195 protein-coding genes and 1 pseudogene (2 of these 196 cut by a window edge) are annotated in these 230686 nt (G+C 64.2%); 93 read left to right on the forward strand and 103 right to left on the reverse strand.

Annotated elements, in window-relative coordinates:
* Positions 1-352, reverse strand: partial view of a transporter substrate-binding domain-containing protein gene (locus P3T42_RS16175; protein ID WP_429306599.1) — the 5' end (the start) only. 473 nt of this gene lie to the left of the window's left edge; 352 of the gene's 825 nt are visible here — the first part of the coding sequence; it begins with the start codon at positions 350-352; its stop codon lies beyond the left edge, outside the window.
* Between the two features lie 336 nt (positions 353-688).
* Between P3T42_RS16175 and P3T42_RS16180 the strand changes: the two genes are divergently transcribed.
* Positions 689-1672, forward strand: coding sequence for an isopenicillin N synthase family dioxygenase (locus P3T42_RS16180; RefSeq protein WP_429306600.1), 984 nt, complete (start codon positions 689-691; stop codon positions 1670-1672).
* Positions 1669-3069 (forward strand): FAD-binding oxidoreductase, encoded by a 1401-nt coding sequence (locus tag P3T42_RS16185; protein ID WP_429306601.1) that lies wholly within the window; start codon positions 1669-1671, stop codon positions 3067-3069. The genes P3T42_RS16180 and P3T42_RS16185 overlap by 4 nt, the downstream gene beginning before the upstream one ends.
* A gap of 70 nt (positions 3070-3139) precedes the next feature.
* Here P3T42_RS16185 and P3T42_RS16190 read toward each other — a convergent pair whose 3' ends face one another.
* From P3T42_RS16190 to P3T42_RS16200, 3 genes are all read right to left on the reverse strand, one after another.
* Complete coding sequence (locus P3T42_RS16190) at positions 3140-3922, reverse strand: hypothetical protein (RefSeq protein ID WP_429306602.1); 783 nt, start codon at positions 3920-3922, stop codon at positions 3140-3142.
* 167 nt (positions 3923-4089) lie between these two features.
* Complete coding sequence (locus P3T42_RS16195) at positions 4090-7500, reverse strand: GMC family oxidoreductase N-terminal domain-containing protein (RefSeq protein ID WP_429306785.1); 3411 nt, start codon at positions 7498-7500, stop codon at positions 4090-4092.
* 181 nt (positions 7501-7681) lie between these two features.
* Positions 7682-8473 carry a hypothetical protein gene (locus P3T42_RS16200; protein WP_074295774.1) on the reverse strand — a complete coding sequence of 264 codons (792 nt, stop codon included), beginning with the start codon at positions 8471-8473 and terminating at the stop codon, positions 7682-7684.
* Between P3T42_RS16200 and P3T42_RS16205 the strand changes: the two genes are divergently transcribed.
* Together P3T42_RS16205 and P3T42_RS16210 are read left to right on the forward strand one after the other, a co-directional pair.
* Positions 8472-8615, forward strand: coding sequence for a hypothetical protein (locus P3T42_RS16205; RefSeq protein WP_171991628.1), 144 nt, complete (start codon positions 8472-8474; stop codon positions 8613-8615). The two genes, P3T42_RS16200 and P3T42_RS16205, sit on opposite strands and share 2 nt — an antisense overlap.
* A gap of 55 nt (positions 8616-8670) precedes the next feature.
* Positions 8671-10455, forward strand: a complete 1785-nt coding sequence (locus P3T42_RS16210; protein WP_074295773.1) for a hybrid sensor histidine kinase/response regulator — start codon at positions 8671-8673, stop codon at positions 10453-10455.
* Between the two features lie 6 nt (positions 10456-10461).
* On the opposite strand, the gene P3T42_RS16215 is transcribed toward P3T42_RS16210, so the two are convergent.
* The 9 genes from P3T42_RS16215 to P3T42_RS16255 form a co-directional block, all read right to left on the reverse strand.
* Positions 10462-11202, reverse strand: coding sequence for a response regulator transcription factor (locus P3T42_RS16215; protein WP_074295772.1), 741 nt, complete (start codon positions 11200-11202; stop codon positions 10462-10464).
* A gap of 553 nt (positions 11203-11755) precedes the next feature.
* A complete protein-coding gene (locus P3T42_RS16220) occupies positions 11756-11932 on the reverse strand; it encodes a hypothetical protein (RefSeq protein ID WP_429306603.1) in 177 nt (58 codons plus the stop codon).
* Positions 11907-12911: a cytochrome d ubiquinol oxidase subunit II gene (cydB, locus tag P3T42_RS16225; protein ID WP_074295771.1), complete on the reverse strand. Its 1005-nt coding sequence runs from the start codon at positions 12909-12911 to the stop codon at positions 11907-11909. Before cydB ends, P3T42_RS16220 begins: the two co-directional genes overlap by 26 nt.
* 24 nt (positions 12912-12935) lie before the next feature.
* A complete protein-coding gene (locus tag P3T42_RS16230) occupies positions 12936-14354 on the reverse strand; it encodes a cytochrome ubiquinol oxidase subunit I (RefSeq protein WP_429306604.1) in 1419 nt (472 codons plus the stop codon).
* A 284-nt stretch (positions 14355-14638) separates the two neighbouring features.
* Positions 14639-14926 carry a helix-turn-helix domain-containing protein gene (locus P3T42_RS16235; RefSeq protein WP_074295769.1) on the reverse strand — a complete coding sequence of 96 codons (288 nt, stop codon included), beginning with the start codon at positions 14924-14926 and terminating at the stop codon, positions 14639-14641.
* Entirely contained in the window at positions 14913-15245 is a 333-nt protein-coding gene (locus P3T42_RS16240; protein WP_429306605.1) for a type II toxin-antitoxin system RelE/ParE family toxin, read from the reverse strand. The genes P3T42_RS16235 and P3T42_RS16240 overlap by 14 nt, the downstream gene beginning before the upstream one ends.
* Positions 15246-15837: 592 nt before the next feature.
* Positions 15838-16023 (reverse strand): 4-oxalocrotonate tautomerase, encoded by a 186-nt coding sequence (locus P3T42_RS16245; RefSeq protein ID WP_429306606.1) that lies wholly within the window; start codon positions 16021-16023, stop codon positions 15838-15840.
* Positions 16024-16098: 75 nt separating this feature from the next.
* A complete protein-coding gene (locus P3T42_RS16250) occupies positions 16099-16878 on the reverse strand; it encodes a class II aldolase/adducin family protein (RefSeq protein ID WP_429306786.1) in 780 nt (259 codons plus the stop codon).
* Positions 16879-16928: 50 nt separating this feature from the next.
* Entirely contained in the window at positions 16929-17861 is a 933-nt protein-coding gene (locus tag P3T42_RS16255; protein ID WP_429306607.1) for an urea transporter, read from the reverse strand.
* A gap of 274 nt (positions 17862-18135) precedes the next feature.
* Here P3T42_RS16255 and P3T42_RS16260 point away from each other — a divergent pair, with 274 nt between their 5' ends.
* Positions 18136-18690 (forward strand): putative glycolipid-binding domain-containing protein, encoded by a 555-nt coding sequence (locus P3T42_RS16260; protein WP_429306608.1) that lies wholly within the window; start codon positions 18136-18138, stop codon positions 18688-18690.
* Here the strand turns inward: P3T42_RS16260 and P3T42_RS16265 are convergent.
* The 9 genes from P3T42_RS16265 to P3T42_RS16305 all read right to left on the reverse strand — a co-directional run bounded on the left by P3T42_RS16265 (position 18665) and on the right by P3T42_RS16305 (position 28437).
* Positions 18665-19597 (reverse strand): alpha/beta fold hydrolase, encoded by a 933-nt coding sequence (locus P3T42_RS16265; protein ID WP_429306609.1) that lies wholly within the window; start codon positions 19595-19597, stop codon positions 18665-18667. The genes P3T42_RS16260 and P3T42_RS16265 overlap by 26 nt on opposite strands.
* Positions 19594-20472, reverse strand: a complete 879-nt coding sequence (locus P3T42_RS16270; RefSeq protein ID WP_429306610.1) for a metal-dependent hydrolase — start codon at positions 20470-20472, stop codon at positions 19594-19596. Before P3T42_RS16270 ends, P3T42_RS16265 begins: the two co-directional genes overlap by 4 nt.
* 27 nt (positions 20473-20499) lie before the next feature.
* Entirely contained in the window at positions 20500-21405 is a 906-nt protein-coding gene (locus P3T42_RS16275; RefSeq protein WP_429306611.1) for an SDR family NAD(P)-dependent oxidoreductase, read from the reverse strand.
* A 107-nt stretch (positions 21406-21512) separates the two neighbouring features.
* A complete protein-coding gene (locus P3T42_RS16280) occupies positions 21513-23099 on the reverse strand; it encodes a flavin-containing monooxygenase (RefSeq protein ID WP_429306612.1) in 1587 nt (528 codons plus the stop codon).
* Between the two features lie 182 nt (positions 23100-23281).
* On the reverse strand, positions 23282-24181 hold the full coding sequence (locus P3T42_RS16285; RefSeq protein ID WP_429306613.1) for a mechanosensitive ion channel family protein: 900 nt from the start codon (positions 24179-24181) through the stop codon (positions 23282-23284).
* A gap of 337 nt (positions 24182-24518) precedes the next feature.
* Positions 24519-25499 (reverse strand): sulfonate ABC transporter substrate-binding protein, encoded by a 981-nt coding sequence (locus P3T42_RS16290; RefSeq protein WP_143788372.1) that lies wholly within the window; start codon positions 25497-25499, stop codon positions 24519-24521.
* A 295-nt stretch (positions 25500-25794) separates the two neighbouring features.
* Complete coding sequence (locus P3T42_RS16295; RefSeq protein ID WP_429306614.1) at positions 25795-26679, reverse strand: MerR family transcriptional regulator; 885 nt, start codon at positions 26677-26679, stop codon at positions 25795-25797.
* Positions 26680-26819: 140 nt separating this feature from the next.
* Complete coding sequence (locus P3T42_RS16300; protein ID WP_074295757.1) at positions 26820-27404, reverse strand: GNAT family N-acetyltransferase; 585 nt, start codon at positions 27402-27404, stop codon at positions 26820-26822.
* Between the two features lie 178 nt (positions 27405-27582).
* Positions 27583-28437, reverse strand: a complete 855-nt coding sequence (locus P3T42_RS16305; protein ID WP_429306787.1) for a LysR family transcriptional regulator — start codon at positions 28435-28437, stop codon at positions 27583-27585.
* A gap of 129 nt (positions 28438-28566) precedes the next feature.
* Here P3T42_RS16305 and P3T42_RS16310 point away from each other — a divergent pair, with 129 nt between their 5' ends.
* Entirely contained in the window at positions 28567-29553 is a 987-nt protein-coding gene (locus P3T42_RS16310; protein WP_074295755.1) for a quinone oxidoreductase family protein, read from the forward strand.
* A gap of 52 nt (positions 29554-29605) precedes the next feature.
* Here P3T42_RS16310 and P3T42_RS16315 read toward each other — a convergent pair whose 3' ends face one another.
* The 4 genes from P3T42_RS16315 to P3T42_RS16330 all read right to left on the reverse strand — a co-directional run bounded on the left by P3T42_RS16315 (position 29606) and on the right by P3T42_RS16330 (position 33282).
* On the reverse strand, positions 29606-30190 hold the full coding sequence (locus P3T42_RS16315) for a peroxidase-related enzyme (RefSeq protein WP_074295754.1): 585 nt from the start codon (positions 30188-30190) through the stop codon (positions 29606-29608).
* A complete protein-coding gene (locus P3T42_RS16320) occupies positions 30187-30759 on the reverse strand; it encodes a CMD domain protein (protein WP_429306615.1) in 573 nt (190 codons plus the stop codon). The genes P3T42_RS16315 and P3T42_RS16320 overlap by 4 nt, the downstream gene beginning before the upstream one ends.
* A gap of 64 nt (positions 30760-30823) precedes the next feature.
* Entirely contained in the window at positions 30824-32299 is a 1476-nt protein-coding gene (locus P3T42_RS16325; RefSeq protein WP_429306616.1) for an NAD(P)-binding domain-containing protein, read from the reverse strand.
* Positions 32296-33282 carry a LysR family transcriptional regulator gene (locus P3T42_RS16330; RefSeq protein WP_074295751.1) on the reverse strand — a complete coding sequence of 329 codons (987 nt, stop codon included), beginning with the start codon at positions 33280-33282 and terminating at the stop codon, positions 32296-32298. The genes P3T42_RS16325 and P3T42_RS16330 overlap by 4 nt, the downstream gene beginning before the upstream one ends.
* Before the next feature lie 350 nt (positions 33283-33632).
* Here P3T42_RS16330 and P3T42_RS16335 point away from each other — a divergent pair, with 350 nt between their 5' ends.
* Genes P3T42_RS16335 through P3T42_RS16350 form a run of 4 tightly spaced genes read left to right on the forward strand, consistent with a single transcriptional unit; the run spans position 33633 to position 38326 of the window.
* Positions 33633-34838 (forward strand): ABC transporter substrate-binding protein, encoded by a 1206-nt coding sequence (locus P3T42_RS16335; protein ID WP_074297365.1) that lies wholly within the window; start codon positions 33633-33635, stop codon positions 34836-34838.
* A gap of 37 nt (positions 34839-34875) precedes the next feature.
* A complete protein-coding gene (locus tag P3T42_RS16340) occupies positions 34876-36699 on the forward strand; it encodes an ABC transporter permease (protein ID WP_429306617.1) in 1824 nt (607 codons plus the stop codon).
* 11 nt (positions 36700-36710) lie between these two features.
* Positions 36711-37583 carry an ABC transporter ATP-binding protein gene (locus P3T42_RS16345; RefSeq protein ID WP_429306618.1) on the forward strand — a complete coding sequence of 291 codons (873 nt, stop codon included), beginning with the start codon at positions 36711-36713 and terminating at the stop codon, positions 37581-37583.
* Complete coding sequence (locus tag P3T42_RS16350) at positions 37580-38326, forward strand: ABC transporter ATP-binding protein (RefSeq protein ID WP_429306619.1); 747 nt, start codon at positions 37580-37582, stop codon at positions 38324-38326. The genes P3T42_RS16345 and P3T42_RS16350 overlap by 4 nt, the downstream gene beginning before the upstream one ends.
* A gap of 68 nt (positions 38327-38394) precedes the next feature.
* Here the strand turns inward: P3T42_RS16350 and P3T42_RS16355 are convergent, their stop codons facing one another.
* Entirely contained in the window at positions 38395-39315 is a 921-nt protein-coding gene (locus P3T42_RS16355; RefSeq protein ID WP_429306620.1) for a DMT family transporter, read from the reverse strand.
* A gap of 111 nt (positions 39316-39426) precedes the next feature.
* Between P3T42_RS16355 and P3T42_RS16360 the strand changes: the two genes are divergently transcribed.
* Entirely contained in the window at positions 39427-40857 is a 1431-nt protein-coding gene (locus P3T42_RS16360; protein WP_429306621.1) for a PLP-dependent aminotransferase family protein, read from the forward strand.
* A 17-nt stretch (positions 40858-40874) separates the two neighbouring features.
* Here P3T42_RS16360 and P3T42_RS16365 read toward each other — a convergent pair whose 3' ends face one another.
* The 3 genes from P3T42_RS16365 to P3T42_RS16375 form a co-directional block, all read right to left on the reverse strand.
* Positions 40875-41951 carry a TAXI family TRAP transporter solute-binding subunit gene (locus tag P3T42_RS16365; RefSeq protein ID WP_074295745.1) on the reverse strand — a complete coding sequence of 359 codons (1077 nt, stop codon included), beginning with the start codon at positions 41949-41951 and terminating at the stop codon, positions 40875-40877.
* Between the two features lie 160 nt (positions 41952-42111).
* Positions 42112-43146: a zinc ribbon domain-containing protein gene (locus P3T42_RS16370; RefSeq protein WP_429306622.1), complete on the reverse strand. Its 1035-nt coding sequence runs from the start codon at positions 43144-43146 to the stop codon at positions 42112-42114.
* Positions 43147-43511: 365 nt separating this feature from the next.
* Positions 43512-45020, reverse strand: coding sequence for an MDR family MFS transporter (locus P3T42_RS16375; protein ID WP_429306623.1), 1509 nt, complete (start codon positions 45018-45020; stop codon positions 43512-43514).
* 108 nt (positions 45021-45128) lie between these two features.
* Here P3T42_RS16375 and P3T42_RS16380 point away from each other — a divergent pair, with 108 nt between their 5' ends.
* Positions 45129-45914 carry a TetR/AcrR family transcriptional regulator gene (locus P3T42_RS16380; protein WP_074295743.1) on the forward strand — a complete coding sequence of 262 codons (786 nt, stop codon included), beginning with the start codon at positions 45129-45131 and terminating at the stop codon, positions 45912-45914.
* Here P3T42_RS16380 and P3T42_RS16385 read toward each other — a convergent pair.
* The 3 genes from P3T42_RS16385 to kdgT form a co-directional block, all read right to left on the reverse strand.
* On the reverse strand, positions 45905-46948 hold the full coding sequence (locus tag P3T42_RS16385) for a phosphotransferase family protein (RefSeq protein WP_074295742.1): 1044 nt from the start codon (positions 46946-46948) through the stop codon (positions 45905-45907). The two genes, P3T42_RS16380 and P3T42_RS16385, sit on opposite strands and share 10 nt — an antisense overlap.
* 509 nt (positions 46949-47457) lie before the next feature.
* Positions 47458-48177 carry a ribonuclease activity regulator RraA gene (locus tag P3T42_RS16390; RefSeq protein WP_074295741.1) on the reverse strand — a complete coding sequence of 240 codons (720 nt, stop codon included), beginning with the start codon at positions 48175-48177 and terminating at the stop codon, positions 47458-47460.
* Positions 48178-48213: 36 nt separating this feature from the next.
* Positions 48214-49290 carry a 2-keto-3-deoxygluconate transporter gene (gene kdgT / locus P3T42_RS16395; protein WP_429306624.1) on the reverse strand — a complete coding sequence of 359 codons (1077 nt, stop codon included), beginning with the start codon at positions 49288-49290 and terminating at the stop codon, positions 48214-48216.
* A gap of 719 nt (positions 49291-50009) precedes the next feature.
* Between kdgT and P3T42_RS16400 the strand changes: the two are divergent.
* Positions 50010-50467: pseudogene (locus P3T42_RS16400) on the forward strand (response regulator).
* A 129-nt stretch (positions 50468-50596) separates the two neighbouring features.
* On the opposite strand, the gene P3T42_RS16405 reads toward P3T42_RS16400, so the two are convergent.
* The 4 genes from P3T42_RS16405 to P3T42_RS16420 all read right to left on the reverse strand — a co-directional run bounded on the left by P3T42_RS16405 (position 50597) and on the right by P3T42_RS16420 (position 54231).
* Positions 50597-51214: a Fur family transcriptional regulator gene (locus P3T42_RS16405; protein WP_429306625.1), complete on the reverse strand. Its 618-nt coding sequence runs from the start codon at positions 51212-51214 to the stop codon at positions 50597-50599.
* Positions 51215-51303: 89 nt separating this feature from the next.
* On the reverse strand, positions 51304-52905 hold the full coding sequence (locus P3T42_RS16410) for a tetratricopeptide repeat protein (protein WP_429306626.1): 1602 nt from the start codon (positions 52903-52905) through the stop codon (positions 51304-51306).
* A 26-nt stretch (positions 52906-52931) separates the two neighbouring features.
* Positions 52932-53582 carry a glutathione S-transferase family protein gene (locus tag P3T42_RS16415; protein WP_429306627.1) on the reverse strand — a complete coding sequence of 217 codons (651 nt, stop codon included), beginning with the start codon at positions 53580-53582 and terminating at the stop codon, positions 52932-52934.
* Between the two features lie 22 nt (positions 53583-53604).
* Positions 53605-54231 (reverse strand): glutathione S-transferase family protein, encoded by a 627-nt coding sequence (locus P3T42_RS16420; RefSeq protein ID WP_074295736.1) that lies wholly within the window; start codon positions 54229-54231, stop codon positions 53605-53607.
* A 163-nt stretch (positions 54232-54394) separates the two neighbouring features.
* Here P3T42_RS16420 and P3T42_RS16425 point away from each other — a divergent pair, with 163 nt between their 5' ends.
* The 3 genes from P3T42_RS16425 to P3T42_RS16435 all read left to right on the forward strand — a co-directional run bounded on the left by P3T42_RS16425 (position 54395) and on the right by P3T42_RS16435 (position 58626).
* Complete coding sequence (locus tag P3T42_RS16425; RefSeq protein ID WP_429306628.1) at positions 54395-56059, forward strand: ATP-binding domain-containing protein; 1665 nt, start codon at positions 54395-54397, stop codon at positions 56057-56059.
* 249 nt (positions 56060-56308) lie between these two features.
* Positions 56309-56827 (forward strand): molybdopterin-dependent oxidoreductase, encoded by a 519-nt coding sequence (locus P3T42_RS16430; protein ID WP_074295734.1) that lies wholly within the window; start codon positions 56309-56311, stop codon positions 56825-56827.
* Entirely contained in the window at positions 56797-58626 is a 1830-nt protein-coding gene (locus P3T42_RS16435; RefSeq protein ID WP_429306629.1) for an ATP-binding response regulator, read from the forward strand. The genes P3T42_RS16430 and P3T42_RS16435 overlap by 31 nt, the downstream gene beginning before the upstream one ends.
* Positions 58627-58654: 28 nt before the next feature.
* Here the strand turns inward: P3T42_RS16435 and P3T42_RS16440 are convergent, their stop codons facing one another.
* Positions 58655-59509 carry a helix-turn-helix domain-containing protein gene (locus P3T42_RS16440; protein ID WP_074295732.1) on the reverse strand — a complete coding sequence of 285 codons (855 nt, stop codon included), beginning with the start codon at positions 59507-59509 and terminating at the stop codon, positions 58655-58657.
* 408 nt (positions 59510-59917) lie between these two features.
* On the opposite strand from P3T42_RS16440, the gene P3T42_RS16445 reads away from it, so the two are divergent.
* Complete coding sequence (locus P3T42_RS16445) at positions 59918-60565, forward strand: C39 family peptidase (protein ID WP_429306630.1); 648 nt, start codon at positions 59918-59920, stop codon at positions 60563-60565.
* 79 nt (positions 60566-60644) lie between these two features.
* Here P3T42_RS16445 and P3T42_RS16450 read toward each other — a convergent pair whose 3' ends face one another.
* Positions 60645-60854 carry a hypothetical protein gene (locus P3T42_RS16450; protein WP_074295730.1) on the reverse strand — a complete coding sequence of 70 codons (210 nt, stop codon included), beginning with the start codon at positions 60852-60854 and terminating at the stop codon, positions 60645-60647.
* 180 nt (positions 60855-61034) lie between these two features.
* Here P3T42_RS16450 and P3T42_RS16455 point away from each other — a divergent pair, with 180 nt between their 5' ends.
* Complete coding sequence (locus P3T42_RS16455; protein WP_429306631.1) at positions 61035-61316, forward strand: hypothetical protein; 282 nt, start codon at positions 61035-61037, stop codon at positions 61314-61316.
* A 56-nt stretch (positions 61317-61372) separates the two neighbouring features.
* Here P3T42_RS16455 and P3T42_RS16460 read toward each other — a convergent pair whose 3' ends face one another.
* Positions 61373-62089: a FadR/GntR family transcriptional regulator gene (locus tag P3T42_RS16460; RefSeq protein WP_429306632.1), complete on the reverse strand. Its 717-nt coding sequence runs from the start codon at positions 62087-62089 to the stop codon at positions 61373-61375.
* 182 nt (positions 62090-62271) lie between these two features.
* Here P3T42_RS16460 and lhpH point away from each other — a divergent pair, with 182 nt between their 5' ends.
* The 3 genes from lhpH (at position 62272) to zwf (ending at position 65891) form a co-directional block, all read left to right on the forward strand.
* Positions 62272-63279 carry a trans-3-hydroxy-L-proline dehydratase gene (lhpH, locus tag P3T42_RS16465; RefSeq protein WP_429306633.1) on the forward strand — a complete coding sequence of 336 codons (1008 nt, stop codon included), beginning with the start codon at positions 62272-62274 and terminating at the stop codon, positions 63277-63279.
* Between the two features lie 30 nt (positions 63280-63309).
* Positions 63310-64257, forward strand: a complete 948-nt coding sequence (gene lhpI / locus P3T42_RS16470) for a bifunctional Delta(1)-pyrroline-2-carboxylate/Delta(1)-piperideine-2-carboxylate reductase (RefSeq protein WP_429306634.1) — start codon at positions 63310-63312, stop codon at positions 64255-64257.
* 152 nt (positions 64258-64409) lie between these two features.
* On the forward strand, positions 64410-65891 hold the full coding sequence (gene zwf, locus P3T42_RS16475; protein WP_074295725.1) for a glucose-6-phosphate dehydrogenase: 1482 nt from the start codon (positions 64410-64412) through the stop codon (positions 65889-65891).
* A gap of 29 nt (positions 65892-65920) precedes the next feature.
* Here the strand turns inward: zwf and P3T42_RS16480 are convergent, their stop codons facing one another.
* Entirely contained in the window at positions 65921-66997 is a 1077-nt protein-coding gene (locus P3T42_RS16480; RefSeq protein ID WP_429306635.1) for a response regulator, read from the reverse strand.
* The gene (locus tag P3T42_RS16485; RefSeq protein WP_429306636.1) at positions 66990-70454 is read right to left on the reverse strand and encodes a hybrid sensor histidine kinase/response regulator; all 3465 of its coding nucleotides are present in this window, start codon (positions 70452-70454) and stop codon (positions 66990-66992) included. The genes P3T42_RS16480 and P3T42_RS16485 overlap by 8 nt, the downstream gene beginning before the upstream one ends.
* Positions 70455-70777: 323 nt before the next feature.
* On the opposite strand from P3T42_RS16485, the gene urtA reads away from it, so the two are divergent.
* From urtA to P3T42_RS16520, 7 genes are all read left to right on the forward strand, one after another.
* Positions 70778-72043, forward strand: coding sequence for an urea ABC transporter substrate-binding protein (gene urtA / locus P3T42_RS16490; RefSeq protein WP_074295724.1), 1266 nt, complete (start codon positions 70778-70780; stop codon positions 72041-72043).
* A gap of 55 nt (positions 72044-72098) precedes the next feature.
* The gene (gene urtB, locus P3T42_RS16495) at positions 72099-73016 is read left to right on the forward strand and encodes an urea ABC transporter permease subunit UrtB (RefSeq protein ID WP_429306637.1); all 918 of its coding nucleotides are present in this window, start codon (positions 72099-72101) and stop codon (positions 73014-73016) included.
* 96 nt (positions 73017-73112) lie between these two features.
* On the forward strand, positions 73113-74285 hold the full coding sequence (urtC, locus tag P3T42_RS16500) for an urea ABC transporter permease subunit UrtC (RefSeq protein WP_074295722.1): 1173 nt from the start codon (positions 73113-73115) through the stop codon (positions 74283-74285).
* Positions 74282-75025 (forward strand): urea ABC transporter ATP-binding protein UrtD, encoded by a 744-nt coding sequence (urtD, locus tag P3T42_RS16505; protein ID WP_074295721.1) that lies wholly within the window; start codon positions 74282-74284, stop codon positions 75023-75025. Before urtC ends, urtD begins: the two co-directional genes overlap by 4 nt.
* A 58-nt stretch (positions 75026-75083) precedes the next feature.
* Positions 75084-75773, forward strand: a complete 690-nt coding sequence (urtE, locus tag P3T42_RS16510; RefSeq protein ID WP_074295720.1) for an urea ABC transporter ATP-binding subunit UrtE — start codon at positions 75084-75086, stop codon at positions 75771-75773.
* 36 nt (positions 75774-75809) lie between these two features.
* Positions 75810-77045, forward strand: a complete 1236-nt coding sequence (gene fmdA, locus P3T42_RS16515; protein WP_074295719.1) for a formamidase — start codon at positions 75810-75812, stop codon at positions 77043-77045.
* A 108-nt stretch (positions 77046-77153) separates the two neighbouring features.
* Entirely contained in the window at positions 77154-77483 is a 330-nt protein-coding gene (locus P3T42_RS16520) for a zinc ribbon domain-containing protein (protein ID WP_074295718.1), read from the forward strand.
* A gap of 45 nt (positions 77484-77528) precedes the next feature.
* On the opposite strand, the gene P3T42_RS16525 is transcribed toward P3T42_RS16520, so the two are convergent.
* Positions 77529-78608: a GlxA family transcriptional regulator gene (locus tag P3T42_RS16525; protein ID WP_429306638.1), complete on the reverse strand. Its 1080-nt coding sequence runs from the start codon at positions 78606-78608 to the stop codon at positions 77529-77531.
* A 384-nt stretch (positions 78609-78992) separates the two neighbouring features.
* Between P3T42_RS16525 and P3T42_RS16530 the strand changes: the two genes are divergently transcribed.
* The 7 genes from P3T42_RS16530 to P3T42_RS16560 are packed head-to-tail and all read left to right on the forward strand — an operon-like array spanning position 78993 to position 86500.
* Positions 78993-80378, forward strand: a complete 1386-nt coding sequence (locus P3T42_RS16530; RefSeq protein WP_429306639.1) for an L-serine ammonia-lyase — start codon at positions 78993-78995, stop codon at positions 80376-80378.
* A 16-nt stretch (positions 80379-80394) separates the two neighbouring features.
* A complete protein-coding gene (locus P3T42_RS16535; protein WP_074295715.1) occupies positions 80395-81639 on the forward strand; it encodes a sarcosine oxidase subunit beta family protein in 1245 nt (414 codons plus the stop codon).
* Positions 81640-81662: 23 nt separating this feature from the next.
* Entirely contained in the window at positions 81663-81983 is a 321-nt protein-coding gene (locus P3T42_RS16540) for a sarcosine oxidase subunit delta (protein ID WP_074295714.1), read from the forward strand.
* Positions 81980-84979, forward strand: a complete 3000-nt coding sequence (locus P3T42_RS16545; RefSeq protein WP_429306640.1) for a sarcosine oxidase subunit alpha family protein — start codon at positions 81980-81982, stop codon at positions 84977-84979. Before P3T42_RS16540 ends, P3T42_RS16545 begins: the two co-directional genes overlap by 4 nt.
* The gene (locus P3T42_RS16550; RefSeq protein ID WP_429306641.1) at positions 84969-85619 is read left to right on the forward strand and encodes a sarcosine oxidase subunit gamma; all 651 of its coding nucleotides are present in this window, start codon (positions 84969-84971) and stop codon (positions 85617-85619) included. Before P3T42_RS16545 ends, P3T42_RS16550 begins: the two co-directional genes overlap by 11 nt.
* The gene (locus P3T42_RS16555; protein ID WP_074295711.1) at positions 85616-86080 is read left to right on the forward strand and encodes a dihydroneopterin aldolase; all 465 of its coding nucleotides are present in this window, start codon (positions 85616-85618) and stop codon (positions 86078-86080) included. Before P3T42_RS16550 ends, P3T42_RS16555 begins: the two co-directional genes overlap by 4 nt.
* Before the next feature lie 57 nt (positions 86081-86137).
* Entirely contained in the window at positions 86138-86500 is a 363-nt protein-coding gene (locus tag P3T42_RS16560; protein ID WP_429306642.1) for a hypothetical protein, read from the forward strand.
* Here P3T42_RS16560 and icmH read toward each other — a convergent pair.
* The 3 genes from icmH to tssJ form a co-directional block, all read right to left on the reverse strand.
* Complete coding sequence (icmH, locus tag P3T42_RS16565; RefSeq protein ID WP_074295710.1) at positions 86454-87233, reverse strand: type IVB secretion system protein IcmH/DotU; 780 nt, start codon at positions 87231-87233, stop codon at positions 86454-86456. The two genes, P3T42_RS16560 and icmH, sit on opposite strands and share 47 nt — an antisense overlap.
* Positions 87230-88576 carry a type VI secretion system baseplate subunit TssK gene (gene tssK / locus P3T42_RS16570; protein WP_429306643.1) on the reverse strand — a complete coding sequence of 449 codons (1347 nt, stop codon included), beginning with the start codon at positions 88574-88576 and terminating at the stop codon, positions 87230-87232. The genes icmH and tssK overlap by 4 nt, the downstream gene beginning before the upstream one ends.
* Before the next feature lie 114 nt (positions 88577-88690).
* Complete coding sequence (tssJ, locus tag P3T42_RS16575) at positions 88691-89305, reverse strand: type VI secretion system lipoprotein TssJ (protein ID WP_074295708.1); 615 nt, start codon at positions 89303-89305, stop codon at positions 88691-88693.
* A gap of 341 nt (positions 89306-89646) precedes the next feature.
* Between tssJ and P3T42_RS16580 the strand changes: the two genes are divergently transcribed.
* The 11 genes from P3T42_RS16580 (at position 89647) to P3T42_RS16630 (ending at position 102141) form a co-directional block, all read left to right on the forward strand.
* Positions 89647-90339: a tetratricopeptide repeat protein gene (locus P3T42_RS16580; protein WP_429306644.1), complete on the forward strand. Its 693-nt coding sequence runs from the start codon at positions 89647-89649 to the stop codon at positions 90337-90339.
* 36 nt (positions 90340-90375) lie between these two features.
* The gene (tssB, locus tag P3T42_RS16585) at positions 90376-90924 is read left to right on the forward strand and encodes a type VI secretion system contractile sheath small subunit (RefSeq protein ID WP_074295706.1); all 549 of its coding nucleotides are present in this window, start codon (positions 90376-90378) and stop codon (positions 90922-90924) included.
* 14 nt (positions 90925-90938) lie between these two features.
* Entirely contained in the window at positions 90939-92429 is a 1491-nt protein-coding gene (tssC, locus tag P3T42_RS16590) for a type VI secretion system contractile sheath large subunit (protein ID WP_429306645.1), read from the forward strand.
* A gap of 72 nt (positions 92430-92501) precedes the next feature.
* Positions 92502-93041, forward strand: a complete 540-nt coding sequence (locus P3T42_RS16595; RefSeq protein WP_074295704.1) for an Hcp family type VI secretion system effector — start codon at positions 92502-92504, stop codon at positions 93039-93041.
* 70 nt (positions 93042-93111) lie between these two features.
* Positions 93112-93591 carry a type VI secretion system baseplate subunit TssE gene (tssE, locus tag P3T42_RS16600; protein ID WP_074295703.1) on the forward strand — a complete coding sequence of 160 codons (480 nt, stop codon included), beginning with the start codon at positions 93112-93114 and terminating at the stop codon, positions 93589-93591.
* Between the two features lie 65 nt (positions 93592-93656).
* Positions 93657-95495 (forward strand): type VI secretion system baseplate subunit TssF, encoded by a 1839-nt coding sequence (gene tssF, locus P3T42_RS16605; protein ID WP_074295702.1) that lies wholly within the window; start codon positions 93657-93659, stop codon positions 95493-95495.
* Entirely contained in the window at positions 95459-96544 is a 1086-nt protein-coding gene (gene tssG, locus P3T42_RS16610) for a type VI secretion system baseplate subunit TssG (RefSeq protein WP_074295701.1), read from the forward strand. Before tssF ends, tssG begins: the two co-directional genes overlap by 37 nt.
* 45 nt (positions 96545-96589) lie before the next feature.
* A complete protein-coding gene (gene tssH, locus P3T42_RS16615; RefSeq protein WP_429306646.1) occupies positions 96590-99268 on the forward strand; it encodes a type VI secretion system ATPase TssH in 2679 nt (892 codons plus the stop codon).
* Positions 99269-99343: 75 nt separating this feature from the next.
* On the forward strand, positions 99344-100453 hold the full coding sequence (gene tssA / locus P3T42_RS16620) for a type VI secretion system protein TssA (protein ID WP_429306788.1): 1110 nt from the start codon (positions 99344-99346) through the stop codon (positions 100451-100453).
* A 321-nt stretch (positions 100454-100774) separates the two neighbouring features.
* Positions 100775-101233, forward strand: coding sequence for a hypothetical protein (locus P3T42_RS16625; protein ID WP_143788302.1), 459 nt, complete (start codon positions 100775-100777; stop codon positions 101231-101233).
* Between the two features lie 152 nt (positions 101234-101385).
* Positions 101386-102141 carry a Fic family protein gene (locus P3T42_RS16630; RefSeq protein WP_074295698.1) on the forward strand — a complete coding sequence of 252 codons (756 nt, stop codon included), beginning with the start codon at positions 101386-101388 and terminating at the stop codon, positions 102139-102141.
* Between the two features lie 31 nt (positions 102142-102172).
* On the opposite strand, the gene P3T42_RS16635 is transcribed toward P3T42_RS16630, so the two are convergent.
* The 4 genes from P3T42_RS16635 to P3T42_RS16650 form a co-directional block, all read right to left on the reverse strand.
* The gene (locus P3T42_RS16635) at positions 102173-103174 is read right to left on the reverse strand and encodes an OmpA family protein (RefSeq protein ID WP_429306647.1); all 1002 of its coding nucleotides are present in this window, start codon (positions 103172-103174) and stop codon (positions 102173-102175) included.
* 4 nt (positions 103175-103178) lie between these two features.
* Complete coding sequence (tagF, locus tag P3T42_RS16640) at positions 103179-104171, reverse strand: type VI secretion system-associated protein TagF (RefSeq protein ID WP_074295697.1); 993 nt, start codon at positions 104169-104171, stop codon at positions 103179-103181.
* Positions 104168-108085 carry a type VI secretion system membrane subunit TssM gene (gene tssM, locus P3T42_RS16645; protein ID WP_429306648.1) on the reverse strand — a complete coding sequence of 1306 codons (3918 nt, stop codon included), beginning with the start codon at positions 108083-108085 and terminating at the stop codon, positions 104168-104170. Before tssM ends, tagF begins: the two co-directional genes overlap by 4 nt.
* A gap of 159 nt (positions 108086-108244) precedes the next feature.
* On the reverse strand, positions 108245-109087 hold the full coding sequence (locus tag P3T42_RS16650; protein WP_074295695.1) for a M15 family metallopeptidase: 843 nt from the start codon (positions 109085-109087) through the stop codon (positions 108245-108247).
* A gap of 125 nt (positions 109088-109212) precedes the next feature.
* Here P3T42_RS16650 and P3T42_RS16655 point away from each other — a divergent pair, with 125 nt between their 5' ends.
* Complete coding sequence (locus tag P3T42_RS16655; RefSeq protein ID WP_429306649.1) at positions 109213-110178, forward strand: hypothetical protein; 966 nt, start codon at positions 109213-109215, stop codon at positions 110176-110178.
* Positions 110179-110293: 115 nt separating this feature from the next.
* Here P3T42_RS16655 and P3T42_RS16660 read toward each other — a convergent pair whose 3' ends face one another.
* Positions 110294-111253 (reverse strand): LysR family transcriptional regulator, encoded by a 960-nt coding sequence (locus P3T42_RS16660; protein ID WP_074295693.1) that lies wholly within the window; start codon positions 111251-111253, stop codon positions 110294-110296.
* A gap of 231 nt (positions 111254-111484) precedes the next feature.
* Positions 111485-112537, reverse strand: a complete 1053-nt coding sequence (locus P3T42_RS16665) for an NAD(P)-dependent alcohol dehydrogenase (protein WP_429306650.1) — start codon at positions 112535-112537, stop codon at positions 111485-111487.
* Between the two features lie 392 nt (positions 112538-112929).
* Here P3T42_RS16665 and P3T42_RS16670 point away from each other — a divergent pair, with 392 nt between their 5' ends.
* Positions 112930-113916: an AraC family transcriptional regulator gene (locus P3T42_RS16670; protein ID WP_074295691.1), complete on the forward strand. Its 987-nt coding sequence runs from the start codon at positions 112930-112932 to the stop codon at positions 113914-113916.
* A gap of 32 nt (positions 113917-113948) precedes the next feature.
* On the opposite strand, the gene P3T42_RS16675 is transcribed toward P3T42_RS16670, so the two are convergent.
* From P3T42_RS16675 to P3T42_RS16715, 9 genes are all read right to left on the reverse strand, one after another.
* Entirely contained in the window at positions 113949-114341 is a 393-nt protein-coding gene (locus tag P3T42_RS16675) for a VOC family protein (protein WP_074295690.1), read from the reverse strand.
* A 52-nt stretch (positions 114342-114393) separates the two neighbouring features.
* Positions 114394-116055, reverse strand: coding sequence for an FGGY-family carbohydrate kinase (locus P3T42_RS16680; protein WP_429306651.1), 1662 nt, complete (start codon positions 116053-116055; stop codon positions 114394-114396).
* The gene (locus P3T42_RS16685; protein ID WP_074295688.1) at positions 116052-116780 is read right to left on the reverse strand and encodes an SDR family oxidoreductase; all 729 of its coding nucleotides are present in this window, start codon (positions 116778-116780) and stop codon (positions 116052-116054) included. Before P3T42_RS16685 ends, P3T42_RS16680 begins: the two co-directional genes overlap by 4 nt.
* A gap of 38 nt (positions 116781-116818) precedes the next feature.
* Positions 116819-118102, reverse strand: a complete 1284-nt coding sequence (locus P3T42_RS16690; RefSeq protein ID WP_083640338.1) for a sugar ABC transporter permease — start codon at positions 118100-118102, stop codon at positions 116819-116821.
* Between the two features lie 14 nt (positions 118103-118116).
* Positions 118117-118929, reverse strand: a complete 813-nt coding sequence (locus tag P3T42_RS16695; protein WP_074295687.1) for an ATP-binding cassette domain-containing protein — start codon at positions 118927-118929, stop codon at positions 118117-118119.
* Between the two features lie 68 nt (positions 118930-118997).
* Positions 118998-120056: an ABC transporter substrate-binding protein gene (locus P3T42_RS16700; RefSeq protein ID WP_074295686.1), complete on the reverse strand. Its 1059-nt coding sequence runs from the start codon at positions 120054-120056 to the stop codon at positions 118998-119000.
* Positions 120057-120150: 94 nt separating this feature from the next.
* Complete coding sequence (locus P3T42_RS16705; RefSeq protein WP_074295685.1) at positions 120151-121119, reverse strand: AraC family transcriptional regulator; 969 nt, start codon at positions 121117-121119, stop codon at positions 120151-120153.
* A gap of 288 nt (positions 121120-121407) precedes the next feature.
* The gene (locus P3T42_RS16710) at positions 121408-122127 is read right to left on the reverse strand and encodes a carbonic anhydrase (RefSeq protein WP_074295684.1); all 720 of its coding nucleotides are present in this window, start codon (positions 122125-122127) and stop codon (positions 121408-121410) included.
* 55 nt (positions 122128-122182) lie between these two features.
* Positions 122183-123676, reverse strand: coding sequence for a diguanylate cyclase domain-containing protein (locus P3T42_RS16715; protein WP_429306652.1), 1494 nt, complete (start codon positions 123674-123676; stop codon positions 122183-122185).
* Positions 123677-123845: 169 nt separating this feature from the next.
* Between P3T42_RS16715 and P3T42_RS16720 the strand changes: the two genes are divergently transcribed.
* Both P3T42_RS16720 and P3T42_RS16725 read left to right on the forward strand, forming a co-directional pair.
* On the forward strand, positions 123846-124778 hold the full coding sequence (locus P3T42_RS16720; protein ID WP_429306653.1) for a 2-hydroxyacid dehydrogenase: 933 nt from the start codon (positions 123846-123848) through the stop codon (positions 124776-124778).
* Positions 124779-125102: 324 nt separating this feature from the next.
* Positions 125103-126692 (forward strand): methyl-accepting chemotaxis protein, encoded by a 1590-nt coding sequence (locus tag P3T42_RS16725; protein ID WP_429306654.1) that lies wholly within the window; start codon positions 125103-125105, stop codon positions 126690-126692.
* 78 nt (positions 126693-126770) lie between these two features.
* Here P3T42_RS16725 and P3T42_RS16730 read toward each other — a convergent pair whose 3' ends face one another.
* From P3T42_RS16730 to betI, 7 genes are all read right to left on the reverse strand, one after another.
* Positions 126771-129563 carry an Hsp70 family protein gene (locus P3T42_RS16730; protein ID WP_429306655.1) on the reverse strand — a complete coding sequence of 931 codons (2793 nt, stop codon included), beginning with the start codon at positions 129561-129563 and terminating at the stop codon, positions 126771-126773.
* Positions 129564-129568: 5 nt separating this feature from the next.
* The gene (locus P3T42_RS16735) at positions 129569-131416 is read right to left on the reverse strand and encodes an Hsp70 family protein (protein WP_429306656.1); all 1848 of its coding nucleotides are present in this window, start codon (positions 131414-131416) and stop codon (positions 129569-129571) included.
* Positions 131413-132009, reverse strand: a complete 597-nt coding sequence (locus tag P3T42_RS16740) for a DUF2760 domain-containing protein (protein WP_429306657.1) — start codon at positions 132007-132009, stop codon at positions 131413-131415. The genes P3T42_RS16735 and P3T42_RS16740 overlap by 4 nt, the downstream gene beginning before the upstream one ends.
* Before the next feature lie 627 nt (positions 132010-132636).
* The gene (locus tag P3T42_RS16745) at positions 132637-134070 is read right to left on the reverse strand and encodes an MFS transporter (protein ID WP_429306658.1); all 1434 of its coding nucleotides are present in this window, start codon (positions 134068-134070) and stop codon (positions 132637-132639) included.
* 165 nt (positions 134071-134235) lie between these two features.
* Positions 134236-135954 carry a choline dehydrogenase gene (gene betA / locus P3T42_RS16750; RefSeq protein ID WP_429306659.1) on the reverse strand — a complete coding sequence of 573 codons (1719 nt, stop codon included), beginning with the start codon at positions 135952-135954 and terminating at the stop codon, positions 134236-134238.
* A gap of 11 nt (positions 135955-135965) precedes the next feature.
* Complete coding sequence (gene betB, locus P3T42_RS16755) at positions 135966-137435, reverse strand: betaine-aldehyde dehydrogenase (protein WP_429306660.1); 1470 nt, start codon at positions 137433-137435, stop codon at positions 135966-135968.
* Positions 137436-137500: 65 nt separating this feature from the next.
* The gene (gene betI / locus P3T42_RS16760; protein ID WP_074295675.1) at positions 137501-138088 is read right to left on the reverse strand and encodes a transcriptional regulator BetI; all 588 of its coding nucleotides are present in this window, start codon (positions 138086-138088) and stop codon (positions 137501-137503) included.
* A 254-nt stretch (positions 138089-138342) separates the two neighbouring features.
* On the opposite strand from betI, the gene fdhA reads away from it, so the two are divergent.
* Positions 138343-139542 (forward strand): formaldehyde dehydrogenase, glutathione-independent, encoded by a 1200-nt coding sequence (gene fdhA, locus P3T42_RS16765; RefSeq protein ID WP_074295674.1) that lies wholly within the window; start codon positions 138343-138345, stop codon positions 139540-139542.
* A gap of 318 nt (positions 139543-139860) precedes the next feature.
* Entirely contained in the window at positions 139861-140904 is a 1044-nt protein-coding gene (locus P3T42_RS16770) for a helix-turn-helix domain-containing protein (RefSeq protein ID WP_429306661.1), read from the forward strand.
* Between the two features lie 11 nt (positions 140905-140915).
* On the opposite strand, the gene P3T42_RS16775 is transcribed toward P3T42_RS16770, so the two are convergent.
* Both P3T42_RS16775 and P3T42_RS16780 read right to left on the reverse strand, forming a co-directional pair.
* Complete coding sequence (locus tag P3T42_RS16775; protein ID WP_429306662.1) at positions 140916-143471, reverse strand: adenosylcobalamin-dependent ribonucleoside-diphosphate reductase; 2556 nt, start codon at positions 143469-143471, stop codon at positions 140916-140918.
* 230 nt (positions 143472-143701) lie between these two features.
* Entirely contained in the window at positions 143702-144721 is a 1020-nt protein-coding gene (locus P3T42_RS16780; protein WP_074295671.1) for a GlxA family transcriptional regulator, read from the reverse strand.
* Positions 144722-145137: 416 nt separating this feature from the next.
* Between P3T42_RS16780 and P3T42_RS16785 the strand changes: the two genes are divergently transcribed.
* The 12 genes from P3T42_RS16785 (at position 145138) to P3T42_RS16840 (ending at position 159937) form a co-directional block, all read left to right on the forward strand.
* Positions 145138-146412, forward strand: coding sequence for a serine hydroxymethyltransferase (locus tag P3T42_RS16785; protein WP_074295670.1), 1275 nt, complete (start codon positions 145138-145140; stop codon positions 146410-146412).
* A gap of 69 nt (positions 146413-146481) precedes the next feature.
* Positions 146482-147453 (forward strand): dipeptidase, encoded by a 972-nt coding sequence (locus P3T42_RS16790; protein WP_074295669.1) that lies wholly within the window; start codon positions 146482-146484, stop codon positions 147451-147453.
* Positions 147454-147575: 122 nt separating this feature from the next.
* On the forward strand, positions 147576-148109 hold the full coding sequence (locus P3T42_RS16795) for a DUF5943 domain-containing protein (protein WP_429306663.1): 534 nt from the start codon (positions 147576-147578) through the stop codon (positions 148107-148109).
* A 60-nt stretch (positions 148110-148169) separates the two neighbouring features.
* Positions 148170-150233 carry an NADH:flavin oxidoreductase gene (locus tag P3T42_RS16800; protein WP_074295667.1) on the forward strand — a complete coding sequence of 688 codons (2064 nt, stop codon included), beginning with the start codon at positions 148170-148172 and terminating at the stop codon, positions 150231-150233.
* Between the two features lie 2 nt (positions 150234-150235).
* A complete protein-coding gene (locus P3T42_RS16805; protein ID WP_429306664.1) occupies positions 150236-152155 on the forward strand; it encodes a (Fe-S)-binding protein in 1920 nt (639 codons plus the stop codon).
* 4 nt (positions 152156-152159) lie between these two features.
* Positions 152160-153359, forward strand: a complete 1200-nt coding sequence (locus tag P3T42_RS16810) for an electron transfer flavoprotein subunit alpha/FixB family protein (RefSeq protein WP_429306665.1) — start codon at positions 152160-152162, stop codon at positions 153357-153359.
* Positions 153356-154135, forward strand: a complete 780-nt coding sequence (locus P3T42_RS16815; RefSeq protein ID WP_429306666.1) for an electron transfer flavoprotein subunit beta/FixA family protein — start codon at positions 153356-153358, stop codon at positions 154133-154135. Before P3T42_RS16810 ends, P3T42_RS16815 begins: the two co-directional genes overlap by 4 nt.
* Before the next feature lie 40 nt (positions 154136-154175).
* A complete protein-coding gene (locus tag P3T42_RS16820) occupies positions 154176-155417 on the forward strand; it encodes an aromatic ring-hydroxylating oxygenase subunit alpha (RefSeq protein ID WP_429306667.1) in 1242 nt (413 codons plus the stop codon).
* 44 nt (positions 155418-155461) lie between these two features.
* The gene (locus P3T42_RS16825) at positions 155462-156604 is read left to right on the forward strand and encodes an FAD-binding oxidoreductase (protein ID WP_429306668.1); all 1143 of its coding nucleotides are present in this window, start codon (positions 155462-155464) and stop codon (positions 156602-156604) included.
* 126 nt (positions 156605-156730) lie between these two features.
* Positions 156731-157606 carry a glycine betaine ABC transporter substrate-binding protein gene (locus P3T42_RS16830; RefSeq protein WP_074295661.1) on the forward strand — a complete coding sequence of 292 codons (876 nt, stop codon included), beginning with the start codon at positions 156731-156733 and terminating at the stop codon, positions 157604-157606.
* 115 nt (positions 157607-157721) lie between these two features.
* Complete coding sequence (locus P3T42_RS16835) at positions 157722-159380, forward strand: APC family permease (RefSeq protein ID WP_429306669.1); 1659 nt, start codon at positions 157722-157724, stop codon at positions 159378-159380.
* Positions 159381-159511: 131 nt separating this feature from the next.
* Complete coding sequence (locus tag P3T42_RS16840) at positions 159512-159937, forward strand: nuclear transport factor 2 family protein (protein WP_429306670.1); 426 nt, start codon at positions 159512-159514, stop codon at positions 159935-159937.
* A 691-nt stretch (positions 159938-160628) separates the two neighbouring features.
* Here P3T42_RS16840 and P3T42_RS16845 read toward each other — a convergent pair.
* Both P3T42_RS16845 and P3T42_RS16850 read right to left on the reverse strand, forming a co-directional pair.
* Entirely contained in the window at positions 160629-161507 is an 879-nt protein-coding gene (locus P3T42_RS16845; RefSeq protein ID WP_429306671.1) for a formyltetrahydrofolate deformylase, read from the reverse strand.
* Positions 161508-161692: 185 nt separating this feature from the next.
* Entirely contained in the window at positions 161693-162595 is a 903-nt protein-coding gene (locus P3T42_RS16850) for a choline sulfate utilization transcriptional regulator (RefSeq protein ID WP_074295656.1), read from the reverse strand.
* Positions 162596-162743: 148 nt separating this feature from the next.
* Here P3T42_RS16850 and betC point away from each other — a divergent pair, with 148 nt between their 5' ends.
* From betC to P3T42_RS16865, 3 genes are all read left to right on the forward strand, one after another.
* The gene (gene betC, locus P3T42_RS16855) at positions 162744-164282 is read left to right on the forward strand and encodes a choline-sulfatase (RefSeq protein WP_429306672.1); all 1539 of its coding nucleotides are present in this window, start codon (positions 162744-162746) and stop codon (positions 164280-164282) included.
* An 80-nt stretch (positions 164283-164362) separates the two neighbouring features.
* Positions 164363-165319 carry a choline ABC transporter substrate-binding protein gene (locus tag P3T42_RS16860; protein ID WP_429306673.1) on the forward strand — a complete coding sequence of 319 codons (957 nt, stop codon included), beginning with the start codon at positions 164363-164365 and terminating at the stop codon, positions 165317-165319.
* A 319-nt stretch (positions 165320-165638) separates the two neighbouring features.
* Complete coding sequence (locus P3T42_RS16865) at positions 165639-166781, forward strand: porin (RefSeq protein WP_074295653.1); 1143 nt, start codon at positions 165639-165641, stop codon at positions 166779-166781.
* Here the strand turns inward: P3T42_RS16865 and P3T42_RS16870 are convergent.
* Positions 166778-167773: a GlxA family transcriptional regulator gene (locus P3T42_RS16870; protein WP_429306674.1), complete on the reverse strand. Its 996-nt coding sequence runs from the start codon at positions 167771-167773 to the stop codon at positions 166778-166780. The two genes, P3T42_RS16865 and P3T42_RS16870, sit on opposite strands and share 4 nt — an antisense overlap.
* A 326-nt stretch (positions 167774-168099) precedes the next feature.
* On the opposite strand from P3T42_RS16870, the gene P3T42_RS16875 reads away from it, so the two are divergent.
* The 5 genes from P3T42_RS16875 (at position 168100) to P3T42_RS16895 (ending at position 172763) form a co-directional block, all read left to right on the forward strand.
* Positions 168100-169068: a choline ABC transporter substrate-binding protein gene (locus tag P3T42_RS16875; RefSeq protein ID WP_429306675.1), complete on the forward strand. Its 969-nt coding sequence runs from the start codon at positions 168100-168102 to the stop codon at positions 169066-169068.
* A 120-nt stretch (positions 169069-169188) separates the two neighbouring features.
* Positions 169189-170118 carry a 3-keto-5-aminohexanoate cleavage protein gene (locus P3T42_RS16880; RefSeq protein WP_429306676.1) on the forward strand — a complete coding sequence of 310 codons (930 nt, stop codon included), beginning with the start codon at positions 169189-169191 and terminating at the stop codon, positions 170116-170118.
* A gap of 40 nt (positions 170119-170158) precedes the next feature.
* Entirely contained in the window at positions 170159-171124 is a 966-nt protein-coding gene (locus tag P3T42_RS16885; RefSeq protein ID WP_074295649.1) for an L-carnitine dehydrogenase, read from the forward strand.
* 123 nt (positions 171125-171247) lie between these two features.
* Positions 171248-171739 (forward strand): thioesterase family protein, encoded by a 492-nt coding sequence (locus P3T42_RS16890; RefSeq protein WP_429306677.1) that lies wholly within the window; start codon positions 171248-171250, stop codon positions 171737-171739.
* Positions 171740-171779: 40 nt separating this feature from the next.
* On the forward strand, positions 171780-172763 hold the full coding sequence (locus P3T42_RS16895; RefSeq protein ID WP_429306678.1) for an alpha/beta hydrolase: 984 nt from the start codon (positions 171780-171782) through the stop codon (positions 172761-172763).
* Positions 172764-172777: 14 nt separating this feature from the next.
* Here P3T42_RS16895 and P3T42_RS16900 read toward each other — a convergent pair whose 3' ends face one another.
* Complete coding sequence (locus P3T42_RS16900) at positions 172778-173080, reverse strand: DUF3331 domain-containing protein (RefSeq protein WP_429306679.1); 303 nt, start codon at positions 173078-173080, stop codon at positions 172778-172780.
* 359 nt (positions 173081-173439) lie between these two features.
* Between P3T42_RS16900 and P3T42_RS16905 the strand changes: the two genes are divergently transcribed.
* Positions 173440-174525 (forward strand): AI-2E family transporter, encoded by a 1086-nt coding sequence (locus tag P3T42_RS16905; RefSeq protein ID WP_429306680.1) that lies wholly within the window; start codon positions 173440-173442, stop codon positions 174523-174525.
* Between the two features lie 149 nt (positions 174526-174674).
* On the opposite strand, the gene P3T42_RS16910 is transcribed toward P3T42_RS16905, so the two are convergent.
* Positions 174675-175568, reverse strand: a complete 894-nt coding sequence (locus tag P3T42_RS16910) for an alpha/beta hydrolase (RefSeq protein WP_429306681.1) — start codon at positions 175566-175568, stop codon at positions 174675-174677.
* Between the two features lie 126 nt (positions 175569-175694).
* Positions 175695-176804: an OpgC domain-containing protein gene (locus P3T42_RS16915; protein ID WP_429306682.1), complete on the reverse strand. Its 1110-nt coding sequence runs from the start codon at positions 176802-176804 to the stop codon at positions 175695-175697.
* A 358-nt stretch (positions 176805-177162) separates the two neighbouring features.
* Between P3T42_RS16915 and P3T42_RS16920 the strand changes: the two genes are divergently transcribed.
* On the forward strand, positions 177163-178317 hold the full coding sequence (locus tag P3T42_RS16920) for a porin (protein ID WP_074295643.1): 1155 nt from the start codon (positions 177163-177165) through the stop codon (positions 178315-178317).
* A 131-nt stretch (positions 178318-178448) separates the two neighbouring features.
* Here P3T42_RS16920 and P3T42_RS16925 read toward each other — a convergent pair whose 3' ends face one another.
* The 5 genes from P3T42_RS16925 to P3T42_RS16945 all read right to left on the reverse strand — a co-directional run bounded on the left by P3T42_RS16925 (position 178449) and on the right by P3T42_RS16945 (position 183128).
* Positions 178449-180254, reverse strand: a complete 1806-nt coding sequence (locus P3T42_RS16925; RefSeq protein WP_429306683.1) for a flotillin family protein — start codon at positions 180252-180254, stop codon at positions 178449-178451.
* A gap of 92 nt (positions 180255-180346) precedes the next feature.
* Complete coding sequence (locus tag P3T42_RS16930; protein ID WP_074295641.1) at positions 180347-181003, reverse strand: YqiJ family protein; 657 nt, start codon at positions 181001-181003, stop codon at positions 180347-180349.
* Between the two features lie 31 nt (positions 181004-181034).
* Complete coding sequence (locus tag P3T42_RS16935) at positions 181035-181733, reverse strand: PspA/IM30 family protein (protein ID WP_074295640.1); 699 nt, start codon at positions 181731-181733, stop codon at positions 181035-181037.
* Between the two features lie 67 nt (positions 181734-181800).
* Positions 181801-182295 (reverse strand): hypothetical protein, encoded by a 495-nt coding sequence (locus P3T42_RS16940; protein WP_074295639.1) that lies wholly within the window; start codon positions 182293-182295, stop codon positions 181801-181803.
* 248 nt (positions 182296-182543) lie between these two features.
* The gene (locus P3T42_RS16945) at positions 182544-183128 is read right to left on the reverse strand and encodes an NUDIX domain-containing protein (RefSeq protein WP_074295638.1); all 585 of its coding nucleotides are present in this window, start codon (positions 183126-183128) and stop codon (positions 182544-182546) included.
* A 149-nt stretch (positions 183129-183277) separates the two neighbouring features.
* On the opposite strand from P3T42_RS16945, the gene P3T42_RS16950 reads away from it, so the two are divergent.
* The 6 genes from P3T42_RS16950 to P3T42_RS16975 all read left to right on the forward strand — a co-directional run bounded on the left by P3T42_RS16950 (position 183278) and on the right by P3T42_RS16975 (position 191583).
* Positions 183278-184033, forward strand: a complete 756-nt coding sequence (locus tag P3T42_RS16950; protein ID WP_429306684.1) for a DeoR/GlpR family DNA-binding transcription regulator — start codon at positions 183278-183280, stop codon at positions 184031-184033.
* Between the two features lie 390 nt (positions 184034-184423).
* The gene (locus P3T42_RS16955) at positions 184424-187252 is read left to right on the forward strand and encodes a xanthine dehydrogenase family protein molybdopterin-binding subunit (RefSeq protein ID WP_429306685.1); all 2829 of its coding nucleotides are present in this window, start codon (positions 184424-184426) and stop codon (positions 187250-187252) included.
* Positions 187249-187902, forward strand: a complete 654-nt coding sequence (locus P3T42_RS16960; RefSeq protein ID WP_429306686.1) for a (2Fe-2S)-binding protein — start codon at positions 187249-187251, stop codon at positions 187900-187902. Before P3T42_RS16955 ends, P3T42_RS16960 begins: the two co-directional genes overlap by 4 nt.
* A complete protein-coding gene (locus P3T42_RS16965; protein ID WP_429306687.1) occupies positions 187899-189218 on the forward strand; it encodes a c-type cytochrome in 1320 nt (439 codons plus the stop codon). The genes P3T42_RS16960 and P3T42_RS16965 overlap by 4 nt, the downstream gene beginning before the upstream one ends.
* Before the next feature lie 47 nt (positions 189219-189265).
* The gene (locus P3T42_RS16970) at positions 189266-190168 is read left to right on the forward strand and encodes a DMT family transporter (RefSeq protein WP_429306688.1); all 903 of its coding nucleotides are present in this window, start codon (positions 189266-189268) and stop codon (positions 190166-190168) included.
* A 200-nt stretch (positions 190169-190368) separates the two neighbouring features.
* The gene (locus P3T42_RS16975; protein ID WP_429306689.1) at positions 190369-191583 is read left to right on the forward strand and encodes a hypothetical protein; all 1215 of its coding nucleotides are present in this window, start codon (positions 190369-190371) and stop codon (positions 191581-191583) included.
* A 60-nt stretch (positions 191584-191643) separates the two neighbouring features.
* On the opposite strand, the gene P3T42_RS16980 is transcribed toward P3T42_RS16975, so the two are convergent.
* Positions 191644-192474, reverse strand: coding sequence for an SDR family oxidoreductase (locus P3T42_RS16980; protein ID WP_074295631.1), 831 nt, complete (start codon positions 192472-192474; stop codon positions 191644-191646).
* 111 nt (positions 192475-192585) lie between these two features.
* Between P3T42_RS16980 and P3T42_RS16985 the strand changes: the two genes are divergently transcribed.
* A complete protein-coding gene (locus tag P3T42_RS16985) occupies positions 192586-193479 on the forward strand; it encodes a LysR family transcriptional regulator (RefSeq protein ID WP_074295630.1) in 894 nt (297 codons plus the stop codon).
* Positions 193480-193566: 87 nt separating this feature from the next.
* Here the strand turns inward: P3T42_RS16985 and P3T42_RS16990 are convergent, their stop codons facing one another.
* Positions 193567-193956: a hypothetical protein gene (locus tag P3T42_RS16990; protein WP_429306690.1), complete on the reverse strand. Its 390-nt coding sequence runs from the start codon at positions 193954-193956 to the stop codon at positions 193567-193569.
* A 785-nt stretch (positions 193957-194741) separates the two neighbouring features.
* Here P3T42_RS16990 and P3T42_RS16995 point away from each other — a divergent pair.
* Positions 194742-195806, forward strand: coding sequence for a peptidoglycan DD-metalloendopeptidase family protein (locus P3T42_RS16995; protein WP_429306691.1), 1065 nt, complete (start codon positions 194742-194744; stop codon positions 195804-195806).
* A gap of 153 nt (positions 195807-195959) precedes the next feature.
* Here P3T42_RS16995 and prpF read toward each other — a convergent pair whose 3' ends face one another.
* From prpF to prpB, 4 genes are all read right to left on the reverse strand, one after another.
* Complete coding sequence (prpF, locus tag P3T42_RS17000; RefSeq protein WP_429306692.1) at positions 195960-197150, reverse strand: 2-methylaconitate cis-trans isomerase PrpF; 1191 nt, start codon at positions 197148-197150, stop codon at positions 195960-195962.
* A 15-nt stretch (positions 197151-197165) separates the two neighbouring features.
* Positions 197166-199763: a Fe/S-dependent 2-methylisocitrate dehydratase AcnD gene (acnD, locus tag P3T42_RS17005; protein WP_429306693.1), complete on the reverse strand. Its 2598-nt coding sequence runs from the start codon at positions 199761-199763 to the stop codon at positions 197166-197168.
* A gap of 150 nt (positions 199764-199913) precedes the next feature.
* Positions 199914-201080, reverse strand: a complete 1167-nt coding sequence (prpC, locus tag P3T42_RS17010; protein WP_429306694.1) for a bifunctional 2-methylcitrate synthase/citrate synthase — start codon at positions 201078-201080, stop codon at positions 199914-199916.
* A gap of 30 nt (positions 201081-201110) precedes the next feature.
* The gene (gene prpB / locus P3T42_RS17015; protein WP_074295624.1) at positions 201111-202004 is read right to left on the reverse strand and encodes a methylisocitrate lyase; all 894 of its coding nucleotides are present in this window, start codon (positions 202002-202004) and stop codon (positions 201111-201113) included.
* Between the two features lie 206 nt (positions 202005-202210).
* On the opposite strand from prpB, the gene prpR reads away from it, so the two are divergent.
* Positions 202211-204151: a propionate catabolism operon regulatory protein PrpR gene (prpR, locus tag P3T42_RS17020; RefSeq protein ID WP_429306695.1), complete on the forward strand. Its 1941-nt coding sequence runs from the start codon at positions 202211-202213 to the stop codon at positions 204149-204151.
* Positions 204152-204180: 29 nt separating this feature from the next.
* On the opposite strand, the gene moeB is transcribed toward prpR, so the two are convergent.
* From moeB to P3T42_RS17065, 9 genes are all read right to left on the reverse strand, one after another.
* Positions 204181-205308, reverse strand: a complete 1128-nt coding sequence (moeB, locus tag P3T42_RS17025) for a molybdopterin-synthase adenylyltransferase MoeB (protein WP_429306696.1) — start codon at positions 205306-205308, stop codon at positions 204181-204183.
* Between the two features lie 22 nt (positions 205309-205330).
* Positions 205331-206557: an acyl-CoA reductase gene (locus P3T42_RS17030; RefSeq protein ID WP_429306697.1), complete on the reverse strand. Its 1227-nt coding sequence runs from the start codon at positions 206555-206557 to the stop codon at positions 205331-205333.
* The gene (locus tag P3T42_RS17035; RefSeq protein ID WP_429306698.1) at positions 206554-207975 is read right to left on the reverse strand and encodes an AMP-binding protein; all 1422 of its coding nucleotides are present in this window, start codon (positions 207973-207975) and stop codon (positions 206554-206556) included. The genes P3T42_RS17030 and P3T42_RS17035 overlap by 4 nt, the downstream gene beginning before the upstream one ends.
* A gap of 5 nt (positions 207976-207980) precedes the next feature.
* On the reverse strand, positions 207981-208748 hold the full coding sequence (gene fabI / locus P3T42_RS17040) for an enoyl-ACP reductase FabI (protein ID WP_429306699.1): 768 nt from the start codon (positions 208746-208748) through the stop codon (positions 207981-207983).
* Positions 208745-209818, reverse strand: coding sequence for an acyl-protein synthetase (locus tag P3T42_RS17045; RefSeq protein WP_429306700.1), 1074 nt, complete (start codon positions 209816-209818; stop codon positions 208745-208747). The genes fabI and P3T42_RS17045 overlap by 4 nt, the downstream gene beginning before the upstream one ends.
* A gap of 31 nt (positions 209819-209849) precedes the next feature.
* Complete coding sequence (locus P3T42_RS17050; RefSeq protein WP_074295617.1) at positions 209850-210089, reverse strand: acyl carrier protein; 240 nt, start codon at positions 210087-210089, stop codon at positions 209850-209852.
* Positions 210090-210219: 130 nt separating this feature from the next.
* A complete protein-coding gene (locus tag P3T42_RS17055; RefSeq protein WP_074295616.1) occupies positions 210220-210483 on the reverse strand; it encodes a MoaD/ThiS family protein in 264 nt (87 codons plus the stop codon).
* A gap of 25 nt (positions 210484-210508) precedes the next feature.
* Entirely contained in the window at positions 210509-213046 is a 2538-nt protein-coding gene (gene aceB / locus P3T42_RS17060) for a malate synthase A (protein WP_429306701.1), read from the reverse strand.
* 320 nt (positions 213047-213366) lie between these two features.
* Positions 213367-213765: a hypothetical protein gene (locus tag P3T42_RS17065; RefSeq protein ID WP_429306702.1), complete on the reverse strand. Its 399-nt coding sequence runs from the start codon at positions 213763-213765 to the stop codon at positions 213367-213369.
* Positions 213766-214068: 303 nt separating this feature from the next.
* Between P3T42_RS17065 and P3T42_RS17070 the strand changes: the two genes are divergently transcribed.
* The 3 genes from P3T42_RS17070 to P3T42_RS17080 are packed head-to-tail and all read left to right on the forward strand — an operon-like array spanning position 214069 to position 218105.
* Positions 214069-214524: a (2Fe-2S)-binding protein gene (locus tag P3T42_RS17070; protein ID WP_074295613.1), complete on the forward strand. Its 456-nt coding sequence runs from the start codon at positions 214069-214071 to the stop codon at positions 214522-214524.
* Between the two features lies 1 nt (position 214525).
* The gene (locus tag P3T42_RS17075) at positions 214526-216811 is read left to right on the forward strand and encodes a molybdopterin cofactor-binding domain-containing protein (RefSeq protein WP_429306703.1); all 2286 of its coding nucleotides are present in this window, start codon (positions 214526-214528) and stop codon (positions 216809-216811) included.
* A gap of 13 nt (positions 216812-216824) precedes the next feature.
* Positions 216825-218105 (forward strand): c-type cytochrome, encoded by a 1281-nt coding sequence (locus P3T42_RS17080; protein WP_074295611.1) that lies wholly within the window; start codon positions 216825-216827, stop codon positions 218103-218105.
* Positions 218106-218207: 102 nt separating this feature from the next.
* Here the strand turns inward: P3T42_RS17080 and P3T42_RS17085 are convergent, their stop codons facing one another.
* The 3 genes from P3T42_RS17085 to P3T42_RS17095 all read right to left on the reverse strand — a co-directional run bounded on the left by P3T42_RS17085 (position 218208) and on the right by P3T42_RS17095 (position 220509).
* Positions 218208-218864 carry an amino acid ABC transporter permease gene (locus tag P3T42_RS17085; protein ID WP_074295610.1) on the reverse strand — a complete coding sequence of 219 codons (657 nt, stop codon included), beginning with the start codon at positions 218862-218864 and terminating at the stop codon, positions 218208-218210.
* Between the two features lie 2 nt (positions 218865-218866).
* Positions 218867-219610, reverse strand: a complete 744-nt coding sequence (locus tag P3T42_RS17090) for an amino acid ABC transporter permease (protein WP_429306704.1) — start codon at positions 219608-219610, stop codon at positions 218867-218869.
* A gap of 62 nt (positions 219611-219672) precedes the next feature.
* A complete protein-coding gene (locus P3T42_RS17095) occupies positions 219673-220509 on the reverse strand; it encodes a transporter substrate-binding domain-containing protein (protein ID WP_074295608.1) in 837 nt (278 codons plus the stop codon).
* 390 nt (positions 220510-220899) lie between these two features.
* On the opposite strand from P3T42_RS17095, the gene P3T42_RS17100 reads away from it, so the two are divergent.
* Entirely contained in the window at positions 220900-221775 is an 876-nt protein-coding gene (locus tag P3T42_RS17100; protein ID WP_429306705.1) for a LysR substrate-binding domain-containing protein, read from the forward strand.
* Between the two features lie 30 nt (positions 221776-221805).
* Here P3T42_RS17100 and P3T42_RS17105 read toward each other — a convergent pair whose 3' ends face one another.
* Complete coding sequence (locus P3T42_RS17105) at positions 221806-222888, reverse strand: calcium:proton antiporter (RefSeq protein ID WP_074295606.1); 1083 nt, start codon at positions 222886-222888, stop codon at positions 221806-221808.
* Between the two features lie 207 nt (positions 222889-223095).
* Between P3T42_RS17105 and P3T42_RS17110 the strand changes: the two genes are divergently transcribed.
* On the forward strand, positions 223096-224250 hold the full coding sequence (locus P3T42_RS17110) for an acyl-CoA dehydrogenase family protein (RefSeq protein ID WP_074295605.1): 1155 nt from the start codon (positions 223096-223098) through the stop codon (positions 224248-224250).
* Between the two features lie 138 nt (positions 224251-224388).
* Here P3T42_RS17110 and P3T42_RS17115 read toward each other — a convergent pair whose 3' ends face one another.
* Entirely contained in the window at positions 224389-224748 is a 360-nt protein-coding gene (locus P3T42_RS17115) for a BON domain-containing protein (protein ID WP_074295604.1), read from the reverse strand.
* 339 nt (positions 224749-225087) lie between these two features.
* Between P3T42_RS17115 and P3T42_RS17120 the strand changes: the two genes are divergently transcribed.
* On the forward strand, positions 225088-225720 hold the full coding sequence (locus P3T42_RS17120; RefSeq protein WP_429306706.1) for a DNA-3-methyladenine glycosylase: 633 nt from the start codon (positions 225088-225090) through the stop codon (positions 225718-225720).
* A gap of 287 nt (positions 225721-226007) precedes the next feature.
* Positions 226008-226361, forward strand: coding sequence for a DUF4148 domain-containing protein (locus P3T42_RS17125; RefSeq protein WP_074295602.1), 354 nt, complete (start codon positions 226008-226010; stop codon positions 226359-226361).
* A gap of 173 nt (positions 226362-226534) precedes the next feature.
* On the opposite strand, the gene P3T42_RS17130 is transcribed toward P3T42_RS17125, so the two are convergent.
* Positions 226535-226975: a CBS domain-containing protein gene (locus P3T42_RS17130; protein WP_074295601.1), complete on the reverse strand. Its 441-nt coding sequence runs from the start codon at positions 226973-226975 to the stop codon at positions 226535-226537.
* Positions 226976-227285: 310 nt separating this feature from the next.
* Here P3T42_RS17130 and ribA point away from each other — a divergent pair, with 310 nt between their 5' ends.
* The 3 genes from ribA to P3T42_RS17145 all read left to right on the forward strand — a co-directional run bounded on the left by ribA (position 227286) and on the right by P3T42_RS17145 (position 229913).
* Entirely contained in the window at positions 227286-227933 is a 648-nt protein-coding gene (ribA, locus tag P3T42_RS17135; RefSeq protein WP_074297345.1) for a GTP cyclohydrolase II, read from the forward strand.
* A 359-nt stretch (positions 227934-228292) separates the two neighbouring features.
* The gene (locus P3T42_RS17140; protein ID WP_429306707.1) at positions 228293-229411 is read left to right on the forward strand and encodes a type IV toxin-antitoxin system AbiEi family antitoxin; all 1119 of its coding nucleotides are present in this window, start codon (positions 228293-228295) and stop codon (positions 229409-229411) included.
* 133 nt (positions 229412-229544) lie between these two features.
* Positions 229545-229913 carry a hypothetical protein gene (locus P3T42_RS17145; protein ID WP_083640333.1) on the forward strand — a complete coding sequence of 123 codons (369 nt, stop codon included), beginning with the start codon at positions 229545-229547 and terminating at the stop codon, positions 229911-229913.
* 216 nt (positions 229914-230129) lie between these two features.
* Here the strand turns inward: P3T42_RS17145 and P3T42_RS17150 are convergent, their stop codons facing one another.
* Positions 230130-230686: the 3' portion of an NAD(P)H-binding protein gene (locus P3T42_RS17150; protein WP_429306708.1), read on the reverse strand. The gene runs 343 nt beyond the window's last position; only the last 557 of its 900 coding nucleotides appear in the window; the start codon falls outside the window, past its right edge; it ends in the stop codon at positions 230130-230132.

The raw sequence follows: 230686 nt of genomic DNA on the forward strand, positions 1-230686 counted from the left end.
CGATCGGCAACGTGTACGCGTAGCGCTCCATGCGCGCCTTCGTCACCGTCAGCGGACCGCCGACCATGTCGAACTTGCCGGCTTCGAGACCGGGCAGCACGCTGGGCCAGGGCAGGTCGATAAAGCGGACCTTCACGCCTAGTTCCTTGCCGACCTCGGCAAACAGGTCCTTGTTGAAACCGGCTTGCTGACCGTTCTCGAGGAAGTCGAAAGGCGCGAACTGCATTTCCGTACCGACGACGAGTTCGCCCGCCGCCTTGACCTTGGCCAGTTGATCCGCGTGCGCGGCGGCACTCGCGGCGCACAACGCTAACACCATGAAACGACACTTCCAGCCTGCAAGGATGCTCATGAGAATCTCCGGTTGGCAAAGCGGTGTCGCGCCAGATGCGGTGTGGCGGCGCGCGGTATGCGGGGCAGTATATACCGCAGTTTTCGCGCGAAATAAATAATCCTGTTGTGCGCTGCGAAGAGGCACGTACGACGCTTGCAGCAAAGTGAAGACGCTGCTTGCGAAGGCGCTTTTGGCGGTATATACAACTGGGACAACGTGGGCGACGGCGTCGATTGGCAAGGGGTTCGAAGTATCGACGACGCGCTTGTTTGTCAGCTTGGTCAGCTTGATTTGTCAGCTTATTCGGCGGCTCAAAGGCCATTCAGATCCGCCTCGTCTTTCGGGAGCTTTGCGATGCCGCCTGTCACCCGCATTCCGATCATCGACCTTGCCGGCGTGCGCGCCGGCGAGCCCGGCGCCATGCAGCGTGTCGGTCGTGAAATTCACGACGCGTGCACGACGATCGGGTTTTTCTACATCGTCAATCACGGTGTGCCGCAGTCGGCCATCGATGCGGCCGAACACGCGGCGCGCACGTTCTTCGCGTTTCCGGTGGAAACCAAACGGCGTGCCGCGGTGAATCAGCGGCATCGCGGCTTCAATGCGCTCGGCGATGCGACGATGTATCAGGCCAAACGCCCGGACTACAAGGAGTTTTTTAGCATCGGGCTGGAGTTGCCGGAAGACGATCCCGATGTGCTCGCAGGCCAGGCGCTGCGCGGGCCGAACAACTGGCCTGACTTCATGCCCGAGTTGCGCCCGGCGCTCTACGGCTATTACGAAGCGGTGGCGCAGTGCGGCGCCGGCCTGTTGCGCGCGGTGGCGGTGAGCCTCGGCGTCGACGAGCAGTTTTTTGCGCCGCGCTATACCAAGCGCATGCAGCGCACGCAGATGGTGTACTACCCGCCGCAGCCGCCGCAATCGGATGCCGACCAGTTCGGCGTGGCGCCGCATACCGACTACGGTTGCATCACCTTGCTGTGGCAGGACCAGGTAGGCGGCTTGCAGGTGCGCGAGATTGCCAACAATACCTGGGTCGATGCGCCGCCCATTCCAGGCAGCTTCGTCGTCAACGTCGGCGATCTGCTCGCGCGCTGGACCAACGACCGCTTTCGCTCGACGCTGCATCGTGTGATCAACGCGTCCGGACGCGAGCGCTATTCGATCGCCACGTTTTACGATCCGACTTACGGCGCCTCGGTCGATCCGCGCGAGCTCGGCACCAGCGAAGCCGACCTCAAATATCAACCGGTCGCGGCAGGCGACTATATTCTCGGGCGCATCAACGACTCGATGGGTTATCGAAAGAAGCAGGCCGCACAGGGGACGACAGCATGACGAATGAGGACAGCGCCGCGCTTTCCACCACGCTCGCCTCGCTGCGCGAGGCGTTGGGGGATGACGCGGTACGCGTCGGCGCGCAGATCGGCGAACGCTCGATGACCGACTGGACGCGTCACGAGCCGACGCGTGCTGCGGCGTTGCTGTTGCCGCGTACGACAGAACAGGTGGCGCAGGCGCTGGCGATTTGCCACGCGGCGCATCAAACGGTAGTGCCGCAGGGCGGCATGACGGGCCTCGCCGGCGGTGCGATTCCGCGCGCCGTGGATATCGCGTTGTCGCTCGAGCGGCTCGCGGGCATCGAAGAAATCGATCCAGCTTCGGCAACCATGACCGTGCGGGCGGGCACCACCCTGCAGGCGGCGCAGGAGGCGGCAACGCAAGCGGGTTTCGAACTTGCGCTCGACCTCGGCGCGCGCGGGTCGTGCCAGATTGGCGGCAATCTCGCCACCAATGCGGGCGGCAATCGTGTGATCCAGTCCGGCACCGCACGCGATCAGGTGCTCGGGCTGGAAGTGGTGCTGGCGAGCGGCGCAGTCCTGAGTTCGCTCGGCAAGATGGTGAAGAACAATACCGGCTATGACCTGAAGCACTGGTTCATCGGATCGGAGGGCACGCTCGGCGTGATTACCCGCGCGGTATTGCGCCTGCATCCGCGGCGCGCGGCGCGGCATACGGTGCTGGTCGCGCTGGATGATTACGATGCGGCGGTGAGGTTGCTGCGGCGCTTGTCGACGCGGTTTGGCAACGACATCGGTGCGTTCGAAATCATGTGGCCGGACTTCTACGATTTCGGCGTTGCCTTGACCGGTATGCGCTCGCCGTTTGGCGAAGCGCATCCGCTGTATGCGCTGATTGAACATGCGAGCTTCGATGCGGCCGATGATGGCGAGCGCTTTGCCGCGGCGCTGAATGAGGCACTGGACGCGCACGCCATTCGCGATGCCGTGATTGCGCAATCGATGGCCGATGCGCGCGCCTTATGGGCAGTGCGGGAATGCACGGCGGAGTTTCCGGTGAAGATGGATCCGATCAACTTCGACGTCAGTCTGCCGATCGGCGAGATCGGTGTTTTTGTCGATCGCTGCCGTGCGGCGCTGGATCGTCAGTGGCCGGGAAATCGGTCGTACTTCTTCGGGCACATTGGCGACTCTAACTTGCATCTCACCGTGGATGGGCATTCGGTGCCCGGGGTTGCGCATCATGCGGTGTATGCGTTTGTTTATGACATGCTTGGGCCGTTGCATGGGTCGGTGTCGGCGGAGCATGGGATCGGCTCGCTGAAGCGCGAGTTCTTGCCGGTCTCGCGCTCGCGTGAGGAACTGGCCGCGATGGCGGCGATCAAGCAGGCGCTGGATCCGCGTGGGATTTTGAATCCGGGGAAAGTGTTATGAGGGCGACTGGGCCAAACGGGGCGCCCAGCGTCCGCAGCGCGGGCGGAACGCTGTCCCGCCCGACAGCGTCTCAATACGCGGCATGCTCCAGCAACTCATTCGCATAGCGCCGATAAAGCCACGACAGCGCCGAGGCCGCGAGTACGATAAACCCGGTATTGACGAACGCCAGTCCGATCGCAAACACGGTGGACGCGCCCTGCAAACTGGTCAGCAGCATCCTCGGGCCGAGTACCTCGAGCAGGATGATCCAGACGATCAGCAGCGGCAAATACGAAACGAATACGACGCCGAAGATGCTCCAGAAATGCCCCCGGCTGTCCTTCCACGCCGCGCGCAGCGTCAGCGCGCCACCGAGCGAGACGGCGGGATAGAGCAGACTGAGGCGGACCATCGCGAACATGTACGCCAGCATGACGACGGCGCCGACCAGCACGATACCGCCCGAACGTATTTCGCGTACCAGCAGGACCAGCGCGATGGAGAGCACGACGATACCCAGCGTCAGACCCACCGAGATCAACGCAAAGCGCCCAAGGGGTTTGCCGCCCAATGGCAGCAGAGGCTGGGTGCCTTCGCCGAGCAGCACGAAACGGTGGACCTTGATGGTCAGGCAGCAGTAGATGACGAGTTGCAGGATCGAGAAAGCCATGCTGCCGAGTGCATGACTGGCTCTTGCCGCGGCGTCGAGTTCGGCGCCGCCGGACGGAACGTACTGAAAGGAACCGGAAAGCAGCGTTAGACAGGCAATCACGGCAAACACCCCGAGGAACCATCCCGGCATCTGAACGATGGCTTGCCACGTGCTGATCCAGCTATTCCTGACGCAGGTACCGAAGGTCAATTGTTCCATTGGGTGATTGGCGTGGCTTTATTGGTGTATTGGATTGATGCGGGTTAGATACATCCGCACTCGCGCGCCCCGGTGCGCCGAATGGTTCGGATCATAAAACAATTTGCCCGCGCGGTCTGCAATCCCTCCGCCTCATCCACGAACGACTCAACCTGACGGCACACGCCTCAATGCGCATCCAGATATCGCACGATCAGCGGAAAAACATCCACCGCCGCATTCTTGCCGAAGATGCAGTCGAGATGCCCATAGCCCGGGATCAGATGCCGCTCGTATTGCTGTGCGCCGAAGCGACTCACCAGCAAGTCATAGGTCTTCGCCGTGCTGATCGGCAGGTAGCAGCGGTTCTCGGTGCCGTGAATGAAACCGATGGGCAAGTTCATGCCCTCGATGTTGTGCAGATAGACGTCCATGCCGTCCGCGTCCACCACGTGTCCCGCGCGCACCATCGCCGCGAGTTGAACGAATAGCTCGACGTTGTGCACGCCGAACAATTCCTGCAGATTGGCATGCAATTGTTCGCCGAGCTGCGCATGCTCGTAGACCAGACCGTAGAGGAAGGTCGCGCGATGACACAGCGCGTTGCCGCAGCCTTCATAGTGCCCGACCGGATACACCCGCAGCGCCTCGTCGAGCAGATTGTCCGGCCAGTTGCCGGCGCGTGTCAGGACCGTGAGATCGCGTACGCCGAGATGCTCGAGAATCTCCGGCATATGCAGGCCCGCCTTGATGCGTTGCATTGCGCCGGGAATCGGATGCGCGGACACCTGCGACAGCAGCGCCGAGCGCACGCCAGTGAGTCCCGACAGCAGGGACATCGAGAAAGCCACGGCGCCGAAGCAGTGCGCGACCACCTGAATCTGCGCTGCGCCCGTTAGCTGCCTGACCTTCGCCACTGCGGCCGGAATGTCCTCGCGGGCAATCGCATCCGCGGTGGTGGGCTCGAGCGCGCTCGGCAGTTCGATGCTCACGCGCAGGTCGACGAGCCACACGTCGTAGCCGGCCGCGCACATGAATTCGACGAGGTTGGTCTCGACCAGGTCCGTCGCAAAGATCCGGCTCGACACGCCGGAACCGTGAATCAGCAGCACAGGTCCTTTATCGCCCGCGTGGTAGCGCGTCAGTTTCAGTGTCTTGCTGGGCGGCTCAGGCGTGTTGAACCACGTCAGCTCCGGCGCGGGTGCGCGCAATGCACGCTTCAGACGCGGCGCCGCGGCGTCGGTGCTGAGGAACTGCAACGGCGCCGCGACGCCGCCATATTCCGTGAACAGCACCCCGCCGAAGAACTTGCCGAACTTCAGCGTCCAGTCGAGCCGCGTCTCGAGATCCGGCGTGTTCGTCACTTCGATGGTGCGCATCTGCCTGAGGAAGTTCTCGGGCGTGATGATGAGCGTCGCCTTGCCGATCACGGGCGCATCCGCCGCCTCGGAGGTGCGGATCTGCGCATATAGCGTATTGGTCTGCGGCCACAGTTCGAGCAGCGACGAGCGGGTGATGATCTTCTGGCCGAACAGGTAATAGCGCGTGCCTTCCACCGATTCGAGCGTCATGTGGTAATTCATGTCGCGCCGGTCGACCTCGGTTTCGTCGACGACGAACAGATTGAAGAGGCCGTCGGCAATCGTCATCGGCTGTGCCGACAAGGCCGGACACGTCAGCGTGCCCACGGTGCGCGCGGCGTGCTGCGGACTGCTGAGCATCTCGGCGAGATCGTCGGATTCGACGGTGAGCGTGAAGCTCATCGGGCTGGTGTCGGGCGCAGGCGCGTCGTCCGGGCCGTCTGCCGGCGCGCCGGGTGCATAGCTGCCGACCATGGTTTCGGTGAAGCGCAGGCCGATCTTCTGCGGCGGCGGCGGGGCGACGTCGCCTGGCGACGTGTAGTCGATAGGCCAGCCGTGCGCCGCGGCGAGTTGCGCGCAGTTGCGCTCGGCCAGCGCCGAGATGGTCAGGAGCGGATTCACGCCGAGCGAGAGCGGCACCACCGCGCCGTCCATCACGTACAGGCCGGGGTGTACGTCGGTGCCCGTCGCGGCGGAAAACACGCGGCCCGCCTGATCGACGACGCCATTTTCCGCCGCCTCCGCCATTCCGCAACCGCCTAGCGGATGGACCGTCACCAGGCCATCGCCGAGCAGCCTCGCGGAAATCGGATCGCGCACGTACTCGCCGCCTAACGCCACGGTGGCCGCCTCGAGGGTCTTTTCGATGGTGGCGTAGATGGGCTGCTTGCCGGCGTTGGGCCAGCGGATGCGCGGCCGGCCCTGTTCGACGACAATCTGCCCGCTGTCGTCGTCGTGCGCCATCACGAGGTAGGTCTGCGTGTGATTCATGGCGCCGTGATAGGGGCCGCGCAGCAGGCTTTCGACGACACGGGCGTCGGCGTCCAGTGAGCCGCTCCGCGACGCCAGCTCGGGCACCTTCACGCCCTCGGCCGGTGCGGCGAGGCCCAGCACGCCCATCATCGCGAGCCCGACCGGTCCGGCGAGCGAGCCTTCCTCGATCACGAAGCCGTCCGTCACGTTGGGTGTGTTGCGGTGATCGATCAGGCCGGTGATCGTCGGCCCCACCGGCGGAATTTCTCCCTCCTTGTGCGCGCCCCAGCCGATGCCGTTGATCGGCACTTCGGTGTTGTACGCGAATGAGAGCACGTCGCCGTTGCCGGTGAAGTGCTGGCCGAGCTGGCTGGACACCGGCAGTCCCGCCTCGCGCGAGCGCAACAGGATGGCGGTCGAGCCGAGCGTGCCCGCGGACAGGATCACGATGTCCGCGCTGATGGCAAGCTCCGGCGCGTCATAGATTTCGCGCCCAAGGCCCACCAGTTGATAGCGCACGCGCCATTGTCGGGTGGCCTCGTCGCGTACGACGGAATGCACCGCCACGCCCGTGAAAATCTGCGCGCCGTGCGCGACGGCGTCGGGCAGATAGTTCATGTGGGTGGAATTCTTCGCCTCGTGGTTGCAGCCGGCGTTGCAATCTCCGCAGCCGACACAGCGCTTCTGCTCGACCCCCGCCGCGTTCTTGCCGTCCTGGAAGGTGACCGTAATGGGCGGCCGCGAGAAACGGCCCTCCATGCCGAGCACCTGCGCCGAACGGGCGAGCGCATTGAGCTTGGGCAGGGAAGGGAAGTCGGCCGGCACGGGCGAGGGCTGCAGCATGGCCTCGGCGCGCGCATAGCCGGCGGCGAGTCCCGCCTGGTCGGCGCGCACGGCGGCAGGCCAGCGCGGGTCTTGCCACAGGCGCGGATCGGGCCGCAGCGCCACGTTGGCATTGATCAGCGAGGTGCCGCCCAGGCCGCAGCCGACCACCGCGTTGACGTCGGGATTGACGTGCACTTCCAGCAGCGCGAGCGGCGAGCCGATCTGCGCGAGCCCGGTGTTGTACTGCACCTGGCCGGCGCCCTCGAGCGGCGTGGCAGGAAACTCACCCGCCATGAATTCGCGGCCGCGCTCCAGCAGGCACACGTTGCGCCCCGCGCGTGCCATCCGGCTCGCCGCAATGGCGCCCCCGTAGCCCGACCCGACAATCACGATTTCGTAGTGCGGCTGCAGCGCTTCGATGGCGCTGGATAAGCGGTTCATCATGACCACCTCGTGACACAACGGTGATTCAGGGTGGGGGAGCCCTGACTGGTGAGGATGCCTGAGCGCTGCGCGGCTTTCTTATCGTAGGCGGTGACCGGCTGCAAACAAAGCAACATCGCGCGGCACGCGGCGGCGGTTCGATACCGGTACGCCGCCCTGCGAGCGTGGTGCCGTGCTATTAGGCGGCCACTTCATTCAGTTCGCTGTCGCTCGATTCGGCGGCGAGCAGGTTCAGCGCGATCAGAATGGCTGCGCGGTTTTCGGCTTCGATCTCGATGCCGAGTACGTCGATCAGCCAGCGGCCGATCTTCGTATTGGAAAAATCGCCGGCGTCGCCCGTCTTTTTCATGGTGACGCCGAGTTTGACGGCGCGATAGTGATACGAGGGCACGCGATGCTGTGCAGCCACCGCCGACAGTCCACCTTTGCATTCCGAGCACCAGCCGAGGCTGCCGGCCAGCACGATCCGCTCCGGCTCGTCGAGGCCGCCGATAAAGGTGCGCGCGGCAAGGCGCACGCGCGCTTCGTCGAGGCCGTACTGCAGCAGGACGCTTTCGACGGGGTCTTCGAGCGCATGGGCGTGCAGGTCGATTTCCTGTTCCATGCCTTCGTTTTCCATCGACACGTTGCGCTGATGGCAGGCGCTGCGCAGGCAGTCGATCAGATAGCGCCGGAAATACGCACAGAGGGCATAGCCGTTGGACGGCGCGCTTTCGGGGCAGGCGTGGGTGTCGGAATGGCCGGGGGTGAGGCGCAGCACCCGGGAGAAGATGAACTGCGCGACCAGTTCTTCCTTATCCTCGCCGAGCGCCTGCAATTCGAGCGGATGGTAGGTGCGCAGCGCCCGCTTGACCAGATCGACCATCGACACCATTTCGTCGCCGGACAGGTGGGTACGACGACGCCACAGGTCGGGCAGGATCGCATTGTCCAGGTTGCGGACGAACTCGCGGCTCGGTACAGCGCCCATGAAAGCCTCCGTCGAAGGATGGGGCAAGGCGCGCGGCGGACCCCGCAAAGGGGGCGGCGAAGGCCGTCTGGGAAGACTTTCGGCCGCGCTGGAAAGTGACTTCAGTATGGTTTTTGCGCGCGCTTTCGCCTATATGGATTAAGTGATAGCTGACAGGTAAACTGCCGGGTAAACCAAACGCGCATGGAGACAGCACGATGCGGGGCGATCCCATCCAGCGAGCGATCGACGAAGACCTGGTGCGCGTGCTGTATGCACAAGACGCCATGGCGTTCTTCACGCATTGGTTTGCGATCGCGGTGCTTGTGTCCATCTACTGGGACGACATGCCGTATCCGCAGCGCTTCTTCGCCTGCTTTGCGTTCTATGCGGTAGCGAACTGCGCCTCGCTGGGGCTGTGGCTATGGCGCCGCCGCCGGCCGGACGCGCTCACCGCGCGCAACTGGATCAGGCTGCACGCGTTGCGCGGCGTGCTGCTGTACAGCGCACCGGGCCTCGCGATCTGGTTCGCGTTTCATAGCCACCAGGCCGATCTGCCGGTGCTGCACACCGTCATGCTGGTGACGCTGGCGGCAGGCGTGTTCATGTCGAACGGTTTCGACGTGCTCAACTTCTCGACCGGCATCATCTTCGTCCTGCTGCCGGCTATCGTGCTGCTGTTCGGCAGCCATAACTTCGACCGCACCATTCTCGCGATCGTCCTCGCGTTCTTCTTTTGCGCCATCAACATCTATTCGGTGAGCTATCGCAAGCTGTTCCAGCGGGTCGTGCAGGCGCGCGTCGATCAGCAGCAGCTGGCGGAATCGCTGGCCGAGCAAAAGCAGGTCGCCGAAGAGGCGAGTCTCGCCAAGACCCGCTTTTTTGCCGCGGCGAGCCACGATCTGCGTCAGCCGCTGCATGCCATCGGCCTGCTCGCGGCCTCGCTCAACGACGCTTCCGTGACCCCCGCGCAGCACGGCAAGACCGCGGCGCACATCGTCAACAACGTCGAAGCGCTCAACCAGTTGTTCAATCAGGTGCTCGATCTGGCGCGGCTCGAAAGCGGCGTCACCCAGGTGATCCGGCTGCATTTCCGGCTCGATGAACTGTTCGAGCGGGTCGGCAGCCAGTACCGGCCGCAGGCGGCGGCGAAGGGGCTGGCGCTGCGCATCGCGCCCACCACGATGGTGGTGCACGACGATCCGGTGCTGCTCGAACGGGTGCTGAGCAACCTGCTCTCGAATGCGGTGCGCTATACCGAGGACGGCGCGATCTGGCTGGGCCTGCGGCGCGCCGGCCGGCGCGGCGGCGGCTATATCGAGGTGCGCGATTCCGGCATCGGCATTCCCGCGGCCGAGCAGGAGCGCATCTTCGAGGAGTTCTATCAGGTCGCCAATCCGCAGCGCGACGCGCGCCAGGGGCATGGCCTCGGCCTGCCGACCGTCAAGCGGCTGGTTGGCCTGCTGGGCGGCGAATTGGCTTTGCGCTCGGCGCCGGGGCGCGGCTCGGTGTTCCGCTTTTCGGTTCAGGCCGGCGACCCGGACGGGATTGTGGCGAGCCTGAGCGACGCGGTGGTGGGCGGGCCGTCGGCGCAGGGACGGCACGTACTGTGCATCGACGATGACCCCTCGATTCTCGAAGGACTGACGAGTCTGCTTGGACGTTGGGGCTGTGTGGCGCAGGGCGTGCGCGATGAAGCGCTGGCACTGCGGGCGCTCGCCGAGGGCTTCGTGCCGGACGCGGTGCTATGCGACTACCAGTTGGCGAACCACCGCACCGGCGCGCAGGCGCTAAGCGCGGTGCGCGACGCGCTGCAGCGCAACGGACACGAAGGCGCCGTGATGCTGCTGATTACCGGCGATATGGCCTCGGGCGAACTGGCTATGCTCGCGACCCAGGGGATTCCGGTGCTGCACAAGCCGGTCACGCCGGCGCGCCTGCGGCGCACGCTGGAGACGCTGTGGCAGCAGGCGCAACGCGACGGCGCCAGGGCGACGGCGTAGCCCGCCCTAAAGCGTCTTCCCGGCTTCGAGCCAGCCGTTGATGACCGCAATCGCGGTGGAGCGGTTGTGAACGCCAAGCGCCCGAAAGATCACCGACAGATGCACCTTGACGGTCCCCTCCGCGACACCCAGCTCGCGCGCAATCATCTTGTTGGTCCAGCCGCGGTGCACCAGCCGCATGATGTCCTGTTGCCGCGGCGAAAGATTCTCCAGCAGATGCTGCTGATGCGGCTGCAGCGCGGTGACCTGGACAAGCGGTTCGGTCAATGAGGGGGCGGCGGTCGCGGTCGCTGCGCTGGCGCTGGCCGTGCCGGCCGGCGCGTTTTGCGCCGCGGCTTCACGCGTGCCGAGCAGGCTCAATGCTTCCATCGGCACATACGCGCCGCCGGACAGCACGAGCTCGATCGCCTTCAGCATGACGCTGGCGGGCTGGCGTTTCGGCACGAAGCCGAGCGCGCCGGCCGCGAGGACCGCACGCATTTCATCGGGCGACTCTTCGGCGGAAAGCACCACCACAGGCAAGGCCGGATGCTCTTTGAGGAGAATTTCGAGGGATGCCGCGCCACTCATGCCGGGCATGTGCAGATCGACGATCGCCAGATCGTGATCGGCGTCGGGCCGCGCGGCGGCGGCGAGCGACTCCCAGGTGTCGGCCTCGTCGAACTGCGCGTCCGGGTCGAGTCCGCGTAGCAATCCCTTGACGCCCTGGCGGATCAGTTCATGGTCGTCGGCCACTAGAAACTTCATGATGTCTCCGCGTGTCGGCACTGCGCGTTAATATTTTCCACCGTTATTCCGCCGATGCCGGACGCGGATGGCGCGTCCCCCGTCCTGCGCCATCCGTCCCGTCAGGCCGCCTGGCCAAGCGTGGCCTTCTCTACCCCGTGCCTTCCTGACTGCAAGGCTTATGTTCTAACGTTGCGTTGCTGGTGCTTCACCACCCGATGTCGCGATCATATGCTTGATCGGCGTCTACGGGTGTCTCTCAGGGCGCTCGGGCGGCGTCTTCGGCTCCTGTACGGATCCCCCGCGCAGCAGCAAACGGTGCCGGTGCCGGCGGCGAGGAAGTTTCCTGCGCTGCCGGCGGGACGGCCCGGTCGTGCGTTGTCTGGCACGCCGGTTCGCATCCCTTCACCTGACGACCGGATTGGCTGCGGCCTGCTACATAGACGTGCATGTTCGCCCGATTTTAAAGCACCGGATGTGAGGTTTAACAATTGCGTCCGCCTTGCCGTCCCCCGGATGGCCGCGTGACCACGTGACCACGTGACCACGTGACGGCATGACCGGCGGCCGTCCGTCACCGCACGGCGAAGAGCGTCAGGTTCATGAGAATCTTGAAAGCGAAGCCGAGCGACATGGCGCCCCCCACGCCGACGCACCACAGCGCGATAAACCAGACCCAGCCGGGCAGCGCGCGCCGCATGGGCGCGGCGGGCGGCTGCTGCGGCTTAGTGATAGTGATGTTGGTCGTCATGGCTCACCTTGCCGCGAAATACCCAGTAACCCAGCGTCGTATAGGTCAGGATGATGGGAATGATCACCGCGGCGCCCGCCAGCGTGAACATCTGGCTCGAACGCGGCGCGGCCGCTTGCCAGAGGGTCATGCTGGACGGAATCGCATACGGCCACAGGCTCACCAGCAGGCCCAGATAGCCGATCAGCACGAGCGCAAGCGCCAGCACGAAAGGCGTCTTGTGATGCCGCTCGCGCACCGCCCGGCGCATGAAGAACGCACACACCGCGACGAGGAACGGCACGGGCAGCAGACGGTAGAACAGACCCGACGCAAACCAGCGCTGCGCGATATTGGGGTCTTGCAGCGGCGTCCACAGGCTGACCATGGCGATGAAGGCGAGCAGGACGACGGTCAGCGGCCACACGACCCGATGCAGGCGGCGCTGCAGATCGCCTTCGGTTTTGGCGACCAGCCAGCAGCAGCCGAGCAGCGCATACGTGACGACGAGTCCAAGACCTGTCAATAGGCTGAACGGCGTGAGCCAGTCGAAGGCGCTGCCCGCATAGCTGCCGTCGACGACCGGAATGCCCTGCAGGAACGACCCCAGCACGATACCCTGGAAGAACGCCGCACCGGCCGAGCCGCCGATAAACGCCAGATCCCACAGATGTTTGGTGCGGTTCGCCTTGGCGCGCAGTTCGAACGACACGCCCCGGAAGATCAGGCAGGCGAGCATGAAAATCAGCGGCAGATACAGCGCCGACAACACGGTCGAGTAGACCACCGGGAACACCGCGAACAGCCCGGCGCCGCCGAGTACCAGCCAGGTCTCGTTGCCGTCCCAGACGGGCGCGACGGTGTTCATCATCAGATTGCGCTCTTTCTCATCGGGAAAGAACGGAAACACGATGCCGATGCCCAGATCGAAGCCGTCGAGCACCACATACATGAAGAGGCCCAGCGCGATGATCGCGGCCCACACTACGGTGACATCCATTTTCTAACCTCGGTACGGTGTGATTCAGGCTGCGTCGATCAGTTGATCGGCGGCCGGCATGGGGCGGCGTGCGGGTGTGCCAGGCGAGTGAGCGGGTACGCCATGCGGCGTCTGGCCGGGCAACGCCGGACCCGAGCGCATCAGCTTGAGCATGTAGTAGATGCCGGTCCCGAACACGAGGAAGTAGACGATCACGAAGGCCATCAGCGAGATGCCCACCTGCTGCGTGGTGAGCGGCGACACCGCCTGCGAGGTGCGCATGACGCCGTACACGACCCATGGCTGGCGACCGGCTTCCGTGGTCACCCAACCGGCCAGCAGCGTGATGAAACCGCTCGGGCCCATCGCGACCGCGAGCTTTTGAAACCACTTCGCGTCATACAGCTTGCCGCGCCGGCGCAGCACCCAGGCGGTGATCGACATCACGATCATCAGCACGCCGAGCCCTGCCATCACGCGGAAGCTCCAGAACACGATGGTCGAATCCGGCCGGTCCTCAGGCGGGAATTCCTTCAGGCCGCGAATCTCGCCGTTCCAGCTGTGTGTGAGAATCAGGCTGCCCAGATGCGGGATCGAGATTGCATCGCGCGTGGTCTCGGCCTTCATGTCGGGAATGCCGAACAGGTTGAGCGCCGTGCCGCCTTTCTCGGTGTTCCACAGGCCTTCGATGGCTGCGATCTTGGCCGGCTGGTACTTGCGGGTGTTCAGGCCGTGCTGGTCGCCGACGAAGGCCTGGATCGGCGTGAGGATCAACAGCAGCCACAGCGCCATGGAAAACATCTTCTTCACGGCCGGGTCGCGGCGGCCCTTGAGCAGATGCCACGCACCCACGGCGGCCACCACCAGCGCTGCGACGATAAATGCAGCCAGCGCCATATGCGCGAGCCGGTACGGGAACGAGGGGTTGAAGACGATCTTGAACCAGTCGAGCGGCACGACATGGCCGTTTTCGACAGCAAAGCCTTGCGGCGTCTGCATCCAGCTATTGGAGGCGAGGATCCAGAAGGTGGAGATCAGCGTGCCGACGGCGACCATCAGCGTGGCGCCGAAATGCGCGCGCGGACCCACGCGCTGCCAGCCGAACAGCATGATGCCGAGAAAGCCCGCTTCGAGGAAGAAGGCGGTCATGACCTCGTACATCAGCAGCGGCCCGGTGATCGGACCGGCGAAACGGGAGAAGCCCGACCAGTTGGTGCCGAACTCGTAGCTCATCACGACGCCGGAAACGACGCCCATGCCGAAAGCCACTGCAAAGATCTTCGACCAGAACAGACACAGATCTTTGTAGTAGGCCTTACCGGTTTTGAGCCAGCGCCATTCGAGCACCGCGATGAAGCTGGCGAGTCCGATGCTCAGGGCGGGAAAGACGATATGAAACGAGACCGTGAACGCGAACTGAATGCGCGCCAGGTCAAATGCGGAAATTGTCGAAGCGGGGTTCATAGCGCTAATGCCGGAAAACAGCCTACGCGCGTCGACCGTTGTCGGTGCGCACTGCAGTGTGTGCAGATCGCGCAAGAGTAGGGGAATGCGCAGTATTTTGCTGCATCGCGACGTGCGTCGAAAAGCCGCGCAGAAACTGCTGATGTGACGATTTAAAGATACTAAATCGTTGATCAGTATCAAGTTTTTGTCGAAGCGCCGCACATGATGATGCGGCACTCGAAATGAAAACTGCGTCAATACACCGCGCTGCAGCAGACGCTGCCAGGCGCGGTTGGTTTAGATCAGGCGATGGTAATGACGAGCTTCTTGCCGCATGCGGCGGCGTATTTACGCAAGGTTTCGATGGACGGCGAATGCTGACCCGACTCCAGCGCGCGCTCGAGCCGCGTCACGGCCGGCGCGTGGGTGCCCATGCGTTCGGCGACCTGCGCCTGGCTCAACCCGGCGGCGTGACGTGCCGCGAGCATCTGGTCGAGCACGGCGTATTCTTCGCGATTCAGCCGTTCTACTTCCGCGCGGACTTCAGGGTCCGCGAGGGCCAATTTCCGCAATTCCTTATACGTTGCCACGTTTGACCTCCAGCAATCTTGTACGAGCCACTTCCAGTTCGTTTCGCGGCGTGTCTTGCGACTTCTTCACGAAGGCGTGAAGCATGACGACACGACAGTCCACGACCGAGCAATAGAACACTCTGGCAATTCCCTCTGCTCCTTTCAACCGCATCTCGAAGAGACCGTTGCCCATGGATTGGGTATGCGGTTCCCCGAGATTCGGACCGTATTGCTCCATTCGATCGGCCAGCGTGATGAAGCGCGCCAGCAATGTCTTGGGCAACGAAGCCACCTGGGTTTTGACCTTCTCACTATAAAAGTCGATCTCAAATGCCATTGGAATCCATCATAACAAATATGTTACCGTCAAGCAAGCCCCTCTTCTGGCCGATCGAATCATTTTCGCGGCGGCATCTGCGTGGAATCTGGAGATGCCAGCCGCGTCGTGAGCGTGGATCAGGAGCGGGGAAGGCGAGGCGCCTTTGCTACCGGAGGAGAAACTCAGGATAACGGAATGAATTCGTTCCGGGCATCGGCCGAATGGCTAGCTTTGGGAGGCGTCAGGCGGCCTCGGAGTGGGGGACGACGCAGGATGGCGTCCTACGCGATGGTAAGAAGTGTTTGAATCTGTAAATTGACATTTGGTGCCGACGATATGAGTCGGCACTCGCAGGCCCGTGCGATGCGGGTGTGCCTTGAAGCAGGCTTTCCTCGGACGTAAGGACTACCTGCTGCGCCGTTACAAACGCAGTTTTTGCATCTTGAGGGGCGCTCAGGCAACGGATATTGTCGGGGCTCTCGTGTGATCGACCCCGACACGCGAGTGTGGTCTCGCGGCGTCCCGCTTCAATGCGGTGACGCCGTCTTTTTTTGCATGCAGCGCCAGCGCGTGTCCGCGCCAGGCGCAATCGCATGCAGCGATGGCCGCCCTAGGCTTCGCTCCAAAGCTTGCCACCCGTTGCCCAGTTTTCGCGCTTCACGTCGGTCAGGATGATCTCGACCGAGTTCGGCTCGACGCCGAGCGAGTCGCAGGTCGCTTTCGTGATGGCTTCGACAAATTTGCGCTTCTGCTCGAGCGTGCGTCCTTCGAACAGTTCGACATGAAACGTAGGCATGGGGAATTCTCCGTGAATGAAGTTGATGGTCAATGGGGTGTCGAGAACGAATGCAAGCGCACGCAAGCGCGCGCGTCAGTTGCGATACGAGCCGTCGATGCGATCCAGCTTGCGCAACAGCGCAGGCCATTCCAGCGCGCCTTCCACGGCGCCGCCGTCATACAGTTGCTCGGCCGTGCGGTCCGCCACCGCGGCACACGGCAGCACCAGCTCCATGCCGCCGGCTTGCGCCTGCAACTGGATTTCACAGGCCTTGATCAGCGTTGCCATCAGCACGTAGGCTTCCGCGACCGTACGGCCGGCAGTCAGCGTGCCGTGATTGCGCAGCAGCATGGCGGACTTGTCGCCGAGATGGGCCACGAGCCGTTCGCCTTCTGCCGGGCTGAACGCCAGCCCCTCGTACTCGTGATAGGCGAGCTGTCGATGAAAACGCAGCGCGTGCTGCGATGCCGGCAACAAGCCAGCCGGCTGCAGTGAAACCGCGATGCCGGCCGTGTTGTGCAGATGCATGACGCAGAACGCGTCGGCGCGGGCCGCATGCACGGCCGCATGCAAAGCGAAACCGGTGGCGTTGACCGGATGCTCGCTGACCCCGACGATGTGGCCGGCAATATCGATCTTCACCAGGTTGGAGGCGCAGACTTCGTCGAAGGCGAGGCCGAACGGATTGATCAGAAAGTGGCCCGGCTCGTCGGGGACGCTCGCGGAGATGTGCGTATAGACGAGGTCGTCCCAGCCGTTTAACGCGGCGAGCCGATAGGCGGCGGCCAGACCGACGCGGGTCTGCTGTTCCGCGGCGGACAATGGGCCCGCCGCGGCGATGCGTCCGGCGGGCGTGTGAGTGAACGACATGATGTCTTCGATCCCATCCATGGGTTGCGGGTAAAACGGCCGTTACCTGACGGCTAACCGGTGCGCGTGACCGAGCGCGGCGGCCGTCGCGAGTGGGCTGGCTTGAGCAGGGTGCGCGCGCGCTTGCCGTGCTGCCAGCGGCGCGCCAGTGCCTGCACGCTCCACGTCGCGGCCACGAACGGCGCCGTCATGGCCGGCAATCCGTAGTGCGACGTCAACTGTTGCAGAACGATCACCAGCAGGATTGCCCCGAGCGCCGCGATCCAGCCGGCTTCGGCGAGCGCGAGCGCCGTCAGCGCGCCGTTGAATCCTAGCAGGCCTGCGTCAAACGAGGCAGGGCTCGCGCCGAGCAGCAGATGCGCCGCGCTGGTGATACTTGCGCCTGCCAGCGCCCACGCTGCCAGCCGGTACGACGACGCAGCGATGCCGGCCAGCACCAGCACGCCCGCTATCGCGCCCGCTGCAAAGCCTGTCTGCGCGAGTCCCGCAAGCACGCCGTCCGGGATGCGGGAAAAGGCGGCGAGGTGGGCGGGTCCAGGTGGCGCTGCACCGGGTTTGAGCAACGGCAGCCACAGCCAGGTGACGATCAGGCAAGGGCTCGAATAGACGCTTGGCGCGCCTCGCGTGCGCAGCCAGCGTGACCACGGCTCGATGCCCCAGCCCGTGACGAGGCTCGCGAGAATCGCCACTGCGGCGGCGGTGGCGTCGTCGGCAATGAAGGTGAATGCGGCGAGTCCTGCCAGGGCGCCGTTGAAGCCGTGCAGTCCGTCGCGCGTATCGGCTTCGCAGTGGCCGGCCAGCACCGCGCCGATATTGGCCGCCACGGCGCCGCTCAGCGCCGCGCAGGCGAGACGCGGGTCGCTGACGAGCCATGCCGCGACGAGGCATGCGCCGGTGAAGGCGTTGCGCTGCAGGACGATCTGACCGAGACTGCGCAACAGCGTGCGCAGCGCGGCGGATTCTGCTGGATGGGATGCTGCGTGCATGGTGGCGAGGCAGTGCGACGGAGTGGCGATGTGGCTCAGTGGAGGGGCCGCGTGCCGCGAAGGCGTTGCGGTTGATGCTTTGCGAACCGCGAGCATAGGGCAGCCGCGTCGCGCCCGTCATCCCGGCGCGATGATAGTGGCTATTTGCGATGCGCGTTGCGTGGACAGCGCACACCGCCCGGTCTTGCTACGATAGTTCTCCGGCACGCGCGGCCTCGTGCGCAGACGCTTGCGAACCCGTGCCCGCCGCGCCGATCCTCAAGGAGGCAAAACCATGCGTGAAGTACGTTGGACATCGGAAGAGGGCGACGGCATCGAACACCTGGCGTTCGATGCGCGCGACGAAGGGTTCTTCGCGGAGAGCGTCGTGGTCGGGCAGCGCTATGGGAAGGCTTACGGCCTGTACTACCGGGTGCGCTGCGATCCGCGCTGGCATGTCACCTACGCCTTCCTCAAGATCACGGGCGGCGGCGAACTGGAGCTGCACGGCGACGGCGAGGGTCATTGGCGCGACGGCCAGGGCGGCACGCTCGCTGCGATAGAAGGTTGTATCGACATCGATATCGCGGCGACGCCGTTTACCAACACGCTGCCCATCCGCCGTCTGCAACTGGCCGAAGGCGAGCGCCGGCCGATCGAGGTGGCGTACATCTCGACACCGGATCTGCAGGTCACACGCGTCGAGCAAGCCTACTCGTGCATCGCCTTGAACCGCGAATATCGTTATGAAGGGATCTTTCGCCACTTCAGCGCCAACCTGACCGTGGACGAAGACGGCCTGGTGATCGACTACCCCACGCTGTTCACGCGCTTGCCGCGAACGCGCTGACGCCGTTCACCCTCGCAAGCGGCGGATGCTGAGCGGCGAAGCGGTCGATCCGCGCAGCAATGCCCGCGGGATCGCGCAGCACGACCCAGTGGCCGGCGTCGATCGGCTCGCGCGTATAGTCGCCGAGCCAGTGTTCGAGCCCGAGCGAGAGCGCCGGCCCCACGTAATGATCGCGCAAGGGCACGATGAATTGCACCGGCGCATGGGCTCGGTGTGCACGGGGATGAAACAGGCGGTCGATGAAGTTGGCCCGGTACAGGTTCAGACCGTTGAGGCCATTGCGTAGCTGGGCGGGGTCGCGTTCAACGCGAACATGCTCGGAGAAGCGCAACCACAGGGGCCAGCCACGCGCGACGCCGCCACGCCATGCGAGCTCCGGCAAGAGCGGCAGATGAAACAGATAGATGTACCAGGACTTCAGCGCTTGCCTTAGACCGTTCGCGATTCGCCGCGCGGCGGGTTGCCCGGAGGACGCTCCGCCGTGGCCGCGCAGGCCGAGCGCGGCATGGTCGAGACACGGGCCGGAGATCGACGTGTACGACGCAATGCGGCCTTCGAACGCCGCGCTCGTGACGGCCTCCCAGCTCTGGATCGACCCCCAGTCGTGGCCGACCAGATGAAACGCTTCGCCACCGCAGGTCGCATCGGCGACGGCGGCGAGATCGGCGGCGAGCCGCTCGAGACGATAGCCGGCCCGGCGAGGCGGCGCCTCCGAGGCGCCGGCGCCACGTACATCGTAGGTAATCACGCGGTAGCGCCGGTCTAGTTGCGCCCGCAACGGTTCCCACACCGCAGCCGAATCCGGATAGCCATGCACCAGCACCAGCGGTGGTGCTTCGCGCGGCCCGCTGACGTACACCGCGAGGCGTACGTCGCCGGCGTCGACGACCAGCGCGTCGCGTATCACGCGGCCGCCCGCACGCCGCGGCGGCTTGCTTTCAGCGCGGCCGGATTGGCGGCGTTGGCCGAATCGACCGCGGCGACGAGACCGTCGATACGCGCCAGTTGCGCACGATTGTCGTGATCCCACGGATGGTAGCTCGGCTTGAAAAAACGCAGCCATTCCATGGCGATGCCCGGAAACACGCCGTGCCTCGGTCCGTAGAGGAACTTGACGACCCGCCCCATGCCGCGCAGATGACCGCCGCGTTTGCGATCGGCGATCAGGAGGCGTACGTGGTAGTCGAACACAATCAGCCAGAACACCAGCGTGACGGTCAGCATGGTGCCGGTGCGCAGCAGGTAGCGGCCGAGACCGGGCTTGACCACGGTGTTCCACACATCGAACGAGACCGCTTTATGCTCGGTCTCTTCGAGCGCATGCCAGGTCCACATCTGCGCGTAGCCTTCCACCGATCCGCCCACGCGCGTGTCGTCCTCCAGCAGCAGGCCGGCCAGCATGGCCGTGTAGTGTTCGAGCGCGACGGTCATCGCCAGTTGAAACGACTTCGGCATCTTGCGATTGAGGTTGAGGAACATCGCGAGACGCCGGTCGAGTTTGTGCGCAGGCAGCCCGGCGTTCTGCAGCAGATCGTTGTACTCGATGTGCTCGCGGGTGTGCATCGCTTCCTGGCCGATGAAGCCGAGCACCTGCTTTTTCAGCACCGGATCGTGGATGCGGTCGCGATAGTTGCGCACGCTGTCCATGAAAAAGCGCTCGCCGGCGGGAAACAGCAGCGAGAGCGCGTTGAAAAAGTGCGTCACGTGTGAACCCTGCTGATGCCAGTCGCAGGCACGCTCAGGGGGTAAAGCGAAACGAAGGTCGCGGCGAACAGGCATCATGGCCTTTCTCCTTATGGTGCTTTGGGATTACGCGCGCCGTCCGGCAGCCTCGGCCGCGCGGGCGCGCTTGTGCGCGATGCGATGCATGCGGCGCGTCTGCATCACCACCAGCGCCTGGTAGGCAGCCGGCAGCGTGCGGGCGAGCCAGTCGGCGGCCCGCGCATCGCGGCCGATCAGCACGCGCCGGCGGTTCTTGCGCACGCCGTCGAGAATCACGCGGGCGGCTTCGTCGGGCGTGGTGATGAAGAACTTTTCGAAATCGTCCTTGCCTTGCTGTTCGCTCTCGATCATGAAGCCCACCATGTTCGAGGCGATCCGGCTCGATTGCGCGATGCCGGTGTGGATGCCGCCCGGATGCACGCAGGTGGCCGACACGCCGCATTTCATCAGGTCGAGCTCCTGACGCAGCGCCTCGGTGAAACCGCGCACGGCGTACTTGGTGGCGTTGTAGCCGCTCATGCCAGGTTGTGCGAAGAGACCGAACACGCTCGACGTATTGACGATGTGCCCTGCGCCCGATGCCTTGAGATACGGCAGGAACGCCTTGGTGCCATGCACGACACCCCAGAAGTTGATGCCGACGATCCATTCGAGATCGGCGTAGTCCATGCCTTCGATCGTGCTCGACAGCGCCACCCCCGCGTTGTTGAACACGAGGTTGACGCGATCGTGCTGGGCCGCGGTTTCGGCGGCCCAATCGAACATGGCCGCGCGATCCGCCACGTCGAGCACACGCGTCGTCACGCGCAGCGGAGCGCCGACAATCTGCGGCGCTTCGGCCTGTGCGAGCCTGGCCGTTTCGGCGAGGCTCGTGGCGTTACGGTCCGCGAGCGCGAGGTGGCAGCCTTCGCGCGCCAACTGGATGGCGAGCGAGCGGCCCATGCCCGAACCTGCTCCGGTAATCGCGGCAACCCGGTCTGTGAAACTCTTCATTGCGTTCCTCCTATTCCTCTCTGAGCGGTGCCTTGTTGTTTTTTCTGTGTGTGAAACGGTGAGGCCGGTGTGATCGAATGCATGTTGATGAGCGTGCCTGCCACGTCTCAAGTCGCTTCCGCTGACGACGGTGCGCTCGCGCCGCTTTGCATGACCGCGGCGGCATGCACGTGCGGCGCGCTGTTCGGCTGCACCTCGGGCGTATAGGCGAAGTAGTCACCCATGCTGAAGGTGCTGGTGGCCTGGCGGAAACGGAATGCAAAGCCGGGCCACAACGTGGTGTTCTTGCCGGTCTTCGGATCGAGATACCAGCTCTTGCAGCCGCCGGTGGACCAGATCGCGCGGCCGAGCTTTTGCTGGATCTGCTCGTTGTAGGCGCGCTCGACCTGCGGACGCACTTCGATCGCCGCGGTGCGTTCGGTCTTCATGGTCTGCAGGGCGCGCAGGATGTACTCCACTTGCGACTCGATCATGTACACCATCGAGTTGTGGCCAAGACCGGTGTTCGGGCCGACGATCATGAAGAAGTTCGGATAACCAGGCAGCGCGGTGCCGAGGTAAGCATGCGCGCCGTCGCGCCAGGTATCGACGATATCGACGCCGCCTTTGCCGCGCACCACACCGCGCGGGAACGGGTCCGCCACCTGGAAGCCGGTGCCGAAGATCACGCAGTCGGCAGGATGGCGCACGCCGTCGGCCGTGACCACGGCATCTTCTTCGATTCGCGCAATCCCGCTCGTGACGACGGCGACGTTCTGGCGCGACAGGGCAGGGAAGTAGTCGTTCGAAATCAGGATGCGCTTGCAGCCCATCGTGTAGTCGGGCGTGAGCGTGGCGCGCAATTGCGGGTCGGCCACCTGACGGCGCAGATGACGCACCGCGATCTTTTGCGCGGTCTTCATCAGCGAAGGATGCACGGCAAAACCGAAGGCTCGCGATTCCAGCATGCAATAGAGGCCCGCGCGCATGATCTTCTGGGTGAACGGCAGATGCCGGAACAACCACTGTTCGAGCGGCTTCACCGCGCGGTCGGCCTTCGGCATGATCCACGGCGGGGTGCGCTGGAACAGATCCAGTTGCGCGACGCGCGGAGCGATCTGCGGCACGAACTGGATCGCGCTCGCACCGGTGCCGATCACGGCGACGCGCTTGCCTTCGAGCGAATAGCTGTGGTCCCACTGCTGCGAGTGGAAGGTCTTGCCCTTGAAGCCGGCGAGACCGGGAATGTCCGGCAGCGCCGCCCGCGACAGGCCGCCCATGCCCGACACCAGCACGCGCGCGGACCACTGCTGGCCGTTGGCGAACAGCATCTGCCAGCGATGGCGCGTCTCGTCATAGGTTGCGCTGACCAGTTCGTGCCCGAAGCGGATATGGCGCGCGACGCCGAAGCGCTGCGTGCACGCTTCCAGATAAGCGCGGATCTCCGGCTGGCGCGCGAACATGCGGGTCCAGCGCGGATTGGGCGCGAAGGAAAACGAATAAACGTGCGATTGCACGTCGCAGGCGCAGCCTGGGTAATGGTTGTCGCGCCAGGTGCCGCCGACCGAGTCGGCCTTTTCGGCGACCATGAAGTCGGTCATGCCGGCCTGGCGGAGCCGGATGGCCATGCCGAGCCCGGCAAAGCCCGAGCCGATAATCGCGACCTCGGTCTCGAGGGGCGCCAACGCGTCGGGAGGCATGGTGCGTGCGTTCATCCGATCCGTCTCCTTTTATTCACTCTTAACTGTGACATTGAGTGATGTAACAATAGAGGCTGAGATCGAATCGCGCAAGCGGCGGTTTAGATTGCGGACTCTATGGGGGCGGGCGGCGAGCGCCGCGGGGATGAGGCTGGAGGGGACGGATAAAAGCGGCCGGATACCTCCGGCCGCTTCCTTTACTGCGTGATGGCGCGTGGCGCCGCAGTTGTGCGAACCGGCGCCAGTTCGCTCGCTTCGCTGCTCTGCACGATATGCAGTTCCCGCGTGCGCACCGGCAAGCCGCATTGCGCTTCGTTGAGCGCCTGGCGCACCTGGCGCGCGAGGTCCCAGCGCATATCCCAGAACACGTCGATATTCGCCCATACGCGGACGTTGAGCACCACCGTGCTGTCGTCGAAGCGGCTCACCATCACTTGCGGTGCGGGCTTCGGCAGCGCGCGCGGGTCGGCGGCGGCGAGGCTGCGCAGGGCGGCCAGCGCGCGATCGACGTCGTCGCGCACCGAGATTTCCACTTCCAGATCCAGACGGCGGGTCGGATTGCGGTTGTAATTGCGGATCGAATTGCTCCACAGCGCGCTGTTCGGCACGTATTCGCAGATGCCGTCGGATTTGGTGAGACGCGTGGTGAACAGGCTGATTTCTTCGACCGTACCCGCTACGGTACCCGTGCCGGCTTCGATCGAATCACCCACCTTGAAGGGCCGCAGCAGCAACAGCATGATGCCGGCCGCGATGTTCTGCATGGTGCCTTGCAGCGCGAGACCGATGGCGAGACCGGCGGCGCCGAGCACGGCGACGATGCTCGCCGTCTGAATGCCCAGTTGCGACAGCGCCCCGATGATGGCGACCACGCGAATGCCCCACAGGCTGGTGTCGCACAGGACAGGGCGCAGCGTGGCGTCCATGCGCGACTGCCGGGTGAGCAGACGGTTGAGCGAGCGCGAGACGCGGCGCGCGACCCACCAGCCGACCATGAGGATCAGCGCAGCGGCGCACAGGTGCATCGTGATGGTGGTGAGTCCATCCCAGAGGAAAGTCCACTGGTTCGGATGGATCTCGGCGAGAAGATTCTGCATGGCCTTGACGGTCCTTGTTTTCTGGCGACGGCGCGCAGCGCGCCGCGCGGTGGTTCAAAAGAGGCAATGGGTGCCGGCGCGCCTGCACAGGGCAAGCGCTATGCCGCGTAGGCAGGGCAACCCGAGAAACGACGCTGTGAAGCGTGCGGAGAAGGGACCGGTTCAAAAAGGGAAAGTTCTACCGGTACACGCTTTTTGACAGTTCGACTGAGCGGAAGGTGAGCGGCGGGACGCACATCATACGGGATGTGCGTGGGCGGGCGTGGCGCTGTCGGCTTGCGATGCGCGCTCCGTTTTTCACTTCATGTCGTACGCGGTTTCGTACTCCACGGCATGCTTACTTTGCCGCGAGGCTCGCTGCGACATCGCGGTTTTGCCAGACATTGTCGCGGACCGTGATCTTTTGCGGAATCAGATGCGCGCCGTAGAAAGCATCCGCGACGTTTTGCTGGGACTGGACGATCTCGTCGGTCACGGCGGTGGTGCCGTACGGGTAGCGGCGTACCCAGGTCTCGACCAGCTTTACATCGAGGCCCACCTTCGGGGCGATCAGCGCCGCGGTTTCGTCCGGATGCTGGTTGACCCACAGGCCCGTGGTGCGCAACTGGCCGAGCAGCGCGCCGATCACATCGGGATGTTGCTGGGCGAAGTCGCGGGTGGCCTCATAGAAGCTGTGCGCGGTGTTGACGTTCGAATAGTCCGCCAGCGTGCGCGCCTTCAGCGTTTGCTGGGCGGCCGCATAGTAAGGATCCCAGATCACCCAGGCGTCGACGTCGCCGTTCTCGAATGCGGCGCGGGCGTCCGCAGGCGCCAGGTAGACCGGACGAATGTCCTCATAGCGCAAGCCCGCCTTTTGCAGGACCTCGAGCAGCAAAAAGTTCGAACTCGAGCCTTTTTGCAACGCGACGCGCTTGCCCTTCAGATCGGCGATCGTATTCAGCGACGAGCCGGGCTTGACGATGACCGCCTCGGTATGACGCCCCTCCGGTTCCGCCCCCACGTACACGAAGTTGACGCCGCCCGCCTGCGCGAACACCGGCGGTGGCGCACCCGTATAGCCGAAGTCGATGCCGTTGGCGTTCAATGCTTCGAGCAGTTGCGGGCCGGCCGGAAACTCGAACCATTTCACGCTGTAGCCGAGCGGCTTGAGCTTCTGTTCGAGCGAGCCTTGCGCTTTGAGGATCGCGAGCAAGCCGGCTTTCTGATAGCCGATGCGCAGGACCTTGCCCGATGCATCGCCGGTATCCTGAGCGAAGCTGTTGCCGGCGCCGAGCAGCGTCAAGGTGGTGAGCGCGGCCAGCGCGGTCAACGCGCGCATCTTGCTTCGTGTGTCGCGGCGTGAGCGGGGGTTCGGATTGCGTGTCATTCGAGAATCTCCATGCGTGCGGTCGATGCAGCAGCGGGGCTCGTTCATGCCACCCGTCCAGGCTCGGACGTCCTGGTGTGGCGTATGTCGGCGCTGCTGTAATGACGTTGCTGCTGCGGTAAAAGGATCGTCGCATGGACGTGCCGTCGCGCAAACCAAGCAATGGAGATTTGGATATGACGCGCACGCAGGAGCGGCTGCGGCGCGCGCGATGGAAAAGACCGCGGTGAACGAGCGTGTAGAACGTCTACCGTGCTGACTTTTTGGCCTTGGCTTTTTCTGCGCCGGCGTGGCCTGCCGCTTTGGCGTCGCCATCGGACGACGCGGGCGGCAGTGTGTGCTCCTCATGCGTGCTGCCGAGCTTTTCCATGATGCCCGCGACGCGGTCGCCGAGATAGTCGCCGGAGGCTTCTTCGAGCGCGCGGTTCATCTCGCTTTCGACCAGCACCATCGCGAGCGGCCTGACCCGCCAGATTGCCTCGACCAGCGCCGGCACATCGGCGGGCGGCGGCAGCGCGCCGGCGTCGTAGCGGTCGAGCTGGCGCACGACCAGATCGACCATCGCCTTGGCGACGGCGTTGAAATGCGGACGCGAGATCCGCACGGCGTCGAGCAGGTCGGCGAGCGGGATGCCTTCGTGCGCCATCGTGGCGCCCGCTGACAGCGCCGCAGGACTATTGGCGACGAACGACAGGCCCTTGCGTTCGAGCAAGCCCAGCTCGACCGCTTTGGACAAGGCGCTGGGCGAGGCCTTGTCGCCGAACATCTGCAGCAGTTCGAGCAGCGAGTACTTCTTCGGCCGCTCGCGCGACCAGCGGCTGCCGATGGCCGTCTCTAGACCGAGAATCGAGCGCAGGTCGTGGCCTTCGTCGACGGCCTTGATCAGGTCCTGGATGTTGGCGAGCGTATAGCCGCGCGCCAGCAGGTGATTGATGAGCTTCAGCCGCGAGACGTGGGTATCGTCGTACACGCCGACCCGGCCGCGCTTTTCGGGCGGCGCAAGCAGGCCGCGGTCCTGATAGGCGCGCACGTTGCGCACGGTGCTGTCCGTCACCCGTGCGAGTTCGTCGACGGTGTATTCGTTGCGCGGCGCGGCGGGCGCTGGGGACGGAGAGGGGGGCGTTTTCGGCATGGGGGGATTTTAACGCGGGGGCGGGGCATGGCGGCGCGACTCGCAATTCATGCCGCGCTGTTCCGGCGTCGTGTCGTCACCGCCCGCGCCCGCTTCAGCGCTTGATTAGCCGCCCGTGCCCACCGTCCACGCCCGACACACTAAGCCGGCCGCTCATCCGGCGACGCCCCGTCGCCCACGCCCAGGGTGCGCTGCATCAGCGTGGTATCGAGCCAGCGCCCGTGCTTGAAGCCCACCGCCTTCAGCGTGCCGACCAGCTCGAAGCCGAGGGCGCGATGCAGCGAAAGCGACCCGCCGCTGCCACCGTCCGCGATCACGGCGACCATCTGCCGCCACGGTCCGGTTTCGCAGCGCGCAATCAGCGCTTCAAGCAGCACACGGCCAATGCCACGCCCGCGAAAGGCATCGTCCATATAAATCGAATCTTCGATGGTGTTGCGATACGCGGCGCGCGGCCGGTACGGCGTGGCGTAGCAATAGCCCGCAATCTTGCCGTCGACCTCGGCCACCATATACGGCAAGCCGTGGCTCAACACGGATGCCAGGCGGCCGCGCAGATCGTCGACGGAAGGCGGCGTCTCTTCGAACGACGCGACACCGTGCAACACGTGGTTTGCATAGATGGCCTGAATGGCGGGTAAATCGGCTTCGGTGGCGTCGCGCAGCAGGGGGGCGGCGGACGGGCCGGTTGATGGATTCGCGTTGGTTTGCGTGAGGGTGCTCATACGGATTCCCGTTGTTGCCCGGAGCTTCTCCGGAAACACTTCACTATGCCCGTGGTCGGCGTGGAATTGAAGCCGGTCAAAAATGTCGCTGGCGTATCCACGGCATAACGTCGGCACGAGGTTCACCCATAGGGCGATCCGTTCACACGGACGCAGCCCTCACGAGTCAAGACGCGCGCTACATCGCGCCATCCGCCTCGCGCACGGCTTCAGCCAATGCGTCGGCCACCGCCTGCACGCGCGGCGAGCGCCGCACATCCGGATGCACCGCGAGCCAGATTTCCCGCTCGACGTCGCAGGCCGGTTGCGTGCTCATCTCCTGCACGGTGTCGCCATCGACGATAAAGCGCGGCAGCAGCGCGATGCCCATGCCTGCCTGGCAGGCGCGGTAAATCGACACGAGGTCGTTGGTGACGAGGGCGAACGGCCGGTCCTGCGCGAAGCGCACGAGCCACTGCTGTTGCGGAGCCTCCGCGAGCGTCTCGTTGTAGCCGATGAATTCCCATTGCTCGCAGCGTCGCGCGGCCCACTCGGGCGTGCCGTACAGCGCGAAGCGCATCGTCCCGAGCCGGCGTGCCGCGAGCCCGGCTTCCTGAGGCCGTGACAGCCGCACGGAAAGATCGGCTTCGTGACGAAACAGATTGGCGGCGCGCGTTTCGCCCACCACATCCAGCAAGACCTCCGGATAGGCGCGCCGGAAGGCGGCGAGGCGCGGCACCAGAAAATGACTGCCGAACACCGGCGGCACCGACAGCCGCACCGTGCCCTGCAGCGTGACCGCGCCACGCGCCGCCCGCACGAAGCCATGCGCTTCTTCTTCGATGCGTCCGGCACGCTCGACCAGCTCGCGGCCTTCTTCGGTCAGCGGCCAGCCGCGCGGCAGGCGGTCGAACAGGCGCACGCCGAGCGCCTGTTCCATGGTGTCGATGCGCCGGGCGACGGTCGAATGCTGGACGCCGAGCGTGCGCGCGGCTTCGGACAGGCTGCCGCCGCGCGCCACGGAGAGGAAATAGCGGATGTCGTCCCACTGCAGCGCGGCGATGGGCGTCGGTAGATCGGTCGAATTTTGCACAGGAGTTGACGATGAATGGGGGATTCCATTCAATTATGCTCGAAACCTACACTCGCTTGTCATCACGTAACGGAACGAGGGAGTGCAGCGATGGAACAGCAGAGTGCCTATCAGGTCGGCATTGAAGCCTATGGCGACGCGTCGGTGCTGCGCCGGTTTTCGCAGACGGTGCCGCCGCCTGCAGCAGGGGAAGTGCAAATCAGGCAGACGGCGGTGGGGGTTAACTTCGTCGATATTTACTTTCGCGCGGGGCTGCATCGTCTGCCGCAGTTGCCCGGCGCGCTGGGTGTCGAGGCGGCCGGCGTGGTGGCGGCGCTCGGCCCTGGCGTGAATGGCTGGCAGGTCGGCGAGCGGGTTGCGTATGCAGGGCTGCCGGTGGGCAGCTATACGAATCTGCGCAATGTGCCGGCGCAAAAGCTGCTGCGGCTGCCGGCGGCCGTGTCGGATGAAACCGCGGCGGCCGCGCTGTTGCGCGGCGCGACCAGCTACATGCTGCTGCATCGCGTGAGGGACATCAAACCCGGTGACACCGTGCTGGTGCATGCCGCGGCTGGCGGCCTCGGTCTGATCCTCGTGCAGTGGGCGAAGGCTCTTGGCGCGCGCGTGATCGGTACGGTCGGCACGCCCGCCAAGGCGGAGCTCGCGCTCGCGCATGGCCTCGATCAGGCCGTGCTGTACCGGGACGAAGATTTCGTCGAAGCGGCGCGCGCATTTGGCGGCGGCGCGGGCGTCGACTTCGCGGTGGACGGCATTGGCGGCGCGACCTTGCGGCGCACGCTCGGCGCGGTGAAGCCGTTCGGGGTGGTGGCGAGTATCGGTGAGGCCGAGGGCGCGATCGAACCCATCACGCTGGACGAAATCGGTCCCGCCCGCTCGATCGCCCTCGCACGGCCCAGCGTGCTGGGCATGATGCGGGACGTCGACGCGTATCGCCTGGCGGCGCAGCAGGTATTCGAGCGGATCGGCGCCGGTCTGCATGTCGAGGTGGGCGAGCGTCTGCCGCTTGACGACGCCGCGTTAGCCCATCGGCGGATGGAGACCGGGCAGACCGTGGGGTCGGTGATCCTGATTCCCTGAGCGAGACGCGCCGTGGCTGGGTGGCTGGGCGGCTACGTCCCGCCTTGCGGCGTCAGCCGTTTTGCGCCGGAAACACCGGTTCGCCCAGCGTCAGCATCAGCCGGTTCGCCCACGCGAAGATCGCGATCGCATGCGTCAGGTCGAGAATCTCCGCCTCGGTGAGCCCGTGCGCGGCGAGCCGCTTGATGGCCTCGGCATCCACGGCGTCGGGATGCTCGGTCAGTTCGATCGCGTAGCGGATGATGGCGCGTTCACGCCCGGTGGTGCCGGCAGTGGCGGGATCCTCGAAAACCTGCTCGATGGCGTCCGTGCGCTTCGCCAGTTGTCCGAAACGTTGTGCGTGTACCGACGCGCAGTACACGCAGCCATTGACGCGCGAAACCACGGTGCTCGCCAGTTCGCGCTCCGCGCGCGGCAAGCCGCCGGAGGCATACATGATGGCGTTGAACACGCCGGAGCGTTGCCGCAGGATCTCGGCCTGCTGCACGAGCAACAGGTAGTAGTCGGAGGTCTTGGCGTGCGGGTGGCTTTCTTCGAGGACCGCGACCTGCTCGGGCGTGGCCTCGTCAAGCTTTACCGTATCGAGCCATGCGCGCCAGCCCAGCGTATCGAAGGTAAAACCGTGCGACTGACTCATGCTGCCTCCTGCGGCGCGAGCGGGGTCTGGGCGTCGCGGAGCGCCTTGAGGCCCGCGATAACCCGCAATTGATAGGTGACGAACGCAATCAGTTGCGACAGTGCGACGATGCCGCGCGTCGAAAGACCGGCCTGTTCGAGAGCCTGCAGATGGTGCGGGCGCGCGTCGACGGGCGTCAGCGTGAGCAGCTTCACGTGCGCGAGAATGGCGATCAGGCGTGTGTGGGACGTCACGTCGAGCGTGCCCGCTTCGATGGCGGCCAGCGTGTCCGCGAGCGGCGCGTTGCGGGTGCTCGAGCCGGCTCCTGCAGCGATCAGCCGGCCGGCGTAGGTGTCGGCCAGTTCGTCTGCACGCGACAGGTGCGCCACGTACCAGGCGGCGAACAGGCGCTCGCGCAACGGCAGATCCGGCAGCGCCGGGTCGAACAGCGCCTCTTCGCTGCGCTGGGTGTGGGTCACGACCTTGTCGCGTGCGTGCCGGATGGCGGCAATCGCGCTGTCGGCGCGCAATCCGGCCAGCACGTCGATCGTGTCGTGCGTGGGTCCGGTGGAAGAAGAAAGCTCAGCCATGGAGGCTCCGTTTCAAAGGGAATTCAGGTATGCAAAATACTTCACGATGATTCAATGCAGCGGATCAGTCCTGTTGATGCAGCGGCACGGCAGGGGGCGATTCGGCAGCGGGCGATGTGTCGGCATCGGCATCGGTCCATTCGTCGCCTTGCAGTTCCGCGGTGGCGAAGGCAACCAGCGAGTCGTAATGCCGCTCGCGGTCCGCATCGAACAGACGGCTGGCGATGCCGCGCGCGAGCCGCTGCGCGCCTTCGCTGATGGCCGGAATGTCGCCCGACAGCTTGCCGTGACTCAGGCTCGCCGCATGATTGAAGCAGTGGATCTGCGCAAGCGCGGCGCAGGTGCCCGGTTCGCGCTCCTGGAACACATACGCGGCACCGAGATCCGGCGACTCCGCGAGTTCCTCCATCGGCAAGGCCGGGTCGGCGCGATAGCGGTCTTTCCAGCGGCGCACGTAGGGCGCGAACTGCGCGAACTCGGGACGCGTCGAGATATCCGAATGGAAGCCGGTGGCGAAGATCAGGAAGTCGAACGTATAGCGGCCCTTCGGCGTGGTCACTTCGAGCCCATCCGCATGTTCTTCCAACGCAATGACGGGACTGCCGAGATGAAAGCGCGCGTTCTCGTGGCGCGAAACCCGTAGCACGCTGTCGCGCGGCGGCGGGGTCTGCGAAGCCAGCGAGTAATGCAGGAAGCGCCATTTCGAAGCGTCGTCGAGATCGGCGAAGCCGTGCACGAGCCCCGGACTGCCGATACCGGTCAGTTTGTTGATGCGCGGAATATCGCTGCGGCGAATGAACAGATCGACGCTGGCAGCGCCCGTTTCCAGCGCAGTCGCCGCATTGTCGAAGGCGGATGCGCCCGCGCCCACGACGCCGACGCGCTTGCCACGGAGCGCCTCGAAATCGATCGCATCGGCGGAATGGGCCCACAGGCGGGACGCGACGCGCTGCGCGAAGTCCGGTACGTAAGGACCGCCAAGGCCGTCGCGGCCGGTGGCGAGCACCACATGCCGCGCCAGCACCGTGCGCTGCGTGCCCTGCGTGTTGAGATCGAGCGCGAGCAGGCCGTCGTCGCGCGTGCGCAACGCGACCAACGCCGTGTGGTTTTGCACCGGCAACGCCAGCACCTTGCGATACCAGCGCAGATAATCCATCCACTGCGTCCGGGGAATCTTGTAGAGCGCGTCCCATGCCGGGCGCCCGAACTGCGCTTCGTACCAGGCGCGGAAGGTCAGCGCCGGCAGACGCAGCGCTGGACCGGTCAGCGTCTTCGGCGAGCGCAGCGTTTCCATGCGTGCATAGGTGACCCATGGACCTTCGCCGCCGGTCGGCGCGCGGTCGAATACCTGCTGATTGTCGATGCCGAGCCAGCGCAGTTCCGCCGAAGCCGTCAGGCCCGCCATGCCACCGCCGATGATCGCGACATCGAGCACGCGCGCTTGATCCACGAAACGCGGCGGCACCCATGACGCGGGCGGCAGTTCGAGCCAGCGCAGGTCTTCGCGCAGACGGTGTTCGAGGGCGTCGAGTGACGTCATGCGGGAATCTCCAAAGATTTCGGGCGGGCACGCGACACGCGCAGTTCGCGCTGCAACAGCGCATCGTGCTGGCTGGCGTCGTGCAGCACGACGCCTTCGAGCAATGCGAGCGTCGCGTCCTGAATGGCTTGCAAGAGGGCGTCGACAGCCGGGCGGCGCGGTTTGCCGGCCGGCGTGACGGCGCCGAAATAGAACGGAATCACGCTTTCGAGCGGCCGGGCGATCACCCCTTCGATGGCGAGTCCGAGGCCCGTTGCCGGATCGACGATCGCGACGCCGGCGCCCGCGCGAGCGGCCATTACGGCGTTGAGCGACGCATTGGTTTCCAGAAACACGTCGGCGTGAATGCGCGCGGCGGCGAACGCGGCGTCGATCCGATGACGCAGACGGTAGCGGTTCGCCACCGTGACGATGCGCCGCTGCGCGAGATCGCGCAGCGCGATGCGCGGCTGTGCGGCAAGCGGATCGCCGGCGGGAAAGATCGCCACGCATGGCGCCTCGGCGATCCAATGCACCTCGAGGCCCGCGTGACCGATGGGCAGCGTCACGAGGCCGATATCGGCCGTGCGCGTCAGCACTTCATGCACCACATGCTCCGCCGACAGGCTGCGTAACTGGAATTGCGCCACCTTCTCGTCGGGCGGCACGGCGGCAATCGCGGAAGGCACGATGGCGGCAGCCAGCGCAGACGTCGCGGCAATGCGCACGGGTTCCGCTTCGCCGAGGCCGATTGCGCGAGCGCGTTGCTCGATGGTCTTCAGGCCGATCAGCGAGCGCTCCACTTCCTCGTACAACAGGAAGGCGCGATGAGTCGGCGTGACACGCGGTCCATTGCGGTTGAACAGCGCATAGCCGAGATCGGCTTCGAGTTCCTGGATCTGCCGCGTGACCGCCGGTTGCGAACGCTCCAGCAAGCGGCCCGCACCGGTGATGCTGCCGGCAGACATGACCGCCGAAAACGCTTCGAGTTGATGTAGCTCCATGAGTCGCCCAAGCCATTCTGTTTGCGCATTGTAGGGGCGTCTGAATGCGGGATTTATATAATCAATTCCGATATCGACAGTGGAAAAAATGCGAAGCGAATGGGCGCGGGGTGCGAAAGCGTGGCGCGCTTTTCCGCGCCGCGGTTGTTCGGGTGGCGGAAAAGTCCCATTTAATCAGGTGCTTGCGTTCGCGTGTGCCGTGCCTGTTGTTTGGCGGCGTTGGTCAGGCCGTACCACAGGCGAGGCCCTTTGGTCCCCAACGTCATAACCATATTCCCAAAACTTCGTTGGATAGCCGGAATTCAGCATGGTTTGATGGCCGCACTTTGAAGACGATCGTCGAGGGCATCATGAAGGACGTAAAAAAACAGGCGCGCCGCACGTGGCTGCGTGCGCTCAAGGCACTGCCGCTGATCGCTGCGGCATGGGGCATTGCCGGTCTCGCCGCCGGCACTGCGGCGCATGCCGCAGCGGCGACCGGCGAACCCTATCTGGTCGGCGTGAGCGGTCCGCTGACGGGGCAGGACGGCCAATACGGCACGCAATGGAAGCGCGGCTTCGATCTCGCGCTGGACCAGATCAACAGCCAGGGCGGCATCAAGGGCCGCCCGCTTGCGTATGACTTCGAGGACAGCCGCGGCGATCCGGGGCAGGCCGTTTCGATTGCGCAGAAGTTTGTAGGCGACTCGCGCATCCTGCTGGAACTGGGCGACCTGTCGAGCACGACCTCGATGGCCGCCTCGCCGATCTATCAGCGCGGCAAGCTGGTGCAGTTCGGCTTCACCAACTCGCACCCTGACTTCACGAAGGGCGGCGACTATATGTGGAGCACGGCGCTGAGCCAGGCCGAAGAGCAGCCGCTGCTGGCGCGCTATGCCGCGAAGGATCTCGGCTTCAAGCGCATTGCGGTGCTGTATCTGAACACGGACTGGGGCCGCACCAGCAAGGACATCTTCGCCAAGGCCGCCGCCGAAAACGGCGCCCAGGTGGTCGCCGCGGAAGGGTATCAGCCGAACGAGAAAGACTTCCGCGCCACGCTCGTGCGTGTGAACGAAGCGAAACCCGATTCGATCGTGCTGATTTCGTACTACGCGGACGGCGCGCAGATCGTGCGCCAGGCGCGCTCGTCCGGCTTGACCCAGCCGATTGCCGCGGTGGGTTCGATCTACTCGCCGAAATTTCTCGAACTGGGTGGCGCGGCCGTGAACGGTGTGTACACCGAATCGAATTTCTTCCCCGGCGACAAGCGTCCTGCCGTGCAGGACTTCGTGCAGCGCTACCGCGCGAAGTACAACGCCGATCCCGACACCTTCGCGGCACGCGCCTATGACGCCATGATTCTCTCCGCGGAACTGTTGCGCCGCTACGGCGTGACGCGCCAGGCCGTGCATGACGGCCTGAGCCAGATCCACGACGTGCCGAGCCTGATCTTCGGCCAGATGAAATTCGATCCGCAGACCCGCCGCGTGGCGGGAGCGACGAGCGTCTATCTGGTCGTCAAGGACAATCAGTTCACGCAATGGGACGGTGTGAAGCCGGTCCTTGCATCGAAATAACGCGTGCGTGACGGCGTATTGCACTGGATGAATCGCTATGGCGTCCTGGCTTGACTATACGATCAACGGACTGATCGTCGGCAACATCTATGCGTTGCTGGCGGTCGGGCTGGCCTTGATCTTCGGCGTGTCGCATCTGATCAATTTTGCGCACGGCTCGGTGTATATGATCGGCGGCTTTATCGGCTGGCTGTGTCTCACGCACCTCGGTTTGCCCTTGCCGCTTGCGCTGCTGGCAGTGGCGGCGGGTTGCGGGCTGCTGGGGATCGTGATCGAGCGGATCGGTCTGCGGCCGTTGCAAGGCTCGGCGCGTATCGCGCCGTTGCTGGCGACCATCGGCATCAGCTTCGTGCTCGACCAGTCCGCGCAGTTGATCTTCGGCGCCGATCCGCGCGCCGTCCCGAGTACGCTGCCGGATTGGCACGTGAGTATTGGCGGCGCGACGATCGGCTCGCTGGATCTGCTGATCGCCGGCATTGGCATTGGTGCGGCGGCGGTGCTGTATGTCTTCCTGCGCTTCACGCGGCTCGGCTGGGCCGTGCGCGCCACCGCGCAGGATCGCGACGCCGCGCAGCAGATGGGCGTCAACGTCAACGGCGTGAATCAGGCGGTGTTTGCGATTGCCTGCGCGTTGGGCGGCGTGAGCGGTCTGCTGGTTGGCATGTACTACAACAGCATCGACCCCGCGATGGGTTTTCAGGCCACCCTCAAGGGCGTGGTCGCGTTGCTGATCGGCGGCCTTGGCAACGTGCCGGGCGCGATCGTGGGCAGCCTGTTGCTGGGTCTCGTGGAAAGCTACGGTGTGGCGATCTTCGGTACCAGCTATCGCGATCTGTTTGCGTTCGTCCTGCTGCTGGTGTTCCTGGTGTGGCGTCCTAACGGCCTCTTCAGCCGTAGCCGCCGCTTGCCGTCCGAGCCGTTGACCGGCACCTTCCTCGCGGCAGGCAAAGCGCTGCGCTTGCCGCGTCCGCTGCTTGCGGCGCTCGCGCTGGCGGCAATTGCGCTGCCGTTCGTCGCACCTTCGTCGTATCTCCTGCAAACGCTCACCAATGCCTGGTTGTACGGAATGCTGGCGCTGAGCTTGACGCTGGTGGCAGGGACAGTCGGGCAGATTTCGCTGGGCCATGCGGCGTTGCTGCTGATCGGCGCGTATGCCTCGGCGTTGCTGTCGCTGCATCTTGGCTGGTCGCCCGCGGTGACGATTCTCTGCGCCGGGCTGATTACCGCCGCGCTCGGCACTTTGCTGGTTTATCCGGCGTTCCGCTTGCGCGGTCACTATGTGTCGATCGCGACGCTTGGGATCGGCGAGGTGGTGAGCCTCGTGATTCTCAACTGGGACAGCCTGACGCGCGGCCCGCTCGGCATCAGCGGTATTGCGCCGCTGTCGCTGTTCGGCTGGGCGCCGGATAGTGCGCGGGCCGTGTACTGGTTTGCGCTCGCGGTGCTGATCGTGCTCGCGTTGCTGCAGACCCGTCTGCTCAGTTCGCACCTGGGCCGCACGCTGCGCGCTATCCGCGAGGATGAAGTGGCGGCGCGCTCGTACGGCATCCGGCCGAATCGCTACAAGGCGATGGCGTTCGCGTTCGGCGGTCTGGCAGCGGGCATCAGCGGTGGCATCTCCGCGCATCTGTACAGCTATATCAACAACACGACCTTCGATTCGCAAGTCTCCATTCTGGCGCTGACCATGGTGATTCTCGGCGGCCTCGGCAATGTGCTGGGCGGTATTGTCGGCGCGGTGGCGTTGATCGGGCTGCCCGAGATTTTCCGCTGGGCTGCGGACTACCGCATGCTGATCTATGGCGTCGTGCTGTTGCTGCTGGTGCGGTTCCGGCCGCAAGGCCTGCTCGGCACCGTATGACGGAGAACGCCATGACCCAGAACCTTCTCGACGTGCGCGGCGTGACGCGGCGCTTCGACGGCCTGACCGCCGTGGACCAGATCGACCTGTCGATCGCCGCCGGGCAACTCGTGAGCGTGATCGGCCCGAACGGCGCGGGCAAGTCGACGCTCTTCAACCTGATTACCGGCCTCGACAGGCCCGATGGCGGCAGCGTGCAATTCGACGGCCGCGATGTCACCGGTGTGCAGCCGGATGCACTCGCGGCGCTTGGACTGGCGCGCACGTTTCAGCACGGACGCGTGTTCGGCAATCTGAGCGTGCTGGATAACGTGCTGGTGGGTGCGCACTCCCGGCTACGCGCGACGCGTGCCGGGTGGCCCGTCATCGGTGCAATCGCGGAACTGGCGCGCGCGCTGATCGGCCCGGCGTCGCTGCGCCGTGAAGATGAAGCTTTGCGCGCCGAGGTGCGCGAGATCATTGCTGGTTTTGGCGAGCGGTTGATGCCGCGTCTGAAGCAACCGGCTCACAGTCTGTCGTATGCGAACCGTCGACGCGTCGAAATCGCCCGGGCGCTGGCCTTGCATCCACGCCTTCTGCTGCTCGACGAGCCCACCGCGGGCATGAACGAATCCGAAACCGCCGAGATGCTGGTGCTGATCCAGCAACTGAAGGAGCGCGGCCTGACCATCCTGCTGATCGAGCACAAGCTCGACATGGTGATGCAACTGTCGGACCGTGTGATCGTGCTCGATAACGGCAAGAAGATCGCCGAAGGGCTGCCGCGCGACGTGCGCAACGACCCGCGCGTGATCGAGGCGTACCTGGGACACCGTAATGTAGGCGGCGCCTCTTCGGAGTCCACCAGCGCACGCCGCACTGAATTGCAGGAAGAGCGGCCATGAGCGAAGCATTACTGAAACTGGAGCACATCGAGACGTTTTACGGTCCGGTCCAGGTGCATTTCGACGTCAATTTCGAAGTGCGGCGCGGGCAGATCGTCAGCCTGCTCGGCGGCAATGCGAGCGGCAAGTCGACTACGATGAAGCTCATCCTCGGTCTGCACAAGCCGCGCTCGGGCAACGTGACGTTCGAGGGCGAGTCGATCACCGCGCTCGCCACGCCGCAGATCGTGCGGCGCGGCGTCGGTTCGGTGCCGGAAGCACGACGGCTGTTCGGCGACATGACAGTGCGCGAGAACCTGCTGATGGGGGCGTATACGCGCCGTGACCGGCCTGCGATCAACGAGGACTATGAGCGGGTGCTCGGCCTGTTTCCGCGCGTGAAGGAGCGTCTCGCGCAGCGCGCCGGGACTTTGTCCGGCGGCGAGCAGCAGATGCTGGCGATGGCGCGCGCATTGATGAGCCGTCCGAAGCTGATCTGCATGGACGAGCCAACCATGGGCCTGTCGCCGCTGTACGTCGACAAGGTGCTGGAGCTGATCCACACCATCAACCAGCAAGGCGTGACCTTCTTCATGGTCGAGCAGAACGCGAGCCTCGCGCTGGAGATCGCGCACTACGGTTACGTACTGCAAACGGGCCGCGTCGTGCTGCAGGGCGAGGCGCAAGCGTTGCTCGGCGACGAGCGGATTCGCGATGCGTACCTGGGTGGCGACGCACAGGCGGCGGCGAGTACGGCTGCCTAGGCTGACGCCGCACAGGGCAGGAGCGGCGGGCGCGCGAGCGGGGCATACCGCCCGCCACCCACACGCCGCTAACCAGCCTGCCGCACCGGCACGGCCCGCGCAAACCGCCGTGCGCCCGCCACGCAGGCCACCACGATCACCGTCACGACGATCATCACCGGCGGCACCTGCTCATGCAGCAGCACGCCGGCCAGCAGGAGTCCGAAGAACGGCTGCAGCAATTGCAGTTGTCCGACGCTGGCGATGCCGCCCAGCGCGAGCCCCCGGTACCAGAACACGAAGCCGATCAGCATGCTGAAGAGCGACACATACGCGAGCCCCCACAACGCGGCCTGACTGACGCCCGCGAACGAAGCAGGCCATGCCCACCACGTGAGCGGCACCATCACCGGCAGCGACAGCACCAGCGCCCACGAGATCACCTGCCAGCCGCCGAGATGACGCGACAGCCTGGCGCCTTCCGCATAGCCGAGCCCGCATGCCACGATCGCGGCGAGCATCAGGGCGTCGCCGAGCGGCGAGGCATGCAGCCCGTTGCGCACGGCAAACGCGACGACCGCGCAGCTGCCGAGCGCCGAAAACAGCCAGAACGCCGCTTGCGGGCGCTCGCCGCCGCGCAGCACGCCGAAGATCGCCGTGGACAGCGGTAACAGGCCGATGAAGACGACCGCATGCGCCGAGGTGATATGGCGCAAGGCGAGGGCGGTCAGCAACGGAAAGCCGACCACCACGCCGAGCGCGACAATCAGCAAGGGCAGCAGGTCGCGCCGCACCGGACGGGTCTCGCGAAATACGAGCAGCAGGATGAGGCCGAGCGTGCCGGCAATCGTTGCGCGCGCCACGGTCAGGAAGATCGGATCGAGCCCCTGCACGGCGATGCGCGTGGCCGGCAGCGAGCCGCTGAAGATCAGCACGCCGACGAGGCCGCTTACCCAGCCACTCGAGGCGCGGCTATGGCCTGGCTGGCTGTTTTTGGAATGTTGAACCATTGGAATTTCCGCCTGCGGGGTAAAGCATCCAGCATCCTCCTTGCCGGCCAAAAGTGTAAGCTACGGATCAGTACAATTCGTTCAAACTGTACCGAACATGGAGCAGTACAGATGGCGGAAAACAGCAAAGACAATCCAGCGAGCAGCGCTTCGTCGCGCACCCGCGTCGAAGTCGTGATGGACGCGTTGCGCGAGCGCGTTGCCAGCCGCTCGCTGATGCCCGGCGCCCGCGTCCCGTCGATCAGGATGATGACGGAGACGCTCGGCGTGTCGAAATCGACGGTGGTCGAGGCCTATGACCGGCTGGTCGCGGAAGGCGCCGTCGTCGCGCGGCGCGGTTCGGGGTTTTTCGTCTCCGGCCATGCGCCGCCGCTCGCGCTGGCCGATCTGGGTCCGCGTCTGGACCGCCAGGTCGATCCGCTGTGGCTCACGCGGCAATCGCTCGAAGCCGGGCAGAAGGTGCTGAAGCCCGGTTGCGGCTGGCTGCCGGCGTCGTGGTTACCGGAAGACGGCGTGCGCCGCGCGTTGCGCGCAGTGGCGCGCGACCCGCATGCGGCGCTGGCGGATTACGCCACGCCGCCCGGCTTGCCCGCGCTGCGCCAGCAACTCGCCTGGCGTCTCGCCCAGCACGGCGTCGAGGCGCCGCCCGAGCAGATCATCCTCACCGACGGCGGCACCCATGCGCTCGATCTCGTCTGCCGCTTCCTGCTCGAACCGGGCGATACCGTGCTGATCGACGATCCGTGCTACTTCAACTTCCATGCGTTGCTGCGCGCGCATCGAGCCCGCATCGTCAGCGTGCCGTACACGCCGTCCGGGCCGGATCTGGCGAGCTTCGAGCGGGCGCTGGTGGAGCACCGCCCGCGCCTCTATGTGACGAACTCGGCGATTCACAACCCGACCGGCGCGACGCTGGCGCCGGCGGTCGCGCATCGGCTGCTGAAGCTGGCCGGCGAGCACAACCTGCTGATCGTCGAGGACGACATCTTCGCCGACTTCGAAGACGAACCCGCGCCGCGTCTGGCCGCTTTCGACGGACTCGCGCGGGTGGTGTCGATCGGCAGTTTTTCGAAGACGCTCTCGGCGGCGGTGCGCTGCGGCTTCATCGCGGCACGCGCCGACTGGATCGAACCGCTGATCGACCTGAAGCTCGCGACGTCGTTCGGCAACGGTCAACTGGCGGCGAGCGTGGTGCATCGGCTGCTGGTGGACGGCACGTACCGGCGGCATCTCGAAGGCCTGCGCGCGAAACTGGCCGACGCGATGGGCGAGACCATCCGGCGTCTGACGCAGGCGGGCCTCGAGGTGTGGACCCGGCCGCGCGCCGGTCTCTTCGTCTGGGCGCGTTTGCCCGCTGAACTGGATGCGGCGGAGATCGCGCGGCATGCGCTGACGGAAAACGTGGTGCTGGCGCCCGGCAATGTGTTTAGCGCCGCGCAATCGGCGACGGAGTTCCTGCGCTTTAACGTGTCGCAGTGCAACCGGCCGAAGGCCTACGAAGCACTGCAACGTGCGATGGATCTCGCTCAGGTGGCCGTTTGAGTTTGAGCTGCCCCGCCTCATTTGCAGAGCATCAGCACTCGCGCCTCATCCGTGCAATTCGACTTGACGGGCGCCTTGTCCGCGGTTTGCGCGGGCGCTGCCGTCGTCATGCCGGCCTCGCGACGGGCGACGCAGGCGCGCAGATGCTTTTCCACCGGCGCATAGTATTGCCAGCCTTTGCCGAGACTCGGCAATTCCATCTTTACCTGCTTCCACTTCGGATGACCGTGCTCCTGCAGGTTATCGAAGTTCGTACATAACGACTCGGCGAAGCGATCGAGATTGACGACCGTATCGCGCAGTCCGTAATCGTAGGTGACGAGGAAGGCCTTCACAGTGAAGGTCGGCACGTCTTCCTTCAGCCAGTTCGGATAGCTGGCCGTGTGAATCGTCGCCGGAAAATAAGTCTGTTTCGCGCGCGCCGATTCGGGCGCGTTGGGATCGACCCGCAGCAGACGAAGCTGCTGCAGCAACTCCGGGTTCATGTCGGTGAAGAGCTTGGCGGGCTGCCCGACCACGATCACCGCCACGTCGATCTTCTTGACGATCAGCGCGGCAAGCGCATCTTCGTTGCTGAGGTGCTGGGCGTTCTGATCGGCGATCGGCTGGCCGAACATCAGGTGATAAATCGTGTTGGCGGACTGCGCCGTGCCGCTGCCGAGCAGGCCTACGCTAATGTTCTTGTCCTTGATCTCGTTGATGGTCTTGATCGGCGAGTCGGCCCGCACGACGAAATTGATCTCCTCGTCGTAGAGCGGCATGATGAGCCGCAACGGACGGATGGCCTGGCCGGCGTCGGCATTGCCGGCGTTGGCCATGTCGACATAGGCCTGATACACGTCCGACTGCACCAGCGCGAGTTTCACGCCCGGTTCGAAACGCATGCGCTGGACGTTCTCCGCCGAGCCCTTCGAGGGCATGACTTCGAGGTCGATGCCGACCGGCTCGGCCACCCATTTCGCCAGATCCGCGCCGATCTGGATATAGGTGCCGCGTTCGGGGCCGGTGACGATCTTGTAGTGCGCATTGTCCGCAAGCGCGATTGAAGACGTCAGCATCAGTCCGAGCCATCCCGCCAGAATGATCTTGAGCATGGTCGTTCCACCTATCGGTCTGTTTTGAACGGGCTTCACGCGGCGTGCCGCGACGAAGCGTCGGTGAGTCGGTGCTGCAACTTCCAGGTCTTGCGTCTTGCGAGATGCCTAAAGGCTTGCGCGCTTCGTGATCGGCTGAATGCGCCGCTCAATGAACGGCTCATTGAGCCGGCGCTGCCGCCGATGCCGGCGAGTTTCGCCAGCCGGACTGCGTGATGGCGCGTACCTGCGCGTCGACGCTGTCTGCAGCAGGGGCGGCAGGCGCAGCCGCTGTGGGCGGCGCAACCTGAGTGGCCGGAGCGGGCTGCGGAGGCTGAGGTACGCGAGCGGTTTTCGCGGGCGGCGCGGCGCGACCGCCGAGCGGCGCCCACCCGGTTTCGACGATCGCCCGTTGCAGCAGCGATCTTGCTGCGGGGCTGCCGCTATCGATCGCGAGGGCATCGCTGGCGCTATGCTCCACGCAGTTCCACAAGCGGTCCTTGATGCATACGTTGGCTGTTTGCAGCGCGGCGTCGCGGCGTTGCTCGAGCGGCGCCAGTTCGCGCTGGATCGCTCGTGCATCGGCGTTGTCGGGGTCCATCGAGAGCGCTGCGTTAACCGCGGCCTGTGCGCCGGAGAGGTCATGAGCGTCCGCATGCTGGTGCGCCGCGCGCAGGCTGTCGGGCAGGTCGCGATAGTGCGGAACGACGACCGGCTGGACGGCAGCCGGCGCCGGTGGCGCGGAGGTATTGACGGTACCCGTGCTAGCCCGCGTGTTGCTTGTCTGATCCGCGGCATACGGTGCAATCGAACCCGCCGTTGATTTGGTGTCCTGCTCATCGTAAGCGGGCGCGCTGGTGTGACGATCGCTCAATAGCGTGTATCCGCCATAAGCTAGTACGACGACGCCAAGCGCGATCAGTCCACGCGTAAGCAGCCAGTGCGACACGAGCGGCGCACCGAGCGGCAGGTGACTGAGCGGCGGAATCGGTGTGTCGGGCGAAGCGAGTTTCGGCACGGCCGGCTCCGGTTGGGCGCCCGTCTGCAACGGACGATGCAGCGGGCCGTCCGCGCCGCCAAAGCGCGCATGGGCCGGCGTTGCGAGCGGATGAGCCGCGCCACAGTAAGGACATAGATCGGCGTGCTGATACAACGCACCACCGCAGCGCTTGCACGGCGCGGGGAAACTCTGGCCAGGCGTACTTTGGGTGGACATGCTGTGACCCATCTGCGATAGGCTATGCCGATTACGGCATGCTCCAGATCGTGGTCGAGGCAGCATGCAATGTCTGCGTGAATCACGATCCACATGCGCTGGAGTTCGGCGCTGCCACAGTAAAAAGTGACGGCGTCGCCATGAACAATATGTGAGCTTTCCGAGTGAACGTCAATCGACGTTCGCCCTTACCGCGTGTGCGACGACACACATTGCGACGGGCGAAAAACCGCATATGTCTGCAGAACGAACGAAAGGGAGATTTTTTACAGGCTGCCGGCGGCGAGAGAGCGGCGCGGAGTTTGATCGGATGAAACGCTTGGCGAGGCCGGTCACGCTGCACGCGGCCTCGCATCTTGCAGGATTCAGTGCTTGCGCAGCGGATGATCTTTGAGCAGCCAGGCAAGCGCGAACGCCAGCACGACCACGCACGAGGCGGACAGATACACCGTATGCAGTGCACCGGCAAAGGCCTGCAGATAGTCGTCGCGCAATGCGGCGGGCAACTGGTGGATAGCCGCAGGGCCGAGTGCGTGCGGCAGTTCGGCGTCGGGCGGAAGCAAGGTTTGCAAACGGGCGGCGAGGCCGTTAGAGAACACCGCACCGAAGCCCGCGACACCCACCGAGCCGCCAATCGAGCGGAACAGCGTGGCCCCCGAGGTGGCGACACCCATATGCCTGAATTCAACGGTGTTCTGCACGGCGAGAATCAACACCTGCATCACCATGCCGAGACCGAGGCCGAGGAGACCCATGTAGAGATACATCACATGAATCGGCGTGGAGATCTGCAAGCGCGCGAGCAAGGTCATCGCCACGGCCACAAGGAATGTGCCGCCAATCGGGAACATGCGGTATTTGCCGATCTTGCTGATCACGCGCCCGGTGACGACCGACATCACCAGCAAGCCGCCCATCATCGGCAGCATCTGCATGCCGGCTTCCGAAGGCGTCGAACCTTTGACCACTTGCAGATACAGCGGGATGAACGTCACCGAGCCGAACAGCGAAACGCCGATGATGAAGCCGATCAGGCTGCTCAGCAAAAAGGTGCGTTGCCTGAAGAGTTCGAGTGGCATGATGGGCTCGACCGCACGCTGCTCTTCATAAATGAAACCGCCGATGCAGACGAAGCCCATCACCAGCGTGAACCACAATTGCGGCGACGACCACGGCAGGATCGTCCCACCCTGGCTCGTGAACAGGATGATGCAGGTGAGCGCGCCCGCCAGAAATGCGGCGCCCATGTAGTCGATGGTGTGCTTGATATGCGCGGTGTGCGGCTTGAACACCGCACCGATCACAGCGAGCGCGAGCACGCCGAGCGGCAGGTTGATGTAGAAGATCCAGCGCCACGACAGATGCTCGACGAGAAAGCCGCCGAGCAGCGGACCGATCACCGTGGCGAGACCGAACACGCCGCCGAATACGCCCTGATAGCGGCCGCGCTCGGCAGGCGGGATCACGTCGGCGATGGCCGCCATGGTGACCACCAGCAGGCCGCCGCCGCCGAGACCCTGCAGGGCGCGCAGCACGATCAGTTGGGCCATGTTTTGCGCGATCCCGCACAGCGCGGAGCCGACGAGGAACAGCACGATGGCCGCCTGCAGCACGACCTTGCGGCCGAACAGGTCGCCGAACTTGCCGTATAGCGGCACGACGATGGTCGACGTCAGCAGGTAGGCGGTGACGACCCACGACAGGTTGTTCAGACCGCCAAGCTCGCCGACGATGGTGGGCAGCGCCGTCGACACGATGGTCTGATCGAGCGCGGCAAGCAGCATCACCAGCAGGAGGGCGGTGAATAGCAGGCGAATCGGCGGATGCTCCGCGCCGGTCGCGAGTTCCGCTGGGGTGGTGGTACGTTGATCCATGGATTGGGGACCTATCGAACGGTGTCTGCAGCGTGTGGAACAGGTTGAAATTAATTAACTCAGCGATTAATATATGTCACATCTCAGAATTGGTCAAATGGAAACGAAATGACGACTCCACCGTCCGATGAGCGCCCATCCAAAGCGGCCGCAGCGGGGGGCAAGAAAAAAGCGCCGCGCGCAGCCGGCGCGGCGTCTGCCGCACGCGCCGCGCCGACCGCTGCAACGCAGGATCCGGCTGCTGCGCCGCTCGCCGCGCGGCGCCCCGGCCGGCCCACCGGCAGCGCGCGCGGGCCGGAGCAGCGCGCCCGGCTGCTCGATGCGGCGCTCGCGCTGTTTGCGCGCCAGGGCATCGTCGATACCTCGCTTGGGGCGATTGCCCGTGAGGCCGGCTTCACGCCGGCGATGGTGCATTACTACTTCAAGACGCGCGACCAGTTGCTCGACGTGTTGATCGACGAGCGTTTTCTGCCGTTGCGCACGGCGATCGGTGGGGCGTTCGAGGCCAATCCGGACGATCCGGTGGCGGCGATCACGCAAATGGCGCGCGGGATGGTGGCGGTCGCGGTCGAGAATCCGTGGTTTCCGCCGCTGTGGGTGCGCGAGGTGATCAGCGAGGGCGGGCTGCTACGCCAGCGCATGCACGAGCGTTTCGGCCATACGCATCACAAGGCTTCCCTGGCGCGGATCGAGCAGTGGCAGAAAGAGGGGCGCGTCAACGCGGATCTGGAGCCGTCGCTGGTGTTTCTTACGCTGCTGGGTTTGACTATCCTGCCGCTGGCCACGTCGAAGATGTGGCGCAACGATCCGGTGCGGCGCAGCTTGACGCCCGACGACATCGCCCGCCACGCGGTGGCGTTGCTGGTGCACGGGCTCGCGCCGGCTCAGACGTGAAGGTCGGTCTCGGCCACACGCAGCATGCCGTCCGCAGCCTGCAATAGTTGCGCGGCGCGCTGTGCCTGTCCGGCGGTTTGCGCCGCGGCGAGAAAGCCCGTGATCCACAGCGAGCTGTAGAAGTAGATGGCCCGATGCGCGTCCGGTGACGGCGCCGCGTGGCGAATCAGCTCGTCTCCGTAGAAACGGCCGGCCTCGCCGACGTCGGCCGCAATGTGCGCGAGCGTCGTGCCGATCGCCATCAAGGGATCGCCGTAGCAGACGAAGTCGACGTCGATGATGCCCTGCAGGTCGCCATGCTCGACGAGCACATTTTTGACCGTCATGTCGTCCAGAAAGCAGATTGGCCGTAACGACGCGAAGTACGGTTCGACGGAGCGGCGCAGCGCCCGCAAGCGTGCCCTGATGTGCTCGAGCGCAGGCGCGTCGGCGGCCGGCTCGTCGGTGGAGGGCAGGCCGAAGATTTCGGTCCAATGGGCGGTCGTCGCATGCCGGCGAATCGGCGCCCAGCCGAACCCTGTGCTTTCGGGCAGGCTCGCGACACGCTTCTGATAGTCGCCCACCGTCTCGGCAATGCGTGTCATCTGCTGCGCGGACAGGCCGGCCAGTTCGTACTGCAGATCCTGGCCGGGCACCCACTCGAGAATGATGAACGAACCCTGCGCGGCCGTCGTGCCCAAGGCCAATACGTGCGGCACCGGCAAGCCCAGTTGGCGCAGCGCGTCGAGATTGTGCTGCGTAAAGCCGAACATGCCGCGGCGCGGGTTGATGCGCACCGCAACGGCCCGGCCATCGGCCAGTTGCACGCGGAAAATGGCATTACCGCTCTCCGTGAGCGACTGACGGCTGACGTCGACGACCCGGGTCTTCAGGGCGGCTTGCGCCACGGCAGCGGCTTCGAGGTCGGCGACGTCCCACGACGGGTTGGTGCTGCCGGGCGCCGGAGTGGCCGCGCCTTGAGCGAGATCGGCGCTGCCTTGCGCGGGCTGGAAGCCGCTGCCGGATGCGTCCTGGGAATGATGTGTGTCAGCCAATGTAGCGTGCCCAGCGGGAGTCGTGAAAGGTAGTCAGGGCGAACGAGACAGCATGCCGCCGTGGGCCAGCTTGCGAGGGCTGAACACGGCGCCGCGATGTCGCTTGCAGACGCCGGGAATGCAGGGCCGGGTTCATTACAGCCCACCGGAACGCGCACGACAACGCGCAGATATTCCATCCTGTTACGCCAGTAAATATTTGGGAAGAGGTTGGGCGTGCGATTGCGCCGGACCTGTAAGGTGATGGCGTCAGAGGGGCGTGGTGGAGTGGCCGGACATTACAGCGCGGTCCGCGCACTGTTGTTTCGAGGCGACTCGAATGTAACCGCGTGGTAACACAAGGAAAGATGCGGAAATGAGCGGGAGGGACGGTGCGAGCCGGGATGGCTGCACGGGAGGACATATCGGAGAACGAATCGAAAGCTGAACGCAAGACAGCGTGGCGCTGACGATTCGTCTGAGGCAGGCGGTGCTGCAGAAGAATGCTTCTGCAGCACCGCCTGCAGCGATTACGGGTTACGTGTTTTCTTCCACGCTTCGTATGCGGCCTTCGTCGCGTCGTTGGGCGGATACGTTCCCGGCAAGGCCGCGCCTTCGCGAATGCGTTCGGTCAGAAACTCTTCCAGTTGCTCCTGTTCGGCGGCCGCCTGGGCGACATCGGCGGCCATCTCGCGCGGGATGACCACGACGCCGTCCGCATCGCCGACGATCACGTCGCCCGGAAACACGGCGACGCCGCCGCAACCGATCGGCACGTTGATATCGATCGCATGATGGCGCAGCAGGTTCGGCGGCGCGCTCGCACCGGCGCAGAACACCGGCAGGCCGAGCGCGGCGATCGTGATGCTGTCGCGCACCGGGCCGTCCGAGACCATGCCGGCGACGCCGCGCACCTTCAGGCGCTGCGTCAGGATCGAACCGAACGAGGCGCTATTGCGCTCGCCGCGGCAGTCCTGCACCAGCACGTGGCCGGCGGGAATCGTTTCGACGCATTTGCGCTGCGCGTACTCCGGATTCGCAAACAGTTCGAGGACGTCAATGTCCTCGCGCGACGGGATATTGCGCAAGGTGAACGCGGGCCCCACCAGATTTTCGCCGGTCGGCGTCGCCAGCGGCGCGACACCCTGCATGAACGTGTTGCGCAAGCCGCGCTTGAACAACTGCGTGGTGAGCGTGGCCGTGCTGACATGACGGAGGGCTTCGAGCGTAGCGGGATCGAGTTCTTGCATCGTGAGATCAGGAGGTGTCGGGTTGAAAAGGAGAGACTACTTCAACGGAGGACGGAGCGTCGGCTCGAGTCCGTGACTGTCGTGATTGTCGTGATTGTGGCGGCTTTCGTGGCTCTCGGGTTGCGGGTCGGCCGAGGCCGGGTGCTGGCGCTGGTAGCTTGCCGACAGCACGCCCCAGCGGCGCGCCCAGATAGCGGTGAGAATCGGCGTGAGCAGCGAGGTCACCACCACCGAGGTGGCGACCAGCGCGGTCGCCGCCGGTGCGATGGCCGCATAGCGCGGTTCGATGCCGGCGATGATCTGCGGCACGGCGACCGCTGCGCCCGCCGTCGACGCGGCGCCGATGCCCGCCGTGCCGTTGCCGCGCGCGAGGAAAATATCGGCCAGCACGAGCGTGGTGCCGGTCACGAGAATCACGCAGACGCCGATCAGCACGCCGAGCAGACCCGTATCGAGGATGACGCGAAAGTCGAGGTTGTTGCCGAGTGCGAATGCAAAGAACGGCACCATGACGGCCACGGCCTGGCCGAAGAACTGCCGCAACTCGCTATCCAGATTGCCGAGGAGAAAGCCGATCAGAAACGGCAGCAACGCGCCGAGCAGGGTCGCATACGGAAAGCTCGCGAGCCCGGCAATGCCGAGGGTCACCATCGTCATGAACGGACCGGACTCGAGCGACATCAGGCAGAACGCGCCGGCTTCTTCCTTGGTGCCGTATTGCTGCATCAGCGCCATGTACAAACCGCCGTTGCTCTCGTTCATCACGCAGATGACGGTGAGCACCGAGAGCCCGGTGAGAAAGCCGGAGGTGATGCCGCCCGGCGGCAGGAAATGCGAGGCGATCACCCCAGCCACGGCCGCCGTCAACACTTTCGTGACGACCAGCACGCCGCTTTTGCGCAGCACGACCGGCGTGGCCTTCAGGCTGATGCTGGCGCCCATGCAGAAGAACCAGACCGCGAGGATCGGCAGCGTGCCCGTGATCAACGCATTGGAGAAGGAGCCGAGGAACTTGCCGGCGTGCGGCGCGAAGGTATGCACGCATGCACCGAGCAGCAGGGGGACGAGCATCAGCCCGCCGGGAATACGGTCAATCGCCTTCTTGATCTTCATGCCGGATGCTCCTCCACGGACGGTGTGCCCGATCGGTGTGTTGTCTCTTTCTTGTTTGTTGTCTTATGGGCGCCCGGCCGGACTGCGCGCGGGTCGCGGGTGCAATGACGCACCGTGTCCCAGATGCGCGCCACGGTCGTCGCCCGGATCGAAATTTAGCACTGGCCGCTCGCCCTGCCCGGAAAATAGTCGCGCTTTGAAGTCATCGTTTACACCTAAGTCGGACAGGCAAAAAATCGCATGGCGTGGCAGATTTTGCGCAGTGCCGTGGGGCGGCAGCGGGGCTGGAATGCGTGCGTGCCCAGTGTGTTTCGATGCGATGCGGCGGGCTGTGCCGCCTTCACGCGTTGTTCTGCAGCCAGCCGTAGCGGCGCTTCACCACCCGCCCGGGCAGCGGCGGCTCGCGCACAAGGTGGCAAGGCACGCCGCGTGCTAAGGATGGGTGGCTTCACGAGGAGCCTGGTCCGAATACGCTCGAGCAGAATGCCGCACGCGGGCACAGAGGCGGCGCGTTAAACCGGTCTGTTTCATGCATGTGACTTATCGGTGCACGAGGATGCACCGCGCGTCACCGCGGCAAGCCTGCAGCGGCGGAACGACTCATCAGAGGTTTTTGTTACCGGACGATTGCAACTCAGCGCGCGAAACCGAGTCGGACCTTGCGAGCGGCGCATGGCGAACAAGGGCTTCAACCGGCTCGCGACGTTGAGCGCGATACAATGGCCGCCTTATCGGGCCTAACCTGCTTTTTAGCAACAACCCAAAAATGAACGGAGTGTTGAGACTCGATCAGGCAACGATCGTGCTCGTCGAAGATGACCTGCAAAGCCGGGAATCGTTGACGCTGTTGCTTGAATCGGAGGGTGCGCATGTCGTCGCGGTGGCGGATGCGGAAGAGGGCGTCGAAGCGGCGCTGCGATTGTTACCCGATGCGGTGGTGTGCGATCTGGAACTGCCTTGCATGGACGGCTTTTACCTGATCCAGCGGCTGCGCGATCACGAGATTCGTGGCGATCATGCGCCGGCGATTGCCGTGGCGCTCACCGGCCACACCGACGACGCCTACCGATTACGCAGCATCGGTGAGGGCTTCCAGCATTTCATGACCAAACCGGCCAGGCCGGATGAGCTGGTTGCCTTGTTGCACGACGCAATCGACGCCCGCGCAGCCGGCTGAGCCCGGTGTGCAGGGCGCTGTTGCGAGGCGCTGGCCTTGCAGCGGTCCTTCAGGTCCCCGGGTTTCCGTGAAACCTTGGGGTGGTTCCGCGTTTTCTATCGGGGCTCAGGCGGAGGACCGGGTGCCGCTTCAGGCGCCGTTCGCGGTGGCCTTGGCTGCGCTGGCCTCGGCGGCCTGGCATGCGGAACACAAGCCCTTCAGCTCGATTTCCTCGCTGGCGAGACGGTAGCCGGCGTCTTCGATTTGCGCCACCAGCGCCTGCCGCAGCTTCGGCTGGTGCAATTCGGTCACGTTGCCGCACTGCTGGCACACCACCAGAATGCCATGCTGACACTGGGTCAGGTCATGGCACACCGTGAACGCGTTGATCGATTCGATCCGATGCACGAGCCCGGCCGAGAGCAGGAAGTCGAGCGCACGGTAAACCGTGGGCGGCGCGGAGCCGGGGTGAATCTGCCGCATGTCGTCGAGCAGCGAATAAGCCTTGGTGGCGCGGCCCGAGGTCAACAGCAGCTCCAGCACCTTGCGCCGGATCGGCGTGAGCTTCTCGCCGCGTTCGCGGCAATACTCTTCTGCCAGCACCAGCGCGGCTTCCGGCGAAGCGGCGAGGAGATGCCCATGATCTTGCGCGTGATCGTGCCCATGATGGTCCGCATGACCATGCGGATGGTCGTGCGCACTTTCGTGAGCCGTGGCTGGCGCTTGGGCGGCTTTTGCGGCAACCGTGGAAGGCTTTGCGTTCTTCATAGCCAGATTATAAGGTCCATCGCGCTTCGGCGTGGCAGCGGGCCATGACCCGTTTATGCGGTGGGGTTGCCGCCGCGCCCGATCCTTCGTCAGCCTCTTATCCAGACATCGAGCGCCGTGCGGATTTCTTCCGTTACCTTCGACCAGTCGCGGCGCACCGCCTGGCGGAACAGGCGCACGCCCGGGTACCAGGGACTGTCGCTGCGCTTGAGTTGCCAGCGCCAGTCGGGCGTAAACGGCAGCGCAATCCAGACGGGCTTGCCAAGCGCTCCCGCCAGATGCGCGACCGCGGTATCCACGCTGATGACCAGGTCGAGTTGCGCAATCAGTCCGGCCGTGTCCGCGAAGGTGTCGAGGCGCTCCGCTACGTCCAGTAGCGCACCGCGTTGCACGAGCGGGTCGTAGCTCGCGCGGTCGTCTTCGCGGAGCGCTTTTTGCAACGACACGAAGGTCGCGTCGGCGTCGAACAGTGCGGCGAGTTGCGCCAGCGGGATCGAGCGATTTCGGTCGTTGACATGCCCCAGGTTGCCGGACCACACAATGCCGACGCGGGGCCGACCGGTGCGGCCTCGGCTTTCGCCACGCTCATTGCCATGCTCGCTCTCGAACAGCGTGTTCCATTGCGCGATTTTGGCTGCGTCGACATTCAGATAGGGACCCGCTGTGGCGAGATCGGCGGCGCGGATCTTGAGCGCGAACGCGAGGCTCATGGTCGGACAGTGATAGTCGAACGGCGGCACCGGCGCGTTTTCGCCGATCACCTCGGCCACCCCCGCATAGCCGCGCAGCAGCGGCAGCAGCGCATCCTGTACCCGCAACACCACGCGCGCACCGGCGGCAGTCAGCCGGTCGGTGAAGCGCACGAATTGCAGCGTGTCGCCAAACCCCTGCTCGTGATGGACGAATACCGTTTTGCCGGCAATGGCTTGCGCGCCGGTCCACAGTGTCGCCGCATCGAAGCCGTGGCTGGCGGTGCCGACGCGCCAGCGCCACTCGTACTCGCGCCAGCCGTGCTCGAATTCGCCGAGCAAGAGGTTGGTCTGCGCACGATTGGTGCGCGCGCCGGCGTCGTTCGGGTCGATCGAGAGGGCTTTCTTGAACTGCTGCAAGGCGTCGTCGAAGCGGTGCAGATCGCGCAGCGCGACGCCGACGTTGACATAAGCCGCCCCAAAGTTCGGTTTGAGCGCGATCGCCTTGCGATACGCCGCGAGTTCTTCGTCGTAGCGGCCTATCGCACCGAGCAGGCTGCCCTTGTTGTAATGCACTTCGGCGAGTTGCGGATGGCGTGCGCTGAGGCGCTCGAAATACCGCAGCGCGCGGTCGTTTTCGCCGAGTTTCGTGAGCGACAGCGCCGCACCGTGTAACGACTGCACGTGATCCGGGTTGCGTTCGAGGCAGCGCTCGTACAGCGCGACGGCTTCAGCGTGACGTCCTGCCAGTTGGCATACGTGGGCGGCGAAGTAAATCTGCTCGGGCGAGGCCGCCATGTGTTGCAGCGCGCGCGTCACATAGTCGGCGGCGCGCGGATGGTCGCCCTCTTTGGCGGCGATATAGCCGAGCCCTTCGAGCGCTTCGCCGTGCTCCGGTTGCAGCAGAAGGATGCCGTGCAGCAGGTCCGCCGCTTCGGCCAGATGTCCTGCGCTGAATTTCTGCTGCGCCGTGGCGAGCGTGCTTGCGATGTCCTGATTCATGTTCGATGCTGCGCGGTGTGGCTCCGTCATAGGCTGTCGAGTTTCACCGCAAAGCCGCGTTGCACGCCCGGCCGCGCGAACAGCGTTTCATACCAGCGCCGCACGTTGGGATAGGTGGCGAGGTCGACCTTATGGCGTTCGTGCCGCCACGCCCAACCGAGAATCGCAAAATCCGCCACCGACAGTTCGCCGGCCACAAACTCCACCTCCGCCAGCCGCCGGTCGAGCACGCCATAGAGGCGGTGGGTTTCGTCCGAGAAGCGCTTCAGGCCGTAACGGCGGTCGGCTTCCGCTTCGAGCGCGGCGAAGTGGTGCACCTGGCCGGGCATCGGCCCGAAGCCGCCCATCTGCCACATGAGCCATTCGAGTACCGGCACGCGCTCGCGCAGACTGGCCGGCAGGAACTTGCCGGTCTTTTCGCCCAGATAGAGCAGGATCGCGCCCGATTCGAACACGCTGATCGGCCCGCCACCCAAGCCGCCCGCAGCGGCGGGGCCGTCCGGATCGACGATGGCCGGAATCTTGTTGTTCGGGCTGATGCGCAGAAACTCGGGCTGGAACTGCTCCGCCTTGCCGATGTTGACCGGAACCACCGTGTACGGCAGTTCCATTTCTTCCAGGGCGACGCTGACCTTGCGGCCGTTCGGCGTGCCCCAGGCGTAGAGCGTAATCGTCATATCGTTCAGCTCGTTCTGGCGTTCAGGTCAGCGGGAAATCGACGTACTTCCTGAAGCCGGTACGCGTGGTGAGGCGCGAGTACCAGCGTTCGAGATTCGGCAGCGACGGGCGTTCGATGCCGTCCAGCCCGAACCAGCGCTTCGCAAACGCGCCGATCACGATGTCAGCCAGCGTGCACTTTTCGCCTTCGAGGAAAAAGCGGCCCTGCAGATGCGTGTCGACGAGCTTCCACAACACGGTGACGGCGGCGAGATCCGTGGCGAGCTTGACGGTGTCGCGCTCGGCATCCGGCGTGCGGACGATGGCCCAGAACACCGGGCGCTCGGCGGGTTGCAGCGTGGACAGCGACCAGTCCAGCCAACGGTCGATGCTCGAGCGCGGCTGCGGCTCGGGCGGATAGAGCGGGCTCGACGGGCCGTATTGCATGACCAGATAGCGCAGGATCGAATTCGATTCCCATAGCACGAAATCGCCGTCGACCAGCGTCGGCACGCGGGCGTTCGGATTCATGGCCAGATATTCCGGCTCGTTGTTGCGGCCGAATTGCAGGCCCGCATCGATACGCTCGTACGGCAGCACGAGTTCGTCGCAACACCACAACACTTTCTGGACGTTGACCGAGTTGGCGCGTCCCCAGATCGTAATCATCCGGTAGGTCCTCTTTGCTGGTTGGCAAGCCGCACGTGTGTGTGGCGTTCAACCGGTAACGATACACGATGCGGCTGTCATTACCTATTCGGCCGAATGGCCGATGCCGGCATGACATCGGCCTTGCGTACAATGGGCGCACCTGAAGACGACGAGGCACCGCATGGCCCGCATTGTCCCTGACGACTGGAAAAATCTCGCTGCCACCGGCGCCGCCGCGCGCGAACGCGAAACCCTGGCGCTGCTGGAAGAGGGCTTGTCCAGCGACTACACCGTGTATCACGGCGTGCACTGGACGCGGCTCAACCAGGGCTTCTCGGTATTCGGCGAGGCCGATTTCGTGATCGTCAGTCCCTCGGGGCGCGTGATGATCGTCGAGCAGAAAACCGGTTTCCTGCGCGAGACCCCCAAAGGGCTCGTCAAGGTCTATCTGCAGACCGAACGCAATGTGGCGATCGCGCTGGCGCGCACCATCGAAGGCATGCACCGGCGCTTTACCGCCGCCTTCGGCGCGGGCACCTATTTCATCGAGGAACTGCTGTACTGCCCGGACCACGTCGTGAAGGACGCGGCGATTGCCGGCGTGAACCCGGCGCGGATCGTCGACGCAACGCGCAAGGAGCGTCTCGCCGCGATCATCCGCGAGGCCTTGCCGGCCGACGAGCCGCGGCTCGCCTGCGCCGCGAAGATTCACCACTTTCTCGCCGACGAACTGGCGCTGTCGCCCGACGCCAGTGCGTTGGTCGGCCAGGCGGGCACGCTCGTCACGCGTCTCGCCGGCGGCCTGGCCACGTGGGCGCGGCGGCTCGAGTTTACGCCGTTTCGCCTGCGTGTCGCCGGCACCGCGGGCTCCGGCAAGACGCAACTCGCCGTGCAGGTCATGAAGGATGCGGTCGCACGCGGCCAGCGGCCCTTGTACGTGTGCTTCAACCGGCCGCTCGCCGACCATATCGCACGGGTCGCGCCGCCCGAAGCGAAAGTGGCCAACTACCACCAGCTATGCGACTGGATTGCCCGCGACGGCGGCCGCACGCCAGACTTCCAGGCCGCGGACATTTTCGACCAGCTCGAAAAGATCTTTGCCGACACGCCAATCGACGCGCGCTGGCAATTCGACGTCTTGATCGTCGACGAAGGCCAGGACTTCCAGCAGCCCTGGGTCGGCGCGCTCGAACGCCTGTTGCGGCCGGGCGCGGCGTGGTGGTGGCTCGAAGACCCGCTGCAGAATCTGTACATGCGTGCGCCGGTCGATCTGCCGGGCTGGACCACGCTCAAGGAAACCACCAACTATCGCAGCCCGCGCGACATTCTCGACTTCGTGCGCGACGTGGTGGGCGCCGAGGTGCCGCTTGCCGCGGCGCTCTCGTCGGGCAGTCCGTTCGACGGCTCCGATCTGTCGCTGTCCACCTACGACGAGGCGCACGCGGCCGAGGGCTGCATCGACGCCACCAAGCGGGCGATCACCCAGGCGCTGTCGCTGGGGTTTCGCAAGCAGGACATTGCGGTGCTGTCGTTTCGCGGCCGCGAAGGTTCGGTGCTGAGCGCGCTCGATCAACTCGGACCGCACCGTCTGCGCAGCTTCACCGGCAAGTACGACCTGTTCGGCAATCCGGAGTATCGCGAGGGCGACGTGTTGCTGGAGTCGATCTACCGCTTCAAGGGGCAATCGGCGCCGTGCGTGATCCTGTCGGAGGTGGACTTCGACACGTTCGACGAGCGTAGCGCCCGCAAGCTGTTCGTCGGCGCCACGCGCGCGACGATGAAGCTGATCGTGGTGGCCTCGCAGCGCGCGGCGCTTCATCTGCGGGCGGCGGACGGCAAGGTGTAAGCGGTGGCCGGCTGCACGGCCACGGCCACCAGAACCACACCGGCGGCGCTTTTTGATGCACCCCGGTTTGGCGATATGATGCGTCCGGTTTGGCCGTTCAGCCCCACGAGGGCATGGATGGCGGAGAGCACGTCGGGATCGGGTCTGCGACGCTTCCGGATACCTGCGGGTCGTCTGGAGAAAACGGGTCGGTTGCGGGCAAGCGGGTCACGGCGAAACAACAAAACAGATGAAAAGAAGGCCAGTTACATGCACACCATCAGGAAAGGCGCGCGCCGGATCTTGTGTCTCGCCGTCGCACTAGGGGCGCTGGGAACAGCAGGAGCCGGGTTCGCGCAAGCTGCCGCGCTGTCGCTCGACGTCGGGGGCAAGATTGCCGCAACCAACGATCCCTCCCACACGGTTTATCACCTGACGGAAGCGCAGCTTCTTGCGCTGCCGGTTCATTCCATCACCACGTCGACGACGTGGACGCCGCGTACGACCTTCACAGGCCCATCGCTCGCGGATATCCTGAAGCTGGTCGGCGCGCATGGCAGCCAGATTGAAGTGCATACGCTCGACGACTACACGGAAACGATCCCGCTATCGGACAGCGATCGCTACGGCGTGATCGTTGCATATAGCATGAACGGCAAGCGTTTAAAGGTCAGCGACTTCGGACCGCTGTTTCTCATCTATCCGCGCGACGCGTTCCCAACGGAACTCTCCGGATCTGCCGCGGACTCGAAATTTGTATGGCAAATCAAGGACCTGATCGTCAAGTAATGCCGCATCGGCTACGCCGCTGGCTGCTGGCGGCGGTGTGGGTCACCGCGCTCGCCGCACCGGTCGGGGCGATCGGCTACCTGATGTATGCCAACCTGCTCAACCCGCGCTCCACGCAGTTGTTGACGGGCACGTACGACGGCTTCTACTGGGATGCCGCGCAATTGCAGATTGCCTACGCGCGGCTCGAAAACCAGTTGCTGCTGTACCGCAGCGGCACGGACGTCGATTACCCGCGCCTGCAGTTGCGCTACGAAGTGCTGCAGTCGAAGCTGCATGTGATGGCCGGCTCGACGCGCATGCTGGTTGGCCAGATCGCCTTGCTGCAGCGCCAGGACAGCGAGATCCGCTCGCTCGAAGACACGCTGGACCAGCTCGAACCCAACCTCGCCGCGCTGCCGCAGGATCCCGGTCAGGCCGACCGCATCGTCGCGGCGCTGCGCGCGCACTGGCAGGAGGTCAACGATCTGGCCTTGACCCGGCGCTTCGCCGACGTCGCCGACCGCGAAGCGCTGAGCCGCGACTTCATCGACAAGCGGCGCATGCTGTTCGCCGCCGGCATCTTGCTGGTGCTGCTCTCCGCCGCGGCCACGCTGCTGCTGGTGGTGAATGGCCGCCGCCGCAGCCGCCTGATCCGCCAGCAACGCGCCGCGCTCGAAGCCGAGCACCAGGCCACCCGCGCCGCGCGTGAGGCGAGTCTGGCGAAGGACGCCTTTCTCGGCATGATCAGCCACGAGTTGCGCACGCCGCTGCATGCGATCGTCTCGTCGATCGAACTGCTCGGCTTCAATTTCCAATCCGAAGCGGACCGCAAGGTGATCCAGCGGCTCGAAAGCGCGGCACGGCATCTGGAAGCGCAGATGCGCGACCTCACCGATTACGCGCGGCTCGGCGCCGGCAAGCTCGAGTTGCGCTACGAGCAATTCGAGCCGCGCGAACTGCTGGCTTCGATCGTCGACGAACACACGCCGGCCGCGCTCGCGCGCGGGCTGACGCTCGCCAGCGAAGCGAGCGGGCTGACCGGGCCGGTGGACTCCGATCCGCACCGTATCCGCCAGATCGTCAGCAACCTCGTGACGAACGCGATCCGCTATACCGAGAAGGGTTCGGTGCGGGTGCGCCTCGTGCAGCGGCTGGCGGTGCTGACCATCGAGGTCAGCGACACCGGGCCGGGTGTGCCGCCCAAGCAACTGCCGTTGATGTTCAAGGAATTTACCCAGCTCGACGGCTCGCGCACGCGGCGTTTCGAGGGGGCGGGCATGGGCCTCGCGATCGTTCAGGGTCTGTTGAAACTGTTCGGCGGCAGCGTCGCGGTGGAAAGCAAGGTGGGCGAAGGCACCATCTTCAACGTGACGATTCCGGTGGGACCGGTCGAGCCTGTCAAGCTGCCGGATGCGAAGGCTGCGAGCGCCCAGGAAGGCGGCCGCTCGCAGGTGCTGATCGTCGACGATAACGGCCTGATTCGCGAGTCGCTGCTGGAAATGATCACGCATATGGGCTATGAGGCGACCGCGGTCGCCAATGCCAAGGATGCGCTTGCATGGCTCGACGCACGCCGTTGCGACGTGCTGTTGCTCGACCTGCATATGCCGGATCAGGACGGCTACACCTTCTTCGCCGAATTCACCGCGCGCAGCGGACCGTCCGCAGGCGCCCCGGTGATTGCAATCAGCGCCTATGCGCCGGAAGCGCCGCCGACCGACACCGCGCCCTTCTTCGAGTATCTGGTGAAGCCGGTGCACTACGAGCATTTGCGCGCAGCGTTGCAGCGCGCACTGGCGGCGCGCAGTCTGGTTTGAAGCGCATCAGTTCCGCATCAGCCCCGCTTCAGGCCCGGTTCAGACGCTTGGACAGATCCGCAACGAGAATCGCCATACGCGCCGGCTTTTCATAGCAGGCCACGTTGTAGTTGCGAATGATCTCGCTGATCTCCGACTCGCTCGCCTTGCCGGTCAGCAGCTCGCCGGTCAGCACGAACACCGGCGCCTCGGGGTTCTCCGATGCGCGCACGGCGCGAATCGCCGCCGCGGAGGTCTGATTGCCGAACAGCCAGTCGATTACGACGCCGTCGAACACCTGCGTCTGCAACTGTTCGACGAATGCGCCGAGGCCGTAGATCGCGACTGAGGCAAAGCCGCTGCGCTCGAGATAGTCGCGCAGGTTGTCGGCGGAGGCCTGGTCGTCGTCGACCACCGCGATCAGCGGCTTGTCGGCCTCCGAGCGGCGCGGATAGATTTCGATCTTGTGAACTTCGAATGCGCTTTGATACAGCGCGCCATCGTGACGCGTGACGCGCCATTGTCCCAGCTTCGAATAGGCCACGAATTCGGGGCGGCTGCCGGGTTCGAGCGCCGCGCCCACCCAGGCGGTGCACGCGAGTTCGACGCCGCCGACCGAGAACACCGCTTCCTGAGCGATGGCGCCGACCATGCCGGGGTCGAGCGATTGCGCGCCGAACAGTTGCGCGGCCGGTTCGCCGAACACCTCGGCTACACGCTTGATCTGCGACAGCGTCCATGGGCTGTTGCCGCGCAGCTTGCGGTGCCCTTGAGAAAAACTCAGATCGAGAATGCGGCACAGCTCCGTGGTCTGTTGCCGCTTACCGATGCCGTGACGGCTCATCAACTCGCGCACGCGTTCCGCGACTGCGATGGAGTCAGGTGAGGTTGCTTCGTTGGCCATGCTGCGTGGAGGTCCGTCTTTTTAAATGGTATCGGGTGAAGGACGCGAAAAGACTGGCTGGCGATGGGTCGCACCGCCTTCTTTGCGAGCCGACCGGCCACGCATGGGAGAGCAAATGTACAGCAAAAAAACCTGGTGTTGCTGCTTTTGTGGCGCCACCGCGAGGATGTCGCGGGTCTGCCGATCGGTGTACCCCGGGCCGATGCCGCGCCCGGGTTATGGCCGATGCGCGTGGCGTATTTTACCGAGGAAACCCCCGCCGACATGTAATGAAATGTGATCCATTGTGGTCTTTCGTTGGATGCGGCCTGAACTGTGAACGCGCTTGCGCGATTCGACGAGACAAGTCCCCGGTTGATCTGGCAGAGTTTCGTCTGCCATGACGCTCCAACCACTCCTATCTCATCCATGAAAGACAAGACCGCGATTCGCCATACCGGTGTGCCGTACTACTCGCAATGGGGCAGCCCCGAATGGGTACAGCCGATCGTCGAAGAGGACGCCGACCCGTGCGACGACCCGGGCTGGCAACGCAGCGGCTTCACCGAGCAGGCGCGTTATCGTTTCTGGGCGCAACGTCTGTGCGGGTTGACCTGTCTCGAATCCGCGCTGGACTTCTGGGGCATCGCGCATGCGCCGCGCGCCGCGCTGCTCGACGAAGCGCTACGCCATGAGGTGTACCGGATGCGCGAAGACGGGGGCGTCGACGGCCTGATTTACCGGCCGTTCGCCAGTTGGACCGAGCAGGCCTTTGGTCTGCAGGTGGAGGTGTTGCCCGAGGTAACGCTTGAGGAGATCGCCGCGCGCATCGATAGCGAGACGCTGGCGATCATTTCGGTGAGCCCGGAAATCCGCCGCCCGGACGCGCCGAACGCGCAGCGCGGCGGTCATCTGATCCTGCTGCACGGGCGCGATGCCGACGGCGTCTGGTTTCACAATCCGTCCGGTATCGCGCCGTACCAGAGCGATGTCTACATGCCTTTCTCGACCGTCGCGCGCTTTTATGCCGGACGCGGTTTGACGCTGACTCGTCCTGGCGGCCGTCCGGCCGGCTGAACGCTGCGACGGTCGCGCCGGTCTGCCGGGTCCGAATTCTGCTGAGCGGCAGATGGGCAGCGGGGGAATCCGCTGCTGATCAGTGCTGGCCGGTTTGACGGGGATCGTGGACCAGGGTGTCCGGCAGTGCTTCGTCGTGACCGGCCGCCAGCATCACCTGATACAGGCTATGACGCTCGTAGGAACGCCACACGAGGCGGGCGAGGCGGCTTATCGTTGCGCGCAACGATGAACCCTTCACGCCGGCGGTGACGGGAACGACGCGGGACGACACGGATTGGCTGGACATCGCGGCACCTGCTCAATGGGTGAATAAGGGTAAATACCTAAGTGTTTCCCATTGTAGGTGTGTCAAAAATCGCAGTGTGCGGTGCAGCAAAAATTCTTTCGCGTCGGCGCGGCGTAGTCCGGCAGCATGGTTGCCATGCCCTGTATCGGCCTTCGATCCACTTGCCAACCCGGAGCCCGTATGAACCGATACCCCGCCCTGAATGCCGCTAGCGCACTTGCATTGCTGTTGGCGCTGCTCATGGTCAGCGAGGCGCAGGCGGCCACTCCCGATGAACAGAAGAAGGCCTGCCGTGGCGATGCGATCCATTTTTGCAGCGCGGAAATTCCCAACAAGGACAAGATCACGGCCTGCATGAAGCAGCACGTGAGCGAACTGAGCCCCGGCTGCCAGGCGATGTTCAAACACGGCGGCCATTCTCCCGGCAACGCCCCGGACGCGAGCAAGGGCTCGGCGCAGTAGGCCGGCGCGCCGAGGCTCGGGACGCGGCGGCGGATCCTGGTCGCCGCGCGTTTCCCTCACTTCGGCGCGATGTCGCGCCGCACGCGCATGATGTGCTGCTCGACGTAGAACGCCGCCGCATCCGCGTCGCCGCCTACGATTGCCTCGTAGATCAGCCGGTGCTCGGACACGTAGAGGCGAATCCTACCGGTATCGTAAATGCCGTCGTCCTTGAGCCGCTTCCAGAGCGGCTGGTCCATGGTCTTCGCCACTTCGTCGGCGATCTTAACCAGCAACGCGTCGCCGCTCATCACCGCCAGTTGCCGGTGAAACAGGCGGTCGCTGTTGTTCCATAGCACCCGCTGCTCGGGGTCGGTCAAGTCGACGATCGAATCCATCTGCGCGAGATAGTGCTCCGCCAGTTCGTCGCGCTGGCCGTGCGCCGCCGCGCGCCGGGCGATGGCCGGTTCGAGGATCAGGCGCACGTCGAGCGTCGAGGTCGGGCTGAAGTCGGGATCGGCCAACGACGCCGCTTGCAGCGGCGCCGCCGCGAGACGCTGCAAGGCATCCGCGCAGACATACGTACCCGAGTTGCGGCGCGTGATTACGAGCCCTTCGTTCTGCAGCGCGCCGATCGCCTCGCGCACCGCCGGGCGGCCCACGCCAAAACGCGCGGCCAATTCACGCTCCGAGGGCAGACGCGAATCCGCTGCGAACTGCCCGCTGCGGATCTCGGTGCGGATGCGCTCGGAGACCTGCTCGTAAATCTGCTTGGGGCGAAAGGTGCTTTCCATAGCGAGGGCGGGCTGATCCCAATTCGAACCAGATTGCCGCAATAATTTTGAAATTGGTTGATGTGAAACCAAAGCTGGTCTACATTTTGATCCAGTATAGAACAGGATGGAGACTTCGGAATGCGGTGCAGGAAGGTATTTTCGGCCGGCGGGCCGCAAGCGGAAGAGGGTGGCCACGCATCATGAAATTGAATCGCGTCATCAGCACGGTTGAAGTGCACACCGGCGGCGAGTCGTTCCGGCTCGTCACGAGCGGGCTGCCGAAGTTTCAAGGCAAGACCATCGTCGAGCGCCGCACGTGGCTCAAGGAACATCAGGATCACCTGCGCCGCGCGCTGATGCTCGAACCGCGCGGCCATGCGGACATGTACGGCGGCTACCTGACCGAGCCGGTCAGCGAAGGCGCCGACTTCGGCATCATCTTCGTGCACAACGAAGGCTACAGCGACCATTGCGGCCACGGCGTGATCGCGCTCGCCACCGCTGCCGTGTCGCTGGGCTGGGTCGAGCGCACCGAGCCGGAGACGCGCGTGGGTATCGACGCGCCGTGCGGCTTCATCGAAGCCTTCGTCAAGTGGGACGGCGATCACGTAGGCAGCGTGCGCTTCGTCAACGTGCCTTCGTTCATCTGGCAGCGCGACGTCACGGTGAGCACGCCGAGCTTCGGCGAGGTGAAGGGCGATATCGTCTTCGGCGGCGCGTTTTATTTCTACACGTCCGGCAAGCCGTTCGATCTGAACGTGCGCGAAGCGGAGGTGGATCGCCTGATCCAGCTCGGCGCCGAAGTGAAGCGCGCGGCCAATGAAGCGTTCAAGGTGGTCCATCCGCACATCCCCGAAATCAACCATATTTACGGCACGATCATCGATAACGCGCCGCGTCACCCAGGCTCGACGCAGGCCAATTGCTGCGTGTTCGCCGATCGCGAGGTGGACCGTTCGCCGACCGGCTCGGGCACCGCGGGACGGGTCGCGCAACTGTATCTGCGCGGCGAGCTGGGACGCGACGAGACGCTCGTCAACGAATCGGTGATCGGCACGATTTTTCGCGGCCGGGTGCTGTCCGAGACGAAGCTCGAGCGCTTCGATGCGGTGATTCCCGAAATCGCGGGCGATGCGCATATCTGCGGCTTCGCGAACTGGATTGTCGACGAACGCGATCCGCTAACGTATGGCTTTCTCGTGCGCTAGGCGGCGCACGCCGATGGAGAAAACCCGCTTATGACACACCCGGCCACGCAGATGTTCGACGCCGCCGCCAGCGCGCGGCTCACACCCTATGCGGCGCTCGTGGAGGCCCTGAAAACGGCGTCCGTCGATTACGCCCAGCAGCGCATCCTGAGCCCGGAGCGCCTTGTCGTGCCGCTCAACGAAGGCGGCATCATGCTGTCGATGCCGGCCACCGCGCCGGACCTCGGCATCCACAAGCTGGTCAACGTCTGTCCGTCCAACGGTCCGCGCGGCCTGCCCACGATCCACGGCAAGGTCATGGCGTTCGACGCGGACACCGGCGAGACGCTGTTCATCCTCGACGGCCCGACCGTCACCGGCCGGCGCACCGCCGCGATGTCGATGCTCGGCGTGCAGACCTTCAAAGGCGGCGTGTCCGGCCGGCCTGCCGCGCGCGAGTTTCTGCTGATCGGCACCGGCACGCAGGCGGCGAACCATGCCGAGGCGATCGGCGAACTGTTCCCTGATGCCGTCATATGGGTCAAGGGCAGCGCGCCGGCGAAGGCCGAAGCGTTTTGCGCCGCGCAGCGCGACAAGGCGCGCAACCTGCGGCCGCTCGCTAGCGCCCAGGTGCCGGATGCGGTCGATGTCGTGATCGCCCTCACCACCAGCAAGCAGGCGGTCTACGACGAAGCGCCGCGCGCGGAGCGGCTGGTGATCGGCGTCGGGGCGTTCACGCCGGCCATGCTCGAAATCGGCGCGCGCACCGTGCACGGCAGCGCGCTCTACGTCGACGATCTGGCCGGCGCGCAACACGAAGCCGGCGATTTCATCCAGGCGGGCGTGGACTGGACGGGCGTCACCGGCATCGCCACGGTGCTGGAGGGACGTGCGCCACTGCTTGCGGCCAGCACGCCCGTGCTATTCAAGAGCGTCGGTTGCGCGGCGTGGGATCTGGGCGCGTGCCGGGTCGCGCGTGCGGCATTGCAACGCGCCTGAACCTGTAGTTTTTCTACACCGTCGGCCGCGTGCGGCGTGCAAACAATCCGAAAACGTTGCACCATAGGCGTTTGTCAGAAAATGTCGGCAACGGCATTTTTGCCCTTTCGCGTTGCCTTTCGCGACGCCTTTTACGACGGTGACATCGCGCTATGATTACCCAACACGCATCTGCCACCCCAGACCTGCCGCTCGATATGATCATCTTCGGCGGCACCGGCGATCTCTCGTTCCGCAAGCTGCTGCCCGCGCTTTACATGGCGCATCTGCACTGCAATCTGCCGCCGGAGACCCGCATTCTCACGATCGGCCGCAAGCCGTGGTCGCGTGACGAATACATCAACGAATTCATGGAATTGAAGGCGAAGCCCTTCATCGAAAAGAAAGCGTTCGACGCCGCCGCCTGGGACAAATTCCTCGCGATGTTCGAGTACGTGCGCATGGACGTCGATTCGGCGGAAGATTATCAGCGTCTGAAGGAAGTGTCGCGCCCCGACGCGCGGCGCGTGTTCTATCTCGCCACTTCGCCCGATCTGTTCACCAACATCTGCGACAACCTCTCGGCTGCGGGCCTGATCGACGAGCATGCGCGCGTGGTGCTGGAAAAGCCGCTCGGTCACGATCTGGCTTCGGCGCAGGAGATCAACACGGCCGTCGGCCAGCACTTCAGCGAAGCGCAGATCTACCGCATCGACCACTACCTCGGCAAGGAAACGGTGCAAAACCTGATGGTGCTGCGCTTCGGCAATGCGATCTTCGGGCCGCTGTGGCAGGCGCCGTATATCAAGAGCGTGCAGATCACGGTGGCCGAGACGGTCGGCGTGGGCACTCGCGCGGGCTTCTACGATAAGACCGGCGCGTTGCGCGACATGGTGCAGAACCACCTCTTGCAATTGCTGTGCATCGTGGCGATGGAGCCGCCGGTATCGCTCGACCCGGATGCGGTGCGCGACGAGAAGCTCAAGGTGCTGCGCTCGCTGCGTCCGATGACGCCCGAAGACATCGCGCGCGACACGGTGCGCGGCCAGTACACCGCCGGCGCGGTGGACGGCGAGGCGGTCAAGGGCTACCTCGAGGAAGACAATGTGCCGGCCAACAGCCGTGCCGAAACCTTCGTTGCGCTGCGTGCGCAGATCAACAACTGGCGCTGGGCCAACGTGCCGTTCTACCTGCGCACCGGCAAGCGCATGCAGAAGAAGGTGTCGGAGATCGTCATCGAATTCTCGGAACTGCCGTTCTCGATCATTCCGAGCGGCCCGCATCACTACGGCAACCGCCTCGTGATCCAGTTGCAGCCGGAAGAATCGATCCAGTTGCAGATGCTCGCCAAGGAACCGGGCAGCGGCATGCACATGCTGCCGGTGAACCTGAACCTCGACCTGCAGCAGGCCTTCACCGAGCGCCGTGCGGAAGCGTATGAGCGTCTGTTGATCGACGTGGTGCGCGGACGTCTCACGCACTTCATGCGCCGCGACGAACTCGAAGCGGCATGGGCGTGGGCGGAGCCGATTCTGGACGGCTGGGCGAAATCGGGCGAACGGCCGCGCAGCTATTCCGCCGGCACCTTCGGTCCGGCAGCGGCCACCGCCTTGATGGCGCGTGACAATGCCGTGTGGGCGGAAGAGTCGCAGTAAGCCAGGCGGCTTGCAGAGAGCGAGTCCCTTCAGTACCGGGTGCTCGCCTTTGCTGCGATGGCGGCGGCCGCCGCGCGCGTTTCGACATGCAGCTTGCCGAACACATGTTCCAGGTGCTTGTTGACGGTGCGCGGCGCCATCCCCAGGATATCGCCGATATCGCGGTTGGTTTTGCCGCGCGATAGCCACAGCAGGACTTCCGCTTCGCGCGCCGTCAGGCCGAATTGCGCCGCGAGCGCCGTGGTATGCGCGGCATCGTCGAACTCTTCCAGCAGGATCACCCAGTCGCCGCGCGTGGCACGGCCCAGCACGCGCGCGACCCGGCGCACGCCGCCCGCAGCCGTCTCGAACGCGGTTTGCAGATCGCAGCCGGCTTCGATCCAGCGCGTGAGCCACTGAGCCAGCACGGCCGGCAGGCGTGAGCCGGAATCGCTCGGCGGACCCGGCACGCAAGGGGTGTCGACCGTCACGCCGCGCACGCCATTCGCACCGTCCACACCGCCTACACCATCCACACCATCCGCACGGTCCGCGATCGCCACGCCATGCGCATCGCCCGCCGCGTAGCGCGCGAGCCGTTGGCGGGCGAGGTCGCTCTGCCATTGGATCTCGCCGCTCGCCGCGGCGATGAGGGCGGCGCGCATGCCGATCTCGAGCACCATGTCGGCCTGGCGCTGCAGGCGCGAACGCTGCACGTGCGCGGCAATGCGCGCGCTGACCTCGTTCGGTTTCACCGGCTTCGTCACATAGTCGATGCCGCCCACCCGGAAGCCTTGTACGACATGCTCGCTGTCCGTCAACGCGGTCATGAAGATGACCGGCAGATGGCGATTGCGCGGATCGGCCTTGATATGCAGGCAGGTTTCGAAGCCGTCCATACCTGGCATCAGCGCGTCGAGCAGCACGGCGTCGGGCGTGATGCGCGCGAGACGCTGCAGCGCGGATTGTCCGTCGAGCGCAACCAGCACGGCGTAGCCGGCCGCCTGCAGCGTGTCCGACAGCAGCGCGAGATTATCCGGCGTATCGTCGACGATCAGCACCACCGGCTTGCCGTCGGGCAACTCCGGTTGTGTCTCGGGAGGCAGAAGCAGGGATTCGTCATGCATCGGGATTGACCTGCTGGGTAGGCGCGAGCAATTGCGCGAGTTCAGTCAGCCGGAAACGGCTCGCGAGGCTACGCAGCGGTTCGAGCAGCGTAGCGAGTTCGGGCGCGCCGTGTTCGGCGGCGTCCAGTTGTTCGATGAAGCCTTGCACGTAGCCCATTTCCAGTTGGGCGTGCAATTTCTCTTTCAAGCTGGCGGGCAGCTTTGCGGGCACGTCGCTCAAGGGGGCGCCGGTTGCGGGGGGCGCCGGGTCGATAGTCTCGGCAATCCAGTGCAGTTGCAACAGGGCCGCCATTTTGTCGAGCAGCAGCGGGATATGCAGCGGTTTGGCCAGATAGTCGTCGCAACCGGCCGCAGCGCCTTTGTCGCGATCGTCGGCGAAGGCGTTGGCCGAGAGGATCAGGATCGGCGCGCCCGACAACTGGTTGTCGCGAATCAGCCGGCTCGCCTCGAAGCCGTCCATGGCCGGCATGGAAACGTCCATCACAATGAGATCGGCCGCGGCGGTGCCGAGCCATTGCAGCGCCTCCGGTCCGCTGGCGGCTTCGATCACCGTGAAGCCAAGCGGAGCGAGCGTCTGCGTGACGATGCGCCGCTGCTCCGCGAGATCGTCCACCACCAGCACGGTGCGGCGCGCGCCGCTATAGCCCTTCAGATGACGCGGGCTGCTCGCCAGCACCTGCGGCGCACGCACCTCGGGAGCGAACAGCTTGACGATAAAGCGCGTGCCTTTGCCGACCTCGCTCTGCACCTCCAGATTGCCGCCCATCAGTTCCGTCAGCAGACGGCAGATCGTCAGGCCGAGTCCGGCGCCATGGTCGTGCTCGCGCGCGGCGGCGCCCCGCTCGAATGGCAGGAACAGGCGCTCCAGTTCCGCGGCCGGGATGCCGGGACCGGTGTCGGCGATCTCAAATGTGACAGTCTCCCAGGCATAACCGGCGCGCACCTTGACCGAGCCGCGCGAGGTGAAGCGGATTGCGTTGCCGATCAGGTTGATGAGAATCTGCCGGACCCGCTTTTCGTCGATGCGCACCACGTCCGGGATGCGGCCGCTGGTCTGGAAATCGAACTGCAGTCCCTTGTCCGTGGCCTGCGGTTCGAGCATCGCAGACAACTGCGCGACGAACTCGGGCAGTGAATTCTCCGTCACGTTCAACTGCAGTTTGCCCGCCTCGATGCGGGCCACGTCGAGCAGCCCGTCGACAAGCGCCAGCAGATGTTCGCCGCTGCGATAGATGGTCGCCACGGCATTGCGCCGGGCCGGCGGCAGTTCGTCGGTGCCCTGCAGCAGCAGTTGCGCGTAGCCGAGGATACTGTTGAGCGGCGTGCGTAGTTCGTGGCTCAGGCCCGTCACATAGCGGCTCTTCGCGCGGTTCGCGGATTCGGCGGCGGCGCTCGCGGCCTGGAGTGCCGCGTCGGTCTTGCGGTGGGCCTCGATTTCCTGCATCAGCAACTCCGCTTGCCGCTGCGATTCCTCCTGGGTGACCTTGCGGTTTTCATTGGCGAGCACCAGCCACCAGGCGGCGATGCAGCCCACCAGCGCCAGCGCAAAGAACGCCTTCAGATAGCCCTGCAGCAGCACGTCGTGAACCGTGGTGTCGAGCTCGGGCAGGGTCCGCACGCTCTGGTACCACTGTGCGGCCAGCACGCCGCCGAGCAGCGCCAGCACGACGATCAGCAGACCGGCGTACTGCGCGAGCCGCAGACCGGCCGGCCCCAGTTTGAGGCGCGGAAACAGCGTACGCATCGACTTGCCGAACTGGGCGGGCAGCCGCGCGTGCGGCTTGCAGGAGTCGTTGCAACGCGAGTCGAGCGAGCAGCACAGCGAGCAGATCGAACCGGCGTAGGCCGGACAGTGCGCCATGTCTTCGCGCTCGAAGGTGTTTTCGCAGATCACGCAGCGCAACACCGCGCCGTGTTCGAGGTCGTGACCGTCGCGGGCCAGATAGAACCGCCCACGCGTGGCAATGGCGAGTAAGGGCGCACAGACAAACGCCACCAGCAGCGCGATAAACGACGACAGCGCTTCGGCGCTCGCGCCGAACAGACCCGCATGGGAGAGTCCGGCGATCGCCGAGGCGATCAGCATGGCGCCCACGCCAACGGGATTGACATCGTAAAGATGCGCCCGCTTGAATTCGACATAGCGCGGGCTATAGCCGAGCGGCTTGTTGATCACGAGGTCGCCGACCACCGCGCCGATCCAGGCAATTGCCACATTCGCATACAGCGCGAGCACTTTGCTGATGGCCTCGAACACGCCCATTTCGACCAGCAGCAGTGCGATCAGCACGTTGAACACGAGCCAGACCACGCGGCCCGGGTGGCTGTGCGTGAGCCGCGCGAAGAAATTCGACCACGCGAGCGAGCCGGCGTACGCGTTGGTGACGTTGATCTTCAACTGCGACACGATCACGAACAGCGTCATCGCGGCGAGCGCGCCTTCGGGCGAGCGGAATACGTAGTGATAGGCCACCAGATACATCTGGGTCGGCTCGACGGCCTTGACCGGATCGATCTCGTGCTGGATCGCGAGGAAGGCGAGGAACGCGCCGCCGAGCATCTTCATCGCACCCGGCACGATCCAGCCGGGGCCCGCCGAGATCAGCGCGACCCACCAGCGAATCCGGTTGGCGTGCGTGCGCGGCGGCAGGAAACGCAGGTAGTCGACCTGTTCGCCGATCTGCACGATCAGCGAAAACACCACCGTGCAGCCGGCTCCGAAGGCGACCAGGTTGAACTCGTGGCCGTCGCCCGACAGGCCGCCGAAGGTGACCCACTCAGCCAGCACGTGCGGCTCGCGCCACAGCACCACGGCGTACGGCACGACCAGCAGCACGAGCCACAACGGCTGGGTCCAGCCCTGCAGGCGATTGATGAAGGTGATGCCGAAAGTGACCACGGGAATGATCACCAGCGCGCTGATGATGTAGGCGACCGATAGCGGGATCTTCAGATACAGCTCCAGCGCGAGCGACATGATGGCCGCTTCGAGCGCGAAGAACACGAAGGTGAAGATCGCGTAGATCAGCGAGGTCAGCGTCGAGCCCATATAGCCGAAGCCCGCGCCGCGCGTGAGCAGGTCCATGTCGACGCCGAAGCGTGCCGCGTAGTAGCTGATCGGGATGCCGGTCAAAAAGATCAGGACCGAGACGGCGAGGATCGCGTAGACCGCATTGGTGAACCCGTAGTTGACCACCAGCGCGCCGCCGATCGCCTCCAGCACCAGGAACGACACCGCGCCCATCGCCGTGTTGGCGACGCGGAATTCGGACCAGCGCCGGAACGTGCGCGGCGTGAAGCGCAGCGCGTAGTCCTCGAGCGTCTCGTCGCCGACCCACGCGTTGTAGTCGCGGCGAATCTTGACGATGCGCTGGGTACCGCCGGCCGGTGGGCGCGATGCCCCAGCTTGGGTGGCCGGGCCGGTGGAGCGCGGGGTCTGTGGTTCCGTTTGGTGCATCGGGGCCTTTCGTCGACCGGTTCGGGGGCTAGCCGTGCGGCCATGCAAATTGCATTCCACTCGCGGCCCGGCCTTTGCCTGGTCTTTGCCGTTCACGTGCGAAGGGCGGCCGGCGAGCGCGCAGCGGCATGAGTCGAGGCGCTGTGGGTGCGCTGTGGGGGCTGTGTCGGCGCGATTATAAAAAGCGCAATTTCGCCGCGCCCTACGTCAAGTGACGTATTTGGCTGCGCAAATTGGCTACCTACCTTTCGTGGCGTCGATCCCGCCAGCCGGTTACCTGGAATGCCGGCGCGGGTCGCCCGACCACGACCAAGGAGAATTCGATGTCACACGACGATCAGAACGAGCAAGGCATGCCTTCGGCGCTCCGGCGCAAACTCCTGATGGGTCTCGCTGCCGCGCCCGCCCTGGCCATGTCCGGCATCGCACGGGCCCAGCAGTTTCCGACCGCGAAGGTCAACACCACGCACCTTGCCGTGACCGACACCGAAGTGACGGTCGGCCAGTTGCACTCGGCGACCGGCACGATGGCGATCTCCGAGACCGGCTCGATTCAGGCGGAGCGCCTCGCGATCGAGCAGATCAACGCGGCAGGCGGGATTCTCGGCCGCCAGATCAAGATCATTCAGGAAGACGGCGCTTCCGACTGGCCGACGTTCGCCGAAAAGTCGAAGAAGCTGCTCGAGAACGATCACGTGGCCGCCGTGTTCGGCTGCTGGACCTCGGCCTCGCGCAAGGCAGTGCTGCCGATCTTCGAACGCGACAACGGCCTGTTGTACTACCCGACGTTCTACGAAGGACTCGAGCAATCGAAGAACGTGTTCTATACCGGCCAGGAAGCGACCCAGCAGATTCTGTGGGGGTTGAACTGGGCCAACCAGACGAAGAACGCCAAGAGCTTCTTCCTGATCGGCTCCGATTACATCTGGCCGCGCACCTCGAGCAAGATTGCGCGCAAGCATATCGAACAGCATCTGACCGGTTGCAAGGTGGTCGGCGAAGAGTATTACCCGCTCGGCACCACCAACTTCAACTCGCTCATCAACAAGATCAAGATCGCCAAACCCGATTGCATCTACGCGATCATCGTCGGCGGTTCGAATGTGGCGTTCTACAAGCAGCTCAAGGCGGCCGGCATCACAGCGGACAAGCAGTTCCTGCTGACCATCTCGGTGACCGAGGACGAGGTGCTGGGCATCGGCGGCGAAAACGTGGCGGGCTTCTACTCGGCCATGAAGTACTTCGAATCGCTCGACAACGACAACAACAAGAAATTCGTCGCGGCGTTCAAGGCGAAGTACGGACCCAGGTCGGTGATCGGCGACGTCACGCAGGCGGCGTATCTCGGGCCATGGTTATGGAAAGCGGCGGTGGAGAAGGCCGGCAGCTTCGACGTGGACAAGGTCGTGGCGGCGTCGCCGGGCATCGAATTGAAGACCGCGCCCGAAGGCTACGTGAAGATCCATGCGAATCACCACTTGTGGAGCCGCACGCGCATCGGCGAGGCGCAGGCGGACGGCCAGTTCAAGGTGGTGGCCGAGTCGCCGAATCTGATCGAGCCGAATCCGTTCCCCAAGGGTTACCAGTAAGCCGGGTATCCGTGGCGCGCCACAGCGGCGCGCCGGTCATTTCGAGGAGAGACGCATGTCGGCTTCGGACATTCTTAACATCACGCTGATGCAGGGCTTCGCCGGCTTGAGCCTGTTTAGCGTGCTGCTGCTGATGGGGCTCGGGCTGGCGGTGATTTTCGGCCAGATGGGCGTCATCAACATGGCGCACGGCGAGTTCATGACGATCGGGGCGTACACGATCTACATGTTCTCGCAAGTGGCCGACAACTACTGGCACGGGTTCGCGCCGATCTACTTTCCGCTGGCAATCTGCGCCGCTTTCGCGCTGGCCTTTGCGGTGGGCTGGGTGGCGGAGTGGGCGTTGATCCGCCATCTGTACCGGCGTCCGCTCGACACGCTGCTCGCGACCTGGGGCCTGAGCCTCGGCATGCAGCAGGTGTTCCGCTCGGTGTTCGGCCCGAAGGAGGTCAGCCCGACGCTGCCGGACTGGCTGATGGGTTCGTGGTCGCCGAAGCCGGGCCTCGACATCCCGATCAACGGCCTGTTCGTGATGAGCCTCGCGGTGTTGATGACGGGCGGCGTGCTGCTGGCGCTGTACCGCTCGCGCTGGGGACTGCGGGTACGCGCCACCGTCGCAAACCGGCAGATGGCGAACGCGGCCGGCATCGACACGCGCAAGACCGACCGCTTGACCTTCGCCATCGGCTGCGGGATGGCGGGCGTGGCCGGGGCGGCATTTACCGCGATCGGCTCGACGGGGCCGACCAGCGGTTCGCTCTATATCGTCGATTCGTTTCTGGTGGTGACGTTCGGCGGCGCGGCGAGCCTGCTCGGCACGGTGGCCTCGGCATTCGGCATTGCCCAGATGCAGTCGATCAGCGAGTTCTTCATGACCGGATCGTCGGCGCGCGTGGTGACGCTGCTCACCATCGTCATCGTGCTGATGCTGCGGCCGCAAGGTCTCTTCGCTTCGAAGGTGCGCCGTGCCTGACGCTCCAGACAACGGCCGCTTGCGCGTCCGGCAGCCCCGTCTTTCGACGGCGCCGTCAAGCCGTCCTTTTAATCGATTCAGCCCGGAGAAACGCGTATGGATCCGCTGAACCCTTCCGCCGGCGCGGCTGCTGCGCCACCCAAGACCGATGGCGAGGCCGTTCGCGGCGGCCTGCGGCCCGCGCTGCTGCGCTGGCTGACGAGCGACGGCTACGGCAGCATCGTCGTGCTGGCGCTGCTGATTCTGGTGGTGTTTCCGCTCGCGCTCGATGCGTTCCGCCTCAACCTGATGGGCAAGTATCTGACCTATGCGTTTGTCGCCGTCGGCCTCGTGATGGCGTGGGGCTACGGCGGCGTGCTGAGTCTGGGGCAGGGCGTGTTCTTCGGCCTCGGCGGGTACTGCATGGCGATGTTCCTGAAGCTCGAAGCGTCGGACCCGATCAGCACGAAGATCCAGTCGACGCCTGGCATTCCTGACTTCATGGACTGGAATCAGCTCACTGCGCTGCCGTTCTGGTGGAAGCCGTTTCATTCACTGCCGTTCGCGCTCGCCGCGGTGGTGGTGGTGCCCTGCGCGCTGGCCTTTGTGGTCAGCTTTGCGATGTTCAAGCGGCGCGTGGGCGGCGTCTACTTCGCGATCATCACCCAGGCGGTGGCGCTGATCCTGTCGGTACTCATCATCGGCCAGCAAGGCTATACCGGCGGCGTGAACGGCATCACCGACCTGCGCACGCTGCTCGGCTGGGACATTCGCGGCGACGGCGCCAAGCTGGTCCTGTACTTCGCCAACGCGGTCCTGCTGCTGGTGGCGATCCTCTGCTGCCGGCGCATCCAGCGCAGCAAGCTTGGCACCTTGTTGCTCGCCATGCGCGACAAGGAAGACCGGGTGCGCTTCTCGGGCTACGACGTCGCCATGTTCAAGGTCTTCGCGTTCTGCGTCGCTGCCGTGCTGGCCGCTATCGGCGGCGCGATGTTCACGTTGCAGGTCGGCTTCATGTCGCCGTCGTTCGTGGGGATCGTGCCGTCCATCGAGATGGTGATCTACGCGGCGGTGGGCGGACGCATGTCGCTGGTGGGCGCGGTCTATGGCGCGGTGCTCGTCAACCTGGGCAAGACGTGGTTCTCCGAAAGTTTCCCGAACCTGTGGCTGTTTCTGATGGCCGCGCTCTTTATCGGCGTCGTGATGGCGTTTCCGAACGGCCTCGCCGGTCTCTACGACAGTCATGTGAAACCGTGGCTGCTGCGCCGCGGCGCGAGGAGCACACCATGAGCAATACCGATTTCGTCCTGGCCGTGGAAGGGCTGAGCGTCTCGTTCGACGGCTTCAAGGCCATCGATTCGCTGAACCTGTATGTGGACCGTGGTGAACTGCGCGTGGTGATCGGCCCGAACGGCGCGGGCAAGACGACGCTGCTCGATCTGATCTGCGGCAAGACGCGGGCGAGCGAAGGCAGCATCAAGTTCCGCAACGAGGAGATGACGCGGCTGCCGGAATTTCGCCGCGTGCGCAAAGGGATTGGCCGCAAGTTTCAGACGCCGTCGATCTACGAAAACCTCTCCGTGTTCCAGAACCTGGAGGTGTCGTTTCCGCGCGGGCGCGGTGTGTTCGGCGCCCTGGCGTTTCGCCGCACCAGCGACGTGCTCGACCGCGTGCGCAGCGTGGCCGGCGAGATTGGTCTCGCCGGCCAGCTCGACCTCGAAGCCGGGCTGCTCTCGCACGGGCAGAAGCAGTGGCTCGAGATCGGCATGTTGCTGATGCAGGAGCCGGAGCTGTTGATGCTCGACGAACCGATTGCCGGCATGAGCGTGCGCGAGCGCGAGGTGACCGCCGAGTTGCTCAAACGGATCTGCCGGAACCGCTCGATGATCGTGATCGAACACGACATGGCGTTCGTCGAGCAGATCGCTCACAAGGTCACCGTGATGCACCAGGGAAAGATTCTCGCCGAAGGGGCGATGGAGCAGGTGCAAGCGGATCCGCGGGTGATCGATGTCTATCTGGGCCACTGAGTTGGCCAGTTCACCCGCCATCGAATGGGTTGCGGAACCCGCGAACGAGGAGCCCAGCATGTTGAATGTCGACGACGTATTCGTCAGTTATGGCCAGAGCGAGGCGCTGCATGGAATCAGCTTCCAGGCGGCCAGGAACGAAACCGTGGCGATCATGGGGCGCAACGGCATGGGCAAGACCACGCTGTTCAAGTCGCTGATCGGCATCTTGCCGCTCAAAGGCGGCGCGGTGCGCGTGGACGGCGAGGATGTGTCGCGCGACGAGAGTTTCCGGCGCGTTGCCAAAGGCATCGCCTACGTGCCGCAAGGCCGGCAGATTTTCGCCACGCTCACGGTGGAGGAAAACATCCAGACCGGCCTCGAGAACGCCCGCGACAAGCGCGTGCCCGAGGAGATCTACGCGCTCTTTCCGGTGCTCTACGAAATGCGCGCCCGCAAGGGCGGCAACCTGTCCGGCGGCCAGCAGCAACAGCTTGCGATTGCCCGTGCGCTTGTCACCGAACCGAAGGTGCTGCTGCTCGACGAGCCGACCGAAGGCATCCAGCCATCGATCATCAAGGACATCGCCAAAGCGCTGAACGAGATCCGCAAACTGCGCGACATCACGATCGTCGTCTCGGAGCAGGTGCTGAGTTTCGCGCTCGATGTGGCCGACCGGCTGTTCGTCATCGAAGGCGGCCGTCTGGTGCACGAGAGTCCGCGCAGCGCCGCCGACACCGCGAAAATCCGCGAGTACCTGTCGGTGTAAGCCGACCGTCCGTCATTTCCAACAGGAGAGTGTGCAATGGCTGAAACGCTGATCAAGGTCGACCTGAACCAGTCGGCCTACGAAAACGAGAACATCCACAACCGCTGGCATCCGGACATTCCGATGGCCTGCTGGGTCAATCCGGGCGACGACTTCATCCTCGAGACCTACGATTGGACCGGCGGCTTCATCAAGAACAACGACAGTGCCGACGACGTGCGCGACATCGACCTGTCGATCGTGCACTTTCTGAGCGGCCCGGTGGGCGTGAAGGGCGCGGAGCCGGGCGACCTGCTGGTGGTCGATCTGCTCGACATCGGCGCGAAGCAGGAGAGTCAGTGGGGCTTCAACGGCTTCTTCTCGAAGAAAAACGGCGGCGGCTTCCTGACCGATCATTTCCCGCTCGCGCAGAAATCGATCTGGGATTTTCATGGCCTGTACACCAGTTCGCGCCACATTCCGGGCGTCAACTTTGCCGGCCTGATCCATCCGGGACTGATCGGCTGCCTGCCTGATCCGGCCATGCTCGCGACGTGGAACGAGCGCGAAGCGGCCCTCATCGCCACCGATCCGCAGCGCGTGCCCGGCCTCGCCAATCCGCCGTTCGCGTCGACTGCGCATATGGGGCGGCTGAGCGGCGACGCGCATGCCAGGGCCGCTGCCGAGGGTGCCCGCACGGTGCCGCCGCGCGAGCACGGCGGCAACTGCGACATCAAGGACCTGTCGCGCGGTTCGAAGGTGTATTTCCCGGTGTACGTCGACGGCGCGGGGTTGTCGGTGGGCGACCTGCACTTCAGCCAGGGCGACGGCGAAATCACCTTCTGCGGCGCCATCGAGATGGCCGGCTGGGTGCATATGAAGGTCGAGCTGATCAAAGGCGGCATGGCCAAATACGGTATCAGGAACCCGATTTTCAAACCGAGTCCGATTACGCCGAACTACAACGACTACCTGATCTTCGAAGGCATCTCGGTGGACGAGCAGGGCAAGCAGCACTATCTCGACGTGCACATCGCCTACCGGCAAGCCTGTCTGAACGCGATCGAATATCTGACGAAGTTCGGCTACTCGCGGGCGCAGGCCTATTCGATTCTGGGGACCGCGCCGGTGCAAGGGCATATCAGCGGTGTGGTGGACGTGCCGAATGCCTGCGCGACCTTGTGGTTGCCAACCCAGATCTTCGACTTCGATATCCGGCCCACGGCGGCCGGGCCGGTCAGGCATATTGCGGCCGGCGGGGTGGATTTGCCGTTGTCGCCGGATCGGGTTTGAGGGTTTGAGAGTTTGAGAGGGTCTGAGGCGTAGCAGCCGGAGTGCGTTTACCTGGCGAACGTACTCCGGCGCGGCACATCGATTCAGCGCACCTGAGAGGACAACACCATGCCGACTTACGATTACCGCTGCGACCACTGCGGCCCATTTGCGGCGCTGCGCCGCGTTGCGGACCGCGATACGGTCTGCACGTGCCCCACCTGCGGCAGCGAGGCGCCGCGCACCCTTAGCCTGCCGGCCTTGTCGCTGATGCAGGCGACTACCCGCACCGCTCACCAGGTCAACGAGCGCGCGGCGCATGCGCCGCAGCGCTCGGGCCAGTACCAGCACCGTCATGGACCCGGTTGTGGTTGTGGGGCGAAGGCGACCTCTGGCTCGACGACAGCCGGCGGCCTAAAAACCAATCCCGCGGGCAGGCCGTGGATGATCAGTCATTGACGCTAGCCCTGGCCGCCGCCTCGGGTGGCGAGCCGTGAGCATCGATCAATAAACATCCACGCGCCCCGGAAACGTTTCGTCGAACACCGCCGCATCTTCAGCCGGCACGGCGCCGCGTTGCTCGCGGAACATCACCGGCGGCACGCCGAACTGCTTGCGGAATTCGCGCCCCAGGTGCGAGGCGTCCGAGAAGCCGCAGCTCGACGCGATATCGGCCACCGTGCGGTCCGAACTCGTCAGCAGCCATGCGGCGGTCCGTAGCCGCACCTGCTTGGCGAAGGCCTGCGGGCTCTTGCCGGTCTCCGCCTTGAAGAGCCGCTCCAGTTGCCGCGGCGACATATCGAGCTTGCAGGCCAGTTCTTCGAGCGGTAGCGAGCGCCCGACGTGCTGTTCCATCAGCAGGATCGCGCGCTTGACCTTGGGATGCGTGGCGGGCTCCAAGCCCGGTGGATGCGGCTGCGGCGCATTGCCCTTCTGCATCTCGCCGACCAGCAGGATGCGCAGCGCCTTCTGCACCGTCGCGTGTTCGAAATGTCTCAGCAGGATCGCGGCGGCCACGTCGATGGAGGCCCGCCCGCCGGAGCAGGTGATGCGCCGCCGGTCGATCACGAACAGGCGGTCGGCAATCAGCGCGTCCGAATTCACGGACGGAAAGCGCTCGACAAAATCCCAGTAGTGAAACCAGCTTACGCAGATGCGATGCTCGTCCAGCACGCCGGCGCGCATCAGCGCAAACACGCCGGTGCAGATGCCGACCAGCGTGGTACTGCCGCGCGCGGCCTGGCGGATGAACTGCAGCGTCTCGTCGTTCGCCTGCGGGCCGGAGTGCAGCAGGCCGCCCACCACCACCACGTAATCGAACGGCTCGGCGTTCTCGAAGGTCTCCCATGGTGTGATCTGGATGCCGCAACTGGCTCGCACGGGCGCCAGCGTGTCGCCGATCACGCTCCACGAGCAGCGCACCGGCTTGCTGTAATCGCCTTCGTCGGCGGACAGCCGCAGCATGTCGACGAAGCCGGAGAAGGCCGTCAGCGTGAAATTCGGCAGCAGCACGATGCCGAAACGGATGCGCTCCTTGGGGACGCCGTCGATGGAAGTCAGCGGTAACGAATCTGCGGTTTTCATGGTGCAACGGCGCCAGGGTGCGTCATAGGGGCAAATGGGATTCCAAGGGGCCGGCCGGGGCCAACCCCGGCGAAACAACCCGCCAACACGCGCGGGCGCATGCGCGCGACGACCCTAGCGTCGCCGATCCGCGCCGCCCCGACTTGCGCTTTTCCGCCATCAACCATCGCAGAAACGAACGGCCGCCGCGCCCTGTGCCGCGTTGGCGTTGCCGTCCCAGGTCGATGGCGTTTTTGTTCTATCAGCCGATTTTACGCTTTGGTGTACTTGCGCCATGCAGAAAAGTACGTGGAATGCTCCGGAGCGAACGGTCTGCGCCATCCAGGCGGCGATCTCCGATCCGGCGCATCGAACCCTTCGCCCCATTACGACCAGGCAGCCCACATGAACGTCAGCGTCTTCGATCTGTTCAAGATCGGCATCGGCCCGTCGAGTTCGCACACGGTCGGCCCGATGATCGCGGCGTGCCGCTTCGCGTCGCATATCGAGGACGCCAACCTGCTCGCCTTCGTGCGGCGCGTCAAGATCGAGCTGTACGGCTCGCTCGGCGCCACCGGCAAGGGCCACGGCACGGACAAGGCGGTACTGCTCGGCCTCGAAGGCCATTTGCCCGATACGATCGACCCGGACCTGATCGAGCCGCGCCTCGCGCAGATTCGTCAGGAGAAGGTGCTGCTGCTGCTCGGCAAGCATCGCGTGCAGTACGAGGAGAAGGAACACCTGTCGTTCTTCCGCAAGCTGATGGCGGGCACCGGCGTGGTTCATCCGAACGGGATGCGCTTTCAGGCCTTCGACGAGAACGGTCAGTTGCTGGTGGAGAAAGAGTATTACTCGGTCGGCGGCGGCTTCGTGGTGAATCGCGAAGGCGATCGGGTCAACGGCGTGCGCGCAGGCGGCGAGGTGCCGTTTCCGTTTCGCACCGGCGACGATCTGATGCGCGTGTGCCGCGACAGCGGACTGTCGATCGCCGAGGTGGCGATGGCGAACGAGTGCGCATCGCGCTCGCGTCAGGAAGTCCGCGACGGCCTGCTGGCGATCTGGCGCACCATGGCCGCCTGCGTCGAGCGCGGCTGCAAGGTGCGCGGCGAGTTGCCCGGCCCGATGCGCGTGAAGCGCCGCGCCGCCGATCTGTCGAGCAACCTGCGCCTGCGCTCGGAAGAATCGTTGCGCGATCCCCTGTCGATGCTCGACTGGGTCAATCTGTACGCGATGGCCGTCAACGAAGAAAACGCCGCCGGTGGCCGGGTCGTGACGGCGCCGACCAACGGCGCGGCCGGTGTGATTCCGGCGGTGCTGCACTACTACGTGAAGTTCGTGCCGGGTTCGAACGACGACGGCATCGTCACCTTCCTGCTGACCGCGGCGGCCATCGGCATCATCTACAAGGAAACCGCCTCGATCTCCGGCGCGGAAGTGGGCTGCCAGGGCGAAGTGGGCGTGGCCTGCTCGATGGCCGCCGCGGCGCTCGCTGCGGTGATGGGCGGCACGCCCACCCAGGTCGAGAACGCGGCTGAGATCGGCATGGAGCACAACCTGGGCATGACCTGCGATCCGGTCGGCGGCCTCGTGCAGATTCCGTGCATCGAGCGCAATGCGATGGGCGCGATCAAGGCGCTGAACGCCTCGCGCATGGCCTTGAAGGGCGACGGCGTGCACTACGTGTCGCTCGACAACGTGATCAAGACGATGCGCGAAACCGGCGCCGATATGAAGACGAAATACAAGGAGACGTCGCGCGGTGGTCTCGCCGTGAACGTCATCGAATGCTAACCAAAGGGTCTGCGACATGAGCCGCTATTCGATATTCAGTTTGTTCCGCAACGGGTTGTCGTATCACGAGAACTGGGAGCGGCAGTGGAGAAGCCCGGAGCCGAAGCGCGAATACGACGTGGTGATCGTCGGCGGCGGCGGTCACGGTCTCGCCACAGCGTATTACCTCGCCAAAGAACACGGCGTGCGCAACATCGCGATCCTCGAGAAAGGCTGGATTGGCGGCGGCAATACCGCGCGCAACACGACCATCGTGCGTTCGAACTACCTGTGGGACGAATCGGCCGCGCTGTATGAGAAGGCCATGAAGCTCTGGGAAGGCCTGTCGCAAGACCTCAACTACAACGTGATGTTCAGCCAGCGCGGCGTGTTGAATCTGGCGCACACGTTGCAGGACGTGCGCGATACCGAGCGTCGTGTGAACGCAAACCGTCTGAACGGGGTGGATGCGGAATTCATCACGCCCGAACAGATCAAGGAAATCGAGCCGACCATCAACCTCAACAGCCGCTATCCGGTGTTGGGCGCGTCGATCCAGCGTCGCGCCGGCGTAGCGCGTCACGATGCGGTGGCGTGGGGTTTTGCGCGCGGTGCGGATCAGCATGGCGTCGACATCATCCAGAACTGCCAGGTCACCGGCATTCGCCGTGAAGGCGGCGCGGTGACCGGTGTCGATACGGTCAAGGGTTTCATCAAGGCGAAGAAAGTGGCCGTGGTGGCCGCGGGCAATACCTCGACGCTGGCCGATATGGCCGGTGTGCGTCTGCCGCTGGAAAGCCATCCGCTGCAGGCGCTGGTGTCCGAGCCGATCAAGCCGGTGGTCAACACCGTGATCATGTCGAACGCGGTGCATGCGTATATCAGCCAGTCCGACAAGGGCGATCTGGTGATTGGCGCGGGTGTCGATCAATACACCGGCTTCGGCCAGCGCGGCAGTTTCAACATCATCGAAGGCACGCTTGAAGCGATTGTCGAAATGTTCCCGGTGTTCTCGCGTGTGCGCATGAACCGGCAGTGGGGCGGCATCGTGGATGTGTCGCCGGACGCGTGCCCGATCATCAGCAAGACCGACGTGAAGGGGCTGTATTTCAACTGCGGCTGGGGCACGGGCGGCTTCAAGGCGACGCCGGGGTCGGGCTGGGTGTTCGCCCACACGATTGCCAACGACGCACCGCATCCGCTGAACGCACCGTTCTCGCTGGACCGGTTCTATACAGGACACCTGATCGACGAACACGGCGCTGCCGCCGTGGCCCACTAACGCTGAACGCACCGGAGAAACCTATGTTGATGATCGAATGCCCGTGGTGCGGGCCGCGCGCCGAATCCGAATTCTCGTGCGGCGGCGAAGCCGATATCGCCCGTCCGCTCGACACCGAAAAACTCACCGACAAGGAATGGGGCGACTACCTGTTCATGCGCAAGAACCCGCGCGGTGTGCACCGCGAACAATGGTTGCATACGCAGGGGTGCCGCCGCTGGTTCATGGCGACGCGCGATACGGTGTCCTATCAGTTTCTCGGCTATGAGACCTTCGGCGGCTCGACCGCCGGGTCAGGTGTTAAACCCGCTACCAACGACGCTCACGAGGGCAACAAGCCATGAGCCAGAAAGACCGCCTCGGCGCCGGTGGGCGCATCAATCGCGCGATCCCGCTGACCTTCACGTTCAACGGCCGCACCTATCAGGGCTTTCAGGGCGACACGCTGGCCTCGGCGTTGCTCGCCAACGGCGTGCACTTCGTGGCGCGCAGTTTCAAGTATCACCGTCCGCGCGGCATCGTGACGGCGGGTGTGGAAGAACCGAACGCCGTCGTGCAACTGGAACGCGGCGCCTACACCGTGCCGAATGCGCGTGCGACGGAAGTGGAACTGTATCAAGGTCTCGTGGCCACCAGCGTGAATGCCGAGCCGAGTCTCGAGCACGACCGCATGGCGATCAATCAGAAGTTTTCGCGCTTCCTGCCGGCCGGTTTCTACTACAAGACCTTTATGTGGCCGCGTAAATGGTGGCCGAAGTACGAAGACAAGATTCGCGAAGCCGCGGGTCTCGGCAAGGCACCCGAGGAGCTCGACGCCGACCGTTACGACAAGTGCTTTGCGTATTGCGACGTGCTGATCGTAGGCGGCGGCCCGACCGGACTGGCCGCGGCGCATGCGGCGGCGTCGTCGGGCGCACGCGTGATGCTGGTCGACGATCAGCGCGAACTCGGCGGCAGCCTGCTATCGGGCCGCGCGGAAATCGACGGCCGCGCCGCATCGCACTGGGTGGAGAAGATCGAGGCCGAGCTGCGGCAGATGCCGGAGGTGACGATCCTGAGCCGCAGCACGGCGTTCGGCTATCAGGACCACAACCTCGTCACCGTGACGCAGCGTTTGACCGAGCATCTGCCGGTGTCGATGAGGAAGGGCACGCGGGAATTGCTGTGGAAAGTTCGCGCCAAACGCGTGATTCTCGCAACCGGTGCGCATGAGCGTCCGATTGTTTTCGGCAACAACGATCTGCCCGGCGTGATGCTGGCTTCGGCTGTGTCGACCTATATCCACCGTTATGGCGTATTGCCGGGCCGCGAGGCCGTGGTGTTCACCAATAACGACGACGGCTATCAGTGCGCGCTCGATCTGAAGACGTGCGGCGCGAAGGTGACGGTGGTCGATCCGCGCGCGCAAGGCTATGGCGCATTGCCGGCCGCGGCGCGCCGCCATGGCGTGAAGGTGTTGAACAACGCGGTGGTCACGAGCGCGCAAGGCAAGTTGCGGGTGGGCTCAGTCGAAGTCGCCGCGCACGCGAACGGCAAAGTGGGCGCGAAGCAGCCTGATCTGCCTTGCGATCTGCTCGCGATGTCCGGTGGCTGGAGTCCCGTGCTGCATCTGTTCGCGCAGTCGGGCGGCAAGGCGCACTGGAACGACGAGAAGGTGTGCTTCGTGCCGGGCAAGGCCATGCAACCGGAAACCAGCGTCGGCGCGGCGGCGGGCGAATTCAGTCTCGCACGCGGTTTGCGCCTTGCGGTGGACGCCGGTGTCGAAGCCGCCAGATCGCTCGGTTTCAACGTGACGCGTCCGCAGGTGCCGCATGTCGCGGAGATTGCTGAAGCGCCGTTGTTGCCGCTGTGGCTGGTGGGCAGTCGCGAAGCAGCTGCGCGTGGCCCGAAACAGTTCGTCGATTTCCAGAACGACGTGTCCGCCGCGGATATCCTGCTCGCCGCGCGTGAAGGGTTCGAATCCGTCGAGCACGTGAAGCGCTATACGGCGATGGGCTTCGGCACCGATCAGGGCAAGCTCGGCAATATCAACGGCATGGCGATCCTCGCCGACGCGCTCGGCAAGACGATTCCCGAAACCGGCACGACGACGTTCCGGCCGAACTACACGCCGGTCACTTTCGGGACGTTTGCGGGCCGCGAACTGGGCGACCTGCTCGATCCGATCCGCAAGACCTGCGTTCACGAATGGCACGTCGAGAACGGCGCGGCCTTCGAGGACGTGGGCAACTGGAAGCGACCGTGGTACTACCCGAAGAAGGGCGAAGATCTGCACGCCGCGGTGGCGCGCGAATGCCTGGCGGTGCGTAACAGCGTGGGCATTCTCGATGCGTCGACACTCGGCAAGATCGACATTCAGGGCCCGGATGCGGCGCAGTTGCTCAACTGGGTCTACACGAATCCGTGGAGCAAGCTCGAAGTCGGCAAGTGCCGCTATGGTCTGATGCTCGACGAGAACGGCATGGTGTTCGACGACGGTGTGACGGTGCGCCTGTCCGACCAGCACTACATGATGACCACCACGACGGGCGGCGCCGCGCGCGTGCTGACATGGCTCGAACGCTGGCTGCAAACCGAGTGGCCGAACCTGAAGGTACGGCTCGCGTCGGTGACGGACCACTGGGCGACCTTCGCCGTCGTCGGGCCGAAGAGCCGCAAGGTGCTGCAGAAGGTGTGCGGCGATATCGACTTCGCCAACGCCGCTTTCCCGTTCATGTCGTATCGCGAAGGCACGGTCGCGGGTGTCGCCGCACGTGTGATGCGCATCAGCTTCTCGGGCGAACTGGCCTACGAAGTGAACGTGCCGGCCAACATGGGCCGCGCCGTGTGGGAAGCGTTGATGGCCGCGGGCGCCGAGTTCGAGATCACGCCGTACGGCACGGAAACGATGCACGTGCTGCGTGCGGAGAAGGGCTACATCATCGTCGGCCAGGATACGGACGGCTCGATCACGCCGTACGACCTCGGCATGGGCGGACTGGTGGCGAAGTCGAAGGACTTCCTCGGCAAGCGTTCCTTGACGCGCTCCGATACCGCGAAGGAGGGCCGCAAGCAGTTCGTGGGCTTGCTCTCCGACGATGCGTCGTATGTGATTCCGGAAGGCAGCCAGATCGTCGCCGGTCCGTTCTCCGGCGACACCGCGCCGATGCTCGGTCACGTCACGTCGAGCTACTACAGCCCGATCCTGAAGCGCTCGATCGCGCTGGCCGTCATCAAGGGCGGCCTCGGCAAGATGGGCGAGAACGTGACGATCCCGCTCGCCAACGGCAAGCAGATCGCAGCCAGGATTGCCAGCCCGGTTTTCTACGACACCGAAGGAGTGCGTCAACATGTGGAATGAAGCAAGAAGCAATGCGCCGGGCACGGCTTCGGCGATCGTGCAGCGCGCAGCGGGCGAGGTGTGGCAGGAGTCGCCGCTGGTGGGTGTCGGCGATCTGCTGAAGGCGCATCAGGCTGGCGCCTCGAAGAAGTTCAGCTTGAGCGAGCGGCCGTTTCGCGATCTCGCCAATCTGCGTGGCGATCCTGACGATCCGGCTTTTGCCGCCGCCGTGGAAAGCGTCACCGGCTGCCGGCCGCCCGCCAAACCGAACACCGTGGCGCGCGGCAACGGCTACGACGTGCTGTGGCTCGGCCCGGACGAGTGGCTGGTGCGCTCGCAGCAGCAACAGGCTGCGACGCTCGAAGCGAAACTCACACAGGCGCTGGCGGGACAGTTTGCGTCGGCGGTCGATATCGGCAGCGGCTACACGCTGCTCGAAGTGGGCGGCGAAAAAGTACGCGACGTGCTGGCGCGCGGTTGTCCGCTCGATCTGCATCCGCGCGTGTTTGCTCCCGGCCAATGCGCGCAGAGCCACTATTTCAAGGCGTCGATCGTGCTGATCCCGGTCAGCGACGACACCTTCGAACTGGTCGTGCGCCGCAGCTTCGCCGATTACTTCTGCCGCATCATGCTCGACGCGGCTGCGCCGCTGCTGTCGTGAAGCCGTTCGAAGAGGGCATCGGTTCGTTCGCCGCGCCGCCGCGCTTAGGGCGCGGCTGGCGGGTGTTTATCGACGAACTCGAGGTGGCGACGCGGATCGGCCTGCATGCGCACGAGTATGCCGCGCCGCAACCGGTGGTGATCGACGCGAGCCTGCTATATCGCGGCGAGCCGTCGGAAGAGGGCGCGCACGCGATGATCGACTACGAGCGCTATTGCGAATGCGTGAGCGCGTTTCTCGCGGACAAAGCGCATACGCGGATGCTGGAAACCCTGGCCGTCGAAGTGGCGGAGCTGTCGTTTCGCGAGTGGCCCGCGCTCGATGCGCTGACGCTCGCGCTCTACAAGCCGAAGATCCGCGCAGGCACACGCCGCATTGGCGTCGAACTGGACTGGACCCGGGCGGACTACGACGCGCTGCGTGCCCGAGCCAGCGTGCAGGCTGTGGTCGGGGCGCGTTGAGCGCCTTGAAGTCCGGCGAGCCTGTTGATTGAGCCCATTGATTGAGCCACGAGAGGAATGACGATGCCACGCGCGCGCACCGCTGAACTGCTCAAACAGGCCTACGAAGCGGGCGATCGCGACGCGGCGCTTGCCTTGCTGGAGCAGAGCATGGCGTTAGGGCATCGGCGGATCGCCTTGCTGCGCTATCTGCAGGCGCGGCATCTGCATGCGCCGCTGGAGACGCGTCACCACGACTATGTGCGCGAGGTGGCGGCACGCATGAGCCCGGCGACGTTGACGCGCCTGGTGGGCGAGGCCCGCATGCGCGCGGCGCGCAGCACGCCGGCCCCGGACGTCAAGACCAAGACCCAGGCCAAGACCCAGGCCAAGCCTAAGGTAGCGAGATCGTCAGATTGGCCGATTGAGGACCGAGCTTGATGATCTGCGAGTACGGCGCGAGCGTGTGCAGCGTGCTGTCGCGCAGATAGCTGTTCAGGCCGAGATAGGCCAGCAGCGCAACCAGCGCGAACACCGCACCGATACTCCACAGCGGCACCTCACGCTTCAGACGGTGCGCGACCTGATCCGGCAGCGGCCAGTGCGGCGCGAACGGCGCGCGCTTGCCCTTCATGTGGGCGATTTCATCGCCGATCCGCGCGGTCAGATAGGCGAGCTTCTCGGGCCCTTCGAGCAGATACTTGCCCTGGAAGCCGAGCAGCAGGCACATATGAAACACTTCCAGCGACTGCAGGCGCGCCGCGCCCTGGGCGCGGCATTCTTCCAGGTAGTGGAAAAACTTCTCGCCCGCCAGTTGCTCGCCGAACAGGATCAGTTGCAGCGGCCGGCGCTCCCACTCCGTGCGGATCTTGAACGACGACGACAGCACCGATTCGTCCACCGCCGCGCAGAACGCAAACTTCGACGCATAGACGTCGTCAGCGGAGGCGTTCAGCTTCTTCGCGCCGCGCTCGAAATCGCCCAGAAACTGCTGGATGCGCTGGCTGAATTCATTGGCGTCGCCAGGTTCGCGGCCGTTCTTCAGCAGGAACAGCATGAAGAACCCGTCGTACAGCAGATCGAGCAGCGAGCGCACCTGATAGGTGGGTTCGACCGTAGGAGCGGGCGTAACAGACGGCGTGCTGCCGCCAAACAGGGAGGGCGCGTAGCTCATGATGTGACGGCGATCAGTTCGAGTTTGAGATCGTTGATACCGGACGGCGCGTAGATCATCGCCGACTGGGCCTGCAGCATGCGGTCATACAGCGCGCCGCGCGATTCGAATGAGAAATAGCATGCACCCGGACGCACCGGAATGGCGGGCGGCACTTGCGGCGTGTAGACCAGACGCACGCCCGGCATGGCCGAGAGCACCAGCTTGTCGACGTCGTCCGGGGCGCCGACCTTGAAGCGCGCCGGCACCGCTTCGACCAGCTCGGCGGTGGGCATATCCGCCGAGACGGCGATATAGAACATGGTCTTGTCGTCGATCTTGCCCGAGTCGAGCCGGCCCACGTGGAACGACGGCCGCACTTCGTCCAGCGCAATGGCGAAGTAACGCGTGGAGATCACCGTTTCGAGCAGGTCGCGCAGAATCGTATCGAGTCGTGCGAAGCCGGGACCCGGATCGTCGTGACGATAGGCGGGCAGGTCGGCGAGCGCATAGCCCTTCGAGAAGGTCATCAACTGGCCGGCGAGGCGCAGCAATTCCTGGAACAGCCGCTCGGGATGCAACGCCGCATGCTGATACAGATGCGCGAGCGATGCGAATGCCGCGCTCGCGGTATGCAGCAGCCAGAACGAGGCGATGTCGCCGGAGCGGAATTCGATGATGTTCTTGGTCGGCTCGCGATGGAAGCCATACAGCGCATTGACCTTGGCCTGCAGCGCATCGATCAGTTGACGCAGGCGCTGATGCAGGATCGGCGAGGCGTCGATAGCGAGCGAGGGCGGCACGAACGTGTCGTCGAATTCGAAGCCGGAGGTCGCGGTGCGGCGCACCCGTGCGAGCGGCACCGAAAGCAACTGGTCGCGCGGCTCGCTATGGGCGATCAGCTTGACGCTGGTCTTCAGGAACGTGATGTCGGCTTCGGCCGCATCCGTGAAGTGATCGGCGACGGGCGACTGCTCGCTGACGTAACGCGAGACGAAGCCCGAGTTGCGGTCGGGCGAATAGTTCGCGCCGGTCTCGCGCAGCGGATGCAGCGCCAGGTAGAAAGTGAATTCGGTGATGCCGTCGGGCAGCGTGTCGAGCGCGATGGGCGGCGGCAGCTCGTCGGCTTGCGGGGCGGAGTACAGCGCACCGTCCGGAAACACCAGCGAGAGTTCGCTCACGCGCAGCACGTTGCTGCCGAGCGCGTCGCGGTCGAACTTCACCGAGCGCACGCCCCAGTTGTACGGCTGGATGGCCTGAATCGATTCGAACAGGCGCGCCTCATGGTAGGCGTCCTGACGCTGAAAATGCTGCGGCCTCAGAAACAGGCCTTCCCCCCAGAGCACCTTTGCGGAATAACTCATCTCAAACCTGTTCTGTTATATGCGTCAAGCGGGTTGCGCGCCCGGCGATAACCGAATCGGCCCCAGCAATTGTTAAATCGTCAAAAACGGTTAAATCGCCATTCAAATGCATTTTTAGCCACAACTCACCGAAGACAGCATATTCAGCGATTGAACCGGCAATCCCTGTTGAGCCGGGATCACAGTCCCGTTGGTCACGGTCATTGCACAGTTATGCAGGCCGATCATTATGCCGGATTTCTCGGACTTCGCCGGGTCGAAGGCGAATTTCCAACGCTGCATTGCCGGGTCGCGGAATAGCGCGACGATACCGAATGCCTGCGCTTCGCGCGAGACCTTCTCGGTCACCGTATAGTGCTGGCCCGGAATCAAAGTCACTTCGCGGACATTCAGCAAATCGCCGCCCAAGGTACTTTTTTCCTTGTCGGGGTCGGTGAACGCATCGAATGGCGCCTGCTGGAAGGAGGTGGGGTCTTTCAGCACATACAGGCGCACCACCAGCGCCAGCGGGTGCTGGTCCATGGCGGCATTCAGATTCTGCGCGGCATACAGCGTCAAACCGATATTGCGCGGCGGTTTCTGGGCGTCCGGCACGTCCGGCTTGCCGAGGCCGGTGGCCTGCAAGGCGGCGGAGGCAGCCGAGCCGAGCATCGGTATAGCCGCCGCGCAGCCTGCGAGCGACGCGCATGCAGCCAGTAACGATGCATAACGAATAAGGCGCGAATTCATTTATACCGATCGGTCTATGCCGATCGCCCCCGGTCAAATCGCGATTAAGCCAAAACTATCAGGGCGGTACGCCATTGCTATGCAAAACGCATTGATTGGCGGCACAACCCCGTCCGAACGGGCGGAAAAAATTTCCGCACTCGACAATGCTGGACATTACGCCCGGAAACTCTTTCTTATTTCGGTCCTTACGTGTTCCCAATATCGTTTTTTCATGCAATGCTTTGTCACACGAAAGTTGAATTATCAAAAATTGACCTGTACTATACCCGCGCACTTGAAGCAAAGCAAAACTCCGGTTTCTCCTTGAATTAAAAAACTCGCACGTCGGTGAAAAAGCGATGAAAGAGCGTCTCTTTGTAAAACTATCAGGGGTGGTGTTGGCATGTGGCGTGATGGCCGGATGTGCAACCCAGGGCAACAACGTCGCGACTACGCCGGAGGCTTTCAACAAGTCGCTGGCGGACGCGGATACGGTCGCCAAGGCCGGCGATCAGGATAAGGCCATCGGGCTTTATCAGGAGCTGGCCAAGACCGATCCGACGCGTGAAGAACCGTGGTCGCGCATTGCGCAGATCCAGTTCACCCAGGGGCACTACGGTCAGGCCATCGTGGCGGCGCAAGAAGCGCTGCAGCGCGACCAGACCGATCGCCAGGCGAAGAGTGTGCTGGCGGTCGCCGGCTTGCGCGTCGCCACGCAGTCGCTTGGCGAACTGCGCCAGGATGCCTCGCTCGCGGGCGATGCCAAGACGGACGCTCAGGCGCTCGCCAAGGAACTGCGCGACACGCTAGGCGAAGCCACCCTGTTCCCGCCGGACGACTCGGACAAGCCGGTGGTCAAGAAGAAGCGCTACGTGAAGCGCGTCACCAGGAAACCTGACAGCACGGATGCCGCAAACGGCAGCCCGGCTGCGACGACGGCAGGCGCAGCACCGGCCACGCCGGCGCCCGCTACTCCGCCGGCCGCTCCGGCTGCACCCGCCAAGGCAGCGCAAAGCGGCGGCGCATCGGATCCGTTCAGCGCGCTTCGCTAATTCACACGCAAGACCACCTGCCTCCGGGAGCCGACGATGGCGAAGAAAGAAAGTATTCAAAAGCGCTTGCAAAAAGTGCGGCCGCCGCGCGTTCAATTGACCTATGAGGTCGAACGTGGCGACGCGATTGAAATCAAGGAACTGCCGTTCGTCGTCGGCGTGGTGGCCGATCTCGCGGGGCAATCCGAAGTGGAACAGCCGAAGCTGCGCGATCGCAAGTTCGTCAATATCGACCGCGACAATTTTGACGATGTGATGAAAGGTATCGAACCACGTGCTGCGTTCCAGGTGGAAAACCGCCTGAGCGAAACCGGCGGCCGCTTTGCGGTGGACCTGCGGTTCCGTTCAATGGCCGACTTCAGCCCGGACGAAGTGGTGGCGCAGATCGATCCGCTGCGGCGCCTGCTCGATGCGCGCTCGAAGCTCGCCGACCTGCGCAACAAGCTCGCGGGCAACGACAAGCTCGAAGACCTGCTGAGCGAAGTGCTCACCAATACCCAGCAGTTGCAGGCCCTCGCGAAAGGCCAGGGCGATGCAGGTGAACAGCACGGCAGCACGCCGGACAAAGACCAGCAGGGCGAATAAGTACGGGGTGTGAGATGAACCAGCAAACGGCAGCGGCCCAATTAGCCAGTGCGCAAGGCGGCACGGAGACCTCGCTGCTCGACGAGATCGTCGAGAAGAGCAAGGTGGCGAAGTCCGACTCGGAACATGCGCGCGCGAAAGACCTGATCGGCGAGCTAGTACACCAGGTGCTCGACGGCACGGTGATCGTGTCCGACAACCTGTCGGCTACGATCGACGCCCGCGTAGCCGAGCTCGACCGGCTGATCTCCGCGCAACTGAGCGCGGTGATGCACGCGCCCGAATTCCAGCGTCTGGAAGGCACCTGGCGCGGCCTCGACTACCTGTGCAAGGAAAGCAACACCGGCTCGACCGTCAAGATCAAGGCGCTGCACGCGCCCAAGCGCGACCTGGTGCGCGACTTCAAGAACGCCATCGAATTCGACCAGAGCGCGCTCTTCAAGAAGGTCTACGAAGAAGAGTTCGGCACCTTCGGCGGCGCGCCGTTCGGCACCATCATCGGCGACTTCGAAGTGACGCGTCAGCCGGAAGACGTCTACTTCATCGAGCAGATGGCGCACGTCGCCGCGGCGGCGCATGCGCCGTTCATCGCGTCGGCCTCGCCGGAACTGATGGGCCTCGAATCGTTTGCCGACCTCGGCAAGCCGCGCGACCTCGGCAAGGTGTTCGACACGGTCGAATACGCCAAGTGGAAGTCGTTCCGCGACTCGGAAGACTCGCGCTATGTCGGCTTGACGCTGCCGCGCTTTCTCGGCCGCCTGCCGTTCAACCCGAAGGACGGCGCCACCGCTGAAGGCTTCAACTTCGTCGAAGACGTGGACGGCACGGATCACAGCAAATATCTGTGGTGTAACGCGGCATGGGCCTTCGCGGCACGTCTCACGGCAGCCTTCGACGACTTCGGCTGGTGCGCGGCGATTCGCGGCGTGGAAGGCGGCGGGCTGGTGGAAGACCTGCCCACCCACACCTTCAAGACCGACGACGGCGAAGTCGCGCTGAAATGCCCGACCGAAATCGCCATTACGGACCGCCGCGAAAAGGAACTGAGCGACCTCGGCTTCATTCCGCTCGTGCACTGCAAGAACTCGGATTACGCCGCGTTCTTCGCTGCGCAGTCGGTGCAAAAGGCGAAGAAGTACAGCACCGATAGCGCCAACGCGAATGCCGTGCTGTCGGCGCAGTTGCAGTACATCTTCTCGGTGTCGCGCGTGGCGCACTATCTGAAGGCGATGATGCGCGACAAGATCGGCAGCTTTGCTTCGGCACAGAACGTCGAAGTGTTCCTGAACCGTTGGATCTCGCAGTACGTCCTGCTCGACGACAACGCCACCCAGGAACAGAAAGCGCAGTTTCCGCTGCGCGAGGCATCCATACAGGTCTCGGAGATTCCGGGCAAACCCGGCTCGTATCGTTCGGTCGCGTTCCTGCGCCCGCACTTCCAGCTGGACGAGCTGTCGATCTCTTTGCGTCTTGTTGCTGACCTGCCGAAACCGGCAAATTCATAAATGAAGTCAGAATGCCCGGGCTGGCCGCCCGGGCTGACTGTAAAAACCACCTCTTTGGGGAGTCGATGAGTTATGAAGGACCTCTATTTAAAATTCGGCAATCCGGCGATCAAGGGCGAGTCCGCCGATAAGGATCACCAGGGTTGGATCGAAATCGATTCGTGGAGCCACTCCATCACGCAACCGCGTTCGGCAACGGCTTCGACGGCCGGCGGCCATACGGCGGAGCGCTGCGAACACGGCGACATGGTCTTTACCAAAGACATCGATGTGGTCAGCCCGCTCATCTATCAACACGCGTCGGGCGGTACGACCTTCGACGAAGTGACGATCGATTTCATGCGTTCGGATGGCGAAGGCAACCGGATCAAGTATCTGGAAGTCAAGCTCAAGTACGTGATCATCTCGAGCGTTTCGCCGAGCGTCGGTTCGCCGACCGTGACCACGGGTACGAGCAACGCGCCGGGCGTGTCCTTGCCGAACGAGCAGTTCTCGCTGAAGTACGCTGCCGTGCAGTGGAAGTACACGCAGCAGAAGATTGGCGGCAATCAGGGCGGCAACGCGCAAGGCGCGTGGAGTCTGACGAAGAACGACAAGACGTACGCAGTCTGATGACGGTTGCGGTGTCCGCACTTGACCGGCGGACGCCGCACGCCGTTTTGCACCGCTTCTTCGGCATCTGATGAAACGATTCGAACCGAGCTTCCTCGACAAGCTGTTCGACGACGAACCGCATTTGCCGGCTTCTCCGGCGATGCGGCAATTGTCGCTGGACGAGCTGAAGGCCACCGTCGCCCGTGACGTCGAGGCGATCCTGAATACGCGGATCGCCCTGACCGAACACGAGCTGGCGGCGTTGCCCGAATGTCAGAAGTCGGTCTTGACGTACGGTCTGAACGACTTCGCGGGCCTGAGCCTGGCGAGCCACTACGACCGTACGTTCATCTGCAAATCGATTCAGCAGGCCATTGCGCGGCATGAGCCGCGCCTGAAGCAGGTGGCTGTCACGCTCGAACTGAACGAACAGTCGACCAACGCGCTGAATTTTGCCATTCAGGCGCTGCTGGTCGTACATCCGGCGGAAGAACCGGTGAGTTTCGACGCGATGCTGCAGCCTTCGACGTTGCAGTATTCCGTATCGCGCGCACGCGCCAAGCTTTAAACCAGCATGCTGGCCGCCGTCACGCGCAACGGCGGTGTGGAAGTATCAGGTCCGGGGATAGGTTGATGGAAGAATTGCTGCCGTATTACGAGCGCGAACTGGCATTCCTGCGGCGCTACTCGAACGATTTTGCGGATCGGTACCCGAAGATCGCCGCGCGCCTCGCGATGTCCGGCGAGCATTGCGAAGATCCGCATGTGGAGCGGATGATCGAATCGTTCGCGCTGCTCGGCGCACGCATCAACAAGAAACTCGACGACGACTACCCCGAATTCACCGAAGCGCTGCTCGAAGTGCTGTATCCGCATTATCTGCGGCCGTTTCCGTCATGTTCGATCGCGCAGTTGGGGACCTCTAGCGCGTACAGTCACCTGACCGAGCCGGCCACGATCGAGCGCGGCACCGAACTCAAATCGCGCGCCATCCGGGGCGTGCAATGCCGCTTTCGCACCGCTTACGACGTGACGCTTGCGCCGATCCGCATCTCGGAGGCGAAGTACACCTCGGTGGCGATGGCGCCGAGCGCGACCGTGCTGCCCGGCAACGCCTCGGCAATCGTGTCGATCACCTTCGAGTCGACCGCACCGCAACTGGATCTGGGCGCGCTGAAGCTCGGCAATCTGCGCACGCATTTGCATGGCGAGCAGTCGTTTATCGCGGGTTTGACCGATTGCCTGTTCGTCAATGCGCTCGCCACCTACGTCGAGGCCGACCGCCGCGGTCAATGGACCGCGCTGCGCACCTCGCCGCTCGCGCAGGCGGGTTTCGACGAAGAAGACGCGCTGATCGACTACCCGGCCAAATCGCATCCGGCCTACCGGCTGCTGACCGAATACTTTGCCTTCCCCGACAAATTCAATTTCGTCGACTTCGATCTGGCGGCGATGACGCGCGCGAGCGGCCGCTGCAACCGCCTGACGCTGCACGTCGTACTCAAGGACGTGCGCAGCGACTCGCATGTGGCGCGCTTGCTCGATTCGTTGTCGGCGCAACATTTCCGGCTGTTCTGCACGCCGGTGGTCAATCTGTTCAAGCAGCACGGCGAGCCGATCCGTTTGACCCATCAGGCCGTGGCCTATCCGGTGATCGCCGAGGCGCGCCGCGCCTTTGCCTACGACGTGTATTCGATCGACTCGGTGAAGCTCGTCAGGCAGCAGGCGCACGAAGAATCGGTGATTGAATTCCGGCCGTTTTACTCGCTGCATCACGGCGAAAAACAACGCGCCGGGCATTACTGGTTCGCGCGCCGCAACGACTGGGTGGCGCAGAAAAGCCCGGGCTATGAAACCGAAATCTCGATCGTCGATATCGACTTCGAACCGGCGGCGCCGCAAACCGACACGCTCAGCATCGAGCTGACCTGCACCAATCGCGACCTGCCGGCGGGACTCGCCATGGGCCTGGAAGGCGGCGACCTGCACCTCGAAGGCGGCTCGTTGACCAGCAACATTTCGATGCTGCGCCGGCCCACGCCGAGCGTGCGCTTCGAGCGCGGCCGCGCCGTGCATTGGCGCCTGATCTCGCATCTGGCGCTCAATCACGTGTCGCTCGCGAGCAGCGGGCTCGCGGCGCTCAAGGAAATGCTGGTGCTGTACGACGTGCGGCGCACGGCGGTGTCGGCGCGGCATATCGACGGGCTGGTCGGCATCGAGCAGCGCGCGGCCGTGCAATGGCTGCCCGGCAAACCGTTTGCCACCTTCGTGCGCGGCATGGAGATTCGCCTGACCATCGACGAGGACCATTTTGTGGGCACGAGCCTCGCGTCGTTCGTGCGTGTGATCGACACGTTTTTTGGGCTGTACGTGCATCTGAACAGCTTTGTGCAACTGGTCGTCGTGTCGAAGCGCACTGGCGAGGAGATCCTGCGATGCAAACCCCGCAGCGGCGAATCGATCCTGGCGTAATCGAGCAACTGCTCGACGAGCCGCACCGCTTCCAGTTCTTTCAGGCGGTGCGGATTCTCGAGAAGTGGTTCGCCAAGGAAAACTCCACGCGCCCCGGCGAAATCGTGGCGCAGCGGATTGCGTTTCGCAACACGCTGTCGCTCGGCTTTCCGCCCAGCGAGATTCAAGGCGCGCAGTCCTACGACGATCAGGGCGCGGCGCTCAAGGACAAGAGCCAGCGCGATACCGCGGTTGAAGACGGCACGCTGGGCCGGGTCGACATTACGCCGGCGTTTTTCGGTCTGCTGGGCGGGCAGGGCGCGTTGCCGCTGCACTACACCGAGCAGATCATTGCGCGCGAACAGTTGCGGCGTGACCGCGCCGCGCGCGAATTCTTCGACGTCTTCTCGAATCGTGCGACCGCGTTGTTCTACTCGGCGTGGAAGAAGTACCGCCTGCCGTTCCACTACGAACTCGACCGCGACGAACGTTATCTGCCCTTATTGCTGGCGCTGGCCGGCGTGGCCGACGGCGATACGCGCGGCAGTCTGCAGGAGGGCGACGGCGCGCTGTTCGACGAAGCGATTGCCGGCTATGCGCTCGCGGCACGACACCGGCCGGTGTCGGCGGCGTATCTGCAGCGTACGCTGTCGGAGTACTTCGAGGTGCCGGTGCGCGTCGACCAGTTTGTCGGCAAATGGTACGACGTGCCGCGCGATCAACTGACGGTGCTCGGCAGCGTCAACGCCACGCTCGGCGCCACCGCGCTCGCGGGCGAACGGGTCTGGCAGCGCGACATGCGGGCGCGGCTCGTGATCGGCCCGCTGGCGAAGAAAGACTATGAAGCCTTCCTGCCGGGCGCTGAGCGCGCAATTGCACTGGAACGGATGCTGACCTTGCTCGCCGGCGTGACGCTCGAATACGAAGTCTCGCTGGTGCTGCGCCGCACGGAAGTGGGCCCGATCCAGCTCGGGCAGGGCGCGCGGCTCGGCTGGGACGCGTTTCTCTGCACGCACGACGCCGACCGCGACCGTGCCGATGCGCGTTACGAATTGCACGTCATTCACTGAACACAACAAGACGTCACGATACCCACAGGACCTGGACCGCACGACATGAGCACGCCTCTCAAGACCCTGATCGCGAAACTGAATCCGACCTGCCGCCAGGCCACTGAGCGGGCGGCGAGCCAATGCCTGTCGCGCGGTCACTACGAGGTGGACCTCGAGCATCTGTTGCTCGCCCTGCTCGACGAGCCGGCGAGCGATGCGTCGCTCGTGCTGCGCGCGAGCCGGATCGATGCGCACGCGCTGCGCGCCGACCTCGAACGCGAACTGCAGCGCCTGAAGACAGGCAATACGCGCACACCGGTGTTTTCCGTGCATCTGATCGCGCTGTTCGAGCAGGCGTGGCTGGTGGCGTCGCTCGATTCGCAGATTGGCCGCATCCGCTCGGGGCATCTGCTGCTGGCCCTGCTGAGCGCGCCGGATCTGGCGCAGTTTGCGCAGCGCATGTCGCCCTTGTTCCGCGACGTGCGGCTAACCGATCTGAAGCACAAGTTCGATGAACTGACGGAAGGGTCGTGCGAGGTGGAGCGCAGCCGTGCATCTAACGCTGACGATGCCGTTGACGACCGCGCGGATGATCTGAACCCAACACAGGCCGGCGGCCCGTCAAAGACACCTGCGCTCGATACGTACACCACCAACCTGACGCAGCGCGCGCGCGACGGCCATATCGATCCGGTGATCGGCCGCGAGGCGGAGATTCGCCAGACCATCGACATCCTGATGCGCCGGCGCCAGAACAACCCGATCATGACGGGCGAAGCGGGCGTCGGTAAAACGGCTGTCGTCGAAGGACTGGCGCTGCGGATTGCCGCTGACGATGTGCCCGCGCCGCTCAAAGGCGTGGCCTTGCACGTGCTGGACATGGGCCTGCTGCAGGCCGGCGCAAGCGTCAAAGGCGAATTCGAAAACCGCCTGAAGAACGTGATCGACGAGGTCAAGAAGAGCGCGCATCCGATCATTCTATTCATCGACGAAGCGCATACGATCATCGGCGCGGGTGGTCAGGCGGGGCAGAACGATGCGGCCAATCTGTTGAAGCCTGCGTTGGCGCGCGGCGAACTGCGCACGATTGCCGCGACCACGTGGAGCGAATACAAGAAGTACTTCGAGAAAGACGCAGCGCTCGCACGGCGCTTTCAGGTCGTGAAGATCGAGGAGCCGAATGAGGCGCTGGCGGCGTCCATGCTGCGCGGCATGGCGGCGCTGATGGAGCGGCACTTCAACGTGCGCGTGCTGGACGGCGCCATCACCGAAGCGGTGCGCCTGTCGCATCGCTATATCAGCGGACGCCAGTTGCCGGACAAGGCGATCAGCGTGCTCGATACGGCCTGCGCAAAAGTGGCGCTGGCGCATAGCTCGACACCCGCAGCCATTGACGATACGAAAAAACGGCTTGAACGGATCGACGCCGAAGTGGCCGCGCTCGAGCGCGAGGTGGCGAGCGGTGCGGTACACGACGAGCGTCTCGCCGAACTGCGCAGCCTGCGCGAGGCCGACGTCGCCGCGCTCGCGACCAACGAAGCGCGTTACGACAAGGAGCGCGCACTGGTGTCGGAGATCGGCGAATTGCGCGCGCAGATCGATGCGGCGCGCGGCGGCACGGCCGACGCGGAGCAGGCGGAAAACGCAGCGCGTGCGCGCGAGACGCTGGCTGTGCGCGTGAGCGAATTGCACGCGCTGCAAGGCGGCCAGCCGATGGTGCCGTTGCAGGTGGACGGACACGTCGTCGCCGAGATCGTCGCGTCGTGGACGGGCATTCCCTTGGGTCGCATGGTCAAGGACGAAATTCAGACCGTGTTGAACCTGCAGCCGTTGCTTGCTGCGCGTGTGATCGGCCAGGACCACGCGCTCGATGCGATCGCCCAGCGCGTGCGGACCGCCAGCGCGAATCTCGAAGACCCGAACAAGCCGCGCGGCGTGTTCATGTTTGTCGGTCCATCGGGCGTCGGCAAGACGGAAACGGCGCTGGCGCTGGCCGACATCCTGTATGGCGGCGAGCGCAAGATGGTCACCATCAACATGAGCGAGTATCAGGAAGCGCATAGCGTGTCGGGCCTGAAGGGCTCGCCGCCGGGTTACGTCGGTTATGGCGAAGGCGGCGTGCTGACCGAAGCCGTGCGCCGCAATCCGTATTCCGTGGTGCTGCTCGACGAGGTGGAGAAAGCCCACCCCGACGTGCTCGAAATGTTCTTCCAGGTGTTCGACAAGGGCACGATGGACGATGCGGAAGGGCGCGAGATCGACTTCCGCAATACCTTGATCATTCTCACCTCGAACGTCGGCTCGCAGGCGGTGATGCAGGCCTGCCTGAACAAGGCCGAAGAAGAATTGCCGAGCGCCGACGAGCTGGCTGAAACGTTGCGGCCGCAACTGTACAAGGCGTTCAAGCCGGCGTTTCTCGGCCGGATGAAGGTGGTGCCGTACTATCCGATTTCCGATGACGTCCTGGCGGAAATCATCGAACTGAAGCTCGAGCGGATTCGCCGTCGTATCGAGGCGAATCACAAGGCCAAGTTCGAATGGGACGAGTCGCTGGTGGACGCCGTGCTGGCGCGTTGTACCGAGGTGGATTCCGGCGCGCGCAATGTGGATCACATCCTCAACGGCACCTTGTTGCCTGAAGTGGCGCAACAGGTGCTGGAGCGGATCGCCGACGGCACGGCGCTCGAACGCATTGCGGTGCGCGCGAGCGAGGCCGGTGAATTCGAATACACGGTCGTTTGAAACGTTCAGGTTTGCGCGCGGCTTTTTCCGTTTTAACGCCTGACGCCAGGCACTTACCGCATTTTTGTCATGCTCATGCCCGCTAACATCAACACGCTGCTGGATCCGATCAGCGAAGTTTCGCCCTGCGGCGACGACCTGTTGTTCTCGGCCGATTTCGACGCGATCCAGAACGCGCGCCGTTTCGACGACCCGTCGCTCGATCAGGGCGAGTGGGTCACCGAGATCAAGGAAGCCAACTGGACGTTCGTGGTCGAGCGCAGCACGAGTCTGCTCAAGACGCAAACCAAGGACTTGCGGCTTGCCGTGTGGCTCACTGAAGGCCTGGCGATCGAGGACGGCCTCACGGGCCTCACCGACGGCTATAGCCTGATCGCGGGACTCTCCGAGCGCTATTGGGACCATCTGCATCCGCTGCCCGAAGGCGACGATGCGGAGTACCGCCTCGGCAATGTCGCGTGGCTGGTCGGGCGCACGGCCGAGCTGCTGCGCGCGATGCCGCTCACTGCTGCGCCCGCCAATCTCTACAGCACCGTGGATTGGGAGGTGGCGACCCACGTTGCCCAGGCGGTCAAGCGCGACCCCGATCACGCGGACGATATCGCTCGCGGCAAGCCTTCCATCGACCAGATCGAGGCCTCCAAACGGGTGACGCCGGTGGTGTTCTACTCGGCGTTGCTGGCCGATCTGAAGGCGTTTGAAGCGGCCATGCTCGCGCTCGAACAGGAACTGGACCGGCGCGCAGGAGATCAGGCGCCGAGTTTCCGTCAGGCGAAGGACGCGTATGAAGGCGTGTACCGGCTCGCCGAACGCTTTGCGCGCGAACTCGGGGTCACGGCCGAAGCGACGCCTAAAGTGCAGAAGCCGGAGGCTGTCGAACGTGCCGAGCCCAGCTTCAAGAATTCAACGCAACGGGAGGAACCCGTGTTGACGACCGTATCGACTCACCCGCAGGTGGGCATCGCAGGGATTCAGAACCGTGCTCAGGCGGTGGCGCAATTGCGCGCGGTGGCGAAGTTCTTCCGCAGCACGGAGCCGCATAGTCCGGCGGCGTATCTGGCCGACAAGGCGGCGGAGTGGGCGGAGATGCCGCTGCATCAATGGTTGTCGACCGTCGTGAAGGACGATGGGTCGCTTGCCCATATTCGCGAGTTGCTGGGCGTGAAGCCCGACGAGGCGAAATGAGGTTTTCGGTTCAGGCGGGCCGGCTCTGAAAGGCGGCCCGCAGCGTTTCCTCTCTCCCCAATCTAAAGAAATCCCCCGGCCTGCCGATATACGAGGTAGCCGACGAGCCTCACTTTACTGATGCCTTGCGGTCCAGAAAGGAATTAGAAAGAGATGCGGGGAGATGACCATTGCAACTGCGACATCGAACGGCCGGATGAGGGTTCCGGCCGAGGTGCGGAACCCGCTCGGGTTCGCGCGGATGGATTCGGCAAACGCCGCGCGGCGAGTGTCGGCTCGATGAAGCGCTTGCGTCCTTACCCTTATCCTTCGCCGCGGCGTATGCTGGCCGGCCTGAAGCTGGTGGTGCTGAGCGGTGCTCTGGCGGGTTGCAGCGACGGCATTTCCCCGTCCGATGTGCAATTCGTCGTGTCCGCGATGCCGTCGCAGTTCGAGTCCCTGCGCATGTACCATACGACGCCCGACAACGCCGCGCCCTTCGGCAGTGCTGCGCCTCATGGGCCAGTGCGGCTCCAGCAGGGGTGCGAGGCGATTCTCCGTCTGCCGGGCGGCGAAAAGCGCGAGGCGGTGATACTGGACAGCGGCACCGAGGCCTCCTTCGATCTCGATGCGATCCGCACGGACGATGGCTGGAACGTCACGTCCGACGGCCTTTCGCCGCCGAGCGATAACCCCGTCGCGTTTCGCACCCAGCTCACGAACTGCGTGAGTGCGATCGAGGATAAGTATCGGGCCGAGCCGGATAAGGCGCCGTTTTCGGAACCGTTGGTGTTTAAGTAGTTGTGGATGCAACGGGAGCGCTTGCTGGTTGCCGCAGGGGAGAGGGGCGTTGTGCCGTCGAACGTGGCGGCAATTGAGGGTGTGATCGCAGTGCTATGATTAGCGAGGCTGCTTTCCATTGATCTGACGACACCTGGCCTTAAAGAAACGTAATGGCTCTCCCAACGACGGCGCTGCTGCAAGTCATCGATGCCGACAAGGCAACACTGGATGCTGCGCGTCCGCTGCCGGCTCACACGCTTGCGTCGTTGCGCGAGAAGCTGATGCTGGAATGGACCTATCACTCGAATGCGATCGAAGGCAACACGCTCACGTTGCGCGAGACGAAGGTCGTGCTCGAGGGCATTACGGTGGGCGGCAAATCGTTGCGCGAGCATTTCGAGGCCACGAATCACCGCGACGCCATTCTGTACGTCGAATCGATTGTTGGTGGAGACGAGGCGCTCAGCGAATGGCAGATCAAGAACATTCATAGCCTCGTGCTAAAAGGCATCGACCACAACGAAGCCGGCCGCTACCGCCAGGAAAACGTCGTGATAGCCGGCGCAAGCACCACGCCGCCTGACTTCCTTCATCTCCCGGAGGAAATGCAGGCGCTGCTCGAATGGCACGCCAAGGCCGGCGCGATGCACCCAGTCGAACGCGCCGCTGAACTTCACACCCGCTTCGTCAAGATCCACCCGTTCGTGGATGGCAACGGTCGCACCGGTCGGCTGCTTCTCAACTTCGAGTTGATGAAGGCCGGCTACCCGCCGGCAATCATCCAGAAAGAGGACCGGCTGGCCTACTACGACGCTCTCGACGAGGCGTGCGTGAGCGGCAACTACAGCGCCATCACGCAGTTAGTGGCGAACGCGGTGCAGCGCTCGCTCGACACTTACCTGGGCATCCTGGGACTGCGCAGCTAGGCCACAAGCCAAGCCGGGCCAGGCGGCCCACTCAAGCCCCACCGCCCCCCAACCCCGCCCGGAATTCAATCCGCCGGTTCCGCGCGCGGCCATCGTTCGTATCGTTGGAAGCAATCGGCTGGTCCGGCCCAACACCCGTCGTCGACAACTGCTGCGACGGGATGCCCCTCGACACCAGATACCCCTTCACCGCATCCGCACGCGCCTGGCTCAGCGCGATATTCGACGTGCGATTGCCCGAGTTGTCGGTGTGCCCGATGATCGCGACGGTGTTGTTGGTCATCTTCGCCAGCACCGCCGCCATCTGATCGAGAATCGCCTTGCCTTGCGGCGTCAGCGTGGCGCTGCCGGTTTCGAATTCGATGGTCCGGTTGGCCAGCGTCTGATCGAGCAGGCCCTGCTGCGACGCGCTCACACGCAGGCCGTTCTTGATCGTATAGGTGGGGTTCAGCGCGTTCGCCATATCGCTCGCCAACTGCTGGCGCTGCGCTTCGTTGTTCACTTCACCCTTGACGTCCACCTCGGTGCCGTCGATCTTCAACTGCCCCTTGCTGATCTGCTTCAACTGCGGCCCGATCAGCTTCTGCACGTTGGTGGCCCAGTTCGGCGGCGTCGCCACATCGCCCACTTCGATCTGATCGACCACATTGCCGGCGCCATACGTGTCGCGCAGACGTTGCAGCACGGCCGCCTTGGTGGCCTCGTCCGGCACCTTGCCGCCCACCACCACCTGGCCCGGCGTGGCATTGGCCGGCGCAGGCATCTGCGTGACCGTACCCGTGCCGCCGCCCGTGCTTCCGCCCCCCGCAGCAGGCGCCGTACCGCTCGCCGACGGCCCCGGCGGCAGGACCGTCGTGCGAATCGTGTTGCCGCTATTGTCGACGGGCGTGACGTTCGCCGGCCCGGCGTTATCCGCAAGCGCCAGGCCGCTGAACAGCACACTGCCTAACAACGCGCCCAGCAACGACGCCACCGGCACGGCACGCTTCAGGCGTAACCGCAGCGCGATCGAACGATCAGCTTGGCTCAGCATCGTCTCACTCCCCGGAAAACGCTTCGCGGAACGTGTCGATGCTGACGCGCAGCGACAGTTGCGGTTGATCGAGGTAACTGACGAGCTTGCTGATCCCATGGTCGTTTTGTGCATGTTCGTCGATCCACTCGGGATCGTCGATATCGATGTTATGTGCCGCGTAGGCCTGCGGATCGACCACGCTATGCAGCGTTTTCGCCGAGGCGCCGTTAAAGCCGATCACGAGCCGCTCGCGCTGCGCAATCGTGCCGATGAAAATCGCCAGTTCGAAATCGGCCTGCGCCACGAACGGCGCGATCAGTTCGAGCCAGAACGCGGCGACGAGGCTGCGATAGAACGGGTCGTTCGGCAGCGGCAAGGTGAGCCCGCGTTCGAGATGCGACGAGCCGCTCGTCATCACCGGCCGCAGCAGCGAACCGAGCGCGAGCATCGCGCCGCGCAGCCGTACCGGGTGGCCGTTGGCCAGCAGCATCTGTTCGAGGCCGGCGAGCGTCTGGTGCTCGACGAAATCGTTGAAGGTGCCGTCGTGCGGATTGCCGGGACCGCCGCCGACTTCGATCGGCACCTGCGTGTCGCCGAGCGCCTGCAGCGCGCCGGCGGGCTCGCTTGCGTCCAGCAGCGGCCGCATTTGCGCCGCCACCCGCGACCATAGCCGCGCAAACGCGAGCGGGCTGCGGGCCAGAAACGTCAGCGGCCGTTCGACTTCGAGCGCGGTGGCCGCCAGAAACGGAAAGCGCCGCGACGACTGGTCGTGACTCGCCACCATATGACCGGCAATCGCCAGCTTGCTGCGCGACCCGAGGAACGCGAAATGCAGCGGCCGGGCGTTTTCGTAGACGATCTTCCAGCGCGGGTCGTCGGTCAGCAGTTCCATCGCTTCGGCGATCCAGCGGTCGAGCGTCTGCAGCAACTGCGGGTTATGCGCGCTTTTGACGAAGTCGCCGCGCGACGGAATCTTGCCGAAGTAGGCGATTTGCGCCTGTACGGTCTGCGTCATTGCGCACCCCCTGTGTTCGAGTCCGCCGTCGCGGCGGCACCCGGGTTCGCCTGGGTCGAAGCCGAGCCGTTGCCGGCGGCCGGGGCGGGCGAGCTGCCGCCTGCCGAACCTGCCGGGCCGGACGCGCCGGCCTGCGTGGCGTTAACCGAATTCGCCGCCGCGCTCACATCCGCCACCGACGACGGCAGGTGCAAGCCGCGCAGGCTCTGCTGCTGCGGCGCGTCGCCAGCGCCGCTCGAAGGCTGCGACGTGCTGATGATGCGCATGCTCACCGCGACGGTCACGGCGCCTTGGGTCCACGACAGGTCGAAGGTGCCATCCGGTTCGCGCTTGCGCTGCGCCGAGTTGATCAGCTTCTCGAGACCGTAGCGTCCCGGCTCGTTGACGAGCTGGATCGTGCGGCCGTCGAAGGTGGTCGCGGACAGCGTCGCACCCGGCGAGCCGGACGGATTCGGCCAGACGAAGTTGGTCCACTGCGGCGGCGTGTTGCGGTAACGCAGTTGCTGGCCGTCGATTGCCAGCGTGTACTCGGTCGTGCCGGTGGTCGGTTGCGGCAGGATCTGGAACACGGTCTGCGGTTCCGACGAACCGCCCTGTGCGCCACCCGCGGCGCCGCCCGAGAGCGGGGCCACCCAGCGCGCGAAGCCGGTCGTGAAGTCAGGTGTGAGCGCGAGGCCCATGTCGCCCCACGTGCGTGCCGTCAGCGTATCGCCACGGCGCACGGCGAGCGGCCCAAGCGTCGTGCCGACAAACTTCGCGACCGAGCCGTCCGGACCGAACACCTGGGCAATTTCATTCGCACCGGCTTCGACCTTGGCGTCGCCCGCAAACGGATACTTGTTGGCGAGCGAGGTCTGGAACGGCTGATACACCTGGGCGTTCCACACCTTGTTGACTTCGACGCTGGCCGGCTGGATCACCACCGCGAACGCCTGCATCAGCGGCCGCACCAGCAGCGGACGCAGACCCTTGCGTTGCGAGTCGGTCAGACCCGTGAGCATCTGCTCGTCGACGTACTTCAGCGAATCCGCGAGTTCCGAACCGTTGCCGTCGAGCGTCTGTTGCATCAGCTGACGCGCGCCCGGTCCCGGGTCGCCCTGGTTCTTGATCACGTTAAAGCGCGTGCGAACCTTCGACAGCGTGTCCATATAGCCTTGCAGCATCGAGCCGTTGTCCTGCCTGGCGACGATCCGCCCAAGGCCCGCGAACTCCTGGCCGATCGGGCCCATCGGCAGGTCGACCGGGTTGCCGTTGATGTCGATGTTCGCCGTGACCGGGGCCGCCGCGGTGTGCGAGAACCATTGCTTGAACCAGCCGGTCACGCCGCTTTGCACGCCCTTCGCGGTGGCGCTGGCGAGCGACGGGTTGTCCCACGAGGTCTGGTCGTAGGCGGTTTCGAGCACCTTGCGGATCGGCGAGTCCTGCGGGTCGCCGAGGCGGTTCATGGCATCCACGGCCTGATTGAAGCTGCCGAAGTTCTGCACCGCAATGCCTTGCATGAACTTTTGCCAGTGCATCGCATACTCGGTCTTGTACATCGAGACCAGCGCCTTCTGGATCTGCTCCGGGCTGCCTTCGAGCGTCAGGTCGTCATGCGCCGAGGTGTTGAGCACCCAGTCCTTGGCCTGCAGTTCCTTGGTGGCGGCATCGCGAATCGCCGGTTGTACGTACTGGAACCATGCGTCGCGCGTGAAGGTGCCGGGGATCGCATAGCTGCCCGCCACCAGCGACGTGTTGTTGTCGCCGACAATGCGCGCGATCGTCATCGGCGCGAAGCGGGTCGACGCCCGTGCCTTGATCTCTTCGTAGACGCGCTGGCGGGCCGGCATGCCGCGCACCACGCGGCGCAGGTTTTCACGCGTCTGGTCGACGAGCGAGAGGTTCTGGTCGATCATCGGCCAGTCGTCGTCCGAGACCCGCGACAGGTAGAAGGTGATCATGCGCTCGGCGCTGCGGATCATTTCGTCGCGCGGCATGTTGCCCCGGTTGGTTTCGAGCCAGCCGCGCCAGAAGCGCGCCACCTGATCGGTCAGGTGGGCCGTTTCGACGTGGCGCTTGTCGCCCAGCATCAGGTAGGTCTTGAGCGCGTTGTAGGCGTCTTCCACGTTGGTGGGGGAGGCGTCGCTATACAGGCCACCCTGGCTCGTCGCCACCATGGCCGAGCCGTGCGCCGACACGGGAACCGCGCCCGAGTCCGGTGCGCGCGTCATCGGCGCTAGCTGCTCCGGATGGGCGTTGACGTCTTTCAGGAAGCCTTCGAGATTCTGCGCGACCGGGTCGAGCATGATCTGCTTCACGCCGTTGTAATACTCGGTCAGCAGATGCTGTTCGAGACGGTCGCCCTGATACAGCCCGAGCGACACGGCAAGCGGCCGGTCGCGGCGGAACTGTTCGAGCTGGTCGATGCGGTCCTCGAGAATGTCCATGGCCTGCAGGCGCGATTGCAGGTCGTTGCGGTTCTGCTGCAGGCGCACCACGTTGTCGAGGTCGGCCTGCACGTTCGAGGCGAGTTGCTGGTTGTTGACCGTCGACCAGGTCCAGCCCCCCAGCGCCAACGCGAGCACGGCGACGAAAGCGAAGAAAGTCCCATAACGCATCCGCGTTTTGGCGGGACTCGCAAACTGCTTGACGGTTTGCCGGTCGGCGAAGATGACCTTCGAGAACAGGTCGCGCAGGAAGAAGCCGTTCTTCGAGAATGCGCTCTGCGGCTTGGCGATGCCGCCGGCGTCGAGGCCGAAGCGGTTGGCGATGCGGTGTGCGGCGGCGCTATTGGTTTCGCCTTCCTGCAGCGCGCTCGTGAAGTAAAAGCCGCGGAAAATCGGCTTGTACTGGAACGGGTTGGTTTCGAACAGCGTGGCGAGGAACGAGCGCAAGGCCGGCTTGATGGTCGAGAATTCAAGCGGAAAACTCAGTTGCCCCGGCGACAGTTTATTGCCGCGGCTGATCGACATCTGCGCCACGCTGATCTCTTTGAGACCTTCGTACAGCTCTTCGAAGCGCTCGTCGAACAGCGCGACGATGTCGCGCTTCTCGTCCGGCTCGTAGGGCAGGGTGGCGCCCCACACGCGGTCGTATTCGTGGCGCTCGCTGCCGCTGAAGAATTCGGTGAAGCCCGTGATCAGGTCGGTCTTCGTGAACATCACGTACACCGGCGCGAACACTTCGAGCTTCTCGGTGAGCTCCTGCACGCGCTGGCGCAGGTTCTTCGCCAGGTTGATGGCGAACTCGGGGCGGCTGCCGGTCAGCTCGGCAATGCTCGCCGTCACGATGATGCCGTTGATCGGCGCTTTCGGACGATGACGCTTGAGCAGGCCGAGGAAGCCCAGCCATTCGGTGCGGTCTTCCTCGTGCACCGAGTAACGGCCGGCTGTATCCAGCAGAATGCCTTCGGTGGTGAAGAACCAGTCGCAGTTCCGCGTGCCGCCAATGCCGTGAATCACCGCGTTGTTCTTGTCCGCGAACGGAAACTGCAAGCCCGAGTTCAGCACGGCGCTGCTTTTGCCCGCCGCCGGATTGCCGATCACGATGTACCACGGCAGCTCATAGAGCGCCGCGCCGCCCGAAACCTGGCCGATCTTCGAGGTCTTGATGGTCTTGACCGCGTCGACGAGGCGCGTGCGCAGCGCGTCGAGTTCGGCCTGGCGCGCCGGGGTGGCCGCGGCGCCTGCTTCGGTCTGCTTTTCGGCCTGCTGCTCGAGCATGTCGCCGAGCTTGCGGTTGGCGCGCCGCGCCAGCAGCCTGCGGACCAGCCAGATGAGGAACCAGAGGACCAGCACGGCGCCCAGCGCGGCGGCGGCCCAGATCGGGTCGATCTGCAAGGTGTCCGCCGCGATGAACAGCACGGCTGCGAGCGCGAGCACCCCGATGATCGAGAGCGTGCGAGAGTGGGTCAACCCGTTGAGGAAGCGTTGCATAGGCCGTTCAGGTCTGAATGTTATGGGTTGCGTGCGGAAGGACGGGGTTGAGGCTGGAGAGAAAGCGCGCTAATGACCGAGCCGTGCAGATCGGTCTTGTCGCCGAGAAGAATAAATGAACGCCCCATGTCAACCCCATTATTTGCCGCTTTGTGCCACTTAATGCCGCCCGAGTACGAAGCCGGGCTTGTGATATTCGACGTGTCCCAGATCCATCATTTTCCAGCGGCCTCCCCACACCAGACCGACCTGTTCGGCGGTCTGTCCGTATAACTGGTAGCCTCGCATGGCCCATGGATCTTTTTCTGAAATGACCAGCTTGCCGTCGCGCAAAAACGCATTGTCCGCCGCTAGCCCGTATTGGTGATAGCTCTGAAACGCTGCGGCATTGGTGACGTTGCCGCCCATTTGCGCCAGCCGGTTTTGCCGCTCCGGGCTGCGATAGCCTTCAAGTAAGGCCATTTCGTAGCCGTATTGTTCGTGCATGATTTTGTAGACGAGCAATAAACGGGTTCTGAAGTCGGCGTCGAGCAGATTCCAGTCGCGGCTTGCATCCTGTAGCGCGGGGCGAACCTGCTCCACTTCCTGCGTTGCAAATACCTCGGGCGGCAATGAGGGTGGCGGCACGAGCTGCTCGCCGTTCAGTAGCGCGGCGATTTTTTCGTCGGGTACCCTGACTGTGTCGTCGTATTGGAATAACTGCCGACCGCGCAATGCGATCGCGACCAATGGAGGCGTCGCAAGAATACCTGCGGTCGTTAAAATCAGCAAGCGCCGCTTTACCAGTAAATTTTGCATATCAACTACAGTTGATTGCGAAATTTTTGCCGAGCGACTTAATTGACCACGCGCACGCGATGCGCCATAAGATGCATTGCGCATAAAACGGCCTTGTAAATCGCGCGCAATGGCTAATATTGAAGATCGCACGGGCGGCAATAGCAGCATGGCTGCGATCAGCACCGCGATGGCGAAATAAGCGACGAGTACGACGGCGATCAAAGGTAACCCCGGGAAATTGGAAACAATTGTATTTTGGAATGCTTGCTCTTAGAATCAGGCCTGCTCGAAGACGAGCCGAAACGTATTATCACGGCGAAATAAACCAGGATTCAATGAGACAGTGAATGAGTGCGCCGGACAGCTCGAATTCCAAAGCCCCGCCTAGCCTGCTTGCCGATACGGCAAAAGGCCCGCAAACCAATGCGGCAAAAGGCGCGCAGGCCAATGGCTCGCGGATTCTCGCGGACCTCGAAGGCCGCGTCGTACCGCCGCCTGCCAGGTCGCGCCGCTCGAAGGCACCTGCCGTGCTGGTGGCGCTGCTGGTCGTCGCTGCGGGCGGCTGGGGTGCATGGCACCTGCAGCAGCGCGCCGCCGGTGGACACGCCGAAGTAGCCGCAACGCCTGCAACCGCGGCGGCGCAGACGGCCGCGGCGCCTGCGGGCGGCAGTGCCGCTCAGGCGCTGGCCAAAGCCGCGTCGGCAGTGGCGGCGTCTGCTCCGCAGGCAGCGACCATCGTCGCCGACGATAGCGAAAACAAGGACTCCAAACCTTCTGACGAGGCGGCCGCATCGGCGCCTGGTGGACTGGACGACAACCGTCTGTCACGCGCGCTGGCGAACGGCGCGGAGGAGAGCGGGGCGTCGGCGGCGCCCGCGGACGCCGCGAAGAATGTGAAGCCGGCTGCGCCGGCGGCGGCTTCGAATCATGCGCATCGCGAGCATGAAACGGCCTCGGCGCATGCGAAGCACGAAGCGCCGCCTGCGAATCGTCACGCCGCGCCAACCGCGCTCGCACAGGCGAAGAAGGACAAGCCGCACACGGCCAATAGCGCTGCGGCACCGAAGGACGATCCGGACGCCGATCTGCTCGCGGCGCTGGTGGCGCGCACCAAGCCCGCGGATGCGAAAGGCGCGACCACCAAGGTGAGCGCCGTGGCGAACGGCGGCGATCCGAAGCTCGCCGAACGCGTGAAGGAGTGCGGCACGCGTGGCTTCTTTGAGGATCAGTTGTGCCGTTGGCGGGTGTGCGACGGACACTGGGGTAAGGACCCCTCCTGTCCGGGTTCGGCGACGCCGCCCAAGCAGCCTTAGCGCCAGGACCAGGGCTAGCAGGTGCCGCTGCTCGACACGCGGCACCTGAAGAAGATGCGTGAGGAATGAGGCGAGGTCGGCCCCAGGCTCGCTTCGAGCCCGAGGCCGAAACCCATCAAGCCGTATGCAACCCGCCGCGCAGCAACTGCCGCACGCGCGACAGATCCTGATCGACACTTTCGGCCTGCTCGAACAGCACCGCGAGCCAGTCGACGAAAGCCCGCACTCGCGGCGACACGCGCCGGCTCTTCACAAACGCCACCGAGACCGGGATCGGCGCCGGCTTCCACTGCGGCAAGACTTCGCGCAACTGCCCTGCATCCAGGTAAGGTTGCGCGGCAATCCGTGCCGGTTGAATCAGCCCGAGCCCCTCCAGCCCGCAGGTGAGATACGCCTGCTCGTCGCTGACCTTCAGGAAGCCGTTCACCTTCACATTCAACGCTGTGTCGCCGACCTCGAAATCGAAGTCCACCGCGCGCCCGTTGTGCGGCGAGAGGCAGTGTACGGCGACGTGATGCTCCAGCGCCTCGAGATCCGCGGGCACACCGTGGCGCTCGAGATAATCGGGACTCGCGCAGGTCACCAGTTCGAGCATGCCGAGACGCCGGGCCGCGAGGCCGGAGTCGGGCAACTCGCCGAGCTGGATGCTGCAATCTACCGCTTCGCCGACCAGATCCACCGCGCGATTGCTGACGCCGATCGCGAGGTCGATGTTCGGATAGCGCGCATGAAAATCGTCGAGCGCCGGCAGCACCAGCGCGGTGGCTACCGCGCCCGGCATTTCGACGCGCAGGCGACCGCTCAACTGGTCGGTGGAATGGCGCAGGCTGGCCTCCATCTCGTCGATGTCGGCAAGGATCTGCGCGCATCGTTCGTAGTACGCAGCACCTTCTGCCGTCAAGCTGAGCCTGCGCGTCGTGCGCACCAGCAAGACCGTGCCGAGCAGCGCTTCGAGATTCTGAACCAGCGTCGTCGCCGTCGCGCGCGGCATATCCAGCGATTGCGCGGCGCGTGTGAAACTATTGGTATCGACAATACGGATAAAAGTGCGCATCGCCTGAATACGGTCAATCACGGGCAATCTCCTGTCAAACAGTACATACGCGGGACAATCCGAAATAAGGACGTACAGCCGACGCACCTCGTCCCGTTGGGGAGGCGTGTCGGCATGACGATGCGAGGCGGGAGCAGGGCAGGCCGCCGCAACGGGCGCGGCCTGTGCATCACGGCTGGCTGGCGCTTGGCCCGCCGGCGTGACGACCTGTGGAACTACCGGAATGAATCCTTGGGGTAAAGCGACCGGCAGTTACTTCCGGAGCGAGTCGAGGTCGATCACAAAGCGATACTTCACGTCGCTCTTCAACATCCGCTCATACGCATCGTTAATCTGTTGCATCGGAATAATTTCGATGTCCGATGTAATGCCGTGCTCGCCGCAGAAATCGAGCATTTCCTGGGTTTCAGCAATGCCGCCGATCAGCGAACCCGCCAGACGGCGGCGCTTCATGATCAGGTTGAACACCTGCGGCGACGGGTGATCGTGCTCGGGTGCGCCGACCAGTGCCATCGTGCCGTCGCGGCGCAGCAGATTCAGGAACGGGTTCAGGTCGTGCTGGGCCGCCACCGTGTTGACGATGAGGTCGAAGCTGTTCGCATGGGCTTCCATCTCCTGCGGGTTCTTCGAAATCACCACTTCATCTGCGCCGAGGCGTTTCGCATCTTCGACCTTCGACTGCGAGGTCGTGAACAGCACGACATGCGCACCCATCGCATGTGCGAGCTTCACGCCCATGTGGCCGAGGCCGCCGAGGCCGACAATCCCCACCTTCTTGCCGGGACCCGCACCCCACGTGCGCAGCGGCGAGTAGGTGGTGATGCCGGCGCACAGCAGCGGCGCGACGCCGGCCGGGTCGAGGTTCTGCGGCACGCGCAGCGTGAAGGCTTCGTCGACCACCAGCTGGGTCGAATAACCGCCGAAGGTAATCGCGCCGGTCTCGCGGTCCGCGCCGTTGTAGGTGCCGACAAAACCGTTTTCGCAATACTGTTCGAGGCCTTCTGCGCAGCTCGGGCAGGTGCGGCAGGAATCGACGAGGCAACCGACGCCGACCAGGTCGCCGGCCTTGTATTTGGTGACGTCAGGACCGACCGCCGTCACGCGGCCGACGATTTCGTGACCCGGCACCACCGGATAAATGGAGTTCTTCCACTCGTTGCGCGCCTGATGCAGGTCGGAGTGGCAGACACCGCAAAACAGCACTTCCATCTGCACGTCATGGGCACGCAGTTCGCGGCGCTGGAATTCGAATGGGGCGAGCTTCGCTTTGGCGTCGCTCGCGGCATAGGCATAAGTCGTGGTCATGAGTGCTCCTGCAATGAGATGGGTTGCACAAGGTGCCGGCAGTCGCGACGCAGGGTCGCGAGGGCGGCGTTGCCTTGACGGGGACCGGGATCGCCGCAGTGAATCGCGGGTGGGCTCCCTCTACCGGCCTTCTGCGGGCGGGCCATCGGATTCGCCACAGTGTGCGTGGCGGGACGGCGGCCCCTGGAAGGCCGGCTTACCGGCCGCAGTCCTCTCGGGCTGCAGCGGCGGGAATGGGTGATCCGGCAGGGTTCCCATCGTAGGCGGCGAGGGCCACCTCGGGAATACCTGAATATCTCGAAGGCTTGCCTATTTCTCCTGAGTGCGAGCGCTATAGGCCGTTTGGTGCTAAATTTCAAGCCTTATTCTCTGCTGTATCAATAGGCATTGTCATGCAAACGACTCAAACGCCCCGCGCGGCCATCAGTCCCGCCCAGCAACGCATGGTCGAACTCTTCGACGTGCTGGCGCCGTGCGAGGGCTTCACGCCCTCAAGTCTGGACGGTGTCAAGTTCATGCGTTCCAACCGGCCCATGCCGCGCATGCCGGTGCTCTACGAGCCGAGTATCGTGGTCGTGTGCCAGGGCCGCAAACGCGGCTACCTTGGCGAGCAGACCTATCTGTACGACGCCCAGCAGTACCTGGTGCTGTCGGTGCCGCTGCCGTTCGAATGCGAAACCGAGGCGAGCGTGGAAGAGCCGTTTCTGGGCATCTCGGTGCGGGTCGACCTGACGGTGGTCGCGGAGTTGCTGATGGCGCTGAACGAAACGCACGGCACGACGGTGAGCGAGCCGCGCGGCATCTATTCGACCTCGCTCGACCCGGTCATGAGCAATGCCGTGCAACGTCTGCTCGAAGCGCTGGCTTCGCCGCTCGATACGCGTATTCTCGCGCCCGCCATCATGCGCGAGATCTGCTATCGCGTGCTGACCGGCGAGCAGGGCGATGCGATCCGCGCCGCGCTCACGCACCAGCATCACTTTGGCCGCATCGCCAAGGCGCTGCGGCGCATTCACGCGGATTATCAAGGCGAGCTCGACGTCGACACGCTGGCGCGCGAGGCCGGCATGAGTCTCGCGGTGTTTCACGCGCAGTTCAAGGGCGTGACGTCCACTTCACCCATGCAGTACGTGAAGACCACGCGGCTGCATCATGCGCGGCTCCTGATGGTGCAGGATGGTCTGAACGCGGGCGCCGCCGCGGCGCGGGTGGGGTATGAAAGCGCCTCGCAGTTCAGCCGCGAGTTCAAGCGGCTGTTCGGCCTGAGTCCCGTGGACGAAGTGAAGCGCATGCGCGCGGTGTTCGATTCGCCGCCGCCGCGCGTGGCGCCTCAGGCACGGGTCGTGCCGCCGGCCGAGAAGTATGTGACCGCTGTGTGAGCGGGGTTGCCCAAGGCAGGCGCTGCGCGAGTTCAGTCCGCAGCGTGGCAGCACACGCAGAGTTTGTTGCCGTCCGGATCGCGGAAGTAGGCGCCGTAGTAATGCTCGTGATACTGCGGCCGCAAACCCGGCGGCCCTTCGCATGAACCGCCCTGTGCGAGCGCAACGGCATGCGCGCGGTCGACGCCGGCGCGGTCCCGCGCCAGCAGCGCGAGCATCTGGCCATTGCCGACGCTAGCCGGCTTGCCGTCGTAGGGCCGGCTGATCACAAACAGCGGACGGGGCTGGTCTGCCGCCGTCCAGCCGGCCCAGCCGGTCTGCTCGTCGCGGAATTTGAGCTTGAGGTCCAGTGTGTCCAGCAGCGGGGCGTAGAAGCCGAAGGCGCGTTCGAAATCGGTAATGCCGACGAAAACGTGGGATAGCATCTCGCTCGTTCCTTTCCTGTAACGGGTCGCTGTGACGTGGGCCGGTATGAGTTTAGCGAATCTCCCTGGCTACGTTCTGCAACTGCGTGAAGGCGCGAAAGCGCGCATCGTGCAGGGCTGCGAGGTCGCCTCGATCCGGCGCGTAGGTCCTGCTGATCTGCGACATGCCGGCCATCGCCGCGCGTACGTCGTCGAAGCACCCGCCCGCCACGCCGCCCAGCATCGCGGCACCCAGCAGCACCGGTTCTTCCGCTTGCGTGGCGAGGACGGGTTTGCCGGTCGCATCGGCGAGTAGCTGCCTGACCAGATCGAGCCGTCCTGCACCGCCGCTGATCACCACGCGCTCGATCGGCGCACCGGCGCTCGCCTGGGTCTCGATGATCTGGCGCAGACCATAACCGATACTGCAAATGCCGGCAATGTAGAGCGCGACCAGACTATCCAGGTCGTCTTCCATGCCAAGGCCTGCAATCACGGCACGGGCGTGCGGGTCGGCCAGCGGCGCGCGGTTGCCGAGGAACTCCGGTACGACGTGCAGCCCGTGGGCCAGCCGCGCCGCGCCGGACAGACCGTCCGCGGCCTGCGCCGATTGCACGGCGAGGGTGGCGAGCAGCACGGGCAGGGACTGGCCCGCTTGCTCGGCCTGTTGCCGCGCGTCGGGCGTCGCGGGGTGCATCGAAAGCAAGCGTTCGATCGCCGCGCCGGCGACCGATTGTCCGCCTTCGTTGAGCCACGTGTCGGGCACCATCGCCGAAAAGTAGGGGCCCCATACGCCCGGCACGAAGACCGGCTCCCGGGTCGTGGTCATCGTGCACGACGAGGTGCCGAAGACGTAGCCGAGACAGGCCTCGGGATCGCCGTCGGCGCCGACTGTGCCGATTCCGCCGGCGTGCGCATCGATCACGCCGGTGGCGACCGGCGTTCCGCTGAGGAGTCCAAGTTCGGCCGCGGCTGTTGCCGTCAGTCCGCTGCCGAGCGGCGTTCCGCCGTCGACGACCGTCTGGCCGATGCGCGCAAAGCCCTCATCCGCGAGTACGCCGAGGCCGACGGTGCGGAAGTAGCTCTCGTCCCAGCGCCGCTCGGGTGCCAGATAGGTCCATTTGCAGGTGACCGTGCAGGTGGAGCGCGACAGATCGCCGGTTGCGCGCCAGGTCAGGAAGTCGGTCAGGTCGAAGAACTGCCATGCGGCCTCGAACACGGCCGGCCGGTTCTCGAGCAGCCACAACAGCTTCGGCGTTTCCATCTCCGGCGAGATCTTGCCGCCGACGAACTTCAGCACCTCATGGCCCGTCGCGTTGATGCGCTCCGCCTGCTCCACGGCGCGGTGGTCCATCCAGACGATGATGTCGCGCTCGGCCTGCTCCGAGGGGCCTACCGGCAAGGGCCGCCCGCCCGGGCCCAGCACGACGAGCGAACAGGTGGCGTCGAAGCCGATACCGGCCACCTGCGCGGGCGCCACCTTGCCGTGCGCCAGCGCATCCTTCACGGAAGCGCAGACGGCGCGCCAGATCTCGCCGCTCGACTGCTCGACGATGGAGCCGCTCGCATGGAACAGCGTGATATCACGTTTGGCCGATGCCACCATGCGGCCGGCAAGGTCGAAGATGCCGGCGCGGGCGCTGCCCGTGCCCACATCCACGCCGATCATATAGCGCGCGTCGCGGACGTCGCGCGTGCTCTCCGACGCAGGGGAGGTCGGGTTATCTGAAGTCATAGATCGACACTGTTCGGAAGGATCACAATATCGCGGATCGTCACATTGCGGGGCCGCGTCAGCATGAAGAGTACCGCTTCGGCGACTTCTCTGGGCTGCATCAGGCTGCCGGCGGCGAGCGCCTCGTCCATCTTCGCCTTCGGCCAGTCGTCGAGCAGGGCGGTGACGACCGGGCCCGGCGCCACCGCGCCGACCCGTACGCCGTGTTTGGCAAGCTGGCGCCGCGTCGTGTGGACGAAGGCCTGCACCGCGAACTTCGAGGCGGTGTAGATCGGCTCCCAGACGACCGGGACGAAGCCCGCCACCGAGCTGGTGAAGATGATGTCGCCCGACTTCTGCGCCACCAGATGCGGCAGCACGGCGTGGACCGAGCGGAACGCGGCGTTGATGTTCAGGTTCAGCATGCGGTCCCACTCGTCGGGATTGCCGTCCACCACTTCGCCGCCCACATAAGCGCCGGCATTGGCGTGGAAGATGTCGAGCCCGCCGGCAAGCGCCAGGATTTTCGGCAGAATCCCGGACACCTCGGCGGGCTGCAGCAGATCCACGACCAGCGGAAACGCATTCTCGCCCAACTCCGCGCACAGTGTCTCGAGCTTCTCCTGTGCCCGATCGATCAGCACGACCCTGGCGCCTTCTTCGATCAGCACGCGCGCGCATTCGAGGCCGATACCGGATGCCGCACCGGTGATGGCGGCGATTTTTCCCTTGATTGATTCAGACATGCAATGCTCTCCTGCAACTGGGTTGCGAATTGATGCAATTAGGCGCGGCCATGCGAGACGCGGGACTGCCGGGCGAGCGAGTCGACGATCACCGCGATCGCCAGCACCGCGCCGGTGATCATGAAGCGCAGCGACGACGACAGGTTCAGCAGCGTGAGACCGCTGGCAATCGACTGGATCACGATAATGCCCAGCACCGCGGAAAATGCACTGCCGCGCCCGCCGAACAGACTCGTGCCGCCAATCACCGCCGCGGCGATGGCGTTCAGGTTGACGTCGCCGGTGCCGGCCTGTTGACTGGCCGAGGCGAGCCGTGCCGCCGTCAGCACGCCGCCGAGCGCGGCGAAACTCGCGCACAGCACAAAGGCACTCATATAGATGGCGCCGACATTGATGCCGGAGCGCCGCGCGGCTTCGTGATTGCCGCCCACCGCATGCATCGAGCGGCCCCAGCGCGTCCTCTTCAGCGCATAGTCCATGGCGATGGCAAGGCCGAGGAAAATGCCGAACATCAGCGGCACGCCGCGTCCCTGGTTGAGGTAGACCACCACGATCTCCAGCAGCACGGTGATGGCGAGACTGCGCACCAGCAGGCTGCCTACCGAGGGCGCGGAGAGATTGGACGCATGGCGGCGCTCGCGGGTGCGCAGTCCAAGCAGGAGCAGCGCGGCGCCCGGCACCAGCGCAAGCAGGTACGACACGACCGCGGGGATGATGATGAGCTGCCCGAGGTTGACCATTGCCGAGTCGTAGGGCAGGTTGATCGAACCGCTCGAGCCCAGCACGTAGAGCTGCATCCCGAGGATAGCGAGCAATCCGGCCAGCGTCGCGACGAAGCTTGGCATGCCTAAGCGGTTGAGCAGCAGCGCATACACGGCGCCGACCACCGCGCCGACCACGACGGCCGCGACGATGGCGAGCAGCACCGGCCAGCCGTGATTGACCCAGAGCGTGCCGAGGAGGGCCGAAGCGAAGCCGCTCATCGAACCCACCGACAGGTCGATCTGGCCCACCATCAGCACGCAGACAATGCCGAGCGAGATCACGCCGACCGTCGAGCAGTCGAACAGCAGGTTCACCATATTGTCGGCGGAGAGGAACACCGGGTTCAGCGCGGTGAACACGGTCCAGATGATGACGAGTCCCGCAATGACCGGCAGCGAGCCCAGATCGCCCGAGCGCACCCGCTCGACGAAGGCCGACACGGTGCCGCCGACTCCGGCCGCGTGCTTGACGCGCACGTCGCTGCGGTCGAGCAGCGTGGACGGCGTTGCCGTCCCGTGCGTCTCAGGCTGCGGGGCGCCTTGCATTTTGTTGCTCATGATGGTTCCTTGGTTCAGGCGCTCGGTGCGCCCTGTTCGGCCTGACGTCGGCCGGCGCGACGCGAGACAGCGTTCTCGGTGGCGCCGGTGATCGCGGCCACCAGCTCCTGATTCGACGAGTCGGGATAGAACACGCCGTTGTTGCGGCCGAGACGCAGCACCACGATCCGGTCCGCCACGGCGCGAACGTCCTCCATGTTGTGGCTGATCATGATGACCGCGTGGCCGCGGTCGCGCACCCGCTCGATCAGGTTCAGCACCTCGGCCGTCTGCGCCACGCCGAGCGCGGCGGTCGGCTCGTCGAGCATGATCAGCTTCGGGTCCAGCAGCAGCGAGCGGGCAATCGCCACCGTCTGACGCTGGCCGCCCGAGAGCGAGGCGACCACGTCGCGCACGCTGGGAATGCGCGCCGAGAGTTCGTTCAGCAGCGTCCAGGCCTTGACCTCCATCGCGACTTCATCGAGGCGCAGCGGATTCAGCTCGCGGCCGAGATAGATGTTGGCGACGACGTCGAGGTTTTCGCATAGCGCGAGATCCTGGAACACGGTGGCGATGCCGAGATCGAGCGCCGCGGCCGGGTTGGGCAGCGTGACCTCCTTGCCGCCGAAGGTGATCGTGCCGGTGGTGGGTTGATGGACGCCGGCGAGCACTTTCACCAGCGTGGACTTCCCGGCGCCGTTGTCGCCCACCAGGGCGACCACTTCGCCGGCATGCACGTCGAGCTCGATGTCCGTCAGGGCAGAGACCGCTCCGAAGTGCTTCGAGACGCCGCGCAGGCTCAGCACCAGTTCGCCTGGCCCGGACCGTGTATGGGAGTTGTCAGTCATGGACGGATACCTCATTGATCGGAAGAGGGACCCGGCACGCGCCGGATCCCGTTCGGCACCCCAACGGATCAGTTCGTGATGCCAAGTTTCTTGCAGCCATCCGCATAGCGGTCGGTGCACAGGTCCTTGGCGCTCGCGAAGCCCTTGTCGACCACCTCCGCCTTGATGTTCTTCGACGTGATGACGGCCGGCTTGAAGAGTTGCGACGGCGTGTTGAAGAGCGTCGTCTGGCCCTTCGGGGTCTGGCCGGACAGGAAGCCGACGGCCACCTTCGCCGCTGCTGCGGCGACGATCTCGCTCGGCTTCAGGATCGTGTTGTACTGGTCGCCCGAGATGATCAACTGCAGCCCGGCGAGCGTCGCGTCGTTGCCCGTCACGGGCGGCACCGGATTGACGCCGGCTGCCTTGAAGGCCGCGACCGCGCCGCCGCCGGTGCCGTCGTTGGCGGCCACCACGCCGACAATCTGCGAGCCGAAGCGGGTGATCTGTCCGCTGACCCACTGCTGGGCCTTCGGCGGCGCCCAGTCCGGCGTATCGTACTCGGCCAGCGTTTTGTAACCGCTACCCTCGATGCCTTCGTGGCTGCCCTTCTTGATCAGCCCCGCGGCCGCATCGACGGGCGAGCCGTTGACTTCGAGCAGTCCGCCCTTGCCGGTCGGCACGCCCATCTCCTTGAGGTGCTGGACCAGCGACTGCGCGATGGATTTGCCGATGTCCTCGTTATCGAACGACACGTAGTAATTGGCCGGCGTCGAAGGCACCGGCCGGTCATAGGCGATCACCTTGATACCCTGACCCTGCGCCATATGCACCAGCGACGCGGCGGCCGTCGAGTCCACCGGATCGAGCACGATCACCTTGGCGCCTTGCGCGATCACCGAGTTGAACTGCTGCTGTTGCTGCGAGACGTCGCCGTTGGCGTTCTGATAGAGCACCTTGCAGTCCGGGCAGAGCTTGCCCATTTCGGCCTTGAAGCCGGGGAAGTCGTGCTGCTCGTAGCGCGTCGAGCCCTCGTCGGGCATCAGGAAGGCGACGGTGCCGCTCGGCGCCGCAAAGGCCGCCGTGCTGCCCATCAGGCTCAGGGTCAGCGCGCTGGCGCCGATCAGGTGTTTCGATAGTCTGGTCATCGAGTGTCTCCGTTTATTAGAAAAACCCCGGCGTATGGGGTGCCGTGGTTGAACTGCGGGTGAGCTTCGCTTTGCGGCTTCGGTAAAGCAGGCGCTAGCCGAACGCTTGCGAGGCGTGTGCGGCGTCGGGCGATTCGCTTGCGCTGGCGGCGTTAAGCTGTTGCCAGGCGCGCCAGCGCGAAGGCGACATCGCCTTCAGCAACAGGAACTGGCGGTTGAAATTCGAGAGGTTGTTGAAGCCGACCTGATAGCAGATATCGGTCACGCTCAGTTCGCCCGCCATCAATAATTGGCAGGCCAGATTAATGCGCAGCCGGTTGACGTACTGGACGAAGGGCACCCCGGTATGGCGTCGGAAGTAGCGCGAGAAGGCGCTCACGCTCTGTCCCGACAGTTCGGCCAACTCCGTTTCGCGCAACTCCTGCGAGAGGTTCTTGCCGATATACGCCAGCACGTGATCGATCCGCGTCCCGGCATAGCGGGCCGGCTCCGCACGATAAGCGGCGCTCGCCAGCTTCACCGGTTCGACGCTTTGCAGGAGCAGGTCGAGCAGGGTAATGAACAGGGTGATGCGGCGTATGCCTTGCGCGCCCATCATCTCGCGCATGATCGGCTCGGCGGTCAGACCGGTTTTCTGGGCGAACAGCACACCCCAGCGCGAGGCATCGAGCAAGCCTTCCACGCGCTTGAGTTCGGGGAAGGCGCGGGTGGCGCGCTCGACGAACCCGGCATCGAACTGCAGCACCAGGCCGCGTTCATCCACCTGGCCGCCCTGCGGCACATGGCTCACCCAGTTGTGCGGCAGATTCGATCCGGCCATCACGAGATTGCCGGGCGCGAAGTTGCCGATGTAATCGCCGACGAAGTATTTACCAGTCGTCGCGGTGATCAGATGAATTTCGTACTCGGGATGGAAGTGCCAGCGCACCGTGCGATAGGGGTACCCGTGCGACCAGACCTTGAACGACTCGTCGCTCGCGACGGCGACCAGTTCCAGATCCGGTTGAACGATGTTGGCGCTACGGGCTTCCTGACGCGCCGTGGCACCCCGCGTGGTGTGCATCTGTCTTCCTCCTGAGCCGATATTTTCGGGCGGGTCGCTTGCATCGCCGTGCGCCTCGCCATGACCGAAAATTAGCCCTGTTGCAGACATCTCACCACTGAAAATACGACCGCAAACCGATACTTTCTTGCATTCGGGTTAGTCCGTAAGGGCCCAGGAGTCAACTTTTGTGCAACGCAACAGCCGGTGCGCCGGATGCCTGGATGACGCTAACGCTATGGATTACTTATTATTTCACTGCGAGTAGCCGGTCCCATTCATAGACCGGCCGATTCTAATTCGTTGCGCTCACAACAGGCTGACTTTGCCGGTGGCGAGATCGTAGATTGCGCCGACCACCTTCACTTTACCCTCACTGACGTAGCGGCCGATGATGGGTTTCGACACGCTCAAGCGGTTGGCGCCGAGCCGCACGTTCTCGACGGTCGCGCGGGCTTTCAGATCGGCGTGGCCGTGCAATTGGGCGATCGCCACGGCCGGTTTGAGCGAACGCACCAGATCGGGAAGGTGGCCCGGCAGCGCGATGCCTTTCTGAATCGTGTCGACGGTTGCGCTCACCGCGCCGCAATGGGTATGGCCGAGCACCATGATAAGCGGCACCTGCAAGAATTTCACCCCGTACTCGAGACTGGCGAGCCCGTCCTCATTGACGAAGTTTCCGGCCACCCGCACCACAAAAATATCGCCTGGCCCCTGATCGAAGGCCAATTCCGGGGCGACGCGTGAGTCCGCGCAACCGACGATCGCCGCAATCGGATATTGCGCGGCGACCCGGCTCGCGCGGCCAGCCGAGTAGTCCTTGTTGGAGGGTGTATTGGCGGCGTAGCGCGCGTTGCCGTCCATGAGACGCGCGAGCGCCTCGGACGGGGTGATCGCGTTGGGTGCGTCGGCGTCCGCCGGCGCGGCGGCCTGGGTTTCTCCAGGTGCGAGACCCGTCAGAGTCAACGATGCGGCGCCTGCGAACAGCAACTGGCGGCGTGATACAGACGGCAGAACGGCGTTGTACATGGCAAATCTCCTTGCGTGAAGGGTTGCACGGTTTCAAGCCGGGGCAGGCGCTGCCTCATTCGTCATTCGATTCACTGGCTCTCGGGTTCGCGTAGTGTGCGCGCTTCTCTTCATACATCAGCAAATCCGCCCGCTGTACCACGGTTTCGAGCCGTTCGCCGTGCTGACAGGTTGCTGCGCCCATCGAAAAGCTCAGCAGCGAACCGGGGTAGAACTGATTGTTCAGCTCGACCAGTTGCCGGATCGTGTCGATCATCGCCGCGCCGCCGTGCTCATCGGTGCTGGGCATCAGCACCGCGAATTCGTCGCCGCCGATGCGTGCCGCCTGATAGGGCGTCTCCATCGCTTTCGCCAGCACCTCGCCGGCGCGCCGCAATAGCGCATCGCCGGCCGCGTGGCCGAGCTGGTCGTTGATCCGCTTCAGGCCGTTCAGGTCGGCCATGATCACGGTCACCGGGAACGGCCCCTTGCGTTCGAGCCGGTTCAACTCGTCAACATAGAACGAGCGGTTGCGCAGCTTGGTCAGCACGTCGTGCTTGCCGAGAAACTCCAGATAGGCCTCGGCTTTCTTGCGCGCGGTGATGTCGGTGAGCGCCACCAGCACGAGGTCCCAATCCTGCTCGTGCCCCGGCAGCACCGAGAATTGCAGATGCACATGCACCTCGCTGCCGTCCAGCGAGTAGTTGAGGACTTCGCGTTGCTGGAACAGCTTGCCGTCCCACAGATCGACAAGCTGCTCGCGGAAATGCGGCCGCATGTCGTCGCGGAACACCTGCGGCAGACGGGCCAGCAAGGTCGGCTTGTCCGGCGCCGCAAACATGGCGAGCGTGTGCCGGTTGACGTCCAGCACGTGAATTTCCTGCATGCAGCGTTCGACGAACTCCGGGTGCACGTCCGTGAACACGCGGAAATCGGAGATGCCGGCGGCCCGCGCCTCATTGAGCAGCCGTTTGACCGCGCTGAAATCCTCGACCCACAGCGACACCGGCGAATCTTCAAAGAGGCCGCGCGCGTATTGCTCGGCGTGCATGAAGCGATGGCGCGCGCCTTCCAGTTCGCTCACATCTTCCAGCGAGACCAGCACGCGGTCCCAGCACCCTTCGTGTCCGGGCAGCACGGCGCCCTTGAGCAGTACATCCACCCGCCGGCCGCCGAGCGTGTAATTGACGGTCTGGCTCATGAAACTCTGCTGACCTGCCCATAACTGGCACAGCTCTTCGAGGTGAGTCTTCAGCATGTCGTCGCGAAACACCGCGCCGAGATTGGCGGTCAGCGTGTCGAGACTGTCCGCTTCGAACAGGTCCAGGGTCTTGCGGTTGACCTTGATGACGCGGATGCTGTGCGCGCATTGCGCGACCCGCTCGGGATGCGCGCCGAAATGCGCGCGCAGGTCGGTCACGCCCTCGGCGCGCCAGGCGTCGAACAGCGTGCGCACGCCGCTGAAGTCTTCGAGCCAGAGCGAAACGGGGGCGAGCTCGAACATCTCCGAGTCGTCGCTGGCCGTCGCTTCATCGCGCGGCATCTCTCCTGCACTTGGGGTATCCAGCATGACGAGTCCGAAGTCGATAGTGCCGCTATTTTAAGACGAGTTGGGTCGGGCGAGGCAGAAGGGGGCAATAACGTGCCTCGCAGGGGGCGGAGCGGCCGCCAGCATGCTCGCCGAGCCCTTGTTACACTTTCCGGCGTTGCAGTGTCCCGCCAATCAACGCGTCGAGTCCATGAAACCTACCCTGCTGGTTCTGATTCACCTGAACGATGCAAGCCGCGCCAGTGTCGCGGCCGCTTATGACGTTATCTATGCCCCCGATCCGGACTCGCGCGCCGAAGCGGTCGCCGCGCACGGCGCCACGGTTCGCGCCGTGCTGACCAACGGCACGACCGGCCTGACGCCCGCCGAAGTCGACCGGTTGCCGAAACTCGAATTGATCAGCGCGCTGGGCGCCGGTTATGAAAACCTGCCGCTCGACCACGCCCGGGCCCGCAACATCGTGCTGGTCAACGGCGCGGGGACCAATGACAACTGCGTCGCCGATCATGCTTTCGCGCTGCTGCTGGCGGTGGTGCGCGACGTCCCGCAACTCGATCAGGCGACCCGTGAGGGCGCCTGGCGCGACACGCTGCCGATGCGGCCGAACGTGTCGGGCAAGCGTCTGGGCATTCTCGGTCTCGGCAATATCGGTCAGAAGATGGCCAGACGTGGCGCGGGCTTCGACATGGAACTGGGTTATCACAACCGCAAGCCGCGCGAAGGCGAGTCCATGCGCTACTTCGAGAGCGTCACGGCGCTCGCGCAATGGTGCGATTTCCTGCTGATTGCGACGCCGGGCGGACCCGGCACGAAGCATCTGGTCGACAAGGCCGTGCTCGAGGCATTGGGGCCGGACGGCTTCGTCGTGAATGTGTCGCGTGGCAGCGTCGTCGATACGGAGGCGCTCGCCGCCGCGCTCAGAGCGGGGACGATTGCCGGGGCCGGGCTCGACGTGTACGAGGGCGAACCGCATCTGCCCGCGTCCTTGCTCGAATTGCGCAACCTCGTGGTGACGCCGCACGTGGGCGGCAGGTCGCCGGAGGCCATCACGGCCTCGGTGCAGAACTTCATCGCCAACGCGACGCGCCATTTTGCGGGCGAGCCGGTGTTGACGCCGATCTGAGCAGGGCGGCGGCGGATTGTCGTATCGAAGAGCGGGGCGCGGCCCGACCCCGCTCGAATCCGCGCGCGTCAGCGCTTGCGGCTAGCGCCAATAATAAATGTTAAATATCAGCGTGAATGAGATAAAAGAAAAACACGCCGCCAACAAATAAATAATTTCCCGCAAACCTTTGCGAAATTAATGAATGCCGCCGGTCTGCCGTTAACTCGGAGAGATGACGTGCCACGTCACAGCCGACCCGGCCGTCGGAATCTGAGAGAAAACCAACAAAGCAAAAACAATCCAAAATAATTTTCTCGATTCGTTCGATGGGAGCGGTGAGGTATGGACGTTAAAGGTATGTCAGTAAAAGCGAAGCTGTACGGCGCTTTTGGGATGCTGACGGTGGTGGTGATGGTGGTGTCGGGCATATCGTTGAGCGCGTTGAGCGATGCCCATGAGCGATTCTCCGGCTTCGTCACCGGTATCGATACGCGGGCTATTACCGCGCAGGAAGTGAGAACGGCCGTCGACCGGCGCGCGATTGCGGCGCGCAATATGGCGCTTGTCACGAAACCGGAAGACTTCGCGATTGAAAAGGATGCCGAAGCACAGGCCCAGCAGGATGTGCAGACGAGGCTCGCAAAGCTCAACCAGATGATGGCGACGGATGCCGACGTCACCCAGCAGGGCCGCGATCTGGTGAACGAGATCAATCGCATTGAGGCCGATTACACGCCGGTGGCACAGGCGATCGTGGCGCTCGCGGTAGCGAACAAACGCGACGAAGCGGTCGCGAAGATCGATAACGATTGCCGGCCGCTGCTTGCGGCGTTGATCAAGGCCACCGACGCGTATCAAACCTACACGCGAACCCGTGCCGATCTGCTGTTGCAGGCATCCGCCGACCAGTATGCGTCGCAGCGCCTGATCCTGATCGGAACCTGTCTGGGCGCCGTTGCCCTGGCCGTATTGGCAGGATTCCTGATTGCTCGCGGACTGTTGCGCTCGCTCGGCGCCGAACCGGGTGAGCTCGGCAGCCTGGCACAGCGTGTCGCTGCGGGCGATCTGCGCGTGGTCAGCGGCGCGGTGCAAGCGCCGGCCGACAGCGTGCTGGCGTCGATGGGGCGCATGCAGGCCAGTCTGGTCGAACTGATCGGGCGCGTGCGGGTCGCGGCCGACAGCATTGCCACCGGGTCGAGCCAGATCGCTTCCGGCAATGTCGACCTGTCCGCCCGTACCGAGCAGCAGGCGTCGTCGCTGCAGGAGACCGCGTCGAGCATGGAAGAGCTGACCTCCACGGTCAAGCAGAACGCGGAGAATTCGCAACAGGCGAGCGTGCTGTCGGCGAACGCGTCGGAAGTGGCGTTGAAGGGCAACCATGTCGTGAGCCAGGTGGTGGAGACGATGGGCGAAATCAGCGCCAGCTCGACGAAGATTGCGGACATCACCAGCATCATCGAGGGCATCGCTTTTCAGACCAACATCCTCGCGCTCAATGCGGCAGTCGAAGCCGCTCGCGCCGGCGAACAGGGACGCGGCTTCGCAGTGGTCGCAAGCGAAGTGCGCAGTCTCGCGCAACGCTCGTCGAGTGCGGCGAAGGAGATCAAGGACCTGATCGCCGAGTCGGTGAAAAAGATTCAGGACGGTTCGGCGCGCGCGAGCGAAGCGGGCAAGACGATGTCGGAAGTCACCCAGGCGGTGGCGCGCGTTACGGACATCATGGGCGAGATTGCCGCGGCCTCGTTCGAACAGAGCCGTGGTATCGAACAGGTCAACCAGGCGATTACGCAGATGGACTCCGTGACCCAGCAGAACGCGGCGCTGGTCGAGCAGGCAGCCGCGGCTTCGAAGTCGCTGGAGGGGCAGGGGCACCAGTTGAATCAGGCGGTGGCGTTTTTTCAGCTTGATACGGCAAGCGGATTGCGCGCCTGAGCAAGCGGGTGAGTGAATGCGCGGCGCGGACGGATGGGTACTGGAGCCGCGGCAGCGGGCGCGCACTGCGCCCGCCCATCAGCCGATCAGCTTGAGCCCCGGCGGCAGCGATTCGCCGAATACCCGTCCCTCATCGGCCTCGTCGAGTTCGACGGTCTCGCGCACCATCGTGATCCACTGCGCCGGTGCGTGTGCGGTTTCAAGCCGCTTGACGACGCTCGCCCGCACCTCGTCGGCGAGGTCGCGCGAGCGATCGCCGCTCATGCGCGCAATCTGCACGGCGGCAAACGCGGCCGGTTCGACCTTCTTCCAGTCGAGCGCCAGCACGGCGTCGAGCCATTTCACCGCGACCTCCGGCGGCACGACGCTGTGCGCGCTGCCGTAGAACGGCCGGCGCGCGCCGATGCGGCCCACGGCCCACCATCCCTGGTGGTTTTCAGACGGCTTCCTGAGCCGCTCGATAAGCCGCTCGCCGAGTTCGATCTTGCGCTCGGCAGGCACCCGTTCGAGCGACGCTTCGAGGCGCAGCATATCGGCATAGCCGGACTTCGCGGGGTCGAACGGCAGCTTTGCGCGTGCCGTGCCGGCGGCCTGCATGAACGCTACGGCGTCGAGCACTTCGAGCTGCTCGCGTTCGCCGAGGCCGCCCGCTGCGCGCCGCCATAGCGTCCACCATTCCGACCAGACCTGGCTGTCGTTGATGTACTGAATGCCGTCGTCGAACAGCGACCAGAGTTGTTCGACTCGCCATTCGTCGAGCGGGTAGCCGAAGCCGGGACGCAGGCAATAGCCGGCCAGGTTCAGCCAGAGCCGCTCATGGTCCGCCGAACGGCGCCGCCGTTTGGCGCGCTCCCATAGGGCGTTGAACAGTTCGCGCAGCAGGGCGCTATTCCAGTTCGCGCGAGGACCGAGGATCTGCTCCAGTTCCGCGCGCGTACGCTTGACCTCTTTGGGGTCGACCTTCTGCGACCGCGAGCCGAACGTGCGGTCGATCAGTTCGAGCGCGCGGGGCAGGGCAGGATGAGGCGCTGCGCCGGAGACCGTGACCTTGGCCTCGCCGCGGCGCAACTGGAATTCGAGCAGCCAGCGCTGCGCGGCGTCGCCGGCGTCGATACAGTGCACGTCGAGCGTGCCCACTTCGGTCAGCGAGGCGACGAGCTGGACCGGCGTTTCACCGGACTGGCCGGCCTCGCGCGGCGGCACGACCGTGGCGATCGGCGGCAGGCGCACGAACTCGCCCAGCGCAAGCTCGGCGATTTCGCCCGCTTGCCATTTCGCGTCAGATACTGAGGAGACCAGATGAAACTGGACCGGATGCCCCAGCCGTAAAGCGAACGTGCGGTCCGCCAGATGAATCTCTCGACCTTCCTCGGTGCCGCGCGGCAGGACGCAGACACCGCGTAGCGCCTCACCGTCTTCATCGAGCACGAGGAAGTAGCTGCGCGGCGAACCGCCGCCGATTCGCGGCGCGCGACCCGCACGCGCCAGCGCATAGGCCACCGCGCCGCGCGCGACCGCGACGTCGGGATTGTCGTTGTGCAGGACATGCAGCGGCGCGCCGCGCCACGCGCCTAGCGTGCCGGCGAGGCGCCCGGTAAGCGCCGGCGCACGGAACACGCCGCCGTTGAGCAGCAGCGTGTCGGGCACGGGTAACGCGTCGTCGTCGGCAGGCCCTGTTGTGTCCAGGGCTTCGCGCGATTGCGCCGCGAGCCGGCCCAGAAACGCGGCGACGTGGCGGGTAATGGCCGGATCGCTAGCATAGGGCAAACCGAATTCCACGATTGCGCCACGCGGACGTCCCGGCCGCGCATCCGCGGCAACGCTCGGGAAAAAACCGTCGACGATGATCTGTTCGACTTCCTCGCGCGTGATTTCCGCCGTGCGCGCTCCGCCGATCAGCTTCGACCCCGAACCCAGCAGCGTAATCGACGCGGATTGCGGTGCTTCGGCGCCGAGCAGTTGCTCTTTGGCGCCACGGCAGCGTTCGACGAGTTGCGAGAGGCTCGCCGCCGATAGCCGCGATTGCGGCGTCGACAGACGGCTCTCGGCCAGATGCGCCAGCGCGAGGTCCATGTTGTCGCCGCCGAGCATCAGGTGGTTGCCCACGCCGACGCGCGTCAGTTGCGGCTGACCGTCCTGCATCTGCACCTTGATCAGGGTGAAGTCGGTGGTGCCGCCGCCCACGTCGCAGATCAGCACGAGCCGCGTGTCGGCGAGTTCGGCGCCGAGCGAGCCGCGATGCCGGAACAGCCAGTCGTAGAAGGCCGCTTGCGGCTCTTCCAGCAGCCGCAGCTTCGGTAACTGCGCGATGCGTGCCGCTTCGAGCGTCAGTGCGCGGGCGCCGTCGTCGAACGAGGCGGGCACGGTGAGCACGACATCCTGCTGTTCAAGCGGCGCGTGCGGAAAGCGCTGGTTCCACGCCGCGCGCACATGGGCCAGATAGCTGGCGCTGGCGGTGACGGGGGAGACTTTGTGCACGTCGTCGCCGGCACCCCAGGGGAGAATCGGCGCGGTGCGATCCACTGAGGCATGCGAAAGCCAGCTTTTCGCGCTGGCGACGAGCCGGCCCGGCACCTGTGCGCCAAGGCTGCGTGCGAGCCGGCCGATTACTACGGGCTGCTCAACATTCGGATCAAGCGCCTCGCCCGCACCCACCTGCGCACCCGACCACGGCAGTTGCACATCCCCCGCGCTCAATTCCCCTTGCGCCGCGTGATACCGCACGGACGGCAGCAAGGGCCGCGCGGCGACCTCGCCGGGACTGACGAGCTGATCGATCTCGAAGACGCGGATGTCCTCGGAGCCCGCCTCTCCATACGCGACGACCGTATTGCTCGTGCCCAGATCGATCCCGACGATGTACTGCTTCATCTCGGTCAGGCGTGGGCGTTGCCGCGGACGTCGAACTCGACTTTCCAGCGCTCGCCGGTGCCGCGCGGGATGGCTTCCAGTTCGAGCGTGCCGGCTTCGGTCACGCGCGCATGCAGCTTGACAGCGACGATCTCGCCGGGGCTGCGGCCTTCAGTCGGCAAGGTGGCCTCGATCTCGTCGAGTTCCTGCAGTTCTTCCGGCGACCAGTAGTCGAGCAGCGTGCCGACCTGGTCCTGACGACGCACCGACGAACCGAAGAAGCGGAAGTGCACCGGCTCGCCTACTACGAGACCAAACTCCTGCGCGGGCAGCTCTGCATCGGTTCCTTCTTCCATGCCGAACGGCGCCACGCACAGCGCCTGGATGGGCGGTTCGAGACCGGGCACAGCGGGCATGGCGGATTCGACCGCGATATAGAACGCCCGCGCAATGCCGCCGCGAATCCGCACACCCTGGCCGCGCTTCACGTAGCCGTAGTAGGCCGCGCCGCGTGCGACCGCGAGGTCGAGGTCCGCGCCTTCCAGCAGACGCGCGGGCGCCGCGCCTTCTGCCGCGAGCCAGCCGTTGAGCGTCTGCAGAATGCGCTCCACCAGCAGCGGCGACTTGAACACGCCGCCGTTGAACAGCACGGCGGTGGGATGCAGGAAGCTGGCGCCTTCCGGTTGAGCGTTTGGCAGACCGGAGAGTTCGGCCAGTGCCGCGACTTGACGGCCGAGGAACGCTGCCAGATGACGCGTGACGGCGGCATCCTGCGCGTACGGCAAGCCCAATTGCGTCAAGCCTGCGCGAGCGCGGCTCACCGGCCGCGCGGCGCTGTCCACTTGCGGAAAGAAGCCTTCGAGAATCGTCTGCGTGAGTTCGGCGCGGGTCAGTTCGGTGCGGATCGAGCCGCCGATCAGCTTGGCGCCGCGGCTCGGCACGACGAGCGGCACGGTGTCGGTGGCGGCGTCGGTGAGGAGCGTCTCCTTGGCCGCGCGGCAGGCGTAGGTCAGCGCACGCAGTTGCCACGGATCGGGTTGCGTGCCCTGGGCGGCCAGCTTGCGCGCCACCACGTGGGCCAGCGCCAGGTCCATGTTGTCGCCGCCGAGCAGGATGTGCTCGCCCACGGCAACGCGATGCAGTTCGAGGTTGCCCTCGCGTTCGATCACCGCGATCAACGACAGGTCAGTCGTGCCGCCGCCGACATCCACTACGAGGATGATGTCGCCCACGCGCACCTGCTTGCGCCATTGGCCGCCGCTCTTCTGGATCCAGCTATACAGCGCGGCCTGCGGCTCTTCGAGCAGCGTCATGCCTGCGTAGCCGGCGGCCTGGGCTGCTTCGGCAGTCAGCTCGCGGGCAGCGGGATCGAACGACGCAGGAATCGTGACGGTAATTTCCTGCTCGCTGAACGGCGCATCGGGATGCCCATGATCCCAGGCTTCGCGCAGATGCGTGAGGTAGCGAATCGACGTCTCGAGCGGCGACACGCGGCTTACTTCGGGCGGCGCGTCGTTCGGCAGAATCGCGGCGCGGCGATCGACACCCGGGTGGCACAGCCAGCTCTTGGCGCTCGAGACGAGGCGGATCGGCGTGCCCGCGCCGCGGCTGCGCGCCATTTCGCCGACTGCGAAGTCACGCGCGCCGGTCCATGGCAGACCGAGGTCGAAGGGCGCGAGTTCGCTCGCATGCGGCAGATAGAGGAACGACGGCAGCAAGGGCAGATCGTCGATCGTGGCCGGTGCCGTGAGCTGGGTGATGGGCAGCACGTCCTGGGTGGTCTTTTCGCCGTCGCTGCCGGCGAAGTCGACATACGAGAGGGCGCAATGGGTCGTGCCCAGATCGATCCCGATCGAGTAACGCGGCTCGCTCATAGCTCCACCTCGGCTGCTGCGATCACGGACGCGTCGTGGCTCGCGGCCAGCTTCGGCAGCCGCACGTCGTCGACACGCCAGCCGCGATGGCTGAGGCTGCCGGTAAACGGCGCCTTGCCGACGACGTTGCCGGTCAGACGGACGGCGGTGGCATCGAAGCCTTCGGGCAGCGTCACGCGGCTGCCTTCGGCTTCCTCGCGCACCGGGCGAATCGTGAAGTGCTCGCGCAGCACGGTGCGGCAGCCGCCGTGCACGACACGGGCGGCGGCGCCGATGTCGGCGTCCGAGTAGCCGGCCACGTCTTCTTCGACGAAGTCGATAAAGCGCGCATCGCGCTGCAGCAGGCCGAGCAGTTGGAGCGCGGCATCCGGGCTGGCCTGCTTCAGCGCCGGCGCTGCGGGTTGCGGAGCAGGCGTGGGTGCGGGTGCAGGTGCAGCAACCGGTGCGGGCGTGGCCACCGGGGCCTGCGTGACGGGCGCGCCGCTGCGCAGGCGCTGTACGCGGGCGGCGAACTCGCCGTCGCCCAGAATGCTGAAGAACGTTCCGACGGCTAGCGAAATCCGGCCGAGGAAAGACACGTTCGAGTCGGTCATAAAGTGGCTCCTGAGGGCTCTGTTAAAGGACGAGCTGTCCTCGGGCGATGCCGGCTCGAGCCGGGGTCGCCGCGGGTTATCGGGTTGCGGACGTCGATGCGCGACACGCGTCATCGGTTGGCTTGGCGGCCCAGGTTGGGCATGGCCCAGTGGGCCTCATCCCGTATTTTACCTTTCGGGCGCGACGGCATCGGCCAAAGGCCGCAATGGAGGGACGAGGAGGGGGCTCAGGAGGGGGCGTGTGCCCACGATGACGCACGCAGAGATGCAACGTGGACGCTATGCTGCACTGCGGTCGAAGCAGGGTCGCTGGACGTGTAGTGCCGTCAACATCGGGAAATCACTCATGAAGGATTCACCACATTCGCCGATAAAATGTGAGCGTATTCGTAGTTAGCTGGGTCACGCGGCGGTCGGCGCCGCAGTTCATCCCCGGGCCGCGCTAGAAACGGACGCAACCGGTCGCAGGTGTTGGCCGGTACCTCATTGCGAAGCTCGCCTGTGCCGCCTGATCGTCGATCGATCATCAGGTCTGTGCCAGGCGGGCTTTATTTCTTTGCGGTGCTGCTGCGATGCTGCTGCGGCGGTCAGCGGATCGACCGTTGCAGCCGCAACGATTCGATGCGCCTAGTCGACCGCGACGCCATACGCCGGCGCATTTTCCGCAGCGTCAAGCGAGGCGAGCGATTCGAGGGCGAGGCCCTTCGTTTCGATGCCCATCACCCAGACCGCGAGCGCGGCCACGGCAAACGACAGCGCGCCCAGCGTAAAGACGCCGCCCTGGCCGAACACCGGCAGCACCACACCCACCGCATACGGCCCGATCAACGAACCGACCCGGCCAATCGCCGAGGCGAAGCCCGAACCGGTTGCGCGTGCGCCCGTGCCGTACAGCTCGGGCGTGTAGGTGTAGAGCACGGCCCACATGCCAAACAGGAAGAACTGCATCAACAGCCCCGCGCAGATCAGCAGGCTGACGCTATCCGCATGCAGTGCGGTCTGTCCGTAGAGGAACGCCATGATCCCGCCGCCGACCAGCGAAACGATGCAGGTCGGCTTGCGTCCCCAGCGTTCGACCAGCCACGCCGCGCACAGAAAACCCGGTACGCCGCCAAGCGAGATCAGCATGGTATAGAGCACGGACTTCGTCACGGCGAAGCCGGCTTGCTGCATCAGCGCACCGAGCCACGAGGTGAGGCCGTAGAAGCCGAGCAAAGCGAAGAACCACAGCAGCCACACCATGATGGTGCGCTGACGGTACGCCGCGCTCCAGATCTCGCGGAACGCACCCTGCTTCGAGGCGGGCGCAGGCTCGGCGAGCATCGACGGTGCGGGCAGCCACGTGAGACCGTTGGCCTTCATCACTTTCGCTTCGATGCCGGCAAGAACGGCGTCCGCCTCATCCGGCTTGCCGTGATGTTCGAGCCAGCGAGGCGACTCGGGCACTACGCGGCGTACGATCAGCACAAACACCGCCGGAATCGCGAGCAGTGCAAACACCGTGCGCCAACCGAATTGCGGCAACACGAAGTACGAGACGATGCCGGCCGTGATGAAGCCGAGCGGCCAGAAGCCGTCCATCAACGCAACCAGCCTGCCACGCGAGGCAGCGGGTACAAACTCGGAGAGCAGGGTCTGCGCAATCGGAAACTCCATCCCCATGCCGATGCCTAGCAGCACGCGGTAGACAATCAGCGCATCGACGGAATGCGCGGTCGAACACAGATACGACGCGATCCCCCACAGCACCATGCTCCACTGGAACACCGGACGGCGTCCGAAACGGTCGGCGAGCAATCCCGCAACCGCGGCGCCCAGCACCATGCCGAAGAAGCTTGCGCTCGCAACCAGTCCGGCCATCGCGCTGGAGAGTTTGAATTCGGTCTTGATCGAACCGAGCACGAAGGTCATCGTGCCGAGGTCGATCGAATCGAAGAAAAACGCCGCGGCAATGATGATAAAAATGGTCCGGTGATAGCCGGAAAACGGCAGGCGTTCGAGACGCGCTGCGGCACTGGGACGGGCGGGAGACAAAACGCTGGGCGAAGCGGCGCTCGGCATGGCATCCTCTGAATGGATGGTTCGAAGACCTTACGACCCGTTTGGATTCGAGGTCTGGTTCATTTCAGTAGACTTGACCATTAAAGGCCGACATAGAACGAAATCGGCATTCGGATGGAACGGGCGCGCCATGTTGCGCCGCCCGGACATGGCGCGCCCTGCCGCTCACTCCACGTGCACGGCATTTTCCTGCATGAGGCTCGTCGAACGTGCAGACGTGCCGCGTGCCGGTGCACCGGCGGCCACGAAGTAGGGCGTATCGACCCGTGCCAGTGCAGTGCGGCCGCGAATGCGGTCGGCGATCTTTTCGGCGAGCATGATGGTCGGCGCGTTCAGGTTGCCGGTGGTGATGCGCGGCATGATCGACGCGTCCACCACGCGCAAACCTTCCAGGCCATGCACGCGGCCTTCGTTGTCCACCACGGCCATCTCGTCGTAACCCATCGCGCACGAACACGACGGGTGATACGCCGTTTCGGCGCGGGCCCGCACGAAGGCGTCGATCTCCGCGTCGCTTTGCAGTTCCGCGCCGGGGCTCAGTTCGCGGCCGCGGAAACGGTCGAGTGCTGGCTGGCGGATGATCTCGCGAGTTATGCGGATGGCGTCGCGGAACTCGCGCCAGTCCAGCGCTTCAGCCATGTAGTTGAAGAGAATCGACGGATGCTCATGCGGATCGCGCGAGCGCAGCTTGACGCGTCCCCGGCTGGGCGAGCGCATCGAACCGACGTGCGCCTGGAAGCCGTGCATCTTGATCGCATTGGTGCCGTTGTAGTTGATCGCCACCGGCAGGAAGTGATATTGGATGTTCGGCCACGGATCGTCGTCGCGCGTGCGGATAAAGCCGCCCGCTTCGAAGTGGTTGCTCGCGCCGATACCGGTGCCCCTGAGCATCCATTCGAGCCCGATGGCCGGCTGGTTGTGCAGCAGCAAGGCAGGGTAGAGCGAGACGGGTTCCTTGCACTCGTACTGCATGTACATCTCGAGGTGGTCCTGCAGATTCTGGCCTACGCCAGGCAGATCGAGTATCAGCGGAATGTCCAGTTCGCGCAGCCACGCAGCGGGGCCCACGCCCGAGCGCTGCAGGATTTGCGGCGAGGCGATCGCGCCGCCGCACAGCAGCACTTCGCGGCGCGCGTAGGCAGCGACGCTCGTGCCGCCATGCAGATAAGCGACACCGTTGGCGCGCTTGCCCATGAACAGGATGCGATCGGTAGTAGCGTGCGTGACGATGGTCAGGTTCGGCCGCCGGCGCGCCTGGTCCAGATAGCCGCGCGCCGTGCTGGCGCGCCGGCCATGCGCGGTCACCGTGCGATCCATCGGGCCGAAGCCTTCCTGTTGATAGCCGTTCAGATCGTCGGTTCGCGGATAGCCGGCCTGCACGCCCGCTTCCACCATCGCGCCGAACAGCGGATTCGCGCCGGGCTTGCTGGTGGTCACGTGAACCGGGCCGTCGCCGCCGTGATACGCGTTCGGGCCAACGTCGCGCGTTTCCGCCTTCCTGAAGTACGGCAGGCAGTCGAGGTAACTCCAGTTGTCGAGGCCTTTGCGTTCGGCCCAGCCGTCGTAATCGAGTGCGTTACCGCGGATGTAACACATGCCGTTGATCAGCGACGAGCCGCCGAGACCTTTGCCGCGCCCGCATTCCATGCGGCGGTTGTTCATGTGCGGTTCGGGTTCGGTTTCGTAGGCCCAGTTGTAGCGCCGTCCTTGCAACGGATAGGCGAGCGCGGCGGGCATCTGCGTGCGGAAGTCGAAACGGTAGTCGGGGCCGCCTGCTTCGAGCAGCAGCACCGTGACGTCCGCGTCTTCGGTCAGGCGCGTAGCCAGTACATTGCCCGCCGAGCCCGCGCCGATCACGATGTAGTCGTACTCTTTCGCTGCCATGCTGCGCCTCCTCAAAACACCGGCTGGTACTTGCCCAGTTCGACCTGGATGGACTTGATGCGCGTGTAGTGTTCGAGCGTCGTGATGCCGTTCTCGCGGCCCACGCCCGACTGCTTGTAGCCGCCCACCGGCATTTCCGCCGGCGATTCGCCCCATGTGTTGATCCAGCAGATGCCGGCTTCGAGGCGGTGAATGACGCGGTGCGCCCGCGAGAGATTTTCGGTGACGACACCGGCCGCGAGGCCGTAGATCGTATGATTGGCGCGGGCGATCACCTCGTCCTCAGTGGCAAAGGTCAAAAGGCTCATCACCGGGCCGAAGATTTCTTCGCGCACGATCTTCATCTCGTCGCGGCAATCCGCGAAGACCGTGGGCTGCACATACTGGCCGCGGGCATAATCGCCTTCGAGCAAACGGGCGCCGCCCGCTACCAGACGCGCGCCTTCGCGCTTGCCGCTTTCGATGTAGCCCAGTACCTTGTCGAGTTGCAGCGCGCTCGCGAGCGGCCCGAAGTTGGTGGCGGGATCGGACGGCTTGCCCACGCGGATGCGCTTCACCCGTTCGAGCACCTTCGCTTCGAAGGCCTGCTGCACCGCTTGATGGACGAACACACGCGTGCCGTTCGTGCAGACCTGGCCGGCGCTAAAGAAATTCGCGGTGACGGCGATATCCGCGGCGCGGTCGAGGTCGGCGTCGTCGAATACGATCAGCGGCGACTTGCCGCCGAGTTCCATCGTCACTTCCTTCAAGGACGAAGCGCCCGCGAGCGACATCACTTTCTTGCCCGTTTCGACGCCGCCCGTGAACGAGATCTTGGCGATGCCTTCGTGCCCGGCAAGCAAGGCGCCCACTTTGCCGTCGCCCTGCACGACGTTGAATACGCCAGGCGGCACGCCGGCTTCCAGATAGATTTCGGCCAGCTTCGCGGCGGACAGCGGCGTGATTTCGCTCGGCTTGAAGATCATGGCGTTGCCGGCTGCGAGTGCAGGGGCGGACTTCCAGCAGGCAATCTGGATCGGATAGTTCCAGGCGCCGATGCCGGCTGTGACGCCCAGCGGCTCGCGACGTGTATACACGAACGACTCGGCGCGCAGCGGAATCTGCTGGCCTTCGATGGCGGTGGCGAGCCCCGCGTAATACTCGATGACGTCCGCGCCCGTGACGATATCCACGGCGCGCGTTTCGGCGACCGGCTTGCCGGTATCGAGCATTTCAAGCTCGGCGAGTTCGTCGTTGCGCTCGCGCAGCAAGTCTACTGCGCGGCGCAGGATGCGCGAGCGTTGCATCGCGGTCAGCGCGGCCCATGCGCGCTGGCCTTCCTGCGCGGATTGCACGGCACGCTCGACATCCGCGGCGCTCGCCTGCTGCACGGTGGCGAGTTTTTCGCCGGTGGCGGGATCGAAGGTGTCGAAGGTGACGCCGCTGGTGGCGTCGACATACTCGCCGCCGATGTAGAGACGTTGCAGGCCAAACGAGGGCATCAGGTTTCTCCTTGAAGGCGTGAGACAGTGCGTGGCTTTACTGCAGGCACATCAGGTGTGAGAGGTCACGCCTCGGGCGCAAGCAGCATGTCGATGTAGTCGTTCGCGAGCCGCAGGGCCGCTTTGGTGTCGAACGGATCGCCGGAGAGCGCGCCGCGCAACCACAGCCCGTCGATCATCGCGGCCAGGCCGCTGGCCGCGCGCCGTGCCTGGGCGCGCGGCAAGGTTTTGGCAAATTCCGCGCACAGGTTGGAAAACAGCCTGCGCGTATTGACGCGTTGCAGGCGCCGTAACTGCGGCTCATGCATGCTCTGCGTCCAGAATGCGAGCCACGTTTTCATCACCGGGCCGCTTAACTGGCTGACGTCGAAATTGCCCGCCACGATGGCGCGCAAACGCGCGCGCGGCTGCGCTTTCGCTGCAACGCGCCGGCGCGTGGTGGCCGCCCACAGATCGCGCAGGATATGCCGCATGGTGGCTTCGAGCAGGCCGTCCTTGTCGCCGAAGTAGTGGCTGACGATGCCGGTTGAAATCCTGGCACGCTGCGCTACCGAGGCCAGCGTGGTACCCGCCAGTCCCGCTTCGTCGATGCTTAAAAGGGTGGCGTCGATCAATTGCGCGCGACGCACTTCGCGCATTCCGACTTTGGGCATGTCTCTCAGGCTCTGGCGTCGAAAGACCTCACTCTAGCGGTTTTTTATTGATCGTTCAATCAATGAAAAATGCCTTGCGAACCGCTTTGTCGGTTTGGGGAAAGCTCATGTCGGGTTTTGCACACTTGTCGCAGGGGCTCAGGGAATACGCTCGAATCAGCGGCGTTTGCCGGATGCCGTGGCGAACAGCGCTGCTGATCAGGCAGCAAACCAGACAGCAAATCGAGCAGCTAGACGAACATGGAGACGAGACAATGAGCAGCAATCGCGGTGTGGTGTATCTGGGTGAGGGCAAGGTTGAAGTGCGACCGATCGACTATCCGCGGATGGTCGATCCGAGTGGCCGCGAAATCGGTCATGGCGTGATTCTGAAGGTAGTGTCGACCAATATCTGCGGCTCCGATCAGCATATGGTGCGCGGCCGCACGACGGCTGAGGTCGGGCTGGTGCTGGGCCATGAAATCACCGGCGAGGTGGTGGAACTGGGCCGCGACGTCGAGACGCTGAAGATCGGCGATCTGGTTTCGGTGCCGTTCAACGTAGCCTGCGGCCGCTGTCAGACCTGCAAGGAACAGCATACCGGCGTGTGCCTGAACGTGAATCCGTCGCGTGCGGGCGGGGCGTATGGCTACGTGGATATGGGTGGCTGGATAGGCGGACAGGCCGAATACGTGCTGGTGCCCTACGCGGATTTCAATTTGCTGAAGTTTCCGGATCGCGATCGTGCGATGGAAAAAATCCGCGACCTGACGTGTCTGTCCGATATCTTGCCGACCGGTTATCACGGCGCGGTGATGGCGGGCGTGAAGCCGGGCGCGACGGTGTATATCGCCGGGGCGGGTCCGGTCGGCATGGCTGCTGCTGCGTCCGCGCGTTTGTTGGGCGCGGCATGCACGATCGTCGGCGACATGAACGCGGAACGGCTCGCGCATGCGCGTGCGGTGGGCTTCGAAACCGTCGACCTGTCGCTCGATGCGACGCTCGGCGAGCAGATCGCGCACATACTCGGCAAGCCGGAAGTGGATTGCGCGGTCGACTGCGTCGGCTTCGAGGCGCACGGTCACGGCAGCCATGGACATCACGAGGAAGCGCCCGCGACCGTGCTGAATTCGCTGATGGACATTACGCGGGTGGCCGGCGCCATCGGCATTCCGGGCCTCTATGTGACCGACGATCCGGGCGCCACCGACCCGGCCGCCCGCAAGGGCAGCCTGAGCATCCGCTTCGGCCTCGGCTGGGCGAAGTCGCACTCGTTCCATACCGGGCAGACGCCGGTCATGAAATACAACCGCAATCTGATGCAGGCGATTCTGTGGGACCGCTTGCCGATTGCGGATATCGTCAACGTGACGGTGGTATCGCTCGATGAAGCGCCGGAAGGCTACCGCAAGTTCGACGGCGGGGCGCCGCGCAAGTTTGTGATCGACCCGCACGGGTTGCTGAAGGCGGCGTAAGCAAGTGAGGGCCGCCTGAGTGGGACTGCCCGCTGCGGTGCTTTTCAACCCAGCGGGCAAGTTAGCAGCCCAAACGATGGCCCATCCGGAAAGCGTCTGTGCAAAGCGCCGTTGGCGCGGGCAGCGTGGACAGGATATGCTTCGCTAACCGGATTGGCGCGCACGGGGCGGGCTCGCGGCCCGACACGATTCGTGCCTGTCTGAGGCGATAAAGCGGATCGAGACTGGACGGAAGCCCGAAATGCGCGCCGACGGATCCACGACCCGAGGCCCGCGTCCATGCCGCCAAGCCGCTTTCTCTTGCCACCGCAGCCACCGATGCTCGCGCCCGGCATCCTCCACAGCAATTTCAGCGTACACGGCGATGCCCGTCAGAGCTTCCTGGCCTGGCAGGAGCGCATGAGTCCGGTCTTCGACATACGGCCCGCCACGAAGCAGGGCGAGGAGCGCTTCGACGCGGCGCTCACCCGTTACTCGGTCGACGATGTGAGCCTGTTCGACTTCCTCACCGGCCCTAACCTGGCGGTGCGCTCGTTGGGGCGCGTCTCGACGGAAAGCATTCACGACGTCAGCTTCAGCATCTTCCTGGAAGGCGAGCGGGGGCAGTTCCTCGGCGGCAAGCAAAGGTCCGACGCGCCGCGCGTGCCGTCCGTGCCGGGCATCCTCGCATTGGACATGGATCAGCCGTGCACCGTGCGCAGTTTCCAGGGGCGAATCCTGCTGCTGTTCGTGCCGCGCCTCTTGATTGAACGATCGTTTCCCGATGCCGCTTCGCTGCATGGCCGTTGGGTTGAGGCGACGACGCCTCTGATGCGTACGCTGATCGCGCATCTGGTGGCGCTCAACCGGCAGATCGCCGGCCTGAGCAAGGAAGAGGCGTATCAGTCCTTGCTCACGGCGATCGAACTCCTCGCTGCGGCTTTCAGCCGGCAGGCGGGGCTTTCCGGCAACGCCCGCGCGGCGGTGCGTGCCGCGGTGTATGGGCAGGTGCGGCGCTTTGTCGAGGCCAATCTGCACGACCCGGATCTGACGCCGGAGAGCGTGCTGGCGTCGCTGCATCTGTCGCGCGCCAGCGTGTACCGTCTGTTCGAGCATGAGGGTGGGCTTGCCGCGTATATCCGCAGCCGCAGGCTTTTGATGGCGGCCGATGAACTGGTCCGCTTTCCGCATCTCTCGGTGCAGGATATTGCCTCGGGGCTGGGCTTTAATGACGCGTCGAGTTTTACGCGCGCTTTCCGGCGTGCGTTCGATATCGCGCCGCGTGAATTGCACGGCTATGCGCCCTTGCTCAGGCGCGAACCGGCGAGACGATCGCGCCATGCCTCCTGGCCCGTTGGCGGGAGTTCAGCCTGGCAGGCGTGAGCAGTCCACGCTCATCCGCACGCACCCACCTCTCCGCACGCCGTGCAAAAGTCGCAACCGTCCTTGCGAATCACCGCATTGGCGCCACAGGTGCCACATTTGCGGCCCAGCATCGTGCGCAACTGGTTGAGGCCTTCGGTGTCGGGGGATGCGTCATCGTTGTGGGACGTCACGGTGGTGGGAGCGGAGGTAGAGGCAGCAGGCGCCGCCGCGACCTGCTCATGTCCAATCCGGGCCAGCACGCGCGACGGCACCTGATTGCCCTCGGCATCCAGAAAGCCGCGCCGGTGGAGGATCTGCTGGATCGCGTACGCCAGCGCCGCAACTTCCGAATCGTGCCACAGCGGCGAGCGGTGGCCGTCGAGCCGTTGCACGTCGCCTAACCGCACCTGGCCACGATCCCACGACACCTTGCGCAGGTCCTGCAGATTGCGCGCCACAAAACCGCCGCGCGCGGCCAGCGACAGCGAGCGCATCTGCGCGGTGATCCACTGCTGCGATTCGTCGCGCTGACCCACCGGAATGAAGAAGTCGATAGGCCGCTCGATCGTCACGTCCTCGCCCGCGAGGCGCCCCGTGACTTCCATGAACGACACTGCGACATACAGCGATTTCTTGCCGGCCTGGGTGAGGTATTCGACCTTTTCGATAATCGCCGGGAGTTCGCCCTTGGGGCGATGATCGATGGCGATACGCAGCGGGTCGAGATCCGCTTCGGTGAGCGAATCATCGGGCTGTTGTGGCGCCACGCTCAGCACCGCGCCGAGCGTTTCGTTGGGACGATACGTGGCGAGGCCCTTGAGGCCGTTTTTCCATGCGTCGAAGTAGAGGCTCTCGAACGCTTCGAATGGGTAATCGGCGGGCACGTTCACCGTCTTCGAGATCGACGTGTCCACGTAAGGCTGCACGGCGGCCATCATGTCGAGGTGGTCGCGCGCCGACATTTCCAGGGCGCTGACGAAGTAGTCGGGCAAGGCCTCGACATCGCCGCCCAGTTCGCGGTACAGGCGATACGCGTAGTCTTCCACCGCGAACGATTCGCGGCTGCCGTCGGCCATCACCTTCATGCGCGTGTAGGTCCACGAAAAGGCCGGCTCGATGCCGTTCGAGGCGTTGTCGGCAAACGCGAGGCTCACCGTGCCGGTTGGCGCGATGGACAGCAGATGGCTGTTGCGGATGCCGTCGCGGCGGATCGCGTCCTTGATGTCGTCGGGCAGGCGCGAAGCGAAGGTGCCGTCTTCCAGATAGCGCTTGGCGTCGAACAGCGGAAACGCGCCGCGCTCGCGCGCGAGTTCGACGGAAGCGCGGTACGCCTCGTCGCGCATCAGGCGGGCAATGCGCACCGCCAGTTCGCGGCCTTCGGGCGAGTTATAACGCAGGCCGAGCATCACGAGCGTATTGCCGAGGCCCGTGAAGCCCACGCCGATGCGCCGCTTGGCGCGCGATTCGTCGTACTGCTCGGACAGGGGCCATAGCGTCACATCCAGCACGTCGTCGAGAAAACGCACCTGCGTGCGGGTGCTGTTCGCGAGCGCATCCCAGTCGAACGAGGGCGTGCCGCCTTTGCCTTGCGCAAACGGGTCGCGCACGAAGCGCGTCAGATTGAGCGGTCCGAGATTGCAGCAGCCATAGGGCGGCAGCGGTTGCTCGCCACAGGGATTGGTGGCGCGAATCGTTTCGACCGCGCGCAGGTTGTTGTCCTCGTTCATCCGCGAGATGAACACCACGCCGGGTTCGGCCACGTCGTAAGTGGAGCGCATGATGCGGTCCCAGATCGCTCGGGCCGGTTTCTCGCTGTAAACCCACAAGCCGTCTTCGCGCTGCTGCATGTCGTTGGCGGCGCGCAATGCCGGCGAAGGCTCGGCGCGATGCACGAGTTGCCACGGTTGATTCTGCTCGACCGCGCGCATGAATTCGTCCGTGACGGCGACCGATACGTTGAAGTTGTTCCAGCGGCCCTTTGAATGCTTGGCTTCGATGAATTCGAGCAGATCCGGATGGTTGCAGTCGAGCACGGCCATCTGCGCGCCGCGCCGCGAGCCCGCGCTTTCCACCGTGCGGCACGATGCGTCGAACACATCCATATAGCTGCACGGACCGGAGGCCGACGAATTGGTGGTGTGAACGCGCGCGCCTTTGGGGCGGATCGCCGAGAAGTTATAGCCGACGCCGCCACCGCGGCGCATCGTTTCGGCCGCCTGCAGCAGCGCGACATAGATGCCCGGCAGGCCTTGCTCGTCGACGCCCTGGATGCTGTCGCCGACCGGTTGCACGAAGCAGTTGATGAGCGTCGCCGCGATACCCGTGCCCGCCGCGCTCATGATGCGGCCGGCGCCGAGCGCGCCATGGCGCAGGTTCTCTACAAAACGGGCTTCGATGGTCTCGCGCAGGGCAGCGGGTTCCGCCATCGCGACACCACGGGCGACGCGCCGGTAGACGTCGTCGGCGCTTTGCTCGTCGCCTTTGGCGTACTTTTCCAGCAGGACGTCGAGCGAGAATTGTTGCGGCGCAACCAGCAGCCGGGGTGCGGAGGGAGTGGGGCGGGTTTCAATGCTGTCGTCTGCCATGGCCCAGCCTTTAACGGCGCCGCAGCTTGCGCAGCGCGATGGTGGAAAGCAGTCACTCTAGCGGGGTGTGGGCGTCGCCGGGGTGACATGCCGCAACGAACTCACCATAGCTTACGCGACGCCTCGCCACAATCCAAGACATGGCGGCCGAAGGGGTTATAGACGTAAAGAAGCCGCGCTAAACGGCGCGCGGCTTGATGGAATCCAAAGATGGCCGAGTAAGGTCCGGCTCAGGCCTGCAGTGCGATACCGAGCGGTGCGCCCGGCGGCATGGTGTGGGCCAGCGGCGCAACCTGCTTGCGCCGTTCACGCGTGGGTGCGGTGCCGAAGGCGTCGCGATAGCTTTTGCTGAAGTGACACGCCGACTGGAAGCCGCATGCCATCGTGATGTGCATGATGGACATGTCGGTCTGCAGCAGCAACTCGCGGGCGCGCCGCAAACGCAAGGTCAGGTAGTAATGCGTCGGCGTCATGCCGAGGTGCTCGCGGAACAGGCGCTGCAATTGCCGTTGCGACATGTTGGCGAGGCGCGCGAGCTCTTCGCGCGACAACGGCTCCTCGATGTTGTTCTCCATCAGTGCGATCACTTCGAACAGCGACTTGTTCGCCGAGCCGAGTCGCGCGACGAGCGGCATGCGTTGCTGCGCGTTGGTATCGCGCACGTGTTCGACAATGAACTGCTCGGCGATCTGCGTGACGCGTGCGGTGCCGACGCGCGCCGCAATCAGGTTGAGCATCATGTCGAGCGGCGCAACGCCGCCGGTGCAGGTCACGCGGTCGCGGTCGATCACGAACAGTTCTTTCAGGAAGCGCGTGTCCGGAAACTCTTCCTTGAGCGCCGACATGTTCTCCCAATGGATCGCACAGGCGTAACCGGCCAGCAGCCCTGACTTGGCGAGCGCATAGGTGCCGGTGCACAGGCTGCCGAGCGCCACGCCGCCACGCGCGAAGCGGCGCAGCGTCGACAGATGGGCGGGGGTGGTTTCGCGCTGCACGTCAATGCCGCCGCACACGAACACGATATCGGGCTGGCCCACGCATTCGGCGGGACCGGTGTCGACTGCCAGACCATTGCTTGCCGTAACCGGGCCGCCGTCGGGGCTGATGATCGACCAGCGATAGAGCTGTTGTCCGCTCAGGTAGTTCGCCATCCGCAGTACTTCGATCGCATTGGTGAAGGCGATCATCGTGAAGTTCGGCAGCGGCATGAAAGCGAAGTGGGACAGCGACGCGGTGCGGTCAGGCGACATGGTGCGGGTGTTCCTTCGACTCTGTATTGTGTTGCGGCCGTCGTGAGGGGGGACGGCTCCGTCATTCTGGGTTCGAGGGCAACAAGCGTGCCATACGGCTAAACCCTGGCCTTATCAAGCGGGTTGAAAGATTGGCGGGCGCCGCCGCACCGCGCGTGTGCGGCGCAGGCACTGTTCGCGGGCGGCTCGCGCACGCAAGCAGTGCGGGCGGGCGGCGAATCGCACGACCGGTCACTTGTCCAAAACGGACTTGAATGGCGGAAAAGGCAAAGAACGCGTCTGAATTCGTAAATTGACGTTTCCGATGAGGGAGAAGAATAGAGCCGTCGGTAGCCGGTGGCAGCAGGCCAGTCAAGGGATTCACGGTGTTTCGCGGACTGCCTCCATCACTGCAATCCATTTCTCACGGAACGCCCATGTCGAACGCAAACCCCTTCTTTTCGCAGACGCTCGCCGAACGCGATGCGCCGGTCCGCAGCGCGGTGCTCAAGGAGCTCGAGCGGCAACAGTCGCAAGTCGAGCTGATCGCGTCGGAAAACATCGTGTCGCGGGCGGTACTCGAAGCGCAAGGCTCGGTGCTGACCAACAAATATGCGGAAGGGTATCCGGGCAAGCGTTACTACGGCGGTTGCGAATTCGCCGACCAGATCGAGGCGCTGGCGATCGAGCGCGTCAAGCAATTGTTCAACGCAGGGTACGCCAATGTGCAGCCGCACTCGGGCGCGCAGGCCAATGGCGCCGTGATGCTGGCGCTCACGAAGCCGGGCGATACGGTGCTCGGCATGTCGCTCGACGCGGGCGGCCACCTCACGCACGGCGCAAAACCCGCGCTGTCCGGCAAGTGGTTCAACGCCGTTCAATATGGTGTGGATCGCGAGACGCTGCGGATCGACTACGACCAGGTGGAGGCGCTGGCGCATGAACATAAGCCCACGCTGATCATTGCCGGCTTCTCGGCTTATCCGCGGGTGCTCGACTTTGCGCGGTTCCGCGCGATTGCCGATAGCGTCGGTGCGAAGCTGATGGTGGATATGGCGCACATCGCCGGCGTGATCGCCGCGGGCCGCCATCCGAATCCGCTCGAACACGCACACGTTGTGACTTCAACGACCCATAAGACGCTGCGTGGCCCGCGCGGCGGTTTCGTGCTGACCAATGACGAAGACATCGCCAGGAAAATCAACTCTGCGGTCTTTCCGGGCCTGCAAGGCGGCCCGTTGATGCATGTGATCGCCGGCAAGGCGGTCGCATTCGGCGAAGCGCTGCAGGACGGCTTCAAGTCGTATATCGACAGCGTGCTGGCCAATGCCCAGGCGCTCGGCGAAGTGCTGAAGGCAGGCGGCGTCGATCTGGTCACCGGCGGCACGGACAATCACCTGCTGCTGGTGGATCTGCGTCCCAAGGGCCTGAAGGGCACCCAGGTCGAACAGGCGCTGGAGCGCGCGGGCATCACCTGCAACAAGAACGGCATCCCCTTCGATACGGAAAAGCCCACGGTCACCTCCGGCATTCGCCTCGGCACGCCGGCCGGCACGACGCGCGGTTTTGGCGTCAGCGAGTTCCGCGAGATCGGCCGCCTGATTCTTGAGGTGTTCGAAGCGTTGCGCGTGTCGCCCGAAGGCGATGCGGCCACCGAACAGCGCGTGCGCCGCGAGATCTTCGCGCTGTGCGAGCGCTTCCCGATCTACTGATTCGCCGTCACGCCCACTTACTTACGCTAAAAGCAGCGCCCCACACGCCAGCCAGATGGAGCAAACAGAATGAGCACTCTGCACGAGAACAGCATCATCATCGACGGTCTGAATATTTCGCGCTTCGATCGTTCGGTGTTCGAAGATATGCAAAAGGGCGGCATTACCGCCACGAATTGCACGGTATCGGTTTGGGAAAGCTTTAGCAAAACCGTCGACAACATCGCCTTGATGAAGCAGCAGATCCGCGAAAACAGCGAACTGCTGACGCTTGTGCGCACCACCGACGACATCCTGCGCGCCAAGAAGGAAAATCGTACGGGCGTGATTCTCGGCTTCCAGAACGCGCATGCGTTCGAGGACAACCTTGGCTATATCGAAGCCTTCGCCGATATGGGCGTCCGTGTCGTGCAGCTTTGCTACAACACGCAGAATCTGGTCGGCACGGGCTGCTACGAGCGCGACGGCGGCCTGTCCGGTTTCGGCCGCGAAGTGATCAGCGAAATGAACCGCGTCGGCATCATGGTCGATCTGTCGCACGTGGGCGGCAATACTTCTTCGGAGGCGATTGCCTTCTCGAAGAAGCCGGTGTGCTATTCGCACTGTCTGCCGTCCGGTTTGAAGGAGCACCCGCGCAACAAGTCCGACGAGCAACTGAAGGAGATCGCCGATGCGGGCGGTTTCGTCGGCGTGACGATGTTTGCGCCGTTCCTCAAGCGCGGCATCGACGCGACGGTGGAGGACTATGTCGAAGCCATCGACTATGTGGTGAATCTGATCGGCGAAGACACCGTGGGCATCGGCTCCGATTTCACGCAAGGCTATACGGTCGATTTCTTCGACTGGATCACGCACGACAAGGGCCGCTATCGCCGTCTGACGAACTTCGGCAAGGTCGTGAATCCGGAAGGCATTCGCACCATCGGCGAATTCCCGAACCTGACCGCGGCGATGGAGCGGGCCGGCTGGAGCGAGACGCGCATTCGCAAGATCATGGGCGAAAACTGGGTGCGCGTGTTCCGCGACGTCTGGGGCGCCTGAGGGGCGAGCCAGACCCACGCGGGGCGCTTCAAGCCCGCTTTGACATGCATGCATTAAACCGGCGACGGGTGCCTCGATGAGCACCCGCGATCGATACCGCTTACCCCACGGAGTAACTCGCGATGCAACCGCAACTGCCGATCGACGTCGATGCGAATACCGGCGTCTGGACCACCGATTCGCTGCCCATGCTGTACGTGCCGCGCCATTTCTTCACCAACAACCATACGGCAGTGGAAGAAGCGCTGGGCCGCGACGTCTACGCGGAGATTCTCTACAAGGCCGGCTACAAGTCGGCCTACCACTGGTGCGACAAGGAAGCGAAGCAGCACGGCATCAGCGGCATGGCGGTTTTCGAGCACTACCTGAACCGCCTGTCGCAGCGCGGCTGGGGTCTCTTCAAGATCGTCGAAGCCGACCCGGCGAGCGCGCGTGCGCGGATCGAACTGCATCATTCGTCGTTCGTGCTGGCGCAACCGGGTAAGGAAGGCAAGCTCTGCTACATGTTCGCAGGCTGGTTCGCCGGCGCCATGGACTGGGTCAACGACACCACCGAAGCGGGCAAGAACGCGCCGCGCTCGCAGTCGAAAGAAGTGCAGTGCGCCGCCGAACACCACGCGCATTGCGTATTCGAAGTGTCGCCGCTGGCTGATTAGAAACGCGTGGAAAACGCGTAAGAACCTGCTTTAACCGAACCCCGTCCGAGGTCGTCCGCGATGCGTTACCCGAATCTGTTCAAACCCTTGACGCTGAACCAGTTGACGCTGCGCAACCGCATTGTCAGCACGGCGCATGCCGAGGTCTACGCCGAACCGGGCGGTCTGCCCGGCGATCGCTATATCCGCTATTACGAGGAAAAGGCCAAGGGCGGTGTGGGGCTCGCCGTATGCGGCGGCTCGAGTCCGGTGTCGATCGATAGCCCGCAGGGCTGGTGGAAGTCGGTGAATCTCTCGACCGACAAGATCGTCGATCCGCTCGGCCGCCTCGCCGAAGCGATGCACCGCCACGGCGCGAAGATCATGATTCAGGCGACGCACATGGGCCGCCGTTCGGCGTTCCATGGCGAGCATTGGCCGCATCTGATGACGCCGTCCGGCGTGCGCGAGCCGGTGCACCGCGGCAATGCCAAGATTATCGAAGAGGAGGAGATTCGCCGCATCATCGCGGACTTTGCAGCGGCGGCAAAGCGGGTGCAGCAGGCGGGCATGGACGGCATCGAGATATCCGCCGCCCACCAGCATCTGATCGATCAGTTCTGGAGCCCGCGCACCAACTTCCGCACCGATGAATGGGGCGGCAGTTTGCAGAACCGGTTGCGCTTCGGCGTCGAAGTGCTCACTGCTGTGCGCGAAGCCGTTGGGCGCGATTTCTGCGTCGGCTTGCGCATGTGCGGCGACGAGTTTCATGAGGACGGACTCGACCACGAACAGTTGAAAGAGATCGCCCAGGCAATGTCCGAGACGGGCCTGATCGACTATATCGGCGTGATCGGCTCCGGTGCGGATACGCACAATACGCTCGCCAACTGCATGCCGCCGATGGCGTTGCCGCCCGAGCCGTTCGTGCATCTGGCGGCGGGCATCAAGTCGGTGGTGAAGCTGCCGGTGATGCACGCGCAGAGTATCCGCGATGCGGGTCAGGCCGAGCGTTTGCTGGCGAACGGCATGGTCGATCTGGTCGGCATGACCCGCGCGCAGATCGCCGATCCGCATATGGTCATCAAGATCCGCGATGGCCGCGAGGATGAGATCAAGCAGTGCGTGGGCGCGAACTACTGCATCGATCGTCAGTACAACGGTCTGGACGTGCTGTGCGTGCAGAACGCGGCGACCTCGCGCGAAGCGACGATGCCGCATGTGATCGAAAAGACCCGTGGACCGCGCCGCAAGGTGGTGGTGGTCGGCGCGGGCCCGGCGGGGCTGGAAGCGGCTCGTGTTGCGCGTTCGCGTGGCCATGACGTCGTGCTGTTCGAAAAGAACGATGCCGTGGGCGGTCAGATCATGCTGGCGGCGAAGGCGCCGCAGCGCGAACAGATGGCCGGCATTGTCCGCTGGTTCGACATGGAAACCAGACGCCTCGGCGTGGACCGGCGCCTTGGCGTCGCGGCCGACGACAAGATGATTCTCGCCGAGAAGCCCGACATCGTCGTGCTCGCCACCGGCGGTTCAAGCTTTACGCAGCAGGTGCCGGCATGGGGCGTGGCGGAAGGGCTCGCGGTCAGCTCGTGGGACATTCTCGCGGGCCGGGTCGAGCCGAAGCAGAACGTGCTCGTTTATGACGGCGTCAGCACGCATGCGGGCGCGGGCGTCGCGGACTTTATCGCCAGCCGCGGATCGAAAGTGGAGATCGTCACGCCCGACGTGAAGGTGGCGGACGACGTCGGCGGCACGACCTTCCCGATTTTCTATCGCCGCCTTTACGCCCTCGGCGTGGTGCATACGCCGAACTACTGGCTCGATCGCGTCTACGAAGAGGACGGCAAGACCATCGCCGTGCTGCGCAACGAGTACACCGAGGAGCAGGAAGAGCGCGCCGTCGATCAGGTGGTGATCGAAAACGGCAGCACGCCTAACGACGAACTCTACTGGAAGCTGAAGCCGGAATCGGTGAACCGCGGCCAGGTCGACGTGCACAAGCTGTTCGCCGCCGAGCCGCAACCTTCGCTATCCGAAGAACTGGGTAACGGCCGCTTCCTGCTGTTCCGGGTCGGCGACTGCATCTCGATGCACAACATTCACGGCGCGATCTACGACGCGCTGCGCCTCTGCAAGGACTTCTAACGATGAGCCCGGCGTTTCTCATCACCGCATTGCTGTGGGTATCGGTCGCCGGCCTTGCGTTCGCGGTCGCGAAACGTTCGTCCTACTGGCGGCTCGGACGCGCGACGGCGGCGGGCGCCTTCGGGTGGACCAACCTGTTGACCATTCCCAAGCGCTATTTTGTCGATCTGCACCATGTGGTGGCGCGCGATCCGTATATCGCGAAGACACACGTCGCCACGGCGGGTGGCGCCATTGCCGCGTTTGCACTGGTGTTCCTCAACTACGGGCTGGCGATTTACTCGCCGTGGCTCGACAAGCTGATCTTTCTTGCGGCCTTGATCATGCTGGTGGGCGCCGTATTCGTCTGGCGCCGGCGTAGCGGCGCGAAAGCGGTGCCGGCGCGTCTTTCACGCGGTCCCTGGGATACCTTACCGTGGTTGCTCGGCTCGTTCGCGCTCGGTCTGGTGCTGTTCGTGCTGGTGCCCGCCTCGGCGATGTCCGGCGGTCTTGCGGTGATTTTCGCGTTGCTGATCGCGGTGGGTGCCTTCGCGATGACGATGGGCGCGGCGCGCGGCGGTCCGATGAAGCATGCGTTGGCCGGCTTGCTGCATCTCGCGTTTCATCCGCGCCAGGAGCGGTTTGCCGGTCACGGTAACGAGCGTGCCGACGCCACGCCGCCCACTGCGCTGAAAACTCCGGTACTCGAGCAGAACGAATACGGGGTGGGCAAGCCGGTGGAATTCCGCTGGAACCAGTTGCTCAGTTTCGATGCCTGCGTGCAATGCGGCAAGTGCGAAGCAGCCTGTCCGGCGTTTGCCGCCGGCCAGCCGCTCAATCCGAAGAAGCTGATTCAGGATCTGGTCACCGGCATGGTGGGCGGGTCGGATGCGGCCTATGCCGGCAGCCCGACACCTGGTCTGGCAGTTGGGCAGCATTCCGGTGAGCCGGATCGGGCCATCGTTTCGAGCCTGATCGAAGCGGACACGCTGTGGTCTTGCACCACCTGCCGTGCCTGTGTGCAGGAATGCCCGATGTTGATCGAGCACGTGGACGCGATCGTCGACATGCGCCGCAATCAGACGCTGGTGCATGGCACGGTGCCGGGCAAGGGCCCGGAAGTGCTGGCGAATCTGCGCGAAACCGGCACGGCAGGCGGCTACGACAAGTCCGCTCGCTACGACTGGGCCGTCGATCTGAATGCGCCGGTTGCGCAACCGGGCAAGGCGGTCGACGTGCTGCTGGTGGCCGGCGAAGGCGCGTTCGACATGCGCTATCAGCGCACGCTGCGGGCGTTGGTGACGGTGTTGAACAAGGCGGGCGTCGACTACGCGGTGTTGGGCGGCGACGAGACCGACACCGGCGACGTCGCGCGGCGGCTCGGCGACGAAGCCACCTTCCAGCGCATGGCAAAGCAATTGACCGGCACGCTGGCGAACCTGACGTTCAAGCGCATCGTCACGGCCGACCCACACGTCATGCACAGCCTGCGCAACGAATACCGTGCCCTGGGTGCGCGTTTCGAAGTGCTGCATCACACGAGCTTGATTGCGAGCCTCGTTGCATTGGGCAAGCTGTCGCCGAAAGCGGCCGCGGCGTTGGCCGACAAGCGCATCACGTATCACGATCCGTGCTACCTGGGCCGCTATAACGGCGAGACCGAGGCGCCGCGTCAACTGCTCAAATCGATCGGCATCAAGGTGGTCGAAATGGAGCGTAACGGCAAACGTGGCCGTTGCTGCGGCGGTGGCGGCGGCGCGCCTTTGACGGACATTCCCGGCAAGCAGCGCATTCCGGATATCCGCATGGCCGATGCGCGCGCGATTGGCGCCGAGGTGGTCGCAGTGGGCTGCCCGAACTGCACGGCGATGCTCGAAGGGGTGGTCGGCCCGCGCCCAGAAGTGCTCGACGTAGCCGAACTCGTTGCTGCGGCGCTGGAGTGAAGCGATGAACACGATCCTCAAACGTATCGATCCGCGCAGGCCGTTCACCATCACGGCGGGAGGACTCAAGCGCATTACGCTGGGCGCGGTGCTGGAAGAAGGGGCGTCGCAGGACGATGTGCTTCGTGCTGCACAGGCCCATCAACATGGCACGGCGCATGGCGGCGGTAACGCCAGGCCGCGCCGTACCACGCAAGCGGCGCAACGTACATTGCTGGTGGTCGCCCATAGCGATCGCGGCTCGCTGGATGAACATACGCGCCAGACGCTCGCCGGCGCCGCGCTGATTGCCGATGCGCACACGCAGGTCGCCTTGCTGGTGCTAGGCGAGCTGAAGGACGATGCCGCTGCGCTCGGCGCCGACAAGGTGATCGAAGTGGCGTCGTTCGATCGCCGCACGTTCGCGCCTGAAAGCGAATTGCAGGCGCTGGCGGCTTGCGTCGCACAGTTTTCCCCCGCGCATATCCTGATCCCCGACAACGCGACGGGCGACGGCGACCTTGGCCGCCGTTACGCGGCTTATGCGAGAGCGAGCGTTGCGACGCACGTGGTCGAACTTTCTGCGTCTCACGTTGGCGCGTATGTCCACGCGAAGAAGTCATTCGCGACGCGCGCGCTGCCGGATATTGTTTTGCTGGCAGCGGGTGCGGTGGATCCGCGCTTGCCGTTCATCGGCGCAGGCGAGCATCTGGAAATGCCCTTCGTCGCGGCAAGCAGCAAGTCCGCCGGCGACGCCTATGGCGACCTCGGTATCGAGGAGATCGACGCGGCTCAGGTCGCGCTCGAAGAAGCGGATTTCATCGTCTCCGCCGGCAACGGCGTGACCGACGTGGGCGCTTTCGAGAAGCTGGCGGGCTCATTCGGCGCGGCCATCGGCGCGAGCCGCGTGGCCGTCGACAACGGCCTGTTCACACGCGACAAGCAGATCGGCGCGACCGGCAAGACCGTCGAGGCGAGCGTGTATATCGCCTTCGGCATCTCCGGCGCAGTTCAGCATTTGCAGGGCATCAAGGATTGCCGTCACGTGATCGCGGTCAATCTCGACGGCAGCGCGCCGATCGTCAAACGGGCCAATCTGACCATCATCGGCGATACGCAGGCCACCATCGCATCGCTGATCGACGCGGTCGCGCTGGCCCGCACGTCGCGATCGCAGGCAAGCACGCCGGCCACGGTGGCCGTTGCCGAAGGAGTCGCAGCATGAGCCGCACACCGACACGCATTGCAGTACTCGTTTCAGTGGGGCGTCACCCGGTCAGCGGCGTGGCGCGCTACAGCCGTAACGATGCCGCCGCGCTGGAAATAGGCCGCACGTTGTCGCGTCAGCTTGGGGCGCGGCTCGATACGCTGCACGCGGGCGATCCGTTGAATCCCGCGCTGCAAGACTATCTGGCGCTCGGCGCCGAACGCATCGAAGTGCTGGCCTGCGGTGAGGATGACGACGCCGTCGCCGCGCTGGCGCTCCGCTTGCAGGACTACGACCTGATCTTGACCGGCACCTGCGCGGAGGGCGGGTTCGACAGCGGCATGCTGCCTTACCAGCTCGCCGACGCGCTCGGCTATCCGCTGCTCGGCGCGGCCGTGGACGCTTCAGTCGCGCAAGGACGCGTCACTGTGCGGCAATTCTTGCCGAAAGGTGTTCGTAGGCGCGTCGAGGCCGCGCTGCCCGCCGTGGTGGCGGTGCATCCGCTCGCGGGCGTTACGCCGCGTTATGCGTATGCGCGCCAGCAGGCCGGCTCCATCGAAACCGCACACGTGAGCCCGTCTGTCAGTGCCGATGCCGGCGCGTGGACGGTGGCCGCCGCATTGCGCAAGCCGGTTCGGCTCGCCGCTCAGGAGAAGCGTTCCGGCCATGCGCGGATGCTCTCGGCGACGACCACGGAAAGCCGCGGCGGCAGCGTCGTAATTGAAGGGACTTCGGTCGAAAAAGCACAAGTGATCCTCGGCTATTTGCGCGAGCATCAACTCATCGATTACTGATTTTGCGCCGCACCACGGCCCTAGCAATTCCGGAGCACACATGAAAGTATCGGCAGACATTCACACGCTGGTCGACCGGCGCAAGAAGGGTTATAGCCTCGAAGCGCCGTTTTATCGGAGCGACGAAATTTTCGCGCTCGACATGGAAGCCATTTTCCGCCAGCACTGGATTCAGGTCGCCGTCGAGCCGGACATTCCCGAACCGGGCGACTACACGACCGTGCAACTCGGCAACGACTCGATCCTGATCGTGCGCGACGACGACATGCAGGTGCGGGCCTTCCACAATGTCTGCCGTCATCGCGGCGCGCGGCTGTGCAATGAGGACAAGGGTTCGGTCGGCAATATCGTCTGCCCGTATCACAGCTGGACCTACAACCTGACCGGCCAGTTGCTGTTTGCCGAGCATATGGGCGAACAGTTCGACCGCTGCAAGCACAGCCTCAAGACGGTCCACGTGCAGAGTCTCGCCGGCCTGATCTTCATTTGCCTGGCAGAAGAACCGCCCGTCGATTTCGACGTGATGCGCGCCGCCATGGAGCCGTATCTGCTGCCGCACGATCTGCCGAACTGCAAGATTGCGGCAACCATCGACATCATCGAGAAAGGCAACTGGAAGCTGACGATGGAGAACAACCGCGAGTGCTATCACTGCGTCGCGAACCATCCTGAGCTGACCATTTCGCTGTACGAATACGGCTTCGGCTATCAGCCTTCGCCGGCGAATGCCGAGGGCATGGCGGCGTTCGAGCGCGAGTGCGTGGAGCGTTCCGCGCAATGGGAAGCGATGGACCTGCCATCGGTGGAAGTGGATCGCCTGTCCGACGTGACGGGTTTTCGCACCCAACGTTTGCCGCTCGATCGTAGCGGCGAATCGCAGACGCTCGATGCCAAGGTGGCCTCGAAAAAACTGCTCGGCGAATTCAGGCAAGCCGATCTGGGCGGACTCTCGTTCTGGACCCAGCCGAACTCGTGGCACCACTTCATGAGCGATCACATCGTGACGTTCTCGGTGATTCCGCTCTCCGCCGACGAAACGCTGGTGCGCACGAAATGGCTCGTGCACAAGGACGCGAAAGAGGGCATCGACTACGACGTCAAGAACCTGACCGCGGTCTGGAATGCGACCAACGATCAGGACCGTGCGCTGGTCGAATATTCGCAACGCGGCGCCGCGAGCAGCGCGTACGAGCCGGGTCCGTATTCGCCGTACACGGAAGGGCTCGTCGAGAAGTTCAGCGACTGGTATATCGGGCGCCTCGCAGCACAGATCAACAAGTGACAGCAGATTAACAACCGGATGCCTGGCGGCAGGTGGAGCGAACAATGATGCGGGATGCGGCAACCTTCGAACCCGTCGAAAGCCGGCTGACCAAGCCGCAATTCTGGGGCACGCTGCCGGCGCGCTGGACGAGCGACGTCGAAGAGACACTCGTCTGTTGCCAGGTGCGTCAGGAAACCCATGACGTCAAGAGCTTTTTCTTCCGCTCGCCGGCAGGGCATGGGTTCTCCTTCGAGCCTGGGCAATTCGTGACGCTCGAACTGGAGATCGACGGCGAGACGATCAACCGGTGCTACACGATTTCGTCGTCGCCGACGCGTCCGCATACGATCTCCATCACCGTGAAACGGGTGCCGGGCGGCAAGGTGTCGAACTGGCTGCACGACAATCTGCAAGCCGGTGCGCAGGTCCGCGTGCTGGGACCGTCCGGTGAATTCACCTGCGCACGGCATCCGGCGCGCAAGTATCTGTTTCTCTCGGCGGGCTCGGGCATTACGCCGCTGATGTCGATGAGCCGCGCGCATCACGAGTTGAGCGAAGACCGCGACATTGCCTTCGTGCATAGCGCGCGCACGCCGGAGGACATCATCTTCGCACGCGAACTCGATCTGATTGCGGCTAACCAGAGCAATTTCCGCGCGTCGTTTGTGTGCGAGCGGGTCGGGACACGCACGAACTGGCCAGGGGTCACCGGTTTTCTGACGCTGCCCTTGCTCAAACTGATCGCGCCGGATTTTATGGAGCGCGAAGTATTTACCTGCGGTCCCGCGCCTTATATGAAGGCCGTGCGCGACCTGCTGGACGAAGCGGGCTTCGATCGCCGGCACTATCACGAGGAGAGTTTCTCATTCGAGACGCTGATTGAAGAGGCGCCGGAACTGCTGGCCGAAGTTGCGCCGGCCGAAAACGGAGACGCGCTCGCGAACACGTTCGCGGTGAGCTTCTCGCGCAGCAACCGCGAGATTCATTGCGGTACGGATCAACACGTTCTGGATGCGGCCCGCCAGGCCGGCGTGCGCTTGCCTGCGTCGTGCACGCAGGGCATGTGCGGCACCTGCAAGGTCAAGCTGGTGTCGGGACAGGTGGAGATGAAACACAACGGCGGCATCCGTCAGCGCGAGATCGACCAGGGCATGGTGCTGCTGTGTTGCAGCAAGCCGCTGTCCGATCTGGTGGTGGATAAATAGTCTGCTGAATGAACGACTTATGCAGGTCGCATTTGGACAAGCAGACGTCGCAAAGCTTACTTCGTGGCGATTTCTGGCTGGGGATTCTAAAGGCTCACCGCGTGGGCGGGTACAAGGAGATCGACCATGAAAGGCTTGAAAAAGCAGCTGCTATGCAGCGCCTTGGGGGCTGCGCTGATCACGATGATGGGCGCAAGCGTGACGGCTACCGCAGACACGAAACCGACGATCAAGATTGGCTACGTCGAAGGATGGGACGATAGCGTAGCGACGTCGAACGTCGCGGCCGAGGTGATCGAAAAGCGTTTGGGTTATCCGGTGCAACTCGTGCCGGTGGCGGCCGGCATCATGTGGCAGGGCGTGGCGCGGGGCGATCTGGATGCGACGCTCTCGGCCTGGCTGCCGGTGACGCAGGGTGCCTACTGGGATCAGTTCAAGACCAAGGTGGCTGATCTCGGTACTAACTTTCCGGACGCGAAGATTGGGTTGATCGTGCCGGCTGATGTGCCGGAAACTAGCATTGCCGATCTTGAGGCGCATAAGGCGGACTTTGGTGGACGTATTGTCGGGATCGATGCGGGCGCCGGGGTGATGAAGAAAACCGACGACGCCATCAAGGCGTATAGCCTCGATTATCAGTTGATGCCGAGTTCGGGCAGCGCCATGACTGCGGAACTTGCGCGCTCGATGCATGCCAATAAACCTGTGATCGTCACGGGCTGGGCGCCGCACTGGATGTTTGCGAAGTGGAAGCTCAAGTTCCTCGACGACCCCAAGAAGGTTTACGGCGATGCGGAACACGTCGACAATGTGATCAACCCCGGGTTGGAGACAAAGGCAGCACCCGTGGTTGCGTTTCTGAAGAAATTTCAATGGAAGCCGGGCGAAATCGACAGCGTGATGCTGGCGACGGAGAACGGTACCAAGCCTGCTGCTGCAGCTGATGCGTGGATCGCCGCTCATGGCGATCGGGTGGATAGCTGGGTGGCTGGAGCGCAGTAACGTCCTTCCTTTGACGTTGCATGGGCACGGTACAGGCGGTGGTGTGATCGCTTGTACCGTGTGTTGTGTTGTACGCGTTTCGGCCCGGGGCAGGCTCGTCACTGGAGAGCTCTGGATGGAACAGGTAACACCGCGAACGCGTAGCGCGCAAGGCGCGCAGCAGGATACGGAGCGGCAAGCAGGCCACACACTGCAACGCCGCCTCACATGGAAGGACGCATTCTGGGTAACGAGCGGCGTACCCGCAGGGATTCTCTTTACGATTGGCGGGGTCTCCGCGTCGATTGGACAACCTGCGTGGGCCATCTGGATCGGCTCGATTGTGATGGGCCTGCTGCAGAGCGCGACCTATGCGGAAATCTCCGGGTTATTTCCCCATAAGTCGGGCGGCGCCTCGGTGTACGGCGCGATGGCCTGGGTGCGTTACAGCAAAACGCTTGCACCGGTATCGGTCTGGTGCAACTGGCTCGCGTGGTCGCCGATGCTTGCACTCGGCACAGGACTCGCCGCCAACTATGCGCTGACGAGCCTGTTTGCGCCCGACGCCGCGATCAACACCTGGCACCTGACGCTGCTCGATCTTGGCGTCATCAAGCAAGGTCTGACGCTGCGCATCAACGCCACCTTCGTGATCGCTGCTGCCTTTCTCCTCATTACCTTCAAACTCCAGCATAGCGGGGCCTCGAAAGCGGCCAAGACGCAGCGGATTCTCGGCATTGCATCGTTAGTCCCCCTGTTGATCGTTGGAATCGTGCCGTTCATTACGGGCGATGTGCCTGCAGCGCATCTATGGCCGCTATTGCCGCTTGGGCATGACGCTCACGGTCAATTGACGGCATCGCGTTTCGGTGCGTGGAACGGCACTGGCGTCACCATGGCGTTTGGCGCGATGTTCATGGCGGGCTGGGCGGCGTATGGGTTCGAAACGGCGGTGTGCTACACGCGCGAGTTTCGCAATCCGCGCACGGATACCGTCAAGGCGATTTTCTGGTCGGGCCTGTTGTGTCTGCTGGTGATGACGCTGGTGCCGCTGGCGTTTCAGGGTGCGCTTGGCACGGCGGGGATGCTCGATCCGAAGATCGTCGACGGTACCGGCGTGGCTGCGGCGATGGCGCATATGGTGGGCGGCGGGGCGCTGGTTTCGGCGGTGATCGTGGTGATGCTGATGTTGTCGATTTTGCTGATCGTGATGACGTCGATGATGGGGTCGTCGCGGACCTTGTACCAGGCGTCGGTGGATGGATGGCTGCCGCGTTATCTGTCGCACGTGAACGAGCATGGATCGCCGACGCGCGCCATGTGGACCGATTTGGGCTTCAACCTGATCTTGCTGTTGATGTCGGACTATATGACGGTGCTATCGGTTTCGAACGTTTGCTACATGATCTTTGTGTTTCTGAATCTGCAATCGGGCTGGATTCACCGGATGGACCGGCCGAACGCGGACCGGCCGTTTCGTTGCGCGCGCTGGTTGCTGGTGGCGGGTGCGGTGTGCGGGTATCTGGATCTGGCGTTCATTGGGGCGGGGGCGGATCTGCAAGGCGAGGGGACCATGCGCAATGGGCTGATTGCGATGCTTCTGATAGTCCCGGTGTTCTTCTACCGGCATTTCTGGCAGGATCGTGGACGGTTTCCTGCGCGGATGGCGCAGGATATGCAACTGGACGATGGCGTGCCCGTGGTCGATTGGCGGCGAGTTTTGCCGTTTGGCGCGTTGGCGTTGGGCGTGTTCGTGGTGTGGTTTTCTCATCATCTGGCCAGGCCGTTCTATTGAACGTAGAGAGCGGTTCGGCGTGCGGGGTCTGTCGAGCGGCGGCGTCAGGTTGGCCTTTGCGATGCCTCGCTGCGTGCCGCTTGACTGCCGCTTGCGCGCAACGTAGGGCGTGCTTCAAGGAGTGTTACTTGATGAAAAGAATGATTTGCCTGGGGGTACTGAGCCTTGCGTGTTTGAGCGCGACCGCGCAGACAACGGACGAAGCCGCTGTGAACGCAGCGGTGCAGCGCCTGAATGCGGCCATGCTTGCCGGTGATGCGCAGGGGATGAAGGCCGTGACTTCCGAGGCGCTTAGCTATGGGCATTCGAATGGCCGTGTGCAGGACCAGGCGGCGTTTATCGAAACGATTGCAAGCGGCGCGACGCATTATCGGCGAATCGATCTGAGCAATTCGGCGACGACGCTGGCCGGAGACGACGCTATTGTTCGTGATCATTTTTCCGGGACGGTGGAGAGTGCGGGCAAGGTTTCGGAGGTCGATTTCGATCAGTTGATGGTTTGGCAGAAACGTGACGGGGTTTGGGTGTTGCTTGCGCGGCAGGGGTATAAGCACTGAGGTTTGTTGGGGGGGGGTGGTTTTGGTTGTTTGCCTACGGTGTTGGCCTTTCCTTGTATTTTTAGTGGTCTATTGGCGTTGCCCCTGTGCGGGGCGGCACTTACTTTCTTTGCCGCCGCAAAGAAAGTAAGCAAAGAAAGCGGGCTCACACCGCCAGCTTGTAGTGAGCCATCTAGGTCTGCTAGTGGAAACGGCCCAAGACGAGATGCGCCCTCGCGGCATAGCCGTTAGTGACAAGGCCGTCATCCGTTCCAGCGTTGCGCTGCGCGCCCGCCGCGGGGCATAATTCATTCGGAAGGCTGTGTAGGTATTCTAACTATTTAGCGCGCCGGCTTTCCCATGCAAACCCATCCGCGACGCACGGAGTGCGGAGTGGGGTGGATGAGCGCTGTGTCAAGAACGGTGGAAACGCGGGAGCACGTCTCGTGTTGGGCCGTTCCCGGTGGTGAACCGAGATGGCTCACTACGGGCTGGCGGTGGCAGCCCGCTTTCTTTGCTTACTTTCTTTGCGGCGGCAAAGAAAGTAAGTGCCGCCCCGCACAGGGGCAACGCCAATAGACCACTAAAAATGCAAGGAAAGGCCAACACCGTAGGCAAACAGCCAAAAGGCAACACCAACAGACCACCAAGAATACAAGTAAAGACCAACACCGCAAGAACAACAACCCGCCGCGCAGCGAAAGAAGAAAAATCACAAAACCACAGTCCGCTCCCCATTAATGAACACGCGCCGCTCAACAAAAGCCTTAACAGCCCGAGCCAAAGTAATACACTCAACATCCCGCCCAACAGCGAGCAACCGCTCCGGCCCAAACGAATGATCGACCCGCTCGACAACCTGCTCGATGATAGGCCCTTCATCCAGATCGTCAGTGACAAAATGCGCAGTAGCCCCAATCAACTTGACCCCACGCGCATGCGCCTGATGATAAGGCCGAGCCCCCTTAAACCCAGGCAGGAACGAATGATGAATATTGATAGCCCGCCCAGCAAGCGCCCGGCTGGTCTGATCGGAGAGAATCTGCATATACCGCGCAAGAATCATCAACTCGGCGCCGCTAGACTCAAAGAGCTCCAACACCTGAGCCTCCTGCGCGGCACGCATCTCAGCAGTAACCGGTAAATGCCGAAACGGCAACCCATGCTGCACCGCGAGCCCTTCAAGATCAGGATGATTGGAAGCAATCCCGACAATGTCCATCTTGAGTTCCCCCATCTTCCAGCGGAACAACAAATCCGCGAGACAGTGCTCAAGCTTGGACACCATGATCAAAACCTTGGGCCGCACCGCGACATCGTGAATCGCCCACGTCATCTCGAAGTCGGATGCAATAGGCGCAAACTCCCGCCGCAACGCATCAATCTGCAAAGGCAACGCAGGCGCGAGTGCAACCCCATGAAACACACACCGCACAAAGAATCGCGCACTGATGTCGTCGTCGAAGACCGTCAACTCGTCGATATAACAATGATGCCGTTCGAGAAAGCTAACAACGGCGGCGACCTGGCCTGCCGCGCTCGGGCATGACAAGGTCAGGGCGAACTGATGGGAGCGATCGGTGGCGGGCATGCGGTTCCTTGGCTTCGATAGGGAAACCCGCGCCATCGGGAACAGAACGTCCAATCGAGCGCGCGGGATGCCAAAGTAAATCAGGCCAGATTTCCCGCGCATAGAATCGAAACGCCGTCATGCTGGTATCGGAGCGTCAGCGCCCCGTGACGCATGGCATCGAAGATGTCACGCCAGGCGCCGGCTCACGCGCATTCGTCGAACAGCCAGCGCCTGAACAGCGGCACTGCCGCCGCTTCCGGCCGCGCCTGCGGACACACCAGGAAATAGCCACGCGAAGTCACCACCGGCTGATCGAGCAACTGCACCAGTTGCCCCGTCGCGAGCAGTTCGTCCACCAGCGGCGTCCAGCCTAGCGCGATACCCTGGTTCATCAACACCGCATGGATCACCAGCGCGTAACTGTTGAACGTGATGCCGTGCCGGTCCGCAGGCGGGTAGAGACCATGGGCCGCAAACCAGTCGCTCCATGCGAGCCAGCGTACCGGTTCCGTGGGCTGCACGTGCAGTAAAGGCAGGCTCATGAGATCGGCCGCCTGAGCAACCCTGGGATGAGCGTCGCGAAACGCCGGCGAGCAAACCGCCGTGACCTCCTCGGTAAACAGCCGCGTCGATGTGCACGGCGCCCAGTCGCCGTCGCCGAATGCGATGGCGATATCCGCGCGGTCGCGGCGCGGGTCGAACGCCGCCTGCGACGTGATGATCTTCACGTCCACCTCCGGCATCAACTGCTTCAGGCGCGTGAGGCGTGGCATCAGCCAATAGGTCGCAAAGCCGAAATCGGTCAGGATCGTCAATTCGCCCGTCGCGCGGCGAGCGCGGATGTCGGCCGTGGCCACGCGGAGGGTGTCGAGGCTTTGGCGGACCGCTTCGAAAAGCCGTTCGCCTTCAGGTGTGAGCGAAACGCCGCGATGCCCCCGCGCGAACAAAGGCGTGCCGAGATCTTCCTCCAGTTGCACGACGCGCTGGCTCACCGCCGGCTGCGTGGAGCCGAGCTCGCGCGCGGCCGCCGTAAAGCTCGCAAGCCGCGCTGCCGATTCGAACACCGACAATGTCTGCATCGGCGGCAAACGATCCTGTCTCGGCATAAGTCCCCCTTATGGGCCCATAAGCATTGAGCGCCTTCACAGTGCGCTAATGAGCAGCAATAGTGAAGACTCTCGCGCATGACGCGGCACGCCATGAAGCCGCGCGTCAGCCGCGCGGAAATCATCAAGATTCTAATCGACCCCGCTCATGAGCCTTAACACAAAGCAGAATATCCTTATCCTGATGGCTGATCAGATGACGCCGTTCGCATTGCAGGCCTACGGTCATACGATTTCGCGCACGCCGCGTCTCGATGCTCTCGCTCGCGAAGGGGTTGTCTTCGATTCCGCCTATTGCGCGAGTCCTCTGTGTGCGCCGGCGCGCTTCTCGATGCTGGCCGGCAAACTGCCGTCGAACATAGGCGCCTACGATAACGCCGCCGAATTTCCGGCGCAAACGCTAACCTTCGCGCATTATCTGCGGGCGGCCGGTTATCGCACCATCCTGTCGGGCAAGATGCATTTCTGCGGCCCGGATCAGTTGCATGGTTTCGAAGAGCGGCTCACGACCGACATCTATCCGGCCGACTTCGGCTGGGTGCCGGACTGGTCGCAGCCCGAAGTGCGCCCAAGCTGGTATCACAACATGAGCTCGGTGCTCGACGCGGGCCCTTGCGTGCGCACCAATCAGCTCGATTTCGACGACGAGGTCACTTTCACCGCGCGCCAGAAGCTCTTCGACGTCGCCCGCGAACGTCAGGCCGGGCGCGATCAACGGCCGTTTTGCCTCGTCGCCTCGCTCACGCATCCGCACGATCCGTATGCGATCCCGCAGGAATACTGGGACCTGTACCGTGACGACGAGATCGATCTGCCGCGCACCTCGCTCACCGCGGAGCAAAGCGATCCGCACTCGCGGCGCCTGCGCGTCGTCTGCGAAACCGACCGCACGCCGCCCACCGAGCAGCAGGTACGCAATGCCCGCCACGCGTATTACGGCGCGCTGTCGTACGTCGATCGTCAATTTGGCGCTATTCTCGACGCGCTCAATGCCACGGGACTCGCGGACGACACCATCGTGATCGTCACCTCCGACCACGGCGAGATGCTGGGCGAGCGCGGCCTCTGGTACAAGATGACCTGTTTCGAAGGAGGCATCCGCGTGCCGCTGATCGTGCATGCGCCCAGGCGCTTCGCGGCGCATCGCGTGTCCGCTTCGGTATCGCACCTCGATCTGCTGCCGACGCTCGTCGAACTCGCGACCGGCGCGCGCCGCGACGAATGGCCGGACCCCGTCGACGGCCGCAGTCTCGTGCCGCATCTGCAGGGCGAGGGCGGCCATGACGAGGCGATCGGCGAATATCTCGCGGAAGGGGCGCTGGCGCCGATGGTGATGATCCGGCGCGGCGACTTCAAGTACATTCATTCGCCGGTCGATCCGGACCAGCTTTACAACCTTGCCGTCGACCCGCAAGAGCTCCTCAACCTCGCCACAAGCGCCGCATGGGCCGACGTGCTCGCAGCATTCCGTGCCGAAGCAGCTAGCCGCTGGGACCTGCCGGCTCTGCGCGAAGCCGTGCTGGCGAGCCAGCGGCGCCGCCGCTTTCATTTCGAAGCGACCACGCAGGGCCGCATCCAGTCGTGGGACTGGCAGCCGTTCAACGACGCCAGCCAGCGCTATATGCGCAATCACATTGAGCTCGACACGCTCGAAGCGATGGCGCGTTTTCCACGCGTGACGCCTTAGCCGCCGCGAACGCATCGAACCCATTGAACGAATCGAACGCATCTAGCGGATTTAACACACTGACCGAACCGGAGCCCACCATGAAACGACGCTGGACCTTCCTGCTTTCCACGCTATTAGCCTCGTTGTGCGGCTTCGCGAGCCTCGCGGCCCATGCGGCGGACCCGCAAAGCTGCACGCAGGTCCGCATGGCCGATCCGGGCTGGTCCGACATCGACGCCACCAATGCCGTCACCGGTTTGCTCTTAAAGGGCCTCGGCTATCAGCAAAACGTGTCGAACCTGTCGGTGCCGATCACTTATCAAGGCCTGAAGAAAGGGCAAATCGACGTCTTCCTCGGCAACTGGATGCCTGCCCAGGGGCCGCTGGTCAAGTCTTTCGTCGAAGAGCATTCGGTCGACGTGCTGCACGCGAACCTGACCAATGCGAAGTTCACGCTTGCCGTGCCGGACTATGTTGCCGCTGCGGGCGTGCATTCGTTCGCCGACCTCGTCAAGCACGCGGACCAGTTCGACGACAAGATCTACGGCATCGAGCCGGGTGCGCCCGCTAACCAGAACATCAAGAAGATGATTGCGGACAAGGCCTTTGGTCTCGGCGACTGGAAACTGGTGGAGTCGAGCGAGACGGGCATGCTGACTCAGGTGGAGCGGGCGGTGCGGGACAAGAAGTGGATCGTGTTTCTCGCATGGGAACCGCATCTGATGAACACCAGGTTCCATCTCGCGTATCTCTCGGGCGGCGATGCGTACTTCGGTCCGAACTACGGCGGTGCCACTGTGAATACGGTGACGCGAGCAGGCTTTGCCGGCCAGTGTGCGAATCTCGCGAAGCTGTTCCAGCAGGTCACGTTCAACGTCGACCTCGAGAACCAGATCATCACCAATGTGCTGCAAAACAAGGTGGATGTGAATACGGCCGCGCTTCATGCGTTACAGGCCAATCCTGAGCTGCTGTCAACGTGGCTTAAGGGCGTGACGACCCTTAGTGGTGCAGATGGCTTGCATGCCGTTCAAGCGTCTTTAGGGCTGCACTAGCGTCGGAAAGCGGCATTCGGCAAGCCGCATTTTGCATTCGGCATGACAAGGCGCCCCTGAAGAAGCGCCTCATGCCCGCTGCGCCGCAGCACGTCTTTAGCATTTTCCCTCGTTGTCGCAATCAGACCAATCGGCGTCGCCTTTGGTCGAGTTGGTGGAAATATGGGCTTGTACTGTCCCACCATCGTCGCGTGGGATTGCGTGGAAACGCGCGGCGAGCGCTCCAAAGACGGCGCGTCATTCCAGCAGGATCGGGCCGTTCCGCTACTGCTTGTGCGGAACGCTCTTCCCATCGACAAAGGCAAGAGAGAACGACACAATGAAAAGAAAGAATGCCGCAGCACTGTCCGGCGTAGCCTTCGCGCTCGCCAGCGTCCCCGCCGTCAGCCAGGCCCAGAGCAGCGTCACGCTGTACGGGATTCTGGATGCGGGTATCACCTACGTCAGCAATACCGGTGGCTCGCATGTCGTGAAGTTCGATGACGGCATTGCCTACGGCAACCGCATTGGCTTCAAGGGTAACGAAGACCTCGGCGGCGGCCTGTCCGCGGTGTTCGTCCTCGAAAGCGGTTTTCACCTCGGGACGGGCAAGCTCGCCTTCGACGGTGCCGAGTTCGGCCGCCAGGCGTATGTCGGGTTGAAGAACCAGTGGGGCACGCTGTCGTTCGGCAATCAGCTCGACCTGACCAATGAGATGGTATCGATCTACAACATCTCGGCATGGGGTAGCGGCTATGCGATCCATCAGGGCGACTTCGACCGCTTCAACGGCGACCGTCTGCCTAACTCGGTGAAGTTCCTCTCTAACGATATTGCGGGCTTTACCTTTGGCGGCTTGTATTCGTTTGGCGGCGTGGCGGGCGACTTCCACCAGGATAGCGCCTATAGCCTTGGCGCGCACTACGCGAACGGTCCGTTCACGTTGGGCGCGGCCTACACCCAACTGAACAATCCGTTCGGCATCTACGCGTTCGATCCGTACGCGATGATCGGCACGAGCACCTTCCTCGGCCGGCCGACGATCAGCGTCAACCCCACCACGGGCGCCATCACCGATCTCTATTCGAGCACCTCGTTCGCGGTCGACAAGCAGGGGACCTTCGGCGTCGGCACCAGCTATGCAATCGGCAATGTCACGCTGAACGCCAACTATACGTACACGACGATCAAGGCCTACGGGGAGTCGGCGCATATGCAGGTGGGCGAGGGCGGCGCGAACTGGCAGATCACGCCGGCTTTCAGCGCGGTTGGCGGCTACCAGTACACGAGCTTCGAGGGACACCACTGGAACCAGGGTACGCTCGGCCTGCATTACCTGCTGTCGAAGCGCACGGACGTCTATATCTCGGGTGACTACCTGAAGGCATCGAGCGGTGTGGATGCGGTGATCGGCTATAGCTTCACGCCGTCCACCACCAGCACGCAGTCGGATGTGCGGATCGGCATGCGGCATTCGTTCTAAGGGGAAGGCGGGCGGCGATGTGAGTCGCCGCTCCTGCTGCTGCTGCCGCCTCCCAACGGACTGCGGTCGCTGCGCGGGCTCGCCCCGAAGCGCGCCCGGTAGGTGCGCGAAAAGTGCGACGGCGATTCGAAGCCGCACGCCACGCAGATTGCCGTGATCGTCATGTCGGTCTGCTGCAGCAACTCGCGCGCACGATTGAGCCGTAGCTGCTGATAGAAATGCGTCGGCGTGTCCTTGAGCGCGGCGCAAAACAGACGCTCGAGTTGCCGGCGCGTCACGCCGATCTCCTGCGCGAGTTCGGCCGGCGCGAGCGGGTCTTCCATATGCTGTTCCATCACGCCGATCACCTGGATCAGCTTGCGGTTGTGCACACCGTAACGCGCGGCGATTTCCATACGCTGATGGTCGGACCGCTGCCGGATCCGGCTGACCACAAACTGTTCCGAAACCGCCGACGCCAGCGCGGCACCATGACTGCGGCCAATCAGGTCGAGCATCATGTCGATGGACGCCGTGCCGCCCGCACACGTGATGCGGTGTGCGCCGATCTCGAACAACTCCTGACTGGCCGCGAGCGACGGATAGCGCTCGCGAAACGCCGATAGCGCTTCCCAATGCAAGGTCAGGCTGTCCGCTGCGCCGAAGAGATCCGCTTCGGCGAGGATAAAACTGCCCGTGTCGATCCCGCCCAAAGTCGCGCCTGCACGGTCCAGCCGTTTGAGCCAGCTACCGAGCGCACGCGTATAGCAGGCGAGCGGTTCGAACCCCGCCACTACGAACAGGGTTGACGCATGCTTGACGGCGTCGAAGGCCGCCTCGGCGTTCAAGGAAATGCCGTTGCTCGCGGCCACCGGCGCGCCATCGATGCTGAGAATATGCCAGCGGTACAGGTTGTCGCGGAAGCGGTTCGCCACCCGCAACGGCTCGACCGCGGACATGAAGCCGATCGCCGAGAAGCCCGGCAGCAACAGGAACGAAATGTCTTCGGGCATCGTGCGGCGGCTCGGGCGTGGGCAAGCGGTTCGGGGGACGGCCAAAAGCGTAGCAAGCGGGACACGCGCCGGCAAGGTTCGTCAATATTCGCGGCTGCTAACGTCTGTTCATTGTGCCCCGGCAGGCGATGCTGCACCGCACCGGCCGCGCTGCTGGTTTTCCCTCATGGTCGCGACCAGGCAAGTACGGGTCGCTGACGGTCGCTTTGCGCAGAATATGGGGTTGTACTTTACGTCACACCACGCAGTCCAGCATGTCCGGTTGGCCGCCCGCTGTGCGGCCTGATTCGAAACACGCAGTCAAACGTGTCCGAAAGGGGAATCTCATGAAGTTAAGCGTCAAAGCCTTGTCCGTCTGTCGCGCGGCCGCCGTTGCCTCAGTGGCCGCCGCTGCCGTGTTGGCGCAGCCGGCCTTCGCGCAGGACCCCGAGTCCTGCCGCGCCGTGCGCTTTGCCGATATCGGCTGGACCGACATTACGTCCACCACTGCACTCGCGTCTACCGTATTCGAAGGGCTTGGCTATCAACCGGTGACGACCGTCGCCTCGGTGCCGATTTCGTTCGCGGGGCTCAAGACCAAACAGCTCGACGTCTCGCTCGGCTATTGGTGGCCGGTGCAGGAGAAGGCCATTGCGCCGTTCGTGGAGGCCAAGGCGATCGACGTGCTGCAGCCGCCTAATCTGACCGGCGCCAAGGCCACCTTCGCGGTGCCGACCTACGAATACGATGCAGGCCTGAAGACCTTTGCCGATATCGCCAAACATCGCGCCGAACTCGACGGCAAGATCTACGGCATCGAACCCGGCAGCAGTGCGAACGCGGCGATCCAGAAGATGATCGCGACCAATCAGTTCGGTCTGGGCGGCTTCAAGCTGATCGAGTCGAGCGAGGCGGGCATGCTGGTGACGGTCGATCGCGCCGTGCGCGACAAGAAGTGGGTGGTGTTCCTGGGATGGGAGCCGCATCCGATGAACATCACCATCGACATGAAGTATCTGAGCGGCAGCGACGGCGTGTTCGGCCCTAACGACGGCGACGCGCGCGTCTACACGCTGACCTCGACGGACTTTCTGACGCGCTGCCCCAATGCGGGCAAGCTCGTGAGCAATCTGCGCTTCACGACCCAGCTTGAAAACGTCGTCATGCAATCGGTGATGAACAAGGAAAAACCCGCCGACGCCGCCAAAGACTATCTGAAGAAGAACCCGCAAGTGCTCGACGCGTGGCTCGCGGGCGTGAAGACCTATGACGGCAAGGACGGCTTGCCGGCGGTGAAGGCGTATCTCGGCCTTTGAAGGACATAGCGACGTAGCGCATACGGACGTACCGGTGCAAAGCGCGTGAAACGCGGCGTACCCGCAACAAGCTGAACTTGCAAACGAACGAACCAACGAAACCAACAGGACTTGGCACGCATGAACCATGAAGTCATCGTGACCTGCGCGGTCACCGGCGCAGGCGATACCGTCGGCAAACACCCGGCCATTCCGGTGACGCCGAAGCAGATTGCCGAAGCCGCGATCGAAGCCGCGAAGGCGGGCGCCACCGTTGCGCATTGCCACGTGCGCGATCCGCAGACGGGGCGTGGCAGCCGCGATCCGAATCTGTACCGGGAAGTGGTGGACCGCATCCGCTCGTCGGGCACGGACGTGATCATCAATCTCACGGCCGGCATGGGGGGCGATCTCGAGATCGGCTCCGGTGAGGACCCGATGCGCTTCGGCGCGGGCACCGATCTGGTGGGCGGTCTCACGCGTCTCGCGCATGTCGAAGCGTTGCTGCCGGAAATCTGTACGCTCGATTGCGGCACGCTCAATTTCGGCGACGGCGACTACATCTACGTTTCCACCCCCGCGCAACTGCGGGCCGGCGCCAGGCGCATCCAGGAACTGGGTGTGAAGCCGGAGCTGGAGATCTTCGATACCGGACATCTCTGGTTTGCCAAGCAGTTGCTAAAGGAAGGACTCCTTGATGCGCCGCCGCTGTTCCAGATCTGCCTCGGCATTCCGTGGGGCGCGCCCGCTGACACCACGACGATGAAGGCCATGGCCGACAGCCTGCCGCCGGGCGCGCATTGGGCCGGCTTCGGCATCGGCCGCATGCAGATGCCGATGGTGGCCCAGGCGATGCTGCTGGGCGGCCACGTGCGCGTCGGCCTGGAAGACAACATCTGGCTGGACAAGGGTGTGCACGCAACCAATGGCACGCTGGTGCAGCGCGCGGTCGAAATCATCGAGCGGCTCGGCGGCCGGGCGCTGACTCCGGCCGAAGGACGCAGGAAGCTGGGCTTGCCGGCGCGCGGCGAGCGGCAACTGGAACGCCGCGCAGTCGAACAATTCGCATGAAGATGCACAACCGACACCTCTTCGCAAAGGATCGTCAGCAATGGCAGTGATCGTCGATATCAGGACATTTGCAGCAATCGGGGCAGGCGTAATCGGCAGTGGTTGGGTGGCGCGCGCGTTGGCTCATGGACTCGACGTGGTGGCGTGGGATCCGGCGCCCGGCGCCGAGAAGCAGTTGCGCGACAACGTCGCAAATGCGTGGCCCGCGCTGGAGCGGGTGGGTTTGGCCGCGGGTGCGTCGCAGGACCGCTTGAAGTTTGTTAGTACCATTGAGGAATGTGTCGCGCACGCGGATTTCATTCAGGAAAGCGCGCCTGAACGTGAGGAGCTCAAGCTCGCATTGCACGAGCAGATCAGCCGCGCGGCGAAACCGGAGGCGATTATCGGCTCGTCCACATCCGGTCTTCTGCCCAGCGACTTCTATGCGCGCGCCGTTCATCCCGAGCGCTGCGTGGTGGGGCATCCGTTCAATCCCGTGTATCTGCTGCCGCTCGTCGAAGTGCTGGGCGGCGAACGCACCGCGCCTGACGCGATAGAAGCGGCCGTTCGCATCTATCGTTCGCTCGGCATGCGGCCGCTGCGGGTGCGCAAGGAAGTGCCGGGCTTCATTGCCGATCGTCTGCTGGAAGCGCTGTGGCGCGAGGCGCTGCATCTGGTCAACGAAGGCGTGGCGACGACCGGCGAGATCGACGATGCGATCCGCTTCGGTGCAGGCATCCGCTGGTCGTTCATGGGCACGTTTCTGACCTACACGCTGGCCGGCGGCGATGCGGGCATGCGCCATTTCATGCAGCAGTTCGGTCCGGCACTGGAGTTGCCGTGGACCAGGCTGGTGGCGCCCAGGCTCACGGACGAGCTGATCGACCGTGTCGTCGACGGCACGGCGGAACAGGTAGGGCCGCGTTCGATCAAGGCACTGGAACGTTATCGTGACGACTGCATTACCAGCGTGCTCGCGGCGATTGCTGAGACCAAGGCGCGTCACGGTCTGCATCCGGACGAGTGACAGGCCGCGCAATACACCAGTAGAGGTTGATCTGCCGCACAATGGGCCGGTTGCGGGGCGCGCGGAGCCCGGTGCAGGCGCTGCGAGCGCACGTTGCCACGAACGAAGGAGAGAGGACTGAAGATGTCGCATAACCTGCCGCTGCCGGCGTATCGCGATACTGTACGCGCGGAGTGGGTCGACTATAACGGCCACCTGCGCGACGCGTTCTACATGCTGATTTTCAGCTTCGCGACGGACGCGCTGATCGATGAGATCGGTCTGCCCGATGCGGTGCGCCGTGCGCGCGGCCGTTCCGTCTACACGCTGGAGGCGCATATCAACTACCTGCATGAGATCAAGGAGGGCGCTCAGGTGCGCGTTGAGATGCGATTGCTGGCGCATGACGCGAAGCGCCTGCATCTGTACCTCGAGATGTTTGCCGACGACGGCGCAGAGCCGGTGGCGGCAAGCGAACAGATGCTGCTGCATGTCGACACCGGCGGTCCGCGTTCGGTGGCGTTCGACGACGATGTCGCCGCCCGCGTGCAGGCACTCGCTACGGCGCATGCAGTGCTGCCGCCCGCACGCTATGCAGGGCACGTGATCGGTTTGCCGGCGAAAGCGCGCGGCTAACCGGCGCGTACGAAACAGCGGACTGCGAAGGAACGACACCATGCTGGAGCGTGAAATCGCGGCGTTCGTCGAACGGACCGATGCGATCTATCCCGCCAATACGGCAACGCTATCCGCCGCTCGACAGCGCGCGATCTACGACCGCTATGCCGCCGCCTTTACGCCGCCGTTGCCTGCGGGTCTACACGTGGAGAACGCGAGTTTCACCGCTTCATTGGGCCACTCAATCGGTTTGCGCTTGTACCGGCCGGTGGCGGCCAATCCCCAGCGGGCAGGCACGGTGCTGTACTTTCATGGCGGCGGTTTTGTGGTCGGCTCGCTGGATAGTCACGAGATCGTGACGGCGCGTCTTGCGGCCGATACAGGCCTCTGCGTGATCGCGGTGGATTACAGACTCGCGCCCGAACATGGCGTGCCCGCTGCGCATGACGACTGTCTTGAGGTCACTCTTGCGGCGCTCGCGGGCCGCTTGCCGTTCGCCTCGTTACCTGCGCCGTTACTGCTCGCAGGGGACAGCGCAGGGGGCAATCTGGCGGCGAGTGTGGCGATGGCGTTACGCGATCGCGGCACGGATGGGATGGCCGGCTTGGAGGGTGTGCGTGGTATAGCGCTGATTTACCCGATGCTCGGTGCCGAACCGCAACTGCCGGCCCGTGAAACCGAAGCGCATGCCCCGCTGCTCACTCTCGCTGACGTGTACGCTTTTCGGCGTCTTTACTGGGGTAATAGATGGGATGAAGGCCACGAAAACGCAGCCGTGCCAGCATGGACGCTACCGCTTCATGCAGACCGTTTCGACGGCTTGCCCGCAACGCTGGCGATAGGTGTCGAACACGATCCGCTGCGCGACGACGCGCGCGTGTTCGTCGAGCGGATCCAGGCTGCCGGTGGCGAGGCCCAGGCATGGTTGGGCGAAGGATTGGTGCACGGCTGTTGGCGCGCGCTCTCGACCAGCCCCGGCGTGCAACAGTTGCACGCCACTGTCTGCCGCTTCCTGCTCGACACGCTGCACCGGCCAGACTGACTTCCGGCAGCGGCTTAAGCCGCTACTTTCAATTCCCCAACCAGACTGCACAGCGTCTCGACGGAAATCATCGCGGAGGCGTTCGACGGCGCCGGGCGTTCGGCCGGTTTGAACACCGCGTCGCCGCGCCGGATCTTGCGACGCGACACCGCGCACGTACCCGACGTGTGCGCGGAACGGCGGCGCCAGCGTTGCTCGCCGTAGTGACAGCGCCCAGGCTCGACCCAGCGGATCACCAGCGTCGTGTCGGAGCGCTCCAGAATCTCGATACGTACGCCATTGACACCGTCAAGGGGGAAGGACTCTATGGTCTTCATGGTCGGCTCCGTATATGTGGTGTGCCGAATGTATTCCTGCGCGAGCCTGAGAGCCATTGTGTGCCAGTTGAAACACTGTTCTCTAAACAGCAACAATGCCACTTGACTTCAGCGAAGATACGAAAAGACGCGGGTTTGCGGGCGGGTTACTGCGCGTTTTTCTTATAGAGCGGATTTTTGCAACGCAGTGTTGTTTGCAGCGCGACATGCGATGACGTGCAATGAGGCTGCGAATGGCCGGATGGACGGCGCGGGGCTCTGCGTCCTTTAAGATGTGAACATTGACGAGCCGAGCCGGGGCTAGTGTAGCTGGTTTGAGATTTTCCGGTCGGCTCGTGCACATATTTCACAGAGGTCATATGGTCACACGCCCGCCCGCAGCTACGCCTTCGCCCGAACCCGACACGCCGAGCCGCCGGAAAATGCAGCAGGTGGCCTCCGCCGTGCTGTATATCGGCCTGGTGCTGCTGGCTTTGTGGATCATCCGCGCTTTCCTGCCGGCCGTCGGCTGGGCCTGCGTGATTGCGATTGCGTTGTGGCCGGTGCTCCGCAAGATCGAAGATCACAGCTGGTTCACGGGACGCACCACGCTGATCGCCATCATCCTGACGGTGGCGATCGCTCTGCTGGTCGTGCTGCCGGTGGCGATCGGGATTGGTCAGGCGACCCACGAAGCGCACGATCTGCTGGTGTGGTTCAAGAGCGTGCAGGAAAACGGTATCGCCATGCCGGACATCGTGCAGCGTCTGCCGTTCGGCTCGCAGCAGGTGGCGGCGTGGTGGCAGGCGAATCTTGCTCAGCCGCTGCGCGAGTCGCCCGCCATGAAGGGACTGCACGGCGAAGCGGTCGTCACCTTCGGCCGGCACTTCGGCGCGCGCGCTGTCCGGATTCTGGTGGTGTTCGGTTTTATGCTGGTCACGCTGTTCGTGATCTTTCAGGCGGGGCCGCGTCTTTCGGGTGCGTTGCTCAAAGGGGCGCAGCGCGCTTTCGGCAGCAACGGCGCGCAGCTTCTCGAACGGATGGCCGCCGCCGTGCGCGGCACCGTAGCAGGTCTCGTGGTGGTGGGGATCGGCGAAGGCGCGCTGCTTGGGGTGGCCTATGGTCTCGCCGGCGTGCCGCACGCCGCGCTGCTCGGCTTCGTGACCGCGGTCGCCGCCATGCTGCCGTTCTGCGCGCCCATCGTGTTCTGCGCCGCGGCGTTGTGGCTCTTCGTGCAGGGGATGGTGGCGTGGGCTATCGGCCTCGCTGTGTTCGGTTTCGTGGTCGTGTTCATTGCGGAACACTTTGTGCGGCCCGTGATCATCGGCAACTCGACTCGCTTGCCGTTCCTGCTGGTGCTGTTCGGGATTCTGGGCGGCGCTGAAACCTTCGGGTTGCTCGGTCTGTTTATCGGCCCTGCACTGATGACGGTGCTGATGGTGTTGTGGAAGGACTGGGTGCAATAGTTAGTGGTGGCTGGAGCGCTGGTTTGCGGTAGCTTCGGCTCGAGGTCCAACGCTGCGGCTGCGGCTGCGGCTGCGGCTGCGGCTCAGTCTCCGTATCCCGTTCCAGCGCCGTCTCCCTCGCCGTCTCGCGCGGCGCCCGTGTTGCCCGGCTAATGCTCCGGCGGTTGCTGCGCCGCCGGCTTCGCGCAGGCGAGCGTGTATTTCAAGGCGGCGGGTAGCAACGCGCTCCACACGGCCCACGTATGCGCGCCGTCGATGATGCGCAGCGCCGCCGGATTGCCCGCCAGCCGCAGGTTGGTATAGAGCACGGAGGCGTCGGCCTGGATCGTCAGGTCGTCGTCGCCGGCGCCGATGAACATCGGCAGCCGGTACGGGCCGCTCATATAGCGGTCCCATTGCGCCGGATAGTTGAGCGCGTGCCACACGTGCGGATCGAACTGACGCTCGCCGAACACGCCGACGCGGCGCGCGGCGGAGGCCGGCGGCGGTTCGTTCGGATAGATCGCCGGGCTCAGCAGCATGGCGCCGCAGAACTGCTCCGGCTGCGTCATCGCGTAACGCAGCGCGCCGAAGCCGCCCATCGAAACGCCACCGATCATCCGGCCGTTGCGCTGATTCGCCACCGCGTATTGCGTTTCGACTTCCGGCAGCAGGTCGCTGAAGAACGCCGTTTCCATTTTCTCCTTGCGATCCACGTACCAGTCCGTGCCGCCTTGCGGCATCACGATGACGACGGGCGGAATCTCCCTGTGTTCGATCAGCGCGTCCGCCGTGCTTTGCAGATGGCCCTGCGAGATCCAGTCATTGGCGTTGCCGTTGTTGCCGTGCAGAAGGTACAGCACGGGGTAGCGTGGGCCGTTGAGCCGGTAACCGCTGGGCAGGTAGACGGTGTAGGACCACTCGCGTTCGAGCGCAGTCGCATGGAAACTGCGGCTGACGACCATGCTGGCGAGCGCGGCCGTGCTGCCGGCAGCGGTTGACGCCGCTGCGGCCACGGCGGTGAGGGCGAGCGGGAGCAGCGCGGAACGTGTCAGTCTGAACATGGCGGTGAAAGAAGGGCCGCTGCGCGACGGCGCGGCTTTGATGCTAGCAGTCTCGCCGTTCAGCGTGGCGAGGCGGGATGACGCGTGATCTGGCCGGAACGCCCGCCTTACGCGGCTTCACGGCGCTCAACTGGAAACGCCGCCCGTGGTCCTCGCGCGCCACGTCAGCATGCGTGCAAGCGGTTCGGACGCTCGCGCGACCATGAACAGCGCGCCGATCGCCACGGCGTCCGCGACGAGCCCGAGCGGGATGTCGAGATACCCGTCGGTGGCGGTGTACAGCAACGAATCCACCACCAGCGAGATCACGGCCCCCGCCACGAAGCACAGCAGCCCCTTGCGCCCGATCATGCCGACCCACGGCAGCCATCGCGCGAGCTTCTTCCCCCAGCCGAGCCGGATGAGATTGGCGACGAGCCACGCGATCGCCAGAAAATTGCCTGCGCGCAGCCACGAAAGGTTCTGCTTGAAACTGGCGTCGAGCGGGGCGGGTTCGATAACCAGTTTGTAGTAGGCCGCGGCCACCACGATGCCGAACGCCAGCACGCTGACGAGCCATCCGCTCCGATGCGCGCTGAGCCTCTGATAAACCGGCTGGCAACGCGCCAGCACGCCAAGCACGAACAGCAGTTGCCAGGCGAGCGGGTTGAAGTCCCATTGCGTGTCTTCGACCGCGGGCAGATAGCCGTTGAGCGACGGCGCGAGCGCCCACAGCGCGAGGCTGCCGGCCAGCAGCCACCATGGCCGGCGGCGCGCCAGCGGCAGGACGAGCGGCACGCTCAGCGCGAAGAACGCATACATGGGCAGCACCGACGCCAGATAAGGCTGGCGCCGGAACAGCAGGATGTCGCGCAGGGCGGAGAGGGGCGCGTCCATGAAGTCGTCGAGGTCGGTGATGGTCAGATTCGGTGCATCGACGCTGAAGGCGATCAGGACCGCACTGACCAGCAGCATCAGACCGGCCGTGACGAGAAAGGCGCGATAGATCTCGAACGAGCGCCGCAGGAAGCGCTGCCGCGCGGCCGCCTCGGTGCGCCGCGCGGCGAGCGTGGCGTAAGCGGTGGCGGTGGCGAAGCCGCCGAGGAACACGAATACCTCCGCGGCGTCGCACAGCGCATAGGCGTGCAGCGTGACGCGCGACAGGATGCTGCCGCCGATGTGATCGACTACGATGAACAGGAGGACCAGTCCGCGAAAGAAGTCGAGTTCGGGCAGACGGGAGGATGACTTTTGCATTGCGTATAACCGAGGGGAGTTCTGCTGGGCGAAGCCCATTTCTTTCGGAATTATTTCATGAACTTACGATTGAGTGTGCGCAAGTGGGCTCGGCCGATCGTAATAGGCCGTCGGGCGGGACAAACCGACCCCAATCCCTAACTGCAAAAATGCGCAATGCCGATTTCGCGCGCGTGGGCATTTAGCAACGATTTGCCGGGGGTCAACTTGTCCCAATGGACGGCCTACTATCGGTGTGCAAGCATCGTTTAACACTCGTGAACGTTAAAGCCCCAATGTAGGTGCTGCTGAAAAATAAGAAGAGCTTTCTCAAAGTTGGCTAGCGGTTGGCTAATGATTAGAGATTCGGGAGATCTTCATGAAAAAGAACATGATTGCGCTGGCTGTGACCGCAGCCGCCGCTCTGCCTGTGCACGCACAGAGCAGCATTACGCTGTACGGGGTGATCGACGAGGGCATCAACTACACGAACAACGCGGGCGACAAATCCGCCTACCAGCTGGAGAGCGGCTACGCGCAAGGCAGCCGCTGGGGTCTCAAGGGTTCGGAAGATCTGGGCAGCGGCCTGAAGGCCATCTTCGACCTTGAAAACGGTTTCGACGTGAACAGCGGTGCGCTTGGCCAGGGTGGCCGCATGTTCGGCCGCCAGGCGTTCGTCGGCCTGACGGCGGCGAATTACGGCACGATCACGCTGGGGCGGCAGTACGACTCGGTGGTCGACTATCTCGCCCAGGCCACGGCAAACGGCAACTGGGGCGGTTATCTGCTCTCGCACCCTTACGACAACGACAATACCGACAACTCGTTCCGCGTGAACAACACGGTCAAGTACACGAGTCCGGATTTCTCGGGCCTGCAGTTCGGCGGCACCTACAGCTTCAGCAACGACACCAACTTCGCCAACAATCGCCAGTACAGCCTGGGTGGCCAGTACACGAACGGTGGCTTGCTGCTGACCGGGGCCTACCTCGAAGCGAACAATCCAGGACTAAGCGCGGACGGCGCCATTGCGACCGACGACGCGAATTTCATCTCGGAGCGCTTGCGCATTTTCGGCGGCGGCATCAACTACACGTTCGGCGCCGCGACGCTGGGCTTTGCCTATACGAACACGAATGTCGGCGAGCCGTCCGCGACCGACACCTCGGTCTACGTGGGGGCGATCACGCCGCCCAACGGCGGCACGCTGACCGCGCTCAAGTTCCAGAACTTCGAAATCAACGGCAAGTACCAGTTCACGCCGGCCTTCTTTGTCGGCCTGCAGTACATCTATACGGCCGCGACCATGGATGCGACCTCGGGCAACGAGAATCCGAAATATCACACGTTCGGGCTGATGGCCGACTACAACCTGTCGAAGCGCACGGACTTCTATTTCCAGGCGGCCTATCAGAAGGTGGCCGGCGACAAGACCGATACCGTGCTGGACGACGCCTATATTCCCGGCTCGGCGGGTGTGTCGTCGAGCGCGAACCAGTTCGCGGTGCGCGCGGCGATCCGTCACAAGTTCTGAGCGGCCGGCGAGTTCAGGTCCGCACGCTATCTGGTAGCTGAAGAGAGAAACGGCCTCGGGGCCCTGTGCCCTGTGGGCCCGCGAGGCCGTTTGCGCCTTTCGGTCAATTCAGACCGGCACACGGCGTGGATTTAACGCGCGGTGTGGCCGTAATTGGGTTCGGCGGCGCCGTTCACCGTCGTGCCGGGCAACGCGGGCGTGTGGTCGGCATGTTGCGCGACGGCCGGCGTTGCACCCGCGCTCGCAGGTGCGGCTGTGCCGGTACCGGTCGCCGCGAGACCGGGAACCAGTCCTTGCAACGACCCGCCGGAGAGACCGACTTCGTTCAGCAACGAATCGATCAACGGCGCATGCGCGCGATAGGCGAGGGCAGCGGACATGGCCTGCTCGGCCAGGTTGGTGCCGTTATGTCCGGCCGACAGGCCCGAGCCGGCGTCCGCGCCATTGCCGCCGCCATTGCGATTGAGGCCGTCGACCTGGATGATCTTGATGCCGTCGATCGACTTCATCGGCTCGACGGTCTGCTGGATCACGGCCGGCAGCGCTTGCAGCAGGGCGAGCTTGAACTTGAGGCTGGTCTGGTCCGACGACAGCGCATTGATCGCGTCGTTGAGGGCGCGCTGCGCCTCGGCCTCGGCGAGGCCTTTCTTGCGGGCCGCTTCCGCCAGCTCGACGATGGCGGTGGCCTGCATCTGCGCGGCCTCGCGTTCGGCGCGCGCCTGGGTGGTGACGTGCACGGCGCTGGTTTCGGCCTGCTGGGCCGCCTCGATCAGCGCGACCTGCTTGGCGCGGTCGGCTTCGGCGGTGCGGCGGGTGGTTTCCACCAACTGTTCGGCCTTCACGGCCTCTGCGAGCGCCTCGTTGGCGCGAGCCTGTGCCTGCGACTGCGCTTCCGATTTCGACGCAATCACAATGGCCTTGTCCTGCGCGGCGATTTCCGTGACCTTGGCTTGCTCGATGGCCGCCATCTGGGTCACCTTGGTCTGCTCGATCTCTTTCACGCGCACTTCGCGCTCGGCTTCGACCTTGCGCGTGCGCACGGCCTGTTCGCGCTGGATCTCCGATTCCTGAACCTGCCGTTCCGCGGCAATCCGGCTTTGTTCGGCTTCCTGATGACGCTCGGCTTCATACGCCGCGATGCGCGCGCTCTGCTCGGCCGTGCGGGTCTTCACCTGCTGTTCCTGCTCGAGCTTCATGAACGATTCCTGCTGCTCGATCTCGAGTTTCTTCGCGAGCGCATCGCGGTTCTTTTCGCGCACCGATACTTCGGTATCCTGCTCGACTTCGTTGCGTTCCTTGCGGCGCCGTTCGGTTTCCTGGGTGAGTTTGGTCAGGCCTTCGGCGTCGAACGCATTGTTCGGGTCGAAGAATTCCTTCGAAGTCTGGTTGAAGTTGGTCAGCGATACGCTTTCCAGTTCCAGGCCGTTCTTCGTCAGGTCTTCCGCGACGGTGTTCTGCACGCCCTGCACGAATTTTTCGCGGGCGTCCTGCAGGTCTTGCATCGTCATCTGTGCGGCGGTGGAGCGCAGCGCGTCGACGAACTTGTCGTCGACCAGCGCGCGCAGATTTTCCGGCGCATTGGTGCGTTGGCCGAGCGTCTGGGCCGCCGTCGAGACGCCTTCGGAGGTCGGTTTGACGCGCACGAAGAACGCCACCACCACGTCGACGCGCATGCGGTCCTTGGTGATCAGGCTGTCGCGCGTGGAGCGGCTCACTTCGAGCTTCAACGTATTCATGTTGATGGGTACGACTTCATGAAACACCGGCAGCACGACCGCGCCGCCGCTCATGATGACCTTTTGCCCACCGAGGCCGGTTCGGACGAAAGCGCGTTCCGCCGACGCGCGCACATACAGCCGCGCAAAGATCAGACCGATGACCGACAGGCCAATGACAACCGCAAGACCGGTGGCACCCCAGAAGAATATGGCATCCATGTTGTTCTTCAACTCCCATTAAAGAGGACTGCGTGACAAATCGGCAGGTACACCGCGCATGGCTGGCGGCGGCGAACCTGCGGGTAAAGCGGCTACAACAGATCTGGCCGAGGGTTGGCGATCGCGCGATACAGCGACCCGGACACCCGCGAGACGATCAATACGGTCGATCCCCGCGCAAAACGCGCTTCTGGATCGTCGGGTTCGATGCGCAGGTAATGCGGCTGACCGTATTCGTCGACGAGGCGCGCTTCGGCAGGATTGCCGGGCGATGCTTCGCCTGTGACGATCTGGGCCGTGCGCCCGACAAAGTCGGCCTCGGAGAGGGCGGAGGTTTCGTTCTGCGGCAGATAGTGGCCCACGAGGCCGCCGGTCTGGCGCACGAACGGCAACGCGCCGAATGCGGCGATGAGCGCGGCGACTGGAGGCGGCAGCATGAAGCCGGCGAGCGCATGCAGCAGCGATTGCAGCACCAGCCCGACAATCGCGAAGCCGAGCAGGAACAGGATCAGCAGAATCAGCAGCGGCACCCGTCCGAGGTGCAGCCAGCCGAGCAACTGACCGACGACGCCGGTATCGGCCGCCGCGCCGGAATGGTCGATGCCGAAGTGGCTGACCAGCATGCTGCCGGCGTGTTCAGTGACGCTGAGTCCGAACAGCAGGGTGATGCCTTCGAGCGCGCCGATAGCGATCATCAGTCCGATCGCGGCCACGAACGGGGCATTACCCGGTAAGAGAAGCGGAGTCATTGTTGTTGTGTTCCCCGAATGAATGCGTGGATCAGGCGTCCTCGCCGACCGGTCTGCCGTTCACGGCTTTCAGACGCGCGACGCGTTCGCTGATGCGCTGTTCCTTGTGCAGCGTTTCGAGCCGCCGCAGCAATGACGGATCGGCGCTGGCCGGCCCGGTATGCAGGCCGGCGACGCCGGTGGCGCCCGTCATGGTGCGGTTGAAACCCTGCTCGAGCTGGTCGGCGCGAATGCCCGCTGCCGCACCCGACACGCCGTCCACGCTGCTTGCGCGCTGCGCGACCGCGCGCGAGGCGATCATCTCGCCCAGCGCCTGCTCCATCTCGGCGCGTTTGGCGCGCAGACCGAGCAGATCGGATTCGGCCGCGCCGGCGTGTTCGATGGCTTCCTGCAGCGCCTGATTGAGCGTGCCGAGCTGGTCTTCCAGATCGATCTGCCGGCTGGCGCCCGCGTGCGTCGCCGCTTCGTCGCCTTGCGCCAGCGCCGTGGCGATGAGTTCGTTCAGGCGCTCGATTTCGTTGTTGACGCGCGTGATCGCCTTGGTGGCCTGGTGCCGTGCCGCTTCGTGACGGCCCAGCTCGATGCGAGCCTGGGCGATCACTTCGTCGAATTCGCGCAGGTACTGCTCCAGTACGGCCTGCGGCGTACGGCTTTCGAGCGAGCTGACCAGGGCATGCACGTTGGCCGTCAGCAGTCGTTTGACACGGTTACCCAGACGTTCTGTCGTCATGTTGTTTCTCCTGGATAAAGCGGGATATCGAGGGTGCGATGCGGTGCTTCGCGTTGCGGTGAGCCCGTCAGCCGGGCGGACGCGCAATCTGCACGACCTGCACGAGTTCCTGCAACTCCGCCACGTAGCGGTTCAGGACCGTGGGGTCGTAAGTGGGCGGCCGCTGGGTGACGGCGAGGCGCACCAGACCCAGCAGCATGCGCATGGCTTTGGCGGTGAGACGTGCCTCGATCTCACGCGCCATCTCGGCGACGCGCTTGCCCTCGGGCAGCGCGGTGACGAGGCTTGCCATCAGTTCTGGCAGTTGGGTGGTGAGGAGCGCAACGATCTCCGAATGCGAGTGCGTGGCGTGCTCGTAGGCCTGAGTGGCCTCCTGTAGCGGCCGCACCTGCTCGCGCATCAGGGCGGCACAACTGACGTAGTCGTTCTCGCCGTTCGCGCGACGTTGGGCGTCGGCGATCAGCGCACGGATCTTGTCGCTCGGGCTGGACGCGCCCTGCAATTGCAGGCTCGACAGCCACGCGAGGTCGTCTTCGGGAATGCGCACGGATACGGTTTGCATGACACAGCACCTGTTTCGGATTCGCTGAAAACCAGCATAGTACAAACGTATGCGTTTGTACACGTTTGTCACAGGGCTGTGTCAGCGGCGCCTCCTGAGGTATTCCGCATGCATAGATGAAAAGGCGCTGAGGCTTACTGGGCGGGCTTCACGGGGTTTTATGCCGCCTGAATGCAGTGTCGCTTTTTTTTTGCGGCTGTCGGCCGATGCGCAGGCTGTCATGCAACTGCTCGCCCCACTCAACCCGCTCACCCCAGCAGATTCAACGCCGCATACTGCAGCAACATGATCGTCTTCCCATCCACGATCTCGCCACCCCGCACCATCGCCAGCGCTTCATCGATCGGCAGCTCCAGCACTTCGATATCCTCACCTTCGCTGGCGACACCGCCGCCGTCGCTCACCTTCGCGGCCGCGGCGTATTCGGCGACAAAGAAGAACAGCTTCTCCGTGACCGAACCCGGGCTCATAAACGCCTCGAACACCTTGCGCACCGCATGCACGCGGTAGCCGGTTTCCTCTTCGACCTCGGCGCGGATGCGCTCCTCCGGCGACGCGGCTTCCAGCAGACCGGCCGGCGCCTCGATCAGCATTCCATCGTGACCGTTGACGAACGCCGGTAGCCGGAACTGGCGCGTGAGCACCACCGTGCGGCGCACCGGCTCGTAAAGCAGCAAGGTTGCACCGTTGCCGCGGTCGTAAGTCTCGCGGCTCTGGCGTTGCCAACTGCCGTCGGCGCGCCGGTAGTCGAAGGTGGTTTTCTTCAGCACGTACCAGTCGTCGGACAGCACCTTGACGTCGACAATACGCACCCGGTCGGCAGTTTCGTTCATTGTGGCTCCATGAAAGCGCGGCCTCAGCCGCGAGATTTCATGTTATCGTGCAATATCGTGCAAAAACAAGATATTTCGTGCATTGCGTGCCGGGTGCCGGTCCAGCACCCGACGCACCGGCCCATCCGCATTTAACTTCGCCTTATCCCATGCTGACATCGCAAAGAAAGCAGTTGATCCTCGACGCGCTCAAACGCGACGGCCAGGTGATCGCCAAGAGTCTGAGCAGTGAATTTGCCGTGTCGGAAGACACCATTCGCCGCGATCTGCGCGAACTCGCCGCCGATGGCTACCTGCAGCGCGTACATGGCGGCGCATTGCCGGCGTCGCCGGCTGCGGTGAATCTGGCCGGGCGGCAAGGCATCGAGTCGGCGTCGAAGGCGGCCATCGGCAAGGCCGCGGCGCAGATGATCGTGCCCGGCCAGATTGCGATCGTCGACGGCGGTACGACCGCCGTGCAACTGGTGCGCCATCTGCCGCTGGATCTACGCGCGACGATCGTCACGCATAGCCCGACCGTTGCCGTCGAACTCGGCGATCACGCGGGCGTGGAGGTCATCATGATCGGCGGGCGCCTGTACCGGCATTCGATGGTCAACGTCGGCGGCGCCGCTATCGAGGCGCTGAGCCATATTCGTGCGGACCTCTATTTCATGGGCGTGACCGGCGTGCATCCCGAGGCCGGCCTGAGTACCGGCGATCTCGAGGAGGCCTACATCAAGCGGGCGCTGGCGGCCCGCGCGGCCGAAACGGTGGTGCTGGCGTCCGCGGAGAAGCTCAACGCGGCTTCTGCGTTCATGATCGCGGAAGCGTCGGCGGCTCATGCCATCGTGGTCGAGAAGGAAACCGCGGAGGCGCTCACGGCGCCGCTCGAGGCCTTGGGTATCGCGATCGTGCGGGCGTGAGACAGCCGTAGCGGCGGCGCCTCAAATAGATCAGGATTACAGATCAATTAGCCCTTTCATATCGAATCCGTTATTTGAGAGATAGCGGACAATTTGTTACTCATTCTCCGTCCAACAGGGCGATAATCCCGCGCTTTGCCTCGTTATTGCAGGGCAGGGAAGTTGGCAACACCAGCACGTTCACGAGCAGTTCAAGGTCAATCAGATCGACTGCGGCGGCGCCGATGTTCTGCGCCGCCGCACGTCGCCGGTATGCCCGGACGAATGCGTCCGGGATTCGCCTGATTCTCAACGCGGTGTGTCGTCACAGGCTTGCGCAGCCTGTGGGGATCACGCGCGCGTCGTGCTGCCCGCTGGCGTTGCCGCCGTCGTTCACTAAAGGAGAAGTCCATGGGGAAACTCGACCTTTCGCGTCGCAGTTTTCTGAAGGCCAGCGTGCTTGCGGGCGTATCGGTGTATATCGCGCCGATCGGCAGCCGCGCGTTCGCTGCGTTGTTCGAAGACAGAATTCTCACGCCGGTTCAATGGGACGCGGCCAATGGGCAGGCCAGGTTCCGTATCGACGGCATCGCCAAGGTGACCGGCGCGAAAGTGTTCGCGCGCGACGTCCGTGCCGCCGACATGCCGCATTGGCCCAAACAGCAGGCGCATGCCTTCATCCTGCGCACGACCCAGGCCGACCGCCTTTACGAAGGTTTCAACCTGGCGCTGCTGGGCGACGAACTGCAGCCCGACCGCATCGTCACCGCGGACGATCTGACGCGCGACCGCCTGATCTTCCCCGCCTTCTATGGCGACGACATGTTGCTGCCGCCGGGCAAGACGCCCGCGTATCTCGGCCAGGCGGTGGCGATCCTGATCTATCACGACTTCGCGCGTTTCCGCTTTGCCAAAGACCGGCTCAAGTTCCACGACGAGATCATCCGTTATGGCGCGCAGACGGGACCGCTCGAGCGCGATCCGTGGGGCACGTTCCGCTTCGTGCGCGTGGGCGGCAAGACGCCTTATGACGACGACACCTTCTCGAGCCTGAAGAATGCGCCGGTGTTTCCGAGCATGATGCGCAAGCATCAGCCGGTCTGGCCGGACGGCAAGGAACACGGCAAGCTCGACGAGCAGGGCATGTTCTACGCCGGACAGATCCAGCAGGAGCTCGAACATCCGTCCGCGGACTGGCTGGTGATGGAGCGCGAGTACAACACGCAGTCCATCGACACCGCCGCGCTCGAACCCGACAACGCGAATTGCTGGTATGACGCGGCGACGCAGTCGCTGCATATGGTTGTGCCGACCCAGGCGCCGCAGGAAGTCGCGGACAGCGCGGCGGGCATGGTGGCGAAGTGCGCGTTCCCGGTGAAGAACCTGTTCCTGCACCCGTGCTACACGGTCGGCTACGGTTCGAAGGACCACTTCAATGTGCCGTTCTACGGCCTCGTCACCGCCATGTATGCGGGCGGTCGTCCGGTGCGTCTTGCCAACGACCGCTACGAGCAGTTCCAGACGTCGCTCAAGCGTCACGCGTTCAAGATGCATTACCGCATTGCAGTCGATAAGAAGACCGGCCTGCTGCAATCGTTCAAGGCCGAGATGGAAGCGAACGGTGGCGGGCGCTGCAATTTCTCGCCGTCGGTGGCGATGGTCGGCGCGACCGCGGCCCAGTCCATCTACTACTTCCCGAAGAACGACCTGGCGGCCGTTGCGATTGCTTCGCGTGCCATCGACGCCGGTTCCGCGCGCGGCTACGGCACGTTGCAGAGCATGGCCGCCACGGAAATGATGGTCGACGAGATGGCTGCGCAACTGGGCATCGATCCCATCGCGTTCCGTTTGAAGAACGCGTTGCGCTCGGGCATGAAAAACACCCAGGGCGCGGTGCCGGCCGGCGCGATTCGTGTCGACGAAGTCCTGCAGAAAGCGCAGGTGCATCCGCTGTGGGTGAATCGCGCGAAGAAGAAGCTCGAATACGAACTGCTGCATCCGGGCAAGCGCTATGGCGTCGGCTTTGCATGCGTGCAAAAGGACTTCGGCACGGGCGCCGAAGCGTCGCTCGCAAAGGTCGAATTCAGCGCGGACGGCAAGATCAGCCTGCATCACAGCGCCGCTGAAATCGGCACGGGCATGTCCACCTCGCAAGCGATTGCGGTGGCGAAGTGGCTCGGCATGCCGGCCACCGAGGTGCGCGTGGCCGTCACCGACTGGCCCGATCTGCCGGTCGTCACGAGCGGCGATCCGTACATGATGTCGCAGGCCGAGCAGGACAAGCTGTCGGCCAATCCGCGTTGGTCGCCGAATTACTCGTCGCCGTCGAGCGCGACCAACTCCGCGTTCTATTTCACGCACAGCACGCGCGAGGCCGCTCGCGTCGTCTTCACGCACGGCCTGTGGCCGGCGGCCATGGCGATCTGGACCCAGGGGCCAGGCGGCGGTCAGGCGGCGCCGCTGGTGGTGCGCATCGAGGACGCACGCTGGGTCGACGGCAAGCTGTCGGCGGCGGGACTCGAAGCGCTGCCGTTTGCGCAACTCGCGAAGAAGGCCCACGAACTCGGACTCGTGACGGGCGCGGCGGTGCACGTGTTCAACCGCTGGCAGTGGACCGAGGCGGAGTTCGCGATCGACGGCGGCCTCGAGCGTCTGCCGGTCGATGCGCTCTCGCTGCGCTACGGCGATAACGCTGCCGCCGACAAAAAGAAGCAGCAGACCACGGCGAATCGATACCGCGTGCTCGATCGTCAGCGCGTGTTCATTCCGCCAGTGCAACGTAACAACGCGGCGGTCACGTATTACAGCGCGGTCGGCACGCTGGTCGAGCTGGCCGTCCATGAAGCGAGCGGCAAGGTCGAACTGCTCGCGCACCACTCGATCATGGAGTGCGGCAACCAGATTGCGCCGCAGCTCGTCTCGGGCCAGTTGCAGGGCGGTCTCGCCATGGGGATCGGCCACGCCCTGCACGAGTACCTGCCGCTCTACGAAGACGGTCCCGGCAACGGGACATGGAACTTCAATCGCTACCAGTTGCCGCGTGCGAAAGATGTGGCCGTCTGGACCCAGACCGGCGAAGTACTGCCGCCGCTCACGGAAAGCGATCCGCCCAAGGGTATCGCGGAAGTGGTGATGATCCCGGTTGTCGGCGCGCTCGTGAACGGTATCGCGCATGCCATTGGACATCGTTTTACTGACCTGCCGGTTACCCCGCAAAACATTCTGGAGGTGCTCGCATGACGACGGCCCTGAATCAAACACCCGGCCGCGCCGCCAGCGCCACGCCGGCCTCGGATGCCACCGCGCAAACGGCGAGTGCGCCGGTCGTGGAACGGCCGCTGACGCAATTCCGCGCGCAACCGCTGACGCTCAAGGTGAACGGCCGCGACGTGACGGTGCAGGTGCCGACCGGTCTGATGATGATCGACCTGCTGCACGAATACCTCGATCTGACCGGTTCGCGGCTCGGCTGCGGGCAGGGCGTCTGTCACGCCTGCGTGGTGATTCTCGACAAGCCGGATGGCACGAGCGAGGAGGTTCGCACCTGTATCACGGGCGCGAATTTCTTCGACGGCAAGTCGATTCGCACCATCGAAGGTCACGCGCAGCGCAACGGACAAGGTGAGGTAGTGGCGCTGTCGCCGATCCAGCAGAAGTTTCTCGAACACTTCAGTTTTCAGTGCGGCTACTGTACGCCCGGTTTCGTCAATGCGGCGACGGTGCTGATCGAACGTCTGAAGCGTCAGCCGGTGGCGCGGGACCAGGTAGAGGAAACCATCACCGAAGCGCTGAACGATCACATCTGCCGCTGTACGGGGTATGTGCGCTACTACGAGGCGGTGAAGGACGTGGTCATGACGATGCCGGGACTCGTCAAGGACGCCGCATGAGCCTGCGTTTCCTGACCTCGCACCTCTCGCACCTGAGCTTGCGCCCGCGCCTGTGCCGCGTTGCGCTGCTGTTGAGCGCCGCGCTGCTGGCTGCATGCGGCGACCATCACGACAACACCACGGCAGCGACGAGCGCCACAGCACTGGGCGCCGCGTCGGCAAGCACGCCGGCCGACGGACAAAGCGGCGCTGCGGATCAACTGGTTCGCGGCCGCTACCTGGTGAAGGCTGCTGACTGCGCGGCCTGTCACACTGCCGCGGACGGGGCGCCGTTCGCCGGCGGCGTGAAGCTCGCGTCGCCATTCGGCACGTTTTACGGCACGAACATCACGCCGGACCAGGACCACGGCATCGGCAAGTGGAGCGCCGACGATTTCTACAAGGCGCTGCATGACGGCGTGTCGCCGGACGGCCAGTTGTATCCGGCGATGCCGTACACGTCGTACCGCCAGCTCTCGCGTGCCGACAGCGACGCCATGTATGCGTGGCTGATGGCGCAGAAACCGGCGGCGGTGGCTAACCACGCGCCTGACCTGTCGTTCCCGTTCAACCTGCGCTTTGCCGTGCGCTTCTGGAACATGCTGTTCCTGAAAGACGCATTGCCCGATGCATCGAAGGGCGGCTCGGCCGACTGGAACCGTGGCCGCTATCTGGTCAATGCGCTCGGCCACTGCGCGGAATGCCACACGCCGCGCGGCAAGTTCGGCCAGCTCGATCAGGCGTTGCCGCTTGGCGGCGGCGCGCTTGGGCGTGTCGTCGCGCCGGATATCACGCCGCACGGCTTGGCTGCCCGCGGTTGGACCGCGACGGATCTGCAGACCTTCTTCGCAACCGGGGTCGCGCCGCAAGGCTCGGCCTTCAGCGAGATGTATCCGGTCGTGCATCTGAGCAGCCAGTATCTGAGTCGCGACGACCTGCGGGCGATGTCCACCTATCTGCTCGGCGATCAGCCGCCGGCGCCGCAGCCGCTGCAGTCGGTCTCGGCGGATGCGGCGCAACTGGCCGCCGGCCGCAATGTCTACCTCGCGGTGTGTGCGGGGTGTCATGGCCGCGACGGCGAGGGCAAGCCGCACGTCGCCGTGCCGATGCACGGCAATTCGACGGTGCGGCAAACCGATCCGCATAATCTGATCGTGGCGATGCTCGACGGCATCGGCGCGCAGGATTTCCCCGGCCTCGAACGCATGCAGGAGATGCCGGGTTTTGCCGGGCAACTCAGCGACGAAGAGCTCGCGCAACTGGCGAGCTATCTGCGGGCCAACTGGGGCGGTCAGCCGGCCGATGTGACAGCGGCTGCCGTCAAGGCCTTACGCTAGGCGGCCGTATGAGATGATGGCGATACCCTTGCCACCCGCGTATCGCCATGCCGCCATCCAGCGCAACACGGGCTACCGCGCTTTCGCTGAACAGCGTCGGTAGCATTCTCGCTTCCATGTTTTGCTTTGCTGTGGTGGATGCCCTGGCGAAGACGGTCGCGCTGCAATATCCGGCCAATGAGGTGACGTTCTTCCGCATGCTCTTCGGTCTGGTGCCGGCTTTCGCGATGGGCTGCCGGGGGCCGCTTTCCATGAGCGCGCGGCTGGCCAACATCGATCTCAAAGGGCAGACGGTGCGGTCGCTGACGCTGCTCGGCGCCTCGGGTTTGTTCTTCGCCGGCTTGCCTTACGTGCCCTTGGGTGAAGCGGTCGCACTCGCGTATTCGGAGACGCTGATCGTCATCCTGCTTGCGCCGCTGATCCTGAAGGAGCGGTTGACGGGCAGCGGCGTGGTCGCGGCGCTGGTCGGATTCTGCGGTGTGTTGCTGGTGGTGCGGCCGGGCGGCAGTCAGTCGAGCTGGCTCGGTCCGATGTTGCTGCTGCTGAGCGCCTTCTGCGGCGCGCTTTCCATCGTGCAGATCAAGCGCATCCGCTCTACCGACGATTCGGTGACGACGGTGCTGTTTTTCACCCTGGTGGGCACGGTGGTAACCGGCCTGACCCTCGCATTCAACTGGCGAACACCGTCCGTGGATGCGCTGTTGATCATGGCGTTGCTCGGCGCGTTCGCGACCGCGGGACAGATTCTGATGACCGTCGCTTTTCGCCAGGCGGATGCGGGGAAGCTGGCGCCGTATAACTACACGAGCATCGTGTGGGCGGCGTTGTTCGGTTATGTCGTCTGGGGCGAGACCATTCAGCCGCTGTCCCTCGCAGGGATTGTGCTGATTGTCGGCAGCGCGATTGCGGTTGCGGTTGGGCGGAAAGATGAGGAGGGGCCGCTTGCGTGAGGAGTCTGAGGGCAGCGTGCGTGTCGCGGTCGTTACTCTGGCTGGAGCGGAGACGCGGTTTCCCTTGATAACCGGCATCCGCGCGCATTCCGGCATGCCAATCGATTCGCTTCTCTGCAGCCAGGTTCGCATGCCGCAACCTCGCGCCGTGGGAATCGCCAATACTGCGGCGATCCCCATTTGCCGACAAGGTGACGACGATGCTGCGGACCGGCCCCGCGACCCCCTCGCACGACGCGTCGATCCAGCGACAGACTGAATCGCACAATCAGGCGCCCACCGTCGACAGCGGGCCGTCCGCGGAGGGAGACGCTCACGCTTTATCCAGTCTGGTGGATCTGCAGCGCAGCCGGAGCCGATCGCCCGAGCATCATGACGCGCCGGGAAGAGCGGGCAAGCGGAACTGGTCGCAGAGCGATGCGTCGACGGTTCCGGGCAGCGCACATCACGATGACGATGCGCATGACCAGCCATTCAAGAAAACCCGGCTGGAGGCTGACGCGCCGGCGTTGTCCAGCGCATCGCTTAACGACCATCCCGTTGTACAGAAGCCAGCGGTCCAGGGGCCCCGCTTGTGGACCCATACGCCGCCGCTGCCGGGCGCAAGCAGCGTGGCCGCAGTCTCCCAAGGCGAGGGGGCCGGCAAGGGCGGGTTTGGCGGCAAGGTGATCGACGTTCCAGACCTGCCCATGTTGTCGCATGTTCCGAACGGTGAGGAAACCGCGGCAATCGGGGCACACATCAATCAGGCACTGCAGGGCAAACACGGTGACGTTCGAATGTTTGGTTATCACGTCACACCTGAGGAGTACGTCGACTCGATACGCAGCGAGGGCTTCTCCGCTGAGAAGAATGAGGGCAAATCCGGTGGCATCGCGAATGCGAATATCCACGGGAAAGGTTTATATACGTCGCGCAAGCCCTGCAACGACTACGTGATGCCGGATAAGACCTACGTCATGTTTGCCGTGGTCGTTCCAAAGAATCTCGAGTTCAAGCAGACGCAGCGACCCGCGGGCAAGGCGTGGGGCAGTGAAAACCACACGGGAGGCGCACCATCGGGCGACTACGTTGAAAGCACCAGTAGCGAAGACAAAATCCATCCAGACGCCATCGCAAAGGTGGGCTTGGTCCCGATCGCCCGCATCGAACCTTCGATGTCCCCGGAACTCCTGGCAATGCGTCCGACGGCTGCGACGAGCGGGCAACCGCCCCGCAACGTCACGCCGGAACTTCACAACTGGGTCTCGGAGAAAGTCGGCAATGATCCGTCTTTCAAGGCCCTTGGGGCTTTAGACGATGACGCGCGGCTCGACAAGCTGAAGTCTGTCTCGGACCAGTTGATGACGCTTCCGGACAAGCACCCCGACGCCACCTCGAGATTGTTGATGATGGATTTGAAGAAGCGATTTTAAAAGTACGCGTGAAGCTCGCCTCGCAGCGGGGACTGCGAGCGGCGGTTAGTTAAATGTCCGTTAGTTATCCCGATCAGCGGCAAAAGCGATATCTTTCTGTGCCTCCAGCGAGCCCAGCCGCTCGGCCAGCGCCTTGCCGATCGACGCGTAGGCCGTACTGCCCAAGGTCAGCCGCAAAGGCGGGCGCTCGGCATCGGCCGCGTCGATCATGGCATCGACCGTTTTGACGGCATCGCCCTTGAGTACGAATGTGCCGGACGACACGGCTCTGCGGACCTCACCGGCCGGCGTATTGTCATAGCACGCCATGGGCTGCGCGTGATCCAAACCCTGGCGGAAGTGGGTGAGGGTCGGGCCTGGCTCAACGATCACGAAATCGATGCCGAAGGGCGCGACTTCCTGCGCCACCGATTCGACAAAACCTTCGATCCCCCACTTGGTGGCGTGGTAGAGGCTGAAGTTCGGATAGGCGATCTGTCCGCCCTCCGACGACACTTGCACGATACGTCCGCCACCTTGCTCGCGAAGGTAGGGCAGCACGGCACGGATGAGCTGGATCGAACCGGTCAGGTTCGTGGCGATCTGCCGCTCAAGCTGCGCGTCGCTCAGTTCTTCGGCCGCACCGAAGAGGCCATAGGCGGCGTTGCTGACCACCACATCGATGCGCCCCATACGCTCGAAGGCATCCGCCACGGCGATTCGAATGGCCTCTACGTCCGTCACATCGAGCGAGAGCACATGCAGGCGATCGCCGTGTTGGGCCCGCAATTCGTCCAGCGCTGCGGGTTGCCGCAAGGTTGCCACCACCCGGTCGCCACGTTCCAGCAAACGTTCCGCGAGGATACGGCCGAGGCCGGTGGATGTGCCCGTAATGAACCAGGTTTTGGCCATGATGTGTCTCCAGCGAAGGGAATAAGTGAGCTGTCGATATCCATGCTATGGCGTTATCATTGTTGGCACAATTACCTATTAATCGCATGAGATGGTGAAAATTAGCCACCAATGAACAAGCCGACACTGACCGATCTGCGAGCGTTCATGGCCGTCGCCGAGCACCGCAGCTTCCGGCAAGCTGCCGATCTGCTCGGGATCACGCGCTCCACACTGAGCCATGCCATCCGCGGCCTGGAGGACAGCGTGGGCGCCCGTCTACTGCATCGAACGACGCGCAGCGTGTCGTTGACCGAGGCGGGCAAGCGTCTGCTGGGCCGTCTCGATCCCCTGATGAGCGATCTCGATGCCGCCCTGGAGGAAGTGGCCGGCGAGCAAGGTCTTACTACGGGTACGCTGCGCATCAATGGCGGCGAGAACGCGATTCGCTTGCTGCTGCAGACTGTTGTGCCTGAATTCCTCAAGCGCTATCCCGGTGTCGAACTTGACCTGGTGGCGGAAGGGCGGCTGGTGGACATTGTCGAACAGGGTTTCGATGCGGGTGTGCGATTGGGCGAGGCCGTGCCGAAGGACATGGTGGCGGTTCGTCTTGGCCCCGACATCCGCTTTCTGGCGGTCGCGTCGCCGGCCTATCTGGCGGTTCATCCTGCGCCGAAGGTGCCCGATGGACTATCGAAGCACCAATGCATCCGCCAACGTCTGCCGAGTGGCAAGCGCTATCGCTGGGAGTTTCTCAAGCGAAGACAGGAAGTGGCGATCGACGTCCCCGGCGTCCTGACGCTGGACAACAATCAGTTGATGGTCGAGGCGGCGCTAGACGGCCTGGGCATCGCCTACGTACCCGAACCCTATGCGCGTGACGCGTTGGACGATGGGCGCCTCGTGACGGTGCTGGAGGACTGGTGTCCGGTGATCCCAGGCCTGTTCCTTTACTTTCCAGGCACGCGTCATATGCCGACGAGTTTGCGGGCATTCATCGACATGGTTCGAACAGGTGCCGCCTGAGCGCAACTGCGCGACCACGCGAGACGTATGTCGAGGCGAAGGCCGCTCGCTCGCGAGCGGCGGCCGCCGGTACGAAAACATCCGGCATCAAAGCGTATTGCGAGCCGGCTGCAACGTGACCGCGGCGTCGTGGTCTCGCTCATGATTGCGCGCGTGGCGCGTGCGCCGGACAGCTCGCATCTTGCGAAGGTGTCGAAGCGCCTTGCGCGCCGCGCTCACCGCGTCCGCTAAGCGCGCTATGGATCCTGCGACGAAGACCAGGAACAACGCACCCACAATCAGGGCATACGCAGTGACGGACATCACCGCGTAGCGTGCGTTGTCGTCGTTGCTGTGGTCCGCCCATACATCGGGCAATTGAAGCAGGATAAATCCGGCGCCGGCAGCGAGCGATGCCCACAGCAGAAACACGGCAATGGAAAAGAGAAAGAAGCAGAGGCTGCGTGTGATGCCACCCGCGGCGCGTAGATAGCTCATGATCGACTCCAAGAATGGTTCTGCCCGGCGTATTTACCGGATGCAACCGGCCCTGATGTCTTGATTACGGCACGTCGAACCTATGGCTTTATGTCGAACAGGCGCTTCAAATGTGCTGAATCGGCGACGCGCGCCGCCGGTCATATAAGATGCGATGTCGATTAAACACATTGCATGCAAGCCCCCAAAATTCGGGGCAGGTGGCTGGGTCGTTCTGGATCGGAAAGTGATTAGGAATCCACGGTAATCACCAGTCCATGTGAAAACCCTCACCTTGGCCTCTCGGTGAGGTGTGGCATGCCGCATTCCAACAACGCTCCGGCAGACGAGATCCCCTGGCTCGAATCCCCCATCCCCGCACGAAGAGTTCGCACAACGCGAATCACCCAGACAGATACCGTGCCCAACTATCGGACATCGCGCGCGTCACCTCCGCACGATTCAAGTTTTCGCGGCATTTGCCGTTAAAGCAAACGTTATCGTGGGCGCGATTCCGCGATACCGTTCGTAAGGATTTGTATCAGTATGTTCAGACGGCTCGTTTTTTGTCTGAGGCATTTTACAATTCCGCTTGAATTTTAATCGTCTATCTGGCCCCGTTTGCAGCAGAAGGCCTCACGTTTGAGAGGTTTGGCGCACGAGCGTTAGATAGAGGGCAGGGCACGAGTGACGGTCGCACGAGGCGGCTTTCCGTGTCGCGAGATCGCAGCGCTTCGGATGAATGCGCGCATCGCACGCGACGCGGGAACGCTCGGGTCTGCCTATGAACAAGGCAGGAGTCGAATTTGTTAAGAAGTCGTTTCGACAAAACCATGATGACCGGCATTGCCGGCGTCTGGGTCGCGGTGGCAATGAGTGGGTGTGTGAACGTGGCACAGCAGGGCGCACAGGCGGGTGTGGCAGCTTCCGGGGTGCCGGCGGCATCCTCGGCTGCGCCGGCGAGCGCAGCGTCCGATGCGGCGGCGTCCGCGGCAGCGCTGCAGGCCTCGGCAGCGGTTGCCGTGGCCAAGGCGAAGAAGAGCCCGCCGCTCGTGTATCGCGTGCGGCGCGGCGACACGCTGAGCCATATTGCGCAGCACAATCACTGCAGCGTCAAGGATTTGCTGGCCTGGAACCAGCTCAAGCCGTCTACGCGCCTCAAGCTGGGACAGGTTCTGCATGTGGCGTCGCCGGAGACGGTGAAAGAAGCGAATGCGGCGGCGGCTGCAGCGGCCGCTGCGCAGGCTGCGGCGGCCGCTGCGCAGGCTGCGGCGGCACAAGCTGCGGCTGCGGCGAAGACGGCTGCCGCGGCGGTGCCGGCTTCGAATGTGGCGGCAGGCGCGGCAGCAAGCGCGACAGGAGCCACGGCCGCACATGCTGCGACAGCGGCCTCGGCGACGACAGTCCCTCCCTCTGCATCAACCCCCGCTACCGAGTCCCCCGCGCCCGATGCGGCGCAGACGCGTGAAGTGGACGCCGAAATCGGCCGTCACGCCAAGCGCGTGACGTTGGCGTGGCCCGCGCAAGGTACGGTGGTGCAGGGGTTCCAGCCGGGCGAAACGCGTGGCATCGAGATTGGCGGCAAGCCGGGCGATCCGGTGCGCGCCGCCGCGGACGGCAAGGTCATGTACGCAGGGACAGGGCTCAACGAATACGGCAGCCTGATCATCGTCCAGCACAACAAGGATTTCCTCACCGCGTACTCGCACAACCGCAAGCTGCTGGTGAAGACCGGCGACATCGTGCGTCAGGGGCAGGAAATCGCGGAGATGGGCGACGAAAACAACTCGCGCGTGTCGGTGCTGTTCGAGGTGCGCCGCGACGGCAAGCCGGTTGATCCGATGCCCTATCTGCCCGGCAAGCAAAGCTGAGTCTGCGCGCAGCAGGTTGAGGCAGCGCCGGCGTCCTGATGGACGGCCGGCGTTTGTGCTCGGCTCTCCGGTTCGCGCAAGGCAGGCTCAAAGCAGGCACTGGCCCCGGCGCTTGATTCGCCGGGCGCCAGTGCTTCGTCACGTGCCTGTCAGTCAGAACGTGTCGCCGGGGACGCGTACCCAGCCTTCCATCAGCACCCGGGCGCTGCGGCTCATGATGGCCTTCTTCACGACCCATTCTCCTTCCACCTGAGTCGCTTCCGCGCCCACGCGCAGCGTGCCGGACGGATGGCCGAAGCGCACCGCCTCGCGTTCGCCGCCACCGGCGGCGAGATTGACCAGCGTGCCCGGAATCGCGGCCGCCGTGCCGATCGCCACCGCGGCGGTGCCCATCATGGCGTGGTGCAGCTTGCCCATTGACATGGCACGCACCAGCAGGTCTACGTCGCCCGCGCTAACGGGCTTGCCACTGGAGGCGACATACGCGGTGGGCGTGGCGACGAAGGCGACCTTCGGCGTGTGCTGCCGCGTCGCGATCTCGTCGAGGTGCTTGATCAGGCCCATGCGCAGCGCGCCATGAGCGCGAATGGTCTCGAACTTCGCCAGCGCCTTCTCGTCGCTGTTGATCGCGTCCTGCAGTTCGGTGCCTTTATAGCCAATCGCTTCCGCGTTGACGAAGATCGTCGGAATGCCCGCGTTGATCATGGTGGCCTTCAGCACGCCGATGCCCGGTACCTCCAGATCGTCGATCAGCTTGCCGGTGGGGAACATCGCGCCGCCCGCGCCGTCTTCTTCGGCGGCCGGGTCCATGAACTCGAGCTGCACTTCGGCGGCGGGGAAGGTGACGCCGTCAAGCTCGAAGTCGCCGGTCTCCTGCACCGCGCCGTTGGTGATGGGCACGTGGCCGATGATGGTCTTGCCGATATTCGCTTGCCAGATGCGCACGGTGGCCACGCCGTTGTGCGGAATGCGGCTCGCGTCGACCAGCCCGGCGCTGATGGCAAACGGACCGACGGCGGCCGACAGGTTGCCGCAGTTACCGCTCCAGTCGACAAACGCCTTGTCGATCGACACCTGGCCGAACAGATAGTCGACGTCGTGATCCGGCTTGCTGCTCTTTGCAATGATCACCGTCTTGCTGGTGCTCGACGTGGCGCCACCCATGCCGTCGATCTGTTTGCCGTACGGGTCCGGGCTGCCGATCACGCGCAGTAGCAGCGCATCGCGCGCGGCGCCGGGCACCTGAGCGGCTTCGGGTAAATCCTGCAGGCGAAAGAACACGCCTTTGCTGGTGCCGCCGCGCATGTAGGTGGCGGGAATCCTGATCTGGGGTACGTGGGCCATTGTGTAGTTGTCCTGTTAAGCCGCTGCCTGCGACGATTCGAGGAAGTCCTGCGCAAAGCGCTGCAGCACGCCACCGGCTTCGTAGATCGACACTTCTTCCGCGGTGTCGAGACGGCAGGTCACCGGCACCTCCACACGCTCGCCGTTGCGGCGATGGATCACCAGTGTGAGATCGGCGCGCGGCTTGCGCTCGCCGGTGACATCGAAAGTCTCGGTGCCGTCGATGCCCAGCGTCAGGCGGTTCACGCCCGGCTTGAACTCGAGCGGCAAGACGCCCATGCCCACCAGATTGGTTCGGTGGATCCGCTCGAATCCTTCGGCAACGATGGCCTCCGCACCCGCGAGGCGTACGCCCTTGGCGGCCCAGTCGCGCGACGAACCCTGGCCGTAATCGGCTCCGGCAATCACGATCAGCGGCTGCTTGCGCTCCATGTAGGTTTCGATGGCTTCCCACATGCGCGTGACCTTGCCTTCAGGCTCGATGCGAGCCAGAGAACCCGCTTTCACCTTACCGTCCTCCAGCACCATTTCGTTCTTCAAGGTGGGGTTGGCGAAGGTGGCGCGCTGCGCGGTCAGGTGATCGCCACGGTGCGTTGCGTACGAGTTGAAGTCTTCTTCCGGCAGGCCCATTTTGGCCAGGTACTCGCCGGACGCGCTATCGGCCAGGATCGCGTTGGACGGCGACAGGTGGTCCGTGGTGATGTTGTCGCCCAGCACGGCGAGCGGGCGCATGCCCGCGAGCGTGCGCGCTCCCGCCAGGGCGCCTTCCCAGTACGGCGGGCGGCGGATATAGGTACTCAGCGGGCGCCAGTCGTAGAGCGGGTTGGCACGCTCGCCGGTATCGGCGGTCACCGCGAACATCGGTTCGTACACCTTGCGGAATTGCTCCGGCTTCACGCTCGCGGCGAAGATCGTGTCGATCTCTTCGTCGGACGGCCAGATGTCCTTGAGCATCACCGGCTTACCGGCGGCGTCGATCCCCAGCACGTCCTTCTCGATGTCGAAACGGATCGTGCCGGCAATCGCGTAGGCCACCACGAGGGGCGGCGAAGCGAGGAAAGCCTGCTTCGCATACGGGTGAATCCGGCCGTCGAAGTTGCGGTTGCCGGACAGCACGGCGGTGGCGTACAGGTCGCGTTCGACGATTTCCTTCTGCAGCACCGGATCCAGCGCGCCCGACATGCCGTTGCACGACGTGCACGCATAGGCCACCACGCCAAAGCCGAGCTGTTCCAGTTCCGGTAGCAGCTTCGCCTCTTCCAGGTACAAGGTCACGGCCTTCGATCCCGGTGCGAGCGAGCTTTTCACCCACGGCTTGCGGGTCAGGCCGCGCTGGTTCGCATTGCGGGCGAGCAGTCCCGCGGCAATCATGTTGCGCGGGTTGTTGGTGTTGGTGCAGCTCGTGATCGCCGCGATGATCACGGCGCCGTCCGGCATTAGCCCTGGCTCGTTTTCGACCTTGCCGCTGATGCCGCGCGCAGCGAGTTCCGACACCGGCAAGCGGCGGTGCGGATTCGACGGGCCGGCGAGGGTGCGAACCACCGTCGACAGGTCGAACTTCAGCACGCGCTCGTACTGCGCGTGCTTCAGGCTGTCGGCCCACAGGCCGGTTTGCTTCGCGTAGGTCTCGACCAGCTTGACGAGTTCGTCGTCGCGGCCGGTGAGCTTCAGATACTTGATGGTCTGCTCGTCGATATAGAACATCGCGGCCGTTGCGCCGAATTCCGGCGCCATGTTGGCGATGGTGGCGCGGTCGCCCAGCGTGAGTTTGGCCGTGCCTTCGCCATAGAATTCCAGGTACGCGCCGACCACCTTTTCCTTGCGCAGGAATTCGGTCAGCGACAGCACCACGTCCGTCGCCGTAATGCCCTCGCCAGGCTTGCCGGTGAGTTCGACGCCGACGATATCCGGCAGACGCATATACGAGGCGCGCCCCAGCATCACGCTTTCCGCTTCGAGACCGCCTACGCCGATGGCGATCACGCCGAGCGCATCCACCATCGGCGTATGCGAATCGGTGCCCACCAGCGTATCCGGAAACGCCACGCCGTCTTTCACCTGCACGACCGGACTCATCCGCTCCAGGTTGATCTGGTGCAGGATGCCGTTGCCGGGCGGAATCACGTCGACGTTCTTGAAGGCCTTCTTGGTCCAGTTGATGAAGTCGAAGCGGTCCTCGTTGCGCCGGTCTTCAATCGCGCGGTTCTTGTCGAACGCGTCCGGATCGAAGCCGCCGCACTCGACTGCGAGCGAGTGGTCCACCACCAGCTGGGTCGGCACGACCGGGTTGACCATGGCCGGGTCGCCCCCTTGCGCGGCGATCGCATCGCGCAGGCCGGCGAGGTCGACGAGCGCGGTCTGGCCCAGGATGTCGTGGCAGACCACACGCGCCGGGAACCACGGAAAGTCGAGGTCGCGCTTGCGTTCGATGATCTGCTTGAGCGATGCGTTCAGCGACACCGGGTCGCAACGGCGCACGAGGTTTTCGGCCAGCACGCGCGAGGTGTACGGCAACGTGTCGTAGGCGCCCGGCTGGATTGCCTCGACTGCGGCACGGGTGTCGAAGAAATCCAGCTTGGTGCCTGGCAGGGGTTTGCGGTTTGCAGTGTTCATACCGTGGGGAATAAGAATGAGGTGCTCGGTGCTCTGCAAGGAACCAGAGTTAGGGCTAAGGGCCCAATTCCGGTCGACAGGGGCGAATCATGCCGGACGTCGCCGGACGTCAGCGGCAATTATCCCCCTTTCCCGATCGACGCTTCTCGATCAGCGTTTAGCGAGCGGCACGAACGTCAGGTCGTCCGGACCGGTGTAATTCGCGCTCGGCCGGATGATCTTGTTGTCGATCCGCTGCTCGATGATGTGCGCGCTCCAGCCGGCTGTGCGGGCAATCACGAAGAGCGGCGTGAACATCGCGGTGGGCACGCCCATCATGTGATACGAGACCGCGCTGAACCAGTCCAGGTTCGGGAACATCTTCTTGGCGTCCCACATCACGGTTTCGAGCCGCTCGGCGATGTCGAACAGCTTCGTGCTGCCGGCTTCCTTCGAGAGCTGTTTCGCCACTTCCTTGATCACCTTGTTGCGCGGGTCCGAGATCGTGTACACCGGATGGCCGAAGCCGATCACGACTTCCTTCGCCTCGACGCGGCGACGGATATCCGCCTCAGCCTGGTCGGGCGTCTGGTAGCGCGACTGGATTTCAAACGCCACTTCGTTGGCGCCGCCGTGCTTCGGGCCGCGCAGCGCGCCGATCGCTCCGGTGAGCGCCGAGTAGATGTCCGAGCCCGTGCCGGCGATCACGCGGCCGGTGAAGGTCGAGGCGTTGAATTCGTGTTCGGCATACAGGTTCAGCGACGTATGCATCGCCTCGACCCACGACTTCGACGGCTCCACGCCGTGCAGCAGATGCAGGAAGTGGCCGCCGATCGAATCGTCGTCGGTTTCCACCTCAATGCGCTTGCCGTTGTGCGAGTAGTGGTACCAGTAGAGCAGCATCGAGCCGAGCGAGGCCATCAGCTTGTCGGCGATATCGCGCGCGCCGGGCAGGTTGTGGTCGTCCTTCTCGGGCAGCACGGTGCCGAGCACCGAGACGCCGGTGCGCATCACGTCCATCGGATGGGCGGCCGCCGGGATCCACTCCAGCGCGGCCTTGACGTTGGCGGGCAGGCCGCGCAGCGCCTTCAGCTTCGTTTTGTAGGCGGTCAGTTCGGCCTGGGTGGGCAGTTTTTCATGCACCAGCAGGTAGGCGATTTCCTCGAATTCGCAGGTGCTGGCGATGTCCAGAATGTCGTAACCGCGGTAGTGCAGGTCATTGCCGGTCTTGCCGACTGTGCACAGCGCGGTGTTACCCGCCGTCACGCCCGACAGCGCCACGGATTTCTTCGGTTTGAATGCGCCTGCTGCGGGCGTGCTGTTATCTGCTTCGCTCATGGTGTCGTCCTCTTGCTCCTGAATGCGGGATTACTTGTGTGCGGCGAATAGCGCGTCGAGCTTGTCCTCGTACGCGTAATAGCCGAGATATTTGTACAGGTCGGCGCGCGTCTGCATCGTTTCGACGGCGGCCTTTTGCGTGCCGTCGCGTTGCACCGTCTGATAGAAATTGAGTGCGGCCGCATTCATCGCGCGATACGCGCCGCAGCAGTACAGCGCGATATCGACGTTAGCGTCGCGTAGTTCGGTGGTGGTGAAGAACGGCGTCGAGCCGAACTCGGTCAGGTTCGCGAGAATCGGCACCTTGACCGCGGCCTTGAAGCGGCGATAGTCGTCGAGCGTCTGCATCGCTTCCGGGAAAATCATGTCCGCGCCGGCTTCGACGTAGGCAATCGCGCGTTCGATGGCGGCGTCGATGCCTTCGGCTGCGGCTGCATCGGTGCGGGCCATGATGACGAACTGATCGTCGGTGCGGGCATCGACGGCCGCCTTCACGCGATCGACCATTTCTTCTTTCGCCACCACTTCCTTGCCCGGACGATGTCCGCAGCGCTTCTGTCCCACCTGGTCTTCGAGGTGGACGGCGGCCACGCCCGCCTTGATGAACGAGCGCACCGTGCGAGCGATGTTGAACGCGCCGCCCCAACCGGTATCGATATCGACCAGCAGCGGCAGACCGGTTGCATCGGTGATACGACGGGCGTCGATCAGGACGTCGTCCATGGTGCTGATGCCGAGGTCGGGAATGCCGAGCGAATTGGCGGCAACGCCGCCGCCCGACAGATACACCGCCTTGAAGCCGACGGCTTCCGCCATCCTGGCTGCATAGGCGGTAATGGCGCCGACCACTTGCAACGGCTGTCCTTCTGCGACCGCCGTGCGGAATTTCGCGCCGGCGCTGACTGGTTGTTTTGCTGAGCCCACGTGTGTCTCCCGATGAAGTTGGGAGGGTGTAGTGCAAGGAGCGGGCCAGCCTCCCGGCGCGCGGTTAAGTCGTTGATTACCTGTGGATTTGCCGGATGGTCCGGCTGTCTCATGGTTTCATAAGTGGAATTATGGATTTCACAAGTGAAAGCATGGGTTCATAATGAAGCATCTTCCGTCCTACGCGCTGCCGCAGCCCGCCCGCCATGAATCGACCTCCCGAACCCGGCTCCCGGCCCCGTGTCTGGGCCATCGGCATCACCAAACTGCGCGACCTGTTCCGCGACATCGCGGAAGAATACGATGCCCGCGCCGATCTGCGGCTGGTGTCGCGCGGTTATGAAGACGCGGTCAACGAAATCGCTTCCGCGGGCACGAACCGCCCGGACGTCGTCGTTGCGGCGGGCTCCAATGGCACCTATCTGAAGGCACGGGTCGATGTGCCGGTCGTGCTCATCACGCCAACCGGTTTCGACGTGATGCATGCGCTGGCGCGCGCACGGCGCGACGCCTCCCCAGTGGCGCTCGTGAGCTACGGCGAGACCCCCGCCGAAGTGCGCCGCTTCGTGGCGGCCTACGGTATCGACGTGGTGTTTGCGGCGTATCAGTCGGCGCAGGATGCGGAGACCTGCGTGCTCGATCTGCGCGATCGCGGCGTGAAGACGATTGTGGGTCCAGGACTCGTGACGGATCTGGCGTCGCAGGCCGGCATGGAATCCGTGTTCCTTTATTCACGCGCCTCGGTGCGCTCGGCGTTCGATACCGCGCTCGAAGTCGCCCAGGCCACCTGGGGCGAAGCGGTGCGGCGCCATCGTCTGGACAACGTGTTGCAGCACTTGCGCGACGGCGTGGTCGCGCTCGATGCGCAAGGCCGCGTCGAAGCCATCAACCAGCGGCTTGCGCTCGTGCTCGGCATCGAACCCGCTGCGGCGGTGGGCCGTCCGTTGCTTGAACTCGCACCGGATCTGGTCGAGGCCGTCCCGGATGCGGAGGGCGAGTCGCTCGAAACCGTGCGCGGCATCAGCTACGTCGTGCATCGCGGACCGCTGGTCGACAACGGTGTGACGACGGGCACGGTGCTGACGTTTCAGGAATCGCGCGCGGTTGAGCGGCTCGATCGCACGCTGCGTTCGCGGCAGCGCGCGCAGCAGTTCGTGGCGCGCTACCGGCTCGACGATCTGGTGGGGGCGTGTCCGGCGATCGAACGGGTGCGGCAACTGGTGCAGCGCTATGCGAAGTCGGACGCCACGGTGTTGATTCGCGGCGAGAGCGGCACCGGCAAGGAGATGGTCGCGCAGAGCCTGCATCATCTGAGCGCGCGGCGCGATTTTCCGTTTGTCGCGCTCAATTGCGGCGCGTTTCCGGAGGCCTTGCTGGAGAGCGAATTGTTCGGTTACGAGGAAGGCGCGTTTACCGGCGCGCGGCGCGGCGGCAAGGCTGGGCTGATCGAAGCGGCGCACCGCGGCACGCTGTTTCTTGATGAGATCGGCGAAATGCCGCTGCCGTTGCAAAGCCGCTTGCTGCGCGTGTTGCAGGAGCGCGAAGTGGTGCGCCTCGGCTCGACGGAGCCGACGCGCATCGACGTGCGGATCGTCGCGGCGACCCATCGCGCGTTGACGGCGGCGATCGAGGCTGGCGAATTCCGCACCGATCTTTACTACCGGCTCAACATTCTGAATATCGGCTTGCCGCCGTTGCGCGAGCGGCATGGCGATATCCTGCCGCTCGCGGCCGAGTTGCTTTGTCAGGCGGCGCGTCGCGAGCCGCGTCTCGCGGCACGCATTCGTAGCACACGAGATGCGTTGGACGTGCTGGCGTCGGTCAGCGAATCGCTCGGCCGTCACACATGGCCTGGTAACGTGCGGGAACTGCAGAATGTGATCGAGCGGATCACGGTGGAACTGGCGGACTCGGACGACGCAGCGTTGACCGAAGCGGTCTTGCAGTCCATCGCACCCGAACTGTTCGAGCGGCCCCAAGGGGCTTCGAACGACGCTGCGTTGACCTTGCGTCAACGCAGCCGTCGGGTGGAAGCGGATGAGATTCGCGCGGCACTGGAGGCGTTCAATGGCGACCGCGATCAGGCGTGCGAGGCGCTAGGCATCAGCAAGACGACGCTGTGGCGCAAATTGAATGCGGCGGGGTGAGGGGGCGAGGCCGGCGCGACTCGCACGCTTCAATGCGCCGCGCAGGCGGCCGGGAGATCGACATAATCCGCTGTGCCGATACCGTCGCCGCAACGCGGGCAGGCCGGGTCGCGTTCGAGACGCAGCCGGTCGAAGCGCATGCCCAGCGCGTCGAAGCGCAGCAAGGTGCCGGACAGCGACTCCCCGATACCGAGGATCAGCTTGACGGCTTCGGTGGCCTGCAGCAGGCCGATCACGCCGGGCAATACGCCGAGTACGCCGGCTTCGGAGCAGTTGGGCGCGAACTCCGGCGATGGCGGTTCGGGAAACAGGCAGCGATAGCAACTGCCGCCCGCATGCGCGGGCCAGAACACGCTGACCTGCCCATCGAATCCCTGCACCGCGCCGTAGACCATGGGCACGCCGAGTCGCACGCAGGCATCGTTCACGAGGTAGCGGGTGGAGAAGTTGTCGGAACCGTCGATCACCACGTCGTGCCCGCTCAACAGGCGTTCGACGTTGGCGGCCAAGAGGCGCGTGCGCCGTGCGTCGATCGCGATGTGCGGATTGAGCGCCAGCAAGGTGCGGCAAGCGGACTCGACCTTGGGCGTGCCGACATCGGCATCGCGGTGCAGCACCTGCCGCTGCAGGTTGCTGCGATCGACAATGTCGTCGTCGATCAGCGTGATGTGGCCGATCCCGGCGGCCGCCAGATACAGCGCCGCGGGTGAACCCAGGCCGCCGGCACCGATGAGCGCGACCCGGGCTGCAGCCAGTCTGCGTTGCCCGTCCAGTCCCACCTCCGGCAGACGCAGATGACGCGAATAGCGTTCGAGAAAATCCGTGTCCGCAGTGGGTTCGGTCATCGGCAAATCCGCCGTTTGCCAACCCTTGATGCCGCCGCTGACCGAGTAGACGTGTTCATAGCCCAGGCCCCGAAGTATGCCCGCGCATTGCAGCGAGCGTGCGCCGGCCGCGCAGATCAACAGAATCTCGGCGGTGGGGTCGGGCAACCAGACGGCCGGATCGGCCTCGAGCCGAGCCCGGCCCACGCCCGTCGCGCCTTTTGCCATGCCTGCCGCGCGCTCGCCGTCTTCGCGCACGTCGACCAGCAACGCCCCTGATTGCTGGCGTTCATAAGCATCGTTGGGGGCAAGTTCAATAATGGCGGGTCTCATCTTGACGCTCCGCTGGAGAAAGTCAGTTCACGGTGACGAGGCGGGTGAACTCGCGCAGCAGATCGTAGCCGTCCCAGACCGTGGAAAATTCGAGGGCCCGGCCCAACGGCACAATGCGATCGATACCGCGCCCGCCGAGGTGCTGGGCAAAGCACAGCATTTCGGCGGGCGTGAAGCCGAAATAGCTGAGGGTTTGATCCTGCCGTTGCAACAAGGGCACAAGCTCGGCGAGCGAAGCCAGTCTGACTTGCGCAAAGGTGCCGGTGCCGAGCCAGCGGCGCGGCAAACGAACCGGCGCAGCGAGTTGCAGCATGGCGATCTCGTTGCCCGCGAAGCGCACCGCATCGACGATGCCCTCGGCGGCGAGACCATAGGTGGCGACGTGTTTCTGGACCGCCATCGCAGCATCGATGCGCGGTCCGCGGGTCTCTACGATTTCAGTCAGCAGCGTCAGGAACGACGCCTGTGCATCGGCCACAGCCGCGTCGGCGCCGATCCAGAAGAGCGTGCCTGGCGAAGCGCACGCCGCTTGCCCGAACAGATAGGCATCCGAATGAAAGGCCTCTGCCGCCAGCTTGCGCTCCACTGCGGGCGACGCAAGAAATGCCGCCGCCGAGATCGCCGCGAAGGACGCGCGGTTGGGGAAGGTGAGATCGCGGGCGGCGGGTCGCAGCGGTGAGCCGCGAATCTCACGGATCGCCTGATCGCCGCCCCACAGCACGCGCAGGTCGCAGGCGGCCGACAACGCCGCCGTAGCGGCTTCGTCGCGGTGGTCATAGCTCACGATTCGCTGGGTACGGGCCACCACGGGATCGGCTTCTTTCAAGGCCTCGTTAAGCACGGCGAACACGGCCTCCATGACCTCGCCACCCCGGTCCGACACGCGCACGATATTGCGGTTGCCGGCCAATGCGGCGAGTGCCCAGGAATAGACGAACACGGTATCGGCGTTTCCCGGCGCGACATGAAACACCAGGCCGAGCGGGAAGCGCAGGCAGGATTGCCCCGCTTCGACCCGCGCCAGTTCCGCGCCGAGACGGCCACGCCGAAGGTAGACGCCAAGCGGTCCCAGTTCCGGAATGCGCCGGGCATACGCTGGCGTGCGCAGACGCTGTCCGACGGCGTCCAGAAAGTCGAGCATGCGCTCGTCGCCCACCTGCAAAGCGGTGTCGTCTCGCGGATCGCACAATGGCTCAAGCAAGGCCGCCGCCTCGAGCGGTGCGGCCGGCGGGAACAGTGGCCGGATCATCGCGGTACCTCGCCGGCCGCTGCAAGCTGGGTCAACGCGCGGTAATCGATCTTGCCGTTGGGCAGCAGCGGCACTTTTTCGATGCTTCGCGCAAGCACGCCATGACGGTTCACGCGCAGACGTTCCGCGACCTGTTGCGAGATCGTGTCCAGCCGTCCAGGTTCGGCCTCGCTTTCGCACCACAGCACGATCACCTCGTCGTTCGGCGAGACGGCAACGGTTGTGCCGGCGGCGCCGGCGTCGGCCGCAAGGCGTTCGACGGCATCGAGATTGATACGCATCCCGAACAGTTTGGCCATCCGCTTGAGACGGCCTTCCAGATAGAGGTAACCCTCATCGTCGAAGCGGCCGATGTCGCCGGTGTACAGCACGCCACCCAGGTCGTCGCCGCGGGCCAGTTCGGCGGCGTTATCGGCGTAGCCCATCATGACGCTCGGACCGCGAAACACGACCTCACCGGACAGATCCGGCTCGCAGGTCTCCGTACCCGATCCGGTCCGGAGCGACAGCCGGCCGCCGGGGATGGCGAGTCCCACCGACGTGGCCTTGTCGGCAATCCGCTGGGCCGGCAGGACGGCCATCCGGGCCGTGGCTTCGGTCTGGCCATACATGAGATGAAAGCGGCCCCCCACGCGGCCGAGGTCCCCGGCGATCTGCGCAATCAGTTCGGGACGCATACGGCTGCCGGACTGGGTAAGCGTATGCAGGCTGCGGTGCGCCGAGGGCGTCCAGCGCAGGCGCGCGAGCAATTCATAGGTATGCGAGACCGCGGCGAAGGAGGTGGCGCACCAGTTGTCGACGGTGGCCCAGAAGTCCGCGCCGATCACCGGGTCTGCGGTCACCACGACGGTGGCGCCGGCCTGCAGATGGCTGTTGAGCACCGACAGGCCGTAGCCCAGATGAAACGGCAAGCTGGTGGGCGCGATCTCCCGAGCGGTGATGCCGAGCGCCTGCACGATCGCTTCGGCGTTGGCGAGCAGGCCCTGACGCGAGAGCCTCACCATGCGCGCCGCGCCGGTCGAGCCGGAGGTGGTCAACAGCAAGGCGAGATCGACATGGACCGTTGCCGCGGAGGTCTGCCGGATCCAGCCCGACGTGGCATCGCGGTAGCCGGCCGGCGCGGGTTGCCCGAGACCCGGCTGCCACACGCCTGCGGGTTCGTAGCGCGCAAGCAGCTCCGCGAGCGTGGCGGGCTCGATTTGCGGATCGAGCAACGCGAGCGGCCGGTGTTGACGGAACGCGGCGAGATAGCGGCAGATCGTGTCGATGGTCCATGGCGCGGGCAGCAGAAGCAGGCCGGAGGGTAGGGTACGCAGTTCGTCTTCCATCGCCTCAATGCGCGCGTCCAGGTCGGAGCCGCTCCAGATTCGGCCGTGTGCGGCCTCGATCAGGCAGACGTGAGCGCCGAAGGGTGTCATGGGATTTATGCGCCTACCGCGTGAAAACCGCCGTCGGCATGCACGATTTCGCCGGTGGTGGCGGGCAACCAGTCCGACAGCAGTGCGATGCAGGTCCGCGCGACGCCACTTGCATCGGCCGGATTCCAGCGCAGCGGCGCGCGCGCTTGCCATGCGGCGGCGATCTCGTCGAAACGCGGCTCGCCGTGAGCAGCTGCGGTGCGCAACGGGCCGGCCGCGACCAGATTGATGCGTATGCCGCGGGCGCCGAGATCGCGGGCCAGATAGCGTGCACTCGATTCCAGTCCCGCCTTGGCGACGCCCATCCAGTCGTAGCCGGACCAGGTGACCGACGCATCGAAATCCAGTCCGACAATCGTGCCGCCGCGGTCCATCAACGGCAACACGGCAGCGACCACCGCTTGCAGCGAGAAGGCCGACACCTGCAAGGTCGTCGCGACGTCCACCCACGTCGCAGCGAGAAAGTCGCCGCAGATCGCGGCCGGCGGCGCGTAGGCGATCGAATGCAGGACTCCGTCGAGTCGCGGCGCGTGAGCGCGAACGCGCGCGGCCAGCGTGGCGACCTGCCCGGCCTGGGTGACGTCGAGTTCGATCACCGGCGCCGGTTGTGGCAGACGTCTGGCCGTATGTTCGACCATATGGAGCCGGCCGTGGCCGGTCAGCACGATCTGCGCGCCTTGCTCCTGGGCCAGTTTCGCGACCGCAAAAGCGATCGAAGCGTGATTGATGACACCCGTAATCATCAGGTGCTTGCCTTCGAGCAGGCCGCTCATGAGCGGACTCCGCCGCCGTACCCGGGGGCTCGCTCGGGCAGCGTGTCCGCGCATCCGCGAGGTTCGGCGCGCGCCAGCCTGCCTAGCACTGCGAAGCGTTTGCCGGGCCATTCGCCGTCGTCGATCCCGTGCACGATGCCCCTGTCTTCAGTCAGCAGCACGTGGCCGGGGTGGGCGCGCGGCGCGGCGCTCAGCACCTCGATAACACCCGGCGTGCCCACGGCTGCTTCCTCCCAGGTGTACGGATCGCGCACGATCACATCGGCAGAGTCCGGGCAATACAGACCGTCGCCTGAGGGGGACTCCATATGAATCGTGCCACCTTGCTCGACCATGCCGTAGAAGTTGTGGCACCGGCGCAGGCCCGTTGCGTCGCGAAAGCCGGCGCGGAATTCCTGCGGGGACACCGCTTTGTCCGCGAGCTTTTTCCATCCTCCCGTGTGCAGCAATAACGCGTGGCTCAGATCGAAGGCGCGCGCCTGCGCTAGCGCGTAGAACTGCGTCCAGACGAGGGAGGTGAAGCCGAACACGAGGAAACTCGCATGGCCGTGGCGTTGCAGGAAACCTTCGACGGCGTCTGCATCGATGCTTTGCTTGCTGTTCAGCGCGAAGACATGCTCGCGGCCGACGTTCATCACGCCGAGTACGGTCGCGCCGCGGATCGACGCACGCTCTTCGCGCACCGCCGAAGGCGAGTCGACAATCAGCATCGGCAAACGTCGCGGACCGGTCAGCTTTTCGAGCGTCGATGTCAACAGGAGACGCTGGTGTTCGGCCGCCTCGCGGTCTAGTGCGATGCGGCTGACTCCGTTACCGGTGGTGCCGGAAGAGGTCAGTTCCGCCACCGGTTCACTGCGGCTGCTGACCAGTGCGTGTTCCTTGAACAGGCGTACCGGCAGCCAAGGCAGTTCGCGCAGTTGTGCATAACGCCGCCCCGGCGTGTGGCCGACTGCATGCAGCACGCGCGCATAGGCCGGGCAGGCGCGGCGGTGATGATCGATCAGTTCGATCAGACGCGGCAGCAGCGCGGCTTCGCGCATGGCCTGGCTGGGCGGCGAATCACGATTCATGGCGAGCTCCGGCGTGGCGTGCGCAGCGCACTCAGTCTGTTGCGCCGAGTTCGCGGAGCAGGCGCGAGGCGGCTTCGAAGGAGTCCATCTTCAATGCCTGGCCGGTTTTGATCTCAACGTGGAATTCGTCTTCGATAGCGGAGACCAGCAACACCGCACCCAGCGAATCCCAACCCCGCGTCTGCTGGTAACGCAGCGCTGAATCGGGCAACCCGGTATCGAGCTGCAGCACCGTATCGAATACCGATCGCAGTCTTGTGTCGAGCGACATGGCAGTGACTCCTTGGGTTGATGCCTGCATGAGCCGATCCCGGCTCGTGGCCTTTGGCGAACCTTGCGCCGTCCCTTATCGGTCCTTCATCTGTCCTTTAGCGGCCCTTTAGTTGTCCCTTGGTTGTCATTTACCCGCCGGCGATGGCCGTCATGATCTCGACGGCGTCGTCGGGCGCGAGCGGGCGGGCCAGGTCGCTGCGCACCACCTCGTGGTTGATGGCGAGACGCAACGTCCTGCGCAGCGTGCCGTCCGGTTGCGTCAGCAAACCTTTCAGGTCGGGGTAGTCGGAGAAGAGCACACCGAAGGCGGCCGCGAGGGTGGCCGTTTCATAGTCGATCCGGCGCCGGTAGCCTACATACCTGAGCAACGAGCCGGAAAACAGGAAAGTCATGATGAACTCCTTGCGCGTGCCGGCCTCATGCCGAAGCGAATACTTCGATTGCGTCACCGGCGGCGAAACCCGACGCGGTAAGCAATTGATGAACGAAGTGGGTTTCCTGGCCCATCCGGTAGGTTCGGGTCAGGACCTGGCCGCGGTCGAACAACATGTAGGGACGGCGCAAGCCAATGCTGATCCGCTCGATCCGCTTGCTCAGGCCCGCGACGAGGGCCGGGCATTCCTCCATGCGCTCGAATGCCATGGCCTCACGGCTCTCGCCGATGTAGTCGCACACGTGCTCGGAATACCATTGGTCCGCCACTTCGCAGGCGTGGCGATAGACGACAAACTCATGCCGCGATTCGGCGATCGGCTTCGCTTCAGCCGGCACACGCGGGGCACCGCGATTCAGTAACACGGGCCGCTCGTCGATTTCGCCGGGGTTGTCCAGCAGCGCTTCGATCAGTTCCGCGGGCACGCGCCCCGGCGCGGCCGCGAGCGTGTCCGGCGACTCGATGCGCACGCACACTTCCTGCAGGTGCAGGTGCGCCACCGGCGCGCCGTGCTCAGCCACGAGCAGTACGTCCACATCTTGCAGGCTATGGAAGCGTCTCGGATTCCAGGTTCTTACCCCGGTCGTCACGCTGAGCGACTGGCAGTCGTAAAAGGTCGACGGCTGCAGATACTCGATCTCAAGGCCTATCGGCACAAAGCCGGTTGCGTGATCGCGGATGAGTGCCGCATGCGCGACGGCGTGCTCGGCCAGCCAGGCCGACCAACCCATGAACGCCAGGGAGAACGCGACGCGTGGCTTCAACTGCAAATGCGTGAACATGCCGCTGCTGCAAGGGATCGTCAAACGGGTCTGCCGAACCGGCCTGGCCACGGAGGCGGATTGACCGGCCGTGGTTTTCGACATCGGCTTTGCCGGGGCGCAGTCGTGCGACGCGGAAGGCATCCGGGTCAGGCGGCCATAGCCCGGGAGCGTCAGAAAATCCGGAAAGTTTTCGTGCAGCGCGATCTCTTCGAACAAGGCTTTGGCCTGTTCGAAGGCAAGCGTCGGACGATCCTGGACCGAACCGGTACCGCATTTTTCGATCTCCTCGACAAGCATGGCGCGCACCAGTTCACGGGTCACGCGGCGTCCATCGTGCAACTGCGTGCCGTGATGCAGCCATTGCCAGATCTGCGAGCGGGCAATCTCGACGGTCGCTACGCCCTCCATCAAGCCGAATAGCCTGACCGAGCCGCTACCGCGCAACCACGCTTCCAGATAGCGGATCGAGACCGCGATGTTGGAACGCAAGCCGTATTCGGTGACCCGGGCATCGAGCCGGTTAGCGGCCGCGAGTTGCGCGGCGGTGATTTCACGCGCGTCGCCCGGTGGCTCGACCGGGTGAGCGCGACCGGCGGACATCCGATCGAACGCGGCGTGGCAGACCGGCACCAGGTCCGGGTGAACCACCCACGTGCCGTCGAAGCCCTCGGCGGCCTCGCGTTCCTTGTCGCGCCGAACCGCCTCGATTGCCCGGGCGCGCGCAGCGGCATCGTGCCGGTCGGGGATCTGCGTGGATACGCCGCCCAGCGCATGCGTGCCGCGTCGATGACAGGTGCGCACGAGGAGTTCGGTGTAGGCCCGCATGAAGGGCAGGTCCATCGTCAATTCTGACCTGTCAGGCAGGACGAAGTCAGGCTGGTATCTGAATTCCCTGGCAATACTGAACAGATAATCCCATCGGCCCGCGGTCAGACCGGCCGCATGCGCTCCGAGTGCGTGCAGGATCTCGTCCATCTCATAGGCGGCATGGATGTGTTCGACGATCACCGTGGCGCGAATGCTGCCGCGGGGAATGCCGATCCAGTCCTCGGAGAATTCGAACACGTCGTTCCAGAGCTTCGCTTCGAGGTGGTTCTCCAGCTTGGGCAGATAAAAGTAAGGCCCGCTCCCGCGCGCCAGTTGCGGGCGGGCACAGTGCAAGAAGTACAGGCCAAAATCGACCAGGCTGGCCGCCGCCGCCTCGCCGTCGATCAGCAGGTGCTGCTCCGGCAGATGCCAGCCGCGCGGGCGCACCACGATCGCGGTGCGGTGGTCTTCGAGACGATATGGCTTGCCCAGCGGATCGACGTAGGTAATCTTGCCGGCGACCGCGTCGCGCAGGTTACGCTGGCTCGTCATCACGTTGCGCCAGGTGGGCGACAAGGCGTCTTCGAGGTCGGCCACCCAGACTTGTGCGTGGGCGTTAAGCGCATGGATGACGATCTTTCGGTTCTCGGCCGGAGCGGCGATTTCCACGCGCCGGTCCAGCAGGTCTCGCGGGGGAGCGGGGACACGCCAATCCGGATTGTTGCGAATGCCCGCAGTGGCACTGAGGAACTCGAAGGATTCGCCGTGCTGCCGACGGTGAGCGCGTTGCCGACGGGATTGCAGGATATGCCGGCGCTGCTGCGCAAATTCGCAATTTAATGCAGTAACAAATTCCAGGGCGTCTGCGGAGAGAACGTCTGGAAATTGCCGCGCCACTTCGCTTTCAATAACGCAAGCCGCATGAGTTTGAGTGGCCAAGCTGAACTCCACAAGACAGGAAAGTTTGCGTGTTCGTTTTTACTGTGAGCCTTGACGCAAGGCAAAAGGCCGCTCGTCCGGCCATGTCGCGGCAGGTGTTCCTGAGCAGTCGGTATTCAGCGCGATACGTAAACGGAGCTAGGACTATCCCGATGCCAAAGGTCGGTCACAGAGGAATCGCTAAATTCATTTTTATAATATGTATATCTAAGTTTTGGCAAATTCAAGGCCATAAAAAAGGGAAGGTCTGGAAAGATTTTATGAAGTTAGCTAACCGGTTTGATTAAGCCGGTGTCTAATTTCATAAGTGTCGAGGCATTCGGATCATTGCTTTACTTCCCCTCAACCGTACGCAACACCTGCGCTACCAGCCCATGCTCATGCAGGATCGCCGGACTCGCCTGCAACAACGGCAGGTAACGCGGCAGAAAAGTATTCTCCGGCAGATCGGATGAAAACAGCGTCGTCACCGCACCGGCCGCGGCGATCCGGTCGACGTCCGTGGCCTTCTTGTCGTCGAGGGTTTCGTCGACGTTGGCAATCACCGTCGAGAGCGGCGCGAGCCAGCGGAACCCCGAACCGTTGATCAGCACCTGCAGGAACGCCGCCGGCGTCACCGGGCCGAATTCCTTTTCATAGGCCGCGCGTTCGTGATCGAGAATCGCCTTGTGCAGCGACAGCAGCGGCCGGCGGACCGCGGACAGGAATTGGATGGCTTGCTCGTCGGTCATGGCGCAACTCCTGATGGATGGGGATAAGGGCATGCTAACAAACTTGCCCTCCAGATACAGCGTGACAGGTTGGCGACAAACTTTCCCATGCGACGCTACAATCAATTCGCCCTACACACCGCTGGCTCGTCACGACCCCGGCGCTTATCTTTTTGCTCGAACCGGGTGGCAGTCCACCGCGAGTCTCCTCGCGGGCCTTATGCGCATTAGCCCGGTCTGCCGAATAGATTCGGCGAGACCGAGCGGTTTAGTTCGACGCCGTTATACAAACCAATCAAACAATATCCCGCAATCGGAGTCCCCATGACAACGCTCACCATCAACGGTCAGACGCACACCGTCGACGCACCGCCCGATATGCCCTTGCTGTGGGTCTTGCGCGACCTTGTCGGCCTCACCGGCACGAAGTTCGGCTGTGGCATTGCCCAGTGCGGCGCCTGCACCGTGCATCTGGATGGGGCGGCCGTGCGCTCGTGCGTCTTGCCGGTGGCGGCGGTCGGCGACAAGAAGATCACCACCATCGAGGCGGTGGGCGAGACTCCCGCCGGCAAAAAGGTGCAGCAGGCCTGGCGGCAGATCGACGTGGTGCAGTGCGGCTACTGTCAGTCCGGACAGGTCATGTCCGCAGCCTCGCTGCTTGCGCAGAACCCCAATCCCACCGACGCGGATATCGACGCCGCCATGGCCGGCAACATCTGCCGCTGTGGCACCTACAACCGCATTCGCGCGGCGATCAAGCAAGCGGCGAAGGGGGCCTGACATGTCGCAAGGATTGATCGATGCGCAACGCGGCGCCCAGCCGGACGCCGCCCGGGATATCAACCCGGATGCAGGTGGCTCGCGCTTCTCGCGCCGCACGTTTCTGAAGTTCAGCGCTACGGTGGGCGCTGCCGCAGGCGGCGGCCTGCTGCTCGGTTTCAGCATCCCGGCGCTAAGCCAGGGGCAGGGGCAAGCTCAAAGCCCGGCCGGTCAATCGGTGATCGGCGGGGACGCGAGCGAACCCGCTCCAGCCGGCGTGTTCGCGCCCAACGCGTTCATCCAGATCGATACCGCCGGCAAGGTCACGCTGGTGATACCCAAGGTCGAGATGGGCCAGGGCGTCTATACGTCCATCCCGATGCTGATCGCCGAAGAACTCGAAGTGCCGCTCGACACCGTCACGCTCGACCACGCGCCGCCCAACGAGAAGCTCTTCATGGACCCGCTGCTCGGCGGCCAGTTGACCGGCGGCTCAACCTCGATCCGTTACGCATGGGAACCGATGCGCAAAGCCGGGGCGACCGCGCGCGTGCTGCTCATCAACGCGGCGGCGCAGCAATGGCAGGTCGATCCTGCAACCTGTCACGCGCAGGCGGGGCAGGTCATGCACGCGGCCAGCAATCGCAGTATCGGCTACGGCCAACTGGTCGATGCCGCCGCGAAGCTGCCGGCGCCGCAGAATGTGCCGCTCAAGGACCCGAAAGACTTCAGGATCATCGGCACGGCGGTCAAACGGCTCGATTCGCCGGAGAAGGTGGACGGCACCGCCGTGTTCGGGCTCGACGTGCGGGTGCCGGACATGGTCTACGCGGCCATCGCGACCTGTCCGGTGTTTGGCGGCACGCTGGGCAGCGTCGACGACACCAGCGCGAAGAAGATTCCCGGCGTGCGCCAGGTCATCAAGGCGGACAATGCGGTCGCTGTAATCGGCGATCACACGTGGGCCGCCAAGCGCGGTCTCGCGGCGCTCGATATCAGCTGGAACGAAGGCGCGGGTGCGAATCTTTCGATGCAGCAGATCGTCGGCGACCTCGCCGCCGCCGCGGACCATGGCACCGGCGCCGTGGCGCGCAAGGACGGCGACGTGACGAAGGGCTTCTCGGACGCCAAGACACGCGTCGACGCGGTCTATCAGCAGCCGTTCCTTGCTCACGCCACCATGGAGCCGGTCAACTGCACGGTGCACGTGCGCCCCGACGGTTGCGATATCTGGCTGGGCACCCAGGTGCCGACGCGCATCGTCGATACGGCCGTGAAAATCACCGGCCTGCCCGCCGAGAAGATCACGGTGCACAACCATCTGCTCGGCGGCGGCTTCGGGCGCCGCCTCGAGTTCGACATGGCGACCCAGGCGTTGAAGATCGGCAAGCAACTGGGCACGCCGGTCAAGGTGGTGTGGACGCGCGAAGAAGACATCCAGCACGACATGTACCGGCCGTACTACTACGACAAGATCTCCGCCGGGCTCGACGCGAACGGCAAGCCGATTGCGTGGCAGCACCGCATTGTCGGTTCGTCGATCCTCGCGCGTTTTGCGCCGCCGGCCTTCCAGCACGGCATCGACCCGGACGCCGTGGAAGTGGCGTCCGACCTGCCATACGACCTGCCGAACCAGTTGATCGACTACGTGCGCCAGGAACCGCGCACGGTGCCGACCGCGTTCTGGCGCGGCGTCGGTCCGACGCGCGGCACCTTCGTGGTGGAGAGTTTCATTGACGAACTCGCCGCGCAAGCCAAGGTGGATCCGGTGAAATACCGTCGCGACCTGCTCGGCAAGACCCCGCGTGCGCTGAACGTGCTCGACACGGCCACCCAGGCGGCCGGCTGGGGCAGCGCGAGCCTGCCGAAGGGGCAAGGGCGCGGCGTCTCGGTGATGCACGCGTTCGGCAGCTTCTTCGCGATGGTCGCGGATGTGACGGTCGACCAGGGCGAGGTGACGGTGAACCGCGTGGTGTGCGCGGTCGATTGCGGCATGACGGTCAATCCGAACACCATCGAGGCGCAGGTGCAGGGCGGCATCATCTTCGGCATCACGGCGGCGCTTTACAGCGAGATCACGATCAAGGACGGACGCGTCGAGCAGAACAACTTCACCGACTACCGGATGCTGCGCATCGACCAGACGCCGAGCATCGAGGTGCATATCGTGAAGAGCACCGAGGCGCCCGGCGGGATCGGCGAGCCGGGCACGGCGGCACTCGCGCCGGCGCTGACGAACGCGATCTACGCCGCCACCGGCAAACGCCTGCGGCAGTTGCCGGTCGGCAGCCAACTGCAAACCGCCTGACCGGAGACCGATCATGATCAAGACACTGAAGGTTGCCGGGGCGGCGCTGGGCCTCGCGTTGCCGTTTGCCATGCCGTCATCCGCGCAGGCGGCGGACAATGCGTTGGTGCAGCAAGGCGCCTATCTGGCGAAGCTCGGCGATTGTGTGGCGTGCCATTCGGCGCCCAAAGGCAAGCCGTTTGCGGGCGGTTTGCCGATGTCCACGCCGATGGGCAAGATCTACAGCACCAACATCACCCCCGATCCCGACACCGGGATTGGCCGCTATACGGAGGAAGACTTTGCGCGGGCGTTGCGCGAGGGCGTCGCCAGGGACGGGCACAACCTCTATCCGGCGATGCCGTATCCGTCGTACGCGAAGGTCAAGGACGACGACGTGAAGGCGCTCTACGCGTTCTTCATGAACGGCGTCGCACCGGTGCAGCAGGCCAATCGCGCGTCCGACATTCCCTGGCCGCTCAACATGCGCTGGCCGCTCGCGCTGTGGAACGTCGTGTTCCTGGAGAAGGGCGTCTATCAGGACAAGACGGGCAAGGACGTGGCGTGGAATCGTGGCGCTTATATTGTCCAGGGGCTCGGACACTGCGGCTCGTGTCACACGCCGCGCGGTATCGCGTTCCAGGAGAAGGCGCTGGACGAAAGCGGCAGCGCATATCTGACGGGCGCGCCGCTGGACGGCTGGTTTGCGGCGAACCTGACCCAGGAGCAAAACGTTGGCCTTGGGCGCTGGTCGGAGGCGGATCTGGCGGCATTCCTGAAGACCGGCGCGAATGCGCACGCGTCGGCGTTCGGCTCGATGACCAGCGTGATCAACAACAGCACGCAGGCCACGAACGACACGGACATCGCCGCGATGACGAGCTATCTGAGGTCGCTGCCGGCCGCGGGCGGCACGGGCGCGCCGCCGTATTCGTACGATGCGCAGGCTACCAGGGTGTCGTTGACGCGCCCGGCGAACGACGCCGGCGCGCGCGTCTATACCGAGTACTGCATGCATTGTCACGGGGTGGATGGCCGAGGCTTCGCGCCGATGCTCGCGCCGCTGGCGGGCAATCCGAATGTGCTGGAGCACGATGCTTCGTCGCTGATCAACGTCACGTTGAACGGCACCGGCGATCTGGTGATTCAGGGCATTCCTGCGCCGTATCCGATGCCGAACTACGCGCCGGTGCTGAACGACAGGCAGATCGCGGATGTGCTGACCTTCGTGCGGGCAGGGTGGAACAACGGTGCGCCGGCAGTGTCCGCGGATGAAGTGGCGAAGTTAAGGAAGTCGACCCAGGCGGCGCGTTGAAGGCACGCGTTAAGGGTACGCGTTAAGGGCACACGCTGAAAGGCAAGCTGAAGCAGGCGTCTGCGTGGCGAGTCTCAACCACGCAGACGGCCCGCCGGCGCCTCACCGATGCTGCCCAACCTTCTGCCGCTTCTCCAGCGCACGCGCATACCAGGTGAGCGGGAAGCACATCGCGAAGTAGATCAGCGCGACCATGCCGTAGATCGGAAACGGCCGGAACGCCGCGTTGGTGATCATCGTGCCGGTCTTGGTCAACTCGGTGAAGCCGATGATCGAAGTCAGCGCCGTGCTTTTCACCACCTGCACGAGAAAGCCGACGGTCGGCGCCACCGCGATTTTCCTCGCCTGCGGCCACACGATATAGCGCAACTGCTGGCCGAAGGTCATGCCGAGACTCGCCCCCGCGGCCCACTGTCCGCGCGGTATCGCCTCGACGCAGCCGCGCCAGATATCGACGAGGTAAGCGCTGGTATAAAGCGTCAGCGTGACGGTGGCAGCGGTCCACGGCGAGACGTCGACGCCTAGCAACGGCAGACCGAAGAACGCCAGAAACAGTTGCATCAGCAACGGTGTGCCCTGGAACAGTTCCACGTAGACCGACACCGCTCGCCGCAACCAGGGCAGCGGCGAGACGCGCATCGCCAGCAGCACGAAGCCCACCAGGCCGCCGCAGACGAACGCGATCAGCGACAGCAGCACCGTCCAGCGCGCGGCGAGCAACAGATTGCGGGCGATATCCCATAGCGTGAATTCGACCATGATCAGCGCTCCGTGGTGATGGCGCGGGCGCCGCGCCACGCGAGCAGGAGCCGCCAGCCGCGCGGCTCGTCAGGCCGGTGCGGCATGCGGCCCGCGAACAGGCCGCGTGCGAGCCAGTTGAGCAGTTGCCTCAACACGATCGAGAGCACCAGGTAGGTCACCGTGATGATCACGTAGCTTTCGAACGAGCGGAAGTTGCGCGACTGGATGAAGTTCGCCGCGTAGGTCAGGTCCGGCACGGAGATCTGCGAGACGACGGCCGAGCCGAGCATCACGATCAGCACCTGGCTCAGCAGCGACGGGAACACGTTCGCCAGCGCCTGCGGCAGCACCACGTAGCGGAACACCTGCCGACCGTGCAAGCCGAGCGCCTGCGCCGCCTGGACCTGGCCGCGCGAAATCGATTCGATGCCGGCGCGCACGATCTCGATGGCGTAGGCGCCGAGATTGACCGTCATCGCCAGAATCGCGGCCTGCACTTCGTCGATATGAATGCCGAGGCTGGGCAAGCCGAAGAACACGAAAAACAGCTGCACGATGAACGGCGTGTTGCGGATCAGCTCGACATACGCCGCGATCAGCGTACGCGCCCAGCGCGGTCCGGCCACCGCGACGCTGGCGCCGCCAATGCCCACCAGGCCGCCCAGCACGGTGGACACCGCAGTGAGTCCCAACGTGACGGCCGTGCCGCGGGCCAGCATGCCGGCATAGACGCCGAAGCCGCTGAAATCGAACGCATAACTCATGACATACCGCTCATCGTGAATCGGACTCCATCCGCCCAACGCGCTTGAGCGGCACAAAAAGGTTAGAGATCGGCCGGCAGCGGCGCGCGCAGCCATTTCACCGCAATCGCGTTGAGCGTGCCGTCCTTGCGGGCGCGGGCAATCGTCTCGTCGATTTTCTGCTTCAGGCGTGGCTCGTTCTTGTTCAGGCCGACGTGATCGGGCGAACTGAACAGCGCGAACTTCTGCTCGGGATCGTTGGCCGGATGACGGGCGAGGATCGTCGCCCCGACGTCGTTGCCGACCACCATCAACTGTACCTGACCAGAAAGGAACGCCGAAATTGCGCCGTTGGGATCGTCGAATCTTTTGATGGTCGCGCTCGGCGGTGCGATCTTGGTGACGCTCAGGTCTTCCAGCGTGCCGCGCGCCACCGAAATGGTCTTGCCGGCCAGGTCGCCGGCGTTCCTGACAGCCACGCTTTTCGGGCCGAACACGGCCAGATAGTACGGCGCGTAGGGCTGCGAGAAATCGATCACCTTCTCGCGCTCGGGCGTCTCGCCGACTGAAAGCAGCATGTCGGCTTTGTGGTCGGCGAGGTAGGCCATGCGGTTGTCGCCGGTCACCTGGACGAGTTCGACCTTCGCGTTGAGCGTCTTGCCGATGAGGTTGGCCATGTCGATGTCATAACCTTCGGGCTTCATGTCCGGGCCAATCGAGCCGAACGGCGGGTAGTCTTCGAAGACGCCGATCCGCACCACACCAGACCTGGCGATCGAATCCAGCGCATCGGCATGGGCGGCCGGGGCCGCGAAAGCGGACAGCGCGACGACGCCGGTGAACGCCAGGGTGGTGGCCAGCGTCGCCAGGATGCGCTGGGCACGTCCGGCGCGCAGAGCAGATGAGTCAGGTGTGGTCATGGTCGTTCCTCTGTCGAAAGCGTGATATTTCTCTGATGAATCCGGTACGCGGCGCGCCGGCCGCTCTTTGGCGACCTGGCTGCCTCCATGTGACCTGGAGGGGTTGCATGGAGTAGGTATCGGCCGGAGCGGCATAAATCTGTAGTGCGATCGCGCTTGCAGAACCAAACCGCGCGAAGCCTGCCTTGCGAACGCGTTGCGGGTGGATGCACTCTAGGTTTGCCAAAATCACCCAACAAACGAAATCTCTGCATGACCGCCATGACGTAAGCTCATGCCGCAGACGGCGGGAAGTTTTTTGATCGCTTATGCTGAGGGCCACACTGGGGACAAGCGGCCCGCCGAGCGCATCCCATTGCAATGCATTTTCCTGATACCCGGACCGCGCCCATGCGACGACTTCCTCCGCTGAACGCGCTGCAGATCTTCGAGACCGTTGCGCGGCACCGCAGCTTCACCCGTGCGGCCGATCATCTATGCCTGACGCAAGGCGCGGTGAGCCGGCAGATTCTCGCGCTGGAGGACTACTATAAATTTCCGCTCTTCAAGCGCCAGGCAAAGGGGCTCACGCTCACGGCGGAAGGCGAGTTGCTGCTGCCTGCGGTGAAGGAGAGTTTCGCGCGCATCGAGGAAATCTCGCTGCGCCTCACGCGCCAGCGGACCGATCTGGCCTTGAAGGTGCCGACCTGCGTGATGCGCTGGATGCTGCCGAAAATCATGCAGTTCCAGGCCGGGTACCCGGACCTGCACGTGCAGATCACCACCACCTGGCAGCACGACGTCGACTTCCAGAGCGAGCCGTTCGACGCCGCAATCATCTACGGTTCGTCGCCGGGTGCCGGCGTGCAGGCCGTGCCGCTCTTCGAAGAGCGCCTGACGCCGGTTTGCGCGCCGGAGTTGCTGACCAGCAAGCCGCTTGACAGCGTCGCCGACCTGGCGCGTCATACCTTGCTGCATCCGACCCGCGACCATCGCGACTGGAAGATGTGGCTCGATCACGTCGAGGCACGCGATATCGATGCCAGTCACGGCCCGAGCTTCGACACGCTCGACCTGGCGACGAACGCGGCGCTACAGGGGTTCGGCGTCGCGATCAGCGACCTTGCGCTGATCGACGAGGACGTGGCCGCCAGGCGGCTGGTGAGACCGTTCGACGAAGTGCTGATCACGGGATGGCGCTACTACTTCGTCTATCCGGAGTGCGTTGCGCATCAGCAGAAGGTCAATCTGTTCCGCGAGTGGATCGCGGAACATTGGGCCGAATGACGCTGTGCAGACGCGCGCGGCCCACCCCGCTCAGGGCGCAAACGACAGGAACAGATACGCCGCAAACAGCGACAGGTGCACGACCCCTTGCAGGATGGTGGTGCGCCCTGTGCTCAGGGTGAGGGTGCCGACCAGCAGCGTCAGCGTCAGCATGACGGTTTCCTTGCCGTTGATGCCGAGCACGAGCGGCTGGCCGGTCCACAGGAAGACGCCGGCCACGGTGGGGATGGTCAGGCCGATACTCGCGAGCGCCGAACCGAGCGCCAGATTCAGGCTGTTCTGCAAGCGGTCGGCACGCGCCGCCCGCACCGCCGCGAGTCCTTCCGGCAACAACACCAGCGCCGCGATGATGATGCCCACCACCGCAGGCGGCGCGCCGATACTTTGCACGGCCGTCTCCACCGTCGGCGAGAGCAGTTTGGCGAGCAGCACCACGGCCACCAGGCACACCAGCAGCAGGCCGCCGGCCAGCATGGCTTGCGTGACGCTCGGCGGTTCGGCGTGCACGCTTTCGTCGGGCGTGGCGGCCAGAAAATAGTCGCGATGCCGCACCGTCTGCACGAACACAAACACGCCGTACAGCACCAGCGACGACACGCCCGCAAACGCCAGTTGCGACGACGACAGCAGCGGACCCTCGCGGGTAGTGGTGAAATTCGGCATCACCAGTGTCAACACCGATAACGAGGCCAGCACGGCGAGCGTGGCGGCCGCGCCGCGCGCCTGGAAGTCCTGCTCGCGATGGCGGATGCCGCCCACCAGCAGGCAGATGCCGACAATGCCGTTACACACGATCATCACCGCGGCGAACACCGTATCGCGCGCGAGACCGGCCTTCTCGGGACCGGACGTGAGCATCACCGAGACGATCAGCGCAACCTCGATCACCGTGACGGCCACGGCCAGCACCAGCGTGCCGAACGGTTCGCCGACCCGGTGGGCGACCACCTCCGCGTGATGCACGGCGGCGAACACGGCGCCGGCCAACGCGATGCCGACGAACGCCAGCAGCACGCCATAACCGGGCAGCGCATAAGCCGCACCGAGAATGAGCCAGGCGGCGATCGGCATTCCAATGGTCCAGCGAGGCAGCACAGGCGATGTTGTCGTCATCCGGTCGTTCCTTGTTTTAATGCATATGAGATGAAATTGAGGCGTGCCGGCGCTAAGGAATGTCCGGCCGCATCATGCGGAAAAGGGCCTGTCCGTTGCAACTGAACCATGCATGCAACTTGATGCAATGAATCGGGAATACGCGCCAGTACATTAAACTATAACGAATAGCGTTGAATAGCGAACGCGAGCTTTCAAGGAGACGTTGTGATTCGAAGCCAGGAAACCCTGAATCTGTTGCTCGACAGCATTATCCGTTTTGTCCGTGAACGTCTGGTGCCGAATGAGGACGTCGTCGCTGAAACCGATCAGATTCCCGCGGCCTTATTGCAGGAAATGAAGGACCTCGGTTTATTCGGTTTATGTCTGCCGGAAGAATACGGCGGCCTCGGCTTGACCATGGAAGAAGAGGTGCTGGCGGCCATCGAACTCGGCAAGACCTCGCCGGCGTTTCGTTCGGCGATCGGCAGCAACAACGGCATCGGCTCGACCGGTATCGTTATCGACGGCACCTCCGCGCAGAAGGAAAAGTACTTGCCGCGGCTGGCATCGGGCGAGCTGATCGGCTCGTTTTGCCTGACCGAGCCGGAAGCGGGTTCCGATGCCGCATCGCTCAGAACCACCGCCGTGCGCGACGGCGAGCACTACGTGTTGAACGGCACCAAGCGCTTCATCACAAACGCGCCGGAAGCGGGTCTCTTCACCGTGATGGCGCGCACCGATCCCACGGCGAAAGGCGCCGGCGCCATCTCCGCGTTCGTTGTGGAAGCGGGCACGCCGGGTCTGTCGCTCGGCAAGATCGACCGCAAGATGGGGCAGAAGGGCGCGCATACCTGCGACGTGATCTTCGACAACTGCCGCGTGCCGGTGGCGAATCTGATCGGCGAGAAAGAGGGCGTCGGCTTCAAGACCGCCATGAAGGTGCTCGACAAGGGGCGCCTGCATATCGCCGCCGTGGCGACGGGCGCGGCCGAACGCATGCTGGCGGATGCGCTGCGCTACGCCATGGAGCGCAAGCAGTTCGGTAAGCCCATCGTCGAATTCGAGTTGATCCAGGCCATGCTGGCCGATAGCCAGGCGGAGATCTACGCATCGCGCTGCATGATCGTCGATGCGGCACGCCGCCGCGACGCGGGCGAGCGGGTCACGAGCGAAGCCTCATGCGCGAAGATGTTCGCGACGGAAATGTGCGGACGCGTGGCGGATCGTGCCGTGCAGATATTCGGCGGCGCGGGCTATATGAGCGAGTATGGGATCGAGCGCTTCTACCGCGACGTGCGCCTCTTCCGCATTTACGAAGGGACGACGCAGATCCAGCAGATTGTGATTGCGCGTGAAATGCAGCGCAGTTTTGCGGGCTAGCGCTGCGAGCACTGAGCAGTGCGGTACGGCGAGAGCTGAACTGAACCAGACTGAGGGGACTTGAAGCGGGCGAAGGCACGCTCTCAGTTGAAGCGGGCACACCCCCCGGCCATGCAGGGTTGTGCCCGGCCGATGCGCTTACTGGCCGATCGCGCGGATCGTCAGTGCGTTCTTCACCGAGGTTACGCCCGCTACGCCTTGAGCGGCTTGCGTAGCCAGATCGACTTGCGGTTGTTCCGGCACCGAACCTTCCAGTGTCACAGCGCCGCTGCGTGCGCGGACCGTGATGTTGGTCACGCTCAGGCCCTTCGTCTTGGACAGCGCCTTGCGCACGCTGCGTTGCAGGGCGCGGTTAGCGGCCTTGGTCGACTTGGCGGTCGGAGCGGCGGACATCGCACCGGAGGCGGCCGTTGCATCGCTGCTTTGTGCATAGGCGTTGAGGGACGCCACGACGATGAGCGCGCCACCGATGACCTTGATTGCCTGGAATGCTTTCATTCGAGTTTCTCCTGTTGTCATGATTCGTCACGATTCCGTATGGAACCGCAGGATTGCACCAAAGGGTACTTCGGGATCAAATCTGGGTGAAACTGTGCTGCGAGTGATGCAAACCTGTCTGCTGATCAAGCGGGCCGAGGCACATGCAAGCCTGCAAGGGCTGTGCGGGTGACCGGAATGTAACAATACTCCACTTGAAAGAATTTTGAACTCAAGCGTGCGGGGAAATGCTGCTTTGATACAACGGATTGCCTTTCGATTGCAACAAAGAGCCAGTCATTGCGCGGCATTGCTACAGACTTTTCGTTGCACAGACAACCTTTATCGTCGCATGCCGAAATGACATCTCCGTTGCTGCCGATTATCCCGTTGCGCCGCGACGACCTGCCGGTCGATACCATCGAACTCGCTCGCTATATGGTGGGCAAATACCTTGTGCACGAACTGCCGGAAGGACGCATGAGCGGGCGCATCGTGGAGACCGAAGCCTATCCGCTCGGCGATTCGACCAGTCATGCGTTTCTGGGGCGGCGGCCATACAACGGTTCGATGTTTCTCGCCCGCGGCCATGCTTATGTGCGTCTCACGTATGGCGTGTCGTATATGTTGAACATGTCGAGCGAGGAAGAGGGGACCGGCGCCGGCATTCTGTTTCGCGCGCTCGAGCCGCTCGAGGGTCTTGCCGCGATGCACGCTCGCCGCCCCGGCGTGAGCCTGCGCGATCTCGCCCGTGGACCGGGCCGCCTGACGAGCGCGCTCGGCATTGGGCAAGCATTCGATGGACGGGATCTGTGTACCGGCCGCGGCCTCTGGATCGGCAGGATCGAAACGGAGGACGTGCTGGTCGCGGTCACCAAACGCATTGGCTTGTCGCGCGAAATGCACCGGCTGTTGCGCTTCTATGAACCCGGCAGCCCGTTTGTCAGCGGGCCGCGCAAGCTTTTGACGCAGCCCTCCGCACAGCCGGCTTGAGCAGCCATCGCACCAGGCCGGGGCGCGGGCAGGAACGACTGACCGATGCCGGACTAACTTGCTTGACAGTCGCCCTGCAAGTATTACGAAATGGGTAATTGCTACGCCAAACCTGTCAGGTGACCGAAGTTTGTTCCGGGTTCCCCATTCAATCTTGCGATTCTCGCAAATATGTATCTCCCAATTAAGGGTTTTCCCTTGAGGATGCGCTGACTAGACTGGAACTACCCGCTTCTCACATGTCGTGTCAAGCGAAGTCAAAAAACCAGATCTGGAGGTAAGCCATCATGAAGTCGCTCATTCAAGCTGTTGCTATTGCCGCAATCCTCGCCGCTCCGGTCGCCGCGTTCGCACAAGCCGCGGATACCACCCAGCAACCCATGACGCGTGCCGAAGTGAAGAACCAGTTGATCCAGCTGGAACAGGCTGGCTACAACCCGTCGAACTCCAACGACCCGTACTATCCGGCTGACATCCAGGCCGCCGAGCAGCGCATTCAGGCAGAAAACCCGCCGGTTGCGCAACAGCCGGTTGCCGATACCAGCGGCTATGGCCCGTCGACGAGCGGTTCGTCGGCCTCAGGCACGATGCAGCCGATGCAACCGGAAGCGCCGGCCCAGCGCGTCTTCTTCGGTCACTAAGCGGAACGCAATAAAACCAGGCGCAAAGCCAAGGATATGCCGCTGCGCGTAATGCGCGCGGCATATCGCCGACACGAATTTCAGGAACCTCCGCTGCCGCAAGGTAGCTTCGCCCAATCCCGATGGTTTGGGCGTTTTTTGCTTCTGGGGCGTAGCTGCCGCACGGCAACGGCTCAGGGGTGCTCGCCCGTAATGTAGAACTCGAGCTGCTGGATGGTGAACTGCTGTTCGGCGATGATGTTCTTCACCAGATCGCCGATCGACACCATTCCCACCAGTCTGTCCTGATCGATCACCGGTAGATGGCGCATGCGCCGCTCGGTCATGAGCGCCATGCAGTCGTCCGTGGTCTGGGTCAGGTGCACGAAACGCACCGCCTTGCTCATGATGTCCCGCACAGGCGTGGCTTTCGACGCGCGGTCCATCAGCACGACCTTGCGAGCATAGTCGCGCTCGGTGATGATCCCGGCGATGCTGTCGCCATCGGTCACGACCAGCGCGCCGATCTGTTTCTCCGCCATCAGTTTGATTGCGTCGTAGACGGAATCGTCCGCTGCCACCGTAAAGACGCCTTGATTCGGTTTCGATTTGAGAAGTTGCGCAACGCTAGTCATGGAGCGGCTCCGTATCGCAGTGCAGCACGCCGGCACGGGACGTGCGGTCGTAAAGGGCAGGCCATTGCAGTATAGGCGGCGCATGCCCATCGGACACTCATGGGCAAATCCCTGGTGGTGGCGTTTTATCCGGCTACGGTCCCCGCGGGCGTGCGGGGGATTCGCCGCGGCCTCCCTGGCAGCCCGCCTTGTCATCTGTTCCGCCTTCGCGCGCGCCGGCAGGTGGGCGAGGCCGATTAGCGGTAAACTCCAGTTCCATACTTTATCCCCGGTTGTTCACGGGTTCATGTCAGTGCCTTTGCCCAACGCCATGCCCACGCCTCACAATCCGTCTGAAGCAGACGGCCAACATAACGGCGAATGCGTCATTCTCGACGCGGTCGCCACGCTTCCCACCCGCTACGGCACCTTCACGTCCTACGTGTTTCGCGTGTGCGAGAGCGGCGCCGAACATCTCGCGCTCGTGATGGGCGACGTCGCCAACAATGAACCGGTGCTCACGCGCCTGCACTCGGAGTGCCTGACCGGCGACGTGCTCGGCTCCTACCGCTGCGATTGCGGCGAGCAGCTCGATCTGGCGTTGCGCTATATCGCCGCCGAAGGCCGCGGCGTGCTGCTGTATCTGCGTGGTCATGAAGGCCGCGGGATCGGCCTGTCGAACAAGATTCGCGCCTATGCGCTGCAGGAGCAGGGGCGCGACACGGTCGAGGCGAATCTCGATCTCGGCTTACCCGACGATTCGCGCGAATACGATTCGGCCGCCGGCATTTTGCGTACGCTGAAAGTCACCTCGGTGCGCTTGATGAGCAACAACCCGAAGAAGTTCGACACCTTGTCGGAACACGGCATCCCCGTGTGCGAGCGGGTCGCGCTGGCGATTCCGATGCGTGAGGAGAACGAGCGCTATATCCGCACCAAGCAGGTCAAGTTTGGGCATTACTTCGACGAGAACGAATAGGTTTGGTTTGCCTGGTGAGCAGGCACGGATAGAGGTGGTGTGCGCGTAGCTGATGTTGCGTCTCCGATCATCTTCCTCTATCTGATCCTGCTGCCAGGCGATGCGCTCGATTGACGAGTTGCTTCGCTATCTCGCCCCGAATCCAACGACTATGCGCAGGGCGTGCGAAGAAGTGATCTGGGCGGGACGGTCATCACCCTCCGGGGCGCTCCTTTCCATACCTTGAAAATTGGGGGCAATCTAGCCGCCTTTCCTTATGCCTCCTTAGCTACACAGCTAAAGTAGCGAAATGTGCTAAATAAAAGCAAATGATATAACCTCTGCTGTGCAGCAATATCACCGCTTTTTGCTAACGAGCCATGGGAAACTTCCGCCGCAAGCCGAGCACCGACGCGCGCAGTGCATTCGAGATCGAAATCGCAAAGGAGCTTTGCTCGACTCTTGATGTGATCGCGGACGGTCGGATCAAGGTCCAGCATATCGAATCAGATTTTGCGAATTTACCTCGTGTGGATTTCGCTATGGATATCGATGCCGACGGCCGTTCGGTGCGCCTTGCCGTGGAAGCGCTCCGCTATGCCTATCCGCGCGATGTGCAGGGAGCGGTATGGCGGCTTGACGAATTCAAGCACGCCTACGACCCCGATCAGTTCGGCGACCTCATCCTCCTGGTAGCCGCCGAATCGCTGAGTCCTGGGGCACGGGACCTACTTCGCAGGCGTGGAATAGGATATTTCGAGCGCAACGGCAACCTCAGCCTGAAGTGGCGCAACTGGCTGATCAACGTCGAGCGGCCGGACCCGCCTTCGGTCAGAAAAGAAGCGGCCTCGCTCTTCACGGATTCGCGCGAGGCGGTTGTTCATGCGCTCCTGGTCAACCGTGACAAATGGCTGAGCGGGGGAGAGCTGGCCGCAATGTCCCAAACTTCGCAATACACGGTCTCTGTCGTCCTGCAGGAACTGACGCGCCGTGAGTGGTGCGAATCAAGCGGCGCGGGCCGAACGCTTCGACGCCGGCTAAACGAGCCGAGAAAACTGTTAGACGCATGGGCTGCGCAATGGACGATGCGCAAGGAGGAGCGTACCAGTTGGTACTTTTTCTCGGAGCGCCCTGAACTGCTGCTCACGAAATTGACGGACAAGATCGAATCGTCAAACCCGGCCTTCGACTGGGCGTTCACAGGTACAGCCGCCGCGAATGTCTATGCTCCGCTCCTCACGAGTGTAGACACTGCAGAGATCATTGTCCCGCCCGGGCAAGCCGAGGATCTTGCTCGCGACATGCGCTTGAAACCCGCCGACAAAGGCGCCAACGTGGTCTTTGTCGAGCGTGACGGTGCGAGCCTTCTGTTCCGCGACCCGGTTCCGGAGTACCCATCATATTTCGCGAGTCCGTTCATCATGTATCTCGACCTCCTGAACGGTCGCGGTCGAAACAGAGAGTTGGCGGAACACGTTCTTAAAAAGCTGGAGCTATAGATGTCCGGAGTCAAACCCACCACCGCGGCAGGGTACAGCGCTGATGTCACCGAGGCTTGCGAGCGCACTCGAGCGCAATCTTAAGGATGGTAAGCCATCGTCGTGGCAATGGAAGCTTAAGGTAAATGAGCAAATGGATGTCGTCGTCGAGTTTTTGCGCGATGCCGTTGGCCAAACCGCAGGGAGGCCGGTGAGCGTCGATGGCGAACGGGTCTCCGCGCTGGCAGTGAAGTTTGCAGAAATCGTGCACGACTGGTTTGGCGAGCGGAAGGTAGCGGGTCGGTTGCCTGGCGATGGAGGCGTTACCGCCCGCGTCATTCGCTTCGCTGATGTGCCGGCGTTCGTGATCCTGAAAGCGATGGCGATCGAGCAACGCAGCGAAAACAAGGACGCCGGCGACCTGGTCCACGTGCTGCGATACGCTGGAACGGTTGAGGAGGTGTCGGAACACCCGACAATCAAAAGCAGCCGAAATCGTCGTTACTGTCGGGGATCGCGTTGAGCAGTTGCTCGAGCTGATGGAGGCGGCCCAGTCTCGCCACGCTGAGCAAAAGAGCGAGCCACAGATATCCGCTACGTTTGACGCGCGCTTTCTTCTCAGCGGCAGCGTGGGCGAGACGCCGCGTCCGGCGCGCTGACCGCGACGCCAAAGACTCGCGTAGCAAAGGGCAAGTTGACATCGTTTCCTCCATCCAGGATGAACCACGGAGCGACGCGTTCAGCTCGCGGCCGTTTCGACGTGAGGCAGGAGTGCGGCCAGCACCTCCGCCAGCGGCGTGGTCCCGAAACGCGGCTCGCCAACTCCCTCTTCGACATCGATGCGGCCGTCGTTATGCGTGTCGTAGAGGTCCACGATCAACTGCGCGTGGTTGGCGCTGAGTCCGGCGCGCAGCAGCATCGGCGTCCAGGCTTCGTGCGGCAACGCTTGTGCCGCGACCGCACGTCCGCTTAGCTCGCTGAGCGTGTGGGCGATATCGAGCGCGCTGACGCGCCGCGGTCCTTCGATGCTGACGATACGCGGCGATATCTCGCCGTCGGGATCGTCGTCCATCAGCAGGTCGGCGGCGAGGCGGCCCACATCTTGCGCCGCAACCGTCGGAAACAGCTTGTCCAGCGGATGATGCAGGCTCGGCAGCACGCCGGCCGCCAGCGCTGCCGGTATCACACGCCCCCAGTTATGCATGTGCTCCGCTGCGCGCAGGAACGTCAGATGGCTCATGACCGGCTCTAACTGCGCTTCGAGGTGGTGGAACAGCAGCGTGATGCCGGTGCCAT

The sequence above is a fragment of the Paraburkholderia sp. GAS38 genome, assembly GCF_050434965.1.
GTDB classification, from domain to species: Bacteria; Pseudomonadota; Gammaproteobacteria; order Burkholderiales; family Burkholderiaceae; genus Paraburkholderia; species Paraburkholderia phenazinium_A.

What these genes read in the sequence shown, in the direction of transcription:
- P3T42_RS16180 (WP_429306600.1), top strand. Translation starts at nt 689, where the DNA reads ATGCCGCCTGTCACCCGCATTCCGATCATCGACCTTGCCGGCGTGCGC.
- P3T42_RS16185 (WP_429306601.1), top strand. Translation starts at nt 1,669, where the DNA reads ATGACGAATGAGGACAGCGCCGCGCTTTCCACCACGCTCGCCTCGCTG.
- P3T42_RS16190 (WP_429306602.1), bottom strand. Translation starts at nt 3,922, where the DNA reads ATGGAACAATTGACCTTCGGTACCTGCGTCAGGAATAGCTGGATCAGC.
- P3T42_RS16195 (WP_429306785.1), bottom strand. Translation starts at nt 7,500, where the DNA reads ATGAACCGCTTATCCAGCGCCATCGAAGCGCTGCAGCCGCACTACGAA.
- P3T42_RS16205 (WP_171991628.1), top strand. Translation starts at nt 8,472, where the DNA reads ATGAAAGCCTCCGTCGAAGGATGGGGCAAGGCGCGCGGCGGACCCCGC.
- P3T42_RS16200 (WP_074295774.1), bottom strand. Translation starts at nt 8,473, where the DNA reads ATGGGCGCTGTACCGAGCCGCGAGTTCGTCCGCAACCTGGACAATGCG.
- P3T42_RS16210 (WP_074295773.1), top strand. Translation starts at nt 8,671, where the DNA reads ATGCGGGGCGATCCCATCCAGCGAGCGATCGACGAAGACCTGGTGCGC.
- P3T42_RS16215 (WP_074295772.1), bottom strand. Translation starts at nt 11,202, where the DNA reads ATGAAGTTTCTAGTGGCCGACGACCATGAACTGATCCGCCAGGGCGTC.
- P3T42_RS16220 (WP_429306603.1), bottom strand. Translation starts at nt 11,932, where the DNA reads ATGACGACCAACATCACTATCACTAAGCCGCAGCAGCCGCCCGCCGCG.
- cydB (WP_074295771.1), bottom strand. Translation starts at nt 12,911, where the DNA reads ATGGATGTCACCGTAGTGTGGGCCGCGATCATCGCGCTGGGCCTCTTC.
- P3T42_RS16230 (WP_429306604.1), bottom strand. Translation starts at nt 14,354, where the DNA reads ATGAACCCCGCTTCGACAATTTCCGCATTTGACCTGGCGCGCATTCAG.
- P3T42_RS16240 (WP_429306605.1), bottom strand. Translation starts at nt 15,245, where the DNA reads ATGGCATTTGAGATCGACTTTTATAGTGAGAAGGTCAAAACCCAGGTG.
- P3T42_RS16245 (WP_429306606.1), bottom strand. Translation starts at nt 16,023, where the DNA reads ATGCCTACGTTTCATGTCGAACTGTTCGAAGGACGCACGCTCGAGCAG.
- P3T42_RS16255 (WP_429306607.1), bottom strand. Translation starts at nt 17,861, where the DNA reads ATGCACGCAGCATCCCATCCAGCAGAATCCGCCGCGCTGCGCACGCTG.
- P3T42_RS16260 (WP_429306608.1), top strand. Translation starts at nt 18,136, where the DNA reads ATGCGTGAAGTACGTTGGACATCGGAAGAGGGCGACGGCATCGAACAC.
- P3T42_RS16270 (WP_429306610.1), bottom strand. Translation starts at nt 20,472, where the DNA reads ATGATGCCTGTTCGCCGCGACCTTCGTTTCGCTTTACCCCCTGAGCGT.
- P3T42_RS16275 (WP_429306611.1), bottom strand. Translation starts at nt 21,405, where the DNA reads ATGAAGAGTTTCACAGACCGGGTTGCCGCGATTACCGGAGCAGGTTCG.
- P3T42_RS16280 (WP_429306612.1), bottom strand. Translation starts at nt 23,099, where the DNA reads ATGAACGCACGCACCATGCCTCCCGACGCGTTGGCGCCCCTCGAGACC.
- P3T42_RS16285 (WP_429306613.1), bottom strand. Translation starts at nt 24,181, where the DNA reads ATGCAGAATCTTCTCGCCGAGATCCATCCGAACCAGTGGACTTTCCTC.
- P3T42_RS16290 (WP_143788372.1), bottom strand. Translation starts at nt 25,499, where the DNA reads ATGCGCGCGTTGACCGCGCTGGCCGCGCTCACCACCTTGACGCTGCTC.
- P3T42_RS16295 (WP_429306614.1), bottom strand. Translation starts at nt 26,679, where the DNA reads ATGCCGAAAACGCCCCCCTCTCCGTCCCCAGCGCCCGCCGCGCCGCGC.
- P3T42_RS16300 (WP_074295757.1), bottom strand. Translation starts at nt 27,404, where the DNA reads ATGAGCACCCTCACGCAAACCAACGCGAATCCATCAACCGGCCCGTCC.
- P3T42_RS16310 (WP_074295755.1), top strand. Translation starts at nt 28,567, where the DNA reads ATGGAACAGCAGAGTGCCTATCAGGTCGGCATTGAAGCCTATGGCGAC.
- P3T42_RS16315 (WP_074295754.1), bottom strand. Translation starts at nt 30,190, where the DNA reads ATGAGTCAGTCGCACGGTTTTACCTTCGATACGCTGGGCTGGCGCGCA.
- P3T42_RS16320 (WP_429306615.1), bottom strand. Translation starts at nt 30,759, where the DNA reads ATGGCTGAGCTTTCTTCTTCCACCGGACCCACGCACGACACGATCGAC.
- P3T42_RS16325 (WP_429306616.1), bottom strand. Translation starts at nt 32,299, where the DNA reads ATGACGTCACTCGACGCCCTCGAACACCGTCTGCGCGAAGACCTGCGC.
- P3T42_RS16330 (WP_074295751.1), bottom strand. Translation starts at nt 33,282, where the DNA reads ATGGAGCTACATCAACTCGAAGCGTTTTCGGCGGTCATGTCTGCCGGC.
- P3T42_RS16335 (WP_074297365.1), top strand. Translation starts at nt 33,633, where the DNA reads ATGAAGGACGTAAAAAAACAGGCGCGCCGCACGTGGCTGCGTGCGCTC.
- P3T42_RS16340 (WP_429306617.1), top strand. Translation starts at nt 34,876, where the DNA reads ATGGCGTCCTGGCTTGACTATACGATCAACGGACTGATCGTCGGCAAC.
- P3T42_RS16345 (WP_429306618.1), top strand. Translation starts at nt 36,711, where the DNA reads ATGACCCAGAACCTTCTCGACGTGCGCGGCGTGACGCGGCGCTTCGAC.
- P3T42_RS16350 (WP_429306619.1), top strand. Translation starts at nt 37,580, where the DNA reads ATGAGCGAAGCATTACTGAAACTGGAGCACATCGAGACGTTTTACGGT.
- P3T42_RS16355 (WP_429306620.1), bottom strand. Translation starts at nt 39,315, where the DNA reads ATGGTTCAACATTCCAAAAACAGCCAGCCAGGCCATAGCCGCGCCTCG.
- P3T42_RS16360 (WP_429306621.1), top strand. Translation starts at nt 39,427, where the DNA reads ATGGCGGAAAACAGCAAAGACAATCCAGCGAGCAGCGCTTCGTCGCGC.
- P3T42_RS16365 (WP_074295745.1), bottom strand. Translation starts at nt 41,951, where the DNA reads ATGCTCAAGATCATTCTGGCGGGATGGCTCGGACTGATGCTGACGTCT.
- P3T42_RS16370 (WP_429306622.1), bottom strand. Translation starts at nt 43,146, where the DNA reads ATGTCCACCCAAAGTACGCCTGGCCAGAGTTTCCCCGCGCCGTGCAAG.
- P3T42_RS16375 (WP_429306623.1), bottom strand. Translation starts at nt 45,020, where the DNA reads ATGGATCAACGTACCACCACCCCAGCGGAACTCGCGACCGGCGCGGAG.
- P3T42_RS16380 (WP_074295743.1), top strand. Translation starts at nt 45,129, where the DNA reads ATGACGACTCCACCGTCCGATGAGCGCCCATCCAAAGCGGCCGCAGCG.
- P3T42_RS16390 (WP_074295741.1), bottom strand. Translation starts at nt 48,177, where the DNA reads ATGCAAGAACTCGATCCCGCTACGCTCGAAGCCCTCCGTCATGTCAGC.
- kdgT (WP_429306624.1), bottom strand. Translation starts at nt 49,290, where the DNA reads ATGAAGATCAAGAAGGCGATTGACCGTATTCCCGGCGGGCTGATGCTC.
- P3T42_RS16405 (WP_429306625.1), bottom strand. Translation starts at nt 51,214, where the DNA reads ATGAAGAACGCAAAGCCTTCCACGGTTGCCGCAAAAGCCGCCCAAGCG.
- P3T42_RS16410 (WP_429306626.1), bottom strand. Translation starts at nt 52,905, where the DNA reads ATGAATCAGGACATCGCAAGCACGCTCGCCACGGCGCAGCAGAAATTC.
- P3T42_RS16415 (WP_429306627.1), bottom strand. Translation starts at nt 53,582, where the DNA reads ATGACGATTACGCTCTACGCCTGGGGCACGCCGAACGGCCGCAAGGTC.
- P3T42_RS16420 (WP_074295736.1), bottom strand. Translation starts at nt 54,231, where the DNA reads ATGATTACGATCTGGGGACGCGCCAACTCGGTCAACGTCCAGAAAGTG.
- P3T42_RS16425 (WP_429306628.1), top strand. Translation starts at nt 54,395, where the DNA reads ATGGCCCGCATTGTCCCTGACGACTGGAAAAATCTCGCTGCCACCGGC.
- P3T42_RS16430 (WP_074295734.1), top strand. Translation starts at nt 56,309, where the DNA reads ATGCACACCATCAGGAAAGGCGCGCGCCGGATCTTGTGTCTCGCCGTC.
- P3T42_RS16435 (WP_429306629.1), top strand. Translation starts at nt 56,797, where the DNA reads ATGGCAAATCAAGGACCTGATCGTCAAGTAATGCCGCATCGGCTACGC.
- P3T42_RS16440 (WP_074295732.1), bottom strand. Translation starts at nt 59,509, where the DNA reads ATGGCCAACGAAGCAACCTCACCTGACTCCATCGCAGTCGCGGAACGC.
- P3T42_RS16445 (WP_429306630.1), top strand. Translation starts at nt 59,918, where the DNA reads ATGAAAGACAAGACCGCGATTCGCCATACCGGTGTGCCGTACTACTCG.
- P3T42_RS16450 (WP_074295730.1), bottom strand. Translation starts at nt 60,854, where the DNA reads ATGTCCAGCCAATCCGTGTCGTCCCGCGTCGTTCCCGTCACCGCCGGC.
- P3T42_RS16455 (WP_429306631.1), top strand. Translation starts at nt 61,035, where the DNA reads ATGAACCGATACCCCGCCCTGAATGCCGCTAGCGCACTTGCATTGCTG.
- P3T42_RS16460 (WP_429306632.1), bottom strand. Translation starts at nt 62,089, where the DNA reads ATGGAAAGCACCTTTCGCCCCAAGCAGATTTACGAGCAGGTCTCCGAG.
- lhpH (WP_429306633.1), top strand. Translation starts at nt 62,272, where the DNA reads ATGAAATTGAATCGCGTCATCAGCACGGTTGAAGTGCACACCGGCGGC.
- lhpI (WP_429306634.1), top strand. Translation starts at nt 63,310, where the DNA reads ATGACACACCCGGCCACGCAGATGTTCGACGCCGCCGCCAGCGCGCGG.
- zwf (WP_074295725.1), top strand. Translation starts at nt 64,410, where the DNA reads ATGATTACCCAACACGCATCTGCCACCCCAGACCTGCCGCTCGATATG.
- P3T42_RS16480 (WP_429306635.1), bottom strand. Translation starts at nt 66,997, where the DNA reads ATGCATGACGAATCCCTGCTTCTGCCTCCCGAGACACAACCGGAGTTG.
- P3T42_RS16485 (WP_429306636.1), bottom strand. Translation starts at nt 70,454, where the DNA reads ATGCACCAAACGGAACCACAGACCCCGCGCTCCACCGGCCCGGCCACC.
- urtA (WP_074295724.1), top strand. Translation starts at nt 70,778, where the DNA reads ATGTCACACGACGATCAGAACGAGCAAGGCATGCCTTCGGCGCTCCGG.
- urtB (WP_429306637.1), top strand. Translation starts at nt 72,099, where the DNA reads ATGTCGGCTTCGGACATTCTTAACATCACGCTGATGCAGGGCTTCGCC.
- urtC (WP_074295722.1), top strand. Translation starts at nt 73,113, where the DNA reads ATGGATCCGCTGAACCCTTCCGCCGGCGCGGCTGCTGCGCCACCCAAG.
- urtD (WP_074295721.1), top strand. Translation starts at nt 74,282, where the DNA reads ATGAGCAATACCGATTTCGTCCTGGCCGTGGAAGGGCTGAGCGTCTCG.
- urtE (WP_074295720.1), top strand. Translation starts at nt 75,084, where the DNA reads ATGTTGAATGTCGACGACGTATTCGTCAGTTATGGCCAGAGCGAGGCG.
- fmdA (WP_074295719.1), top strand. Translation starts at nt 75,810, where the DNA reads ATGGCTGAAACGCTGATCAAGGTCGACCTGAACCAGTCGGCCTACGAA.
- P3T42_RS16520 (WP_074295718.1), top strand. Translation starts at nt 77,154, where the DNA reads ATGCCGACTTACGATTACCGCTGCGACCACTGCGGCCCATTTGCGGCG.
- P3T42_RS16525 (WP_429306638.1), bottom strand. Translation starts at nt 78,608, where the DNA reads ATGAAAACCGCAGATTCGTTACCGCTGACTTCCATCGACGGCGTCCCC.
- P3T42_RS16530 (WP_429306639.1), top strand. Translation starts at nt 78,993, where the DNA reads ATGAACGTCAGCGTCTTCGATCTGTTCAAGATCGGCATCGGCCCGTCG.
- P3T42_RS16535 (WP_074295715.1), top strand. Translation starts at nt 80,395, where the DNA reads ATGAGCCGCTATTCGATATTCAGTTTGTTCCGCAACGGGTTGTCGTAT.
- P3T42_RS16540 (WP_074295714.1), top strand. Translation starts at nt 81,663, where the DNA reads ATGTTGATGATCGAATGCCCGTGGTGCGGGCCGCGCGCCGAATCCGAA.
- P3T42_RS16545 (WP_429306640.1), top strand. Translation starts at nt 81,980, where the DNA reads ATGAGCCAGAAAGACCGCCTCGGCGCCGGTGGGCGCATCAATCGCGCG.
- P3T42_RS16550 (WP_429306641.1), top strand. Translation starts at nt 84,969, where the DNA reads ATGTGGAATGAAGCAAGAAGCAATGCGCCGGGCACGGCTTCGGCGATC.
- P3T42_RS16560 (WP_429306642.1), top strand. Translation starts at nt 86,138, where the DNA reads ATGACGATGCCACGCGCGCGCACCGCTGAACTGCTCAAACAGGCCTAC.
- icmH (WP_074295710.1), bottom strand. Translation starts at nt 87,233, where the DNA reads ATGAGCTACGCGCCCTCCCTGTTTGGCGGCAGCACGCCGTCTGTTACG.
- tssK (WP_429306643.1), bottom strand. Translation starts at nt 88,576, where the DNA reads ATGAGTTATTCCGCAAAGGTGCTCTGGGGGGAAGGCCTGTTTCTGAGG.
- tssJ (WP_074295708.1), bottom strand. Translation starts at nt 89,305, where the DNA reads ATGAATTCGCGCCTTATTCGTTATGCATCGTTACTGGCTGCATGCGCG.
- P3T42_RS16580 (WP_429306644.1), top strand. Translation starts at nt 89,647, where the DNA reads ATGAAAGAGCGTCTCTTTGTAAAACTATCAGGGGTGGTGTTGGCATGT.
- tssB (WP_074295706.1), top strand. Translation starts at nt 90,376, where the DNA reads ATGGCGAAGAAAGAAAGTATTCAAAAGCGCTTGCAAAAAGTGCGGCCG.
- tssC (WP_429306645.1), top strand. Translation starts at nt 90,939, where the DNA reads ATGAACCAGCAAACGGCAGCGGCCCAATTAGCCAGTGCGCAAGGCGGC.
- P3T42_RS16595 (WP_074295704.1), top strand. Translation starts at nt 92,502, where the DNA reads ATGAAGGACCTCTATTTAAAATTCGGCAATCCGGCGATCAAGGGCGAG.
- tssE (WP_074295703.1), top strand. Translation starts at nt 93,112, where the DNA reads ATGAAACGATTCGAACCGAGCTTCCTCGACAAGCTGTTCGACGACGAA.
- tssF (WP_074295702.1), top strand. Translation starts at nt 93,657, where the DNA reads ATGGAAGAATTGCTGCCGTATTACGAGCGCGAACTGGCATTCCTGCGG.
- tssG (WP_074295701.1), top strand. Translation starts at nt 95,459, where the DNA reads ATGCAAACCCCGCAGCGGCGAATCGATCCTGGCGTAATCGAGCAACTG.
- tssH (WP_429306646.1), top strand. Translation starts at nt 96,590, where the DNA reads ATGAGCACGCCTCTCAAGACCCTGATCGCGAAACTGAATCCGACCTGC.
- tssA (WP_429306788.1), top strand. Translation starts at nt 99,344, where the DNA reads ATGCCCGCTAACATCAACACGCTGCTGGATCCGATCAGCGAAGTTTCG.
- P3T42_RS16625 (WP_143788302.1), top strand. Translation starts at nt 100,775, where the DNA reads ATGCTGGCCGGCCTGAAGCTGGTGGTGCTGAGCGGTGCTCTGGCGGGT.
- P3T42_RS16630 (WP_074295698.1), top strand. Translation starts at nt 101,386, where the DNA reads ATGGCTCTCCCAACGACGGCGCTGCTGCAAGTCATCGATGCCGACAAG.
- P3T42_RS16635 (WP_429306647.1), bottom strand. Translation starts at nt 103,174, where the DNA reads ATGCTGAGCCAAGCTGATCGTTCGATCGCGCTGCGGTTACGCCTGAAG.
- tagF (WP_074295697.1), bottom strand. Translation starts at nt 104,171, where the DNA reads ATGACGCAGACCGTACAGGCGCAAATCGCCTACTTCGGCAAGATTCCG.
- tssM (WP_429306648.1), bottom strand. Translation starts at nt 108,085, where the DNA reads ATGCAACGCTTCCTCAACGGGTTGACCCACTCTCGCACGCTCTCGATC.
- P3T42_RS16655 (WP_429306649.1), top strand. Translation starts at nt 109,213, where the DNA reads ATGAGTGCGCCGGACAGCTCGAATTCCAAAGCCCCGCCTAGCCTGCTT.
- P3T42_RS16665 (WP_429306650.1), bottom strand. Translation starts at nt 112,537, where the DNA reads ATGACCACGACTTATGCCTATGCCGCGAGCGACGCCAAAGCGAAGCTC.
- P3T42_RS16670 (WP_074295691.1), top strand. Translation starts at nt 112,930, where the DNA reads ATGCAAACGACTCAAACGCCCCGCGCGGCCATCAGTCCCGCCCAGCAA.
- P3T42_RS16675 (WP_074295690.1), bottom strand. Translation starts at nt 114,341, where the DNA reads ATGCTATCCCACGTTTTCGTCGGCATTACCGATTTCGAACGCGCCTTC.
- P3T42_RS16680 (WP_429306651.1), bottom strand. Translation starts at nt 116,055, where the DNA reads ATGACTTCAGATAACCCGACCTCCCCTGCGTCGGAGAGCACGCGCGAC.
- P3T42_RS16685 (WP_074295688.1), bottom strand. Translation starts at nt 116,780, where the DNA reads ATGTCTGAATCAATCAAGGGAAAAATCGCCGCCATCACCGGTGCGGCA.
- P3T42_RS16690 (WP_083640338.1), bottom strand. Translation starts at nt 118,102, where the DNA reads ATGAGCAACAAAATGCAAGGCGCCCCGCAGCCTGAGACGCACGGGACG.
- P3T42_RS16695 (WP_074295687.1), bottom strand. Translation starts at nt 118,929, where the DNA reads ATGACTGACAACTCCCATACACGGTCCGGGCCAGGCGAACTGGTGCTG.
- P3T42_RS16700 (WP_074295686.1), bottom strand. Translation starts at nt 120,056, where the DNA reads ATGACCAGACTATCGAAACACCTGATCGGCGCCAGCGCGCTGACCCTG.
- P3T42_RS16705 (WP_074295685.1), bottom strand. Translation starts at nt 121,119, where the DNA reads ATGCACACCACGCGGGGTGCCACGGCGCGTCAGGAAGCCCGTAGCGCC.
- P3T42_RS16710 (WP_074295684.1), bottom strand. Translation starts at nt 122,127, where the DNA reads ATGTACAACGCCGTTCTGCCGTCTGTATCACGCCGCCAGTTGCTGTTC.
- P3T42_RS16715 (WP_429306652.1), bottom strand. Translation starts at nt 123,676, where the DNA reads ATGCTGGATACCCCAAGTGCAGGAGAGATGCCGCGCGATGAAGCGACG.
- P3T42_RS16720 (WP_429306653.1), top strand. Translation starts at nt 123,846, where the DNA reads ATGAAACCTACCCTGCTGGTTCTGATTCACCTGAACGATGCAAGCCGC.
- P3T42_RS16725 (WP_429306654.1), top strand. Translation starts at nt 125,103, where the DNA reads ATGGACGTTAAAGGTATGTCAGTAAAAGCGAAGCTGTACGGCGCTTTT.
- P3T42_RS16730 (WP_429306655.1), bottom strand. Translation starts at nt 129,563, where the DNA reads ATGAAGCAGTACATCGTCGGGATCGATCTGGGCACGAGCAATACGGTC.
- P3T42_RS16735 (WP_429306656.1), bottom strand. Translation starts at nt 131,416, where the DNA reads ATGAGCGAGCCGCGTTACTCGATCGGGATCGATCTGGGCACGACCCAT.
- P3T42_RS16740 (WP_429306657.1), bottom strand. Translation starts at nt 132,009, where the DNA reads ATGACCGACTCGAACGTGTCTTTCCTCGGCCGGATTTCGCTAGCCGTC.
- P3T42_RS16745 (WP_429306658.1), bottom strand. Translation starts at nt 134,070, where the DNA reads ATGCCGAGCGCCGCTTCGCCCAGCGTTTTGTCTCCCGCCCGTCCCAGT.
- betA (WP_429306659.1), bottom strand. Translation starts at nt 135,954, where the DNA reads ATGGCAGCGAAAGAGTACGACTACATCGTGATCGGCGCGGGCTCGGCG.
- betB (WP_429306660.1), bottom strand. Translation starts at nt 137,435, where the DNA reads ATGCCCTCGTTTGGCCTGCAACGTCTCTACATCGGCGGCGAGTATGTC.
- betI (WP_074295675.1), bottom strand. Translation starts at nt 138,088, where the DNA reads ATGCCCAAAGTCGGAATGCGCGAAGTGCGTCGCGCGCAATTGATCGAC.
- fdhA (WP_074295674.1), top strand. Translation starts at nt 138,343, where the DNA reads ATGAGCAGCAATCGCGGTGTGGTGTATCTGGGTGAGGGCAAGGTTGAA.
- P3T42_RS16770 (WP_429306661.1), top strand. Translation starts at nt 139,861, where the DNA reads ATGCTCGCGCCCGGCATCCTCCACAGCAATTTCAGCGTACACGGCGAT.
- P3T42_RS16775 (WP_429306662.1), bottom strand. Translation starts at nt 143,471, where the DNA reads ATGGCAGACGACAGCATTGAAACCCGCCCCACTCCCTCCGCACCCCGG.
- P3T42_RS16780 (WP_074295671.1), bottom strand. Translation starts at nt 144,721, where the DNA reads ATGTCGCCTGACCGCACCGCGTCGCTGTCCCACTTCGCTTTCATGCCG.
- P3T42_RS16785 (WP_074295670.1), top strand. Translation starts at nt 145,138, where the DNA reads ATGTCGAACGCAAACCCCTTCTTTTCGCAGACGCTCGCCGAACGCGAT.
- P3T42_RS16790 (WP_074295669.1), top strand. Translation starts at nt 146,482, where the DNA reads ATGAGCACTCTGCACGAGAACAGCATCATCATCGACGGTCTGAATATT.
- P3T42_RS16795 (WP_429306663.1), top strand. Translation starts at nt 147,576, where the DNA reads ATGCAACCGCAACTGCCGATCGACGTCGATGCGAATACCGGCGTCTGG.
- P3T42_RS16800 (WP_074295667.1), top strand. Translation starts at nt 148,170, where the DNA reads ATGCGTTACCCGAATCTGTTCAAACCCTTGACGCTGAACCAGTTGACG.
- P3T42_RS16805 (WP_429306664.1), top strand. Translation starts at nt 150,236, where the DNA reads ATGAGCCCGGCGTTTCTCATCACCGCATTGCTGTGGGTATCGGTCGCC.
- P3T42_RS16810 (WP_429306665.1), top strand. Translation starts at nt 152,160, where the DNA reads ATGAACACGATCCTCAAACGTATCGATCCGCGCAGGCCGTTCACCATC.
- P3T42_RS16815 (WP_429306666.1), top strand. Translation starts at nt 153,356, where the DNA reads ATGAGCCGCACACCGACACGCATTGCAGTACTCGTTTCAGTGGGGCGT.
- P3T42_RS16820 (WP_429306667.1), top strand. Translation starts at nt 154,176, where the DNA reads ATGAAAGTATCGGCAGACATTCACACGCTGGTCGACCGGCGCAAGAAG.
- P3T42_RS16825 (WP_429306668.1), top strand. Translation starts at nt 155,462, where the DNA reads ATGATGCGGGATGCGGCAACCTTCGAACCCGTCGAAAGCCGGCTGACC.
- P3T42_RS16830 (WP_074295661.1), top strand. Translation starts at nt 156,731, where the DNA reads ATGAAAGGCTTGAAAAAGCAGCTGCTATGCAGCGCCTTGGGGGCTGCG.
- P3T42_RS16835 (WP_429306669.1), top strand. Translation starts at nt 157,722, where the DNA reads ATGGAACAGGTAACACCGCGAACGCGTAGCGCGCAAGGCGCGCAGCAG.
- P3T42_RS16840 (WP_429306670.1), top strand. Translation starts at nt 159,512, where the DNA reads ATGAAAAGAATGATTTGCCTGGGGGTACTGAGCCTTGCGTGTTTGAGC.
- P3T42_RS16845 (WP_429306671.1), bottom strand. Translation starts at nt 161,507, where the DNA reads ATGCCCGCCACCGATCGCTCCCATCAGTTCGCCCTGACCTTGTCATGC.
- P3T42_RS16850 (WP_074295656.1), bottom strand. Translation starts at nt 162,595, where the DNA reads ATGCCGAGACAGGATCGTTTGCCGCCGATGCAGACATTGTCGGTGTTC.
- betC (WP_429306672.1), top strand. Translation starts at nt 162,744, where the DNA reads ATGAGCCTTAACACAAAGCAGAATATCCTTATCCTGATGGCTGATCAG.
- P3T42_RS16860 (WP_429306673.1), top strand. Translation starts at nt 164,363, where the DNA reads ATGAAACGACGCTGGACCTTCCTGCTTTCCACGCTATTAGCCTCGTTG.
- P3T42_RS16865 (WP_074295653.1), top strand. Translation starts at nt 165,639, where the DNA reads ATGAAAAGAAAGAATGCCGCAGCACTGTCCGGCGTAGCCTTCGCGCTC.
- P3T42_RS16870 (WP_429306674.1), bottom strand. Translation starts at nt 167,773, where the DNA reads ATGCCCGAAGACATTTCGTTCCTGTTGCTGCCGGGCTTCTCGGCGATC.
- P3T42_RS16875 (WP_429306675.1), top strand. Translation starts at nt 168,100, where the DNA reads ATGAAGTTAAGCGTCAAAGCCTTGTCCGTCTGTCGCGCGGCCGCCGTT.
- P3T42_RS16880 (WP_429306676.1), top strand. Translation starts at nt 169,189, where the DNA reads ATGAACCATGAAGTCATCGTGACCTGCGCGGTCACCGGCGCAGGCGAT.
- P3T42_RS16885 (WP_074295649.1), top strand. Translation starts at nt 170,159, where the DNA reads ATGGCAGTGATCGTCGATATCAGGACATTTGCAGCAATCGGGGCAGGC.
- P3T42_RS16890 (WP_429306677.1), top strand. Translation starts at nt 171,248, where the DNA reads ATGTCGCATAACCTGCCGCTGCCGGCGTATCGCGATACTGTACGCGCG.
- P3T42_RS16895 (WP_429306678.1), top strand. Translation starts at nt 171,780, where the DNA reads ATGCTGGAGCGTGAAATCGCGGCGTTCGTCGAACGGACCGATGCGATC.
- P3T42_RS16900 (WP_429306679.1), bottom strand. Translation starts at nt 173,080, where the DNA reads ATGAAGACCATAGAGTCCTTCCCCCTTGACGGTGTCAATGGCGTACGT.
- P3T42_RS16905 (WP_429306680.1), top strand. Translation starts at nt 173,440, where the DNA reads ATGGTCACACGCCCGCCCGCAGCTACGCCTTCGCCCGAACCCGACACG.
- P3T42_RS16910 (WP_429306681.1), bottom strand. Translation starts at nt 175,568, where the DNA reads ATGTTCAGACTGACACGTTCCGCGCTGCTCCCGCTCGCCCTCACCGCC.
- P3T42_RS16915 (WP_429306682.1), bottom strand. Translation starts at nt 176,804, where the DNA reads ATGCAAAAGTCATCCTCCCGTCTGCCCGAACTCGACTTCTTTCGCGGA.
- P3T42_RS16920 (WP_074295643.1), top strand. Translation starts at nt 177,163, where the DNA reads ATGAAAAAGAACATGATTGCGCTGGCTGTGACCGCAGCCGCCGCTCTG.
- P3T42_RS16925 (WP_429306683.1), bottom strand. Translation starts at nt 180,254, where the DNA reads ATGGATGCCATATTCTTCTGGGGTGCCACCGGTCTTGCGGTTGTCATT.
- P3T42_RS16930 (WP_074295641.1), bottom strand. Translation starts at nt 181,003, where the DNA reads ATGACTCCGCTTCTCTTACCGGGTAATGCCCCGTTCGTGGCCGCGATC.
- P3T42_RS16935 (WP_074295640.1), bottom strand. Translation starts at nt 181,733, where the DNA reads ATGACGACAGAACGTCTGGGTAACCGTGTCAAACGACTGCTGACGGCC.
- P3T42_RS16940 (WP_074295639.1), bottom strand. Translation starts at nt 182,295, where the DNA reads ATGCAAACCGTATCCGTGCGCATTCCCGAAGACGACCTCGCGTGGCTG.
- P3T42_RS16945 (WP_074295638.1), bottom strand. Translation starts at nt 183,128, where the DNA reads ATGAACGAAACTGCCGACCGGGTGCGTATTGTCGACGTCAAGGTGCTG.
- P3T42_RS16950 (WP_429306684.1), top strand. Translation starts at nt 183,278, where the DNA reads ATGCTGACATCGCAAAGAAAGCAGTTGATCCTCGACGCGCTCAAACGC.
- P3T42_RS16955 (WP_429306685.1), top strand. Translation starts at nt 184,424, where the DNA reads ATGGGGAAACTCGACCTTTCGCGTCGCAGTTTTCTGAAGGCCAGCGTG.
- P3T42_RS16960 (WP_429306686.1), top strand. Translation starts at nt 187,249, where the DNA reads ATGACGACGGCCCTGAATCAAACACCCGGCCGCGCCGCCAGCGCCACG.
- P3T42_RS16965 (WP_429306687.1), top strand. Translation starts at nt 187,899, where the DNA reads ATGAGCCTGCGTTTCCTGACCTCGCACCTCTCGCACCTGAGCTTGCGC.
- P3T42_RS16970 (WP_429306688.1), top strand. Translation starts at nt 189,266, where the DNA reads ATGCCGCCATCCAGCGCAACACGGGCTACCGCGCTTTCGCTGAACAGC.
- P3T42_RS16975 (WP_429306689.1), top strand. Translation starts at nt 190,369, where the DNA reads ATGCTGCGGACCGGCCCCGCGACCCCCTCGCACGACGCGTCGATCCAG.
- P3T42_RS16980 (WP_074295631.1), bottom strand. Translation starts at nt 192,474, where the DNA reads ATGGCCAAAACCTGGTTCATTACGGGCACATCCACCGGCCTCGGCCGT.
- P3T42_RS16985 (WP_074295630.1), top strand. Translation starts at nt 192,586, where the DNA reads ATGAACAAGCCGACACTGACCGATCTGCGAGCGTTCATGGCCGTCGCC.
- P3T42_RS16990 (WP_429306690.1), bottom strand. Translation starts at nt 193,956, where the DNA reads ATGAGCTATCTACGCGCCGCGGGTGGCATCACACGCAGCCTCTGCTTC.
- prpF (WP_429306692.1), bottom strand. Translation starts at nt 197,150, where the DNA reads ATGGCCCACGTACCCCAGATCAGGATTCCCGCCACCTACATGCGCGGC.
- acnD (WP_429306693.1), bottom strand. Translation starts at nt 199,763, where the DNA reads ATGAACACTGCAAACCGCAAACCCCTGCCAGGCACCAAGCTGGATTTC.
- prpC (WP_429306694.1), bottom strand. Translation starts at nt 201,080, where the DNA reads ATGAGCGAAGCAGATAACAGCACGCCCGCAGCAGGCGCATTCAAACCG.
- prpR (WP_429306695.1), top strand. Translation starts at nt 202,211, where the DNA reads ATGAATCGACCTCCCGAACCCGGCTCCCGGCCCCGTGTCTGGGCCATC.
- moeB (WP_429306696.1), bottom strand. Translation starts at nt 205,308, where the DNA reads ATGAGACCCGCCATTATTGAACTTGCCCCCAACGATGCTTATGAACGC.
- P3T42_RS17030 (WP_429306697.1), bottom strand. Translation starts at nt 206,557, where the DNA reads ATGATCCGGCCACTGTTCCCGCCGGCCGCACCGCTCGAGGCGGCGGCC.
- P3T42_RS17035 (WP_429306698.1), bottom strand. Translation starts at nt 207,975, where the DNA reads ATGACACCCTTCGGCGCTCACGTCTGCCTGATCGAGGCCGCACACGGC.
- fabI (WP_429306699.1), bottom strand. Translation starts at nt 208,748, where the DNA reads ATGAGCGGCCTGCTCGAAGGCAAGCACCTGATGATTACGGGTGTCATC.
- P3T42_RS17045 (WP_429306700.1), bottom strand. Translation starts at nt 209,818, where the DNA reads ATGAATCGTGATTCGCCGCCCAGCCAGGCCATGCGCGAAGCCGCGCTG.
- P3T42_RS17050 (WP_074295617.1), bottom strand. Translation starts at nt 210,089, where the DNA reads ATGTCGCTCGACACAAGACTGCGATCGGTATTCGATACGGTGCTGCAG.
- P3T42_RS17055 (WP_074295616.1), bottom strand. Translation starts at nt 210,483, where the DNA reads ATGACTTTCCTGTTTTCCGGCTCGTTGCTCAGGTATGTAGGCTACCGG.
- P3T42_RS17065 (WP_429306702.1), bottom strand. Translation starts at nt 213,765, where the DNA reads ATGACCGACGAGCAAGCCATCCAATTCCTGTCCGCGGTCCGCCGGCCG.
- P3T42_RS17070 (WP_074295613.1), top strand. Translation starts at nt 214,069, where the DNA reads ATGACAACGCTCACCATCAACGGTCAGACGCACACCGTCGACGCACCG.
- P3T42_RS17075 (WP_429306703.1), top strand. Translation starts at nt 214,526, where the DNA reads ATGTCGCAAGGATTGATCGATGCGCAACGCGGCGCCCAGCCGGACGCC.
- P3T42_RS17080 (WP_074295611.1), top strand. Translation starts at nt 216,825, where the DNA reads ATGATCAAGACACTGAAGGTTGCCGGGGCGGCGCTGGGCCTCGCGTTG.
- P3T42_RS17085 (WP_074295610.1), bottom strand. Translation starts at nt 218,864, where the DNA reads ATGGTCGAATTCACGCTATGGGATATCGCCCGCAATCTGTTGCTCGCC.
- P3T42_RS17090 (WP_429306704.1), bottom strand. Translation starts at nt 219,610, where the DNA reads ATGAGTTATGCGTTCGATTTCAGCGGCTTCGGCGTCTATGCCGGCATG.
- P3T42_RS17095 (WP_074295608.1), bottom strand. Translation starts at nt 220,509, where the DNA reads ATGACCACACCTGACTCATCTGCTCTGCGCGCCGGACGTGCCCAGCGC.
- P3T42_RS17100 (WP_429306705.1), top strand. Translation starts at nt 220,900, where the DNA reads ATGCGACGACTTCCTCCGCTGAACGCGCTGCAGATCTTCGAGACCGTT.
- P3T42_RS17105 (WP_074295606.1), bottom strand. Translation starts at nt 222,888, where the DNA reads ATGACGACAACATCGCCTGTGCTGCCTCGCTGGACCATTGGAATGCCG.
- P3T42_RS17115 (WP_074295604.1), bottom strand. Translation starts at nt 224,748, where the DNA reads ATGAAAGCATTCCAGGCAATCAAGGTCATCGGTGGCGCGCTCATCGTC.
- P3T42_RS17120 (WP_429306706.1), top strand. Translation starts at nt 225,088, where the DNA reads ATGACATCTCCGTTGCTGCCGATTATCCCGTTGCGCCGCGACGACCTG.
- P3T42_RS17125 (WP_074295602.1), top strand. Translation starts at nt 226,008, where the DNA reads ATGAAGTCGCTCATTCAAGCTGTTGCTATTGCCGCAATCCTCGCCGCT.
- P3T42_RS17130 (WP_074295601.1), bottom strand. Translation starts at nt 226,975, where the DNA reads ATGACTAGCGTTGCGCAACTTCTCAAATCGAAACCGAATCAAGGCGTC.
- ribA (WP_074297345.1), top strand. Translation starts at nt 227,286, where the DNA reads ATGCCCACGCCTCACAATCCGTCTGAAGCAGACGGCCAACATAACGGC.
- P3T42_RS17140 (WP_429306707.1), top strand. Translation starts at nt 228,293, where the DNA reads ATGGGAAACTTCCGCCGCAAGCCGAGCACCGACGCGCGCAGTGCATTC.
- P3T42_RS17145 (WP_083640333.1), top strand. Translation starts at nt 229,545, where the DNA reads ATGGATGTCGTCGTCGAGTTTTTGCGCGATGCCGTTGGCCAAACCGCA.